Below are 225,436 nucleotides of genomic sequence, written 5' to 3'. Positions count from 1 at the left end.
ACGAACACCAGGTGGGCGTGCAGCAGCGACACGCTGTGGCGGGTGCGGCGATAGGTCGTTGTTGTCAGTGGGCATCTCTACGGTTGCGGTATGCAGATGCGTTATCGGTATCGCATCGAACCGACACCGGCCCAGCAACAGGTGTTGGCGCGGGTGTTCGGGTGCGCTCGGGTGGTGTTCAACGACGCGCTGCGGGTGCGCGACGAGGCGTATCGGGCCGGGGTGAAGCTGTCGGACAGCGAGATCCAGCGGCGCGTGATCACTGCGGCCAAGACCACCACCGAGCGGGCCTGGCTGTCGGAAGTGCCCAGTGTGGCGTTGGTGCAGTCGGTCAACGACTCGCGCCGCGCGTGGCGCAACTTCTTCGACTCGGGCAGCGGGAAACGCAAGGGCCGGCGGGTCGGTCGTCCCAGGTTCAAATCGCGCAAGGATCACCGGCAGTCGTTTCGGCTCACCCGCAACGGCTTCTCGATCCGCGCCAACAGCCGGCTGTTTGTGGCCAAGGTCGGCGAGGTGCGGGTGCGCTGGTCACGGGATCTGCCCAGCACACCATCGTCGGTCACGATCATCGCCGAACCCGATGGCCAGTTTTACGCCAGCTTCGTCGTCGAGGTGCCGGCTTCACCACTGCCGGTAGTCGAGCAAGAGGTCGGGGTGGATATGGGGATCACGAGGTTGGCCACGACCGCCACCACCGATGGCGGGCGGTCGGATATCGACAATCCGAAGCATTTGGGCCGCAAGCTGCGCAAGCTGCGGCGGTTGGAGCGGGAGAAATCTCGCCGGCAGAAAGGATCAGCCAACAGGGACAAGTCGCGGCGCAAGGTGGCCGTCGCGCACAATCAAGTCGCCCGTGCTCGGCGGGACTATCACCACAAGCAGGCTTTGGTGTTGGTTCGCGACAACCAAGTGATCCACGTCGAAGACCTCAACATCGTGGGCATGGTCAAAAACCGCCGGTTGGCGCGCGCGATCAGCGATGCGGGGTGGGGTCAGTTCGTGCGGATCATTGGCGAGAAAGCCGACCTCTACGGGCGCAGCGTGCACCCGGTGTCGCGGTGGCTGGCATCGAGCAAAACCTGCTCTACACCCGGGTGTGGGCACCGCCTCGACGAACTCCCACTACAGATCCGGCAATGGATGTGCCCGGCGTGCGAGGTAGTCCACGACCGCGACCACAACGCCGCCAAGATCATTCTCGCTGCCGGGCGGGCAGAGAGACTAAACGCCTGTGGAGCCTCGGTAAGTCCTCCCAACACACGGGATGCGCGAGGCGATGAAGCAGGAAGCACCCCAACCGCGGCATAGCCGCACGGGAATCCCCGCCATTCATGGCGGGGAGCACGTCAAACCCGCAGGCGTCCATGTGCGCGCGCGGACATGCAATGCTGTCGCCCATGTCGAGAATCGCGATAATCGGCGGCGGAAGCATGGGCGAGGCGCTGCTGTCGGGACTGTTACGGGCTGGCAGGCAGGTCAAGGACATGGTGGTCGCGGAGAAGTTTCCGGACCGGGCCAAGTACTTGTCGGAGAAGTATTCGGTGCAGGTGGCCTCGGTGGTTGCGGCCGCCGAGAACGCCACCTACGTGGTCGTCGCGGTGAAACCGGGTGATGTCGAGAAGGTGATCGACGAGATCGCGGAGGCGGCGGCACGCGCCGAGAGCGACACCGCCGAGCAGGTGTTCGTCTCCATCGCCGCGGGCGTGGCCACGTCGTACTACGAGAACAAGCTGCCGGCCGGATCGCCGGTGATCCGGGTCATGCCCAACGCGCCGATCGTGGTCGGCGGCGGCGTGAGTGCCCTGGCGCCGGGCCGGTTCGCCACCGCGGACCAGCTCAAGGAGGTCTCGTCGATCTTCGATGCGGTCGGCGGTGTGATCACGGTCGCCGAGTCACAGCTGGATGCGGTGACGGCAGTGTCCGGCTCGGGTCCGGCGTACTTCTTCCTGATGGTCGAGGCCCTGGTGGATGCGGCCGTGGAATCGGGTCTGTCGCGTGCGGTGGGGACCGATCTGGCGGTCCAGACGATGGCCGGCTCGGCGGCAATGCTGCTGGAACGTCTCGACGAGGTGAATGCGACCGGAGGCGCTGCGCTGGACACCACACCGGCCCAGTTGCGGGCGATGGTGACCTCGCCGGCCGGGACCACCGCCGCTGGGCTGCGCGAACTCGAGCGCGGGGGACTGCGGGCGGCGGTCTCCAGCGCCGTTCAGGCCGCGAAAACGCGCTCTGAGCAGCTCGGAATTACATCTGAGTAATTAGATTAATTCCAACTGATTAGCCCACACCCGTCGCAGTAACCCCACCCGCCACGCTATTCTCCCTTTGTATGCGCGGGTCGGTGCCAGCGGTGGGGAAGCCGCTGGAACTGCCTGTGCCTGATTGATTGGGTTGCGATGACGTCTATGAACGGGCCATCGGCGCGGGATGCTGGCGACGGTCAGCCTCGGGCTCAATTTCTGACGGTCGCCGAGGTGGCGAGCTTGATGAGGGTCTCGAAGATGACGGTGTACCGGTTGGTGCACAACGGCGAACTGCCTGCGGTTCGAGTGGGCCGATCGTTTCGGGTTCACGCCAAGGCGGTCCACGATCTGCTGGAGTCTTCGTACTTCGACGCCGGCTAGGCGGGCGCCGCAGCGGGCTGAGCCGCCCGAGCAGGCTGGCGTTTTCCGTTTCGGTGGTCGGCCCGGGTAAAGTAACCGGGTCAACCATCAGCTAAGTAGCGGAGACACCGGGGTTTATGGGCTCAGTCATCAAGAAGCGGCGTAAGCGTATGTCGAAGAAGAAGCACCGCAAGCTGCTTCGCCGTACTCGGGTGCAGCGTAGAAAACTCGGCAAGTAGTCGACTGCTGCGGCCGCTAGGCTGGGCCGATGGATTCTGATGGTCGGTCGGGGGGACGCCCGACGGGAGTCCCCGGGTCGTCTGGTGCGGACTCTTCGGATGGAACGCAGTCCGCAAGCGCGGCGCCCGCTCCGAAAGTGGTTCTGGTCACGGGTGCGTGCCGGTTCCTCGGTGGTTATCTGACCGCCAGGCTGGCGCAGAACCCGTCGATCGAGCATGTGATCGCGGTGGATGCGGTGGTGCCGAGCAAGGACCTCATGCGTCGGATGGGGCGGGCCGAATTCGTTCGGGCCGACATCCGCAACCCGTTCATCGCCAAGGTGATCCGAAACGGGAACGTGGACACTGTCGTGCATGCCGCGGCGGCCTCCTACGCGCCGCGGTCCGGCGGCCGGGCCACGTTGAAGGAACTCAACGTGATGGGTGCGATCCAACTGTTCGCCGCCTGCCAGAAGGCGCCGTCGGTGCGCCGGGTGGTGCTCAAGTCAACCTCTGAGGTGTACGGCTCGAGCTCACGTGACCCGGTGATGTTCAGCGAGGAGAGCAGTGCTCGCCGTCCACCGGGCGACGGGTTCGCCCGCGACAGCATCGACATCGAGGGCTATGCCCGCGGGCTGGCCCGGCGCCGTCCGGATATCGACGTGACCATCCTTCGGCTGGCCAACATGATCGGGCCGGCGATGGACACCGCGTTGTCGCGGTATCTGGCGGGGCCGGTGGTTCCGTCGGTGGTCGGTCACGACGCGCGGTTGCAGTTGTTGCACGAACAGGACGCCCTGGGTGCCCTGGAGCGCGCAACCATGGCCGGCCGGTCGGGCACGTTCAACATCGGGGCTTCGGGCATCATCATGATGAGCCAGGCGATCCGGCGGTCGGGACGGGTCCGGCTTCCGGTTCCGAGCGGGGCGTTGTCGGCGATCAATTCGCTCAGTCGCGCAACGCGTTACACCGAACTCGACCGCGACCAGATGAACTATCTGAGCTACGGCCGGGTCATGGACACTACGCGAATGCACAGGGTTCTGGGCTACAGTCCCAAGTGGACGACCGCCGAAGCATTCGACGACTACGTCCGCGGTCGCGGATTGACTCCGATACTCGATCCGCGATGGGTACGCTCAATGGAGAGTCGCGCCGTGGGGGTGGCGCAGCGTTTGGGATATTAAAGACTGGCTCTATCCGGGGTGGGAGAAGGTATCGACGTGGCGGGTGAATCCAAGGCGAAAGTTATTCCGCTACATGGGAACTCGAGCCGTTCCTCAGCTGCGCGCCGGGCTGCGGCCCGGTCTGACAGCGCCCGCAGGCATCCGTCTGTTCTGGCCGATCCGGGTAGCCGGGCCTCGGCGGAGCAGATCGCCGCGGTAGTGCGGGAGATCGATCAGCGGCGCAGCGGCGCTTCGGGTCAATCGGCGGCCGACGAAGGCCCCAGCGAACTCGTCAAGGGCATCGCGGCAGTCTCGGAATTCATTCGCACCCGCATGACCGGTGCCTACTCGGTGGACGAGTTCGGGTTCGACCCGCACATCACCAACGCAATCTTCTTGCCTTTGCTGCGAACGTTTTTCCGGTCCTGGTTCCGGGTTGAGGTGTCTGGCATCGAGAACCTGCCCGCCGAGGGCGCGGCGCTCGTGGTGGCCAACCACGCCGGGGTGCTGCCCTTCGACGGGCTGATGACTCAGGTGGCCGTGCACGATCACCACCCCGGGAATCGGGATCTGCGTCTGCTGGCCGCTGATCTGGTTTTCGACCTGCCGATGGTCGGCCAGGCCGCGCGCAAGGCCGGGCACACCATGGCCTGCACCGCCGACGCGCACCGACTGCTCGCCAACGGTGAGCTCACGGCGGTGTTCCCCGAGGGCTTCAAGGGGCTGGGCAAGAACTTCAAGGACCGCTACAAGCTGCAGCGGTTCGGCCGCGGTGGCTTCGTTTCCGCAGCTCTGCGTGCGCAGGCGCCGATCGTGCCGTGCTCGATCGTCGGGTCCGAGGAGATCTACCCGATGATGGCCGACGTCAAATTGCTGGCCCGGTTGCTCGGTCTGCCGTACTTCCCGGTGACCCCGCTGTTCCCGTTGGCGGGCCCGCTCGGATTGGTGCCGTTGCCGTCGAAGTGGCACATCCAATTCGGCGAGCCGATCGAGACGACCGATTACGACGAGAGCGCCGCCGACGACCCGATGATCACGTTCGAGCTCACCGACCAGGTCCGCGAGACCATTCAGCACACGCTGTATCAGCTCCTGGCGGGGCGCCGAAACATGTTCTTCGGCTGACGTTTTCACCGCGAGCGCAAGGGCTCGCGGAGAGAAAAATCATGCGCCGGACTTTTGCCCAGCAACCATCTTGGCGATCGCGGCATCACGTGCCGCGGCGATCTGTGAACTGATCTCGTCGGCCTCGTCGATGGCGGCCTCGCCCAGCATGGTCACGATGCTCGTGGCAACCGGATTGCCGTCGTCGTCGGAGACCTCGGCGCGCACCTCGGCGATCACGGTGCCGTGCGACTCGATGACCGAATCGAGGTACGAGTCGAACCACAGCTTGTCGCCGACCATGATCGGCCGGTGGAAGATCAGCTTCTGGTCGCGGTGCAGCACCCGCTCCAGGTTGATCGGAATGTCGAACTTGTCGAACAGCTCCAGCTGGACACGTCGACCGGCCACCGCCAGGAACGTCACCGACGCCACCACCGAGTCATGGCCGTACTCCTTGGCGGCCTCGGCGTCATAGAGCGCCGGATGCTCGTCCTTGACCGCGCGGGCGAACTCGCGGACCTTCTCCCGGCCGACCTCGAAGTAGTCGGGGTACCGGTAGTGGGTCCCGATGATGTTTGCGGCGATGCTCATGTTCCCTGCGCTGTTCGGTATGCGTGCGCGCTGCGCACAAACGTGCATGGCTGCGGGGCCCGCTGACGTGGCCCGCCGCGGCAGCTTACCAGCGCACCTCGCCCACTCAGCGAATGTCGTGGCGGCGAGAGGCGGCGGCGGCCAGCGCGCCGCCGAGTGCGCCGAGCGCCAAGGCCGACGGGACACCGATCCGCGCCGCCTTGCGTGCGGTGCGGAAATCGCGGATCTCCCAGCCCCGCTCCCTGGCCACATCGCGCAGTGCGGCGTCGGGGTTGATCGCCACCGCGGTACCGACCAGCGACAGCATCGGCACATCGTTGAAGCTGTCCGAATAGGCGGTGCACCGGCGCAGGTTGAGGCCTTCGCGGATGGCCAGCGACCGTACCGCGTGGGCTTTCCCGGTGCCGTGCAGGATGTCGCCGACCAGTCGGCCGGTGAACACCCCGTCGACCGACTCGGCGACGGTGCCCAGCGCACCCGTCAGGCCCAGCCGCCGGGCGATGGTGGCGGCCAGCTCATATGGGGTCGCCGTGACCAGCCACACCTGCTGGCCGGCGTCCAGGTGCATCTGGGCCAGTGCCCGGGTTCCGGCCCAGATCTTGTCGGCGATGATCTCGTCGTAGATCTCCTCACCCAGTTCGACGAGTTCGGCGGTGGAGCGGCCCTCGATGAAGGCCAGGGCTTTCTGCTTGCCCTCGGCGACGTCGTCGCTGTTCTCCTTGCCGGTGAACTGGAACTTGGCCTGCGCATAGACGATGCCCAGGATGTCGCGGTAGGTGAAGTACTTGCGGGCGGCCAGGCCACGGGCGAAGTGCACCAGTGACGATCCGTGGACCAGGGTGTTGTCGACGTCGAAGAACGCGGCGGCCGTGAGATCCGGTGGCGGTGCGGGCGTCCCGACGGGGTCGATGTCGGACTCGAGCTCGGTGACAGCGAGTTCGGCGCTGGCCTCGGCGGCAAGCTCCTGTTCGAGCGCATCGGCACTACCGGATTCGGGCACGTTGTCACCCTAAGTCACACAGCCCGGATACTGGCGGTGTGGAGCGTGAGCAGGCGGGTGGCGGCAGTCGGGCCGGCGGGGGGGACGGCGGGGGGAACACTGTGACGTTGCTGACCAGGGCGGGTTGCAGCATGTGTGAGCGGGCGGCCCGGCAGTTGGCCGTGTTGCGCGAGGAGCTCGATTTCGAGCTGGTGAACACGGACGTGGACGAGGCCGCCGCGGCCGGTGACGCCTCCCTGCGGGCCCGCTACGGCGACCTGTTGCCGGTGATTTTGCTGAACGGCACCGAACACAGCTACTGGGATGTCGACGAACAGCAGCTTCGGGCGGAGGTGCCTACCAGATGAAACCCACAGGTGAAATTTGGTGGGCGGGCGGGAAACGATTACCTTGGTGACGTGGTGATGAAGCCGTGAGTGTGCTGCTATTCGGGGTTTCGCACCGCAGCGCGCCGGTGTCTGTTCTCGAGCAGTTGAGCACTGACGAGTCCGATCAGGCCAAGATCATCGACGAGGTGCTCAGATCCTCGCTGGTCACCGAGGCCATGGTGCTGTCCACCTGCAACCGCGTCGAGATCTACGCCGTGGTAGAGGCCTTCCACGGCGGTCTGTCGATCATCGGGCAGGTGCTCTCCGAGCATTCGGGCATGTCGCTCAACGACCTCACCAAATATGCCTACGTGCGTTACGCCGAGGCCGCCGTCGAGCACCTGTTCGCGGTGACCAGCGGCCTGGATTCGGCCGTCATCGGTGAGGCCCAGGTTTTGGGACAGGTGCGTCGCGCCTACGCCTCGGCCGAGGAACACCAGACCGTCGGCCGCACCCTGCACGAGCTGGCCCAGCGGGCGCTGAACGTCGGCAAGCGGGTGCATTCGGAGACCGGCATCGACGCCGCGGGCGCGTCCGTCGTCTCGGTGGCCCTCGGAATGGCCGAGACCAAACTCAGCGGCGGGCTCGCCGGGCGTACCGCCGCAGTGATCGGCGCGGGCTCGATGGGCGCGCTGGCCGGCGCGCACCTGGTGCGGGCCGGGATCGACCGGGTTCACGTGGTGAACCGCTCGCTGCCGCGGGCCGAGCGCCTCGCCGAGAATCTCACCGAGCAGGGCGTGCGGGCGCAGGCCTGGTCCCTGGACCATCTGGACGAAGCCCTGGCCGATGCCGATGTCGTGGTCAGCAGCACCGGCGCGGTGCGTCCGGTGGTGTCCCTGGCCGACGTGCACCATGCCCTGGCTCAGCGCAACGCCGTCGACTGCGACCGGCAGCTGGTGATCTGTGACCTCGGGATGCCGCGCGACGTGGATCCGGCGGTGTCCGGACTGCCCGGGGTCTGGGTCGTCGACATGGACCGGATCCAGCGCGAACCGTCGGCCCGGGCGGCGGCCACCGACGCCGATGCGGCCCGCACGATCGTTGCCACCGAGGTTGCCAACTACCTGTCCGGCCAGCGGATGGCCGAGGTCACCCCGACCGTCACCGCGCTGCGGCAGCGCGCCGCCGACGTGGTCGAGGCCGAGCTGTTGCGGCTGGACAACCGGCTGCCGGGGCTGGACGCGACGCACCGCGACGAGGTGGCCAAGACGGTCCGCCGTGTCGTCGACAAGCTTTTGCACGCACCCACGGTGCGGGTGAAACAACTCGCCAGCGCGCCTGGCGGGGACAGCTACGCAGAGGCCCTGCGGGAGCTGTTCGAACTCGATCCGCAGGCCGTCGAAGCTGTGGCGGCCAGCGAATTGCCTTTCATGACAACAGATCTCGATAAGTCTGAGTAGAGCTTGGTAGACACGCGCGATACGGTAATCCGGATCGGCACCCGGGGTAGCCTGCTGGCGACCACGCAGGCCGGCACCATCAGGGACGCTTTGTTGGCGGCTGGACACGCCTGCGAGCTGGTGATCATCTCGACCGAGGGTGACCGCAACCAGGGGCCCATCGCCGAGATCGGAGTGGGCGTCTTCACCGCCGCGCTACGCGAGGCGATCCACGACGGCCGGGTGGATATGGCCGTGCACTCCTACAAAGATTTGCCCACCGCGCGCGACGAACGGTTCGTGATCGCCGCCGTCCCGCGCCGCGAGGATCCCCGTGACGCGCTGGTGGCACGCGACGGATTGGTGCTCGGCGAGTTGCCTTCGGGGTCCGTGATCGGCACTTCGAGCCCGCGACGGGCCGCGCAGCTTAGAGCACTGGGTCTCGGTTTGGAAATCCGCCCCCTACGAGGCAACCTAGATACCAGGTTGAACAGGGTTACGAGCGGTGATCTCGACGCCATCGTGGTCGCCCGCGCGGGTCTGGCCCGTATCGGACGACTCGATGAGGTCACCGAGTCGCTCGAGCCGGTGCAGATGTTGCCAGCTCCGGCTCAGGGTGCGCTCGCGGTGGAATGCCGTGCCGGCGACACCGAGCTGATTTCGGTGCTGGCGGAGTTGGATGACACCGACACGCGCGCCGCGGTCACCGCCGAACGGATCCTGCTCGCCGAACTGGAGGCGGGCTGTTCCGCACCGGTTGGCGCGATCGCAGAAGTGGTCGAGTCGATCGATGAGGACGGCAATGTCTTCGAGGAGCTGTCGTTGCGCGGCTGCGTAGCGACGCTGGACGGATCCGACGTGATCCGTGCGTCCGGTATCGGAACTCCCGATCGGGCCGCCGACTTGGGTGTCTCGGTGGCCGCGGAGCTTTTCGAGCTGGGTGCACGCGAGCTGTTGGTAGAGCGCGGGAGTGAAGAATGACCATGCGAGGTCGCAAGGCGAAGCCCGGCCGCATCACATTTGTGGGCTCGGGCCCGGGAGATCCGGGGCTGCTGACGGCACGGGCGCAAGCCGTGCTGGCGCACGCCGAGTTGGTGTTCACCGATCCCGACGTCCCAGAAGCCGTGTTGGCGCTGATCGGCACCGAGTTGCCGCCCGCGTCCGGCCCGGCCCCGGCTACGCCGGGCAAGGCCGACGCCGCCGCTGACGCATCGGCCGCCGATGCGGCCGGAAGTCCCGACGCGGCCCAGGCCGCCGTCATCTCCGGTGGGCCCGAGGTCCGCCCGGCCCTCGGTGATCCAGCCGAGGTGGCCAAGACGCTGGTCGCCGAGGCCCGTCACGGCTACGACGTGGTGCGCCTGGTCGCCGGTGACCCGTTGTCGGTCGACGCCGTCATCACCGAAATCGGTGCGCTGGCCAAGTCCCACGTGAACTTCGAGATCGTCCCCGGACTGCCCGCCACCAGCGCGGTGCCGACCTACGCGGGCCTGCCGCTGGGTTCGGCGCACACGGTGGCCGATGTCCGCGGGGACGTCGACTGGGCGGCGCTGGCCGCCGCACCCGGGCCGCTGATCTTGCACGCGACGGCGTCGCACCTGCCGGATGCCGCCCGCACGCTGATCGAGCAGGGGCTGGTCGACAGCACCCCGGCGGTGGTGACCGCGAGCGGCACCACCTGCCAGCAGCGATCGGTGGAGACCACGCTCGGTGGGCTGACCGACAAGGCCGTGCTGGAGAAGCCGGCGGGCAGCGAGCTGGCCGGGCCGTTGGTCGGCCAGCTGGTCGTCACCATCGGCAAGACCGTGGCCAACCGGGCCAAGCTGAACTGGTGGGAGAGCCGCGCCCTGTACGGCTGGACCGTGCTGGTGCCGCGCACCAAGGATCAGGCCGGCGAGATGAGCGACAAGCTGGTGGGCCACGGTGCCCTGCCGATCGAGGTACCGACCATCGCCGTCGAGCCGCCGCGCAGCCCCGCGCAGATGGAGCGCGCGGTCAAGGGTCTGGTCGACGGCCGGTTCCAATGGGTGGTGTTCACCTCGACCAATGCCGTGCGTGCGGTGTGGGAGAAGTTCAACGAGTTCGGTCTCGACGCGCGGGCGTTCTCGGGTGTGAAGATCGCGTGCGTCGGACAGGCCACCGCCGACAAGGTGCGCGCGTTCGGTATCAACCCTGAGCTGGTGCCGTCGGGGGAGCAGTCCTCGCTGGGCCTGCTGGAGGAGTTCCCGCCGTTCGACGAGGTGTTCGACCCGGTGAACCGGGTGCTGCTGCCGCGTGCCGACATCGCCACCGAGACGCTGGCCGAGGGCCTGCGTGAGCGCGGCTGGGAGATCGAGGACGTCACCGCCTACCGCACCGTGCGGGCGGCTCCGCCGCCGGCGCAGACGCGCGAGATGATCAAGACCGGCGGGTTCGACGCGGTCTGCTTCACCTCCAGCTCGACGGTGCGCAACCTGGTCGGTATCGCCGGCAAGCCGCACGCCCGAACCATCGTGGCCTGCATCGGCCCCAAGACCGCTGAAACCGCAGCGGAATTCGGCCTGCGGGTGGATGTTCAGCCCGAGTCGGCCGCGGTGGGACCGCTGGTCGACGCGCTGGCCGAGCACGCTGCCCGGCTCCGTGCCGAGGGCGCGTTGCCTCCGCCGCGTAAGAAGAGCCGCCGCAGGTAGACACCGCCGAAACAGCATTCCGGCGGGTCCTTACTCGAACTTTTCCTGCTGGAAAGCCGATTCGAGGATGGGACAGGAGGAGGGATAGCTGTGGCCTTTCCGAGACACCGGCCCCGCCGGTTGCGGTCCACCCCGGCGATGCGCCGCCTGGTGGCCCAAACCTCTTTGGAGCCACGCCATCTGGTTCTGCCGATGTTCGTCGCCGACGGAATCGATGAACCGCGACCGATCTCCTCGATGCCCGGCGTGGTGCAGCACACCAGGGATTCGTTGCGCCGGGCGGCCGCGGACGCGGTGGCCGCCGGGGTCGGCGGGTTGATGCTGTTCGGTGTGCCCTGCGACGAGGACAAGGATCCGACCGGTGCCGTGGGCGTCGATCCGGACGGCATCCTCAATGTGGCACTGCGTGATCTGGCCAAGGACCTCGGTGATTCGACCGTGCTGATGGCCGACACCTGCCTCGATGAGTTCACCGACCACGGGCACTGCGGCGTGTTGGACGACGCCGGCCGGGTCGACAATGACGCGACCAATCTGCGCTATGTGGAACTTGCTGTGGCACAAGCGGAATCGGGTGCCCACGTGGTCGGGCCCAGCGGCATGATGGACGGCCAGGTGGCTGCCATCCGGGACGGGCTGGACGCGGCCGGGCACGCGCACGTCGCCATCCTGGCCTATGCGGCCAAGTTCGCCTCGGCGTTCTACGGCCCGTTCCGCGAGGCGGTGTCGTCCAGCCTGGTGGGGGATCGTCGTACCTACCAACAGGATCCGGGCAACATCCGCGAAGCCGTGCACGAGATCGAGCTCGATATCGACGAGGGCGCCGACATGGTGATGGTCAAGCCCGCGATGAGCTACCTGGACGTGGTGCGCGCCGCGGCCGATATTTCACCGGTACCTGTTGCCGCATACCAGATTTCGGGTGAGTACTCGATGATCTGTGCGGCCGCGGCCAACGGCTGGATCGACCTGCAGGCGGCGGCCTTGGAGTCGTTGACCGGGATCCGGCGGGCCGGCGCCGACATCGTGCTGACCTATTGGGCGGCCGATGTGGCCGGTTGGCTCGCGTGAGGGCGCCGGTGACCGAACCGCAGCAGAGCCCGAACGACCGTCCCGAGGACGTCGACACCGGCTTCTGGTTGTGGACGGCCGCGCTGGTGCTCATGGCGGTGGGGTTCTTGATCGACGCGTTCACCGGATCGGGCACCGGTGTGCAGCGGTCGATGACCGCCGTCTTCTCGGTGATGTTCGTGGTGGCGCTGTCGTCGATCGTGGTGGCGTTCCTGTGGTTGATGCGCCAGGGGTATCGCTGGGCCCGCACGCTGCTGACCAGCGGCGGGATCGTCTCGGCGCTGCATGCGGTCAGCAGCCTGCTGACCGGCGAACGCCAGGATGCGGCCGCGGTGGGCTACGCGGTCACCGCGATCGTCGGAACGGTGTTGATCGCGGGCGGGCTGTACCTGCTGCACCGCAAGGACGCCGACGGTTTCTTCACCCGGTAGTTTCGCTACGCTTTGGCGACAATGCCTTCATCACCAACGTCGCGCCGCACGACCATCGTGTTCGGTTGCTGGCTGGTCGGCGCGGTGTTGTTGATGGCCGGCGGGATGCTGGCGGTCTCGGCGAGCCCGCCCGGCGTCAATGCGATGTTGTACCGGGGGATCGGAGCGCTCGTGGCGCTCGGCGGCCTCGGGATGGCATTTCTGGCGGGTCGCAGCCGCTCCGACGATCCACGTTACCGCCGCGCGGCGGTGGCGTTGTCGCTGGCTATCGTGGTCCTGGTGCTGTTGACCGGCCTCAATGTTCTCGTGCTGGTCGCGCTGCTCCCGCTCATCGTGGGTACCGGCCTGAACGCGCTGCCACTGCGGAAGGGTGACGATGGAGAGTGAATCGGTGAACAAAGTCGGCTCCGAGGTGCTGTTCTACGAGCAGGGGGCCAGCTGGGCGTGGCTGCTGTTGGGCCCGTTCGCCGGGGCCGGCATGGCGATCCTGCAGATGACCGGTGGATACGGTCACGACCTGTGGATCCCGATCGTGTTCCTGCTACTGGTGTCGGTGTTCGTGGCCATCCAGATCAAGGCTGCGCGTATCCACACCTCGGTCGAGTTGACCGCCGAGACCCTGCGGCAGGGTGCCGAGACGCTGCGGGTCGACGAGATCGTGCTGATCTATCCCGAGGCATCGGGCTCAGAGGTGCCCAAATGGCAATCTGCCCGGGCACTCGGTGAGCTGACCGGGGTGCCGAAGGGCCGCACCGGCATCGGGCTCAAACTCACCGGCGCGCGTACCGCCCAGGCCTGGGCCCGCAAGCACCGCAAACTGCGGGAAGTGCTCACGCCGCTGGTCGAGGAGCGCACGCCGTGAGACGGCGTGCTCTGCTGGAGTTGCTGGTGGCCGCCGTTGCGGCAGTGGGTGGTGTGCTGAGCTGGCTCGCGGCGTCCTCAACGATCGAGGTGGCGCCCGTGCTCGACGGTGAGCCGCCCACCACCGCGATCAGCTATTCGGCGCCGTTGCTGGTGCTGGCGTTGGTGCTCGCCGGTTTGGCGGGTGTGCTGATCGTGTTGGGCATCGCCCGGTTGCGTCGCTGAGCGGTGATCGATTGGGAGCCCGTCACCCGCGGTGAATCCGGCACCGGGGTGTTCCGGAACGCGGAGGGGTCCAGGTACGCGAAAGTGGTCGGCGCCGCGGCCGTGGCTGATCTGGCTGCGGAGCGGGACCGGGTGTCGTGGGCGCACGGTCGCGGTCTGCCGGTGCCTGCCGTCATCGACTGGGGTACCACCGAGGACGGTGGTGCCGTCCTGATCACGAGCGCAGTCGGGGGCGTCGGTGCGGATCGGCTCGCGGAACCGGCACTGCGGACGGCCTGGCCAGCGATCGTGGCGGCGGTCCGCGCCCTGCACGCCATCCCGGCCGGCGAGTGTCCTCACCGGCGCGATCTGGACGACATGTTGACCCGGGCCCGCTCGGTGGTTGCCGCGGGCGCGGTCAACCCGGAGTTCCTGCGCGACGAGGACCGGGACGTCCCGGCCGGCGACCTGCTGGCCCGCGTCGAACGCGAGGCTAGCCTGCGTCGCCGGCAGGAGGCTGACGATCGGGTGGTGTGCCATGGAGACCTGTGTCTGCCGAACATCCTGATCGACCCCGACCGGCTCACTGTCGAGGGTTTTGTCGACCTGGGTCGTCTGGGTTCCGCGGATCGTCATGCGGATCTGGCGTTGTTGTTGGCCAACACTGCCGACACCTTCCCCGGTTTCGCCGAGGATGCCGCGGCGGGTCTGGCTACGGGCTATCCGGCCGAACTGGATCCCGGGCGTCTGCGGTTCTATCTCGCGCTCGATCCCCTCACCTGGGGGTGACGGTTCGAGGCTGCGATCAGGAATCGAGCCAGGCGAGCTCATCGGACAAGTGCGCGCGCCAGAAGTTCTCGTCATGGCCGCCGGGGTAGAAGCCGACCGCCGGGGTCCTTGGCAGTTGGTTGACGAACATTCGGGTCGCCGCGTAGAAGCGGTCTGCGGTGCCGCAGTCGACGCGGAGCGGGATCGACCCCAGCGCAGGCAGCAGCCTCATCGCTGAGTTCTGCTGCCAGTCGTCGAGGCTGTCGAAGGCGTCGGGCGGCGCGCCCCAGTACGTCAGGTACAGCGCCGGGCTGACTGCGCAGACCGCAGCGGTACGTGCGGCGCCCAGTCTGGCGCCCAACAGCATGGCGCCGTAGCCGCCCATCGACCAGCCCATGAAGGCCACGCGGGAGGTGTCGATGCCCTTGGTGGCCAGCATCGGGATCAGCTCGTCGAGCACCATCGCCCCGGCATCCTCCCCGGAGGCGCGACGGCGCCAGAACGAGTTGCCGCCGTCGACACTGACCACCGCGAACGGTGGCCGGCCGGCCGCGGTCAGCTGGGCCAGCGCCTCCGGGATGCCCAGGTCCATCGCCCCGGCGGCGTCGTTGTCCATCCCGTGCAGGGCGATCACCGGGCGCAGGGGGCCGTGCTGGCCTGGCGGACGGGCGATGATCCAGTTGGTTTCGACGCCGCCGCGGGCCGCGGAGGTGAACGACCCCGATTCGCGGGTCGGTAGAACAGCACCCCCGGAGGCGGTTTGGTTGGGGCTCGCCGAGGCGCGGGGCATCGGCGCACCGAGCAGGCTGCCCAGTGTCATCAGTCCTGCGGCACCTGCTCCGGTGACGCCCAAACGCAGCGCATCTCGGCGGGTCAGCGGGGGCACCTGCGCATCATTCCAACCATGGGTCTCAGCCCGCGACACGGTCCGGCAACAGCCCGATAACGCCGCCCATCCACCTCGGTGAACCTGATCACACCCATCTTGGTACAAAGTGCGAAATCTGTAACACTGTGTCTATGACCGAACTGGCCGAGCAGCCCCAGCAGACCGACGCCCTGCCTCTCGGGCCGCAATCGCTGGTCTGGAAGTACTTCGGCGACAACCGGATGTTCCTGATCGGCCCGCGGCCCGCCGTCCTGCAGAACATGCTGGCCGAGCTCGGCCAGGGGGTGCTCGATCACTCGACGTTCTTCTCCGACACCGCCGAGCGGCTCAAGCGGACCATCCCGCCGATCTTCCGGACCGTCTACGGCACCGAGGCCGACAACGCCGGCACCCAGGTGCGCGACTTCCACCACCACGTCAAGGGCGACATGCCCGACGGTTCGCGCTACCACGCGCTGGACCCCGAGACCTACTTCTGGGCGCATGCAACGTTCGTCGAGCAGGTGCTCTACTTCGCCGACACCTTCGTCAAACGGCTCAGCGATGCCGAGAAGGAACAGATCTACCTGGAATCCAAGACGTGGTACCGGCGCTACGGGGTCAGCGACCGGCCGATGCCGGCCACCTACGCCGAGTTCGAGCAGTACTGGGACCGGATGATGAACGAGGTGGCGATCCCGCACAAGTCCGCCCGCTACGGCGTCGGCTACGTCACCAAGGGTTTCCCCTGCCCCAAGGCGGTACACCCGGCGGTGTGGCGCGTCGTCGCCGCGGTGTTCAACCCGGTGGCGGCCTTCCTGACCGCAGGCGGTCTGCCGCCGCGCGCCCGCGACCTGCTCGACCTGCCGTGGAGTGACCGTCAGGAGCGCAACTACCAGCGGTTCGCGGCGTTCTGCCGGTCCCGTCCGGTGAATTGGGTGTGGGATCATCTACCGATGAGCGTGCGCTACAGCAAGTTTGCGCAAAAGGGCTATGCCCAAAGCTGATCCGACGCTGCCTGATTCGTCGCCCGCGACGGTGGCGATCCTGGACGCGGCGCTCCTCGAGTTCGAGCGGCACGGCCTGCGCCGGGTCGCGCTCGATGACGTCGCGCGTCGGGCCGGGGTCAGTCGCACCACGATCTACCGCCGGTTCGCCAACCGCGACGAGCTGGTCGCGGCGGTCATCGAGCGGGAGAACGTCGCGCTGTTCTCCGATATCGCCAACGAGCTGAAAAGCGCCGGCCCGCAATCGAATTACTACGTCGAAGCGTTCACGCTGTCGATCCTGGAGTTCCGGCGCCGCCACGTCCTCAACCAGTTGATCGCCGATGAGCCGGCGCTGGTGATGGAGCTGCTGCACACCCACTACGGCGCGGCGATCGAACGGATGGCCGCGGCTCTCAAGGTGATCTTCCCGGCCGGGTTTGCCGAGCGGATTGGAGAGCAGGCCGTCAACGACCTGGCCGACACCATTCTGCGCTACGCCGGAATGGTGCTGTTGCTGCCCAGCGTCGAGCCCCTGGACACTCCCGAGGACCTACGTGCATTCGCCACCCGGCATTTCCTGCCCAGCCTGCCGGCCTCGCTTCGTACCGTGTCGGCCTGATCTTGTCCGGCCCGCCGAAGTGTTTGGCAGCTCACACTTTCGGGCAGCCCGATAGGTATGACCACCGAACAACCGCCACCAGTCAGCGAAGAGAACCGCAAAGAAGCCGAGCGCATCATGCAGTCATATGACGACTCCCGTCCCACCGTCACCTTGCCGGGCAGCAATGGCACGGTATCCGGCACGGCGGTCAACGATTGGGTCGATGACGACGGCAAGCCGATCTACGGCGACACCGACAGCCCGCAGTAACCCCGAACCCACGCCGTCGCAGGCCAGTCCTTGCCTACTGTGGCTGGTGTGACTGCGACCCCGCTCGAACGTATTGCCCCCGCTTTCGTGACGATGGCTCACGAGATCGTCTGGGCCTCGGTGGCCACCGTCGACGCCGACGGCCAACCCCGCAGCCGGATCCTGCACCCCATCTGGGAGTGGGACGGTACCGATCTGTTCGGCTGGGTTGCCACGGTGCCCAGCCCGGTCAAGCGCGCACATCTGGCGGTACATCCGCACGTCTCGGTCAGCTACTGGACCACCAACCACGACACCTGCGCGGCCGACTGCCTGGTGGAGTGGTACACCGACGACGAGACCTGCACGCAGGTGTGGGACCGGTTCGCCAACGGACCTGCGCCGGTGGGCTACGACCCGCGCATCATCCCGCAGTGGAGCGACGGACCGACCTCGGACCAGTTCGCGGCCCTGCGGTTGACCCCGTACCGGCTACGGGTGATGCCGGGCACCGTCATGACCGCGGGATCCGGTGAGGTGTTGAGCTGGCGGGCCGATTGACGGCTACGCCGGCCGGTGCCTGACCTTCGGGGCGCGATGATCGTGGCCGGGGTGTAGTCCTGGGGCCAGCATCGCGACCCGATGCCGGTAGTTGCGGTACTCATCACCCAGGCTGTCCACCAGGTCGCGTTCCTCGAGCTGGATCGCCACCAGGATGTAGGCGGTGCTGACGGCTGCGAACAGCAGATGGCCGGCAGTCATCGTCGGGATGGCCCAGAACGCCACGATGAATCCGGCCATGATGGGATGCCGGATCACCCGGTAGAGCATCACCGTCTGGAAACCCAGTTCGCGGTACGGCTGCCCGCGCCAGTTGAGCCACACCTGCCGCAACCCGAACAGGTCGAAGTGGTTGATCATGAACGTCGAGGCGAATACCGTGGCCCAGCCCAGCCAGAACAACGCCCACAGAATTGCCCGTCCCGCAGTGGATTCCACGTTCCACACGATCGCGGGCATGGTGCGCCACTGCCAGTACAAGAGCAACAGCGCCAGGCTGGACAGCAGCACGTAGGTGCTGCGTTCGATGACTTGCGGGACGATCCGTGTCCACCGTGCTTTGAACCACGGGCGCGCCATCACGCTGTGCTGGATGGCGAACACCGACAGCAGCAGCAGGTTGACGAGCACCGCCTCGGCCACGGGTGCGGTGATGCCGTGGTCGACCGTGCGAGGCACCACGAAGTTGCCGACGAAGGCGATGGCGTAGAGGAAGGCCACGACGAACAATAGATAGCTCGCGGTGCCGTAGCCGATGACGAGTAGGCGCTTCATGGTGACCTCCTGCCACCGATTGGAAAGATACCGCGCCCTGCTGCCGACTGCAGTAGTGACTTATCTACTGTAGACGCTGAATTCCCAGGTGAACAGGGGTTTGCTGGTTTGCTGAATCTGCCGGTCCGCTGACGGTTCAGCGTCATGCGCCTCCCGGGTCGAGGCACGGTCACGGATCCGTAAGGATTCGAGCGTCCGCCGTCAAGAAACCGTTGAGATGGTCGCCGAGTGCCCCGCGGCCCGGGTAGACCGGCAGGTATGCGAGACGAAACGCCGATTCTGCCCGGGTGCCACGATGAGTGAGATGGTCCAGATCATCGTGCTGATGGCGGTGCCCGCCGCGGTATTGCTCGGTCTACGACGCGTGGTGATCCGTCAGAATCGTCGACTGGATGCGGCCGGCGCCAGAGCAACGTCGCCGTGAGGCTCATCGCCCGTCCTTGGGGCCCCTTTGCGCGGCGAGGGCGATGTTGTTGAGCATGCCGGTGAAGATGATGCCGTGGAAGGGCAGGAGTGCGTTCCAATAGATTCTTCCGGCAAGACCTTTCGGGAAGAAGATGGCACGCTGGTGCAGCCGGGTCTGGTCTGTGCCGCGCGATTCGAGCCGCCACTCGAGCCAGGCGTCGCCGGGGGTGCGCATCTCGGCCCGCAGCCTCAGCAGGAGCGGTCGCCGGATTCTCTCGACTCGCCAGAAGTCCAGGGCGTCTCCGGTGTGCAGGACGTGGGGGTGGCGGCGGCCACGCGTCAGGCCAACCCCGCCAGTGAGGCGGTCCAGCCAGCCGCGGATTGTCCAGGCAAGCGGAAACGAGTACCACCCGTTCTCGCCGCCGACACCTTCGACCACCTGCCACACCTGCTCAACCGATACCGCGCAGTCGATGCTGCGGTCGTCGGTGTAGATGGCGTCGCCGGCCCAACTGGGATCAGAGGGCAGCGGATCGGACGGTGCACCAGTGGAAGATGCATTGGCCCAGGTGGTTTCGACTTCACCGTTCTTGATGCGCCGTAGTGCGAGTGCGACGGCCTCCCGATATCGGGTCGTGCCTCCGGGCGGCCTCGCGATGATCGAGTCGATGTCGTGCTCGGCGGCGACAGCGTCGATGCTCAGGGATTCGATCAGGGCGCGACCGATCCGCGGCGGGACGGGGGTCACCAATCCGATCCACAGCCCGGCGAGTTTTGGTGTGAGAACAGGGAGTACGAGAATCCGGCGACGAGCCAAGCCGGCGACGTCGGCGTAGATCTGCATCATCTCGCCGTAGCGCAAGATATCGGGGCCACCGATGTCGTAGGTGCGGCTGTGCGGGATCTCAGCGGTGGCGGCCTCGAGTAGATAGTGGAGCACGTCGCGTACCGCGATCGGCTGGATTCGATTGTTGACCCAGCGCGGTGTGGTCATCACCGGCAGCCGATTGGTCAGGTGCCGGATCATCTCGAACGACGCTGACCCGGAACCGATCACAACCCCGGCTTGCAGGACGAGAGTCGGGACACCGGATTTCACCAGGATCTCTCCGACCTGGCTGCGGGATCGCAAATGCGTCGAGAGCCGGTCCGATTCCGGATGCAGGCCGCCGAGGTAGACGATGCGTCGCACGCCGGCTCGCCGTGCGGCGCCAACAAGGTTTTCTGCGCTGCGGCGCTCGGATTCGATGAAGTCTTTGCGGGCGGTCATCGAGTGCACGAGGTAGTAGACGATGTCGATGTCGCGACAGGCGGCAGTCAGCGTTTCCGGGTCGGTGAGGTCGCCGCGAACGACTTCCACATCTTGTGCCCACGGCACATCGCTGATCTTGTCGGGATTGCGGGCCATCGCCCGTACCCGGTGCCCGGCTTCGACCAGCCGAGGGGCCAGGCGGCCGCCGATGTATCCGGTGGCGCCGGTGACCAGCACCCGCAACGACGTACCGGCAGGTGGGAGCTCGGTCATGGGGTCTCCTCAGTCAGGCGTCCAAGCTGATGGCGCCTCGGCCCCGGTGCGCCCGTGCCAGGCGAGTACCCGTTTGCCGTAACGCTGGAACGCGGCCTGGTGCGATACGCCGAGCACCTCGCCGACGCCACCGTGGGTCAGACCCGCCGCAACAGCACCGCCTGTTCGACCGGCACCCGCTCGAAGACACGACGCACCCGACCCTTCACATGAACGGCCGCCTCGGCTTTGGACACCACCCGCGGGTCGGTGAGCTGGATGGTTCTGCCGCACCTGCGCATCTGGGCCCCGCCGGCTGCGGTGATGTTCTTGAGCCAGTCCCGGTTCGGGCCGTAGGTGAGCAGAATCGCGACGCCCTCGTCGGTGCTGAACACCGACAGCGGCGTGCGGTAGCGGCCGCCGGATTTGCGGCCGACGTGTTCGAGGATGCCGTACAGGGGCGCCCATCCGGCCCAGAGTTTCTGGATGGGGTTGGTGACATACCTGTTGAGCCGAGCCAGCCATTGTGGGAGTTGCATGCCCAATGATGCGACGTTGGGCTGGCGCGGTGGGTGATATGTGCCGAGACTGGGGCCATGGCCTACCTCAAGCCCCCGTGGTTCGTTCAGAAGGTGTTCAACCGGATCGCGATGGCCACGGGCATCGGGCACAGCCAGACGCTGACCGTCACCACGCGGGTCAGCAAACAGCCCCAGCAGATTCCTGTCGTGGTCCCCGAGGTCGACGGGGTCAAGTACCTGGTGTCCACCCGGGGCGAATCGGAATGGGTGCGCAACATCCGGGCCAACCCGAGGGTCACGTTGGGCAAATCGAGCTACCTGGCGGCCGAGGTTCCGGTGGCGCAACGGGCACCGGTCATCGCCGCCTACCGTCCGCTGGCCGGCAAGGTGGTGGAGGGTTACTTCCGTGACCTGCCCGACGATGCCGACCATCCGGTGTTCGCGCTGGCGCCCGCTGAGTGACCGCGCCCACTACACCCTGTAGTTGATTGATTTGCACCGGCTGGGACACTGGTGGCCATGCCTGTGGACAAAACGCAGACTCCGCGATCGGCCGAACTGTTCGCCGACGCCTGCGCAGTCATCCCCGGTGGGGTGAACTCTCCGGTGCGTGCCTTCAACTCTGTCGGCGGCACCCCCAGGTTCATCACCTCGGCCAAGGGTTACTGGCTCACCGACGCTGATGGCAACCGGTATGTCGACCTGGTCTGCTCGTGGGGTCCGATGCTGCTGGGTCACGCGCACCCGGCGGTGGTGGAGGCCGTGCAGAAGGTGGCAGCCGACGGGCTGAGCTTCGGCGCCCCGACCCCCTCGGAGACCGAGTTGGCCGCCGAGATCATCGACCGCGTCGCCCCCGTCGAGCGGCTGCGTCTGGTGAACTCCGGCACCGAGGCCACCATGAGCGCCATCCGGCTGGCCCGCGGTTACACCGGCCGCGCCAAGATCATCAAGTTCTCCGGCTGCTACCACGGGCACAGCGACGCGCTGTTGGCCGACGCCGGCTCGGGGGTGGCCACGCTGGGTCTGCCGTCCTCGCCCGGTGTCACCGGTGCCGCCGCGGCCGACACCATCGTGCTGCCGTACAACAACGTTGCCGCGCTGGAAGAGGTCTTCGGCCGGTTCGGTGACGAGATTGCCTGTGTCATCAGCGAAGCCAGCCCGGGAAACATGGGCACGGTGGCGCCGCTGCCCGGTTTCAACGCGGCGCTGCGCCGGATCACCGCGGCCCACGGCGCGCTGTTGATCCTCGACGAGGTGATGACGGGCTTCCGGGTGAGCCGCGCCGGTTGGTATGGCCTGGATCCCGTCGACGCCGACATCTTCACCTTCGGCAAGGTGATGAGCGGTGGCCTGCCCGCCGCGGCGTTCGGCGGCAGTGCCGAGGTGATGGGGCGGCTGGCCCCGTTGGGGCCCGTCTACCAGGCCGGCACCTTGTCGGGTAACCCGGTGGCGATGGCCGCCGGGCTGGCCACGTTGCGCCACGCCGACGACGCCGCGTACGCCCGGTTGGATGCCAACGCCGACCGCTTGGCGGGCCTGCTCACCGGCGCGCTCACCGACGCCGGGGTGGCCCACCGCGTGCAGCGCGCGGGCAACATGCTCAGCGTGTTCTTCACCGACGAGCAGGTCGACGATTTCGCCGCGGCCAAGGCGACCGAAACCTGGCGATTCCCGCCGTTCTTCCATGCGCTGTTGGAGGCGGGGGTTTATCCGCCGTGCAGCGCCTTCGAAACCTGGTTCGTCTCAGCGGCTTTGGATGACGAGGCGTTCTCCCGTATCGCCGATGCGCTGCCCGGCGCGGCCCGGGCGGCCGCGGAGGCCCGGCCATGACCGAACGCGGGTCGACCGTCCGGACAACGGTCCACGTGATGCGCCACGGCGAGGTCCACAATCCCGAAAAGGTGCTCTACGGCCGGTTGCCCGGTTATCACCTGTCCGAGCGTGGCCAGGCTCAGGCGCGGGCCGCCGCCGATTGGCTGGCCGACCGTGACGTCGTCCACGTGGTGGCCTCACCGTTGGAGCGGGCGCAGGAAACGGCCGCGCCGATCGCCGAAAGCCATGGGCTGCCGATCTTTACCGATGACGGTCTCATCGAGTCGTGGAACATGTTCGAGGGGGAGCGGGTGGCACCCGGCGACGGTGCCCTGCGCGACCCGAGGAACTGGTCGCGGCTGCGCAACCCCGCCAAGCCGTCTTGGGGTGAGCCGTACGACGAGATCGCTCCCCGGATGATGGCGGCCATGCACCGGGCCCGGGAGAAGGCAGCCGGGCACGAGGCGGTGTGCGTCAGCCACCAGCTTCCGGTCGAGACGCTGCGCCGGGCGATGACGGGGCGCAAGCTCGCCCATCTGCCGTTGCCGCACAGCCGGTTGTGCAATCTGTCCTCGATCACGTCGTTCACCTTCGAAGGCGACAACCTGATCCGATGGGGCTACACGGAGCCCTGGGGAATCTGAATGAGGTCGTCCCTCGCCCGGGTGAGCGCGGCGGTGCTGGCAGGGCTGGTACTGCTCACCGCATGCTCAACGGGTGACGACGCGGTCGCCCAGGGGGGCACCTTCGAGTTCGTCGCTCCCGGCGGCAAGACCGACATCTTCTATGATCCACCCGAAAAGCGCAGCACCCCAGGCGAACTGAGCGGACCTGAACTCACCGACCCGAACAAGACGCTCTCGCTGGAGGATTTCGCCGGCAAGGTCGTGGTGATCAATGTGTGGGGCCAGTGGTGCGGGCCGTGCCGGGCCGAGATCGGTCAGCTGCAGCAGGTGTACGACGCGACCCGTGACAAGGGCGTGGCGTTTCTGGGTATCGATGTGCGGGACAACAATCGTGATGCCGCAGTCGATTTCGTCACCGACCGCAAGGTGTCGTTCCCGTCCATCTACGACCCGGCGATGCGGACCATGATCGCGTTCGGCGGCAAGTACCCGACCACGGTGATCCCGTCGACGGTGGTGCTGGACCGGCAGCACCGGGTGGCCGCGGTGTTCCTGCGGGAGCTGCTGGCCGAGGATCTGCAGCCGGTGGTGGAGCGCCTGGCGGCCGAGTCGGGTGTCGTGCCGGGGGCACCCAAACCATGACCGGGTTTTCCGAGATCGCCGCTGCCGGGCCGGTGCTGCTGGCGCTGGGGGTCAGCGTGCTGGCCGGTTTGGTGTCGTTCGCCTCGCCGTGCGTGGTGCCGCTGGTGCCCGGTTACCTGTCCTATCTGGCCGCGGTGGTCGGGGTCGATGAGTCCGACGCCGCCTCGGGGGTGATCGGCGTCAAGACCGCGCGCCTGCGCGTGGCCGGGGCGGCCGCGTTGTTCGTCGCGGGGTTCACCGTGGTGTTCCTGCTCGGCGCGGTGGCAGTGCTGGGGATGACCACCACGCTGATCGTCAATCAGGTTCTGCTGCAACGCATCGGCGGTGTGGTCACGATCGTGATGGGCCTGGTGTTCGTGGGCTTCATCCCGGCGCTGCAACGTCAGGCCCGGTTCGCGCCGCGGCAGTGGTCGACGATGGCGGGGGCGCCGCTGCTGGGCGGGGTGTTCGCGCTGGGCTGGACGCCGTGCCTGGGCCCGACGCTGACCGGGGTGATCGCCGTGGCCTCGGCCACCGACGGTGCCACCGTGGCGCGCGGGGTGGTGCTGGTGCTGGCGTACTGCTTCGGTCTGGGCATCCCGTTCGTGCTGCTGGCCCTGGGGTCGGCGCGGGCGGTGACGGGTCTGGGCTGGTTGCGCAGGCACACCCGGACCATCCAGATCTTCGGCGGGGTGCTGCTGATCCTGGTGGGTGCCGCACTCGTCACCGGGCTGTGGAACGACTTCGTGTCGTGGGTGCGCGACGCGTTCGTCAGTGATGTGAGGCTGCCGATCTGATGGTCACTTCCGACTCGCGAGCAGACCCAAAACTGCCCAAAAAGCGGCGTTTTGGGGCAGTTTTGGGTCTGCTCGCGGTAATGCGCAACACCTGGCGCACCCTGACTTCGATGGGCACCGCGCTGGTGCTGCTGTTCCTGCTCGCGCTCGGTGCGATCCCGGGCGCGTTGTTGCCGCAGCGCAGCCTCAACGAATCCAAGGTCGACGAGTACCTGGCGGCCCATCCCACGCTGGGACCGTGGCTGGACCGGGTGCAGGCGTTCGACGTGTTCTCCAGCTTCTGGTTCACCGCGATCTACGTGCTGCTGTTCATTTCCCTGGTGGGCTGCCTGACACCGCGGATGATCGAGCATTTCCGCAGCCTGCGGGCGGTACCCGTGCCGGCGCCGCGCAACCTGGGCCGGCTGCCGAAACACCATGCCGAGCGGGTGAGTGCCGACGCCGGCGAGATCGCCGAGACCGTGGCCCGTCGGCTCAAGGGCTGGCGCACGGTCACCAGGCAGACCGACGCCGGCACCGAGATCTCGGCGGAGAAGGGCTATCTGCGGGAGTTCGGCAACATCGTTTTCCACTTCTCGCTGCTGGGCCTGCTGGTGGCGGTGGCCGCCGGCAAGTTGTTCGGCTACGAGGGCAACGTCATCGTCATCGCCGACGGCGGCCCCGGGTTCTGTACCGCGTCCCCGGCCGCCTTCGACTCGTTCCGGGCCGGCAACACGGTCGACGGCACCTCGCTGAGTCCGATCTGTCTGCGCGTCAACGACTTCGATGCGCACTATCTGCCCACCGGGCAGGCGTTGTCGTTCGCCGCCGACATCGACTACCAGTCCGGCGAAGATCTGGCCGCCAACACCTGGCGGTCCTACCGCCTGGAGGTCAACCATCCGCTGCGGATCGGCGGGGACCGGGTGTATCTGCAGGGACACGGCTATGCGCCGTCGTTCACCGTGACATTCCCCGATGGCCAGCAGCGCAGTCAGACCATCCAATGGCGCCCCGAGGAGCAGATGACCTTGCTGTCCTCCGGTGTCGTGCGCATTGACCCGCCGGCGGGCACGTATCCCGACGCCGACGAGCGTCGCAAGCACCAGATCGCGATCCAGGGCCTGTTCGCGCCGACGAAGGAGCTCGAGGGCACGCTGTTGTCGTCGAGGTTCCCGGCGCTCGACGACCCGGCTGTGGCGGTCGACATCTACCGCGGTGACACCGGCCTGGACACCGGCCGACCGCAGTCGCTGTTCTCTCTCGATCCCCGGTTGATCGATCGCAAGCAGCTGAACAAGGTGGCCCGGGTGAACCTGGTGGCCGGTGAAGAGACGAGGCTCGACCCCGGTCCTGGGCCTGGCACCAAAGTCCGGTTCGACGGTGCCGTCCCGTTCGTCAACCTGCAGGTCTCGCACGACCCGGCCCAGGTGTGGGTGCTGGTGTTCGCGATGTCGATGATGGCCGGGTTGCTGGTGTCGCTGGTGGTGCGCAGGCGCCGGATCTGGGTTCGGATCCAGCCTGGGGCTGCAGGTACGGTGAACGTCGAGCTGGGCGGGCTGGCCCGTACCGACAACTCCGGTTGGGGCGATGAGTTCGAGAAGCTGACCGCGCGGGTGTTGCAGGGGTACGACAACGCGCCGGCGGTAGAAGAGAAGGCGGAGCAGTGAATACCGAGCACATCGACATCGGACTGGCCAGGTACTCCGACTGGGCGTTCACGTCGTCGGTGGTCGTCCTGGTCGGGGCGCTGATCCTGCTGGCCGTCGAACTGGCGTACAGCCGCGGCCGACGGGTCGATGAGCGCTCGCGCGAAGAGCAAATGGCTGGAGCATCCGTCCTCATCGGCGCCACCGTCGGCGCCGACAGCGCCACCCCCGGCGTCGTCGCCGAGGCGCCCCGACGGTCGTTCGACGAGCGCGTCGGCAAGACCGGCCTGGCGCTGACCTATGTCGGTATCGGCATGTTGTTGCTGTGCATCGTGCTGCGCGGTTTGGCCACCTCGCGGGTGCCGTGGGGCAACATGTACGAGTTCATCAACCTGACCAGCTTCTGCGGCCTGGTCGCGGCGGCGGTGGTGCTGCGCAAGCCGCAGTACCGCGCGCTGTGGGTGTTCGTCCTGGTTCCGGTGTTGATCCTGCTGACCGTGTCCGGACGCTGGCTGTACTCCAACGCCGCCCCGGTGATGCCCGCGCTGCAGTCCTACTGGCTGCCCATCCACGTGTCGGTGGTGAGCCTCGGTTCCGGGGTGTTCCTGGTGGCCGGGGTGGCCAGCATCCTGTTCCTGCTCAAGATGTCGCCGCTGGCCGAGCGTGACAACGGCTTCGGACGCGTCCTTCAGCGCCTGCCCGACGCGCAGACGCTGGACCGGATCGCGTACCGCACCACGATCTTCGCGTTCCCGATCTTCGGTTTCGGCGTGATCTTCGGCGCGATCTGGGCCGAGGAGGCCTGGGGCCGGTATTGGGGCTGGGACCCCAAGGAGACGGTGTCGTTCATCGCGTGGGTGGTGTATGCGGCGTATCTGCATGCTCGCTCGACCGCGGGTTGGCGGGACCGCAAGTCGGCTTGGATCAACGTCGTGGGTTTTGTCGCGATGGTCTTCAACTTGTTCTTCATCAACCTGGTGACGGTTGGCCTGCACTCGTACGCGGGGGTTGGCTAGGTACCGTCAGCTTGGTGAGATAGCCGTGTGTCGCGAGGTGGCGGCGCGGTGGTGGTCCGGCCGGAAGTGTGTGGAAAAGAGGGGATTTCGTGTCCGAGCCAGTATCTGAGCCAATGTCTGAGCCGTCCGGCACGCAGGAGGCTGTCTCGCCGGACAGTGGTGAGCCGTCGACGGACGCTCCCGTCGCCGAGCCGACGGTGACCCATCAGGCTGCCCCGCCCGCGGTCGATCTGCCTCCCGTGCCGTCGGTTTTCGCCCCGGTGCCCGGGTTCCGCAGTCAGCAGCGGTTCAGCAATCCCGCCGAGCCGGGGGTCTCCACACCGCTGCCTGCGGAATGGACCGCTCCGACGCCGCCGCAAGGTGTCCCGGTGATCACCGCCCCGTCGGTGCCGGGGAACTTCCCGGCACCGGTCGCCGCGAACTTTCCCGGGTCGGTCGCGGGATCCTTCGCCCCGCCCGCTCCTGGGGTTCATGCCGAGGCCTACCGCGACCTGTCCACCGACGCGCTGCTCGGCCAACGCAAGAACCCGCCCACCTCGGGCTGGCGCAAAGCGCTGTATGTCGCGTCTTTCAAACAGGTCAACGTGGGTGAGAGCCCCAAGATCACGCATCGCAACAACTTGATCGCCGAGGTCAGCCAGCCCTTGCAGGGCTGTTACCGGATCGCGTTGATGTCGCTCAAGGGCGGCGTGGGCAAGACCACGATCACCGCGACACTGGGTGCCACGTTCGCCTCGATCCGTGGTGACCGGGTGGTTGCGGTGGACGCCAACCCCGATCGGGGCACGCTGAGCCAGAAGGTGCCACTGGAGACGGCTGCGACGGTGCGCCACCTGTTGCGCGACGCCGAAGGCATCGAGCGCTACAGCGACGTGCGGGCGTACACCTCCCAGGGGCCGAGCCGGCTGGAGGTGCTGGCTTCCGAGAGCGACCCGGCGGTGTCGGAGGCGTTCAGCTCGGACGACTATCTGCGCGCACTCGAGGTGCTCGAGCGGTTCTACAGCCTGGTCCTGACCGACTGCGGGACGGGGTTGATGCACTCGGCGATGTCGGCGGTGCTGTCCAAGGCCGATGTGCTGGTCGTGATCAGCTCGGGTTCGGTGGACGGGGCGCGGAGTGCGTCGGCCACGCTGGACTGGCTGGACGCGCACGGGCATCAGGATCTGGTGCGTAATTCCATCGCAGTGATCAACGCGGTACGGCCACGGTCGGGCAAGGTGGATCTGTCCAAAGTGGTGGATCACTTCTCCCGGCGCTGCCGGGCGGTGCGGCTGGTGCCGTTCGATCCGCATCTGGAGGAGGGGGCCGAGATCAGCCTGGATCGCCTCAAGCCGGGCACCCGCGAGGCTCTGATCGAGCTGGCCGCGGTGGTGGCGTCAGACTTCGCCGGAGCGCGCCGGGCTACCGACTCGCGCACCTGAGCCAGGCTAGCCGCGTGGGTTGTCGCCGTGCCCGAGCCGACGCAGGAATTCGGGATCGTCGTCAGGACCGATCACACGGGTCTTGGGTCGACCGCCAGAAACCCGCGCCAGCCGCCAGCCGATATACACCAGGCTTGCTGCGGCAATGAGCAGGAGTAGATACGCCACTCGAAACCTCCTTGACCCGAATATACGCGCCGTCGGTAGGCTCGGAGCGTGTCAGGAAGTGGTTCGACCTCCCGGATGGTCGTCGATGTCGTGGTCTATCTCATCGCCCGGCTCGTGCTGGTCGCTGTGCTGACTGCGGCGATCTACGGCGTGGGGAGTCTGGTCGTGGCGGATTTCCCGGTCGTGGTGGCGTTGTTGTTCGCCATCGTGATCGCGCTGCCGGTGGGTATCTGGTTGTTCCGTCCGCTGCGTGAGCGGGCGACGGCCTCGATTGCCGTGGTCGACGAGCGGCGACGCAAGGACCGCGAGCAACTGCAGGCGCGGTTGCGCGGCGACCAGCCCCCGGCCGACCACTGACGGGAAAATCCTTAGAGCGCAGCGAATTTCACGATTGTGCTACCGGACGAAGGCTGAGCCCTTCTCCTGGTCCAGGTAGGTTTCGGCCTTGTTCCTGAGGAAGAACACGTACACCGCGAGTGACAGTGCGATGCACACCGTGACGTAGACGATGAACCACGGCACGAGGTCGCGGTCTTTGAGGGCCTGGTAGATCACCGGAGCGGTGCCACCGAACATCGAATTTGCCATTGCGTAGCCGACTCCTACGCCGAGGGCGCGCACGTGCGAGGGGAACAACTCGGATTTCACCAGGGCGTTGATCGAGGTGTATCCGGTCAGGATCACGTATGCGACGGCAACCAGCAGGAACGACAAGATCGGTGAATGTGTCTGGGGCAGATAGGTGAACAGGAAAAAGGTGTAGATCACCCCGCCGATGCCGAACCACACCAGCAGCGGTTTACGGCCCACCTTGTCACTGATCATCCCGCCCACGGGCTGGATCGCCATCAAGAAGATCAGCCCGATCAGGTTGACCCAGGTGGCCGTCATCGCCTGATCTTTGTAGGTGGTCTTGACGATGGCCGGGGCGTTGACGCTGTAGGCGTAGAACGCCAGGGTGCCGCCCATCGTGATCAGGAAGCACAGCAGCAGCGGCCGCCAATAGCGGGTGAGCAGTTCGGCCACCGACCCCGAGCTGGTGTCCTTGCCCAGCTTGATCGCTTCGAGTTGTTCGGGGGACAGCGATTCGTCCATGGTGCGGCGCAACCAGAACACCACGATCGCGGCCACACCGCCGATGGCGAAGCCGATGCGCCAACCGAATTCATGTACCTGCTCCGTGCTGAACGTGGTGAGGATGATCAACAGGGTGAACTGCGCGAGTACGTGACCACCGACGAGCGTCACGTACTGGAATGAGGAGAAGAAGCCGCGCCGTTCCCGGGTGGCGGCCTCGGACATGTAGGTGGCCGAGGTGCCGTACTCGCCGCCGGTCGCGAAGCCCTGTACCAGCCGGCACAGGATCAGGATGACCGGCGCTGCGACACCGATGGTTTCGCGCGAGGGCACCACCGCGATCACCAGGGAGCACAGCGCCATCAGCGAGACGCTGACGGTCAGCGCGGCGCGGCGGCCGCGCCGGTCGGCGAAGCGGCCGAAGAACCACGAGCCGATCGGGCGGGTGAGGAAGGTGACCGCGAAGATCGCGTACACGTAGACAGTGGCGTTCTTGTCGGCCTTGTCGAAGAACTGCGCTTCGAAGTAGGTGGCGAACACCGTGTAGACGTAGACGTCGTACCACTCGACGAGATTGCCCGACGACCCCCTGATGGTGTTCCAGATGGCGCGGCGGGTTTGGGCGCGGCCCGACGGCGCGGGCTGATGCGCCTCGGTGGTGGTCGTCATGCGCATCCCCCAGGTGGTCGGCGTTGCAGGCCGACGGCCACGTTAATGCACTACGCGGGTGCACCGCGCGGTTTGTGAAGCCCGACCTCGCCGCTTCCTACGTGCGGGTCGTGGATGTCGACTCACCGCGACCAACACGTGGAAATCGGCGCCGCGGGCGAGAAACCGGCGAGGAGCGGGTCAGCAACTCAGCCCAGGAACAAGGCTGCCGACACCGTAACCGCCCACGCCAGCATGGTCAGGCCGGTGTCGCGCAGCACCGGGATCAACTGGGCGCCGGTGCTGCCGTTGCGCACCGGTCGCAGCGCCCGCACCGCCGGTGCGACTGCGAGCAGGCCGACCGCACACCACGGGGTGGCCGCCATCAGTACCAGGGGCAGCACCAGGGCCACGCCGACCAGCAGTTGATACAGCAGCCGGGTGCGGGCGTCACCGAGGCGCACCGCGAGGGTGATCTTCCCGGATTCGGTGTCGGTGGGGATGTCGCGCAGGTTGTTGGCCACCAGCACGGCCGAGGACAGCGAGCCCATCGCCACCGCGGCGACCAGCCCGACCCAGTCGATGCGCAGGGCCTGGGTGTATTGCGTGCCCAACACCGCGACGAGGCCGAAGAAGATGAAGACGGCGACTTCTCCCAGGCCCAGGTAGCCGTAGGGCTTCTTGCCGCCGGTGTACAGCCAGGCCCCGGCGATGCACACGGCACCGACTGCGATCAGCCACGGCGCGCTCACCGCCGCCAACGCCAGCCCGGCCACCGCGCCCACCACCAGGCTCACCACTGCCGCGGTCAGCACCGCCCGCGGCGAGGCCAGTTTGGAACCCACCAGGCGCAACGGGCCGGATCGCACGTCGTCGGTGCCCCGGATGCCGTCGGAGTAGTCGTTGGCGTAGTTCACCCCGATGATCAATGCGAGCGATACGGCCAGCGCCAGCAACGCTTTCCACCACACGGCCGAGCCCAGCCAGGCCGCGGCGCCGGTACCGGCGAGCACCGGGGCGACGGCATTGGGCAGGGTGCGGGGACGGGCGCCTTCGATCCATTGCGCGAAACTGGCCACGATCGTCATCGTATGAGCTGACCCGGTGCCGCCTCGCGCGGACTCTTACACTGAGCCTCATGAAGGAGCAGCTCAGCAAGACCGAGATCGGCAAGGACGTGCTGCAGGAATCCGTCGAGGCCGTGGCCTCCACGGTCGGGCAGGTCACCTCGATCATCACCACGGCCGTCAAGGAGGTCGCGACCGCGATCGGTGGCCTGGCCACCGATGTCTTCGAGATCGCCGACGGCGCTCGCAAGGCCAACGAGGATTTCGAGGACTTCGACGACGACCTCGACGTAGCCGCCGACAAGGTGCCTGCGGATCCCGTCAAGCCCCACGACGAGGACGAATAGCACTGCATGCTCGGCGTCATCGGCGGTAGTGGTTTCTATTCGTTCTTCGGGCCGGAGGCCCGCACCGTCGCCGTGGACACCCCTTACGGTGCGCCCAGCGCACCGGTCACGGTGGGCACGGTGGGCGGGCATGAGGTGGCCTTCCTGCCCCGCCACGGGGCGGGCCACGAGTACTCGCCGCACACGGTCCCGTACCGGGCCAACCTGTGGGCGCTGCGCACGCTGGGGGTGCGACGGATCTTCGCCCCGTGTGCGGTCGGCAGTCTGACCACCGACCTGGGGCCGGGTTCGATCGTGGTGCCGGATCAGTTGGTGGACCGCACCCGTGGGCGCGCCGACACCTACTTCGATTCAGGTGGCATCCACGTCGGCTTCGCCGATCCGTACTGTCCGGCACTGCGGTCGGTGGCCGCCGGGCTGCCCGGTGTGGTCGACGGGGCCACCATGGTGGTGATCCAGGGTCCGCGGTTTTCCACCCGCGCGGAGAGCCGGTGGTTCGCCGAGCAGGGTTTCACGCTGGTGAACATGACCGGCTATCCCGAGGCCGTGTTGGCACGTGAGCTTGAGATATGTTATGCGGCAATCGCTTTGGTCACCGATCTGGATGCCGGGATCGAGGCCGGTTCGGGGGTGACGACGGTGGACGTCTTCGCCGAGTTCGAGCGGAACCTGGTGCCGTTCAAGAAGCTCGTGCATGAGGCCTTGGAAGCGGTCGATGCCGAGCGCGCCTGCACGCACTGCCTGGCCCACGACGGTGTGAAGTTGCCGTTCGAGCTGCCGTGAGGGTTCTGCTCACCGGTGCGGCCGGTTTCATCGGCACCCGGATAGCCACCGCGCTGCGGCAAGCCGGGCACGAGGTCGTGGGTGTCGACACCATGTTGGCCGCCGCGCACGGCGAAGGTGCTGAACCGCCGGCCGACTGCCGTCGGGTCGACATCCGTGACCGTGACGCCCTGGCACCCCTGCTCAGGGGTGTCGACGTGGTGTGCCATCAGGCTGCGGTGGTCGGGGCCGGTGTCGACGCCGCCGACGCGCCTGCCTACGGCAGCCACAACGATTACGGCACGACGGTGCTGCTGGCCGAGATGTTCGCGGCAGGCTGCTCGCGGCTGGTGTTGGCCTCGTCGATGGTCGTCTACGGGCAGGGCTCCTACCGGTGCCCGCAGCACGGCCCAGTCGATCCGCTGCCGCGCTTGCGTGCCGATCTGGACGTGGGAGTGTTCGATCACCGGTGCCCGCTCGGTGGCGGGCCGCTGCAATGGGCCTTGGTGGACGAGGCCGCGCCGCTGCGCCCGCGCAGCCTGTACGCGGCGAGCAAGACCGCGCAGGAGCACTACGCCCTGGCTTGGAGCGACGCCGCCGCGGCCTCCGTCGTCGCACTGCGTTACCACAACGTGTACGGGCCGCACATGCCCCGCGACACGCCTTATTCCGGGGTGGCCGCGATTTTCCGGTCCCAGTTGGAATCCGGCAGTGTGCCAAAGGTTTACGAGGACGGTGCGCAGATGCGCGATTTCGTCCACGTCGACGATGTGGCCGCGGCCAACGTCGCGGCGGTGGAGGCCGAGGCTGGGGGTTTCGACGCCTTCAACGTGTGCTCGGGCCGGCCCGTCTCGATCCGCGAGGTGGCAGCGTTGCTCTGTGCGGCCCGGGGCGCGGAGGGCCCGGCCGTCACCGGGCAGTACCGCAGCGGCGATGTCCGCCACATCGTGGCATCTCCCGCGCGGGCTGCCGAGGTGCTGGGTTTCGAGGCCGCGATCGCTCCACGCGAGGGGTTGGCCGAGTTCGCGTTCGCGCCGTTGCGGGACTGATTGGCCGGAGTCTGTTGACACCCGTCAAGTTGGCATGTCAATACTGACGGGGTGAAACCCGCCATCTGTGAACAGTTCGGTATCGACTTCCCGCTCTTCGCGTTCAGCCACTGCCGCGACGTGGTCGCCGCCGTCACCAATGCCGGGGGATTCGGCGTGCTCGGTGCCACCGCCTACACCCCTGAACAACTGGACCGGGAGATGTCCTGGATCGACGAGCAGGTCGGCGGAAAACCCTACGGCGCCGACATCATCGTGCCGGCGAAGTTCGAGGGCAAGGGAGAGAACCTGTCCCGCGGTCAACTCACCGACCGAATCCCGGCCGAATACCGTGAGTTCGTTTCGAAGCTGCTCAAAGACCACGACATCGAGCCGGAGCCCGAACAACGCCTGGGTGGGTCCTCGTTGTCGGGAGACACCGGCCGCGAACTGCTCGACGTGGCCCTGAGCCACCCGATCAAGCTGATCGCCAACGCGCTCGGGGTGCCGCCGGACTACATGATCGACGCGGGCCGCGAACGCGGTGTTCCCGTCGCGGCGTTGGTGGGCGCCCGCGAGCATGCCCTCAAACAGGTGCAGGCCGGAGTGGACCTCATCGTCGCGCAGGGCACCGAGGCCGGCGGACACTGCGGCGAGGTGACGACCATGGTGCTCATTCCCGAGGTGCTCGACGCGCTCCATGACGCAGGCAGCCGGGTTCCGGTGCTGGCCGCGGGCGGCATCGTCACCGGGCGGCAGATGGCGGCCTCGGTGGCGTTGGGCGCCGACGGAGCCTGGACCGGCTCGGTGTGGCTGACCACCGAGGAAGCCGAGACCGCACCGCACACCGTGCAGAAGATGCTCGCGGCGACCTCCAGAGACACCGTGCGCTCCACCGGGCGCACCGGGAAACCGGCGCGTCAGTTGGTCTCCGAGTGGACCGACGCGTGGCAGCCCAACGCCGCGGGACACCAGACCCTGCCGCTGCCGCTGCAGAACATGCTCGCCGAACCGGTCATCCGGCGTATCGATGTGCTTGCCGCGCAGGGGCATCCGGGAGCACAGGCGCTGGCCACCTACTTCGTCGGTCAGGGTGTCGGATTGATGAACAAGGTCAAGCCGGCCCGCGAGGTGGTGCGCGAATTCATCGAGGACTACCTGGCTGCCACCGAACGGCTGAGCACCTCGCTGCCTGACTGAATCGTCGCGCCGCACTAGTCCGCGAGCGGCAACCGCACCTCGAATCGGGCCCCGGTCTCCAGGTTGTGCGCGAAAAGCGATCCGCCGTGGGCGGCCACCAGGCCCGCGGCGATCGCCAGACCCAGGCCCGACCCGCTGGGCAGAGATGAATCCGACCGCGGCACACGGCCATTGGATCCGCGGTAGGCCACGTCGAACACCCGGGGAAGGTCGGCCTGGTCGATGCCGACCCCGGTGTCGTCGACCCGCGCCCACGCGCCGGTGCCGTCGGATCCGACGGTGAGAGTGACGACACCGTCGACGGGTGTGTGCGCGATGGCGTTGGCCACCAGGTTCGACAACACCCGGACCAGGGCGCGATCGCTGCCGACGACCGGTACCGGATTCTCGGGCAGGGTGGCGGTCAGCGTCACACCGGAGCGCTCGGCGGTGATCCGGTGCGCCGCGAGCACGTCGTCGACCACCTCGTCCAGCGCCACCTGTTCCTACGCGGACTGCACCGCCCCGGCGTTGATCTTCGACATCTCGAACAGGTCGTCGACCATCTCGGACAGCCGGACCGATTCTTGTTCGATGTGTTTGGCGTGCAACCGGACTTCGTCGTCGGCCACCACGCCGTCGGCGATCGCTTCGGAGACCGCGCGAATTCCGGCCAGCGGGGTGCGCAGGTCGTGGCTGACAAAGGCCACCAACTGTCTGCGTGAACGCTCGGCGGCGCGTTCGGAGTCGCGGATCTCCTGTTCCCACACCATTCGTCGGGCCTGGTAGCGCGCCAGCATCACCGCGGCGGGCAGCGTCACGATCGCCACGATCACCAGCACCACGGCCGTGCGCTCGAACGTCTCGGTGATCATGAAGCCGCTCGCGCCGAGCACTCCGGTGAAGGTGGCCAGTGTCGGGATCAGGATCAGGGCCACCATGCTCACCGCCAGCGACCACGACCGGGCCATCCGGATGACGAGAGCCCCGGCCAGCACCACCGGGATGGAACACGCCAGTGCCCAGCCGATGATCTCCCACAGGTCATGACTCGGCATGAGGCCTTCCGTCCCACAGATAGCCACGGCCCCAGACGGTTTGGACCCGGTGCTGGTCCCCGAGCTTGGCGCGCAGTCGCTTGACGTGCACGGTGACAGTCGACAGGTCACCGAAGTCCCAGCGCCACACCAGCTTCAGCAGGTCCTGGCGGGAGTGGACGGTGTCGGTGTGGGTCAGGAAGAACACCAGCAGGTCGAACTCGCGGTTGGTCAGGCTCACCGGCTGGTCGTGCACCATGACCGAGCGGGACGCGGTAGACACGGTCAGCGCACCGGAGGTGATGGTGGCCGGAGCGGTCGGGTGCGTGCTGTGCGTGCGTCGCAGGATGGAGCGGACCCGCAGGGCGAGTTCGCGGGGGCTGAACGGTTTGGTCAGGTAGTCGTCGGCGCCGGCTTCCAGCCCGGTGATCCGATCGTCTTCCTCGCCGAGGGCGGTCAGCAGGATCACCGGCAGGCGGTAGTCACCGTCGCTGCGCAGATCGCGGCACAGCGACAAGCCGTCGGTGCCGGGCATCATCACGTCGAGCACCGCGGCGTCGATCTGCTCGGTGCGCAGCATTCGCATGGCTTCCGCGCCGTCCCGGGCCACCGACACCTTCATTCCGTCGCGCTCCAGGTAGCGGCGCACCACATCGCGCACGACGATGTCGTCGTCGGCGACCAGCACCCGCGTCACAATGCTCGAGGTTAGCCCCGAACGGTCAGCACCAGCGCCTATGTCATGGTTTCGTCACGATTGCCCCATGGCCACCGGCGCCGCGGCGGCCTACCGTCAAGTGGCATGGCTATCGATACCGCTCAGGTCACGGTGGTGCTGCCGTGCCTGAACGAGGCCGAATCGCTGCCGGCGGTGTTGGCCGCGATCCCGGCCGGGTATCAGATCCTGGTGGTCGACAACAACAGCACCGACGGCACCGCCGAGGTGGCGCGCAGGCACGGAGCCGACGTGGTGACCCAAACCCGGCGGGGTTACGGCGCGGCAGTGCACGCCGGCGTCCTGGCGGCCGGCACACCCGTGGTGGCGGTGCTCGATGCCGACGGATCACTGGATCCCGGTGAGCTGCCCGCACTGGTCGGCGAGTTGGACCGGGGCGCCGACATGGCGACCGGTCGGCGCAGGCCGGCGCGGGGCCTACGGTGGCCATGGCACGCCCGGCTCGGTACCGCGGCGGTCTGCTGGCGACTGCGCCGACGCCACGGTCTGCCGGTGCATGACATCGCGCCGATGCGCGTGGCCCGCCGTGACGCGTTGCTTGCCCTCGAGGTCGCCGACCGGCGGTCAGGGTATCCGCTGGAGCTGCTGCTTCGTGCGGCTCAGTCGAATTGGCGGGTGGTCGAGCGCGACGTGGCGTACGGACCGCGTACCGGTGGCAAGTCCAAGGTGAGCGGGTCGTTGCGCGGCAGTGTCATTGCGGCGCTGGACTTTTGGAAGGCCATCTCATGACGATCCCGGTCTCGGTCCTGGTGGTGGCCAAGGCGCCGGTGCCGGGGCTGGCCAAGACCAGGCTCGCCGCGGCGATCGGAGTCGAGGCGGCAGCGTCGATCGCGGCGGCCGCTCTGCTGGATACTCTCGATGCTGTCGCCGCGGCACCCGTGCAGGCCAGGGTGGTCGCTCTCACCGGTGACCTCGGGTGCGCCCATGCCGGGGGCGAGATACGGGAGGCATTGCGGGTTTTCACCGTCATCGGGCAGCGCGGCCGTGACTTCGCCGAGCGGCTGGCCAACGCGCACGTCGATGCCGCGGCCGAGACCGGTCTACCGGTGCTGCAGATCGGCATGGACACCCCCGAGGTCACCGGCCGACTCATCGAGGATTGTGCGGCCGCGTTGGTCGCTTCCGATGCCGTCCTCGGCATGGCTGCTGACGGTGGCTGGTGGCTTCTGGGCGTGCGGGATCCGGCAACAGCGCGCTGCTTGGTGGACGTGCCGATGTCGCGACCCGATACCGGCGCGATCACTCTGGCGGCGTTGCGCGGCACCGGTGTGGCGGTCCGGCAGGTGTGCGTGATGCCCGACGTCGACACGATCGACGATGTCGAGACCGTGCGGCGGATGTGCGCGCCCGACAGCAGGTTCACCGAGGCGACTTTGGCGGCGGGGGTTTGAGGTGCTCGGACATCTCTACGACCGGGCCCTCGGTGGTGAGCGCTGCTGGCTGCGGCACGACGACGGCCGGGTGCATCCCCTGCCGGTCGGCACCTGGCTCGGGGACAGCGACGCGGACCGCGAATTCGACCGGGCGATCGTGATGCTGTGCAACGGACCGACGATCGATCTGGGCTGTGGCCCTGGACGTTTGGTTGCCGACCTGATGCGGCGCGGAGTGCCCGCCCTCGGCATCGATCAGTCTGCCGCTGCGGTCGCACTGGCACGCCGCACCGGAGCGCCCGTGTTGCGCCGCGATGTCTTCGGGCCGCTGCCGGGCACCGGGCGTTGGCAGACGGTGTTGTTGGCCGACGGCAACGTGGGACTGGGCGGTGATCCGTGGCGGGTGCTGCAGCGCGCGGGGGAACTCCTTCGGCGCGGTGGCCATTGCGTTGCCGAATTCGACGCCACTGCACGGGGCGTCAAGGCCTGCTGGGTACGGCTGGAGTCGTCGGGCTCGGTGGGTCCGTGGTTCCGCTGGGCGATCGTCGGCATCGACCATGTCGCGCGGTTGGCCGGCGATGTCGGTCTGATCGTCACCGACATCCATCTGATCGGAGGCCGTGTGGTGGCCACCCTGGTGACGCGGTGAGTGCGTCGGGGCCGAACGGGCTACGCAGCCCGGGGGTTACGGCGCGCGTGGGCTCGGTGCTCGGTCTCGCGGTCGCGACCTGCTTTGTCAGCGGCTTGTGTAGCCATTTCATCCAGCATCCGCAGCCATGGTTTTTCTGGCCGGCCGATCCGGTGTGGCTGTACCGGTTCACTCAAGGCCTGCATGTCATTTCGGGTATCGCGGCGATCCCGTTGGTGGTGGTCAAGCTCTGGTCGGTCTGGCCGAAACTTTTCGAACGACCGCTACTCGGCGGCCCGGTGCGCGCAATGGAACGGTTGTCGATCCTGGTGTTGGTCGGTGCGGTGCTGTTCGAATTGTCCACCGGGCTGTTGAACATTGCCCAGTGGTACGCGTTCCGGTTCTTCTTCACCACCGCGCATTATGCGGTGGCCTATCTGGCGGCCGGCGCGGTACTGGTGCACCTCGCGGTGAAATTGCCGGTGATCCGTCGGGCGCTCGGTGAGCCGATCGACGAGCCGACCGGCGACGTCGTGGTGGGCCCGAGTCGGCGCACGGTGCTGCGCGGCACCTGGCTTGCGGTCGCGGTGGCAACCGTCGCGACCGCCGGCCAGACGGTTCCGCTGTTGCGAGGGGTTTCGGTACTGGCACCGCGTTCCGGGCGAGGCCCGCAGGGCGTTCCAGTCAATCGGTCGGCCGTCGCGGCTGGGGTGCTGCGCAGTGCTCGCGCACCGGACTACCGGTTGACCGTGACCAACGGCACGGCGGTCCGCCATTACAGCCTGGCTGAACTTCAGGCGTTGCCGCAGACCACATGTCGCCTGCCGATCGCCTGCGTGGAGGGCTGGAGCGTCGATGCGGAATGGACCGGTGTGATGCTCTCGGAGTTGACCTCCGCGGTCGGTGGTGGACCGGACTCCGACGTGCGGATGGTCTCGCTGGAACCGCCGGGACCGTATTCCCGCACGGTGCTGCCCGCCCGGCATGCCCGCGACAGTGAGTCCCTGATCGCGTTGCGGCTCAACGGTGAAACGCTCGACCTCGACCATGGCTATCCATGCCGACTGATCGCGCCGTCGAGACCCGGGGTATTGCAGACGAAGTGGTTGTCGCGAATCGAGGTGGCCGGATGATCTTGCTGCGGTGGGGAATCGGTCTGGCCGGGCTGACCCTGGTGGGCTACGGTGCGCTGTTGCTTGCCGACGATCCTCCGGTGGTCATCGTGCGCATTGCGACCTGGGCGGTGGTCGCGGTCATTGTGCACGACTTCGTCTTCGCCCCGCTCTGCGCTGCTGCGGGTGTCGGCGGCTGCCGGCTGATACCTGCGACGTACCGCGCACCGATCAGTGTGGGAGCCCTGTGCAGCGTGGTGCTGGCATTGCTGGCCGTCCCGGTCTACGACAGACCGGGTATGCGACCCGACAACATGACGGTGCTGGACCGCGACTACCCGCTGGGGCTGGCGATTTCGTTGGGCGCGGTGTGGTTGAGCGTGCTGGTGTACAGCCTGGCGGTGCGGCTACTACCAGTTCGTCAGGATCGCATGGTTGAGCGCCAGCGCGCCGATCACGTTGAGCGCCAACCACCAGCGGTGTGAGCGTGCCGGCAGCAGTGCACCTGCCGCTGTCAGCCATACTGTGAACGGCAGCCAGATGCGTTCTGTTTCAGCCTTGCTGAGCATGCTGAGGTCGGCGAAGACGATGGCCAGCAGCGCCGCTGCCAGTAGCAGGTGGACGCCGGAACGCTGCCTGAAGGCCTGGCGGTCGAAGGCCCGGCCGATGCCCGCTACGCTGCCGATCCCGATGGCACACACCACCGATGCCAGATTTGCCCATGACCAGTATTGGAACGGGCGGTTGTTGGCGATGCCCTGCCAGTAGCGTTCCTGGACCAGGGTGTAGCCGTCGAACCACCAGAACCCGGTGGACCAGAACACCGCGACGACCGCGAGCGCGGCGACCACCGCGCAGGACAGGGCCCGCAGCGCGGTCCGGCGGTCGGCGGCACCGAGCAACACCGCCAGGGCCGGCAACGCCATGAGCGCCAGGCCGTAATTGAGGAAGATGCCCCAGCCCAAGAGCAATCCCGCGGCGGCCGCGACCAACTCAGGCCGGCGCACGCCACCGCGTACGGACAATGCCAGCAGTGCGACACCCCAGGCGGCGACACCGGCGTAGTACCCGTCGGCGGACACCGCGATCCAGATGGCTGTCGGGGCGACCGCGACGAATGGGGCCGCGGACCGGGCAGTGGATTCGTCGGCCAGGGTACGCACCGCCACGATGATTGCGGCGGCCGCGCTCGAACCGACCAGCAGACACAACAGGCCGGCCCAGGCGCCGCCGCCCAGTCCGATTCGGTCCAGCCACACAAACGTCAACAGCGCGCCGGGTGGGTGTCCCGACACGTGGGTGATCCACGAATCGGGTTGGTAGTCGAGGATTCTCGACGAGAAGGTGCGCAGCGCTTCGGGAATGTCGGTGATCGTCGGTACTTGACGTAGGTATTCGTGGCGCGCAGTCAGCCGGCCGGCGAAACCGCGCTGCCAGCCGTCGATCATGGCCAGCGAGAACCCCCACAGACCCGCGGTGGCCCAGGTGAGCAGGGTCAACGCCCGCCACCCGAGTCGCTGCGCCGCCGCCGGGCCCCACCACACCGCGCCGGCGCCGATGAGGATCGCCGGAACGGTGCCCCAGCCGGCATGGGCGTTCCACCAGCCGAATATCGGTGCGGTGTCGGCGAAGCTGTGAATCTGCTCCGATGTGCTGTTGATCAGTGGCGTGACGATGCCGAGGTGCAGGTGCGGCACGACGAAGGCCGTCACCACCAGAACGAGGCCGATGGTGACCGCGACCATCTCCCGGCGCCCGATCTGCATGGGCCCAAGCCTAGGCGGACCGCATGCCGGCATCTCTGACGTTTCGGTGACGGCGGGCGGTGCACCGCCGAACTTGCGCGGTCCGCGCGGCGCCGTTGGGTCCAACGGCTATCCGTGGACAGAGGCTCCGGCTCGGATTAGTGCCAGTTCCAGACGGACATGTCGTTGGGCGGGTAGTTCTGGCAGACGTCGGTGGTGTTGGCCGCGACGCCTTTGTTGTTGAAGAACAGCTTGGCCCAGTTCGGCCAGCGCCAGGACATGTTCTCGAAGAAGGCGTTGGTGGCCATGTTCTCGGAGTACTGGCGGCGGCCGGCGTAGTCCATGGAGAAGAACCAGTGGATCCGGTCCTGGGCGCCCTGCTGATCGGCGACGGGCTTGTTGTTGTAGTCGATCATGTAGCGCTCGTAGTACACGGGCTCGACGTCGCGGGCGGCGGCCATGATCTGCTCGGCGGTGCACGGTGTCTTGAGGATGCGGTTGGGGATCGGGTAGTCGTCGGTGGCATCGGCCCCGGCGATGCCGGCCCCGGCCAGGCTGCCGGCGACCGCGCAGGCCGCGACGCCGGTGCGGATCAGGTTGTTGACACTCTTGCGGTTAAACATCTCGCTCCAACGTTGTTCAGTGCGCGGCTTGTTCGTAGACGAAGCGCTGATCGGGGCAGTAGTAGTTGATGGCGGTACCCAGGAACTGCCACGACTGAGCGTCGGTGCTGTCCTTGTCCAGCTGCTTCTTGACGAAACCGACTGAGTCCTGGGCGTTGTGGTCGACGCCGTTGTGCAACCGCTTGCACATGATCTTGCCGATCCAGGCGTTGTAGTCCTTCTGCCCATAGATACCGAAAGTGTGCAACTCGTTGGCGAAATCCGTGTCCGGATCGGCGTAGGCCGGTGCTGACACGGCGAGACTTGTTGCCGCACCGAACATCAGGGCAATGATCAGGCGTTTCATCAGGCCAGGGTCTCCTCGGGGTCGCGCTGGATGGGTTTCGGCCACGGTTGCGGCAGCGGACGCTGACGAACCCGCTGTGGCCACCAGAACCAGCGGCCGAGCAGCGTGGCGATCGACGGGGTCATCAGCGACCGGACCACAAGAGTGTCGAACAACAAGCCTAGGCCGATGGTCGTGCCGACCTGACCGATGACGATCAAACTGCTGACGGCCATCGATCCCATGGTGAACGCGAAGACCAGGCCGGCGGAGGTCACCACGGCGCCGGTGCCGACCATGGCCCGGATGATTCCGGTCTTCAGTCCGGCATGGATCTCTTCCTTTATTCGTGAGACCAGCAACAGGTTGTAGTCCGCGCCGACGGCGAGCAGGACGATGATCGACATCGGCATCACCATCCAGTGCAGCGGTATGCCCACGATGTGCTGCCACAGCAGCACTGACAGTCCGAAGGCCGAGGCGAGACTGAGCACCACCGTGCCGACGATCACCGCGGAGGCCACCACGGCCCGGGTGAGCACCAACATGATGATGAAGATCAGGATCAGTGCCGCCGCGCCGACGATGATCAGGTCGTAGTCGGCGCCCTTCTGCATGTCGTGGTAGGTCGCCGAGCTGCCGCCGAGGTAGATCTTGGCCCCCTCGAACGGGGTTCCCTTGATGGCGTCGGCCGCGGCAACCTTGAGCGGTTCGATGCGTGCGGTGCCTTCCGGAGTCAGCGGGTCACCCTGGTGAATGATGGTGAACCGCACTGCATGCCCGTCGGGCGACATGAACAGTTTGAGGCCCCGCTGGAAGTCGTCGGTCTCGAAGGCTTCCGGCGGCAGGTAGAACGAATCGTCGTTCTTGGCCGTGTCGAACGCTTCGCCCATGGCGGTGGCGGTCTCCTGCATCGCCATGGTCTGATCCTGCTGGGCCTTCTGCACCTGGTACTGGTTCAGCAGGATCTGCTTCTGGTTCTTCATCGTCTGGATCTGCGCCGGCAACACGGCCACCATTCGTGGCATCAGGTCGGCCATGCGCTGCATCTCGGGAACCAGATCCTGGAAGTCGTCGGACATCGTGTTGATGCCGTCGAGGCTTTCGAAGATCGAGCGCATGGACCAGCAGACCGGGATGTCGAAGCAGTGCGGCTCCCAGTAGAAGTAGTTGCGGATCGGCCGGAAGAAATCGTCGAAATCGGCCAGATGGTCCCGTACTTCGGACATGTCACCCGAGGTCGTCTTCATCTTGTCGGCCATCCGCTGCGACACTGCGGCCAGTTCGGTCTGGATGTTCATCATCTCGGTCATCGAGTCGATGCTGGTCTGCAGGTCGTTGGCTTGGTCGAGGATGTTCTGCAGGTTGGTCTGCGCGTAGTCGTTGTTCATCAACTGGGTCGTGCCGCTTTGGCCCAGCGTGTAGGGAATCGTCGAGTGCTTGATCGGATCGCCGTCGGGACGAGTGATGGTCTGCACCTGGGCGATACCGTGCACGCTCTTGAGGGCCTTGGCGATCTTGTCGATCACCAGGAAGTCGGCCGGGTTCCGCAGATCGCGGTCGGCCTCGATCATCATCAGGTCCGGGTTCATCTTGGCCTGGGAGAAGTGCCGGAATGCGGCGTCGTATCCGACGTTGGTCCCGACGTCCTCAGGCAGGAAGATGCGGTCGTTGTAGGTGGTGTGGTAGCCGGGCAGGGCGAGCAGGCCGACCAACGCGGCGACGATGGCGCACACCAGGATTGCGCCCGGCCACCGGACGGTGGCGGTGCCGACCCGGTGCCATCCGCGGGATTTCGAGTGCCGCTTGGGCTCGAGGATCTTGCCGAATCGGCCGAACACCGAGATGACGGCCGGCCCGAGGGTCAGTGCCATGGCGACCACGACGGTCATTCCGATCGCCAGCGGGATTCCCATGGTCTGGAAGTACGGCAGCCGGGTGAAGTGCAGGCAGAACGTCGCGCCTGCGATGGTCAGACCCGAGGCGAGCACGACATGGGCTGTGCCACCGAACATGTCGTAGTAGGCCGATTCCTTGTCCTCGCCGGCTCTTCGTGCTTCCTGATATCGGCCGATCAGGAAGATCGCGTAGTCGGTGGCCGCGGCGATCGCCAAGGTCACCAGCATGTTGGTCGCGAACGTCGTGAGACCGAAGAAATTGTGGTAGCCCAATAGCGCGACAAGTCCACGGGCGCCGGACAATTCGAGTACCACCATCACCAGCACGATCAGTGTGGTGATGATCGACCGGTAGACGCCGAGCAGCATGACGGCGATCACGCCGAAGGTGACGAGCTCGATCAGCTCCATGCTCTCGTCACCGACGATGTTCTGGTCGGTGCTGGATGCCGCGGATCCGGTCACATAGGCCTTCACCCCGTCGGGGGCGGGGCTTTCGGTGGCGATGCGCCGCACCGCCTCGACCGACTCGTTGGCCAGCGTCTCGCCCTGGTCACCGGCGATGTAGACCTGCACGTAGGCGGCCTTGCCGTCGCGGCTCTGGGCGCCCTTGGCGGTCAGGGTGTCTCCCCAGAAGTCCTGCACGTGCTGCACATGGGTGGTGTCAGCGCGCAGGTCACGCACCATCTGGTCGTAGAACATGTGCGCTTGCAGGCCCAGCGGCTTCTCGCCTTCGAGTACCACCATCACCGAGCTGCTGGTGTCGTACTCCTGGAACTTCTTGCCGACCTCTTTGATGGCGATCATCGAGGGCGCGTCGTTGGGGCTCATCGACACCGCGCGCATCTTCCCGACGACCTCGAGTTGCGGCACGACGGTGTTGAGCAGTGCCACGATCACGATCCACGCCAGGATGATCGGCAGGGCGAAGACCCGGATGAACCGTGGGATCGGTGAGCGTTTGGGGGCGGAGTGGCGCCCCGTCGCGATGGCGTCGGTCGGTGTGTCGTCGGTGGGCGCGCTCATGCTGCCTTCACAAAGCAGAAGGTTTGTGCGTTCAATCCAGTAGCCGTTCTCTCTTCTTTGACCTCGTCATCGACTGTGACTCGGCAACTGATGCTGTCCCCGTCGCCTTGGGCCATGATGTTGGGCTGCACCGACGGCAATGTGGTTTGCAGCGTCAGAGTCCATGGCAGCGGCACGGTTCCGGTGCGCTGGGGTTTGCCTTCGAGGTCCATGTAGTTGATGACGGCAGTGTTGCCCGTGCCGAAGATTTCGTATTTCACGAACTTGGGGTTGAAGTCTTCGGCGTTATCCGAGGTGGTGTCGGTGATGATGACGGGATGGGCGCCGAAGACCTTGCGCACGTTCGTCACGATCAGCACGCCGGCGCCCATGGCGACGACGATCAGCACGGGGAGCCATATTCGGCGGATGACCTTCAGCATTGCGGCTGCGAGTGGAGGGTTTTGGCGTGCTGCCGAGCCTGGACTGCAGTCAATGTGTGGCCTCCCGACTTTCGATGTGCTTGCGACAGCCCAGCTGTTAGGCGGCCTAGCAGTTCGAGCGTAAAGTTAGTGTAAGAAGTGGATACGATCAATCCACTTATGACCCCGATCACTTAGGCTTCAGGGATATGACCGAGGAAACACGCCGCGTGTTGCGCAGGGATGCCGAGCGCAATCGGCAACGAGTGCTCACCGCAGCGCGGGAGCTGTTTGCCGAAAAAGGTCTCGAGGCGACACTCAATGACGTGGCACGTCACGCCAACGTCGGGGTGGGCACGGTTTACCGGCGCTTCGCCACCAAGGAAGAGCTCATCGAGGCCATCTTCGTGGACGGCATGGAACAGCTCACCGCGCTGGCGGAAACGGCACTGCAACATCACGATTCGTGGCAGGGCTTCGCGTGGTACGTCGAGGCCATGTGTGAGATCACGGCGACCGACCGAGGCTTGCGGGAAATCGCGTTCAGCAAGGCGTACGGCGGCGACCGGGTCAAGGCCTGCCAGGAGCGGCTCGTCCCGGTATTGACCAAACTGGTTGAGCGGGCGCAGGGCGACGGCCACCTTCGCCCGGAGGTGTCCTCGACCGACATGCCACTGCTCGGGCTGTTGTCCGGCACGGTGAGTGAATTCGCCGGCAACGTCGATCCCGACCTGTGGCGCCGATATGTGGCCATAGTGTTGGAGGGCATGCGCTACCACGCTGATCAGTCATCCATTCCGGTGGCAGCACTCGACAGTGAAGCGCTCGACATCGCGATGCAGTCCTGGGAGCCGGCCGGGCCGCCTCGCTGACCGACACTCACGTTTCGGAAATGCCTGTGCGGGCACAATATCCATGTGGTGATCAAAGGTGACTCAGAACGCGACTCGGATCAGTTGTTCTGCGGGGCTGACCTGGCCCGGCGCATCGAGAAGGCCGAAGCCGACCTGATTTCGGCGGCGACGCACGCTGCCGGCGACCGCGGGGCTCAAGGGCTGGTGTTGCCGGTGGCCGGCGGCTATGCCTGTTTCGCCGAGCCGGATTCGCCGATGAACAAGGTGGTCGGCCTCGGTTTCGACGGGATGCCCGACGAGGCCGTGCTGGGTGAGATCGAGCGGGTCTTCGCGGCTCGGGGCAGCGCGACCCGGGTGGAACTGTCCAACCTGGCCGACCCTGAGATCACCGCATTGCTGTCGGGTCGCGGCTATCGCCTCGAAGAGTTCGAGAACGTGCTCGGTCGCCCGCTGGTGGGCGACGAGCACCCGCCGGTGACGGACGTGCAGGTGCGCCGGGCCGACGATCTCAGCGCCTGGGTGAATGTCGTGGTCGAGGGCTTCGCCCATCCCGATGGTGAGGGGCCGCTGAGCCACGAGCAGTTCCCGGCCGACATCATCGAGCGGGCGGAGCGGGACATGGAAAAAGCCGGGGCGACAGCGTATATCGCGCTGTGTGACGGCGTGGTCGCCGGTGGCGGGATGATGCGGCTGGCCGGTGGGATCGCTCAGCTGGCCGGCGCTGCGACGGCGCCGGCCTACCGGCGCCGCGGGGTGCAGTCCGCACTGCTGGCGGCCCGGCTGCATGAGGCCGCCGAGGCCGGATGCGAGATCGCCGTGGTGACCACGGCGCCCGGCTCGAAGTCCCAGCACAATGTGCAGCGCCGCGGCTTCCAGCTGCTCTACTCGCGGGCGGTCCTGGTGAAACCGGCCGAATTGGTGCAGTAGTTCAGTAGAGGACTTTGCGCAGGTTGTCCTCGCTGTAATACGCGTCGAGTTCGGCCTGACTCTGATCGGGTTTGAACGCCTTGGCCATCTGGGCCACCGAGGGCACCGCCGTCGGATCCCAGGTCTCGGGCTTCCACGCGTCCGAGCGCAGGAATGCCTTGGGGCAGTGGAAGAACACTTCCTCGATGGCGATTTCCAACGCGAGGATCGGCTGCTTGCCGCCGACGGCCATGGCATCGAAATAGTCTGCGTCCGACAGTATCCGGGCGGTGCCGTTGATCCTCAGGGTGTCACCGCGGCCGGGGATGACGAACACCGTGCCTACGTGGGGGCGTTGCAACACGTTGAGGAAGCCGTCGACACGCCGGTTGCCCGGCCGTTCCGGGATCGCGATCGTGGTGTCGTCGATGATCTGGACGAAGCCCGGCGGGTCACCTTTGGGAGAGACGTCGACGCGGCCATGCGCATCGGTGGTCGCCACGAAGCCCAGCGGTGACTGCTTGAGCCAGGCCTGCTGCGCCTCCGACAGCCGGTCGGTCACCTTCTTGGCGACGGCTGCGGTGGGTTGCCCGACGATGGCGCGCAGCTCATCTGCGGAGGTCACTTCACGACGCATGCCTCCATCATGCCCAAGCCGACAAGTGAAATTCCTGACACGGTTTTCGGCGGGGGTTCTCGCGGGGTTCCCGCGAGAACAACGCAGTGGTCGTAATCCGGGGCGGGCGAGAGCCACGGCGTTGTTTTGGGCGTGCGCCGCTCAGCTGTAGCGGGCGGCCAATGCGCGCCGATCGATCTTGCCGATGCCGCGTCGGGGCAACTCGTCGACGATGTGCACCTCGCGCGGGGCCGCGGTCGCATCGAGGGTGTGCGCCACGTGGGCGCGCAGCTCGGCCACACCAGGCGCCGACGCGCCGGGGGTGAGCACCAGCGCGGCCACCACGCGCTGACCGAGCCGCTCGTCGGGCACCCCGAACACCGCGCAGTCAGCGATCGCCGGATGGTCGGCCAGCACCGATTCGACCAGCTGTGGCAGCACCGTCAAGCCGCCGGTACTCACGGCGTCGTCGACCCGGCCCAACACCCGCAATACTCCCGAATCATCCAGGACGCCAAGGTCATCGGTACGGAACCAGCCGGGTTCGGCGAACGGGTCGGGGTTGGCCGGGTTGCGATACCCCTTGGCCACGGTGGCCCCGCCGAGCAGGATGCGGGAATCGGCACCTGACGTCGCCGCCGGGGCGGCTCCGGCGATACGCACCTTCACACCGTCGAGTGCCACGCCGTCGTACACGCAGCCGCCCGCGGTCTCGCTCATGCCGTACGTGCGCACCACGTTCACCCCCGCGGCCTGCGCGCGTTCGGCCAGCCCGGCCGGCATGGGCCCGCCGCCGATCAGCACGGCGTCGAGGTCGGCCAGTGCCTCCGTGGCGGCCGGGTGGTGCAGGGCCTTGTCCAGCTGCACCGCCACCAGCGAGGCATAGCGGCGGCCGCCGCCCAAAGCGGCCACCGCGGAGGGCAACTCACTCGGGTCGAAGGACGCCCCGATGCTGACGGGTGCGGTGCCGGCCAGTGCACTGCGCACCAGAACCTGCAGACCCGCAATGTGATAGACGGGCAGGGCGAGCAGCCAACGTCCGTCACCGCCCAGCCGGGCGTGGGTGGCGGTCGCACTGGCCCGCAGCGCGTCGGCGGTCAGCAGCGCGCCTTTGGGCCTGCCGGTGGTACCCGAGGTCGAGACCACCACGGCAACGTCGTCGTCGATGTCATCTCCGGCGCGCAAAGTGCTTGTCAGCAAATAACTCTGACGTTCGTCGGCGGCGGGGACGGGCAGTATCGCCGATCCGCTTCCGGTCAGAACCTCGTCGAGGATGGTCAGTAGTTCGTCCGTCGCGGCACCGACGGGAACGGGGCGCAGGACGGCTATGCCAGGCTCCCAGGGTCTTTCGGCTCATCGCCGTTGCGGTGGCCGATGTCGTCGGGGTCGAGAGCGTCCTCGGCGTCGCGCGGATCGTCCAACGGCCAACCTTTGGTGGCCAAGCGTTCCCGCACCCGCTCGACGTCCTCGGCGCGGGGCAGCTCGTCGGTGATCTGGGTGATCAGCACACCGATGTCGATGTGATCGAAATCACCGCGATCGATGAGATCGTGTGCCACGGCTTTGACTTCGTCGTTGGTCAGCCGCCGCGTCAACAGCGCCAACAGCGGCACCCGGTCTGGCCCGGGCACCCCCTCGGGGTACCCGGCATTGAGCCAGGCCGCGATCTTCGCGAGAAAAGCGTTCACTGTGCCTACTCCTGATGCACCCGAGCGAGGTTCCTCCGGACATACGAGTTTGAGCCGGGGGACCGCCTTGATGTTAGTGCTGTCCGCCGACTCGGGCTCGCAGTGAACTTATAGCCAGCTCGGGGATCGGCAAACCGCCCCGGCGAACAATCCGGGGTGGACAGATGAACACTCGGTGAACTCATTCGGAGCGTATTCGAATTGCCAGCTCAGCGTGGTGTTTCCGGCTGGTCAAAATCGCCGGCGGTCCGACAGAATTACGGCCATGAGCGCTGAGCTGATCGTCCTGGTGCTGTTGATAGCAACGGCCCTGGCTTTTGACTTCACCAATGGCTTTCACGACACCGGCAACGCCATGGCCACCTCGATCGCCACTCGCGCTCTCAAGCCGAAGACTGCGGTGCTGCTCGCCGGGGTGCTCAACCTGGTCGGCGCCTTCCTCTCGGTCGAGGTCGCCATCACCGTCACCAGCTCGGTGCTCAAGATCCAGGACTCCAAGTCCGGGTCCCTGATCCCGTCGATCGACGCCTCGACCGGGCTGACGATCATCTTCGCGGGCTTGATCGGCGGCATCCTGTGGAACCTGCTGACCTGGCTGTTCGGTATCCCTTCGAGCTCCTCGCACGCACTGTTCGGCGGTTTGATCGGCGCCGGTCTGGCCGCCATCGGCCTGGCCGGGGTGAACTGGTCCGGCGTCACCCAGAAGGTGCTGATCCCGGCGGTGGCCGCCCCGGTGATCGCCTGCCTGGTGGCCGGGTGCGGCACCTGGCTCGTCTACCGCATCACCCGCAACGTCGCGCAAAAGCGCCGCGAGGCAGGGTTCCGCTGGGGCCAGATCGCCACCGCTTCGCTGGTCGCACTCTCGCACGGAACCAACGACGCGCAGAAGACCATGGGTGTGATCGCGCTCGCGCTCATCACCACCGGTCACCTCAGCGGGGACGTGAAGAGCAACGGCCTGCCGTTCTGGATCATCGCCTCTTGCGCGCTGGCCATCGGCCTGGGCACCTACATCGGCGGCTGGCGGGTTATCCGCACCCTGGGCAAGGGCCTGGTCGAGATCGAATCTCCGCAGGGCCTGGCCGCCGAAGCCTCATCGGCCGCGATCATCCTGAGCTCCAGCGCGGCCGGCATGGCCCTGTCGACCACCCACGTCGCGACCGGCTCGATCCTGGGCAGCGGCGTCGGCAAACCCGGCGCCGAGGTGCGGTGGGCGGTCGCGGGCCGCATGGCGGTGGCCTGGCTGGTGACGCTGCCGGCCGCGGGCTTCGTCGGTGCGCTGGCCTTCTGGCTCTCGCACGGTGTCGAGTCCCTGACCTCCTCGGCGCTCGCCGGCGACGGACTGATCTTCTTCGTGCTGGTCGCGCTCTCCGGATACATGTGGTGGCGCGCCCAGCAGCAGAAGGTCGATCACAGCAACGTCAACGCCGATTGGGACCACTCCACCAACTCGGTGGTGCCCGCGGACCTGCGTGAGACCGCCGAGCCCGCCGCCCCGGGCACCGACAAGAAGCCCGGCGTCGACAAAGCCAGCGTCTGATCACCGGATCGCACAGCGGACACAAGGAATCGAAATGACTTATCTGGAAGCCATTTTCAAGGTGCTGGTGGTCGGGCTCGTCCTCGGCGCCGGTCTGCCTGCGGTGTTCGCCGCGGGACTGGTTGCCTACTCCAACGGTGAGGGCGGTACGAGCGCCGACGGCACCACCCACGCCCCGAATCCCGCTTTGAAGTTCCTCGGCCTGGCATTGTTCGTACTGGTGGGTTTCGTGATTCTGGTTGCCATCGCGTGGATTACGCGCACCACGATCATCCACCACACGGGCATCGACCTGTTCCCGTTCCTGCCCACGAAGTGAGTCGAGCGTGGTGAACGAGACAACGAGCTTCCTGGACAACGTCCTGAACTGGTTGCGGGCCGGCTACCCCGAAGGGGTGCCGCCCACCGACCAGTTCGCCCTGCTGGCGCTGCTGACCCGGTCGCTGTCCGAGGACGAGGTGGTCAAGGCCACGCACGACATCCTGCGGTCCAGCACCGGCGATCGTCCGGTCACCGACGACGAGATCCGCCTGGCGGTACGCAACGTCATCGACAAGGACCCCAATCCCGAAGAGGTCAACCAGGTTGCCGCGCGGCTGGCCTCGGTGGGTTGGCCGTTGTCGTCACCGGCGCGCTGAGCGCCGGCGCTCAGCGGGTGTCCCGGCGCAGCGGGTGGGTGTCTGGGACCTGCACGAAAATCAGGGTGATTCCGTCCGGGTCGGTCACGTGCATCTCGTGCAGACCCCACGGCTCCTCGGCCGCGGCCCGGGCGATCACCACGCCGCGGCCTTCCAGTTCCGCCTGGGTGGCGTAGACGTCGCGCACCTGCAGCCACATCGCCCCGGGGAACTGCCCGGGTTCTGTCGGGCTGTGGTGGCCGGCCAGCTCGATCAATGACTGCCCGGCGTAAAAGACTGTGCCCGCCCCGTATTCGCGAGCGATGGCCAGACCGATCCCGTCGCGGTAGAACGCCACCGACTTCGGGTAGTCGACCGGCCGGAGCAACATCCGACTGGCCAGGATTTCCATATCCCTTGTCTACCACCGCGGCCGGACCGGTCGCCTCGCGACACGTCAGGCCGGCTGGACCCGTTGCCGCTTCATCACCGCGTCGACGAGCCCGGGCGCGACGGTGTTGAGCGCCTTGGCGGTCACCGCCATCCGTGGGGCGATCTGCACCGGGCGGGTGCGCGCCGCGGTCAGCATCCAGTCGGCGGCCTCGGCGGCCGACAGCCCGGGCAGCCCGTCGTAGGCCCGGGTGGGGGCGATCATCGGGGTCTTCACCAGCGGGTAGTACAGCGTGGTGGAATGCACGCCGTCGGTGGCCCACTCGGTTTCGATGACCCGGCTGACCGCGGCCAGTGCCGCCTTGGAGGCGTTGTACACGGCGAACAGCGGGGCCGATTCGTTCATCACACCCCAGGTGGCGACGTTGATGATGTGGCCGTCACCGCGGTCCCGCATCCCCGGGGCCAGGCCGCGAATGAGCCGCAGTGGTGAGTAGTAGTTCAGCGTCATGGTGCGCTCGACGTCATGCCAGCGCTCCAGCGAGTCGGACAGCGGCCGCCGGATCGACCGGCCCGCGTTGTTGATCAGGATGTCGATGCCGCCCAGCTCGCGTTCCACGGTGGCGACCAGTGCGTCCACGGCGTCCAGGTCGGACAGGTCCACCGCGTGGGCGCGCGCGTCACCGCCGTTGGCCGTGATCCGGCTGACCAGGTCGTCGAGCAGATCTCGACGGCGGGCCACCGCGACGACGGTGGCGCCCTTGGCGGCGAACTTCTCGGCGGCTGCCTCACCGATGCCCGAAGAGGCGCCGGTCAGCAGGATGCGCTTGCCGGCGACGTCGATGTCGGCGTGGGCTTGTAGCCGTTCGGTCAGCGGCGGACGCATGCTGGTCAGCAACAGCTGTTCGGACAGCCGGCGCAGCGGGCTCTTGCTCATGCGCCGAGTTTAAGAGGCCTGGATTTGCCCTCCGTATCCCGCATGCCGCACTTGCGCGATGACTTGTCGGCCTGCGCCGAGTCGGTACCGCCATGACCATCATCGGCAAGCTCGACCAGCGATTCAGTGAAGCAACCGAGGCGACGAGCTGGGAGTCGGCCGCGGCAGCCCTCGGTGCCGCCGGGCTGTACTGGCTCACCACCGTGCGGGGTAACGGCCGGCCGCACGTCACACCGTTGGTCGGTGTGTGGACCGGCGATGCGCTGGTGTTCTGCACCGGCCCCGCCGAGCAGAAGGCGCGCAACTTGCAGGCCGGCGCGGCCGTCGCCGTCACGACCGGAACCAACACCTGGGCCGCGGGTCTCGACGTCGTCGTCGAGGGCACCGCCGCGCGCGTGACCGGCCGGCAGCGGTTGACCGCCCTGGCCGACGCGTACCGGGGCAAGTACGGCGACGACTGGGATTTCGATTGCGACGACGACGTTTTCGATTCGCAGGGCCAGCCGGCGTTCGTCTACGAGGTGGTTCCGGCCAAGGTGATCGCGTTCGCGAAGTCACCTCATGGCCAGACCACCTTCCGCTTCTAGAAGTAGCGCGGGAAACCGCTCCAGTCCGGATCGCGCTTCTGCAGGAACGCGTCGCGACCCTCGACGGCCTCGTCGGTCATGTAGGCCAGTCGGGTGGCCTCGCCGGCGAACACCTGCTGGCCCACCAGGCCGTCGTCGATCAGGTTGAACGAGAACTTGAGCATGCGGATCGCCTGGGGCGACTTGCCGTTGATCTCGGTGGCCCACTGCAGTCCGACGGACTCCAGTTCGGCATGGTCGACGACCTCGTTGACCGCGCCCATCTGATACATGGTCTCGGCGTCGTACGCGCGGCCCAGGAAGAAGATCTCGCGGGCGAACTTCTGTCCCGTCTGCCGTGCCAGGTAGGCGCTGCCGAACCCGCCGTCGAAGCTGCCGACATCGGCGTCGGTCTGCTTGAACCGGGCATGCTGGCGGCTGGCCAAGGTGAGGTCACACGTGACGTGCAGGCTGTGCCCACCGCCGGCGGCCCAACCGTTGACCAGACAGATCACCACCTTCGGCATGAACCGGATCAGCCGCTGCACCTCGAGGATGTGCAGCCGCCCGGCCCGTGCCGGGTCGACGGTCTCGGCGGTTTCACCTGCCGCGTACTGGTAGCCCGACCGGCCGCGGATACGTTGGTCCCCACCGGAGCAGAAGGCCCAGCCGCCGTCCTTGGCCGAGGGTCCGTTGCCGGTCAACAGGACCACGCCGACGTCGGGGGACATCCGGGCGTGGTCGAGGACGCGGTACAGCTCGTCGACCGTGTGCGGCCGGAAGGCGTTGCGCACCTCGGGCCGGTCGAACGCGATCCGCACCGTGGGCTGCCGGGAGTCGTCGGCGACATGCCGGTGGTAGGTGATGTCGGTCAGGTCGTCGAAGCCGGGTACCGGCTCCCAGGCTGTCGGGTCGAACGGGTTGTCTGCACTCACGTGCTCGACTGTAGAGCGAACGTATCCAGAGGTTTCACAGGTATCGCCGCGGGGTACCAACCCCGGCGCGATGGTGCGTACCGCGCATCACCAGAGGAGAGAGGGCCACGATGAAGAAGTTGGCGAGTGTGTTGATGTCGGGTTTGGCCGCGGGCGTGGTGCTCGTGGGCTGCACACCCGAGGTGACCGGCGGTGACACGAAGTGCGAGGACTTCATCGGGCAGGACGAGAAGACGCAGAACGACGCGGTGGCCAAGATGCTCAAGGATGAGAAGGGCACCGATGCGGCCCAGCTGGAGATCACCGGAACCCGGTTGGCCGTGCAGACGTTCTGCCAGACGGCGGGCAAGCAGGACTCCAAGATCAAGGAGGCCCCGCACCTGAGCTGAGCCCCGGGTTAGATCGGGTCCAGCCGGAAGACCGGGCACCGCCCCGCGAGTGATTCGAACTCGTCGGGGTTGGGCCCGGTCACCAGGCCGGCGTTGCGCATGAAGCCCACTCCGGTCGGTACCAGAACCGGGAACTGGCGCAGCAGTGGGCGGGCTTGCTCGGCGGGGATCTCGACCATGCGCACCCGCTGGTCTTTGCGGCCCTGATGCACCGTGGCCTCGCCTGCGGCGCGGGCGTTGGCCGCCCAGTCGCCTTTGGGCAGCCCGCCGACGATGTAGCGGTGGCCGTCGATGGTCATCGGGGTGACCGGCGTCGAGCGGGGCTTCCCGGTCTTGCGGCCCGGCAGGGTCAGTACGACGGGGCCCTTGTCGCCGCCGACGCCGAGCTTGTTCAGCCCGATCATCATCTTGTTGACGTACTTCAGCCACCACGGTGGCCGGATGCGGTCGTCAGCCATGCCTACACACTAGGCACGGATGCCGACGTCGTGCAGGGCCGCGATCAAGCCGTCGGGGCGCTCGGCGGTGGGCAGCGGGTCGACCAACGCGAACTGGCACCCCACCGCGCGGGCGCCGCCGTCGGCCTCTTCACTGTCGCCGACCATCAGCGCGTCCGCGGCGGTTACCCCGAGACGGTCCAGCGCCGCGGTGAAAATCGCCGGATCGGGTTTGACGGCGCCGACTTCGAAGGACAGCACGAACTCGTCGACGTGCCCGGAGGCGCCGATCGCGGCGAAGGCCGGTCGTACATCGAAAGCGATGTTGGAGACGACGGCAGTCCGAATTCCTTGTGCTTTGAGGTTTTCGAACACCCGAGCCGTGTCCGGATAGGCGGTCCAGCTGGCCGGGTCGATCACCCGGTTGTACAGCGATTCCGCGTGGTGGTCGGCCAATCCGGATTCGCGCAGCACGTGCAGATAGGCCTCGCGGTGCAGGTGCGGCGCCAGGTCGCGGTTGGCCCACGCCCGGTACTGCTCGTCGGTCATGGCCACCGAGCGTCCGGTCGGCGCGGTCAGGCGGCGCATGAGCTCGGTCTGGACGTGACCGTCGACCTCTTGCTCGTCGACGGCCATCCCGGCGAACCAGCTGTCCTGTTCCTCGAGGCGGAACAGGGTCCCGGAGAAGTCGAACAACACCGCGGCCACCATGTCCGCCATCGTGCCACGCGGGTGGCCGGTATCAGCCGCGTTCACGGATGGCCTTGTCCACCAACACCTGTCGTTCACGTTCGTTGTCGGCCAAGGATGCGGCCCGGTGAAACTGCTCGGCCGCGTCGTGGTGCCGACCCAGCCGGGCCAGCAGTTCGCCGCGGACGCTGGGCAGCAGATAGGAGCCATCAAGGCCCTCGATGCCGTCGACGATCTCCAATGCTTCCCGCGGCCCCGAGTGCATCGCGACGGCCACCGCGCGGTTGAGCTGTACTACCGGCGACGGGGTGATCTGCAGCAGCGCGTCGTACAGGGCGACGATGCGAGTCCAGTCGGTTTCGGCCGCGGTCGGGGCCACCGCATGACATTCGGCGAGCGCGGCCTGCAGGGCATAAGGGCCCCAACCACGTTGCTGTCGTGCCGCACTGCAGCGTTGCAGGGCCGCGACGCCGCGTTGGATCTGCGCGCGGTCCCACCGGGCCCGGTTCTGGTCTTCCAGCAGGATGGGCCGGCCCTCGGCGTCGGTGCGGGCCGCAAAACGTGAAGATTGGAATTCCATCAGTGCCACCAGGCCGTGAACCTCGGGTTCGTCGGGTATCAGCGCGGCCAGGACGCGGCCCAATCTCAGTGCCTCGCTGCACAATTCGTCTCGGATCCAGCGCCGGCCGGCAGAGGCCGAGTAGCCCTCGTTGTAGATCAAGTAGATGACCGAGAGCACCGCCGACAGCCGTCGCGGGCACTCGTCACGCGGTGGCACCTCGAAGGGCGGGTCAGCCTGGGCCAGGGTCTTTTTCGCGCGAGTGATGCGGGCGGCCGCGGTGGCCGTCGAGGTCAGGAAGGCCCTGGCGATCTCGTCGGTGCTCAACCCGCCGACCATGCGCAAGGTCAGCGCGATCTGGGCCTCGCGGGACAGCACCGGGTGAGCGGCGATGAAGATGAGCCGCAGCACATCGTCGTCGATGCGGTCGGGGTCCCAGGCCTCCTCGACGTGTTCGGCCAACTCACGGGCCAGCACCGCGTACTTGGCGTCGAGGTTCTCCGCGCGCCGCCAGTGATCGATGGCCTTGCGTTTGGCCACCGTGGTCAGCCAGGCGCCTGGATTGCGCGGCACGCCGGAGGCCGGCCACTGCGTCAGCGCGTCGAGCAGGGCTTCGGAGGCCAGATCCTCGGCCAGGGCGACGTCGCCGACCGCACGGGTGAGCGTGGCCAGGATCTTGGCCGCCTCCATCCGCCACACCGCGTCGAGTGTCTGCTGCATGTCGGCAGCGGGTGCCGGGTTGTCAGCCACGCCGCCATTCTGCCGAGCCCGCTGTCGCCGCGCCCCGCCGTCGCCGCCGTGCCCCAGTGTCGCCGCCGCGCCCCATTGTCACGCCAGAGTGGCGCTCGCCGCCGACAGCCACTCCCGCGTGACAAAGCCCGATGGCTCGAGGCGTCATCCCGTCCGAGCGTCACGTCAGAGTGGCACTCAAGCGCGAGCGCCACTCTGACGTGACAAAGCGGGGCAAAGGGCGTGACAAAGCGGGGCAAAGGGCGTGACAAAGCGGGGCAAAACGGGCCCGTCAAAGCGCGCCGACAGAGAACGTCAGCCGATCGCGCGGGCAGCGCCCTCCCAGAACTGGGCCCGCACGGCTTTCTTGTCGGGCTTGCCGAGCGCGGTCACCGGCACGGAGTCGACGACGATCACCTGCTTGGGTGATTGCACCGAGCCCTTGCGCTCCTTGACCGATGCCTGGATCTCGGCGGTCACCTTGGCCACCGCCTCGTCGTCGGATGCCGCGTCGGGCCGCAGCACGATCACGGCGGTCACGGCCTCGCCCCACTTCTCGTCGGGAGTGCCGATCACGCACACCTGGGCCACCGAAGGATGTTCGGCCACAACGTCTTCCACCTCGCGCGGGAACACGTTGAACCCGCCGGTGACGATCATGTCCTTGACCCGGTCGACGATGAACCAGTAGCCGTCCTCGTCCTCACGGGCCATGTCTCCGGTGTGCAGCCAGCCGTCTTTGAAGGTATCCGCGGTGGCTTCGGGCAGCTTCCAGTAACCGCCGGCCAGCAATGGCCCGGACACGCAGATCTCGCCGACCTCGCCCTGCGCAACAGGCTGACCGGAAGCGTCCAGCAGCGCGGTGCGCGCGAACAGGGTGGGTCGGCCGCAGGAGGTCAGCCGCTTCTCGTCGTGGTCCTTCTTGCCCAGGTACGAGATCACCATCGGCGCCTCGGACTGGCCGTAGTACTGCGCGAAGATCGGCCCGAAACGCTTGAGTGCCTCGGCCAGCCGCACCGGGTTCATCGCCGAGGCGCCGTAGTACACCGTCTCCAGCGACGACAGGTCGCGGGTGTGGGAGTCCGGGTGGTCCATCAGCGCGTAGATCATCGACGGCACCAGCATGGTCGCGGTGATGCGCCGCTCCTCGATCACCCGCAGCACCTCGGCGGGGTCGAACTTGGGCAGCACGATCATCTCGCCGCCCTTGACGATCGTCGGCACGAAGAACGCGGCCCCGGCATGAGAGAGCGGCGTGCACATCAGGAATCGCGGATTTTCGGGCCATTCCCACTCGGCGAGCTGGATCGTGGTCATGGTGGTGATCGACCGCACCGTGCCCATCACGCCCTTGGGCTTACCGGTGGTGCCGCCGGTGTAGGTCAGCCCGCCGATGTGATCGGGCTCCAGTTCGGCGGCCACCAGCGGCACGGGGGAGTACTTGGCGGCCTCGGCCGTCAGGTCGACGACCGACGCGTCGGCACCGGCCAGGGCCTCGGGCACGGGGCCGATGGTCAGCACCTGGCGCAGGGAGGGCACTTTCTCCAGCAATCCGAGGGCCCGCTCGGCGAACGCGGGGGTGGGGTCGATGATGAGCGTTGTCACCTCGGCGTCGGTCAGCACATAGGCGTGGTCGTCGAGGGAACCGAGAGGGTGTAGTGCGGTGCGACGGTAGCCCTGGGTCTGGCCGGCGCCGATGATCATCAGCACCTCGGGGCGGTTCAGCGACAGCAGGCCGACGCCTTCACCGGCGCCGGCGCCGAGCGCCTCGAAGGCCTGAATGTACTGGCTGATGCGTTCCGCGAGCTCGCCGCCGGTCAGCGTGGTGTCGCCGAGGAACAGCACGGGCTTGTCCTTGTTGCGCTTGAGCGCGCCGACGGTGAGGTGGCCGGAATGGATCGGATGGTGCAGCAAGGCATCACTCATGGAGTCCAGACTAGAACGTGTTCCAGAAACCGTGGAGCCGATCCCCTGATATGGCGTGTAACACATGGTGGCCGCGGACCGAAATACCGATCGAAATACAGGTAGCGCGGTACTCGTGTCGCGGCATTCAGCGCTGCCTAGCGTGACTGATTGTGGGGGGTGGGAGCCAGGCCCCGGCGGGTTAGGGACCGCCGGGGTCTGTGCCCGATCAGCGGTTGGCGGCCTCGCGGGCCTGCCGGGCCAGCTTCTCGGCCACCTCGGCCTTCCACTGGATCTCCTTCTGCACCCACTCGTTGTCCTGCGGGAACTCGTCGGTCTCGCTGACCCGGCGGACCTCCAGCTTCACGCCCTGGCCCAGCGGGCATTTCCGGGCCCACTGCTTGGCCTCCTCCTTGGAGGACACGTCGAGGATCCAGAACCCGTTGAACAGTTCCTTGGCCTCGGTGTAGGGCCCGTCGGTGACCACCGGCGGATCGGCGTTGAAATCGACCACGAAGCCTTCTTCCGGGTCGGTCAGTCCCTCACCGGCCAGCAGCACACCGGCCTTGATGAGCTCCTCGTTGTAGCGGCCCATCGACGCGATGATCTCGTCGAAGTCGATGTTCTGCTCGGCCATGGCGACCTCGGCCTCGGGGGTGGAACGCATGATCAGCATGTAGCGCGACATTGTGTGTCTCCTTCGTGCGTAGGGAAGGGGCTCGCTTATCGTGCCCTCGTTACTACGTCGAACGGCACCCCACGAAAATCGACACGGCTCGAAAACTTTTTGGAATTTTCTCAATCCGCAGGCCAGGCGCCTCTTAGAGGCGGCCGATAGATATGGATTTCATGACCGACGACGCGCTAGCCGGCGCGCAACGCAACGTCCCCATGTGGAAGATCGCCGCGATCGCGGTCGTGGTGGTCGGGCTGCTCGCCGGGATTTTCGCCAGCACACGGTTGGCCAATCAGCCCATGGTCAGCGTGGGGCCGGTCGTCGCCTACGCGACGGTGCACGACCAGGATGCGGTGCTGGTCGCCTACGGGCGCACCGGCGGGACGGTGGGCCCGCCGTTCGGTTCCGGCGACACCTGGCAGGAACGGGTGGCGGCACTTTCGCTGGATACCGGTGAACTGTTGTGGGACGTCCAGCTCCACGACGGGCACGGGTGGGAGCGTGGTGTGCTCGCCGTGGCCGACGGCCTGGCGTACGTCGCCAGCGATCGGGGTCTGTCGATCGTGAAAGCCGACGACGGAAGCATCGTCGAGGGCACCGTCGGCGAGCACTACGTCGAGTCCTTCAACGGGTACAACGTCGACCCGCGTCTGGATGCCGTTGTCGCGCTGACGGATTCCGGGGTGGTCGAGGCGGTGCCGCTGGGGACGACGGAGCCCGCGGCGGTCACCGACGAATTCGCCGAGGCCTGGCGCACCACGCTGCTGGACAAGTCCACCCCCACGGCCGACTCCGATTTCGGGATCATCCACGTCGACCCGGCCGCGACGCCCGACGGCATGGTGCTGCCCGACGGCACCACCATCTCGATTCCCAAGCCGTACCGATCGCCGGATCCGCAGCTGATGCGCGGTGGCAAGGTGCTCGCGCGGCTCGACGGACTCACCAAGAAGGAGCTGGTGTACGAGGTGGTCCGCACCCCGGCCGCGTTGGCCACGCCTGCTCAGCTCGCCGAGGGCACCCACATGTTCAGCCACTACCATTCGTCGGCTGCGCCGCTCGGTGTCGACCACGGGGTGGTGCTGGTCGGCGGGGAGCGGGCCGACGATCCCCGTGTCGACGAGTTGCGGCTGTTCGACATCGATACCGGCGACACTCTCGCGGTGGTCGGCAATCTCGACGGTTATGTCCGCGCCACCGCGACACCGAACGGGTCGATCCTGGTGATCGCCGCAGAGGCGGGCAGTGGCCTGGACGACGACCGGGTGATCATCCTGCGACGTGACGGCCGAACCACTTCCACGCAGATCGGCGACACGGATTTCTGGGGACGCACCCGGGCCAACGTCACCACGCCTTAGCATCGCGAACATGACCAGCCCAGCTGATCTCGCCCTGTACGGAACCATCCTGACCGTCGACGAGACGCAACCCACAGCCGAGGGGCTCGCGGTCTCCGGCGGTCGCATCGTCGCCGTCGGGCCCCGCTCCGAGGTGGCAGCCTGGGTCGGTCCGGAGACCGATGTCCGTGAGGTCGACGGTTGTGTCATGCCGGGTTTCGTTGAGGCGCACGGTCATCCGCTGATGGAGGCGGTGGCCTTGTCCGGCCGGATCGTCGACATCCGTCCGGTCACCCTGGCCGGCGCGGAGGCGGTGCTCGACGCGATCGGTGCCGAGGTGGCCAAACGCGGGGCCGATGGTGCCTTCCTCAACGGCTGGGACCCGTTGCTGCAGCACGGGTTGCCCGAGCCGACGCTGGCCTGGCTGGACAGCGTCGCGCCGCGGATGCCGTTGGTGATCGTGCACAATTCGGGCCACAAGGCGTACTTCAACACCGCGGCCGCCCGGCGCGCCGGGCTGACGAAAGACACCCCGGATCCCAAGGGCGCCAAGTACGGCCGTGATGCCGACGGCAATCTCGACGGTACGGCCGAGGAGACCGGAGCGGTGTTCGGACTGCTGGGGGACGCCATCTCGGTGGGCGACTATCCGGCCATGCTGGCCGCCGAATGCGCGCGCCTGAACCGGGCTGGGCTGACCACGTGCTCGGAGATGGCGTTCGACCCGATGTTTCGGCCGTTGCTGGCGCAGATGCACGACCAGTTGACGGTGCGGTTGCGGACCTACGAGATGTCGACCGCCGCCCTGCACACAGACGCCAGCCCGTTCGAGGGCGACGACACCGTGCGTCAGGTCGGCATCAAGATCTGGGTCGACGGGTCGCCGTGGGTCGGCAACATCGACCTGACGTTCCCGTACCTGGACACCGATGCCACCCGGACCATCGGGGTGGTGCCCGGTTCCTGCGGCCACGCCAACTACACCAAAGAGCAGCTCACCGAGATCGTCGGCACCTTTTTCCCGCAGGGCTGGCAGCTGGCCTGCCATGTGCACGGGGACGCCGGGGTGGACACCATCCTCGACGTCTACGAAGAGGTGCTGCGCGCACATCCCCGCGACGATCATCGGCTGCGGCTGGAACACGTCGGTGCCATCACGCCCGAGCAGCTGCGGCGGGCGCATGCCCTTGGCGTCACCTGCAGTCTGTTCGTCGACCATCTGCACTACTGGGGCGATGTGCTCGTCGACGGGTTGTTCGGCCCCGAGCACGGCGGCCGGTGGATGCCCGCGGGGTCGGCCGTGGCGACCGGCATGCGGATCTCCCTGCACAACGATCCGCCGGTCACCCCGGAGGAGCCGCTGCGCAACATCAGTGTGGCCGTCACCCGCACCGCGCCGAGCGGTCGTGTCCTGGCGCCCGAAGAGCGGCTGACCGTCGAGCAGGGGATCCGGGCGCAGACCATCGATGCGGCGTGGCAGTTGTTCGCCGACAACGTGATCGGCTCACTGCAGGTCGGCAAGTACGCCGACCTCGTGATCGTGTCCGCCGACCCGCGCGAAACCGCCCCGGAAGCCATCGCCGACCTGGAGGTACAGGCCACGTTCCTGGCGGGCCGTCAGGTTTGTCCGAAAGCCGGTTGACGGGTCGCGTGCCGTGGCACGCTCGGGGCATGTCAGATTTGCCGGCACCGAAGTTTCTCGACGAACGCGTCGCTCACTGGGCGTCCACCAGACCTGACGACGAGGCGGTCACCTATCTGAGCCGCACCTGGACCTGGTCGCAGTGGTACGACCGGATCCAGCGGTTGGCCGGCGCACTGAGTGCATGGGGCGTGGCGCGCGGCGACGTCGTCGCGCTCGTCGACAAGAACCACCCGGCCTGCGTCGAGACGACCATCGCCGCCGCGTCGCTGGGGGCGGGCACCGCCATCATCAACTTCCGCCTCGCCGCCGACGAGCTGGACTACGTGCTCAACGACTGCGGCGCCAAGGTGCTCGTGGTCGGCGAGGAGTTGCGGGGCGGCATCGACGCGATCGCCGACCGGCTCACGTCCGTCGAGCACATCGTCACGGTGACACCCGAGGGTGGTGACGGCGACGAGTATGAGGCGCTGCTGGCGAGTGCGTCGCCGGTGGACCGGTCGCCGGATGCGCAGCCCGACGACGTGGCCATCATCATGTACTCCTCGGGCACCACCGGCCGGCCCAAAGGTATTGCGCTGACCCATGCCAACGTCATCGCTCACACCATCAACGCATTCGAGGGCTGGACGCTCAGCGCCGGGGACAAGAGCTTGGTGGCCATGCCGCTGTTCCATGTCGGCGGGTCGTCGTACATGCAGTGGGGGCTGCATCATGGGGCGCCGACGTACATGACGCGTGACGTCGACGGGATGGCGCTGGCCGGTGGCATCTTGGCCGGGGCGAACCGCACGTTCCTCGTGCCTGCCGTGCTGGCCAAGGTGTTCGACACCGGGGAGGACGCTGTGAAGCTGTTCGGCGCGTTGAAGACCTTCGCCTATGGGGCGTCGCCAATGCCGTTGCCGCTGTTGCGTTCTGCTTTGCAGGCCTGGCCGGAAACGGAGTTCATCCAGGTGTACGGACTGACGGAGGTGTCGGGTGCGATCAGCCGACTGGGGCCGGAGGACCATCGTGGGGCCAGTGAAGCGCGGCTGATGAGTGCCGGCACCGTGGTTCCCGGTTCCGAGGTCAAGGTCGTCGACCCGGACACCGGGGCCGAGGTTCCGGTCGGTGAACAGGGTGAATTGTGGTTCCGTTCACCGCAATTGATGAAAGGCTATCTCAACCGTCCGGAGGCCACGGCGGAGTCGATCACGCCCGAGGGCTGGTTCCGCACCGGCGACATCGGCCGCGTCGACGACGGCGGCTACATCTTCGTCGAAGACCGGCTCAAGGACATGATCATCTCCGGCGGCGAGAACATCTACTCGATCGAGGTCGAGCGGGTACTGGCCGAACATCCCGCTGTCACCGAGGTCGCGGTGATCGGCGTGCCGGACGAGAAGTGGGGCGAGTCGGTGAAAGCCGTTGTGACACTGGAGGGCGACGTTTCCGAACGAGAGTTGATCGCGTTCGCGCGGGACCATCTGGCGGCCTACAAGTGCCCCAAATCAGTCGACGTCGTCGACGAGCTGCCCCGAAATCCGACCGGCAAGATCCTCAAGAAGGATCTGCGCAAGCCGTACTGGGAGGGCCGCGACCGCGCCACGGTGTAGGAACAGGCTGCTGCCGGCTCTTCATTTCCCCTTCTCAGGGGAGTATTTTCGGCCCCATACGTGTGCGCGGAGATGTGGGGTGCGGACATGGCACATGCGCATAGATTGCAGAAGATGTCCCGCGGGTTCGGGATCTTGATCGTCCTGGCCCTGGTGGTGACCGGTGGGCTACTCGGGCCGCCGCCACGTGCAAGTGCCTGGTCAAGGGCGGGTTTGCCGGTCGAGATGTTGTCGGTGCCGTCCGCGGCGATGGGGCGCGACGTCAAAGTCCAGTTCCAGGGAGGCGGCTCCCACGCCGTCTATCTGCTGGATGGGCTGCGGGCACGTGACGACTTCAACGGGTGGGACATCGAGACCCCGGCGTTCGAGTGGTTCTACCAATCCGGGTTGTCGGTGGTCATGCCCGTCGGCGGCATGTCGAGCTTCTACACCGACTGGTACCAGCCGGCCGCGGGCAACGGCGGGGTGTGGACGTACAAGTGGGAGACCTTCCTGACCAGCGAATTACCGCAGTGGCTCGCCGCCAACAAGCGGGTGTCCTCGTCCGGCAATGCTGTCGTCGGGCTGTCGATGTCGGGCAGTTCGGCGCTCATTCTCGCCGCGTACTACCCGCAGCAGTTCCGGTACGCGGCATCGTTGTCGGCGTTCCTGAACCCGTCTGCCGGTCCGTGGCCCGGGCTGATCGGGCTGGCCATGGGTGACTCGGGCGGTTTCTCTGCCGAGGCGATGTGGGGGCCGCCCGGCGATCCGGCGTGGGCGCGCAACGACCCGACACTGCAGGTGGGGCGGCTGGCCGCGAACAACACCCGCATCTGGGTGTACTGCGGGTCGGGCACCCCGGGCGAGCTGGGTGGCGGTGACCTGCCGTCCACCTTCCTGGAAAACACGGCGCTGCAGAGCAACTTCAACTTCCGCGACCAGTACGTGGCCGCCGGTGGGCACAACGCGGTGTTCAATTTCCCGCCGACCGGCACCCACACCTGGGGTTACTGGGGTGCACAGCTGAACCAGATGAAGCCCGACATCCAGCGGACATTGGGCGCGGCCTGACCGTTTGGGCATCATTGATGGCGTGACTGACGCGACGGCGGCGCTTGACGATATCCTCGAACGCCTGCACGTCGTGGCCCTGCCGATGCGAGTTCGCTTCCGCGGCATCACCGTTCGTGAAGTAGCGCTGATCGACGGCCCGGCCGGCTGGGGTGAGTTCGGCGCATTTGTCGAATACGAGCCGCCCGAGGCGGCGGCCTGGCTGGCCTCAGCGGTGGAAGCGGCATATCGGCCCGCGCCCGTCGTGTATCGGGACCGTGTCCCGATCAATGCCACCGTGCCCGCCGTGCCGGCGGGCCAGGTGCCGGAGATCCTGGCGCGGTTCCCCGGGGCGCGCACGGCCAAGGTCAAGGTGGCCGAACCCGGACAGACCTTGGCCGATGACGTCGCGCGCGTCAACGCCGTGCGCGCGCAGGTCCCGGTGGTGCGGGTGGATGCCAACGGCGGCTGGACGGTGGAAGAGGCCGCTGCGGCCGCCGCGGCGCTGACCGCCGACGGGCCGCTGGAATATCTGGAGCAGCCGTGCGCGAGAGTTGATGAGCTGGCGGCCCTGCGGCAGCAGGTGGCGGTGCCGATCGCCGCTGACGAGTCGATCCGCAAGGCCTCCGATCCGCTGCGGGTGGTGCGCGCTCGCGCTGCTGACGTCGCAGTGCTCAAGGTCGCGCCGCTGGGCGGGGTGACGCGGATGCTCGACATCGCCGCGCAGATCGACATTCCCGTCGTGGTGTCCAGTGCGCTGGATTCCGCGGTGGGCATCGCGCGCGGACTGCTGGCCGCTGCCGCGTTGCCCGAGCTGGAGCATGCGTGCGGGCTGGGCACCGGCGGTTTCTTCGTGGCCGATGTCGCCGGCGTTCCAGCGCCGGTCGACGGATATCTGCCGGTCGGGACGGTTGTTCCGGATCCTGCCCGGCTCTCGGAGCTGGCCGCGACGCCGCAGCGACGGCAATGGTGGATCGATCGCGTGCGGCAGTGCCACCCGCTGATATTGGAGTAGGGACGCCGCCGCGGTGAGTGTGCCTCGGTCGTTTCGATCGCCGTTGTCACGCTGGCGTGGCAGTCGAGGGCGGGCGCCACTCCAGCGTTGCAGCCGCCAATAGATCGATGTCCTGATTTGTGGGGTACACGGCATAGACGCCATCGCCGAGGTCGCGAACACTGAAGAGGTGATGCGATCGGTGATGATCCTGGGCTATGCCGGGGTGCAGGCCCTGGACCTGGTCGGGCCGTTCGACGTGTTTTCCACCGCCACTCTGGTCCTGGCCGGAAAGGGCAGGCCCGACGACGGCTATGCCGTCACCTTGACCGCCGTGGACGGCCAACCCGTGGCCACCCTCACCGGGTTGGAGTTCGTCGCGGCCCCGTTGCCCGGCTCTCATGAGCCGATCGACACGATCGTCATCCCGGGCGGAATCGGCGCCGACGCTGCCCGCGGCAACCCGGCCGTCGTCGACTGGATCAGCACCGCGGCCAAGCACGCCCGCCGCGTCGTCAGTGTGTGCACAGGAGCGTTCCTGGCTGCGCAGGCCGGCCTGCTCGACGGCTGCCCGGCCACCACCCACTGGTCCGAGGCGCGCCGGATGGCCGAGGAATTCCCTTTAGTGGCAGTCGATCCGGAGCCGATCTTCGTCCGGAGCTCCGAGCAGGTGTGGACGGCGGCCGGCGTCACGGCGGGGATCGACCTGGCGTTGGCGCTGGTCGAGGATGACTACGGCACCGACGTCGCGCAGACGGTCGCCCGGTACCTGGTGCTGTATCTGCGCCGCCCCGGCGGGCAGACACAGTTCGCCGCGCCGGTGTGGATGCCACGGGCCAAACGGGCCCCGATCCGTGCGGTGCAGGAAGCTATCGAGACCGAACCCGGTGGCACACACAGCATTTCCGAGCTGGCCCGGCGCGCGGCGATGAGCCCGCGGCATTTCACCAGGGTGTTCGCCGATGAGGTCGGGGAAGCACCCGGCGCTTACGTCGAGCGTATCCGCACCGATGCCGCGCGCCGCCAGCTCGAGGAGTCCGACGACACCGTCACCGCGATCGCCGCCCGGTGCGGGTTCGGCACCGCGGAGACCATGAGGCGCAATTTCGTTCGACGCCTCGGTATTTCACCCGACCAATATCGAAAGACATCCGCGCACTCGAGGAGTGCGGATTTAACCGCCTGAAAGGACCAACCCATGCAGATCGCCATCGTGTTGTACCCCAGCTTCACCGCGCTCGACTTCATCGGGCCCTATGAGGTGTTGCGCAACCTGCCTGACACCGAAGTGCGTTTCGTCTGGCACGAGCCGGGCCCCGTCACCGCCGATTCCGGCGTGCTGACTGTGGGCGCCACCCACAGTTTCGACGAAACCCCGTCACCCGACGTGGTGCTGGTGCCCGGCGGTCCGGGTACCACCATGGTGGCCAGGGATGAGAAGGTCCTCGACTGGCTGCGCCAGGTGTACCCGGGGACCACCTGGATGGCGTCGGTGTGCTCGGGTTCGCTGGCGCTGGCCGCAGCGGGCCTGCTGGACGGGAAACCGGCCACCTCGCACTGGTCGGTGCTGAGCGCGCTGAAGATGATGGGCGCGAAGCCGGTGGGGGACCAGCGCATCGTGCGCGCCGACCCCGACGGCAAAGTGATCACCGCGGCGGGCGTCTCGGCGGGAATCGACCTGGGCATCTGGCTCGCCGGCCAGATCGCCGGCCAGGCGAAGGCCAAGGCCATCCAGCTGATGATCGAGTACGACCCCCAGCCCCCGTTCGACTCCGGGCACATGTCGAAGGCGAGCGCGACCACGAAGGCGGGCGCCACCGCGCTGCTGAGCAAGGACATGATCAAACCCGAACCGCTCAAGGCCGGGGTGCTGCTGGCGTGGGATCAGGCGATCCGCAAGGTGCGGGGGCGCCGCACCGCGTGAGCGCTAATCCGGCCTGAGCGCGTGATCTGTTGCACTGACCGTCATGAAGTAGCGTCGGCCGGGTGAATCTGGCTTATGACGACCGAGGCAAGGGCCAGCCGGTGCTGTTCATCGCGGGCCGCGGAGGTGCCGGCCGCACCTGGCATCTGCATCAGGTCCCGGCGTTGCAGCGGGCCGGTTACCGCGTCATCACCTTCGACAACCGCGGGGTCGGCGCTACGGAGAACGCCGCGGGGTTCGGGACCGCGCAGATGGTGGCCGACACCGCGGAGCTGATCGAGACGCTGGGGGCGGCACCTGCGCACCTCGTGGGGGTGTCGATGGGCTCCTACATCGCCCAGGAACTGATGCTGGCCCGCCCTGACCTGGTGCGCTCGGCGGTGCTGATGGCCACCCGCGGCCGGCACGACCGGGCCCGTGAGTTCTTCCGCGACGCCGAGCGGGATTTTGCGACCTCGGGTGTTCAGCTGCCACCGAAGTTCGACGCCAAGATGCGGATGTTGGAGAGCTTCTCGCCCAAGACGCTCAACGACGACCGCCTGGTGCGCGACTGGGCCGAGATGTTCACCATGTGGCCCACCAAGCAGACCCCGGGCCTGCTCACGCAGCTCGATGTCGGGCCCGAGGACAACCGGCTTCCGGCCTACCGGTCCATCACCACGCCGGTGCTGGTCATGGGGTTTGCCGACGACGTGGTGTTGCCCGCTCACCTGGGTCGTGAGGTCGCCGACGCGATCCCCACCGCCCGGTACCTGGAGATCCCCGACACAGGCCACCTGGGTTTCATCGAGAAGCCGGACGTCGTCAATGCCGCGCTGCTCGAGTTCCTGGCCGGTCAGACCGGTCTGACCGGCCAGTACTGAAGAATAAGGTGGAGTGGTGAACCCATCGACGGCACAGGCGCGCGTGGTCGTCGACGAACTGATCCGCGGCGGTGTCCGCGATGTCGTGCTGTGCCCGGGCTCGCGCAACGCCCCGCTGGCGTTCGCGCTGTCCGACGCCGACCGCGCCGGCCGGATCCGGCTGCATGTCCGGATCGACGAGCGTACGGCCGGGTATCTGGCCATCGGGCTCGCGACCGGGGGAGGCACGGACGAACGGTCCCCGGTCTGTATCGCGATGACTTCGGGCACGGCGGTCGCCAACCTCGGCCCCGCGGTCGTCGAGGCCAACTACGCCCGGGTGCCGCTGATCGTGCTGAGCGCCAACCGGCCGTACGAGATGCTGGGCACCGGCGCCAACCAGACCTTCGAGCAGCTGGGCTATTTCGGTACTCAGGTGCGCGCCAACATCAGTCTGGGCCTGGCGCCCGAGTTGACCGGGAGCCAACCCGGCGAACTGGACACCCTCAACGCCCAGTGGCGTTCGGCGACCTGCCGGGTGCTGGCGGCGGCCACCGGATCGCGCACGGCCAACGCCGGGCCGGTGCAGTTCGACATCCCGTTGCGCGAACCGCTGGTTCCCGACCGCGCACACGGGGATTCATCGATCCCGCCGGGCCGCCCGGACGGCAAGCCCTGGACCTATACCCCGCCGGTGAGTTTCGACCAGCCGCTGGAGATCGACCTCACCCCCGACACCGTGGTGATTGCCGGGCACGGTGCCGGTGTTCACCCGAATCTGGCCGGGTTGCCGACGGTGGCCGAGCCCACCGCGCCGCGTCCGGAGAACCCGCTGCACCCACTGGCACTGCGCCTGGTGCATCCCAAACAGGTCATCATGCTGGGCCGTCCCACCCTGCACCGGCCGGTTTCGGCGCTGCTGGCCGATCCGGCGGTGCCGGTCTATGCGCTGACCACCGGCCCGCGCTGGCCCGATGTGTCGGGCAACTCGATGGCCACCGGCACCCGTGCGGTGACGGCCGGCGCGCCCGACCCGGCCTGGCTGGCCCGCTGCAGCGAGCTCAACGGCCACGCCGTCGCGGCAGTACGCGATCAACTCGCGTCGCATCCGCTGACCACCGGCCTGCACGTGGCCGCCGTGGTCGCCGACGCGTTGCGGCCCGGGGATCAGCTGGTGCTGGGCGCGTCCAACCCGGTGCGCGACGCCGCGCTGGTGGGTCCGGGCACCGAGGGGGTCAAGGTGCGTTCCAACCGCGGTGTGGCCGGTATCGACGGCACGGTGTCGACGGCGATCGGTGCGGCGCTGGCCCACGAACGGGCGGGTGGCGGCAACGGGCCGCGCAGGACCATCGCGCTGATCGGGGACCTGACCTTCGTGCACGACAGCTCGGGCCTGCTGATCGGGCCCACCGAGCCGACACCGCGCAACCTGACCATCGTGGTGTCCAACGACAACGGCGGCGGCATCTTCGAGCTGCTCGAGCAGGGCGATCCACGGTTCGCCGATGTCTCGTCACGGATCTTCGGCACCCCGCACGATGTGGATGTCGCGGCGTTGTGCCGCGCGTATCACGTCGACAGCCGGCAGATGGAGGTCGGCGATCTCGCCGCGGCGCTGGCCGAACCCTTCGACGGCATGCGGGTGCTGGAGGTGAAGGCCGACCGGTCGTCGCTGCGCGCCCTGCACGCGTCGATCAAGGCGGCCCTGTGAGGCCGGCGCAGATCGCGGCCCGTTTGCGGGCGTGGATGCAGCCGCTGATTCCGCATCTGTACGGCGAACCGGGGGAGACGCGGTCGCAGCGGATCATCCGCCGGGTGCGCATCGGTGTGGTGATCGCCGCATGTCTGGTCACGCTGCAGTCGGTGCTACTGGTGGTCGGCGCCTGGCGCAACGATCAGCAGATCGAGCGCCACATGGGGGTGGCCGCCGCGGAGGTGCTCAGCGCCGGGCCGCGCCGCTCGACGATCGAGTTCGTGACACCCGACCGCGTCACCTACCGCCCGGAGCTGGGCGTGCTGTACCCGTCCGAACTCGACGCCGGGATGCGGATCTATGTCGAGTACGACAAGAACAATCCCGATCTGGTGCGGGTCCGCGACCGCAATGCGTCGCTGGCGATCATCCCGGCCGGTTCGATCGCGGTGGTGGGCTGGCTGGTCGCGGCCGCGGCGCTGACGCTGCTGGCGTTCCTGCAGCGACGGCTGAGCCGGGTCAGCTCTGCGGCGTAGTCAGTAGTTTGTCCAGCCAGTCGGGGTCGCTGGTGTCCACCACTTGCTGGCCCACCAGGTCGTAGACCGCCGGGGTGGACACCTCGTACTGGGTTTCGCTGAGCAGTCCGGCGTTGGCGTCGTTGAGTTGGCCGGCGTCGATCGCCTTTTCTCCGGTGGCGATCTCGTCGACCTGCTCGGAGCCGACCCCGCTGTCGGAGGCCATGGCCGCGATGGCTTCGTCCGTGGGTCCGGGCGAGCCCTCGGGTTGCTGGTGGCCCCAAAGGTCCTGCACGAATGCCTGGAACGCGGTCCCGGTGGTGTTCGGGCCCGCGGCCAGGAACAGCGCGTTGGCGACGCGCGCCGAGTACTCCGTGACGGAGCGGTCCAGGAAGGTCAGTGGGCGGTACGTCACCGCCAGGCGGCCTTGGCCGACGGCCGCAGCGATGGCGTCGCCGGACTCGTGCTGCAGGTGGGCGCATGCCGGGCACTGCGGTTCGGTGAACAACTCGATCTGCGCGGGCGCGTCGGCGTAGCCGATCTTGATGCCCGCGCCGTCCTTGGTGATCTCGCTGCCCGGCTTGTTTCCGCTGGCCTGCGCGGTGCCGTCGACGACGCGGCTGCAGCCCGCGGTGGAGCCGGCAACGGACAAGGCCAGCACGGCCAGCATCGCTGCGGCGACGCGGGACAATCGCATGCGGCAACCCTATCCCTGCGCATCAGGTTTTAGCGTGTCGTATCCCCGGACGCTACCTCGGCGACAGGTGCCGCTGGAACCATCCAAGTGTGCGCGTTGCGATCGTTGCAGAGTCCTTCCTCCCGAATGTCAACGGCGTCACCAACTCGGTGCTTCGGGTGATCGAGCATCTCCGCCGCACGGGCCACGAGGTACTCGTCATCGCCCCGGACACGCCGCGGGGTCAGCCGCCGGCCGAACGCCTGCACGACGGGGTGCGGGTGCACCGCGTGCCGTCGCGGATGTTTCCCAAGGTGACCTCGCTGCCGCTGGGTGTGCCGCGGCCCCGGATGGTGAACGTGCTGCGCGGCTTCGACCCGGACGTCGTGCATCTCGCGTCGCCGGCATTGCTCGGCTGGGGTGGGGTGCACGCGGCCCGTTATCTGGGTGTGCCGACGGTGGCGGTGTTCCAGACCGATGTCGCCGGCTTCGCCGAGAGCTACGGCATCGGCGTCCTCTCGCGGGCCTCGTGGGCGTGGACGCGGCGGTTGCACAGCAAGGCCGACCGCACCCTGGCGCCGTCCACGTCGGCGATGGAAAACCTTGATTCACATCGGATTCCGCGCGTGTTCAAGTGGGGCCGCGGGGTTGACATCACCGGTTTCGCGCCGTCGGCGCGCGATGAGCAGTTGCGCGCGTCGTGGTCTGCCGAGGGCAAGCCGATCGTGGGGTTCGTCGGGAGGCTGGCGCCCGAGAAGCATGTGGAGCGGCTGGCAGCCTTGGCCGGGCGTGAGGACCTGCAGCTGGTGGTGGTGGGCGACGGGGTGGATCGCGCCAAACTCCAAACGGTCCTGCCCACAGCCGTTTTCACCGGTGAACTGCACGGGCCAGAGCTGGCCGCGGCCTACGCCAGCATGGACGTCTTCGTCCATCCCGGTGAGCACGAGACGTTTTGCCAAGCCGTGCAGGAGGCGATGGCCTCAGGGCTGCCGGTGATCGCTCCCGATGCGGGTGGTCCCAGAGATCTCGTGGCGCCGTACCGCACCGGGCTCTTGCTGCCGGTCGACGAGTTCGAGTCCACTCTGCCCGCCTCCGTGGAACATCTGATCGCCGAGCGGTCGCGCTACTCGTTGGCCGCACGCCGAAGCGTGCTGAGTCGCACCTGGCCGGCCATCTGCGATGAGTTGATCGGGCACTATGAGGCCGTGCAGGGCCTGCGGCAGCTGCGCGCGGCTTGATCATCTTTCGGGCGCAACAAGGTTCAGGCGCAACAGGTTCAGGAGCGCAGCCACGCCAGCAGGTCAGCCATGATCGTCTCGGCCTGGGTGGTCGGCATGCCGTGCGGGAAATCTGGGTAGCTCTTGAGGGTCCCGTTGGGCAGCAGCTTCGCCGACAGCGGACCGGAATCGGCGTACGGCACGATCTGGTCGTCTTCGCCGTGCATCACCAACGACGGCAGGGTGATCTTCTTGAGATCCTCGGTGAAATCGGTCTGGGAGAACGCAACGATGCCGTCGTAGTGGGCTTTGGGATCGCCCATCATGCCCTGTCGCCACCAGTTGGCGATGATCGCCTCGCGGGCAGGCTGCGGGGTCTTCTCTTGTTCCCGGTTGAAGCCGTAGAACGGGCCTGACGGCAGGGCGCGGTAGAACACCGAACGGTTGGCCGCCAACTGTGCCTGCAGGTCATCGAATACCGACTTGGGCAGCCCGCCCGGGTTGGCGTCGGTCTGCACCATCAGCGGGGGCACCGAGCTGATCAGCACCGCATGCGCGGCCCGGTCCAGGCCGTGGCGCGCCAGATAGCGCACCAGCTCACCGCCGCCGGTCGAGTGCCCGACGTGGATGGCATCGTGCAGGTCCAGGTGCTGGACGACGGCGGCGAGGTCGTCGGCGTAGTGGTCCATGTCGTGACCGTCGGCCACCTGCGATGAGCGTCCGTGGCCCCGGCGGTCATGGGCGACGACACGGTAACCGTGCTGCAGGAAGAACAGCATGAACGTGTCCCAGTCGTCGGCGGACAACGGCCACCCGTGGCTGAACACGATCGGCTGGCCCGAGCCCCAATCCCGATAGAAAATCTCGACATTGTCAGAAGTCGTGATCGTCGGCATGGGCCCAAGGCTACGCCCGCGGGCCCTTTGCTGGCGGGGATCGATCTAGTTTTTCTCCTGCGCGGCCAGCCACGGAATGAGCCCACCGGCCAGCACATGCCGGATCTGCCTCGGCGAAAGGTGATGGCGCACCGGAAATGACGTGCCCTGCGTGGTGTTGGTCACTGTGATCGGATCGCCCTCGGCCAGTGCCTGCCGCAGCCCGCCCAGCGTCAGCACATCATCTTGTGCCACCGAGTCGTAATCGGCGGGATCGGCGAATTCCAGTGCCAGCACGCCGAAATTGGCCAGGTTCTGCCAATGGATACGCGCGAACGACTTGGCGATCACCGCCTGCAACCCGAGATAGCGCGGCGCGATCGCGGCGTGCTCGCGTGAGGAGCCCTGGCCGTAATTCTCCCCGCCGACGATGATGTGGCCGGTTTGCGCGGACTGCGCTCGTTGCGGATAGGTCTCGTCGATCTGGGTGAAGCTGAAGGTGGCGAGTTTCGGGATGTTCGACCGGAACGGCAACGCCCGGGCACCCGCCGGGGAGATCTCGTCGGTCGAGATGTTGTCGCCGACTTTGAGCAGGACCGGCGCCTCGATCACGTCGGGCAGCGGCGTCAGCTCCGGCAGGCTGGAGATGTTGGGGCCCTTGATGACTTCGACAGCCTGGGCCTGCTCGGGTGCGGCGGGGGCGACCAGCATGGCGGTGTTGACGCTGCAGTGGGCGGGCAGATCAAGCTCGGGATACTCGATCCCGTTGTCGGCGGCCCATTGTCTGGGGTCGGTGATGACACCCGTGATCGCCGACGCCGCAGCGGTTTCCGGGGAGCACAGCCACACCGAATCCTCCTTGGTGCCGGAGCGGCCGGGGAAGTTGCGGGGCATGGTGCGCAGGGAATTGCGGCCGGTGGCCGGGGCCTGGCCCATCCCGATGCAACCCATGCAGCCCGCCTGGTGGATCCGCGCACCGTTGATCACGAGCTCGGTCGTGGCGCCCATTGTGGTCAGGTCGGTGAGGATCTCACGGGAGGTGGGGTTGACATCGAAGCTGACGTCGGGCGAGGTCTGGTGGCCGTGCACCATCGCCGCGGCGATGGCGAAGTCCCGCAATCCGGGGTTGGCGCTGGAGCCGATGACAACCTGGGCCACCGGTTCGCCTGCCACCTCCGACACCGGGACGACGTTGCCCGGCGACGACGGCTTGGCGATCAGCGGTTCGAGTGCCGACAGGTCGATGACCTCGTCGATGTCGTATTGCGCACCGTCGTCGGCCACGAGCTCAACCCAGTCGTCACTGCGGTCCTCGGCGACGAGGAAATCACGCACCGCGTCGTCGCTGGGGAACACGGTCGTGGTGGCGCCGAGCTCGGCTCCCATGTTGGCGATGACGTGGCGGTCCATGGCCGACAGCCCGGCCAGCCCGGGGCCGTGGTATTCGATGATGCGATTGACGCCGCCCTTGACGTCATGGCGCCGCAACATCTCCAGGATCACGTCTTTCGCCGAACACCATTGCGGCAGCCTGCCTTCCAGGCGCACTCCCCACACTTCGGGCGCGCGAAGGTGCAGCGGCTCGCCGGCGATGGCCAGCGCCACCTCGAGCCCGCCGACGCCGATCGCCAACATCCCCAGCGATCCGGCCGCTGGGGTGTGGGAGTCCGAACCCACCATCGTCTTGCCGGGTATGCCGAAGCGTTGCATGTGAGTCGGGTGGGAGACCCCGTTGCCGGGCTTGGAGAACCACAAACCGAAGTGTTGCGCAGCGGTCCGCAGGTACTCGTGGTCCTCGGCGTTCTTCTCGTCGGTCTGCAGCAGATTGTGATCGACGTATTGCACGCTGACCTCGGTGCGGGCCCGGTCGAGCCCGAGCGCCTCTAGTTCCTGCATGACCAGCGTCCCCGTGGCGTCCTGGGTCAGCGTCTGGTCGATGCGGATCGCGATCTCGTCCCCGGGCGTCATCGACCCGGAGACGAGATGGGATCCGATCAGCTTCTGTGTGACGGTCTCCGGCATCTATGCAGGCTTCCCCGGGTATTGCCGGATGAAACGCCGCTACCCTTGCGCGAGCACCGACACCGGCTGCCACTGCTCCCACGTCGCCGGCCGGCTCTCGTAATCGGCCTTGGCCAGCTGCAACGGCAGCTCGCCGAAGAACACCCGCAGCGGCGGGTTCTCAGCGTCGACGATCTGGAGGACCGCCGCGGCCGGATCCTCTCGGTGCACCGGTGATGAACCACACTTTTTCACTCATGATCAGGTTCAAGTCGGTGTGCCGAACCCCAATTCCCGGTCGCAGAAAATTCACCGGGATGGCTACGGGTAGCGTCGGCGGCGTGAGTCGAGCGAGCCTGGAGAAGAACCCCCACGAAGTGGCGTCGATGTTCGATGCCGTGGCACGGCGCTACGACCTGACCAACACGGTGCTCTCACTCGGGCAGGACCGGTTCTGGCGCCGGCAGACCCGCGCGGCGCTCGGCATCGGCCCCGGCGACAAGGTGCTCGACCTGGCGGCAGGCACCGCGGTGTCGACGGTCGAATTGGCGTCCTCGGGTGCCTGGTGCGTGGCCGCGGACTTCTCGGTGGGCATGCTCGCCGCGGGGGCGTCGCGCCCGGTGCCGAAGGTGGGGGCCGACGCCACCCGGCTGCCGTTCGCCGACGGGGTGTTCGACGCGGTCACGATCAGCTTCGGCTTGCGCAACGTCGTCGACCACGTCGCTGGTCTGCGTGAGATGGCCCGGGTGACCAGGCCCGGTGGCCGGCTGGTGGTGTGCGAGTTCTCCACGCCGACCAACGCTGCGTTCGCCACGCTCTACAAGGAGTACCTGATGCAGGCGCTGCCGCGGATGGCCACCGCGGTGTCGAGTAATCCGGACGCCTATGTGTATCTGGCCGAGTCGATCCGGGCCTGGCCGGATCAGGCCGAGCTGGCCCGGCGCATCGGCGAGGCCGGGTGGTCACAGGTCAAGTGGCGCAACCTGACCGGCGGCATCGTGGCGCTGCACGCGGCGACCAAGCCGGCGTCCTGAGCACCGCTGAGCTGTTCAGCGCCGCGCGTTGGCGACCAACTTGTTGACGACGGTGGCTGCCTGGTCGTGGATGTCATAACCGCACACCTTGGCCTCGACGGAAATTCTGGAGACCGTCGCGCTGGCGTGCTGGCAGGACCATCCGTCGGTGCCCTCGCGGGTGGCTGTCTGTTTGATCAGCTCATCGCCGAAGATGAGCTCGCCGATGTTCCAGACCTCGATGCCGTGCTCCTCGTGAATCGGGACCGCAGATCCGGTGCATTCGCCCCATACCTTCGCCGAGATCTTCCGCATGCTTCGGGCCTCGTCCTCAGAGGTGTAGAGCACCGCGGCCTGTTGCACCCAATGTCGGTGGTCGGAGTCTGAGTCTTGGGCTATCTGGTTGCGTACCGCGGTCCAGTACGTGAACCGGTAGTCCATGTCTTCGGCGGGATACAGTGCGGCCAGGCACCTTTCGCTACGAACTTTCGGGAAGTTGTCGTTCATCTCCGCGGAATTTCCGGTCAACACCAGGTTCTTGGCACCGACGATCGCCTTGAGTTCCTCGATCGGCAACATGATCTGCTCGAGCTTGATCTCCTCCGGTGGCGGAGCCTTCGGCTGGGCGGTACCGGACACGGTGCTCGTGCAACCGGTCATGGCGGCCAACGCCACTGCGACAACGCCACACAACATCCGAGGTCTGCGCACCCGCTCATTCTCGCCCCTTCCCTCGCCGAAATGGCATGCCGGCAGGACTTGTGCGAGTAACCACCTGCTGGAATGCCGTTTCGGCGGAAGGTCAGGACAGGGCACGGCTGAGCACGGTGAACCGCCGCAGGGCGCGCCGATCGCCAGGGTTGATCTGGGTTCCGGTCAACTCGGCCGCCCGGGGGTGCTGCATGGCCCGGATCGCCCGGCGCGGCACGGTCCGCGGCCACCAGTCCGTCGGCGCGAACATCTGCCGGCGGAACGGCTCGAAGTGCGCACCCGCGCTCAGCTGAGTGCGGCACGCCGCTTCGAAGTACGCACAGAAATCGGGCCAGCTCGCCGGCATCGGCCGCGTGGAGATGCCGTAGCGGCGGTACCACGCGCAGCACTGCTGATAGAGCTGCTCGTGCTCGCGCTCGTCGAGCCTCCGGATGAAGGTGTTGACCATCATCACAAGGCTTTCCACGTAGGTGGCGTGCTGGAAGTGGAACACCTCGGGATTGAGCGCGTGGTACTTCTGCCCGGCCGGATCACGGCCCTTGACCTCTTCGTGTGCGAACCGGATGTAGGGGCGCATGTCCACCTCGGCGAAGGCGATCCGGATCGCCTGGGTCACTGTGCGTTTGTGGTGCAGCCAGACCCGTCGCCGCAGCAGGGCATGCTGGGAGATCCCGGTGGCGATCGTCGGATGCAGCGACTGCAGGCAGACCGCCCGCGGCAGCACGAACAGAAACCGTCGGTCCGGCAGATGACGCCCCAGCAGGGTGTCCGGGCCGAGATCGGCCGCCGCCGGCGTCAGATCAGCGCCTTCTTGCGACGGATCCGGCGGCGCAGATCCTTCATCAGCACCGTGTAGTTGCCGTTGCGCAGCGACTTCGGCAGGAAGCGGTTGACGAACGCCACGAACAGGAAGAGGTGTTCGAACCGGCGCCGGTCCGTTTCGGTCCACTCCAGTCCCATCGCGTCGCGGAACACCGGCGCCAGGAAGCCGATGGTCAAGAACCGCAGCAGCGGCGCGAGCATCTTGCGCATCGGCCAGTTGATCATCCGCAGGTCCACCAGGACCATGAGGTAATCCCGTACGAACGGGGTCATGTCGACGCGTTCGCACGCGGTGTTCCAATACGCGTCGAAGTCTGCCCGGGTGGCCGGCCACATTTCTTCGAGCACCTGCAGGGTGGTGCCGATCGTCATCGCACTCTGGTAGAAGGTCTCGGCTTGCTCCTCGGTCATGGTGCCGTACAGCAGCTGATGGGTGTCCTCGTAGAAGATGAAAAGGCATGCCGCCACCCACAACTGGAGTTCGCGGTTGAACGCGTTGTACTTGACCGGGCTGTCTTCGGTGGATCTGACCTGGCGGTGCGCGACGTTGACCGCCTCGCGGTAGGCGTTCTTCTCCTCGTCGGTGCCGAGGATCGCCACGGTCAGGTACTGCGCGGTGGTGCGCAACCGCTTCCACGGGTGGTGCACCAAACTGCCTGACTCCAACCGGCTTTCGGCCACGCCGTAGCCGACTTCCGGCCAGCTCATCTGCATGATGACGTTGGCCGCCGCCCCGGCGGCGGACCAGAAGTCCAGTGCGTCGGTGAGGTCGACGTGTTTCTTGCGGATCCACCGGGGCACCCGCTGAGTGACGGTGATGCGCGTTTCGGCAGTGGTCAACCGCGGTTCGGCGGCCAGATCCACGTATGTCGCCGGCATGGGACTCCTCTCGGGGGCGAACTATGGCTAACGGGGGGGGATTACACGGTCTGCACGTCGTCGACGATCCAGCGATCGCCGCTGCGCACCAGCTTGACCACCATGCGGTACTTCTGGTCGCTGCCTTGGGGCGCAGTCACATTGGTGACATGCTGATCGACGAACGCCACGACGGTCGCCGCGTCGCCGTCGAGTGAGTCGACCACCACGTGGTCTGCGGTCGCGGTCGCGACACCTTTGCTGGTCACCACGATGTCGCGCAGCGCCTTGACCATCTCGTCGTATTTGGCCGCGAAGCCGGGCGTGGAATTGGCGACGATGTGTTCGCGGTTGGCGTCCATCTTCTGGTAGTCGAACGCGGCCATCGCCACCAGGTAGTCCCGCGACATCGCCACGGCCTGGCTGCGCAAGGCGTCATCGCGACGGTGTTGGTATTCGCTGATCGACAACAGCACCAGCGCCGTGGTGGCGGCGAGGGCCAGTAGTGCGATCAGGCCGACCACCACCGGGCGCCTGGTCCGGCCTGACCCGGACGCAGTTTCGAGCTCGTCGGTTTCGTCTGTGGTGTCTGCTGTGCCTTCTGAAGGATCCTCCAACGTCAGCACCGATTCGTTGCGGTCGTTGTCGGCGGAGCCGACGGAGTCGTCATCGGAATTGCTCACTGCGGGCCACCTTTCAGGATGCTGCGCCATTTGTAGGCCAGCTGGGCCAGGGTCGGGACCTTGACCGGGTCGTTGACCACCTCGGGGCCGATCGGGTGCCCGGGGGTCTGCGAGTTCTGCAGGCCGAGATCGTTGGGTCGGGGTGCGTTGATCGCGCCCCGCATCAGCATGTCGGGTGCGGGCGGGCAGTACATCACCAGGTTCGGTTCGGTCGGGCTGACGTCACCGATGGCTCGCCGGTCGACGTCGTAGTTGCACACCGGCCCCTGGGTGGCGATCAGCGAGAAGTCGGCGCGGGTCTGGCCGGTGGCGTCCAGCTTGACGATCGAGGTCAGGTCTTGCAGGCCTTTCGGGATCGTCGACAGTCCCGTCTGCAACGAGTCGGTGCGGTCGCCGATGATGGGGGTCACGGTGGCGAGGTTGGCCAGGGTGGCGCCGAAGGTGCCCTGATAGGTGTCGAGCACGCGTTGCAGCGAGGCCAGCGCGGCCGGCGAGTGGTCGGTCAGGTACAGGAATGCCGGTCCGCTGCCGTCGAGCTGATTGGCCAACCGCGCGCTGGCGCCCATACCGCGCACGAACGGGTCGCCCTGCCCGGCCATCGTGGTGACGAGCTCGGCGGTGCCCTCGATCAGCGGCTGCAGCTGACCGGTCTGGTTGCGGATCCGGGTGGACATGTCCGACGCGTTGTCGAGCAGCATGGCCAGATCGGGCCCCAGCCCGTCGAATGCGTTCGACAGCTCGGTGCCGACGTCCCGAACCGCTTGAGTGTCGATGCCTTTCACCAACTGAGCGGTGTCGCCCATGATCCGGTCCATCTGGATCGGTTGCCGGTCGGCCGGGGCGGCGATGGTGTCACCGGAGGCCAGGTAGGGCCCGGTGTCGGACTGCGGCATGATGTCGACGCTCTGGATGCCCGCGGCCGTGCCCATCCCGACGGTCAGGATCGCGTCCCGCGGGATCCGGGTGTCGGGGTCGATCGCCAGCCGCACCATGGCCGTGCCGTCGGGGTCCAGCCACACGTCGTCGACGGTGCCGACCTGCACGCCGCGTACCGTGACGCTGGTTCCCGCGGTAAGTCCGAACGCGTCGGTCATCGTCGCGGTCAGCGTCATCGGCGTCCGGAAGCCTTGCGGCCCGGCCACGTAACGGACTCCGAACGGGATGACGATCGCGGCGATCACCGCGAAGATCGCCAGCTGAACCACTACCAGACGTCTCAATTCAGGCCTCCCGACAAAAACCCTTCGAGGGCGACGTCCCCGGTGATCGGGGTGCCGTTCACGATCAACCCTCCGGTGAGGAGTTTGTCGATGGTGCCCGGAATGTCCAGGGCCCCATCGAACATCAGGTAGTCGCCGTGCACCGAGCTGCCGAACTTCTCCAGGAAGGTGTTCATCGAGGTGAGCATCGCGCCGAGCCGGTCGTTGAAGGTACCCATCATGCCGACGACGGTGCCCGCGTCGGTCACCATGGTGTTGAGGTCGGTCGATTGCAGCACGCTGTTGGCGGTGGCGGCCAGCGCGGTGGTCGAGGAGAACAGGGTTTGCAGCTTGGCGCGCTGCACATCGAGCATCGCCACCACCTTGGGTACCGCGTCGAGGTATCCGGTCACGGCCTTCTGCTCGTTGCCGAACTGCCCGGCGATGTTGGCGGCCAGGCTCATCGCCTGATCGAATTCCCCCTGGTGTTCGGAGGCCTTGGCGGCCAGCAACGACATCGAGTCGATCAGGCCGCGCACCTTGTCGGCCCGGCCGGCGAATGCCTTGTCCAGTTCGGTGACGATGGTGGCCAGCTGGTCGACGCCGCTACGGGACAGCAGGGCGCCGAATGTGGCCAGCGCGCTTTCGATCTGCGGCCCCAGTTCGGTGTGGCTGGGCGGGATCACGTCGCCGTCGCGCAGTGCTCGCTGCGGTGCCGGCTGGGCGCTGCTGAGCCGGACGAACGGATTGCCGAGGGCCGAGGGCAGTTCCACACTGGCCACCGTCGCGGAGTCCAGTCCGTCGGCATCGCTCAGGCTCAGCTGCACCGAGGCGCCCGAGGCGGCCAGGCTCATGCCGCTCACCCGGCCCACCACCTTCTGCCCGTTGCGCACGTCTGCGCCGATGGTGATGCCGTCGGCGGTCGGCAGCACCACGGTCACCGCCATGGTGTCGGACGGGGAAGTGCGGCCCAGGGGCAGGTCTTGAATTCCGATGTCGCTCAACGCCCATACGGCGGCGACCGCCACCACTGCGGCACAACCGGTGGCGACGCCGGTCTGGGTGGGCTTGGGCAGGGCTTTACGCATCACCGTTCACCTCGGGTATTTCGGGTTCGGTGCCGGAGCGTTGCCGGTCACGGCCGATACGATGCCGAGCGGGTCCGAGCGGCTGATCGGATACGAGATCGGATTGGTGATCCCGGCACCCACGCACATCGGCAACATATTGCGGTCGCAGAAGTTCTGGGCGGCGGCGAATTGGGTGAGCACCGTGGACACGTTCAGCCGGATCCGGCCGCGACGGTCGGGGCCGATGGTGTTGGACAGGTTCTGCATCATCAGCGGCACCAGGTCCATGAACTCGGCCAGTTGAGGCTGCTTGGCGGTCAGCACATCTCCGACGGCGTTGAGGTTGGCCGCGATGGTGCCCAGGTCGTCGCCGTGCTGGGCGACGAAGGTGTCGACCTGATCGAGCACCACCTTGAGATCGGCCATGGGCTGGGCGATGTCGACGCCGGTGTCGGCCCAGCTGTCGCCGACCTGGCCGAGTTCGGTGACCATCTGGTTCAGCGACACCTGCCGTTGATCGAATGCGGCCATCAACGTGCTGAGGTTGTCCACCACCGCACCGATGTCCTCGGCTCGGGCACCCAGCACGCCGCTGGCGGCGCTGAGGTTGCGCATCGCGGAGTTGAACAGCTTGCCCTGATCGCGCCATTGGTCGGCACCGCGGACCAGCACCGCGCCGATGTCACCCTGCTGCGGGCCGATCGCCGAGGTCAGTGTGCTCAGGCTGCCCAGCATGCTGTCGAAGGTGATCGGGGAGTGGCTGTGGTCGGCGGGAATGACGTGCCCGTCGGCCAGGGTGGGCCCCGATCCGCTGTAGGCGGGGCCGAGTTCCACACTGCGGTCGCTGATCAGCGCCGGGCTCACCACGTAGGCGTCTGGATCTGCGGGCAACGCGACGTCGTCGGGCAGGGTCATGGTGACCCGCACCGTGGTGCCCTGCGGTGTCACCGCGGTCACCCGACCGACCGGCACGCCGAGGACGGTGACCTTGCTGCCCGGGTATATGCCGTTGATGTAGCCGAAGTCGGCGTGCACGGTTCGGGCCCGGTCGGTGCGGCCGAAGACATACCAGCCGCCGGCGGCGACACACAGGACGACGACGAGCGCCAAGGTAGTCCGCCGCTTCATCGGCACTCCCGCTGGACGTTGAGGAAGCACAACAGGTTGTCGGGCATCACCACGGACGGTGAATTGACGTCTGCCCAATTGCCGTTGCCGGTGGCGTTGGTGACGGCACGGATCGCCGGGGGCATCTGCTGCAAGGTCTGGTCGATCTTGTCCACGTTGGCTTTCAAGGTTCCGGTGACCGCGGTGAGGCCGGCGATCAAACTGCTGAAATCGGCCTGCTTGTCGGTATAGATCGCGGCCAACTGCCGCATGATCGCGGTGAGGTTGGTGACGATGTCGGTCAGCGCCTGGCGGCGGGCGGCCAGCGAGGACACGATGTACTGCGCGTTGGCGGCGGTGTCGGCCAGTGAATCCGTCTGGTGCGACAGCATTTCGGCCATTTGTCGGCTGATCCGCAGGATCTCGTCGATCTTGTCGCCGTTCTCGGCGAAGGCCGAACTGGCGGCGCTGATCCCGGCCAGGGCCTGGCCGAGTTCGGCGCTGTTGCCCGGCATGGTTTCGGCCAGGGTGTTCATCATCGCGGTCAACGGTTGCTGATCGACGTGTTCGGCGGTGTCGGCGGCCTTGCGCCCGACTTCGTCCAGGCTGTAAAGAACGGTGGTGCGCGACAACGGGATAATACGGGGATCGACCCCGTTGGCTGTGCTGTTTGGCGCCCCGGCGGGCATCACGTCGAGAAATCGCTTGCCCAGCACGGTCCTCAGCCGCACCGTCACCGTGGTGCGGTTGCCCAGTGCCTGCGCCTTGTCCAGGCGGAAGCCGACGCGGACCCGGTCCACGGCCAGGGCCACATCCTCGACCCGCCCGGCCGGCACCCCGGCCACGTAGACGGGGTCACCGCCGGTCAGTCCGCTGGCGTTGGCCAGTTCGGCGACATAGGCGTTAGTGCGCACGTGGTACACGGCGCGCGGGATCCCGATCGAGACGACCATGATCGCCACCAGCGTTACGGTGCCGATCATGCCCAGCGCCAACGGGATTGACGGGTTGTGTTTGCGCTGATCCTTGACGAAGAGGAAGATCACCGCGCCGACGAAGAGGTCGATCAGCTTGACGAGGAACATCATCTACAAGCACACCTCGGAATGTCTGTTGCCGAAGATGTTGGCTTCGTGGCTGCGGATCTTGAGGGTGAAGTTGCACAGGTACAGGCTGACGAACCCGCCGTAGCTGGAGGTGCGGTTGATCGCGTCGCCGAACTCCGGCAACCGGGCCAGCAGCGTGGTGAACTGCTCGGTGTTGGGCTGCCAGGTCTGCAGCATGGCATTGAGACTGGTGATGGTGTCTCCGTAGGCGGCGCTGGAGTTGTTGACCGTGTTGGCCAGGGTGGCCAGCACGGCATCGCCCTGGTCGATGAGCGTCTCGAACTGCCGGTCACCGGAGGCCACCGCGGCGCTGAGCCGGTTGAGCCCGTGCAGCATCTGTTCCAGCTGCGGCTGGCGGGCGTTCATGGTGCCCATCAGGGTCGCCATGTTGTCGATCAGCTGGGTGAATATCCCGGCGTTGTTGCTCAAACTCGATGTCATGGCAGCGATCTGGGTGAGCAGCGTCGTCAAGGTCTGCGCCTGGCCGCTGAACGTCTCGACGAACCCTCGGGTCAAGGTGTTGACCTGCTCGGGCGCCAGCGCGTCGAACAGCGGCTTGAACCCGTTGAGCAGCGCGGTCAGGTCCACCGCCGGAGAAGTCTGGGCCAGCGGGATGACCCCGCCGGCGGCCAGCCTGGCCGGTGGTTCGTCGGTGGAGACGTCCATGATGGCCCCGCCCGGGTCGGACAGCGCCACGTAGCGGGCACCGAGCATGTCGCCGTAGCGCACGGCCGCGGTGACGTTGCCGGTCAGGGTGAAATCGGAGTTGACCTCGATGTCGACGTCAGCTCGGCTGGTGCCGTCGGCGTTCGGGGCGAACCGGATCGAATCCACCCGACCGATCCGAATGCCGTTCATCGTCACCGGGTTTCCGACGTTGAGGCCTTCGACGCTGGTGAACTGGGCCTGGTAGGTGACCGTGCTACCGCGCACCGGCACCGACAGGGTGTTCATCACCAACACCGCGCTGAGCATCCCGGCTGTGCCGAAGGCGCCCAGCTTGGCCCATGACTGCCACCGACCGTTGCGGTTCATGAGACCTGCACTTCCGTACCGCGCACCAGCGGGCCCAGCATGAGCACCGTGGCGATGTTCGGTTGGGTCGAGGGGGCGCCGGCCGGGGGAGCCAGTTCGTCCTGCAGCACCGCCAGCGCGTGGGCCTGGCCCTCGGCGTCGACGACGGCGGAGGCCGGCGCGGCCCCTGGAACCGCCTCTGCGGGAAGCGGTTCGGTCGGCATCGGCGCGGACTGCGGCAGTCCGGGACCCGGCGGCAGGAACGAGTGGGTCGGCATGTGCGGCGCGGGCGGGGTGAACGGCGTGACCGGCAGGTCGGCGGCCGGGCGGGCCAGCACGTCCTCGGGCTGATCGGGAACGCCGCCCGTCGGTGCGGATTCGGCGCAGCGCGCACCTTGGGCGGTGCCGTAGACCGGGCAGTCCTGCATCGAGTAGGGCATCGGCCCGGCGAAGGTCGCCACGGCGGTGATGTTGAATTTGCCCGTCGCGAACACTTTGGCGCCGGCTTCGCCGAACGACTGGGCGCCGGCCAGGGTGTCGACGAGCCCCAGCGGCTGGGCGGCGGTGGTCGCCATGATCTTGCCTGCCGCGTCGACCACGGTGATCAACTGTTCGCGGTGATCGGACAGGAAGGAGGTGAGTACCGAGGAGAACCGGGCGAACCCGTCCAGTGCCGCGGTGAACCTCCGCTGGTCGTCGACCATCCGATTCGACACCGATGTCGCCGCGGACAGCGTCGAGATGATGTCGGGTGTGGCGGTGTTCAGGGAGGCCATCACGTCCCGGAATTGCGGTGTGGTGTCGAGGAATCGGACGAGCGAGGGGGTCAGCACCTGAGCGCTGGCGCTCAGGTTGTCGATCGTGGTGCCCAACTCGGTGCCGCGGTTGCGCAGTGACTGGCTGATCGCGGTGAGGGCGGTCTGCATGCGCTCGGGTTTGATCTGCGAGAACAGTTCGACGATCTTGGTGAACACGTCGTAGAGCGCCATCGCGTCGGGGCTGTCATCGATGGCCACGGTGTCGCCGGGCTTGAGCCCCGTTGTCGACCGGTCGCCCTGGGGGTCGACGAGTTGCAGGTAGATGTCGCCGAAGAAGGTGCGGGGCACGATGCGGGCGACGGCCGAGGACGGGATGACGCCGAGGCTGCCGGGTTCGATCGCCAACCGGACCCGTGACGTGTGGGTGCCCGATTCGATGTCGGCGATGCGCCCGACGTTGACGCCGTGATAGCGGACCGGGGACCCGCCGGTGATCAGCCCGGCCGACACCGGAACCCCGACGAACACGTCGGCGCTGCGTTCCAGGTGGCCCGACGCCCGCGCCACCAGGACCGCCGCCACTGCCATGGCCACCAGGGATGCGGCCAGGCCGCGCAGCGCCAGTTTCGCCCGGCTGGGTTCCGAAGGCCTGCGGCGTCTGGACCGCCTGAGCCCGTTCACATTCCCATCCCGGGGATCTCGGGGACCAGGCCCCACAGCGCGAAGGTGAGCAGCACGTCGAGGATGCCGACCGCGAGGATCGCGGTGCGCAGTGCGCGTCCTGCGGCCTGCCCCACCCCGGCCGGCCCGCCCGAGGCGAAGTAGCCGTAGGTGCAGTGAACCAGCGCCACCACGATCGCGAACACGATCGCCTTGATCCCGGAGTAGAGCAGGTCCTGCGGGCCGAGGGCCAGGTGGAAGAAGTAGTCGTAAGTACCTGGGGAGGCGCCGTTGAAGACCACCACCACGGTGCGGGTGGACAGGTAGCTGGCGAGCAGCCCGATCATGTAGATCGGGATGACGCATACCACCGAGGCCAGCACGCGGGTGCCGACCAGGTAGGGCACCGAGCGCAGCGCCATGGCGTCGATCGCGTCGATCTCGTCGGAGATCCGCATGGCCCCGATCTGGGCGGTGAATCCGGTTCCGACCTTGGCGGCCAAGGCGATTGCCACCACGACGGGCGCCAGTTCGCGGGTGTTGGCGATCGCAGCGAGCATGCCCGAGAGCGTGTTCATCCCGACCAGGTCCAGGCCGCGCTGGGTTTCGACGCCCAGCATCATGGCCGCGGCCAGCGACATGGCGAACACGATGCCGATGGTGCCGCCGCCGGACAGCAGTGAGCTGGTGCCGAAGGTGACCTCACCGATCTGGTTGAGGGTGTGCTTGCGGTAGCGCACCAGGGCGTACGGCAGCGAGCCGAGCACCTTGGCGTAGAACGTGACGTGCTGCCCGGCGACCGCGAGCGCATCGAAACCGGCCGCCGCGGGCCGCGAGATCCGGTGCAGGGCAGTGCTGGTGGCGATCGCGGTCATCGGTAACTGCCCACGGCCGGAACCACCACGGTGTACAGCGCCGACATGGTGGTGTTGAGGATGAAGACCAGGGCGAAGGCCAGCACCACGGCCTCGTTCACGGCGTTGGCCACGCCGCCGGCCCCGCCCTTGGCGTGCAGGCCCTTGAAGGTGGCGACCAGGGTGGCGGTCAGCCCGAACACCGCCGACTTGATCAGTGCCATAACGAAATCCGACACCTGACCGTACTGGCTGAAGGTGGCCAGGAACGTTCCGGCGGGCAGGTGCTGGACGCTGATGTGGTACAGGTAGCAGGCCATCACACCGCCGAAGGTGACGATGGAGCACAGGGCCAGCGCCACGATGACGGCGGCGACCAGTCGAGGTGCGACCAGGCGTTCGATCACATCCAGGCCCATGACTTCCATCGCGTCGATCTCCTCGCGGATGGTGCGCGATCCCAGGTCGGTGCAGATCGCCGAGCCCGCGACACCGGCCATCATCAAGGCGCAGACCAGGGCCGCGGCCTGGCCGACGATGATGAATGCCACCACCGCGCCCGAGTAGCCGCCGGCGCCGATGCGGCCGGCCAGCTCACCGACCGACACCGCGATGAACACGCCGATCGGCATCATCAGCAGCAGGGCCGGCCCGGTGCATACCCGGCCGATGAACAGGGTCTGGGTGACAACCTCGTCGAGTACCAGGCGTCGGCGGATCAGCGCGGTGACGACGCTGACGAGCGCCTGCACCGAGAAGCCGAGCACGTAGCCGCCCTGGACCAGGACGTCCCGTACGGGGCCCTTGGACGCTGGTAGCTCGTAGGTCATCGAGTTCCTTCCGCGCGTGTTGTGGCATGCGCGGGGCCGGCCGGTGACACCGGCTGTGCTGAAGCACCGTTTCGACCCCCCGGTCGCCTGTGGAGCATGTCACATTTGATGACGCCGCCGCAACAATTAAGTGAATGACTATTCTCGAGCGGTGTGTTGATGTCAGTGGAGGTCCAGAACGATTCTGTAACCAGGTTTGTGACCCTTCGATCGCATTGTTTTGGAAAGGTGCAACTCGGCGTGTCGGGTGGGGGACGACGCAGAACCGGGATTAACTTAGCGCCCACTAGGTTGCCGAGCTGAGGTGGTATCGGTATGTCGGGTGGAATTGGGGAACGTCACATCTCGCGGCGCTCGTTCTTGGCCGGCACGGCCACGGCGGGCGTTGCCGCAGCGGCGCTGAGCACACCGGGGACCGCGCGATCGGCCCCAGGGGCCGCCGTCGCGATATTCGGTGCCGGGGTGGCCGGACTGACCGCCGCGCACGAATTGGCCGAACGCGGATACCGCGTCACGGTGTTCGAACGGAAAGCGTTGGGCGGCAAGGCGCGGTCGATACCCGCACCGAGCCCGACGGGCAGTCCGCTGCCGGCCGAGCACGGCTTCCGGTTCTTCCCGGGGTTCTATCGCAACGTCACCGACACCATGCGGCGCATCCCTTTTGCCGGCAACACGTTCGGGGTCTGGCAGAACCTGACCCGGGCCACGTCGTACCTGCATTCCGGGCTGGGACGGGCGGATCTGACCATCCCGCTGCCATTTCCGATTCCGACGCTGCCCAATCCGATCACCCCGAAGGCTTTCACCGAGTCGGTGGCCGCGGTGTTCCAGACGTTGTTCCGGCTGCCCCCGCTGGAGGCGGTGTATGCCGCACAGAAGCTCGCGGTCTACGTGACCAGCTGCGACGAACGCAAGCTCGGCCAGTGGGACAACATGACGTGGGAGAAGTACATCGGTGCCGACAAGAAGTCGAAGGAGTACAACCGCTACCTGGCCGACGGCATCATTCGCAACCTGGCCGCCTCGAAATCCAAAGACGCCAGCGCACATTCGATCGGTCTGGTCGGGGAGGCCTCGGTGTGGTCGATCCTGCTGTTGGGCAACGACATCGACAACAAGGGATTCGACCGGGTGCTCAACGGACCCACGAGCCTGCAGTGGCTCGACCCGTGGGTGACCCATCTGCAGTCGATGGGCGTGACGTTCCGGGTCGGGCAGGCGCTGGCCCGGCTGACCCCCAATGGCCGCCACATCGCGTCGGCGACGGTCGTGGACGCCAACGGGGTGGCCCAACCGGTGGTGGCCGACTGGTACATCTCGGCGGTGCCGTGCGAGAAACTCGCGGCGGTGCTCACCCCGGACGTCATCGCCGCCGACCCGAAGCTGGCCTCGGTGGCCGCGCTACGCACCGAGTGGATGAACGGTCTGATGTTCTTTCTGCGGGAACGCGTCGACGTCACCAAGGGCCACGTCAACTATGTCGACTCGGGCTGGGGCATCACCTCCATCAGCGAGGCCCAGTTCTGGAAACGGCCACTGACCTCCTACGGCGACGGAACCGTCAGGGACTGCCTGTCGGCGATCCTCTCGGACTGGAGCACCCCGGGGAATTTCAACGGCCGCAGCGCCCGGGAGTGCACGCCCCCGCAGATCGCGGCCGAGGCCTGGACGCAGATCAAGGCTCATCTCAACGACACCGGCACGGTGCTGACCGACGCCATGCTGCACTCGTGGTTCCTGGATCCGTCGATCATCGACTCGGGCACGCCCAATGTGCGCAACGACGAGCCGCTGTTCATCCAGGACCCGGGCTCATGGGCGCGTCGACCGGAAGCGACGACCGGGATCGACAACCTCTTCCTGGCCGGCGAGTGGATCAAGACCGACCAGAACGTCACGACGATGGAGGGCGCCAACGAGGGCGGACGCTATGCGGCCAACGGGGTGCTGTTGGCCTCGGGCTACAACGGCCCCAAGGTCAAGATCGTCGAGCTGTTCCAGGCCCCGTGGTGGGGCCCGTTCAAGGCCGCCGACAAGGCGCGCTACCGGGCCCGGCTACCCCACGCGCTCGACATCGTCGACGCCCGCTGGCCGACCTGACCTGCTTACTGAAAACAGTTCCCGATAACCGTTGCCGTTTGGTGTGCGAATGTGAGTTCGCTTGTTCATCAGGCAGCCTCGCCTTGCGGTGAGGCGGTCCCCGTCTGATCCACCGACCGGTGGTGCGGGGTTGACGTTTCATCGCCGGCTGCGTTGCCCGCTGGCGCGGGGTCGGTCTCACGCGTGGCTCCACGTCCTGCCGCCGGGCCACTCCCGGCGGGACCCTGTTCACCCACAGCTGGTGTGGGTACGCCGAGTCGGGCGAGATTGATCGCAGCACCCAGATCACGATCGATCCGGATACCACAGCCGTCACACTCGAAGATCCGGTCGGCCAGGGTGAGGTTTGGCTTTCGCCTCCCACAGGCCGTGCATGTCTTCGACGACGGATAGAACCGGTCAGCAGCCACCAGAGTGCTGCCGTACCAACGACTTTTGTAGCTCAGCATGCGCCGGATCTCGGCCAGAGCAGCATCAGCCAAGGCGCGATTCAAACCCCGCTTGCGGGCGCCTCCCTTGGCCCGCAAGCCTGCCGCGTTCAAGGTTTCGACCACCACCACATCGTGGGACTGGGCCAGGGCGGTGGTGGCCTTGTGCAGCACGTCACGGCGCACCGCCGCGACGTGGGCGTGGGTGCGGCCGATCCGATCCTGGGTGCGCCGCCACCGCTTCGACGGGACCTGCTTGGTCTTGGTAGCAGGGTCATACGGGCCGTGCTGGCGGGCCGCTCGGCGCTGCAGCGCCCGCAACCGAGATTGCGCGGCGCTCAGCGACTTCGGCGCAGCGATACGATCGACTTCAACCCCGTCCGGGGTCGCGATGACCAGCAGACTGTCGGCCTTCACCCCGACATCGACACCCACCACCGCATGGGCCGACCGCCGTGCATGCGCCGGCCGCGTCTTGGCCTCCACAATCACCTGCAGAGCGCAGTACCAGCGCCCGGCAGAGTCGCAGCGCACGGTGACCGACAAGATCCGCGCCGACCCCGCCTCAACACGACGGGCCAGCTTGCGGGTCGATTCATGGGTCCGGACCGCACCCAGCCGCGGCAACCTGACGTGGCGGCGGTCGGCCTCGATCCGGATCACCCCGGTGGTGAACCGCACCGAGCGTGGTGCCCGGGAGGTCTTGAACCGGGGGAACCCGACGGCGCGGCCCTTGCGCTCACCGGTACGGGCCTTCGACCACGCATCGAGTCCGCGGGCCAACCCATCCAGGCCGGTGTTGTAGGCCTCCTTCGAGTTCTCGGCCCACCACGGCGCGCATGAGGCCTTGCATTGATTCCAGGCCTTGCGCAGCGCCGGCAACGACCACCCCAACCCCGGCGTCAACTCGGCCTCGTCGATGCCGTAGCTGCGTTCAGCGTCTCGTTGAGCCAGCACGGCCTTCACCAACGCCAACATGTGATTGTGCGCGAAACGTGCTGCACCAGCATGAGACACCAACCCGCGCAATTGTGTGGGGGTTGGATCCAACGCGAACCGATACGCCTGCGCCGTCCACCCCTGGGGGATCTCGAACCTAGCCACCAGCAACCACCTCGGCCTGTTTGGTGGCGGTCACCGCGCCCATCGCCCGGTTGCGCGCACCGCGGCGGCCGTACAGGGGCGCACACATCAAGGTCAGCACCTCGATCATGTCACGCACCAGATCATCGACAGTCTCGCCCTGATCGGTGACGATGATCCTGCGACCCTGGGCGGACAACGCGGCTTCGAGGTGCTCCACCCCCAAGCGCGCCAACCGGTCCCGATGCTCCACGACCACCACCGAAGCAGACGGGTCCGACAAAATCCTGCGCAACCTCGGCCGCTTGCCGTTCAGGCCCGACCCCACCTCACACACCACCTCGCCGACCACATGGCCATTCGCGGTAGCCCAGTCCGCCAACCGTGCAACCTGCCGGTCCAGATCCTGCCGTTGAACATGTGAGGACACCCGCGCATAGACGACTGCGCAACCAGCCTCCCCAGACTCTGGCGCATCGACCCGGATCGTCCCCGACTCCAAGCGGCGAACCGGCACCGGCATCCGGTCCTCACGAAACCACCGGCACGCCGTCTGCGGACGCACACCATTCGCGCGCCCACTCAGACAACTTCACACCCAATGAAACTGACAGTCGATCACATTTACTCACACCACACCGAACAGTTCGCAACCCTACGATGGCCCGGTGACATCGGTACCTGTGCTGGCGGTCGCCGGTCATCTCGGCGCCGGGAAGACCACGCTGCTCAACCACCTGCTGCGCAACGGCCGCGGTGTCCGCATCGGTGCACTGGTGAACGACTTCGGCGCGGTCAACATCGACGCCATGCTGGTGGCCGGTCAGGTCGATGCGATGGCGTCGCTGACCAACGGGTGCATCTGCTGCGCGGTCGACGACGACGAAGTCAGCGAGATGCTGGGCAAGCTCGCAGCCGTCAAACCCCGGCTGGATCTGATCGTGGTGGAGGCCAGCGGAGTGGCCGAACCGGGCGCCCTGGCCCGCACCATCATCACCGCTGACGATCCCCGCTTCCATTACGCCGGCCTGGTCCTGGTCCTCGACGGCCTGCAACCCGACCTCCGCCACGGGTTGCCGGTCGCCGATCTCGTGGTACTCAACAAGGCCTCCGCGTGCCCCGACATCGACGGCGTGCACACACGGATCCGCGAACTCAACCCTCGGGTTCCGGTGCTGCCCACCGATTTTGCCCGCATCGACCCGGGGCTGCTGATCGATCCCCCGGAGCGGGCGCCGCAAGCCCAGCTGTCCTTCGACGAGCTGTTGCGCGACGAGCATGATCACGACCATCCCGAGTATCAGAGCGTCGAGTTCCGCACCGATGACGTGGTGAACCCCCGCCTGTTCCTGGAGTTTCTGCGGGATCGGCCCGAGGGGCTTTACCGCGCCAAGGGTTTCGTCGACTTCGGGTCGCAGCGATTCCTGGTGCAGCTGGTCGGCAGTTCGCTGCGCTTCGAGAAGCGTCGCCAGGCCGGTACCGAGTTGGTGCTGATCGGCACCGGCATGGACACGTCGGCGTTGCTTGCCGAGCTGCAGCGGTGCGCCGGTGCTCCTGCCGACGAGAATGCGATGCTCGGGGTGCTCAAGTACGTGGTGTAGCCCGCGGCGATGGTGTCGGACACCGGTATCCTGGCCGCTCACACGAGTTCAAGGAGCCGCATGTTCAGGGTCAACGAGTACTTCGGTGGCGATGTCGCCTCGATCGGCTTCACCACGCCGGAGGGAGACGCGACCGTGGGCGTCATGGCCGTGGGTGAGTACGAGTTCGGCACCTCCCAGCTCGAGATCATGCGGGTGGTCTCGGGTGCGCTGACCGTCAAGCTGCCCGGCAGCCAGCAGTGGGAAACCTTCGCCGCCGGAACGCAATTCACCGTGCCCGCCGACAGCAAGTTCCAGGTGCGCGTGGAGACCGAGACGGCCTACCTGTGCGAGTACCGCTGAGCTCGCGCTCCGCTGGCGTCCCGGCGCGCCGCTTTCTGCCTCCGGGTTGTTCCCAGGCGTGAGGCGCAGCCACGTCGTAGAAAGCGACGGGCGGCGACGTGTGCCGACCACCCGATCCGGGTAAGTAGTCACCTATGCGACCGATCACCCTGGCCAAGACGGCCTCTGCGGCATTGACCACTGCGTTCGTCGGCGGGCTGGCCAGCCGCCCCGCCCAGTCCACGTGGTACGAGCGGCTGCGAAAGCCGTCCTTTCAGCCTCCGCGACAAGCGTTTCCGATCGTCTGGCCGATCCTGTACGCCGGCATTGCGGTGGTGTCGGCCCGCACCATCGACCGGTTGCGCGCCGACGGCCAGGCCGACCAGGCTCGCGCTTACACGGCGGCGCTGGGCGCGAACCTCGTCGTCAACGCCGCGTGGTCGTGGGTGTTCTTCTCCCGTCGCCGACTCGGCGCCGCAGCGCTCACGGCCGCGGCGCTGACGGCCAGCAGCGCGGATCTGACCCGTCGCGCGGTACAGGCCCAAGGTGCCCCCGGCGCCATCCTGACGCCATATCCGCTGTGGTGTGCCTTTGCGACGGCGCTGTCCACCCGGATCTGGATGCTCAACCGCGAATAGACGGATCAGCTGAACGGTTTGCGCTGATCCAATCGCCGCGATGCCAGCCCCGCGCCGCGCCAGACTCTGGCCACCCAGTCGTTGTCCTCTTCGGTGACCAGATTGCCCATCACTCGCACGGCGATGTTCATCAGGAACGACGAGCGCACCGCGAGCGGGCCGGAGGCCGGCAGGAACCGGGGCAGGGTGAGCAGCAGCGCCAACCGCCGGGCGATGGAGAAGCCCTGGGCGTAATGGTCCTGCAGCAGCGCGGGCCAGGCCTGTGAACAGTCGTCGGACCCCAGCATTTCGGCGGCCAGCCTGCCGGTTTCCAGCCCGTAGTCGATGCCCTCGCCGTTGAGCGGGTTGATGCATGCCGCCGCGTCGCCGACCAGCATCCAGTTGGGTCCGGCCACCCCGGACACCGCGCCGCCCATCGGCAGCAGCGCCGACAGCGCGGCCCTCGGCTCCCCGGAGAATCCCCATTCCTCGCGGCGCAACTGGGTGTAGTAGGACAGCAGTGGCCGCAGGGCCGCGTGGGCGGGCCGTTTCGCCGTCGCCAGGGCGCCCACCCCGATGTTCACCTCACCGTTGCCCAGCGGGAAGATCCAGCCGTAGCCGGGCAGCACCTGGCCTTCGGGGGAGCGCAGCTCCAGATGCGAGGTGATCCACGGCTCGTCGGCGCGCGGGGTGGTGAGGTAGCCCCGGATGGCGGTGCCGTACACGGTCTCCTTGTGCCACGTACGACCGAGCATGCGGCCCAGGGGGGAGCGGGCCCCGTCGGCCACGATCAGGTGCGTGCAGCCGATGGTGGCGCCGTCGTCGAGCTGCACGGACTCGACGTGACCGCGCGAGTCATGGCTCACCCCAACCACTTTGGCGCCGAGTCGCATCTTCGCGCCGTCGTCGGCGGCGACCGAGCGGATGCGGTCGTCGAGTTCGGTGCGCGGTACCGCGCTTCCGGTTGACGGGAACGACGGCCCGGGCCACCGCACCTCGACGTCGGCACCGAATCCCGACATCCGCAGGCCGTGGTGCCGGATCCGGGTGTCGAGCCAGGGCCCCATGCCGAGTCGTTCCAGCTCGGCGACCGCCCGCGGTGTCAGCCCGTCGCCGCAGGACTTGTCCCTCGGGAACTGCGCCGCATCGATGACCAGCACGTCGCGACCGGCTCGGGCCGCCCACGCGGCGGCCGCCGACCCGGCCGGTCCGGCGCCCACCACGACCACGTCTGCCTGTGTATATCCCCGGGTCGCTGCGCTCCTGCCCGCCGGTGCATCCATGTCCCCCAGTATGTTGGACGAATGAGGACACCAGCGACTGTGGTGGCAGGCGTTGATTTCGGGGACGCGGCGTTCGCCGTCGAAGTCCGGGACAGCGTCGCCAGGATCGAACAACTGATGTCTGACGAGCTGGGCAAAGCCGATGAGCTCATGGCCGAGGCCGTCCAGCATCTGTTCCAGGCCGGCGGAAAACGGTTCCGTCCGTTGTTCACCGTGCTCTCGGCGTCGCTGGGCCCCCGGCCCGGCGATCCGGAGGTCACGATCGCCGGCGCGGTCATCGAGCTGGTGCACCTGGCCACGCTGTACCACGACGACGTGATGGATGAGGCCCAGATGCGGCGGGGGGCGGCCAGCGCCAACGCCCGGTGGGGCAACAACATCGCCATCCTGGCCGGCGACTACTTGTTCGCCACGGCGTCGCGGCTGGTTTCGCTGCTCGGACCGGACGCGGTGCGTGTGATTGCCGACACATTCGCGCAGCTGGTGACCGGACAGATGCGCGAGACTCGCGGCGCGGCCGAGCATGTCGACTCCGTCGACCACTACCTCAAGGTGGTCTACGAGAAGACCGCGTGCCTGATCGCCGCCTCCGGACGGTTCGGGGCGACATTCTCCGGTGCCGACGCCGACCAGGTCGACCGGCTGCACCGGCTGGGCGGGATCGTGGGCACCGCGTTCCAGATCTCCGACGACATCATCGACATCGACAGCGATCCCGATGAATCGGGCAAGGTGCCGGGCACTGACCTGCGCGAGGGTGTGCACACCCTGCCGGTGCTGTATGCGCTGCGCGAGTCCGGCCCGGGTTCCGATCGGTTGCGGGAGTTGCTGGCCGGCCCGGTCGAGCGTGACGAGGACGTTGCCGAGGCACTGGCGTTGCTGCGGCAATCGGCCGGCATGGCACGCGCCAAGGAGACGGTCGCCGAGTACGCGGCACAGGCCCGCGCCGAGCTTGCGGGCCTGCCGGCCGGGCCCGGTCGTGACGCGTTGGCCGCCCTCGTGGACTACACGGTGAACCGCCACGGCTGATTTTCGACGGTGAACCGTCACGGCTGTTCTGGAACCACGGACGGTAACTGAGCGTTTAATCAGCGATGGTTGCCGAGTAGTTGCCTAGGAGGAAACTGCGATGACGTGGAACCCGCACGCGAACCGGATCAAGACATTCTTCCTGCTGGTCGGGATGTCGGCGTTGATCGTCTTCGTCGGTTCGCTGTTCGGCCGCAACGTGATGTACCTGGCGGTCCTGTTCGCCGTGGGCATGAACGCCTACGTGTATTTCAACAGCGACAAGATGGCGCTGCGTGCGATGCATGCCCAGCCGATCACCGAGGTGCAGGCGCCGGAGATCTATCGGATCGTGCGGGAGTTGGCCACCACGGCCCATCAGCCGATGCCACGGCTGTACATCTCCGACACCGCGAACCCGAATGCGTTCGCCACCGGCCGCAATCCACGCAATGCCGCGGTGTGCTGTACCACCGGCATTCTGCAGCTCCTCAACGAGCGTGAGTTGCGTGCGGTTCTCGGGCATGAGCTCTCACACGTCTACAACCGCGACATCCTGATCTCGTGTGTGGCCGGCGCGATGGCATCGGTGATCACCGCTCTGGCCAACATGGCCATGTTCGCCGGAATGTTCGGTGGTAACCGTGAAGGATCGAATCCTCTTGCCCTGCTCCTGGTTTCACTGCTCGGACCGATAGCGGCCACCGTGGTGCGGATGGCGGTATCCCGCCAGCGGGAATATCAGGCCGACCAGTCCGGTGCCGAATTGACCGGTGATCCACTGGCATTGGCCTCGGCACTGCGCAAGATCTCCGGTGGTGTGGAGGCGGCCCCGCTGCCTCCACAGCCCCAGTTGGCCGATCAGGCGCATCTGATGATCGCCAGCCCGTTCCGCGCCGGCGAGCGTATCGGCAAGCTGTTCTCGACCCACCCGCCGATGGCCGACCGGATCCGTCGCCTGGAGGACATGGCCGGCCGCGGCCCTGGCCACTACTGACCTTCTCTGGCCTCTCGTCGCACCTGTTCACTTCGCACCGCAAGTTGCGGAGAGGACTGCTCGGATTCTCCGGCTCAATGTGCCGCCAGGATCGTCGAGAACTTTGACGAAGTTGCCAAGGACATACCACCCAGAGACGCCGGAAGGCCCTGTTGGGGAGTGTGGCCCGAGCCGGGCGTGGAGACACCACGAGCGACCGGGAAGTACGCGGATCACAGTGTCGGCGTACAACCACGGTCGCTCGTGGCAGGCGGGGAGAGGGAGCCCTTACGCGGCGTCGGCCAGGGTTTCGACGTGGGTCGGCGTCACCCGCAGCACGCCGGCGCTGGCGATGTCGTAGAACAGGCCGATCACGTTGACCCGCCGCGCCACCGGGTGCGCCTGCAGGGTCTGCACCTGCACGGCGATGTTGACCATCGACAGCTGATCCACCGTGCCGAAGCCGGCCTCGGCCGCCGAGAGCGCCACCGGGTGACGACCCTCATCGAACGCCTCCAGCGACGTATCGCCGTGCGCCAGCCAGGATTCCAGGTGTTTGTCGTCGACGTCGGTCTTGCCCAGCATCGCGGTCATCGCGCCGCAGCTGGAATGTCCGCACACCACGATCGAGGAGACATCGAGCTTGTCGACCGCGAACGCGATGGCCGCTTCGATGGAGGCGTCGGCCTGGCCCGCGGGCACCATGTTGCCGACGTTGCGCACCGTGAACAGGTCGCCGGGCCCGCTGCTGGTGATGACGTTGGGCACCACCCGCGAATCAGCGCAGGTCAAGAACAGTGTCTCGGGCCGCTGAGCATCAACCAGCTCCTGCATGTGCGGGCGCAGCACCGGGGCGGTACGGCGGTGGTAGGCGGCCAGGCCGTGCAGCACCGAAGCCGACTCCTCGCGCTGCCAGGAGCTCCACGGAACCACGCCGGAGCGCTTGTCGAACGGCGTGAAGCCACGCATCGGCGGGCCGGCGACGGCACTGGCCATCTCGACGGCACCCACGTCGTGGATGTCGACCGTGCCACCGGTGGCCACGTGCTGGCGCTGCCACTCTTCGATGGTCTCGTGGGCGGCGTGGTCGATGAAGTCGACCGACAGCTCGACTGTCACCGTGGTGCCGGACGGCACGCGCGCCAGCGCGCTGGTGAGGGTCGGCAGGGACAGGAACGTGCAGGAGCCTTCTATGGCGACGCGCCAGGTGTCCTCGCCGGTGGGTTCGGCGACGATGTTGGTCCGCACCACCCGCCAGACGGTCAGGGCGACCGCCAGGGCCAGGCCGATCAGCACACCTTCAAGCAGGTTGAGGAACACCACGCCGGTCACCGTCACCGCGTACACCGCGAAATCGCCTGTGCGTCGTGCGGTTTCGATGTGGGCGCGCTTGACCAGCTGGCAACCGATGACGATGAGCAGACCGGCCAGGGCGGCAGTCGGGATCATCTGGGCCAGACCGGCGAACGGCACGGCGAACACTAGGATCCACACTCCGTGCATGATGGCCGCCGCTCGGCTGCGGGCCCCGGCAGCCACGTTGGTGGAGCTGCGCACGATCACACCGGTGACGGGGAGACCGCCGATGGCGCCCGAAATCATGTTGGCCGTGCCCTGGCCGATCATCTCGCGGTCGAAGTTGGTGCGCGGGCCGGTGTGCATGCGGTCCACAGACACCGCCGACAGCAGGCTCTCGACGCTGGCGATCAGGGCCACGGTGAGCACGCCGGTGGCAAATGCACCCCAGTTGCCCTCGGGCAGGCTGGGCAGGGCGAGCGCGTCCAGCAGCGAGCCGTTGATCTGGATGCGGCTGACGTCGCCGAACGGTGCCAGCAAGGACAGGGCCGTGACGCCGACGATGGCCACCAGCGGACCGGGCACCTTCTTGACGGCCTTGGGGGCCCAGCGCCACGCCACCAGGATGGCGATCACCAGCGCACCCAGTACGACCCCGTGCCCGTGGGCGTTGATCAGCTGACCGGGCAGTTCGACGACGTTGGCCCAGGCCGAGCTGTTGGAGCTGCCGCCCAGCAGCACGTGGATCTGCTGCAGTGCGATGGTGATGCCGATGCCGGCGAGCATCGCGTGCACGACGACGGGGGAGATGGCCAGCGCGGCGCGCGCCACTCGGCTGAGCCCGAACAACACCTGCAGCACGCCCGCGCACACGGTGATGGCGCAGGTCACCGCCCAGCCGAACTGCGATATCAGGCCGGCGACGATCACGGTCAGCCCGGCCGCGGGCCCGCTCACCTGAAGGGGCGATCCGCCCAGGGCACCTGCGATGATGCCGCCGACGATGGCGGCGATGATGCCGGCCAGTACCGGTGCCCCCGAGGCCACGGCGATGCCCAGTGACAGGGGCAGGGCGACCAGGAACACCACCAGTGACGCCGGTAGGTCGTATCGCAGAACGGATCTCGCCCGTTCTGCGAGTTGGTTGGTTTGCTGCATGGCGCGCCTCCGTCTGGAATCGGTGATGCGCGGGCTCGCCTCGTTGCGGCCCGCGCAAAGTTATTGACGCCGTTGTCGGGGAACAACTGCGAAAGGTGTTGGAGCGCAGTGCGACACAAGTCGACTTATGGCTCACCTGTAGCTGGGTATTACCCAATTGCTGTGGGCGAGAGTATTTATCGCTGTGAGCAGGCGCAAGGAAGATTCGACCACGCATAGGGAACCCAAATGTTTCGGTGAAGTGTCCGTCCCCGCGAATATCCCTGGTGTGCAGGGAGAATCATTCAGGAAATGGCATTGGGCAGCACCAATTGTTCATCTACTCGTTTGAAACTGTATGTATCGCAAGACATTTGAGCTGGATCACCACAGGTCAGAAACGTGACGTGCATCATAGAAAACTCATAGATACGGCATTCCCTTAGAAGTCCATATGAACTCCGTGACAACACTCTGTGTACTCCGCACAATGGAGGCATGACGACGATGCCCGTTTCCCCCCGCGCCCAGCAACCCCGCCAGGCCATCCTCGGACAGTTGCCGAAGATTCACCGCACCGACGGATCAGCAATCCGAGTGTTGCTGGTTGACGACGAGCCGGCGCTGACCAACCTCGTCAAGATGGCTCTGCACTACGAAGGCTGGGAAGTCGACGTGGCGCACAACGGCCACGACGCGGTAGCAAAGTTCGACGAGATCGAGCCCGACGTCGTGGTGCTCGACATCATGCTGCCCGACATCGACGGCCTGCAGATTCTGCAACGGGTGCGGGAAGCCGACGGCTACACGCCCACGCTGTTCCTGACCGCCAGGGATTCTGTGTTGGATCGGGTCTCCGGCCTGACCGCGGGCGCCGACGACTACATGACCAAACCGTTCAGCCTCGAGGAGCTGGTGGCCCGGCTGCGGGGGCTGCTGCGCAGGTCGAGCCACACCACACCGCCGGCCGACGAGACCCTCAAGGTCGGCGACATGGTGCTCGACGGGGCCAGCCGGGAGGTCACCCGGGCCGGTGAACCGATCAACCTCACGGTGACCGAGTTCGAGTTGTTGCGCTACCTGATGCGCAACCCGCGCCGGGCGTTGAGCCGGGCCGAGATTCTCGACCGGGTGTGGAATTACGGGTTCGGTGGAAAGTCGAGCATCGTCGACCTGTACATCTCCTACCTGCGCAAGAAGGTCGACACCGACCGCGAGCCGATGATCCACACCGTGCGCGGCGTCGGATACATGCTGCGGCCGGCGTCGTGACCGGCTGATGCCGCCCAGACGCTGGGGGCCGCGCTCGCTGCGCCGGAAATTGGTGCTGGGTGTCAGTGCGATCGTCACGGTGGTGCTGTTCGCAGTCGGCGCGTTGTCGATATACAGCCTGCACACGTACGTGACGACGATGAGCGATACCGAGGTGTCGCGGTCGTTGGCCGCCTTCAGTCATTCCCACGAGAAATGGCGGGAGAGTCGGGACGAGCACGAGCTCGCGGCAGACGCCGAGGCGCTCACGGCGTTCGTCGGGCAGGCTCCGGGCAACCTGATCGCGGTGCTGCACGACGGTGTGGTGATGCAGTCGGCGGTGTTCTCCGACGGTGAGCCGCACCCGGCGCCGGCGGCGGTGACTCGGGCACTCGACCAGTACAGCTGGACCGACGAGCGTCCCCGCACGGTGAAGCTTCCGGTGCTGGGCTCCTACCGGCTGGCCAGCCAGCCTGCGGAAAACGGTGACGTGCTGGTTTCTGGGGTGTCGCTGGACAGCGCGAACCTGGTGATCGCCCGCAAAACGGTGACCGTCGGGGTGATGATCGTCATCGCCCTGATCGTCACCGCCTTGGGCACCGTCGCGGTGGTCCGCTACGCGCTGCGGCCGTTGAGCCGGGTGGCGGCGACCGCGGCCAAGGTGGCGAAACTGCCGTTGGACGGTGGCGATCATCGGATCACGACGCGGGTGCGGGACACCGATACCGATCCGGACACCGAGGTCGGCCTGGTAGGGGAAACGCTCAACCAGCTGCTGGCCAACGTCGACAGCGCGCTGGCTGCGCTGGCCGAGTCCGACCGGCGCACCCGGCAGTTCCTCACCGATGCCAGCCATGAGCTGCGTACCCCGCTGGCCGCGATCCAGGGATATGCCGAGCTGACCCGGCAGGACAGCGCAACGCTGCCGCCGACCACCGAATACGCGCTGGCCCGCATCGAAGCCGAAGCGCGACGGATGACGGGCCTGGTCAGTGACCTGCTGTTGTTGTCGCGGTTGAGTGAGGGGCAGGACCTGGAGACCGACGACATCGACCTGAGCGATCTGGTGGTCGACGCGGTCAACGACGTGGCGGTGGGTGCGCCCGAGCATCACTGGGTGGCCGAGTTGCCCGACGATCCGCTGTGGGTGCGCGGCGATCTGGCCCGGCTGCACCAAGTGGTCAGCAATCTGTTGACGAATGCCCGCATACATACGCCGCCCGGAGTGACCGTCGCAATTGCGCTCACCAAAGGTGATGAATTCGCGGAATTAACGGTTACCGACGACGGGCCGGGAATTGATGCCGAATTGTTGCCGAATCTTTTCGGTAGATTTGTGCGGGCCGATAAATCGCGGTCGCGAGAATTGGGCAGTACCGGGCTGGGTCTGGCCATCGTGGCGTCGATCGTCGAGGCGCACAACGGGACCGTGGCGGTGGCCTCGAAGCCTGGTGAAACAGTGTTTACTGTGCGTATCCCGCTGGCAGGCGAGGCTGCCCCCGACGTGGTCGGCGGGTACTCGAAACATATGAATCCGGCCTGAGTTTCCAATGTGCGCTATTCATATGCGCCCATTTGTATGCGTTCAACATGAGTCGATGGACCTGGCTGAATTACGTGCATAGGCTGAAATCAATCAGCAAGGAAGGCAGGTAGTTCAATGGGGAACTCCGTCAGGAATGGTGTCATCGCCGCGATCGGAACCGGTTTGGCCGTAGGTGCGCTGGCGGTGGCCGGACCGGCCGCGGCGGCGCCGGGTGGCACCGGGTCGGCGCAGCAGACGATCAAGCAATTGGAGGACGAGGGCTACCGCGTCATCCTGTCCCGGGTCGGCAGCGGGTCGATCAGCGACTGCAACGTCAAGGCCGTCCGTCCTGGCCGCGACATCACCGAACTCAAGGCCGCCCCGCGCGGCAACACCGAGGAGCGGGTCCGCTACACCACGGTTTACGTCGACCTCGCCTGCGGCCAGGGTAAGTAGCCCGCCCCGCAGCGGTGGACCACACCAACGCCCCGGGTTAGTGTGGCGACGTGCTGAGCAGAGTGGTGATTGGCCTGGTGAGCGCCGCGGGGGCGGCGGTGATGAGTGTGCCGCCGGTGGCGGCCGCCGAGCCGGAACCGGCTCCGGCCCTCCCCAATGTCAACGCGTATCCACCGGTCAAGACCTCTGAATACGCGGTGATGGACAACAACTGGTACGCGTTCAGCGTCCCCGAGGGGATCACCTGCGTGCTGCAGCGCAGCGGCGGTTACGGCTGCAGTGGCCCGATCCCGGCCGCGCCCAACGGCGCCAATTTGGTCAGCGGCGGGCCCGGGGTTCCCGGGTTCGCCAGCTCACCGGCCCCGGTGTTCGCCGTCGTCGACAATCCCAAGCCGTTGCCGCCGAATTCGCGGATCAGCTATCAGACGATCAGCTGCGGCACCGACGGGGTGACGACGTCGTGCATCGACGGCCGCAACCAGTCCGGTTTCGTGATCGGCCCGGCGGGCAGCTTCGTCATCGGTGAGCAGGAATCGGACTTCAAGCCCACCTTCCAGATCGGCTGAGGTCGGCCCGACGGGCTCAGAATCCGGAGCCGTGCACCTCGTGGCCCGGCTTTTCCACCAACAAGCCGCGATAGGCGTCTTCGACCGTGCTGCTGTGGTTGATCACCCGGTCGACCTCGCGGGCGATGGGCATGTTCAGCCCATATTTGTCGGCGAACTCCATGATCACGCTCGCAGCCTTGACGCCCTCGGCGACCTGATTCATCGACGCGATGATCTCGTCGATCTTCTTGCCCGCGCCCAATTGCTCGCCGACGTGACGGTTACGACTGCGCTGGCTGGTGCAGGTGACGATGAGGTCTCCCATGCCGGCCAGGCCGGCGAAGGTGTCGCGGTGCCCGCCCATCGCTTCGCCGAGTTTGGCCATCTCTCGCACCGCCCGGGCCATCACCATGGCGCGGGTGTTCTCCCCGATTCCCAGTGAATAGCCCATGCCGACGGCGATGGCGTAGACGTTCTTGAGTGCCCCGGCCATCTCCACGCCGATCACGTCGTCGGTGGTGTAGGTGCGAAACCGCCTGGTGCGGAACAAGGTTGCGATATTGGCCGCGAGGTGTTGGTCGGGCATGGCCAGCACGGCCGCGGCGGCATAGCCTTCGGCGACCTCGCGGGCGATATTGGGTCCGGCCAGGATGCCGGCCGGATGCCCGGGCAGCACCTCGTCGACGATCTCGCTCATCCGCCGGTTGGTGCCCTGTTCCAGGCCCTTGACCAGGGACACCACCGGCACCCATGGTCGCAGCTCGCGGGCCAGCTCGGTGAGCACCCCGCGGAAGCCGTGGGACGGCACGCCCATCACGATCACATCGGCGCAGTTGGCGGCCTCGCTGAAATCGTTTGTGGCCTTGAGGCTTTCGGGGAGTGCCACTTCGTTCCCCAGATAGCGCGAGTTGCGGTGGTTCTCGTTGATGTCCTTGGCGGTCTCCTCCGACCGCACCCATTGCAGGGTGGGGCCGCGCCGAGCGCAGATCGAGGCGACGGTGGTGCCCCAGGATCCTCCGCCGAGGACGACGACGTTGGGTTCTCGTTGCGCGGGTGCCATGGCGATCAGAGTATTGCCGCGAGGCCGTTGCTGAGCCCAAGTTGTCGAACTGGGTCACCTCGGGCCCGTTGCCGGCCGACGCGGCCTGTGGAAGCCGGCGGCGACGCCGGACGCCGCTGCGAGATCGGTCGAAACTCGACTGACATCGGCCGTAGTCAGTAGACTTCGGCGCAACAGCTCACCAGGCACCGCGGTGCGGCCCGTCGGCAAAATCGTGGCAACTTTTCCGACGAGTTCGGCACGATTGGCAAAGTTAACGTGCATCCCGGGTACTGATTCCGTGGTGAGTTCGTGCCGCGGGCGCGAATCCCTGACCGGTCGGGCGTGTCCCTTACGCCGGTGTCAATGGGGCTGCCGGCCCCCTGGAGGCTGAATGTGCTGCATTTACAGGTGATACACGAAGTGAAAACGTCGCCACCGTGCGGCGGCGTGACGGGCGCGGCGTGCCGGCGGACGGCGACTGATTTGCCGGAGATTGATGAGCCAACCTCGCTAAGTGAATGATAATTCGGCAAAACATTGACGGAGCACGAGCGCCGACGTTACGGTGCCAACCACTGCGAGTTATCCGGCCGGCGGTGGCCATATCTCGGCCTGGGGAGGGATTGCACTGTGTTCGTTCTGCTGCTTAATGAGAGAGGATGACGGCACCGCCCGAGCGTGTGGCTGAGGGGACCGAGGCGGAACGGGGAATCGACGCCATCGAGAACTGGGCCACCGGCTATGCCAGGCGTCATCCTCTGGCGTCACTCACCACGGTCGGCGACCAGTTCGTCCTCGGAGTCCGGACCATCCAGATTCTCTTCTTCGACCTGGTGACAGGACGCTTCCAGTGGCAGGAGTTCATCCGCCAGGGCGCCTTCATGGCCGGTACGGCCGTGCTGCCCACCGTGCTGGTGGCCCTGCCGATCGGTGTCACCCTCTCGATCCAGTTCGCCTTGCTGGCCGGGCAGGTCGGCGCGACGTCGCTGGCCGGGGCGGCCAGCGGCCTGGCCGTGATCCGGCAAGCCGCATCGCTGGTGGCAGCCGTTCTCATGGCCGCCGCGGTCGGATCGGCGATCACCGCCGACCTGGGTTCGCGCACCATGCGTGAGGAAACCGATGCCATGGAGGTCATGGGTGTTTCGGTGATCCAACGGTTGGTGGTGCCACGCTTCGTCGCCGCCATCATGATCGGCGTCGCGCTCACCGGTGTGGTGTGCTTCGTGGGATTCCTGGCGAGCTTCCTGTTCAACGTCTACTTCCAGAACGGCGCCCCCGGCAGCTTCGTGGCAACCTTCGCCTCGTTCGCCACCACCGGCGACATGATCGTGGCTCTGGTCAAGGCGGTGATCTTCGGCGCCATCGTGGCCGTGGTGTCGTGCCAGAAGGGATTGTCCACCAAGGGTGGCCCGACGGGCGTCGCGAACTCCGTGAACGCGGCGGTGGTCGAATCGATTCTGTTGCTGATGGTGGTCAACGTGGCGATCAGCCAGCTCTACATCATGTTGTTCCCCCGGGTCGGGCTGTGACGTGACGGCCTCTACGTTCGTCCCACCACTGCTCGCACCGTGGGTGCGGCTGTACAAGCGGGTTTCCCAGCCGGTGATGCGGTTGGGCCACATGATGGTGTTCTTCGTCCGGGCGCTGACGGCCGTGCCCATCGCGCTGCGTCACTACCGCGGAGAATTCGTCCGGCTGCTCTCCGACATCGCCTGGGGCAACGGCTCACTCGTGGTCGGTGGCGGAACCGTCGGGGTGGCCGTGGTGCTGGGTGTCACGGTCGGCGCCCTCGTCGGCATCGAGGGCTACAACTTCCTCGATCTGCTCGGCCTCGGCCCGGCCACCGGCATCATCTCGTCTCTGGTCAACACGCGCGAACTGGCGCCGATCGCCGCCTCGCTGGCCTTCGCGACCCAGGCCGGCTGCCGGTTCACCGCACAGCTGGGCTCGATGCGCATCGCCGAGGAGATCGATGCACTCGATTCCATCGCGATCCGCCCGATTCCGTATCTGGTCACCACCCGGCTGATGGCCGCGGTGGTCGCGGTGATCCCGCTCTACGCCCTCTGCCTGGCGGTGAGCTACCTGACCACCCAGGTGGTCGTGTACATGATCAGCGGCGGCTCCAGCGGGTCCTATCTGCATTACTTCAGCCTCATGCTGTCCGGGCAGGACATCCTCTACTCGGTGCTCAAGGCGGTCATCTTCGTGTGGATCGCCTCGACGGTGCAGTGCTACTACGGGTTCTATGCCTCTGGCGGCCCGGTGGGTGTGGGTGTCGCGGCCGGTCATGCGATGCGGGCCAGCATCACCGTGGTGATCATCGTCAACATGTTGCTCACCATGGCGCTGTGGACGGTCGATTCGGGAGCGAGGTTCGGCGGCTAGATGGGTAACGCGCTGGATACCGACGGGCGGGGTCCCTCCGATCGTCAGCTGCTCGGCTGTGGTGCCGCCGTACTCGTTGTGGCAGCACTGGTCTCGACGTTCCTGTTGGTGAAGGCAACCGGCCGGCTCGACGCCCGGGTACCGGTGGTGGCCGCGCTGGTGAACGTCGGCGATGGCCTGCCACAGCGTTCGGACGTGAAGTACCACGGCGTGCTCGTCGGGATGGTCGACGATGTCGTCCCGGCCGCCAACGGCGATCCCAACTTCGTGCACATCGACCTCAAACCCGAATATGCGGCGTCCATCCCCAAGACCGTGACCGCGCGCGTGGTGCCCAGCAATGTCTTCGCGGTGTCCTCGGTGCAACTGGTCGACCCCGGCGGGACGGCAAGCGCGCCAATCGCCGCCGGGGCGCAGATCCCCGAGGACACCGAACTTCCCACGGTGTTGTTCCAGACCACGATCAGCAAGCTGCGCGACGTGCTGGCCGCCACCGGACGTGGGCGCGAGGACAAGACCGTGGGCATCCTGGCCGCGGTGAACGCCGCGACCGAGAACCGGCGCAACGAATTGCTCACCAGCGGAGCGCAATTGAATCGGCTGATCGATCAGCTCGATGCGGTGGTGGCCACCGAACCCGACTCGACCACCGTCTCGGCGCTGATCGATGCCACTCGGGGGCTGCAGCAGACCGCGCCCGATCTGCTCGACGCCCTGCACAAGGCGGTGCAGCCGATGCAGACCCTGGTCGAGCAACGTTCACAGCTGAACACGATGCTCAACGGCGGGATCAACACCGTGGGCACCACGCACACGGCGCTGGACAACCACACCGACCAACTGGTCAAGACCACCGCGAACCTGACGCCGGTGTTGGGTGTGCTGGCCGACACCTCCAACAACTGGGTGCCGGCCTTCGTCAAGCTGAATCAGCTCTCGGGCAAGTTCATGGACAACGTCTGGATGCCTGAGCACGACTTCGCCAACATGCGGATCAACCTGTCGTTCACCCCGAGTTACAGCTACACCCGCGCCGACTGCCCCCAGTACTCCGGGCTCAAGGGGCCGAGTTGCTTCACCGCCCCGCTGGTCCCCACGCGGCCGGCGCTGCCGGACGTGTTGCTGCCGCAGAATTATCAGCCGCCTGCCGACCTGGTGCCGCCGGCCGGGACAGTCGTGGGTCCGAATGGCAATCTCGTGGCGGTCGGGCCGCCGCTGGTCAACCCGAACCCCAACCTGGCCGACCCGAATCCGCCGCTGCCGTCGTGGATGCCGCCGTCCGGGCCGGTGCCGGGCACGGCGAATCCCGCGCTGATGCCGACGCCGCCCCCACCCGTGCCGCTGTCGCCGGTCGCTCCGGTGGCGCCTCGACCGGCGGGCGCGCCCCCGGCGGCTTCGGTACCCGGATCGGCTCCCCCTCCGGGTGCCGCCCCGGCTCCGGCCGGTCCGCTGCTGCCTGCCGAGGCCGCACCCGCTGCCGCACAACCTGTTCCTGGAGAGGAAGGCCGATGAAGTACCGCGGTGCAATGATCGGCCTCTCACTGTTCATGGTGGTGGCGCTGGGCCTGACCTGGCTGGTCTACGTGACGCTGCGGCGCGACGTGGCAGGCAAGACCGTCCCGTACGCCGCCTTGTTCTCCGACGTGTTCGGCTTGCGTGAGGGTGACGATGTCCGGATGGCCGGGGTGCGGGTCGGCCGGGTCGAGAAGATCGAACTGCAGGGCGCGCTGGCCAAGGTGTCGTTCGTGGTGCAGGACAACCAGCCCATGTACGGCCGGACCGCCGCCTCGGTGACCTACCAGAACATCGTCGGGCAGCGTTATCTCGGCCTGTCGCTGGGCAAGATCGGTGACGCGGGCCCGCTTCCGGCGGGCAGCGTCATCCCGGTCGAACAGACCGATCCGTCGTTCGACGTCGGCACCCTGCTCAACGGCTACGAACCGCTGTTCAGCGTGCTCAACCCGCGCGATGCCGACAACCTCACCAAAGGTGTGATCGCGTCGCTGCAGGGCGACAACGCCTCCATCGTCGCGCTCGTCGACCAGACCGCGCAGCTGACCGATTCCTTCGCCGGCCGGGACCAGGAACTCGGTGAGGTGATCAACAATCTGAACGCGGTGGCCAAGAACCTGGCTCAGCACAATGACAGCCTGGACGAGGTGATTACCCAGACCCGGGGCATGGTTTCCACCTTCGACGCCCGCCGACCCGAGATGGTGGACTCTCTCGGGTCCATCTCGCGGGTGGTGCGCCAACTTTCCACGATCAGCGACGAGGTCTATCCACCGCTGAACCAGTTGGTCACGCGCGAACCCGGTTTCGCCGCGCACATGGTGGGGATCGAACCCCAGTTGGCGTTCACCGGAGCCAACCTGCCGCTGCTGCTCAAGGGATTCGCCCGGCTCACCAACGAGGGGGCCTACGCCAACACCTACGGGTGCGACCTGAACGCGACGGGATTCTTCCCCGGACTCAACGACGTGACACCCATCATCGTGGACGCGGCAACACCCGGGAACAAGGCCACCTACAGCCCGAGATGCAGGAATTTGGCCAATGGCTGAGAAAATGAAGAAGCGGCGTAGACCGCTGGACGGTTACAGCCGGATGTGGCTGGGGGTCATCGCGATTGGTGTGGTGTCCGCGCTGATCGGGGCGATGCTGATCGTCAAGGTGGCGGACATCGGTTACCGCAAGTACACCGCGCATTTTCTGCAGGCCGCCGCGCTCAAGCCGGGCAACCCGATCACCGTGGCCGGGACTCCGGTGGGGGAGGTGCTCAACATGAAGCTGGCCGGCGACCACGTTGAGGCCAAGCTCAAGGTGCGCAAGAACATTCCGCTGGGCAAAGACTCGCGGGCCGTTATCAAGATCACCACCATTCTGGGTTCGCGCTACTTGGCGCTGCAGCCCGCAGGTTCGGAATCGTTGCCCGACAACACCTTCGATCTCGACCACACCGAGGTGCCCTATGACCTGCAGGAGGCATTGGCTGACGTGACCACCACTTTCGAGCAGGTCGACTCTGAAAAGTTCGCCCAATCCCTGGGCGTCTTGGGCAAGCAGATGTCCGGCCTGCCCGAGGTGGTGCCGCGGGCTCTGCAGAACACCCACACTCTGGCCACCATCGTCTCCGACCGGCGCGATCAACTGGGCTCGCTACTGAAGACCACCGATGTGGTTGCCAACACCCTGCGCCGCCAGCAGTCGACCATCGGCAACCTGGTCGACCAGGGCAACGATCTGGTCGGTGAATTCGTCATGCGCAGGGCATCGTTCCAGGCCATGCTGGCGGCGCTGACCAATCTGGTTCAGACGCTCAGCGGCATCGTGATCGACGATCGGCCGGAGTTGGAGCAGACCCTCACCAATCTCCGGGAGCTGTCGGACATGTTGGGCAAGCACGACGATCTGCTGCGCAGCGTGCTGCAGTCCGGCCCGGTGGCCCTGCGGGGGCTCGCCAACGCCACGGGGAACGGCAATGCCGCCGACCTCAACGTGTCCAACGGCCTGCTGATCGATTCCTGGATGTGCGCGATCAGCGGCCGAGCCAAGCAGTTCAACATGATCCAGTACCTGAAGGACTGCAAATGAGGCCCTTGTTCAAGAGTAAGGTCCTGGCCTTGCTGGTGGCCGGCGCGGTGCTGGTGGCCGCGGTGGCCGGTGCCGGTTGGTGGTATTTGAAGGACCGGATCGACACCATCGCGCTGACTGCCCAATTTGACAGTGCAGCAGGGCTTTACGAGGGAAACACGGTCGCCGTTCTGGGAATGCAGGTCGGCCGTGTCACAAAGATCACGCCCAAGGGCAACTACGTCGAGGCCGAGTTCACCGTGGACAAAGACGTGGCGATACCGGCTGATGTGCAGGCGGTGACGATCTCCAATTCGATTCTCACCGACCGGCAGATCGAATTGACACCGCCGTATCGCGGTGGCCCGAGGGTGCAGAATCACGACACGATAGGACTGAACCGCACCAAGACCCCGGTCGAGTTCGCTCGGGTACTCGACGTGCTGGACAAGTTGTCGTCGTCGTTGAAGGGCGACGGCAAGGGCAACGGCCCGATCGCCGATGTCGTCAACGCCAGCGCCGCGATCGCGGACGGCAACGGCCAGCAGATGAAGGACGCCCTCGGTGAGCTGTCGGATGCATTGCGGCTCAGCGCTGATCGCGGTGCCGTGAGCCGGGACCAGCTCACCACGATCGTCCGCAACTTGAGCTCCCTGTTCGACGCCACGGCCCGCAATGATGCGACGCTGCGGGAGTTCGGTTCGACGATCCGTCTACTCAGCCAGATCCTAGTCGATGAGAACTTCGGCAGTGGCACCACCGGCAAGAAGATCAACGAGGTGATCACGCAGGTGGGCGAGGTGTTGCAGACCCATCGCGACGAGGTGAAACAGATTGTCCAGAACGGTAATACCGCGCTGACCACGACAGTGGACCAGCGGCGGGATGTGGCCGAGTTCCTCGACGTGGCCCCGATGACGTTGGACAACCTCTACAACATCGTCGACCAGAAGAATGGGGCGGCACGGGTACACCTTCTGCTGGACAAGGTTCTGGTCGACTCGCAGACGGTCAAGGAGATCTGCAACATGATGGGCCTGAGGCAGTTGGGTTGCAGCACCGGCACAATGCAGGATTTCGGCCCGGACTTCGGGTTGACCTACATGCTCGACGGTATGGCAGCGATGGGGCAGCGATGATCGGATCTGTGCGCAAAGCCCTTGTGCCCGTAGTGATGACGGCATGCCTGACCGCCTCGGGGTGTGCTTCAGAAGGCCTGGCCAGCCTGCCATTGCCTGCCCCCGGCGTCGGCTCGGGCGGGTACCGGGTGACCGCGGTATTCTCCAACGCCCTGAACCTGCCGGCCAATGCCAAGGTGAAGCTGGCCGGTGCCGACGTGGGTGAGGTCGAGTCGATGGTGGCCAGCAACTACGCCGCGGTAACCACACTGCGCATCATGAACGGTGTCCGGCTGCCCCGCGGCACGACCGCCGAACTGCGCTCTGCGACGCCGCTCGGCGACGTGTTCGTCTCGGTTCGGCCGCCGACCCCGGTCGATTCCAACGTGCCGCTGCTCAAGGACGGCGACACCATCGACCTGGATGCGACCAAGGCTGCGGCCACCGTCGAATCGCTGCTCGGTTCAGCGGCAATCCTGGTCAACGGCGGTGCGGTGCGCAACTTCACCAACATCATCAATGGCCTCGGTAAGGCCACCGGGGACCAGGGCCAGGCTTTCGGCACGCTGATCGCCAAGACGAATCACACGTTGGGCACCCTCAACGCGCGTTCCGACCAGCTCTCCACCGCGATGACCGAGACGTCTCGTCTGCTGCAGCAGATCGAGGACAAGAACCAGACCGTCAGTGAGTTGTTGGACGCGGCCGGTCCGGCCACCGACACCCTGGCCGAGCACACCACTCAGATCGCCGACCTGATCTCCCAGATTGGCGACACCTCGACGCAACTTCGCAAGTTTCCCTCCATCGCCGGTACCGACACGAGCGGCCGCAGTCTGATCGCCGACGCCAACACGGTGGCCGGGGCGTGGAACGACGTGGCACTGGCGCCCAACGCGTCCCTGTACGCGCTGAATCGTCTGATGCCACCGTTCGTGAAGGCGACTGCAGGTAGCGCGATGTCGACACGGGCCAGCATTGACCGGCTGATCCTTGGTTCGATTCCCGACATCGGGTTCGCCGGCGACTCAGGGTTGCACGGACCCAAGCGTTACAACTGGCATCAGTTGGTGGGCTCACTTCAGTACTCGTTGTTGCGGTTGCAGGAGCGCGTGGTCGGGCGCGGCCCGTCGGTGCCGCAGGCGCCGGTGATTCCCAGCCCCACCGAACCCGGTGAGATCGTGCCCGCGCCGGTACCCGGCGCGGCACCGCCGGTAGGTGCTCCTCAAGCCCCGCCGGCCGAGGCTCCGGTAGCCCCGCCACCCGCCGAAGAGGTGCCACGGTGATCAACTCGTTGGCAGATCTCGTGGTCCGGCTGGTCCGGTTCGGCTACCGCCGCAAGGCCTGGTTGTCGGCCGGCGCTCTGGTGCTGACCCTGGTGGTGGCCAGTGCCTATCTGATGATCGGGGCGTTGCGAGTCGAGCCGTTCGACTCGAGCTACCGCATCACCATCGAGCTACCGGAATCCGCCGGCCTGCTGCCCAATCAGGACGTCACGTTGCGCGGTGTGCGGATCGGGCGGGTGGAACGGCTGAACATCACGCCCACCGGAGTCCACGCGGTGGTGAACGTGAATTCCGCGGTCGCCATCCCGAAATCCAGCGATGTGCGGGTGTCCGGGTTGTCCCCGGCCGGTGAGCAGTACATCGACTTCGCGGCGAACACGGCCGACGGGCCGTATCTCACCGACGGCAGTGTGATCGGATTGGGCAAGGCCACGGTGCCGGTCAGCCTGGCACAGTTGCTCGCCGACGCCGACGGTGCGTTGGCCCAGGCCGACGTGGGCAAGCTCGAGGTGATCCGCCGAGAACTGAGCATGTCCCAAGCCGGTCCCGGTAAGCTCGCCGATGTCATCGACGGCGGCACTTTCCTGCTGTCGACGCTGGATTCGGTGTTGCCCGAGACTTCCAGCCTGCTGCGCAACGGCCGGGTGGTGTTCGGCCTGGCCGCCGACAAGAACGCAGGTATCGCGGTGGCCTCGGACAATCTCAGCTCGACATTCGACGGGGTGAACAAGATGCGTGAGGGCTTCCGTCGTCTCACCGATCAGACGCCTGGCGCCTTGAATTCCGTCGACAACCTGTTCACCGACAACTCCGACACCATGGTGCAGCTGCTCGGAAGCCTGGCCAGTACATCACAATTGCTGTACCTGCGGGTGCCGGCACTGCGTGCGTTGTTCCCGGATTACCGGACCTCGCTGCTCGATGCTCTGGGCAGTGCCATGCACGACAACGGGTTCTGGGTGACCGCCGATCTCTACCCGCGGTATACCTGCGATTACGGGACACCACGTCGACCGCCGTCGGCGGCCGACTATCCCGAGCCCTACATGTACACCTATTGCCGCGATGACCATCCCGGGGTGCTGGTCCGTGGCGCCAAGAACGCGCCGCGCCCGGCCGGTGACGATACTGCGGGCCCACCGCCGGGGGCTGATCTGGGGCGCACCACCGACCCGACACCGCGGGGTCGCTACACCATTCCGACACCGTACGGTGGACCGACGTTGCCGATCGAACCGCCGCGCTGATCGGCCCAACCTCACCAGAAGGAGATGATGGTGACCGTGACTACCGACAAGAAGACCGACGACGAGCAGAACGAAACCGTCGACGACGCGATCGGTGTCGAGGAGACCGCGGAGGCCGGGTCGGAGACCGAGGACAAGGACGAGTCCGGCGCTGACAAGACGGATGCCGACGAGACGGACGCCGAAGATGAGTCAGCGGCTGATGAAGAGACGGAGGCCGAGAAGCCGGGATGGGGCCGGCGGGTGCTCATCGGTGCCCTCGCGGTGGTGTTCGTCGCTGTCTTGGCGCTTTCGGGTTTCCTCGGATGGCAGGCATGGCAAGCCCACCAGGTGGCTCAGGCCGGCAAGCAGGCCCAGGATGCTGCGGTGAGTTACGCCCAGATCCTGACGAGTATCGATTCCAACAAGGTCGACGAGAACTTCAACCAGGTACTGGCAGGGGCCACTGGTGAGTTCAAGGACATGTACTCGCAGTCGAGCATGCAGCTGCGCCAGTTGCTGATCGACAACAAGGCCTCCGCGCATGGCGTGGTGGTGGAGTCGGCCGTGCAGTCGGCAAGCAAGGACAAGGTCGTGGTGTTGTTGTTTGTCGACCAGTCGGTGTCCAACACCAGCGTTCCCGACCCGCGGATCGACCGTAGCCGCATCAAGATGACGATGGAGAAGGTCGACGGGCAATGGCGCGCAAGCAAAGTGGAACTCGCCTGAGGCGGCCTATGATGCGCATCGGCAAGCTGATCTGCGCGGCGGCCGTGGCGGCCGGCGCGGTTGTTGCCATCACGACCGCCCCGATCGCCTCGGCGTCGGCGGCCTCGTTCTGTGACGAACTGGCCGGGCAGTGGGACGGGCAGGCCTGCCGCACGTCGGTGACCTCGGATCGAAAAGCGGTCCGCGACATCACGATGGCGCTGCCCGGCGATCTGGTGGAGAACCCCGTCATCCGGCAGTACCTGACCAACCTGATGAACAACTGGCGCAACGCCGCGCAGAACATGGCCGCCGACAGCTTCGGCGAAGAGCAGTTCGAGATCTTTCAGCATGGTGGCGCGGTGAGTGCCGTATTCCACGAGATGTACTCGGCCACGTTCGGTACCGACGCCCTTTCCCACCCGAACGCGCCGATCGTGAGTGATGCCTACCGCACCTTCACATTCGCCGGTGGCCGGCAGTTGCAGCTGGCCGACCTGTTCAAAGCGGGCGTCGATCATCGGGCCGAGATCCCGCGCCTGGGCGAGCCGTTCATCGTGGCCGCCCTCGACGCTGCGCCGCCGCCACACCAGCCCGGCACCTATCCGTTCACCCCGGACCGCTGGACACCCGACAAGGTGTACTCGGGCGGGTACAAGGCCTGGGCCCTGACGCACGACGAGTTGATCCTCTACATGCCGGACTACCCCGTCGGTCGCGACTCGCCGATCGATTTCACCCCGGGCCGGATGCAGTGGTCGATGGACGGCGGCACCGTGCAGGCCCACATCCCCCTCTCGGCGCTCGCCCCGGTGCTGAAGCCGGAGTACCTGTGACCTCTGCGCCCAATGTGAAGAAGATCGCGAGATTCCTCGAAAATCTCGCGATCTTCTTCACATTGGGCCGGCAGTGAGTCGCTGACCGTGCGGCAGCTGATCGCCAAACTGGGCGGTAGCCGCGGGCACCGGACCTTCGCCGGCACGGCCGAGCAAGTGGCCGACGACCTGGAAGATTTCGTCGAGCAGGTGGTGCCGATCCTGCAACGGCGCGGGTTGTTCCGCACCGACTACACCGCCACGACGCTGCGCGGGCACTACGGGCTGGCGCATCGGCCGAGCCGCTACACGGTGGCGTCGGCGCGCTCCGCATAACACCGCACAACACCGCGTCGAGTCTGCGGTGAGGGCCTAGATCTAGGAGAAGCTACGGCCCTCACCGCAGACTCAACACACTCAGCGGTAGTTGACGAACTGCAGCGCCACGTCCAGGTCGGAACCCTTGAGCAGCGCGATGACGGCCTGCAGGTCGTCGCGCTTCTTGCTGCTGACCCGGATCTCCTCGCCCTGGATCTGGGCCTTGACGCCCTTGGGGCCCTCGTCACGAATGATCTTGGTGATCTTCTTGGCCTGCTCGCTGCTGATGCCCTGCTTGATGTCGCCGGTCACCTTGTAGGTCTTGCCGCTGGCCTGCGGTTCGCCGGCGTCAAAGGCCTTCATCGAGATGTCGCGACGCACCAACTTCTCCTTGAACACGTCGACCGCGGCCTTGACGCGCTCCTCGGTGCTGGACGTGAGTTCGATCACCTCTTCGCCCTTCCAGGCGATGCTGGTGTCGGTGCCGCGGAAGTCGAACCGGGTGGACAGTTCCTTGGCGGCCTGGTTGAGCGCGTTATCGACCTCCTGACGGTCGACCTTGCTGACCACGTCGAAGCTGGAATCCGCCATTGGACGCCCCTCCTCTTTCCTCGGTAAATCCTGCCGGTTTGTAACTTGGGTACATCCTCGTTGTACCCTGCTAGTCGCACCAAACCGGAAACGGGGCGGCGCACCACCCAGGCAGGTTGCCCGAGCGGCCAATGGGAGCGGACTGTAAATCCGTCGGCTTACGCCTACACAGGTTCGAATCCTGTACCTGCCACCCAAGTCAGGCCCCCTTTCGAGGGGGCCTGTTTGGTTTCGTGGGCTCAGTGCCGACAGGTTGGCGCCTCAGCGGCGGTTGTCGGATCTCGGGCAGCCGCTCGTGGGGTCTGCTGCGGTTCGCCGGCCGGCGGCATCAGCCGACCACCAGCCGAACCGATGGACCTCAAGGTGCTGGTCGCCTTCTGCGTGTTCCTCGATCCACCGCAATGCGGCGCGTTTGCGCCAGAATCCAGCGATCGGCATCACGCCACCGTCAGGCCGGTGCATGAACACGTACCATCCAAGTTTCATCGGACCCCCCGGGTCCCGACTCGTCTTCGCTTCTCGAACTCTATTCTGGCGCGTAGGTACCGTTTCCCGTCAAATCTGGCAAATTGCTGTGCCCCACCGTGGGTCGGTCGACCGGCACGATCGGGCCAAACGCGACCGACAAACCGTTCGACAGCGTCGGGAGAATCGAAGTCATGACCGCGCGCCAGGTCGCCGACCACAGGCTGGTGAACTTCGCCAGCCACATCGACGACAACACCATCGAGCAGGCCAGGCAGACCGCCTCGATGCCGTTCGTACATCCCCACGTCGCACTGATGCCAGATGCGCACAGCGGCAAGGGTTCAGCGGTCGGCACGGTGATCCCCACCATTGACGCCGTGATCCCGGCGGCGGTCGGTGTCGACATCGGTTGCGGGATGATCGCTGCCCGCACGGAGTTCACCGCCGCCGACCTTCAGGGTCGCGACCTGACGGCGCTGCGCAAGGCGATCGAGACGGCGATTCCGCTGTCGCCGGGTAATTACAACGACACGCTGGCCCGATTCCCGTTCACGCACGGCCGCATCGCCGATCTCGAGCACCTGGCCAAGGACGGCGAAATCGACCTGTCGCACTCGCCCAAGTGGCGCGAGCAGCTCGGCTCGCTCGGCGGCGGCAACCACTTCATCGAACTGTGCCTGGACCAGGCCGACCGGGTGTGGCTGTTCTTGCACTCGGGCTCACGGGGTGTGGGAAACAAGATCGCGCAGAAGCACATCCGCATCGCGCAGAAACTGATGAAGCGGTGGTGGATCGAGCTGCCCGACCCCGATCTGGCCTACCTGCCGCAGGGCACGCCGGAATTCGCGAACTATCTGCGGGAACTCAACTGGGCGCAGCGGTTCGCGCTCGAGAACCGCGCCGAGATGATGGACCGCTACATGTGGGTGTTCGCCTCGTGGATGGGCTATGCGCCGCTGGATCGGCCGCAGACTGCCGGTGACTTCGAGGTCGAGCGGGTGAACACCCACCACAACTACACCCGCAAGGAGCACCACGGGGGCCGTGAGGTGTGGTTGACCCGAAAGGCGCCATCGATGCGCACACGGGCGTGCTGGGCCTGATTCCCGGCAGCATGGGGACGCGGTCGTATGTAGTGCGGGGCAAGGGCAACCCGGCCGGTCTGTGCTCAGCCCCGCACGGCGCCGGACGCCGGTTCTCGCGCAACGAAGCACGCCGTCGTTTCACCGCCGAGGACCTCGCGCGGCGGATGCACGGCATCGAGTACCGGCACGGGGAACAGTGGGTCGACGAGATTCCCGACGCGTACAAGGACATCGACGTCGTGATGGCTGACGCGGCCGGCCTGATCGAGGTCGAGCATGAGCTCCGTCAGGTGATGAACGTCAAGGGCACGTAGGTCCTGACCGCCGGTCAGGACCTACGTCCGACAAGCAGATATGCCACGGGCAGCACGCCTGAGGTGCTCAGCAGTCCGAGCGCGCTGCCCCACAACCATTTCGGTCCGTTGATCCGGCTCGGCTCGCGGCCGGCGAGATCACGCAACGCCCAGGCCCGCAGTCCGGCGTCCGCGGCGGCCGCTGCGATGACGGCCGTCTTGGCTTTGGGGGACAGGTCTTTCCAGCGCTTCTTGGCCACTGCGGCGTTCCTTTCGGCAACGGACGGTCGCTTCCAAGGTATCGGCTCTCGGCCGTCCGGAAAGCGAACTACCGATTGCGCGGTGTCGCCGCGCCGGGCACTATCCGAATATGGCGGAAACGGCCGCCCCGGCAGAAGATGCATTGGTCAGTGCGCTCGCGCATTCCCGCAGCGCCGCCGAAGTGCTTGAGGTTCTGGGCAGTTCGGGCGACGGGCTGGATGGTGACAGCGCGCGCGAGCGGCTGGCCGCCCACGGTCCGAACAAGCTCCCCGAAAAGCGTCCGCGGCCTGCGATTCTCCGGTTCTTCGCGCAGTTCAACAATGTGCTGATCTACATCCTGATCGCCGCGGGTGTACTCAAGGCCATCCTCAACGACTGGATCGATTGCGCGGTGATCGTGTCCGTCGCGATCGTCAACGCCGTGGTCGGCCTGATCCAGGAAGGCCGGGCCCAGCGCGCGCTGGACAGCATCCGGGGCATGTTGTCGGTGACCGCGCAGGTCCGTCGTGACGGTCACTGGCAGCAGGTAGACGCACAAACCCTGGTTCCCGGCGACATCGTGCGCATCGCGTCGGGGGACCGTATCCCGGCCGACATGCGCCTGCTGACGGTCGCGAACCTGCGGGTGGAGGAGTCGGCGCTGACCGGTGAGTCGCTGCCCGCCAAGAAGGACGTGCTTCAGGTTGGCCCGGATGCCGGTCTGGGCGATCGGATGTCGATGGTGTATTCGGGCACCATCGTGGCGGCCGGTTCGGGCACCGGCGTGGTGACCGCCACCGGCACCAGCACCGAGATCGGCCGGATCCAGTCGCTGATCGCCGACGTGGAATCCATCGAAACCCCGCTGACTCGCAAGCTGGCGCGTTTCGGTCGCCAGCTGTCGGTGGGCATCCTGGGCGCGGCCGCGGTGATGCTGGTGGTCGGCAAACTGGTGCACCAATTCACGGTAGATGAATTGATCACGGCTGCAATAGGTTTCGCTGTCGCCGCGATACCGGAGGGGTTGCCCGCAGTCGTCACCATCACCTTGGCACTCGGGGTACAGCAGATGGCCCGCAGGCGGGCGATCACCCGCAAGCTTCCCGCCGTCGAGGCACTCGGCGCGGTCAATGTCATCTGCTCGGACAAGACGGGCACACTCACACAGAACGAGATGACGGCCCGAACCGTGGCCACCGCGCGTCACCTGTTCGACGTCACCGGCGCCGGATACCGGCCCGAGGGTGCCCTCGAACTCGACGGGGCCCCGATCACGGTGGCCGACCATCCCGACCTGGCAGCGTTGTTGACGACGATGGCCGTGTGCAACGACGCACGCCTGAACGAGGCTGATGGTCAGTGGCGGGTGGTGGGCGAGCCGACCGAGGGTGCGCTGCGCACACTGACCCTGAAGGCACGGATCGACGATGCGGACTGGCCACGCCTGGGCGTGGTGCCGTTCGAGTCGGCCAACAAGTTCATGGTGACGCTCAACGACACCCCCGGCGGTGAGCGCTACCTCTACGTCAAAGGTGCACCGGACCGGCTGCTGGACCGGTCGGCCACCCAGGCCGGCGGCTCCGCCGCAGAGCCGCTCGACCGCGCCGCGTGGGAGGCACGCATCGACGAACTCAGTGCGCGGGGCCTGCGGGTGCTGGCCGCGGCCAGGCGGCCGGCCGGTTCGGACACCGTCGACATCGGTGACGTCGAGAACGGACTGGAATTTCTCGGCGTCGTCGGCATCGTCGATCCGCCGCGGCCCGAAGCCGTCACCGCCATCGCGACCTGCCACGCAGCCGGGATCCAGGTCACCATGATCACCGGTGACCACGCCGGAACTGCGCAGGCCATCGCGCGCGAGATGGGGATCATCAAAGTCGGCGATCCGCCGCGGGTGCTCAGCGGTGCCGAGTTGGAGGAGATGAGCCAGACCCGGCTGCGGCAGGTGGCCGACGAAGTCCACGTCTACGCCCGCACGAGCCCGGAACACAAGCTGCGCATCGTCAGTGCCCTGCAAGCCCAGGGCAAGGTGGTCGCGATGACCGGTGACGGCGTCAACGACGCACCGGCACTGACCCGCGCCGACATCGGTGTCGCGATGGGGATCAAAGGGACCGAGGCGACCAAGGAAGCGGCCGGAATCATCCTGGCCGACGACAACTTCGCGACCATCGAGCGGGCGGTCGAAGAAGGCCGGCGGATCTACGACAACATCCGGAAATCCGTGCTGTTCATGCTGCCCACCAACGGCGCGCAGTCACTGATCATCCTGGTCGCGATCCTGGCCGGGTTCGCACTCCCACTGCAGCCGGTGCAGATCCTGTGGGTCAACATGGTCACCTCCGTCACCCTGTCGCTGGCGCTGGTGTTCGAGAAGGCCGAGGACGGTCTCATGCAGCGACCGCCGCGCACCCCCAAGCAAGCGTTGGTGAACCGGGCCGACGTCGCGATGATCTCCCTGGTGTCGATCCTGGTGGCCGGCGCCACCCTGGCGGAGTTCTTCGTGGCCCGCGCCGGTGGGTATCCGCTGGCGGTGGCCCAGACCGCCGCGGTGAACATGCTGGCCTTGGGGCAGCTGGCCTATCTGCTGAACTGCCGGTTCGTCACCTCGTCGAGCTTGCGGCCTCAGGTGTTCCGGGGCAATCGGTGGGTGTGGCGGATGGCCGGAGCCATGATCGCTCTGCAGCTGCTGTTCACCTACGCGCCGTTCATGCACACCTGGTTCCACTCGGCGCCCATCACCTTCCGCGGGTGGTCGGTCGCGATCGCGTTGTCGATCGTGATCTTCCTGACCGTCGAGACGGCCAAGTGGGTGGGGCGAAGATTCATGCCGACGCTGGTGACGTAGGTCCGCCGGCGGCGCAGTCGGTTACGGGCTGGCGGGCATCGTCGTCACCGGCGAACCACCGGAGCCGCTGCCGCTCCCGCCGCCGAAGAGCCCACCGGAGCCGCTGCCGCTCCCGCCGCCGAAGAGCCCGCCTCCGGAGGATTCACCGTCACTCGACGACGAACCGCCGCCCGATGGGTACTGCGGTGCCACCGTCGTCACCGGGGCCTGGGTCGTGGGCTGTTCCACCGGTGCCGTGTGGGCCGGCGCTTCGGTTGTCGGTGCGGACGCTTCGGTGGACGTGTGTGTCGGCGGCACCGTTGTCGTGGGTGGGGCCGTTGTCGTGGGTGGGGCAGTGGTGGTCGGCGGCGCGGTCGTTGTCGTCGGCGGCGCTGTGGTCGTCGTCGGCGGCTGCGTCGTCGTGGTGGGCGGCTGTGTCGTGGTTGTGGTCGGTGGCGCCGTCGTGGTTGTCGGAGGTTTCGTCGTCGTGGTCGGCGGGGTCGTCGGCACCCACGGTGACGGCAGTGTCGGCCACACGACCGGCGGTAGCGGTACCGGCACGGGCACCGGAACGGGAACCGGCACCGGGCCGGGCGACACCTCGACCGGCGGGGGAGCGGGCACCGCAGGCGGTGCGGCAGGCGGCGCCGGGTGAGGCGCTTGGACCGGTTGGTTGCCGGTGCCGGAGCGCACCTTCGGCGCGGCCGGAGCCGCGGGCGGCGGGGTTAGCACAGACACCGGCAGCGCCACCGGATCCGGCTCGTGCGGCACCGGCGGCAGGTAATTGCCGGGCACCGTCTGTGCCTGCTGGGTGGGGGCCGGTTGCGCGCGCACATCGGCCGTCGGCCGGACGTTGATCGCGACAGCGGTGGCCAGGGTTGCGAAGCTGACCACCACGAACGCCAGGGCGCTGCCCATCAGCAGCATCCGCGGCGGAGGCGGTGCGATGACGGTCGTGTATTCCGGGTCGTCTTCCTGCTCGGGCACGAACTCGTTGACCGCGTCCATCGGCATCTCGTCGGCCCAGGGTTGGTCCTCGGGCTCCTGCGAGTACGCCAGATCCGGTCCGACGGCGGCGTCCGCACGGGCCGGTGCCATCTGGGTCGGGTCGCCTGCGGCGGGCGCCATTTGCGTTGCATCGGCCGCCGCGGGCGCCATTTGGGTGGCCTCTGAAAGCGGCGCCATCTGCGTCGGCGCCTGTGGTGCATCGACGACAGGCGCCATCTGAGTGGACGCACTCGCCGGTGCGACATCGCCGACCAATTGGGCTGCGCCGCGGGCTATCGCGTAGCCGGCATCCGCGGCCACCTCCACCGGAGCGGTCGAACTGAGTTCTGCGGCAACGGAATCGAGATCGAGGCGTTGCCCGACCAACAGCACGCGGGTCGGCGCTTCGTCGGCGGGCAGCCGCTGCAACACCGCCGCGCACGCGGCGGCCGGGCCGGCGGTGCCGATCGGCATGGTGGCCAGTGTCGTCAATGCCGGGGCAGGTGTCGCTGTCCGGTCCCCGACTGTCGTCAGCGACACGGTGTCGTCATCGGCGAGCAGCAATGCGGCGTCGGCACCCACGCTGCGGGCCAGAGCCGCGGCGGCCTCGGCTTCGGTCACCACCTCGACGTTGGGCACACCGGCGTGCAGCACGGTCTGGCGCAACGTGTCGGCGGCCGATTCGTCGGGCACGCACAGCCGGGTCGCGGCCACCTGGTTGCCGGACTCGGTCACGGCGCGGTAGGTGCCGATGATGGTTTCGGCCAGTTCCGACATCTCGGCCACCAGGTCATCGGGCAGATCGAGCGCGTACTGATCCAGAACCTGGCCGCCACTCGCGGGCGAACCGATCATGGCCAAGCGCGCCACACGCCCGGTGACCGCCACCCCGAGGACTACGTCCACGGTTCCACTCCTTGCTTTATGGGTGTTGTACGAGCCCCGACGGACAAATCCAAGCTACCGCACACCAGCGACGGGCCCTGGGGGGCGAGCGATGCGGCTGCCAGCGCTGCTTGTGCGTCGGAGCAAAAGTGAGCACGCTGGTTGAGTCCCGCTGCGTTGTCACTCATAGAGAGGAATCGGTACGTGAGCGACGAGCGTTACGACGCGTCCGCCACAGTCGAGGTGGCGACGATGGCCGCGCGAGTCGTGGAGCGTCCCCCGCGGGTCGGTTACCTGCCGACCCGGACCAACCGGGTGCGGGACGGGCTCGCCGTGGCGTTGCTGGTGGCGGCGATGTTGCTGCCGTGGAACCTGGAATTCGGCCTCGGAGTCCCCGGCAGTGCCGGGTCGACGTTCGCCGCGCTGGCGGTGGTGACGCTGCTTGCCGTCGGTGCCGCGCTCGCGCCGCACGCCGGTCCGTTCCGGCTGGCGGCCGCGACCGCCGACGTGCGCCGCACCAGCCGCGTGCGGCTTGCGCTCAGCGCTGCCTACCTCGTCGTGGTGATCTGCTTTGTCGGCTACCACGTGGCGCAGACGGTGAGCGGCGGCGGAACCGGTGCCGTCCCGCCGGGGGTGGGGCCGGGCATGCTGCTCGGTGTTGCCGGCGCACTGCTGGCCGGGCAACCGCCCATCACGTCGATCACAGTCGAGGACAACAAGTTTCGCCGCTGGTACACGATTGCCCGGGTGATCGGTTTCATCTCGATCGCGTTGGCGACGCTGTCGGTGGCCTTCAACCTCTACTGGCGGCTGCGGTACCTGTTCGTCACCCAGGTCGAGTTCGGTGGTCACGATATCGCCGTCATCGTCACCACCCTGCTCTACGGTGCGGAGGCGATGATCGCCTTGGTCATCGCCTCACGCTGGCTGACCGAGCGCACCGGAGCGGCGCGGCTGGCCACCACGGCCATCGGTGTTTCGGGCGCGATCGCGGCCGCGCTGGTGTGGCTTGCCGGGATCGGCCGCGACATCGATGCCTTTCACGGCATCGCCCAGAACACTTCGACGGCGGCCGTGGGCTACGAGGGTTACCTCGCCTGGGCAGCCGCCGCTGCCATCGTCGCGCCGACGACGCTGTACGCCGTGTTTCTGATCAAGCCGCCGACCATCGGCGCCTACCGCGGGGCCGCACAGAAGTGCTTGACGCTCATCGCCTTCTGGGCGTTCGCGGCGGCGGCGTTGCGCATCGTGGACTTTCTGATCGCGTGGTCGCTCGACCTGCCGCGGGCGTTGTACGACACCGTGGCGATGACGGTGTTCAACCTGATCACCGCATTGGTGGCGCGGTGGCTGCATCGCCAGCTCGACAAGGGGATCACCTCGACCACCGTCGCCGCGGCGTTCAGCGCGGTGCTGTTCGTCTTCACGGCGGCGAACGTGGCCATCGGTGTGGCCCTGGCGCCGCGCTACGCCGGCCCTGCGCCCGCGGCGATCTACGGCAACAACCTGGCCCAGCAGATCACCAGCACCTTCGATGTCGCCGTGTGCGTGCTGAGCTTGCTCGTGCTGGCGGTGATGGTGTTCACCGGGCCATTCGCCGGCTACCTGCTGCGATGCGAAAGTCGCGCGGCCAAACCGGCGCCCGAACCGCCGACGGAGGTCGTGCCGTCCAGGTTCGCCGTCGACGATCCGGCGCCGCCCACCATCGCTCGGCAACCCCGTGCCGCGTCGGTCCCGAGAATCGTTCGCCTGAAGGAGGATTCGACGACGGTGCTGGCCGCACCGCCGACCACCGATCTTCAGGTGCCGACGCAGGCGCTGCGGATTCAGCGTCGTCCGCAACGCCCGCCCCAGCCTTAACCTGCCTTGGCGCTGCGGCGCTTCGCGGGCCGGTCGTGCTTGCTCTGCGCCGACTTCGCTCCCCGCTTTGCGCGCTGCTTGGCGCTTTGCTTCGCATCCTGCTTGGCTGAACCGACAGCCGAGCGGATCGACGAACGAACGGTCGAGCGAACCGAATCCCGGTGCCCTGCCCTCACCTGTGGTACCGCCTTCAACCGCGGCGCCGAATCGCCGCGGGCAGAGTCCGATTGCTGCGGCGCCCTCGTGCTGTGCCGGGACTTCGGTGAGGTATCGGCAACGGGCGGTTCAGCGGTCTTCGGAGTTGAGGTCCTTCCGCCGATGGCCTGCAGCACTTTGGCGAAGGGCCGGGTGGCGTCCGACAAGGCCGCTGCGACGTTTTCGACCGCGTGGCGCATTCCCTGCTCGAACGGCGAGGTGCCCACCGGATGCACCGGACGTTCGGTGACCGGAGTTTCTGGTTCGGTGTCCGAGACCACGGGCTGGGGCAGGGTCGGAACATATGTTTGGCCGCCGAGGATTGCGATCGACTGCTCGAACGCCCCGGGCAATTCGTTCAGGGCTTCCCGCAGCTTCCCCGACGGGGGCGCCCAGCTGAATTCCCTGGCGTGGCTGGGATCTGCGGTCCGGTCATAACCCATCTCGACGAATACCCGCAGCACCGGGTCGATGGCGTCGACGAAGCGCTCCGCGCCGATCAAGGTGGCCGGGATCCGTAGCGGTGCCAACAGCGGAAGGTATTGCGGCAGCATCACGTAGGTGGTGTTGCCCACCTGGGTGACGACGGCGTTGGGTTCGTCGGGGTACTCCAGCGCATAGCCGGGAATGGCATGCCCGAACGCTTGTCCGGCAAAGGAGTTCACCAGGGAGAGCACGTTGAAATATGTCGGGAAGTCGGCGATGCCGTCGTACTGGTTCTGGTAATAGGTTGTCTTGAAAGGGCTGTCGGATGGCCCCGGGCGGCCGAATGGGAAGACGTCGCCCAGCATCGGGAGAGTGTGCAACGACGCCAGCCGGATCAGAATGCCACCGTCGGGTTGATACGGATTGCCGACGAAGACGAATTCGTAGTTCTCGGCGTTGGCAACGTAATTCGGGTCCCGGGCCATTGCGGCCCGTGCGATCTCGGCGACCTGGTTGCCTTGCGATACGCCGATGATGGTTATTTTTTCGCCGTCCGGCATTGCGGCGATGTCCTGCAGCAGGTAGCCGGCGCCGACGGACTCGGACCGTTTGAGTGTCTGCGGCCAATAGGGAAGGTCGGACAATACCGGCATTTCCGAGATGATCGGATAATTGAGGTTGATCTGTGCCGGGTACGGGAGAGTGTGGAATGATTCGCCCTCCGGGATGATGCTTCCGTAGAACAACATCGGAACGGTCAATCCGAATGCGTCGAATGACGGCCCGACGCCGATCGTCGTGCCGGTCAGTTGAACATCGGCGCTATAGGTGGCCGTCGGCGTGTTGACCGTGACCCCTGCAGATGTCGCGACGACGCCGCCGGTCAGCAACATCGCTGCCCATCTGCGTGAAATGCCGTGCCTTCGCGCACGGCGCGACGACACCCCCCGACCCCGACCCATCATTTCTGAATTCCTTTCTTAAGAGTTCTCTTTGGTTATTGAGGGACCTTTATGCCTCCGCTTACTCGGGGCGCGCTCAATGCTGCGCTATGTCACAGTGAATTCGTGGGGAAATTCGGAAGTGCCGGTTTAGTTGCCGTCATGGCGGGGGCGGCTTCCGTGCTGAGCAACATGGCGATGCCGACCGCCACTGCGGCACCGTGTCCGGATGCCGAGGTGATATTCGCCCGCGGCACGATGGAAGCGCCCGGCGTCGGTGATACCGGCGCGGCGTTCATTGATTCATTGCGCGCCAACGTCGCTCCGAAATCGGTCGAGGTTTATCCCGTCGACTACCCGGCGACTACCGACTTTCCTACTGCGGTACAGGGAATCGCTGATGCACGGGCTCGCATCATGACCACCGCTGCCAATTGTCCCGACACGAAGATGGTGCTCGGCGGTTTCTCTCAGGGTGCGGCGGTGATCGGCTTCGTAACTGCGAGTGTTGTGCCCGATGGAATTTCACCGGACAGCGTGCCCGCGCCGATGCCGCCGGATTTAGCTGACCATGTCTCGGCCGTGGCATTGTTCGGGAAGCCGTCGCAGCGATTCATGAGGGTGCTCAACAATCCGTCGGTGATCGTCGGCCCGAGTTACACGACCAAGGCGATCGACCTCTGTGTCGACAACGACCTGGTGTGCGATCCGCAAGGCAGAAGCTTCGGTATCCACACCCAGTACGCCGAAGCCGGGCTGGTGAACCAGGGCGCGGCCTTTGCGGCGAGCAAGCTTCAGGACGACTGGGCGCGCCAGGCGACACAGCCCGCTCCGCCGGCCACGCTGGCAGGCGCCGGGCCGTCGCAGCCGTCGCGGGTCCAGCCTGCCCAGCCGGCACAGCACATGGGTCCGGTGCCGCCAAACCTTCCCGGGCCGGCTCCCGCTCAAAGCCCGCCGTCGCCGACGACATCCACTGCGGTGCCCATCGCGCCGCTGGCGTGAGTCGGCGCTGTCGGTCAGTGGGCGCTGTCGCCGAACAGGTAGACGCCGGTGTGATGGCCGATGAAGTTGTTGGCGATGAACAGCACGCCGGTGACCACGACCACCAGCACCAGAGTGAACATCACCCAGCTGAGGCCCGTCAGCAGACGGCGATGGCCGGCGTCTGAGGCGCCGTCGGCGGCACCGCCCGCGATGTGCAGGCGCACGCCGATCGCGAACAAGGTCGGTACCGATGCGCCCACCGCCAGGCCGAAGAGCAAGATCTTGCCGACGGCCACGAGATTGATCCAGTTGTTCATGTGACGCCCCGTCCCTACTTGCTTTCGACCGCGGTGAGGCTGCCTTGCCACGCGTCGTTGACGTTGTTGTGGTCGATCGGCGGTTTACGCGACTTGAGCCAGATGGGCACCACGGAGGCGATCAGGGCGACGAACCCGGCCAATGGTCCGGCGAAGCCGCCGATGCCGTGCACGAGAACGTAGGTGAGGGCGCCGACGAGGCCCGCGGCGGGCAGGGTGATCAGCCAGGCGGTGGCCATGTTGCGGGCCACGCCCCAGCGCACCTCGGTGCGACGGCCCACGCCGCTGCCGAGGATGGACCCGGTCGCGACGTGTGTGGTGGACAGTGAGTAGCCGAAGTGGCTGGACAGCAGAATGGTTGCCGCCGAGGAGACTTCGGCGGCCATGCCCTGGGGCGCCTCGGTGTCGACGAGTCCCTTGCCCAGCGTGCGGATGACCCGCCAGCCACCCGAGAGCGTGCCCAGGGCGATGGCAACGGCACAGGCGGCGATCACCCAGAACGGCGGCATGGTCGCCGACGCGTCCACGGCGCCGTAGGAAATCAGGGCCAGAAAGATGATGCCCATTGTTTTCTGCGCGTCATTCGTGCCGTGCGCCAGTGAGATCAGGGATGCCGAGCCGATCTGTCCATAACGGAAGGCGGCGATCGTGCGGTCGTGTGGCAGGCCGCGGATCAACCGGTACACCAGCCAGCTGGCGATGCAGGCCACCACACCGGCGATCAGCGGTGACAACACCGCGGGCACGATGACGGTCGAGACGACTCCGTGCCAGATCACGCCGTGGCCTCCGACAGCGGCGATCATCGCGCCGACGATGCCGCCGATCAGGGCATGTGACGAGCTGGACGGGATACCCATCAGCCAGGTGAGCAGGTTCCACACGATGCTGCCGACGAGCCCGGCGAACACGAGTTCCAGGGTGACCAGATCGGCGTCGACGAGGCCCTTGGCAATCGTCGCGGCCACGGCGGTGGACAGAAATGCGCCGACGAGGTTCAGCAGTGCCGACAGCGCCACCGCGGTGCGTGGTTTGAGTGCTCCGCTGGCGATCGAGGTCGCCATCGCGTTGCCGGTGTCGTGAAAGCCGTTGGTGAAATCGAACATCAAGGCGGTGAAAACGACAATGCACAGCAGGAGGAACTGTAACGACACGGTAAACAATTCTTGAACACAATCGCTACGAAAACCTAATTAACTGGCTGAGGTCTCCATCACGTCTCGGGACTGCCCGCGGGCGTCAGCGCTTCGGCATCCTGACCTCGAGCAGCTTGAGCGCATCCATGATGTGTAGATGGGCCTCGTCCATGGTGGCGCTCATCTTGCCCAACCGGGCCTCGCTGTTTTCCGGGGTCAACACCACGCACTGGTCGGCCATGCTGCGGTAGCCGTCGAGGCCCTGCCCGAGGGAGTCGTTGACCTCGGTGTCGGGCCCGGGAAGGACCTTGTTCCGGACCGAGTCGACGTAGTTGCGCAGGTCATTGCAGGCGCTGTGCAGCGCGCCGAAGTCGGTCTGGTGATTCGAGGTCACCATCGCGTTGGCGATCGGCCCCATCTGCGTGCCGAGCCCGGCGACCGCTTCGGTGATGGCGTGGCGCCATTCGTCGGTTGCCGGGGCCATGGTCGGCCGGCCCGCGACGGCGCACCCGGCGAGCACGGACGTGGTGGCCAGGACGGCCGCGAGGTACCTCATATGCAGCGAGCTTATGGGGTGCGCCCGATGAGTGCGGCGGCTATGGCAGGCGTAAGAGTTTGCGCGGAGATCGCCGCCCCCACGTGTAAGCGCGGTCACACCGGTAACCTGATCAACGACTGACTAGGCAGATCGGGGGATCGGTTATGGATCTCGTGCTCGGCCTCGCGATGACTTCGAGGGCCGTTCGCTGGGTGCTCGTCGAAGGAACGACGGGCGAGGGGCACCCGTTCGATCGCGGCGCAATCTCGTTCGAGGATGCTGCCGAGTACGACCCCGACGGGCTGCTGCGGGGCTTGGTGGACGACACCGAGCTCGACGCCGGACACCGAATCCACGCCGTCGGCGTGACGTGGACCAATGATGCGGCGCCGTTGGCCGGCCGCATCATGCAGTCCCTCGACAACCGCGGCTACGGAAACGTCTTCGCGGTCTCGGAGATCGAGGCGGCCGGCATGCTGGCCAGTGGTATCGCCGAGATCACCGAGCACGACGACATCGCGGTGTGCATCGTCGAACCCGATGCCGCCGTCGTGGCGATCGTGACCCCTGACGACGTCAGCGCCGACCGTATCGAGCGGTCCGAGACCGTCGTCGCCGACATCACCGGATTGCTGTCGCTCACCGGCCGTCCGATCAGCGCGATGTTCATTCTGGGCTCCGACGCCCACGGTCCGATCGTGACCGAGCTGGCCGAGTCCATCCCGGCCTCGGTGATCACCGCGGCCGAATCCGACCTGGCGTTCGCGCGCGGTGCCGGGCTGGCGGCGGCGCTCGCGGTGAATACCGTTGACACACCGGCCAAGCGGGTGCACTGGACCAAGGTCGGCGCGTTGTCTTCGGTGGTCGGCGGCGCGTTGGTGACGCTCGTCGTGGCGACCTCGGCCGCGATCGGCCTGCACCTGCATCCGGGAGCGGTGTCCGAAACGGCACAGGTCGCCTCCATTCAAGAATCGGCGCCCGAAGCCGGCCCGGCGCCGAAGCCGGTGCAGAAACCGGCAGACAGGCCGGCCGGCAAGCCCGCCGTCAAGCCGGCCCCGGCCGCTCCTCCACCGGCCCCGGCGGCGCCGCCACCGGCTCAGGCGGTCGAGGCGGCCGATCCGCCGGCCCAGCAGCCGCCCGCTCAGGTCCCGCCGGCTCCGGCGGCTCCGCCGGCACCGGCACCCGAACCTGCGCCCGCCTACGTTCCGCCCGCACCGGCGCCGGTGTACACGCCGCCGCCGTATGTTCCCCCGCCGGTGACCTACCCTCAGCCGCGGCTGCGGGATCGGATCATCGAGCGCATCCCGATCATCAACCGCTTCCACTGAATTTGGCCGTCAGCCCGGCCCTGGCCAGCCGGGCCTGCTCGGCCCGCACCACCTCATCCTGATGTGGGGGAGCCTGGTCGGGGTGTTGTGCCAGGCGACGGATCGGCTCGTCGACGGTGGCCCTGGCCAACAGCCGGTACACCCGCACGGTGTGCAGTTCGCTGAGCCGTTGGGTGCGCCCGACGATCCGTCGCTCCGCGCGTGGCTGCCACTGGGGTTCGGCGATGATGAAGACCACCGGGGCATTCAGCCGGCGCAGGTCCAGGGCGCCGACACCGATATCGGCCAACAGGGTGGCTGGACCGCGGTCGGTCGCGAACGCGTCGACGACGGCCTGCCGATCGGGTACCGATGCGTCTGCCGGGCCGAAGATATTGCCCGGCAATGCTTTCCGAATGACATCCAGTACCGCTGGAAAGTGTGAGAACACCACCACCCTGGCGCCGTTGATGTGGGCCTCGTTGGTCAGTTCGATGAGCCGGTCCAGCTTGGCAGCCGGTGTCGGTGAGCCGGACGGCCAGGCACCCTGCCGGATCGCGCTGAAGTTTCCGCTCGAGACGGCCTGTCGGTAGCGCTCGCGATCGGCGCGGCTGGGCCGCACCCATTCCTCGGTGGAGATCCGCGCCGGCAGTTCGTCGACCACGTCGCGGTAGTCCCGTCGTAGGTATACCCGGTCCACTGCGCGGCGGAAGGCGATCGATCCGCGTTCGCCCGCATTGGGCGCCACCTTTCCCGCCACATCGGGCTGCAGGAAGTCGGCGAGATGACGAAAACCGCCGATCCGCTGGTGCATTGGCACGCCGGACAGGAACAGCACGCGGTTGTCGGCGCTCAGTACGTTGCGGACCGCGCGGGCCCGGTCGGATTTCGGGTCACGCAGCAGGTGTGCCTCGTCGACGATGACCAGGCCGGGACGTTCGGGCAGCTTGATGCGCTGCAGGGTGTCGTAGGAGACGATGGCCACGCCGCCGGTGGCCTTCCAGTTCTCAAGCCGCGTATCGCGTTCGCTGCCGCGAATTTCGATCGTCCGCAGTGCGGTGTGCTTGGCTGTCTCTGTGGCCCAATGGACTCCGGTGTTGGGCTGGCACACCACCAGGGTGTGGCGTAGCTGTGCGGTTGCGGTCAGGTGTGCCGCGACCGCCAGTGCCTGCAGGGTTTTGCCGAGCCCGAGGTCGTCACACAGCAGCACCCGCTCGCGGGCGAGCGCGTAGCGGGCGCCGAACTCCTGGTACCCGCGCAGTTCGGTACGCAGCAGGGTACGGTTCAATGCGGTCCGCTCGACCAGCGTGACCACCTCGGTGTTCACGAAGCCCTGCGCGGCGTCCACATCGGTTGTACCGGACGCGAATTCGGCGAGCAGCTGGTCGATGGGGCGTGGATCGGCGCGGTAGTGTGCCCACACGTCGCCGTCGTGATGGTGGGCCTCGTCGATGCGGTCCAGCAGCACGCGCACCGACTCCCGCAATTGATCTGAGGGGGTGGGGCTGCGTAGCCGCGGCATCAGCCGGCGCAGCTGTTTGACGGGCACATCGGCGGCGACGAGGGTCAGCAGCGAGGACAGTAGCTTGGTGTCTTCCCCGGGGCGCAGCCTCGGTCGCGTGGTGGTACGGACGTGGTCGGCCATGGCCTGTGCCGCGGCCTGCGCTGTCTGTGCGGCCTCGATGTCGACACCGGGAACCTGGGTCAGCAGCCGGGCCGGCACGGTGTGAATGTCGGCGACGGTGCGGTAATCGGAGTTGGTCAGACCGCCCAGCCGGGCGCCGCGCGGCAGATACGGACGCAGCTGTTGCACCGGCGCCGACTGCAGGGTGTGCGTCACCACCTCGTCGGTGCTCGCGCGAAACCGCTCGGCGACGTCGGCACGGAGTTTGCCGACACCGCTTAGTGCGGAGTCGGCGTGGCGGATCAGCTCGGTGAGATCGTCGCTGTCCATGACAAATCATCATTGCACTGTCCGGCCGCGGCGGGGTGCACGGATTCGTCTGACCGACCGGACTTCGCTGACAGGCGCTTCGCAATGTTCGCGTGTCCGCTCATGTTCGCCTCGGGGAATGCCAGCTGGCGGAGCCAGCTTGAAGGCAGACCATATGGAGCGGACCCATCCGCGGGCGTCATACCGGGACAAGGACATCACCCCGTACTTCTGGGCCAATGGTCGATGTGCCCGCCTGTCAGCGACTTTTCAGCGACAATCGCAACACCAGTAGCTCCTGTCTCCTCAAACCCATTGTCGCTGAGCGCTTTCGCCAATCCAGCGCCGTAGGCCTCATCAGTCCCATCTGTCCAGTGCCCGCCTGTCAGCGACACTGTCGCTGACAGCTGGACACCCCGAATTCTGTTTCCTACGAGGCTGTTACGCACCAAAGTGACTCAAGTGCACATCCGGCCTGTGGCCAACGATGCTCACGATATGTATGTGGCGATTGTCGCTGAAAAGTCGCGCATAGGCGGGCAAGTCGATACCCGCCCGCCGCCCGCGACACGCCGGACAGACACGCCGACGCGCAGCCCGAAGCTCAGATCATCTCGTTCTTGGTCAGCCAGCGCATCACCGGCCAGCCGATGAACACCGGCAGCCAGCAGGTCAGCACCCGGTAGAGCAGTACCGCGGGGACGCCGATCGCGGCCGGCACACCGAACGCGGCCAGACCACCGATCAGGGCGGCTTCGACCGCGCCCACACCGCCGGGGGTGGGCGCGGCGGAGGCCAGCGTGCCGCCGACCATGGTGACGACCGTGACGGTGATGAACGAGGTGGTTCCGCCGAACGCCTCGACGCTGGCCCACAGTGCCAGGGCCGCACCGAGGGTGGTTCCGGCGGCGCCCAATACGATCAGCGCCAGCCGCTGCGGTTCGCGGGCCAGTTTGACCAGGTCGTCGCCGACCTCTTCGAGTTTGGGACGCAACGACGACGACAGCCAGCGCCGTAGTTTGGGTACGGCCAAAAACGCCCCGACGAGCCCGAGGGCGAGCCCGGCGATCAGGTACAGGATGGTGGCGCTGGGCACGAAGTGCGACAGGTCGGCCGACGCTCCGGCCAGGGTGCTGAACAGGATCAGCAGAATCACATGGACGATCACCTGGACCGACTGTTGCAACGCCACTGCCGCGGTGGCGCGCGCGGTGCTCAGCCCACCCTTCTGCAAAAACCGGGTGCTCAAGGCCAGGCCGCCGACGCCTGCGGGCGTGGTGGTGGCGGCAAACGTGTTGGCCACCTGCATGATCGAGAGATTGCGGAAACTCACCAGCCCGTCGGCACACGCCCACAGCGCGGCCGCCGCACCCACGTACGTCAGCGCCGAGACCGTCAACCCGAGCAGTGCCCACGACCAGTCGACGGTGCGCAGCTCGGAGAAGAACGTCGGCACGGTGCTGATGAACGGATAGGCCACGTACACCAGGGCCACCAGCAGCACCAGCTGGATCACCTGGGTGCGGGTGAACCGGGTGATGGTCTCGGCCTGGATCTGGTCGGCGCCGGTCTGGCGTTTCACCTCGTCGCGCGCGGCGGTCATCACGGCTTTGGCGTCGGGCACGGCGTCACGCACCCGGGACGGGACCGCGGACTTGGTCAGCCGGCGTGACGCGGTGAGCACGGTCTCCCGCCCGAATGCCTCGATGGCCGCGGTGACCGCGGACTGCGGGTCGTAGAGCGCCGCGGTGGTGACGAGCAGCTGGGCGATGTCGGACTGCAACTGGGCGTCGGTGGCGCCATATTCGGCGTTGCCGAACCCGGCGAACAGTACGGCGCCGTCGTCGACGGTGATCTCCTTGCTGCGCAGGTCGCCGTGGGAGATCTGGTGGTCGTGCAGGGTGCGCAGCGCGTTCCACACCCGCCCGACGGAGGTTTCGCCGGTGCTCTGGTCCAGCGGGATGCCGCGTTTGCGATTGTGCGCGTACAGGGTCCAGCCGCGGTCCAGCGCCGCCACCGACATGGTCGAGGTACTCGCCAGGCCGAGGTCGCCGATCGCGATGGCCATCAAGGCCCGATGTTCGACGGCGCGGCGCATAGAGGTCTGCAGGGGCGCGGTCTCATTGGAGCGCAGCCGCAGTTTGCGCCACACCTGCCGCACCGCGCCGCCGCTCTGTTGGTTGGGGCCGTAGAGCTCGACGACGGCGCTGGAGTCGGGATCCGGTGACTGTGCGGTCAGCGTCAGCGGGCCGGCGCCTGCCGGGCGCTCCACGGTGAACGCGGTGACGACGAAACCGCGTCGGCCCAGCGAGCGGACGGCGCCGTCGAGCGGGACTTCCAGGGCGGGGGTGCCGACGAGCCACACCACGAGGGCGCCGACGAACCAGCCCGCGGTCAGGCCCAGCAGGGAGCGGGCCGGCACCACGGCGCTGACCACCAGGTGAATGGGCACGAACGCCAGCAGCAGCGTCCACCACCAGCGGCGCAACCGCCGGGACAGCCACGGTCCGGAGACGGTGAGTACTGCGGCGAGCATGCCGATCCAGCGCGGGTCGTCGAGGAACTGCGAGAGCTGAGAACTGAGCCGGTCCGACAGATCGAAATGCCACTTCGGCGCGGCGATGCCGCCGGCGGTGATCGACAGCGACAGCATCGTGATCAACGCGGCTGCCGCGTAGGCGCCCAACAGTTTCCATTGTCGCGCCAGCACCAGGCTGACCAGGATCACGAACGGCAGGGCCAGGATCGCGATGCCGTAGGCCAGGTACACCAGGTTGGACTGGGTCGGGGTCAGTACGCCGACGATCTCGGAGATGGAGCGTTCCAGTGACACCCACTCATAGCGGGTGATCAGCGAGCTGGTGATGACGGTGGCCAGGAAGATCGCGGCCAGCGTCAGGCGCAGGATGTCGTTGGTGCGTCGGGTCGGTGGTTGCAGGAGGCTGCCGGTGACGGTGATCTCCCGTCCGTCAACGCGCATGTTCCTCCTCTCCGGCCCGTTACCAAGACTCGCTACCAAAGCCCGCGACCAAAGTAGAAGAATGGGGCCCCGATATCGGCATTTGGTGGCGATCTGGACCGTTACGAATTCACATCGGTCACATTCGTCACCGCGGGCGACAATTTTTGCCGGCCCGATGTGATCTGGACCAACGGATGCGGCAAACGTGATGTAACTTCGAGCGACATGCCGACGCCGAATTGGCCGCTCCGGAGGAGTTGAACGGTGGATTCGACCCCATTCGGGCACTATCAGCTGCAGAAGCTGATCGGTCGGGGCGGGATGGGTGAGGTTTACCAGGCCTACGATTCCGACACCGACCGCATTGTCGCGCTCAAGGTGCTGCCGGAGCACCTGGCGCAGGACGCCACCTTCCAGGAGCGGTTCCGCCGGGAGTCGCACGCTGCGGCAGGCGTGAGCAACCCGCATGTGGTGCCCATTCACGGCTACGGCGAGATCGACGGTCGCCTCTATCTGGACATGCGGCTGATCGAGGGACGCAATCTCGGCGCCATGCTCACCAAGACCGGCAGGCCGTTGGACCCGGCGTTCGTGGTCGGCATGATCGAGCAGGTGGCCGAGGCGCTCGACGGGGCGCACGCGGCTGGGTTGATCCACCGCGACGTCAAACCGTCGAACATCCTGATCGCCGACAACGACTTCGTGTACCTGATCGATTTCGGCCTGGCCCGCACCGCGGGAGATACGGGTATGACGACCGCGGGCAGCACGCTGGGCACGTTGGCCTACATGGCGCCAGAGCGGTTCGACGCCGGCAAGGTGGATCCGCGGTCCGACATCTACGCCTTGGCGTGCGTGCTCTACGAATGCCTCACCGGGGAACGGCCGTATCCGTCCGACAGCCTCGAGCAGCAGATCGCCGGGCACATGGTGTCTCCGGCGCCGCGGGCCTCCGACAAGGACCCACGGCTGGCGCCCTTCGACGAGGTGATCGCCAAGGGCATGGCCAAGAAGCCGTCCAAGCGGTATCAGAGTGCCGGTGCGCTCGCCGCGGCGGCGCGGGCTGCCTTGGCGGTCCCGGTGCGCAGCAGCGGACGTTCGGGGCGTCATTCGGCGCGACGCGTTCAGACCAGGGCGCGGGTGCCGAAGAAGGTGGCCGCGATCGTGGGCGCAACCGTGCTCGTGGCGGCGCTGGGCGCGGTGGGAGTGTGGCAGCTGCGCGGCGATGGTTCAGACCGTGTCGCCAATGCCGTCGGTTCGGCGGGCTCGGGTCCGGTGCAGGCGCCGACGGGTGCGGTGGAGGAGATCGCGAAGACCGTGCCGTCCGGGATCCGCGACTCCGGGCGACTGGTGATCGGGGTGAATGTGCCCTACGCGCCCAACGAGTTCAGGAATTCCAGTGGCGAGATCGTCGGGTTCGACATTGATCTGATGAAAGCCGTGACCCGCACCATGGGGCTGGTGCCCGACTTCCGCGAGACCGGGTTCGAGGGCATCTTGCCCTCCGTGGCCGACGGCAACTTCAACGTCGGGATGTCCTCGATCACCGACACCGCCGAACGCGAGCAGCTGGCCGACTTCGTCACCTATTTCGAGGCGGGCACGCTGTGGGCGCGACGGGCCGGCACGGTGGCCGATCCCGGCTCACCGTGCGGACTGCGAGTGGGCGTGGCGTACAGCACGATTCAGGACACCGCGGGGATCCCGGCCAAATCGGATGCCTGTGTGGCAGCCGGGTTGCCGCCGGTGGAGAAGGTGGTGCGCACCCATCAGGACGAGGTGACGGCTGCGCTGATCGCCGGCGAGGTCGACGCGATGGCCGCCGATTCACCGGTCACCGGGTTCGCGATCAAGCTCAGTGGCCCGGTATTGGAGCCGGCCGGTGAGGTGTTCGACTCCGCACCGTACGGCTGGCCGGTGGCCAGGGGGTCCGGTTTGGCCGAGTCGTTGCGGCTGGCGCTGGAGCACGTGATGAGCACCGGTGAATACCGCACCATCGCCACCATGTGGGGTGTCGAGAAAGGCATGATCACCCGGCCGGTGATCAACGGCGTCGGCCGGTAAGGGTTTTCGCGTCTCAGAGCGCGTTGCGTCCGGCGATGATCTTTGCCAGCTGGACTGTCTGATTGTCGGTGACGGTGTAACCGCTGATCCGCAGGTCGATCACGTAGGCGTCGACGGTCAGGATCGCGCGGTGGGTCCGGCGGTCGGTGACGTCGAGTGGTTCGTCGTGGGTGATGTCGACCCCGTCGAGCACGGTCGGGGCCGCCATTCGGCGCGCGTCTCGTGTTCTGCCGCCGTCGTAGCTGAAGGTCAGGGTGTCGTTGCCGCAGCGCCGCCAGATGTCGAGGGTGCGCGCCACCATGGCTTCGGCTGCCTGGGGGTTGTCGAACCGCGCGATCGCCTGGTCCACCTCCACGTCGTCGTTGTCGTCGGCGAGCTGGGTTTCACGGAATTCGCGATACCCGCTGTCGCCGTACACCCACTCCATCCCGTTGCCGATGACGACGATGCACTCCGGGCGGGAGAGTGGCTCGAAGTTGGCGTTGGTCATCGGCCTGCGGAGTGCGGTTTTGGGCCGGACCTTGGCGTTCATCACGGTGTTGATCTCGGATTCGCTGGCCATCATGCTGCCCAGGACGTCGACGTGTGGACCGTCGGAGTCAGGGACGGTCGGGGTGCAGGCGGCCAGCAGGACCGCGCTCAGTGCGACACCGCCTGCCGCCTTGAGATCGATGTCCATCACGTCCCCCTTGGATCTGTTTGCTGATCTTAAACGCCGAGGTGGGCTGTGTCCGGCGGCAAGTTGGTGGCCGGCGGGTGACGTGCCCGTGCCGTCGGACGTTCGCGCCCGTTTCTACGCCCGGGTCGCGATGACCGAGGTGGTTTCGAGCGGTCACGACCCGTGAGTAGAAAACGGCGTCGTTCCCCCAATCGGGGGACACCGGATTCGCCCGGTGGATGGGCCGGTCGGTCGATACAGCCGCGGGCGGCAGCGGCGCATTCTTATTTCAACGCCGGAACACACCGGAGAAAACACCAAAAGCCTTATCCGACAAAGGAGTCGACATGAGCACCATCACCCGCCGCATCGCCGCCGGTTTCACCCTCGCCGCCGCCCCCGCGTTGATCGCCCTGGGCGCCGCCACCGCTCACGCGGATGCTTCCACCGCCAACTCCGGGCCGTCGGTCAGCGCGCACCAGGCCTTCCCGCACCAGCACAACTTCCCGCAGCCCGGGTCCGCGACCCATCACCACCACCAGCGCAATCACGCCAAGTAGACCAGGGGGGAGGCGAGGCCCGGACGCAGCCGGCGTCCGGGCCTCTGGCGCGGGTGAGCTTTCTCCCCACCGGGCCGCCAGGGCTCGTAGGCTGGAGTCATGGTGGGGCTACCTCCGGGGCCTCCGTTGCCCCCGTCGGTTCAGGCGGCATTGATGCTGCGTTACTGGCCGCGGTTCGTCTCGGCCTGTCGACGCCGCTACGGCGATGTCTTCACCCTGCGGGTCGCGGCAATGGGCACCATGGTGTATCTGGCGGATCCCGCTGACATCAAGGCGGTGTTCGCCGGTGATCCGACGATCTTCCATGCCGGAGAAGCGAATTCGGTCCTGAGTACCCTTCTCGGCGGCAGCTCGGTGCTGGTGATCGACGAGGACGAACACCATCAGCGCCGGCGCCAGATGCTTCCGCCGTTTCACCGCGACGCGGTGGCCCGCCAGACCGAGATCATGGCCGAGATTGCCGCCGCGAACATCGCGGGTTGGCCGGTCGGCAGGATGTTTCCCGCCGCGCCGAAGATGGCCGAGATCACCCTTGAGGTCATCCTTCGAACCGTGATCGGGGCGTCGGATCCGGCGCGGCTCGCCGCGTTGCGGTCGGTGATGCCGCGGCTGCTCAGCATCGGTGCGTGGGAGACGATGGCGCTGGCCAGGCCGGACCTGGGGCGACGGCGCCCGTGGCGGGGCCTGCGGCGCAACGTCGAGGAGGCCGACCGGCTGCTGTACGCCGAGATCGCGGATCGGCGGGCTGATCCGGACATCGCCAACCGCACCGATGTGCTGGCCATGCTGGTGCGGTCCGCCGACGAGGCCGGGCACACCATGACCGACCGTGAACTGCGCGATCAGCTGATGACCCTGCTGGTCGCCGGCCACGAGACGACCGCGACCGCGCTGTCCTGGGCGCTGGAACGGCTGACCCGTCATCCCGCGGTGCTGGACAAGGCGGTCCGCGCCGCGTGCGACGGCGACGACGACTACCTCGACGCGGTGGCCAAGGAAACCCTGCGGATCCGCCCGGTGGTGTTCGACGTGGGCCGGGTGCTCAAGCAGCCGGTCGAGTTGGCCGGCCACCAACTGCCGGCCGGGGTGATGGTGGCGCCGGGCATCGGCCTGGTGCACGAACGTGACGACGTCTATCCCGACGCCGACCGGTTCGATCCGGACCGCATGCTGGGCGTGACGCTCGGGCCCACCACCTGGTTCCCGTTCGGCGGCGGTAACCGTCGCTGTCTGGGTGCGACGTTCGCGATGGTCGAGTTGCGGGTCGTGCTGCGTGAGATACTGAGTCGGGTAGATCTTTTCGCCACGACGGCGGCCGACGAGCGTCAGCGCGTCAAGCACGTGACGTTGGTTCCGCACCGCGGGGCGCGGATCTGTGTGCGGGCGGTCAGCCGATCCGGTAGTCGGGCAGGTCGAGATCGTCGCGCACACTGCCGGTGAACAGGCCGGCCACCGGGCGGCCCAGGTTCATCGCGCGCAGTGCCACGTTGCGGAACCACAACCCGAACCGCGTTCTGGTGGCGAAAAAGCCGAGCATTCGTTCGGCGCCGGCCTGCTTGCCCTCGATGAACGGCCGTAACAGCGCCTCGTAGCTCGCGAAGGCCCGGCGGTGGTCGCCCTCGGCGCCGGCGAGTTCCCCGGCCAGCGCGTAGGCCTCGGTGATGGCCAGCCCGGTGCCCTCACCGCCGAGCAGTGAGATGCAGCCCGCGGCGTCACCGATCAGCAGCACCCGGTCCTGCGACCAGTGGTCCATGCGGATCTGGCTGACCACGTCGAAGTAGAGATCGTCGACGGCGTCGACCGCCGTCAGGATCTCACGGCATTCCCATCCGGCGTCGTCGAACTGGTTGTGTAACTGCTCTTTTGGCGTCATGTCGTGGTGGCCGTGCTCGTCACGGAATACGAACAGGAACATGGTGCGGTCACCGCGCAAGGTGAACTGCCCGACCTGTCGCCCCGGAATGCTGTAGGTGAGGTAGGCGTCGGAGGTGGTCGCGCCGGTGCGCGGGCGGTAACCGTCGACCACACAGGCGGCGACCTTGCAGCCCAGGTAGTGCTCGAACCGCTCCTCGGGGCCGAATACCAGGCCGCGCACGTTGGAGTGCAGGCCATCGGCGCCGATGACGAGGTCGAAGTCGTCGGCCGGAGTGTTCTCGAACGTCACCCGCACCCCGTCGGGACGCTGGTCGATGCCGGTGATGCTGTCGCTGAACACGGTCGGCACGTCGTCTTCGACGGTCCGGTAGATCGCCGCCGCCAGATCACCGCGCGGCAGGCTGACGAAATCGTTGCCGATCATGCGTCGGAACACGTCGACGCGCAGCTCTGCCTGGGTACTGCCGTCGGGGCCGAGCGTGCGCACCGATTGCACGTCGTAGCCCGCATCGCGGATGGCCGGCTCGATGCCCATCTCGCGGGCCACCCGGTAGCCGATGCCCCAGAAGTCGATCATGTAGCCGCCGGTTCGAAACGCCGGAGCCCGCTCGATCAGTGTGGGAGCGTGGCCGGTGCGATGCAGCCAGTGCGCGAGTGCCGCCCCGGCGACCCCGGCTCCACTGATGGCGATGCGCATGACAATTCGATGCTACGCCGCCGATGGGACCGGCACGCCTGAGGCACTAGGGTTCGGCTATGACGGTCGGATACTCCGCCCCGGGCCGGATCAATCTGATCGGGGAGCACACCGACTACAACTCGGGGTTCGCTCTGCCGATAGCCTTGCCGCAGCGGACTTTTGCCGACTTCGCGCCGGATTCCTCAGGTGTGCTCGCGGTGTCGAGCGCATTCGGTACCGCGCGGATCGGTGTGGATACCGTGCCGGCAGGCGTGACGGGATGGGCTGCGTATGTCGCCGGGGTGGTGTGGGCGCTGGGCGCTGCCGGGATCTCGGTGCCGGGCGGGGCCATGACGATTACCGGTGACGTCGAGATCGGTTCGGGGTTGTCGTCGTCGGCCGCGCTGGAATGCGCGGTGCTCGGCGCCCTGCTCGCCGCGGCCGGGGTCGAGCTCGATCGCGGCGAGCAGGCCCGGATCGCGCAACGGGCCGAGAACGAGTACGTCGGCGCACCAACCGGTTTGCTCGATCAGCTGGCGTCGCTGTTCGGTGCCCCCGGGCAGGCGATGCTGATCGACTTTCGCGACCTCACCGTACGGCCGGTGCGCTTCGATCCCGAGCCGGCCGGGGTGGCCCTGCTGTTGGTCGATTCCCGCGCCCGGCATGCGCACGCCGGCGGCGAGTATGCGGCCCGGCGGGCGTCATGCGAGCGGGCGGCCGCCGACCTCGGGGTGGCCACGTTGCGGGAGGTATCTGATGCGTCAGCGCTCGGGACCGTGCGAGATCCGATCGATGGTCGAAGGGCACGCCATGTGCTCACCGAGAATCAGCGGGTGCTCGATTGTGTTGCTGCCCTGGAGTCTTCGGATTTCACCGCGGTTGGTCAGCTGTGGACCGCATCGCACGCCTCGATGCGAGACGACTTCGAGATCACCACACCGCATCTCGACCTGATCGCCGACAGTGCGGTGCAGGCGGGTGCGTTGGGGGCGAGGATGACCGGTGGCGGGTTCGGTGGTTGCGTCATCGCGCTGGTGCCTTCGCAGCTCGAGCCAGCGGTCCGTCAGACGATCGTCGGTGCCGTAGGTGCTGCCGGATATCCGGAGCCGGTCATCTCCCGAACGCATGCCGCCGGCGGCGCGGGACGGTAAGTGCGCTGGACTGCGCCGTGTTCCGGACCTACCTAGTCTGTCCGCATGCTCACCGAACTCGTCGCGCTTGACGGCGGCACATACCGCATGGGGTCGCAGAACTTCTATCCCGAGGAGTCGCCGGTGCATGAGGTGACCGTCGCACCGTTTGGTATCGAGCGGCATCCCGTCACCAATGCGCAGTTCGCCGAGTTCGTGGCGGCCACGGGTTATGTCACCGTCGCCGAACAACAATTGGATCCGGCGGCCTTCCCGGGGGTGCCCGCCGGCGAACTCGTCCCGGGTGCCCTGGTGTTTCGAGCCACCGACGGACCGGTGGACCTGCGGGACTGGCGGCAATGGTGGGACTGGGTTCCCGGTGCCTGCTGGAAGCATCCGCGAGGGCCTGAATCGTCCGTCGAGGACCGGCTCGATCACCCCGTGGTCCAGATCTCCTATCCCGACGCCATCGCGTATGCGGCGTGGGCCGGACGGCGGCTGCCCACCGAGGCAGAGTGGGAGTACGCCGCTCGGGCAGGTGCGACGACGATCTACGCCTGGGGCGACGACGTCCGGCCCGAGGGGCGCTTGATGGCCAATACGTGGCAGGGGGAGTTCCCGTACCGCAATAGGGGTGCCCTCGGTTGGGTCGGGACTTCACCGGTCGGCGCGTTCCCGCCGAACGCATTTGGCCTGGCCGACATGATCGGCAACGTGTGGGAGTGGACTACCACTCGCTACACACCACGACACCGCACCGACTCCGAGTCGGCTGGATGCTGTCCCGGACTGGCCGGTGACCCGTCGGTGATGCAGACACTCAAGGGCGGGTCACACCTGTGTGCACCCGAGTATTGCCACCGCTACCGGCCCGCCGCCCGGTCGTCGCAATCGCAGGACAGCGCCACTACGCACATCGGATTCCGCTGTGTCGCCAACTAGTCCGTGGTGGCGGAAGTCCCGTCGAAACGCCGCTTCATAGTCCCTGGCCTAGGGCTTTACGAAGTAACAGGTGGCGTAACACTTGCCGTATCGCCACCTGGTGATATCGGTGGCACAGTGAAGTCATGACCCGCCGCCCGCACATCCCGCCGAAGGACTTTCCCGGTCCTTTGATCAGGGACTACGCCGGCACCCGGGCCGATGCCGCCCGGTGGGCCCGGGACGTTCTGCGCGGCCAGATCCTCGACGGCGTGTACGGCGGGTTGGCGGCAGCGCGCCCGATGCTGCCACCGGAAAACGAGCTTGCCGCCGAGTTCGGGGTCAGCCGCAACGCCATCCGCGAAGCCCTGGAGCTGCTCCGCGGCGAGGGGCTGATCACCCGAGTGCAGGGCGCGGGGACCTTCGTCACGGGCGCCAAGTTGAGCCAGCGCATCGACCGCCTCGAGGGCCTGGCCGAGTCGCTGGCCGGCCACCAACTGCCGGTCGAGAACACGGTGCTCTCGGTACGCGAGTCAACCGCCTCGCCGTTCGTGGCCGCCAAACTCCAATTGCCTGAGAACGCGCCGATTCTGTTCATCGAACGGCTGCGGTCAGTCGGCGGGGTGCCGCTGTCGCTCGACACCACCTCGTTGCGGGTCGGCGCTATTCCTGTCGACGCGAACCTCGACCGGCAGGATGTGTTCGCACTGATCGAGCGCGAACTCGGCATGCGGCTGGGCTGGGCCGAGATGACCGTGGAGTCGGTCTCGGCAGATGCCACCACCGCTGAGCTTCTGCAAATCCGTTCCGGCGCACCACTGTTGCTGCTGCACCGGTTGACCCATCTGGAAGACGGCACGCCGTTCGACTTCGAGACCGTGCGCTACCGCGGCGATCGGTGCTCGTTGATGACGATTGCCGCGCGGTCGCCTGACCAACCGTCACAGCCGCCAACGTAGCCGGCGCTTCTCCACTTCACCTTCACCGGATTTCACCCTATCGACAGAGAGGTAGCTCAACCATGTCCAAAAAACCCAACATCGTGTATTTCCACGTCGACAACCTGGGAATGGGTGAGCTCGGCTGCTACGGCGGCGGCATCCTTCGCGGCGCTGACACCGCCCGGATGGACGCGTTCGCGGCCGAGTCGCTGAAGCTGTCGCACTTCGTCGTCGAACCGCAGTGCACACCCACCCGCTCCGCGTTGATGACCGGTCGATACCCGATCCGATCCGGCAACCACACCATCGCCTTGGGAGGGAACGGCGGCGGGATCGTGGCCTGGGAGCGCACCATGGGTGACATCCTGTCCGAAGCCGGCTATGCCACAGCATGTTTCGGCAAGTGGCACATCGGTGCCGAGGACGGCCGGTGGCCGACTGATCACGGGTTCGACGAATGGTACGGCCCGGCCCGCACCTACGACGAGTGCCTGTGGCCCGACGACCCGTGGTACGACGGCGATCGCGACGGCTACTCCTACATGTATGACGGCACCAAGGTCGGGGGTGTCCAGGCCACCGATCAGCAGCTGACCGTCAAGCTCAAGGGTGAGGTGGACGGCGAATACGACCGCCGCGCCAAGGCGTTCATGAAACGCAGCGTCGAGGCGGACAAGCCGTTCTACCTGTACCACAACCACTCACTGATGCATTTCCCGATGGAGGTCCGCGAGGAGTTCAAGGGCAAGAGCACCAATGGGGCGTGGGGTGATTCGCTGCTGATGCTCGACCACGACTTCGGCAGCATTCTCGACTACCTGACCGAATTAGGCATCGAGGACAACACGATCGTCATCATGGCGGGGGACAACGGCGCCGAGGACCACCTGGCCGGACGTGGCACCGCGGGGTTCTTCGACGGGTCGTACTTCAGTTCTGCCGAGGGCGGGATTCGGACGCCATGCCTGATCCGCTACCCAGGAAACGTCCCGGTGCGCGAGAGCAACGAGATGGTGCACGTCACCGACATGTTCCCGACCTTGCTGCGGTGGGCCGGTTGTGAGATCCCCGAGGACCGGATCATCGACGGCATCGACCAGCGGGAATTCTTCGGTGGCGCAGAGGAATCCAGCCGCGATGGCTGCATGGTGTGGCTCAACGAAGAATTGCACGCGGTGAAGTGGTCTCAATTCAAGATCAACTTCAAACGCCAGCAGCACTTCCACGACCCGGAGATCCCGCTGGGCTTCGCGCGCATCACCAACCTGCTGGAGGACCCGAAGGAACGCGAGGCGGTCAACCAGACCTGGGTGCGTTGGTGGGTGATGCAGCATGCCTACCGCTTCATCCAGGAGTTCGAGGCCAGCGTCGAGACCGAGCAGCTGATTCCAGCCGGCGCGCCGATCGAATTCGTACCTGCCCGCGAGCCGGTCAGCGCCGAGTAGCACCAGAAGCCCTGCCCCGCCCGGGGCAGGGCTTCGCTCTGAAAGGGGAGCCCAGTCATGACCACCGCCTATGGCGCACAATCGATCACGATTCTCGAAGGTCTCGACGTGGTCCGGAAACGGCCCGGAATGTACATCGGGTCGACCAGTGAGCGCGGCCTGCACCACATGGTGTGGGAGGTGGTCGACAACGGGGTGGATGAGGCGATGGCCGGTCATGCCACCCGGGTCGATGTCGTGCTTCTTCCTGACGGCGGGGTCGAGGTGAGCGACGACGGCCGCGGCATCCCGGTTGCCATGCACGAGACCGGTATTCCGACCGTCGACGTGGTGATGACCCAGCTGCACGCGGGCGGAAAATTCGACGGCGAGTCCTACCAGGTTTCGGGTGGTCTGCACGGGGTGGGAGTGTCGGTGGTCAACGCCCTGTCCACCCGCCTGGAGGTCAGTATCCACCGGGACGGTCACGAGTGGTTTCAGCACTACGAACGTTCGGTGCCCGGCACTCTGCGTCAGGGTGCGCCGTCGGAATGTGCCGGCACTACGGTCCGGTTCTGGTCGGATCCTGAGGTTTTCGAGACCACCGAGTACAACGCCGAAATCATCGCGAGACGCCTGCAAGAAATGGCTTTCCTCAACAAAGGCTTGGTTCTTACGCTGACCGACCGACGCGCCGGTGAGGCTGACACCCGAAGCTTTCACCATCCGGGCGGACTGATCGACTATGTGGCCCACATCAACCGCGTGAAAGAGCCGATCCATCCCAGCGTCATCGATTTCGACGGTAAGGGTCCCGGCCACGAGGTCGAGATCGCGATGCAGTGGAATGCCGGTTACTCCGAGTCGGTGCACACCTTCGCCAACACGATCAACACGCATGAGGGTGGTACCCATGAAGAGGGTTTCCGTGCGGCGTTGACGAGTGTGGTGAACCGGTACGCCAAGGAAAAGAAGCTGCTCAAGGACAAGGATCCGAACCTCACCGGTGACGACATCCGCGAGGGTTTGGCGGCGGTGATCTCGGTGAAGGTGGCGCAACCTCAGTTCGAGGGGCAGACCAAGACCAAGCTCGGCAATGCCGCGATCCGGTCGTTCGTGCAGAAGGTGTGCAATGAGCAGTTGACTCACTGGTTCGAGGCCAACCCGGCCGAGGCGAAGGTGATCGTCACCAAGGTCGCGTCGTCCGCGCAGGCCCGTGTCGCGGCACGTAAAGCCCGTGAACTGGTGCGACGCAAGAGCGCGACCGAGGTGGGCGGCCTGCCGGGCAAGCTGGCCGATTGCCGCTCGACAGACCCGACGAAGTCCGAACTGTATGTGGTGGAGGGTGACTCGGCCGGTGGCTCGGCCAAGAGCGGCCGCGACTCGATGTTCCAGGCGATCCTGCCCCTTCGCGGCAAGATCATCAACGTCGAAAAGGCCCGTATCGACCGGGTTTTGAAGAACACCGAAGTCCAGGCGATCATCACCGCGCTGGGCACCGGTATCCACGACGAGTTCGACATCTCCAAGCTGCGCTATCACAAGATCGTGTTGATGGCCGACGCCGACGTGGACGGTCAGCACATCTCCACGCTGCTGTTGACGTTGCTGTTCCGATTCATGAAACCGCTTGTCGAGCAAGGCCACATCTTTTTGGCCCAGCCGCCGTTGTACAAGCTCAAGTGGCAGCGTCAGGAGCCGGAGTTCGCCTACTCCGACCGCGAGCGCGACGGTCTGTTGGAGGCCGGCCGGGCGGCCGGCAAACGCATCAACGTCGACGACGGTATCCAGCGTTACAAGGGTCTGGGCGAGATGGATGCCAAGGAACTGTGGGAAACCACCATGGACCCGACAGTGCGGGTGTTGCGCCAGGTGACGCTTGACGATGCGGCCGCCGCCGACGAGTTGTTCTCCATCCTGATGGGTGAAGACGTCGAAGCGCGCCGCAGTTTCATCACCCGCAACGCCAAAGACATCCGCTTCCTCGACGTGTGACTTCCGGGCGGCCTTTCCGCCCGTTCAGCTCCATATATCCCTTCCAAGACACTGTGACGAGTGTGCAGCTTTTCCGACCAGAACTGCGAGATCGCGTAGAGATCCTGCACACTCGTCACAGTGTCCTGATCAACTACCCAACCCGGACACCGGCCTGTGGATGACCAGGCTCCGGCCGCGAGAATTGTCGGCAGGCCAGCCGATGCTGGCGGGCATGGACAGACGTTCTTCCAGGCCGTTCCTCGGGAGCGAGGCGATCCGAGCTGGGCAACTCAGTGAGCGCGAGCTCGCGACGAAGTATCGCGCGGTCTACCGCAATGTGTATCTGGCCAACGAGGTCGCGCTGACACCGGAAATGCGAGCCAGGGCGGCATGGCTGTTCGCCGGTCCCGATGCGGTGCTGAGCGGGATTTCGGCCGCAGCCGTCTATGGCACCAAATGGCTGAACGTCGATGACCCGGCGGAGGTTGTGCGGACCAATCGCCATGCGCCGGAAGGGCTGCGGGTGCACTCGTATGCGCTTGCACCAGAACATGTTCGCGACTTCGACGGGATGCGGGTCACCACAGTGGCCCGGACGGTGTTCGACCTGGGCCGACTGTTGCCGACCCCCAAGGCGATACCGATCTTGGATGCGCTGATGAACAAGACCAAACTGGACCCCGACAAGGTGTGGTCGTTGGTCGACGCGAATCCAGGCATCCGCGGCATCGATCGGCTGCGGATATCACTGGCACAGTCTGACGGCGCTGCCGAGTCGCCGCTCGAGACGCGCACCAGGCTCGTGCTTCGGAACATAGGCATCCCAGGGCTCGAAACGCAGATCCCGTTCTACGACCAGTGGGGTCTGGTCTGCACCCGAGTGCCGATGGGCTGGCGCCGATGGAAGGTGGCGGTCGAATGCGATGAGGAGCACGATTCTGCGCGTCATCGAACGTGGGTGCACGAGCATACGGCCGAACTCGAAGCGCGCGGATGGGGCGTCGTGTGGGTGACCAGGTCGATGGTGTCCGGGTCGAACAACCTGCTACAGCGGGTGAGACAGAAGATATGGGCCGCGCAAGATCGGGCCGTCATGGCGCGGCGGACAATGCCAGGTACGTCACCACCAGAAGTGCTTCGATGATGACGGCGATCCCGATACCCGGCAGATAACGCCGTCCGGCCGCCGCGCAATCGCGCGGGCGGGCCAGCAATTGACGGCGCCGCTGCAGCCCGACCGCGTACACGCCCGCCGCGAGAACGAGCGCCGCGATGACCACCGTGATGCGTACCGGATCGTGGCCAAGGCCAACCGTTCGGCCGTCGCGCAGCAGCACCAACACTCCTGAGGTCGCGACGGCCAGCGCGGTGCGGGTCCATGCCAACGATGTCCGTTCGGCCTGCAGCCCACGATCCTCCGCCAGCGCTTGACGCGTCATGCGACGGTGGCCGCGATCGCGAAACCCACTGTCACCAGTCCCATCGTGGCCAGGCCGGTAGTCAGATAGACGGGGATGGCCGGCCGTGGCAGCGGTTGGTCATGGCGCATCGCGCGATCGACCTGAGCCCAGCGCACCAACCCTGCTGCCGCTGTGGCGACCGCCATGGCGCCGACCAGTACACCCAGTATGTGCCGGAGGCCCGGAACTGTCAGCTCGGGCATGAACTGCACCACGGCGACGGCCGCCGCCAGTAGCCCCAGGGAGGTGCGCTGCCAGGCCAGAAACGTGCGCTCGTTGGCAAGCGTGAACCGGTAGTCAGGTTCAGTCGAAACATCCATGGCTGCAAGCCTTTCCGAATTCAGTGCCGGTCGCCAGGGGCGGTCTTGGTGGCGTAACCTCGGCGTTCCCTGTGTGCAGATGGCGTAACTGCTGCGCAACCTCACATGACAGTGAGGTAACAGAAGCCGTCGACTCTTGTCGGTATGGACGACGTGCAACATCTCCCTCGTAGCCGGTGGCGAGCCCGGTCGGCCGGTCTGTTGGCGGCACTCACGGTCGGAGGCGCGCAGCTGCTGACCGGATGCGGTCTGCTCACCGAGCCGACGGTCGTCGTCAACGTCGGCTACCAATCCAAGACCATCAACACGGTCAACGCCGGCACGCTGTTGCGTGACCGCGGTGACTTCGAGAAGGCCCTCAAGCAAATCGGTGCCCAGACCGGCACCAGGTACCGGGTGGTGTGGCAGGACTTCGCGTCGGGCGCACCCCTTACCGCGCAGATGATCGCGACTCACGTCGACATCGGATCGATGGGTGACTATCCGTTGCTCACCAACGGATCCAAGACGCGCAAGTACGACGACGCGGTCACCGAGATGGTCGCGACCACCGGCTACAACCTGCGTGGATCGTTGAACCAGGTTGTGGTGCCCTCAGATTCGGACGCGCAGAAGCTGGCCGACCTGACCGGCAAGAAGGTGTCGACCAGCCTGGGATCCGCGGGTGACGGAATGTTCTCTTCGGCGGTGCGCAACAGCGGAATCGACAAGGGCGCCGTGCAGATCGTGAACCAGGATCCGTCGGTGGGTGCGTCGGCGATCGAGGGGGGACAGGTCGACGGACTGGCGCAGTTCGTGCCCTGGCCGCAGCTCGTGATCTACCGCAATCAGGGGCGACTGCTCTACGACGGCGGGGACAACAATGTGCCCACCTTCCACGGAGTGGTCGTCCGCAAGCAGTTCGCCGCTGGGCATCCCGAGGTGATGGCGGCGTTCCTGCGGTCGATGAAGTCCACCACCGACGACATCGTCGCTCATCCGCTCAAGGCGGCGCTGCGGGTCTCGGAGATCACCGGTATCGAGCCCGAGGTGATCTACCTCTACAACGGTCCCAACGGGTTGGTCAGCTTCGACATGACCCTCAAGGAGCAGTTCTTCGGCGCGTTCGCGAAAGTCAAGGACTATCTGGTGGGACGAGGTTCGGTGACAAAGGATTTCGACGTCGCCGGATTCATCAACGACGGCTATCTGCGGGAGCTGTTCGGTGACCGGTACGCGCGGCAGCGTGACAGCGTGGCCAACCCGATGCGGCTCACCGGATTCGACGAGGTGTGTGGACTTCCGGTGGACGATCCGGCGCAGGCCTCCGAACTGTGGGCCGCCGGAGCCGAGACGACCGACGTCGCGGCGACACCGAGCTGCCTGCTGCGCCGAGTCGGCACGACCGCCGAGGTACGGGCGGCTTATGTGCCCGACACCCTGACCGGGCTGCGGATCTTCGCCGATCACGCGGTGTGGCTGCAGGACCCGTCGGCACCGCCCAATCAGCGGTACAAGCCGTTTGCCACCTCCGCTGGGGCGGACGCCTACCGCCACGAGCACCCGCAATCCCGGACCGTCGGCTACGCCGCCGCGGTCGGGCAATCCCGCACCGCGGGCTGATCCATCCACCGAGAAAGGAAATCGCATGACTGATCTCATGATCCGGCCGACCATCGCGCCACCAAAGTTGTGGTCGTCGGCCAATCGGAACGGAAAGTCGGTGCGGCACAGTCTGGCTGACGTCGTACCCGAGTCCGTTTCCCGCCGGGCACCGGCATTGGTGCTGCCGCTGATCCCGATCGCGATCTTCCTGGTGGCCTGGCACCTGTTGACCACCAACAATGTGGTCGCCTGGCTACGGTTCAATCGAATGCCTGCGCCGGAAGCGGTGCTGCAGGCGCTGCTGGCCCGGGTCAGCTCGGGCAGCTACTACGACGATCTGCTGGCCAGCCTGCAGCGGATCCTGCTCGGCTTCGGTCTGGCCGCGGTGGTGGGCATCGGGTTGGGTGTGCTGGTCGGGCGGTCGGAGATCGCCCGGATGGCGCTGCGGCCCTTCATCGAATTGATTCGCCCCATCCCGGCGATAGCGCTGGTGCCGCTGACCATCTTGCTGTTCCCGTCCAGCGAGCAGGGCATCGTGTTCATCACGTTCTTCGCGGCATTCTTCCCGGTAGTGGTCAGCACCATCCACGCCATGGACTCCATGCCGAAGGTCTGGGAGGAGGCGGCGCAGACGATGGGTGCCGGGCGGATGTCGTTGCTGTTCCATGTGATCATCCCGGGGGCGCTGCCCGGTATCTTCGCCGGTCTCTCGGTGGCGATGGGCGTGGCATGGATCTGTGTCGTCAGTGCCGAGATGATCTCGGGGCAGTTCGGCATCGGGTACTACACCTGGCAGGCCTACGGTCTGCTCGACTACGCAGGCGTTGTCGTCGGCATGATCTCCATCGGTGCGCTGGGGCTGGGCACCGCCTGGCTGGTCGAGCGGGTCGGACGGCGGGTCAACCGCTGGCTGCCGAGGGCCGCCCGATGAGCGCCGGCGCCGTCGACCTCCAGGACCTGCAACTCGGCTTCAATGGCGTTGTCGCAGCGAATATCACCCTCAAGATCGAACCCGGCGAAGTCGTGGTGTTCCTCGGTCCGTCCGGCTGCGGCAAGTCGACAATTCTGCGGGCCTTGGCCGGTCTGCTGGAACCGATGGGCGGCACCGCGACCGTCGATGGTGCGCCCGTCACCGGCAATGCCGCGCAGTGCGCCATGGTGTTCCAGGAGGACGCACTGTTCCCGTGGCGCTCCGCGCTCAAGAACGTGCAGTTTCCGCTCAAACTCCGAGGCATTCGCGGCAAGGAACTCAAGGCGACGGCCGCCGCCCGGTTGGAACAGGTGGGGCTCGGCGAGTATCTGGATCACCTGCCCAGTCAGCTCTCGGGTGGCATGCGCCAGCGGGTCCAACTGGCCCGTACGTTGGCCTGTGAGCCGCGGGTGATGTTGATGGACGAGCCGTTCGGCGCGCTGGACGCCCAGACCCGGCTGGAGATGCAGCAGCTGCTGACATCGGTGTGGGAGACCCAGAAGATGACGCTGCTGTTCGTCACCCACGATGTCGACGAAGCTCTGCTGCTGGCCGACCGGATCGTCCTGTTGAGCCACCGGCCGGCCACGGTCGCCGATGTCCTCACCATCGAGAAACCACGCACGCCCGAGGCGCAGTTCGAGGAGTCCTATCAGCGGCGGCGCCGCGACATCCTGGATTTCCTCGGTCATCGCCCCGCCGCATAGCCGATCTTACTGTCCGTCAAGGAGTTTCGATGAGTATCACCCTGCCTGGATTTCGCGCGCCCTCGACCGGTGCCGCCGGGCCGTCGCTGCGCTCGCCGGCCGTGCTGCGCACCGAGGTGCTGGCCGGTCTGGTGGTGGCCCTGGCGTTGATTCCCGAGGCGATCGCATTCTCGGTGATCGCCGGCGTCGACCCCCGCGTGGGTCTGTTCTCGACGGTGACGATGGCCATCACCATCGCCTTCACCGGCGGACGGCCCGCGATGATCACGGCCGCCACCGCGGCGGTTGCGTTGGTCGTCGCGCCGGTGTCCCGGGAATTCGGGGTGGGGTACCTCGTCGCCACCATCCTGCTGGCGGGTGTGCTCCAGATGCTGCTGGCGGCATTCGGAGTGGCCAAGCTGATGAGGTTCATCCCGCGCAGTGTGATGGTCGGCTTCGTCAACGCGCTGGCCATCTTGGTGTTGGTGTCGCAATTGCGCCACTTGGTCGACGTGCCGTGGCTGGTGTATGTGCTGACCGCGGCGGGGGTCGCGATCATGGTGGCGCTGCCCAAGCTGACCACGGCGGTACCCGCACCGCTGGTGGTGGTGTTTGTGTTGACCGTCGCCGTCATGATCTTCGGCTGGAACGTGCCCGACGTGGGAGATCAAGGGGCACTGCCTGATTCGCTACCGGTACCCGGGTTTCCGCAGGTTCCGCTGACCCTGCACACCTTGCAGGTGATCGCGCCCTACGCGTTGGGGGCGGCACTGGTCGGGCTGCTGGAATCGCTGATGACGGCCAAGCTCGTCGACGACATCACCGACACTCCGTCCAACAAGACCCGTGAAGCATGTGGGCAGGGGATGGCCAACGTTGTCACCGCGGTCTTCGGCGGCATGGGCGGCTGCGCGGTGATCGGGCAGACCATGATGAATGTCAAGGTGGCTGGGGCCAGGACACGACTTTCCACCTTGCTGACCGGGTTGTTCGTCTTGATCCTCGTGGTGGCTCTGGGAGATCTCGTCGGCCGCATCCCGATGGCCGCGTTGGTGGCGGTGATGATCGTGGTGTCGTTCGCGACCTTCGACTGGCACAGTGTGACGCCGCGGACCTTGAAGATGCTGCCGCGCAGTGAAACCCTGATCATGGTGGTCACCGTCATCGCGACGGTCGTCACCGGGAATCTCGCCATCGGGGTGTCACTCGGTGTGCTTGCGGCGATGGTCGCCTTTGCCCGCCGGGTGGCGCACTTCACCTCGGTGACGGCGCTGACGGGACCGGACGGTGTGCGAACGTATCGGGTCCGCGGAGACCTGTTCTTTGTGTCCAGCAATGATCTGGTGCACCAGTTCGACTACGCCGATGATCCCGCCGAGGTGGTGATCGACATGTCGGGTGTGTCGGTGTGGGACGCCTCGTCTGTTGCGAGTCTCGACGCGATCCGGCTGAAGTATTCCTCGCGAGGGAAAACGGCTTCGTTCACCGGGCTCGACGGGGCGAGCCTGGACCGGCTGAACCGATTGTCGGGGCGGTTGGGGGTGTGAGGGAGTCAGCGCAGCTTGACCATGCGCGTCGTCGAACTCTCGTCCAGCTCGACCACTTTGGAACGCGACCGCAGGAAATCGCTGAACGACTTGAACCCCAACGACTTCTCACTGAAGGACGGGTCCATCCGCTTCATCTGTGCCTTGACCGCGGAGTTGTGCAGCCACTCGACATCGTCTTTTTCCAGGCCGATCTGCAGGGCCCGGGTGAGTAGCGCGGTGGCTTGGGCCTGTGGGTCGGGCTCGGCGGTTTTGCGGGTGCGCTTCTGCGGCTTGGGTTCAGGCTGCGGAGTGAGTGCGGGAATGCCGGGAAGCGCGTCGTAGACGACGAACTCGTCGCACGCGGCGGCCAGCACCCGGCTCGACGATCCGGCCACCCCGATGCCGACCACGTAGCGGCCCAGCCGTTTACAGCGCTGGGCCAGGGGGATGTAGTCGGAGTCGCCGGCGACGATCACCACGTGGGTGAGGTCGGGGAGCCGGAACATGTCCTCGACCGTGTCGACCGCCAGCCGGATGTCGGCGCCGTTCTTGCCGTAGGCGGCCGCGGGGAACAGCTGCACCAGGTCGACGGCGCGCCCGACCAGTTGCTCGCGGTAGCCGGCGTTGACGTCGGCCGACCAGTCCGCGTAGGCGCGGGTGAGCACCAGGGTGCCGAAGGAGGAGGCGAAGTCCAAGATGGCGGCGACGTCGACCGTGGCCTTGGCGAGCTTGTCCGGTTCCAGGCCTTTGGCCTTGTCTTTCTGGAACGAGTTGCGGCCGTTGACCTGGTCGTAGCGGGATATGACGATGTTGTCGAAGTCGAGGTAGACCGCGACGCGGGTGTCGGGTTCGGTCATGTTCTCCAGTCTGACAAATCGGATGTAAGTGGGTATATGCAGTTCTAAAGTGGGAATTACTTTCTCGCAGGTGTTCGGCTCACAAAGGAGAATCAGGAAACTCAGAAGATGCCCGCGAATGCCGCAGGTCCATTCGCCGATGTCGTCGTCACCGCGATCGCATCGACTACCTCTCTTGCGGCCGATGCCGAGGACACGTGGGCGCTGTTGTTGGAGGGCCGAAGCGGCATCCGCACCCTGGACAAGCCGTTCGTCGAGGAGTTCGACTTCCCGGTGCGTATCGCCGGGCAGCTGACCGAGAACTTCGAGGACATCCTGGGCCGGGTTGAACGGCGCAGGCTTTCGTATATGGGCCAGATGTCCACGGTGCTGGGGCGTCGGCTGTGGGAGAGCGCCGGCTCCCCCGAAATCGACACCCGCCGGCTGATGGTGTCGATCGGCCTGGCATTGGGCACCACCGAGGAAATGATCCTGCAGTACGACACCTGGAAGGAGAAGGGCCTGCGGGCCGTGGCGCCGACGTCGATCCAGAAGTACATGCCGAATGCGCCGGCGGTGGCGGTGGCCCTGCAGCGGCAGGCGAAGGCCGGGGTGATGTCGCCGGTGATGGCCGACGCGTCGGGTGCGGCGGCGATCGCGCAGGCGTGGCGACAAATCATCCTGGGTGACGCCGACGTCGCGATCTGCGGTGGCGTCGAGACCTGCATCGAGGCGGTGCCCATCGCGGCATTCGCGCAGTGCGGCTTCATGTCGACGTACAACGACGACCCGGCGGCCGCATGCCGGCCGTTCGACAGCCACCGCGACGGCATGGTGTTCGGTGAGGCCGGCGCGCTGCTGCTGATCGAAACCGAGGAGCACGCCAAGGCGCGTGCTGCGCCGATCCTGGCCCGGCTGATGGGCTGCGGCATCACCAGCGACGGCTATCACCCGATCCGGCCCGATCCGACCGGCGAGCGCGCCGCCGATGCCATCACCCGGGCCGTTGAGCTGGCCGGTCTCAGCCCGGCCGACATCGATCACGTCAATGCCCACGCGACCGGCACCGTCTGTGGGGATGCCGCCGAGGCGCGGGCCATCCACCGGGCGCTGGGGCGCGCGATGCCCGCGGTGTACGCGCCGAAGGCGGCGCTGGGACATTCGCTGGGATCGGCCGGGGCCGTGGAGGCGGTGCTGACCGTACAGGCCTTGCGCGACGGGGCCATCCCGCCCACCTTGAACCTGAAAAACCGTGACCCGCAGATCGACCTCGACGTGGTTGTCGATCAACCCCGCCGCGGCACCTACCAGTACGCGATCAACAACTCGTTCGGATTCGGCGGTAACAACGTCGCATTGGTCTTCGGCGCCGGTTAGGGCCGTTTGGCGAAGGTGAACTGCGCGACTTCGGAGATCCCGCGGCGGAAGAAGTCGGCGCAGCCGGTGATGTAGCGCATGTAACGGTCGTAGACCTCCTCGGAGGTCACGGCGATCGCCTCGTCGCGGTGGGCGACCAGGTTGGCGGCCCAGGTGTCCAGCGTTCGCACGTAGTGGGCGTTCATGAGCTGTAGCTCTTCGGTGGAAAAACCCGCATCGGACGAGAATTCGAGCATGTCCTGATCCGATGGCAGCTGCCCGCCGGGGAAGATCTCGCGGCCGATGAACCGGGTGAACTTCATGTCGGTCAGGGTGATGGCGATACCGTGCTCACGCCAGTAGTTGATCGGATGGGTGAAGATCGTCTCGATGACCATGCGGCCATCGGCCGGCAGCACGCGGTGTGCGGTGTCGAAAAAGGCTGCGTAGCGCGACTTCCCGAAGGCTTCGAACGCCTCGATGCTGGCGATGCGGTCCACCGGCTGGTCGAACTGCTCCCAGCCCTGTAGGCACACCAAGTGTGAGCGGCGGGTATCGGCCTGATCCAAAAGGGTTTGACAGTAGGCATATTGATTGCGGCTCAGGGTCAGGCCGATCACGTTGACGTCGTAGCGCTCCAGGCTGCGTTTCATCAGCGCACCCCAGCCGCAGCCCACGTCCAGCAGCGTCATCCCCGGCGCGAGGTCCAACTTGTCGAGGGCCAGATCGATCTTGGCCAGCTGAGCTTCTTCCAGCGTCATGTCGTCGCGCGCGTAGAACGCGCAACTGTATGTGCGGGAAGGATCTTGGAAGAGCCCGAAGAAGTCATCGGAGAGGTCGTAGTGGGCTTGGATGTCTTCGAAGTGCGGCCGCATCTGGGCCGTCCCCGTTGTCCCGTCGGCCATGCGCAGCAACCTCCCCGGTAGTTACATTTTCTCGCAGGTGAATTGGCACACGTCGGTGTAGCCGACGCGAAAGAGATCCGCGCAGCCGGTCAGGTACTTCAGGTAGCGCTGGTAGACCTCTTCGGAGGTGATCGCGATCGCTTCGTCCTTGTTGGCCTGTAGGTTTGCCGCCCAGGTGTCCAGCGTGCGGGCGTAGTGCGGCCGCAGGCGCTGCTTGCGGGTGACGTGGGAACCGGCTTCGACCGCCCGGTCCTCGACCATTTTGATCAGCGGGATCCGGCCGCCGGGATAGATCTCGGTGACGATGAACCGGAAGAAGCGCATCAGCGACATGGTGGTGGGCAGGCCCAGTTCGGCGACTTCTTCTCTACTGGTCGAGACGATGGTGTGCAGCAGCATCACGCCGTCGTCGGGCATCAGCTCAAAGGCCTACGTCGAGCCCCAACCGCAGCCGATGTCGAGCAATGTCATGCCCGGCTGCAGACCGAGTTTGCCCAGTGCCAGATCGACTTTCGCCATCTGCGCCTGCTCCAGCGTCATGTCCTCGCGCTCGAAGTAGGCGCAGCTGTATGTCTGGGTCGGGTCCTGCCAGAGCCGGAAGAACTCGTTGGACAGGTCGTAATGGGACCGGACTTCATCTGCCGTCGACCCGTGACGCCCGCCGGGGGGCGCGCCGACGAATGTCGTTGTGGCATTTTCTTGGTGCTTGGTTGCTGTCACCATCCGCCCCGTACTGCATCGGACTCGGTAGCTGACCCGGCGCACCGCTTTCTTCATACGCCGTGTTCGGACGCTACTCCTTCGATCTTGTGCCCGGTACCCCCTGGCGAAAACCGAGGTCGCCCGCTCACTGGTCGGTGTCGGATCGTCCGATCAGGTTCTTGGCGCCGGTGGGGCCGAGCAGTTCGCGGAACGCCTGGACGGTGTAGCCGACGATGCTGGCATCGGTCTTGGCGCGGGCAGTCGCCGACCGGGGCAGGCTGAACAGCGGTCCCATCTCGCCGAAGTAGTCGCCGGGCCCGACGACTTTGATGACTTCCTCACCGCCGCTGGCCAATTCGCGCGAGAGTTCGATCTCACCGGTGGTGACGATGTAGATCAGGTCGCCCATCTCGCCCTGGCCGAACAGCACTTCGCCGGCCTCGACAGTCACGGTTTCGGGGCCCTGATGTTCGACGGCGACGTGTGGAACGAGCTCCACCACTTGGTCGGCGAGTGGCAGGATGCGGGTGTCGTGGGTGGCGACCACCACGACGCGTTCGTTGCTTGCAAGTTCACGGATGAGCCGCAGCACTTCCTCCACTTGGATGAAGTCCAGGTGGGCGGTGGGCTCGTCGGCGAGGATCAGCGGCGGGTCGAGCGCGATGGCGCGCGCCACCGCGACGCGCTGTTGTTGCCCGCCGCTGAGGTTGCCGGGCCGGTGGTGCAGTCGGTCCTTGAGCCCGACGCGGGTGAGTAGTTCCATGGCGAGTTCGCGGGCGCCGTAGTGGCTCATGCCGGCGGCGCGCAGCGGCACCATCACGTTTTCCATCGCGGTCAGGCTCGGCACCAGGTTGAACGCCTGGAACACGATCCCGACGGTGTCGCGCCGGTAGTCCGACAGCGCTTTCTTGTTCAGCGTGCTCACGTCGATGTCGCCGAATTCGATGCGTCCCGCGGTCGGTTTGAGGATTCCGCCCAGGCATGAGAGCAGCGTGGTCTTGCCGCATCCGCTGGGGCCCAACAGGATTGCCAGTGATCCGGCCGGGACGTCGAGGTCGAGGCCGTCGATCGGGCGTACCGCGTAGCCGCCGCTGGAGTACTCCACGACGAGGTCTTTGACGAGAAGATCGGCCATGTCAGGGTCCTCTGAACGCCAGGGCTGGGTCGATGGTGACCGCGCGGCGCAGCCCGGCCACGCTGGCCAGCAGGCCGATGACGACGGCGACGATCGGCAGTGCGACGAACGCCACGGTGGGCACGTCGCAGCGCATCGGGAACGGTGGCCCGAGCACCAGCGAGAGGCCCGCGCCCAGCAGTGCGGCCAGCAACGCGACCGTCACCGCCTGCATCGCGAGGCCGCCCATGATGGAGCGGGTGGCCACCCCGACCGCCTTGAACACCGCGAAGTCCCGGGTGCGTTCCAGTGCGGACAGGTAGATCACCGAGCCGACGATCAGCGCCGCGACGGCCCACAGCAGGCCGGCCATCAAGCTCATCGCCTGGTTGGCGCCGCGCAATGGGCGCACCATGTCGTCGATCGCGCCGGCCCGGTCGACGATGCGGAATTCCGGTGGCGGCGCGCCCGGGGTGCCGACGATGCCGACCGACGAGATCAGCTTCTGGCCGGAGAACAGCAGTTGTTGGGCGCCGGGGACGGTCAGGTAGACGTTGTCCTGGGCGGCCAGGGCGGTGAGGTCATCGACCAACCCGACCACGCGCAGATTCGACGCGCCGATGGCGACGTCGGCGCCGATCGGTTGGCCCATGGTCGTCGACACCGCGACCTCGTCGGGTGTGTGCGGTGCCCGGCCCTCCTTCAATGCCGGGGCTCCTGGGCCCTGCTCCGGCACCCCGAACACGTTCACGTTGCGCGGGGTGCCGTTGTTCGGGATCGTCGACGAGCCGTACACCAGCGGCACCGCGGTGGTGACCCCCGGCAGCTTGGCGGCACGTTGAACGTCGGTGAGCGGCAACGGCGCCGAGCCGAGGAAGGGGCCGGCCGCGCCCTCTTTGATCATGAATGCGTCGAGGCCCAGGGCGTCGACGCTGCGTTCGGCTTCGACGCGGAAACCGTTCGCCAGGCCCGTCAACACCAGGGTCATGGCGAAAACCAACGCGGTGCCGACCGCGGCGATCATGAACCGCCGCCGGCGCCACTGCAGATCGCGTAATGCCGCGATCAACACGTCGGTGTCCTCTGCATCGCTTTCGACGTTACCGAGGTGGTTGTGGCGGGTGGTGGTTATTGGGGCATTTGGTGTCCATCACCCCGCGATCGGGCGGCGTACATCCAGCTGAGCAAGGTCGGCTGCGATACGTCCGGCCGACCATCCTGCGCCGTTGGACGCCGTCATTTCCCGGGGCACCGTCGCTGGGAAGAGCCGGTTGCTGAGCTCTTCGGTCGCCTGGCTGCGGGCGGCCAGTACCGGAAGCAGTGCGCCGCGCTCCATCTCGGTGGCCACGGTCGTAGAGGCGGTGGTGAGGCGTTCACCGATGCGGTTGGCGTACGAGAGGAGAAATGACTGGCGAAACGAGCGGGTCCGGGTCTGCCCGCCGCGGGTTCCGCGGCCGGCGGCCAGCATGGCCCGGTTGGCTTGAACCAGCAGTGAAGTAGCCAGCAGTTCAACGAATTCCAGGTCGCAATCGACGCCGATGACCACGACGAAACCCAGCTTCTCGGAGCACACCGTGTGGCTTCGGTTGGCCGTCGCCACGGCCTGCACGAGCGCGGACTTGGCCATGACGTACGGGCTGTCGATCCACATCCGCCGGGCGACGGCCTCTGCGCTGCGCCCGCGCTCGTGCTCTCGGACTGCGTGATGCAGCGAGTATCGACTCATCAGCTCTTGTGCCTTGGCCGAAAGGGCTTCAGCCTCTTCGGGAAACTTGGTGGCCTCTGCCTTGGCCAGCAGTCCGCGAACTCGGCTGAGCGCTTTTGCGTCGGCCGCATTCACCACAGCGGCCGAATGCTGGTGCGCACCGGGCAACGGCAGCAGAGGCTCCAGGATCGGGAGGGTGGCGAGCAGTCGCAGTATCTTCAGCACCAAGGTCAACGCTGCGAGACGGTCGACGGCACGCCTGTCGGCCCAGTCCGACATCAGCGGAGGGACGGGAGCGCCGCCCGTGGACAACGCGGCGAGCTCGGCACGCCACCGCGGGTGCAAGGTGGTGACGGCATAGTGCCGGGATTCGAGAACGATCGCCTCGGCGAGGTAGCCGGCTGCGGACGCGTCCAGGTGGCGACGAGCGAACTCGTGGAGATCATTCGGTGACCATCCGGCCTGCCATGCCTTGCTGATCGCTCCGGTGATGGCGCCGTCGGCGGCCAGGTCGAGATCGTGCGCGGAGCGGCATTCGTCGAATAGTTCGGCAGCGTGGGCATTCTCGTCGTGATCTGTACACATCGCGCGGTGGTACAGCTTTGCGGTGAGCTGGTTGAGTAGGGCTGCACGGTCGTACTCAGGTTCGGTGTTCCAGCGTCCCTGTTGGGATGACGTGCGCCGGCGTTCTTTGTGCTTGGCGGCGCGTTTTTGGCGGTTGCGGCGGCTCATGTCCGGATTGTGGTGGAGGGCACCGACAAGTCCGCGGCAGTTTGTGCGTTGTGACATGTTGCGGGCCGTGGCTTCTGGGGAGGGAAGCTGGCTCGTCGGGTGTGCGACGGTGCAAGTCACACCTGTCACGGATCTCCGGGTGGGTGCCGATGTGCCCGCCTGCTAGCGACTTTTCAGCGACAATCGGCACTCCTACACCCTGAGCTTCGCCAGTCACGCCGTGGCGGATCGCACCTACCACTCAGTGCTCTGGAGTCTCACCAACCTCATCCGTCCAATGTCCAGCTGTCAGCGACTCTGTCGCTGACAGCTGGACAACCCGAATTCCGTTGCACCCGAGGCTCAAGAAGCCTTGTGTGACAAAAGTATTCATCGCATTCGTGACCATAGTTACCCACGGTGCTCATGTGGCGGTTGTCGCTGAAAAGTCGCTGACAGGCGGGCAACTCAGTACCCGTGGCCCGCTCGCGACGCGCCACCGGTCGGTGGGAACGCAGCGATTCGGGCCGCCAGCTTCGCGCGTCCGTCGATAATTCTCACCGTGAGTCCTCGGGCGCGGCACCGATTCTTGGCGAAATCCCTTCCCGCATCGTCAAGATTTTTGACGGTCTCTCCCCGGCGTAAGGACCTCCTGAAGTGCAGAAAGTCGTTGTACAACTTCTTTTGCGAAAGACGTCGAACGACTACAATCTGAAATGTCGTCGAACGACTACAAGGAGTAGGCATGCAGGTCAAGACAATGGGTGACGTTGGCGCTCTCGTCCGTTCGGCTCGCACGGCTCGTGGAATGACTCAGGCTGAGCTGGCCGCGCAACTGCGCATGAGTCGAGACTGGGTCGTCAGATTGGAGAAGGGGCACCCACGACTGGAAGCGCAACGGGTGCTCGATGCACTTCGCGTCGTCGGTGTGAGTCTGGAAGCGTCCGCGCCCGAAGTGTCGTCGAGTGCCCGCAAACGTAACCGGAAGGAAACTCCAGAGAAGTCCAAGCCCGCCGGAACGGCCCCCATAACGCTTGATCCGTTTGACGCGCTGTTCGGCACAAGGAAAAGGTGATGGCGGATAGGACGCTGCGGGTCTACCTGGACGGGGTCCCGGTCGGTACTGTGACGCAGTCCGCTCACGGAGCTCTGCGTTTCACCTACGACGATGAGTATCGCGACCGGGCTGACCCGACACCGTTGTCGCTGTCCTTGCCGATCTTGTCGAATCGTCATCGGGACAAGGCTATTCGGTCCTACCTTGAGGGCTTGCTTCCGGACAGTGAAGGTGCGCGACAGCGGTGGGGACGCGAATACAACGTCTCGCCGAACAATCCCTTCGCTCTGCTCGCTCATGTCGGACGCGACGCGGCCGGTGCGGTTCAGATTCTCCCTCCTGACGTCGATCCTGCGGATGCCCGCGCACGGACCGGTGACATCCAATGGCTCAGTGGGACTGAACTCGCAGATCTCGTCCACGTGCTCGCCACTCATCAATCAGACTGGGACCCAGGCAGGTTCGGTGGCCGGTGGAGCCTGGCCGGTGTACAACCCAAGGTCGCGCTGTTCCGGGACCCGCAATCAGGGCAGTTCGGGATCCCGCGTGATTCGACACCGACGACCGTGATCGTCAAACCTGCAATCTCTGGTTACGCACGGCACCACATCAACGAGACGCTATGCCAGCGCGCCGCCAGCGAAGCCGGGCTGCTCGCCGCCGAAGCCGCAGTGATGGAGATTGGTGACGTTCAGGTGCTGACCTCGACCCGCTACGACCGCCTTTATGACGGAATTGCCTGGCATCGAGTCCACCAAGAAGATATCTGCCAGGCGCTGTCGGTCCATCCCGGTCTGAAATACCAGTCCGACGGCGGCCCCGGTGTTGGCGACATCGCCAACCTGCTCAATCGTCTGCCGATCGAGGACCGCGCCGTGAACGCCGAGCGCTTCTTCAAGGCGCTCTCCTACAACATCCTTATCGGTGGAACCGACGCTCACGCAAAGAATTACTCGCTCGTACTCGTCGGATCACGCGCCCAGGTGTCGCCCCTGTATGACGCCGCCTCGGCAGCACCATACGACCAGCGCGAGCGCCTTCGCTCATCGATGAAGATCGGCGACCACTGGAAGATGCTGGACGTCACCAATTCCGATTGGAACAAGGTCGGCCGTCGACTCGGGATCCCCGCGGATCAGGCCGTGGCTTGGGTGGATGAACTCCGCAGAGACCTTCCCAGTGCATTCGAGCGCGCTGTTGCGGTTTTGCCAGTGAGCCTGCAACCCGAGGCGGAACGCATGGCGGAGCGGATCCTCGAGCATGTCTCGGGGACGTGGAAGCCGAACCTGAACAGCTGAGCATAGCGAGAATGGCGGTCCGTCCGGCGTCCTTGCCGGAGCCACCAGACCGTCAAGGATGTGCTGGAGGCCATGGGTATTCCGCACACCGAGATCGACCTGATCCTGGTGAACGGGGATCCGGTGGGGTTCGAGTACCGGCCCGCGGTCGGCGACCGGATCGCGGTGTACCCGATGTTCGAGGCGCTCGACATCGGGGCGACGGCCCGGCTCCGGCCGGAGCCGCTGCGGCAACCGCGGTTCGTGATCGACGTCAACCTCGGCCGGCTGGCGCGGCTGCTGCGCCTGCTCGGGTTCGACGTGTGGTGGTCCAACGATGCCGACGACCAAGCCCTGGCCGACACCAGCGTCGAGCAGCGGCGGATTCTGCTGACCCGAGACCGGGGCCTGTTGAAGCGTCGCGCGATCACCCACGGCCTGTTCGTCCACTCCCAGCAGCCCGAGGAGCAGACGCTGGAGGTGCTGCGGCGGCTGGATCTGCGGCGCCGGGTGGCGCCGTTCACCCGGTGCGTGCGGTGCAACGGGAGGCTGGCCGCGGTGACGAAGGAGGCGGTGGCGGACCGCCTTGAGCCGTTGACCCGCCGCTATTACGACGAGTTCAGTCGCTGCCCGGACTGCGGGCAGATCTATTGGGCCGGAACGCATTTCGCGAAATTGCGCAGTCTGGTCGACGGGTTGATCGACCAACTCTGACCGGATTGGGCGGGCGCCGAAGGACTTTGGCTCGCCTCCCACTCTCACTATACGGCGGGGGGTGGGGCTTGCGGCAAGGCCCCTGGCGTGCTGCACAATCTGTCGGTCCGTGACGAGATGGGGGATGTTGTGACGAGTACGCCGAAACCGTTCGAGGTGCATGAGTCCGGTGCGCTGCTGCATGGCACCAAGGCTGACCTGGCGGTGGGGGACCGCCTGGTGCCCGGCCGCGAGTCGAATTACCAAGCCGGCCGGATCATGAACCACGTGTACGTCACCCGCACGTTGGATGCCGCGGTGTGGGGCGCCGAGATGGCCGTCGGCGAGGGGCGGGGCCGCATCTACATCGTCGAACCCGAAGGTGCGATCGAGGACGACCCGAACGTGACCGACAAGAAGCTGCCCGGGAACCCGACCCGCTCCTACCGAACCCGCGAGCCGGTGAAGATCGTCGGTGAGATCACCGACTGGGTGGGGCATTCACCCGAGCAGCTGCAAGGCATGCGCGACGGGTTGGCGGACCTTCGGCGGCGCGGGCTGGACGTCATCTACGACTGATCCCACGGGCCCACCGGGTTGCCGCCGGTTCGCTCGATACGGGGTTTTGACCCCAACCGCCGTACCCTTCCCTCGTGAACGCGATCGATCCTGACCAGCTCAGCACGTGCCTGCGGGTGCTGTCCGAGGTGCACACGCTGCCTCCGGAGCATCCCGATGCCGTTGCTGTGCGCCAGGCCACCGCGAAGATGTTCAAGGTGCTGAAGAAGGAACGCCGGGCCGCCAGACGCGATGCGATCGCGGCGGCCGACCGGGCCGTCATCGCCGCCACCGCCACGGGTGCGCCGGGACGGATCGACGACGAGACCCAGGGTTTGCCGCTGGTGTCCACCGCGGTCGGGGCGAGTGCGGGCACGCTGCTGCGCTCGCGGGCCTGCTACATCTGCAAGCAGCACCACACCGTGGTCGACGCCTTCTACCACCAGCTTTGTCCGGATTGCGCCGCGATGAACCGGGCCAAGCGCGATGCTCGCACCGACCTGACCGGGCGCACCGCGCTGCTCACCGGCGGGCGCGCCAAGATCGGCATGTACATCGCGCTGCGGCTGTTGCGCGACGGCGCGCACACCACGATCACCACCCGGTTCCCCAACGACGCGGTGCGCCGTTTCGCCGCGATGGAGGACAGCGCCGACTGGTTACACCGGCTGCGGGTGGTGGGGATCGACTTGCGGGACCCGGCCCAGGTGGTGGCCTTGGCCGACGAGGTGGCCGCGCAGGGGCCGCTGGACATCCTGATCAACAACGCGGCGCAGACGGTGCGTCGCCCGCCGGGCTCGTATGCCGCGCTGGTGGAGGCCGAGCGCACCCCGCCGCCGGCCTTGGTGGACGTGGTCACCTTCGACCATGTCAGTGACGCGCATCCGCATGCCCTGGCCGGGAGCCTCGGCGAGCACCCCACCGCGCACGCGCTGACCGAGCTGGCCCTGACCGCCCGCAGCGCCTCGCCGGAGCGGATCTCCGCCGGGGTGGCCATCGACGCGGGTGGGCTGCTGCCCGACACCGCGTCGGTGAACAGCTGGACCCAACGCGTGCACGAGGTCGATGCGATGGAACTCCTCGAGGTCCAGCTGTGCAACCAGACTGCGCCGTTCATTCTGGTGAGCCGGCTGCGCCCGGCGCTCGCCGCCTCACCCGCCCGACGCAAGTACGTGGTGAACGTGTCGGCGATGGAAGGCCAGTTCAGCCGCGGTTACAAGGGGCCCGGGCACCCGCACACCAACATGGCCAAGGCCGCGCTGAACATGCTGACCCGCACGAGTTCCGGGGAGATGCTGGAGCAGGACGGGATCCTGATGACCGCCGTCGATACCGGGTGGATCACCGACGAGCGTCCGCATCCGACGAAGCTGCGGCTGGCCGAAGAAGGTTTCCACGCACCGCTGGATCTGGTGGATGGTGCTGCGCGCGTGTATGACCCGATCGTCCGCGGGGAATTGGGCGAGGACCTGTACGGGTGTTTCTTGAAGGATTACTCGCCGAGTCCTTGGTAGGCGCGGGTGCGATTGTGAACGCCGCGAACAGCGGGATGCGGGCCGGCTGACCTCACCGGTACCAACTGTCTCACCGGTCACCAATTCGGCCCGAGCTCGGGTGGATCCGGCGCGGCGGTTCCGCAACCGTCGTGCGGGCTGGCTAGCCTGGCGTGACCTCCAGGAAGCGAAATATCAATGTTGGTTCTGCACGGATTCTGGTCCTCCGAGGGGCTCTGCCTGTGGGCTGAGGACTCGGCCCTGCCAGTGAAGAGCGCAAGTCAGGCGATGCGCACCGCTCGCCCACATCCCTTCGCCGCGGCTGCCGACGTGATCGGCGAAATCCACCCGGGCAAGCCCGGAAACAGTGTGCTGCTGTTGCCGTCACTGCGGACCTCGCCGCTGGACTCGCCGGAACTGCTGCGGATCACGCCGCGGCCTGCGTCCCGCAGTGCACCCGCGCTGCTGCCGTGGTCGGTTCCGGTGCTATCGGTTCCCGCAGCCTCGACGTTGGCCGTTCTCGATGAGATGGCGGCAGATGTGCGGTATGGCGCGTCGGTGACCTACCTGGCCGATATCGCGGCATTCGCACGAAAATTGTTGGCGGGCGGCCGACTTCTGCCTGCGCTGGGTATCGACGAGGGGCAGCCCGTCGCGTTCTGGCGGCCCGTGATCCAGGGTGCCGACGTGATGGAACTGAACGCGATCGTCGCGGCCATGCCGCCCGTGTTCCGGGCGGAGTCGGCTGCCGGGGCAGCATCGGAGTTGGTGACGTCGGCGTTGGGAGTATTCGTCGACGAGCTGGCGCGTGCCGCCGCGCCGCCGGTCGAAGAGATGCTGCCACCCCGTCGCGGGCGCCGCCCGAAACGTCTCGCGGTCGAAGAAGCGTGGGTGGCCGCACTGACGGCGCCCGACGGCAGGTTCGACGCGGAGTTCCACGCTCTCGACGCCTTGGCCGACGCGCTGGCGCCGTGGGACGAGATCGGGATCGAGCAGCCGGGTCCGGCTCGGGCGACCTTCCGGCTCACCGAGGTCGAGTCCGGCGACGACGCGGCGGGCTGGCGGCTGGAGTTCCTGCTGCAGTCAGTCGCCGACCCCAGTCTGCTGGTCCCGGCAGAGCAGACCTGGGACGACGACGGCAACCTGAGGCGTTGGCTTGACCGTCCCGAGGAGCTACTGCTCGCCGAGCTCGGTCGTGCGGTCCGGATCTACCCGGAACTGACCTCCGGTCTGCGCACCGCACTTCCCTCCGGTCTCGACTTGGACGCCGAGGGTGCCTACCACTTCCTGTCGGTCGCGGCGCCGCTGCTCGACGATGCGGGCTTCGGGGTGCTGCTCCCGTCGTGGTGGGATCGGCACCGCAAGCTGGGCCTCGCGGTGTCGGCGTCGACACCGGTCGACGGTGTGGTGGCTACGGCCAGTCGGTTCGGCCGCGAGCAGCTCGTCGAGTTCCGGTGGGATCTCGCGGTCGGCGATGACACGCTCACCGAGGACGAGATCAACGCGCTGTCACAGACCAAGGCACCGTTGATCAGGTTGCGTGGCCAATGGGTGGCGGTCGATCAGGAACAGCTGCGACGCGGGCTCGAGTTCCTCAAGAGCCACCGGTCGGGACAGGCGAGTCCCGCCGAGCTGCTGGCGTTGGCGGCCAGCCATCCTGACGACACCGACACCCCGCTGGAGGTGGTGTCGGTACGGGCCGACGGTTGGCTCGGCGATCTGCTCAACGGCGTTGCCGGACAATCACTTCAGCCCCTGCAACCAGCACCGGACTTCGCTGCGACGCTGCGTCCCTACCAACAGCGAGGTCTGTCGTGGCTGGCCTTCCTGTCGTCGCTGGGCCTGGGCAGTTGTCTGGCCGACGACATGGGTCTCGGCAAGACCGTGCAGCTGCTTGCGCTGGAGTCCGCCCAGCGCCACAACGACCCCGTCGCCGCCCCGACCCTGCTGCTGTGCCCGATGTCCTTGGTGGGCAACTGGCAACGGGAAGCCGCAAAATTCGCGCCGGCGCTTCGGGTTTACGCCCACCACGGCCCGGAGAGGCTTCGTGGCGGCGCACTGGAAGAACAGCTGGCCGAGGTCGACCTGGTCGTCACCACGTATGCCACGGCCACCCGCGACATCGACGAACTCGCTGGCCATCGGTGGAACCGGGTGGTGCTCGACGAGGCCCAGGCCGTCAAGAACAGCCTGTCGCGCGGGGCCAAGGCGGTGCGCCGCCTGGACGCCGAGCACCGGATCGCGCTCACCGGTACCCCGGTGGAGAACCGGCTTGCCGAGTTGTGGTCCATCATGGACTTTCTCAACCCGGGCCTGCTCGGCTCGTCCGAGGTGTTCCGGGCCCGGTACGCGGTGCCGGTGGAGAAGTACGGCCAGACCGAGCCGGCCGAACGGCTGCGCCGGATCACCCGTCCCTACATTCTGCGGCGCCTCAAGACCGATCCGGCCATCATCGACGACCTGCCCGAGAAGATCGAAGTCAAGCAGTACTGCCGGCTCACCACCGAGCAGGCATCGCTCTACCAGTCCATCGTCGACGAGATGATGGAGAAGATCGAGCACACCGACGGAATCGAGCGGCGCGGCAACGTACTCGCGGCGATGACCAAACTCAAGCAGGTCTGCAACCACCCCGCGCAGCTGTTGCACGACCGGTCGCCGATCGGCACGCGTTCCGGCAAGGTGATCCGGCTGGAGGAGATCCTGGAGGAGATTCTCGCCGAAGGGGACAGGGTGCTGTGCTTCACCCAGTTCACCGAGTTCGCCGAGATGTTGGCACCGCACCTGGCCGCGCGGTTCGGTCAGGATGTCGCTTACCTGCACGGCGGTGTGCCGAAGAAGCGGCGCGACGAGATGGTCGAGCGTTTCCAGTCCGGTGAAGGACCGTCGATCTTCCTGCTGTCGCTGAAGGCGGGTGGCACCGGGCTGACCCTGACCGCCGCCAATCATGTTGTGCACCTGGATCGATGGTGGAACCCAGCGGTGGAGAACCAGGCCACGGACCGGGCCTTCCGGATCGGTCAGAAGCGCACCGTGCAGGTGCGTAAATTCATCTGCACCGGCACGCTCGAGGAGAAGATCGACGACATGATCGAGCAGAAGAAAGCACTGGCCGATCTGGTGGTCGGGGACGGCGAAGGCTGGCTGACCGAGCTGTCCACCGGCGACCTGCGCAAACTGTTCACCCTGTCGGAGGGAGCCGTCGGTGAATGACTGGTATCCACCGTCGCGGCCCCGTGCCGCTGACGGGTTGAAGGCCCGCAGCGCCCGTGGCGCGATCGCCCAGACGTGGTGGTCGCAACGGTTCATCGGAGTGCTCGAGGCCATGGGTATGGGTAGTCGGATGCAGCGCGGCCGCAACTATGCCCGTCGCGGTCAGGTGATCTCGCTGGACATCGGTCCGGGTCTGGTCACTGCGGAGGTGCAGGGCAGCAGGGTACGTCCCTACCGGGTCCGCATCGGCATCCCGGCGTTCGGTAAGAGCGAATGGTTGCAGATCGAAGCCGCGCTCGCCGAAGATGCTTTGTACACAGCGGCTTTGCTTGCCGGTGAGATGCCGGCCGATATCGAGGACGTGTTCGGCGCGGTGGAGTTGCCGCTGTTTCCCACGACGGCCCGGGACCTGTCGCTGGACTGTTCGTGTCCTGACTTCGCCGTGCCGTGCAAGCATCTCGCGGCGACGTTCTACCTGCTGGCCGAAGCATTCGACGAGGATCCGTTCATCATCCTGGCCTGGCGGGGCCGGGACCGTGAGGACCTGCTGGAGAATCTGGCCGCCGCCCGTTCGGGTGGTCGCCCGGCCGCCGATCAGGCGGCGTCCTCAGGGCCGGACTTGACCGACTGCCTCGATTCATTCTTCGTGCGGCAGAACGTTCTTCCGGTCTTCAGTCCTCCTGTTGCCGCGTCGACGGCACTGCTTGACCAGCTGCCCGAGGTGTCGGTGACCGTGCGCAGGCGCAGGCTCGCTGAGATTCTGCGGCCGGCGTATGTGGGCTTCGGGGAGCAGGACTGAGCTGCGCTCGGGCTCACGACTCGCCGAGGTAGGTGTCGGTGCCGCGCCCGATTGACCATGCGCGCCGAACCCACATCGCCTCGAGGTTGTGTTTGACTCGCTCAGTGCCTGGCGGCAGGGGCGCCGAATGGATTGCATCGTGCACAGTCTCCATGCAGGACTGCACGATTGAGCATGCGCGACGCTCAGACATGCCCCAGGAGGCTCCTTCTCGGGCGAGGTCATCGACGTCGACAACGTCGATCGCGGTCTTGCCGTTGATGACATGCCCGGTGCCCTTGTACTTGGAATCAAGGTATGCGGTCGGTGCCGCGTCGTACAGCGGGGCCAGGGATATTCGGCCAAGTCGATCGATCATCGCGAGTAGTTCTTGGAGTGCGCGTCTCCATTGCCGATCACGACATTGAATGTCCCGGTTCGCAGCAGTGTTGCGCGAAAATCACCGGGGTCTGCGGCACGTGCTGCGGCTGTCCGGGCGATCCGTTTGAGGCGCGACCCATGGCGTTTGGACTCGGCGGTACTTTCGTATTTGGCTTGTGGCGGAAGGCCCATCGCCTGGCAGAAATCCTCTTGATGCCGACGTTCTCCGGCCGCAGTGCGGTCGTAGCGGGTGACCACAATCGCCTCGCGGTCTTCGAATGTGGCGAGGCGTGACTCCGCAGCCGCCAGGTGGGCGGCCCGGGCGACGTGTAATGCCCAATTCTCGGTCTGGACGAGATGGGAAAGCGCTCCGCTCAACGGTTCTGGTTTGATGATGTGCGTCGAGGCGGCACCTTGCTCTGGCCAACCCCAGCTGCCGTCGTCGAGTGCGGTGAGGAGCACCTTGTCCTGAATGCCGGCCAACGATGCTTGCGGCGTGGCGCCGTCGGGTAGGTGATATGTCGGCAGGTCCGCAACGAGCCGTGTTACTTCGTCGTCGGTGAGTCGGCGCACATGACCTGGGCCGGGCGCCACGTCGGTGTCGAGAAACTGTACGGCTCCGGCGCATTCGGCCCCGACTCGGCGCAGCAGCTCCATGCTGTCGGTGACGGGCACCCGAGCTTCAGCGGCGAGCTGTTCGCGCAGATTACCTTCGGGCAAGAGACCCGAGAGAAACGCCGATACCGGCATCGGGGCGCCGGGGCTCCGGCCGTCGGTGGCCGGCCGGCGAGTGATCGGTAGCGCCAGCGACAGCACCCGACTACCTTCACCGAAGGTATCCAGGGCGTCTTCGGTGAAGTCCAGGCGGTACCGGAAACGGGTTGGCTCGCGCAGCTGCGCGATGTGCGTCCCATGCAGCCATACGTTCAATGGCTTACTGGCCATCGAGCACCGCGACCCTGGTGAATTTGGGTGCAATCGCGATGGCATGGCCGCATTCCGACAATGCCCGCAATGCCGTGTCGACGCTGACGGATTCGCCGCGTTCGAGCCGCGAGATGGTCATCCGGGTGACCCCGATGCGGTCGGCGAGTTCGTCCTGGCGCAGGCCCTTTGCGCGGCGGAGGGCGCGGATACGCTCACCGAACTCGGCGGTGTCGTACACCAGCGCTTCGTGATGCATTTATTGAGCATAGCGATCAATACGTGGAATGATTGCTATTTCGATCATTAGGCGCAGTGGTGGAAATGATCGAAATATCAGGCATGGATAGGGTCAGGCGAGCTGTCCAAGCGCTGCAGCGACCGCCGCCCGGACCGTGGTGGCGACGGTGTCGGGGGAGGACGCGTCGAACTTGCCGTCCAGGTGCAGGAACGCCAGGCCGTGCACCAGGGCCCACACCGCGTTCGCCATCGCGTCGGGATCTGACATGGGAATGGCCTGTCGCACAATCGATCTGAGGTACTCGCTGATGGCCTCGACCGCGGCGACGCGTTCCGGGCTGGTGGGGTCGCACGGTTCGGCGAACATGGCCCGGAACAGGCCGGGGCGTTTCAGCGCGAAGTTCACGTAAGCGATGGCGATGTCGGCGAGGTCGGCGGGCGTTTTGGGTGACGGGTTGGCCGCGGCCAACTGGGTGGCCAGATCGCGGTAACCCACCGCGGCGACCGCGGACAGCAGCGCGTCACGGTCGGCGAAATGCCGGTACGGCGCGGCGGTCGAGACGCCCGCGCGGCGAGCCGCTGCCCGCAGCGACAGTTCGTTCGCGCCGCCCTCTTCCAGCAGCTCCAGTGCTGCCTGCACGAGCGCGCTCGGCAGGTCGCCGTGGTGATACGACCTCGTTGACGTGGGCATTCGGGATCTACCTCACAAGTGTTGACACCGCTTACATGCTCCCCGTATGTTAGCAGCAAGCAGAAGTAAGCACTGTCAACATTGATGAGGGAGTTCCCATGTCGAATGCGTCGGAGGCGTTGTTCGCGCCGCTGCAACTGAAGTCCGGTCAGGTCTTGCGCAACCGGATCGCCAAGGCGGCCATGGAAGAGGGCATGGCGGGTCGGGCGCAGCTGCCCGGTGAGCGGCTGATCACGCTGTACCGGCAGTGGGGCGCCGGCGGAACCGGCCTGCTCATCACCGGCAACGTCATGGTCCATGCCGAGGCGATGACCGGACCGGGCGGCGTCGTGCTGGATGCCGACTCGCCGCTGGAGCCCTTCGCGGCGTGGGCGGACGCGGGACGGCGCCACGGGTCTGCGATGTGGATGCAGATCAGCCATCCCGGGCGTCAGGTCCAGGCCGACATGCCGGGCGTGGTGTGGGGACCGTCGGACGTCGCGGTCGAGCTGGGCCGGCACTCCAAGCGATTCGGGCAGCCGGTCGCGATGACGGCCGAGCAGATCGCCGACACCATCACCCGCTTCGCCACCACCGCGCGGCGCGCCGAGCAGGCCGGGTTCGTCGGCGTCGAGGTGCACGCCGCACACGGATACCTGTTGTCGCAGTTCCTGTCTCCGCTCGTCAACACCCGCACCGACGAGTGGGGCGGCTCGCTGGAGAACCGGGCCCGGCTGCTGTGCGAGATCGTCCACGCCATCCGCGCCGAGGTGTCACCGGGGTTTTCCGTTGCGGTGAAACTGAATTCAGCGGACTTCCAGCGCGGCGGCTTCGACGCCGACGATGCCCGCAAGGTGATCGACATGCTCGCGCCGCTGGGCGTCGACCTGGTCGAGTTGTCCGGCGGCAGTTACGAAAGCCCCGCGATGACTGGCCGCCCAGCCGATGAGCGCACCGCGGCCCGCGAAGCGTACTTCCTGGAACTGGCGTCCGAGCTCGCCGTGAGCAGCCCCATTCCGCTCATGCTGACCGGCGGCATCACCCGGCGTCAGACCGCCGAGCGCGTGTTGGCGAGCGGCGTCGCGGTGGTCGGCATGGCCACCGCGCTGGCCGAAACCCCCGACCTGCCCGCGCGGTGGCGTCACGGCGCGGAGGCGACCGGACGGCTGAAGCCGGTGACCTGGCCGGACAAACCGCTGGCCTCCATCGCCAGCATGGCGATGGTCCGCTACCAGATGCGCCGACTCGGTGCCGGGAAGAAGCCCGCGCTCAACGTCGGGCCGGCGTTCGCGTTGGCAGCCGATCAACTCGTGGCACGGCGGGCCCTGCGTCGGTACTCGCGGTGGCTGGCCTCGCGGCCGCGGGTGGGTACTCGGACATCGGTGTAGAGACTGTGGACAGGAGACGATCATGACGAACGTGCTGATGGTGATCTCGGCGGCCGACCGCTGGACCCTCAACGACGGGACGGTGCATCCGTCCGGGTACTGGGCCGAGGAGGTCGCGCGGCCGCACCAGATCTTCACCCAGGCCGGGTGGCAGATCACGGTGGCGACGCCCGGCGGCACGGCGCCGACGCTCGATCAGCTCAGCCTCGGGATCTCCGGCGGCATGCCGTGGAAGCGCAAGGAGGTCAAGACGTATCTGGACGCCATCGCCAACGTGCTGGCTCATCCGGTCTCGCTCGACACCGTGAATGCCGACGACTACGACGTGGTGTTCTACCCGGGCGGGCACGGCCCGATGGAAGACCTTGCCTACGACCCGGTCTCGGGTGCGCTCCTGGCACATCGGTTGGAGTCCGACAAGCCACTGGCCCTGTTGTGCCATGCGCCGGCGGCGATCCTGGCCGCTAGTGGGCCGGACGGGGTGTCACCCTTCGCCGGTCGGCGCATGACCGGGTTGTCCAACCGCGAGGAGTTGTTGAACAGCTTCGGGCGCAAGGCGCCCTGGCTATTGGAGGACAAGCTGAAGGAGGCCGGCGTCGACTACTCGAAAGCGCGGCTGCCGCTGCGTCCGCATGTCGTGGTCGACGGCAACCTCTACACCGGGCAGAACCCGCAGTCCTCGGAGAAGCTCGCGGAGCGACTCGTGGCGGATGTTGGGACGGGAGTCTGATGCCTTCCGTTGAGGTGGACCTTGGTGGGCGCCTGGTCACGGTGCCCAAAGGGGGCCTGTATGACCGATTTCGGATGCGCACCGACCTCGACGAGGTCGCGCGTGATCCCCGGGTGTCGAGCGTCGACTTCTTCCGGACGCTGCCCAAGACCGAGGTGAACTCGGCGATCGGGCCGACGCTGACGCCGAACTTCTACTACCGCATCTCGACCGCGCGGCTGGTGATGCTGGCCCGGTCCCGTGATATCCGCACCCGGCTGCCGAAAGAACTTGCACCCCTGGAGATTGCACCCGGCCTCGGGATCGTCTCAGTGATGTTCTTCCGCTACGACGTGTGCGACATCGACTTCTACACCGAGGCCGCCGTCGGCGTCGCGGTCCGGCCGGCGCGGCACGGCAAGCTGGGGTTCGCCGACTTGGCGAGCAGCCTGGCCAACGATCACCTGCACTCGTATGTGCTGTCTCTTCCGGTGAGCACGCAGATCGCCCAGGTGCGTGGACATGACGGGTACGGGTTCCCGAAGTGGGTAACCGAGCTTGATGTCTCGATCGACACGGATCGGACGGTCGCGCGCGTTGGGAACGATGCCGGTGGGGTGGATCTGGCGCTCTCTGCTGTCACCCCGCGCCAGGCGAAGTATGAGACGGGGGAGCGGGTTTCGACGCTCACGTCGTACACGTCGTTGGGCGGCGCCTGGCATTCCACGCTGAGCCAGACAAATGTGCTGTCGGCCGGGACCGCGCGGTTTCCTCGTGGCGTGGATCTGCAGATCGGGCAGGGGAGGATGGCTGATGTCTTGCGAGCTCTCAATCTGATCAAGACCATCCAGCTCGATGTCGTCACGGAAGGTCAACTCGCGCTGCATATGCCGGTGCCGGTGTCGGTGCGGGGTTGATCCGTCCTGATGGATGCGGCAGGCCGGGGCCGGCCAAGCAGGCAGGCCCCGGTGTCGCCGTCTACGGCGTCAGCGCCACGGTGACGCCGCCGGAGAACATCGAGTCGTGCAGTTCGATGCGTGCCGGTGCTGCGCCGGCCGGCATGTCGTAGACCAGGGATACATCGACGGCATTGCCGGGGTTGATGTCGTCCCAGACTGGGATATCCGAATCGCCCAGAGCGATCTGAGCGGACGAATCGCTTTCGAAACTGCGGCCTTGGGTGTCGATCAACTTCTGGTTGGACGGACTGAAACCTTGTGCCCGGTCACCGATGTTCTGCACGCTGAGCGTCACGATCACGAACTGGCCCTGAGCCTTCTCGCGCAGGTAGGGATTGTCGCCGATTTCTGTCAGCCCGGGCTGCACCGTCTTGACGACGAACTCGAACTTGCCGTCGCGGACCGGGGTGTTGAGCCCGGCGGTCGGCGTGTTCTCTTTGGCCGGGGCCGGCGCGGCGAGCGCGGCGCTGGGCTTCGGGCCCTGCTTGGTGTCGTCCTTGTCGGAGAACGCCGACATGACGGCCACGAATGCGACGACGCCGATGACGATCGCCGGCCACTTGCGCTTCTTCGCGTGCGGTGGTGCGTACTGGGGAAAACTCTGCGCAGCAGGCTGATTCGGGTCGTTGGGCTGCTGATAGGGACTGCTCATGGCGGTGTTCCTTCTGTCTTGCGCCCGGGCACCGATGCCAGGCGAACAGGAGAACGTACAACCGGGCGCCGACAAGTTGGCGCCTGGTTGGGCCCGGCATCGGCCTCAAGCTTCTGAGCATGCGATTCGCCCCTGTGCCGCCGCGTTGTTCGTCGCGGTGATGGACTGGGCGCGGATTGGTTGATCAGCAGCTGTGTCGATCCCACCCGCATCGAGCTCGCGTGCTGGGAAATTGGTGCAAAGCGGCTGGATCCTCGTAGGTGACAATGGATGACGGCACATGCGTTCGGGGAGGTAGATGATGCTGGTTGATCCTGAGGTATTGAGAACCTTGGCGAGTCAGTCAAATGCGGCGAGCTCGACGATTTCTTCTGCAGATGTCGGTCGCAAGACGACGTCGGCGGCAGATGGCCTACCAGGTTCCACCACGCAGTGGGCCGCGCGCACCGTCGGTGAACACTTCTCGCAGATGGCCATCAAGCTCGCCGACAATGTCACCAAGATGGGCCAGGCGGTCCGTGGCGCGGGCGACGCTTTCGAGGTGACGGATGACGCGCTGGCCAGCGACTTCGATGGGTTGTTCTAGCCGATGTTGCCGTCTCGTCCCACTTTGATCGGTTGGAATCCAGACTCCTTGACCTCGTCCGCGGCTGCGATCAAGTCGGCTTCCGGATCGGTGTCGGGTGCAGTGAAGGGAATCGATCAAGCGTGCCAGGAAATGCCGGCGATAGGTTCGTGGTCAGGCCGTTCCCATGATGCGGCCGCTGCGATGTTCACTCGTGCAGAGCGTGATGCCGTCAAGTTTTCTGGGTACGCCGACGCTGTGGCGGCTGCGCTTGGCGGCGGCGCGGAATCGATCGGTGATGCGCGCAGGGCGTTGCTTGCGAAGGCCGACGAGGTCGATGCCGGGCCGCTGAATGTGTCTGACCAATGGGTGGTGCTGGTTGACCCGGCGACCATGTCAGAGGAGGAGATCGCCAAGCTGCAGGCGCTGGCGTTGGAGGAACAAGGGGTGATCAATCGCATGCTGATCACCGTCGGTGACGCTGACGATGCGGCTGCCAACGCGGTGGTGGCGGCAGGCCACGAGTTCGGCTACATCGAGCCGGGACCGGCGACCGATCTCGGCGGATTGCTGCTTCCAACGGCGCAACGGCCGCCTGATCAGGTACCCGACCCGACGACGCCGCTGGGTGTGGTGGGCCAGGAGGCACTCCGGGCCGCCGATGAGCAGCGGAACGTCCGGGAGATCATCGAATCGACCAATGGGAACGGCGAGGAGCTGACGACGGTGATCAAACAGGACGGCAGCAAGGCGGTGACCACTCGGATGAAACCGTTCGACTGGCCAAGTAAGCAAAACTTCTATCAGGTCGAAGAGTTCGACAAAAACGGTGAGCGGATAGCGAGTACCAGTTCTTGGCGCGATGCGGCTACCGGCACTGACTACACGTCGATCACCTACGCAAACCAATCGAACCTCTTGATGTCCAGGGACTCGTCCGGGCACAGGAGTGCTAGCTTCACCCCGCCCGCCGGGCAGCCAAGTACTGTGCCTGTCGACTTGATCGACAAACTGTCAACATCTACCGGGGCTGGCATGTCAGGCATGGAGAAACACATCGCACACGGCGGTTCGTTACCGATGGTCACGGCGGAATCGCTCGAAAACATCGGCAAGACCATGAAGTACGGTGGTCCCGCGCTAGCTGCGGCAACTACAGTGTTCGACTTTGTTATGGCGGATTCAGACAAAGACAAGTGCATCGCGCTGGTCGCGGGTGCCGCAGGCGGTGGCGGGGGTTGGGCTCTTGCGGAAGTTGGCGCGGGGCTTGGCGTGTTCGGTGGGCCACTCGCGCCGGTGACCGTTCCGGCAGGAGCGGTTCTTTTCGGGCTCGCCGGCGGATTGGGTGGCTCAGCGATGGGCAAGTTCGTTGGGGATGCCCTGTGTCCGAACTGAATCTCCCTGAACCGACCCGGTGGCGGGGCGGGCGGTGGTTTCTCCCGCTAGCCGGTGTTGTCGGGTTCGGTATTACGGTGGTTTACGCTGCCCTGGGGTTGACGGCGGCTACCCGCGGGAACTTCTTGACCGCGATGGTGTCAGTCGGGTGGGTGGTTTTCCTGCTGACCTTCCTCGCATCTGTACTGTTGGTCGGGAGCGACCGATCTGAGGCGCGGATTACTAGTGATGCATCGGGTTTCACCCTACTGCCGGACAGACGGTTCACTCTGCTCATGCTGATTGGCGTTGTGGCGTCCATACCGAGCTCCGCGGTTTTCGCTGTGTGCGCGCCCCTAGGCCTTATCGAGTTCGCGGACACACGGATGCTGCAGACCGTCGGGGCGGGTGCAGCAGCTGTCGTAGTTCTTACGGGCGTCAGCGGCTTGGTCGTCGCTTGGCGTCGCGGCGGGGTGGGGCATGTAAAGCTAACACCCGCGATGATCGAGAACGCCGATATTCTCGCGACGAGGATGTTCGAATGGGACGATGTGATGGACGTGACCGACCACGCGGAATCGCGGAAGTCGCGGCGTGCAGTAGTGCTTCGGCTTCGGGACGGCAACGAAGAGATCATCAGCTTCGCGAACATCTATGTGCCCCGCGGCGCGGCCCTGTACTGGTTGGTGCGGCATTACTGGCGGCATCCCGAGGACCGGATGGAGTTGGTGGATTCGAGGGCACTAGAGCGGTTGCGCGGCGGTCAATTTGATTTCAGGTAGCCATTGACAGGGTGACCGGTCTTCGGGGCCTCAACCATTTCGGTGGCGCAGAAATGGGCGAGTTTGCCGGGGAGGCTTTGTGTCCGAACTGAACCTCCCCGAACCAGCGAACTGGGTCAAAGCTGGCAAGCCCATGTTGTGGGCGGGACTGGTCGTCTCCGTGGGGATGGTCTACTTCGTTGTCCGAGGCATCCTTGCCGGCCTGCGCGGCAACTACTTGACGACGATTTTGATTTTCGGATTCGTTACGTTTCCAGTGCTGATGATGGCGGCGCTGCTGTTGGCGGCGGCCGGCAAGACCCGGACGCGGACCTCCAGCGACGCAACCGGGTTCACCGTGTGGCCGGATAAGCGGTTCAGCATGCTGTATCTGACAGGACTCGCGGCGATCGGCCCGTCGGCACTGCTGCTCGCGTTCTTCATACCGCGCGGCGCGATCGACCTTCCCATGTCGCGAGGGCTCCAAATCTTCTCGCCTGCGCTGTTCATCGCAGCTGCCGTGCTCGCGGTCATCGGCATCATCAGCTGGGTGCGGCGCGGAGGCGTCGGATACCTCAAATTCAGCCCGGCAATGATTGAGATCGCCGATGTCATCAAGACCAGGGCGGTGGAGTGGGATGACATTGTCGACGTCAAGGATCATTCGGAGACCAAGGACGGCAAGAATGCCGGTAGGTCGGTGGTGCTGTGCCTACGAGATGGCAGCGAGAAGGTTATCGGCGGCTTGAGCCTTTATGTCCCGACGGGCGTGCCGCTCTACTGGATGGTGCGGCACTACTGGCGACACCCCGAGGACCGCGCCGAGCTGATGGACTCGCGGGCTTCAGAGCGGTTGTGTGACGGACAGTTCGATCTCAGGTAGCGCGACCACCCGGGCATTCAGCTAGCTTGAACTGCCCGCCGAACCCGACGAATGCTAACGAAAGGTTCCGCATTCGAGCCGGTGCGTAGCGCCGGCACCGGCGAGTTTCTGTCGAGTGTCTTCCCACCGCGTTACCCTCCGGGCGTGGACGCCGGACTATACGAATCTCTCCTCACTGATCGGCTCAATGCTGCCTCGGCTGAGCGCGACGACCTGCAACCTTTGCTCAGCGTGGTCGATGACTCCGAGCAGGCATTGACGATTACCCGTCACCTGGCCCCACTCATCGAACGGCAGCTCAAGGTCGCCGGCAATGCCGAAGCGCGTGCCAGGCTCCTGCGGAACCTGCTCGAGGTTCTGGGTGATGTCGATGCTATGCAGGAGAACCTGTTTCAGGATGATCCCACCAAGATCCGTCGCCTCGATGCGGTAAGTCCGAAAAGTCTGGGAGCTCGCCAGCTTCCACGTCCAGCAACACCGCTGTCCGACGCGGCGCTGATGACTAATGCTCGCAATGAGCCGACGCTCGCGGCGGAGTTACGAGCTGAACTCGCCAGCGCCGACCACGTCGATCTGCTGTGTGCGTTCGTCAAGTGGCAGGGTCTGCGGCTGCTCGAACGTGAGCTCACGGAATTGCGTGAACGCGGGGTTCCGCTCCGCGTCATCACCACGACCTACCTCGGTGCTACCGACGCGCGTGCCCTGGACGCCTTGGTTAACGAGTTCGGTGCCGAAGTCCGGATCAACTACGAAACTGACCGTACGCGCTTGCACGCCAAGGCGTGGTTGCTGCGCCGCAACACCGGCTTTCACACCGCCTACGTCGGATCATCCAACTTGTCGCACGCGGCCCTGGTCGACGGGCTGGAATGGAACGTGCGCCTATCGGCCATCTCCACCCCACACTTGCTGGAGAAGTTCCGCGCCACCTTCGACTCCTACTGGGAGAACCGCGAATTCGAACCGTACCGACCCAGCGAGGACGGCGACAAGCTGCGTGGGGCATTGGAGATTGCCTCCGGCAAGAAGCAGCGTGATTCTCTGACGATCACCCTGTCTGGTCTCGAGGTCACGGCCAAGCCATATCAAGCTGAGTTGCTCGAGCAGCTCGACGCCGAACGCGTCCTTCATGATCGGCACCGCAACCTCATCGTCGCGGCCACTGGGACGGGTAAGACCGTGATCGCTGCGCTGGACTATCGCCGATTGGTGCGGGAGGTCCATGGCCGGGAACTGACGCTGCTGTTCGTGGCCCACCGCAAGGAGATCCTGCAACAGGCGCGGCGGATGTACCAGGAAGTGCTCACCGACCCGTTGTTCGGTGAGCTGCTGGTCGACGGCGATCAGCCCAAACGCTGGCGTCACGTATTCGCCAGCATCCAATCCCTCACCCCGGACCGACTTTCCACGATCGAGCCGGACCATTTCGACATCGTGGTGATCGACGAATTCCATCACGCACAAGCAGCCTCATACCGCCGCCTCCTTGACCACATTGCGCCGATGGAACTGCTCGGATTGACCGCGACCCCGGAGCGGGGTGACGGCATCGACGTCCGGTCGTTCTTCGGAGGACGGGTGGCCGCGGAGTTGCGGTTGTGGGATGCCCTCGAACAGAACCTGCTGTGCCCGTTCCACTACTTCGGCATTCACGACGGCACCGACCTCGAGACCCTGCAGTGGAAGCGCGGTGGTTACGATCTGACCGAGTTGAGCGCCGTCTACACGGGCAACGACGCCCGCACCCGCATCGTGCTGGACCAGTTGCAGGACAAGGTCGCTGATGTCGGGTCGATGCGGGCCCTGGGGTTCTGTGTGAGCGTCGACCATGCCCGATACATGGCTGATCAGTTTGCCGCCGCCGGCATTCCCGCACGCGCCGTGGTTGGCCTCGACGACAGTACCGAGCGACGCGCGGCGTTAGCGGCGCTGCGCAATCGGGAGATCAACGTGTTGTTCACGGTTGACCTGTTCAACGAGGGCCTGGACATCCCGCTGGTCGACACCGTGCTGTTTCTGCGTCCCACCGAGAGCGCGACGGTTTTCCTGCAACAACTCGGTCGCGGACTGCGGCTTGCGCCTGGCAAGTCGGTGTTGACGGCCCTCGATTTCGTCGGGCATCAACGCAAGGAGTTCCGCTTCGATCAACGGTTCCGGGCATTGACCGGGCTGGGGCGCAAGCAACTGGAAAAGCAAGTCAAGGAGGGGTTTCCGTTTCTACCGTCCGGGAGCCAGATCGTGCTGGACGAGGTGGCACGCGAGCTGGTGTTGGAGAACGTGCGCCAGCAGACGTCACCGAAGAAGGCAGCGCTCATCTCGGAAATCCGCGCACATTCCGACGATCGGCTGGCCTCGTACCTGGATGAGTCCGGGCGTGGGCTCGAAGACATCCTGCGCACGGATCGGTCGTGGACGACGCTGTGTCGCGATGCCGCGAAGCTGGGGGAGAACCCGGGACCGCGAGAGAACGAGTTGATAAAGCGCGTGAAGGCATTGACACACGTGGATGACCGCCGGCGTTGGAAGGCGTACAGCGCGCTCCTGCAGAATTGCCGCGCAGAGGAAGGGGTGACTGAAGAGCGGCTTGGGGCGATGCTGTTCTACTCCCTGTTCCCCAACGGCGGCGGATTCGGCAGTGTCACACAAGGACTCGACGTGCTACGGGACGAAGCCGTGGCTGACGAGATGCGGCAGGTGATCGACATTGCGTTCGACGGTGCACATCGCAGTACCTATGACTTGTCGGACATGGGGGCCGAATTCGCCGACGTTCCGCTCGCGCTGCACGCCAGTTACTCGCGGGAGGAGATCCTGGCCGGGATGGGCTTTGCGTCGCAGAAACGGACACCCAGCACCATGCGGGAGGGAGTGGCGTGGTGCCCGGCCGTCAACTCGGACGCCTTCCTGATCACGCTGAAGAAGTCCGACACCGACTACTCGCCGACGACCATGTATCGGGACTTCGCGCTGAGCCCGGAGCTGTTCCATTGGGAGTCGCAGTCGACGACCTCGTCGGCCTCGCCGACCGGGCAGCGCTACATTCACCACCGCGAGCGGGGGTCCCACATCCTGCTGTTCGTGCGGGAGACTAAGACCAACGCGTTCGGTGCCGCACCGTACATCTTCCTCGGGCCGGCCGAATACGTCACCCACGAAGGAGACCGGCCGATGGCGATCACATGGCGCTTGCGCCAGGCAATGCCCACTGAGGTGTATCTGGGGGCGCGGGCTGCGGTGGCGTGATATCGCCTGTGCGGCAAGGTTGCTTCAAAAACGCTGCATGACGCCAGTGACTTCCGGGGTTCCAGAAGGCGGACGTGTACCGATACTCTCGACGTCACAATTAGTCGCAATTAGGGGGAGTGCGTGTCCAAGAGTTCGATGGCGGACCTCATTAGACGCGAGGTCGGAGAGATACAAGAGAATTATCCTGGCCTGGCCAACGCTGGAGACGCATTTGCGATCTGGAGCATCGCATTCCTACATCGACTGACGCATGACGAGGCCATCGCGTGTGCTGCAACGCGTGGGGCGGCGGGCACAGGGGATGGTGGCGTAGACGGTGTAGTGATCGACGAAGCTGACGGTGTCGTCTACTTGCTCCAGTGTAAGTTCGCTGAGAGTGATTCGGTGTCCTTCGATGCCACCGCCCTTAGCGAACTTGATACTGGTCTTAGCCGCATGCTGAGCCCTATTTATGCCGCGGAGCTTGGCGGGGAGTTCGAGAAGAAGGCAGAGCAGGTCCGAGCGGCGCTGTCTGGCGATGCGGACCTGGTGCTCCAAGTCGTAGTTATGGGCAGTGCTAGTCCGTCGCTTCAGTCAGCTGTTGGGGCAGTTTCGTCAGACACTTCAGATCTCCGCGTTCAGGGAGAGCTGTGGGATCTGGGTCGCCTCGACAGTGAGGGCACAGAGCGCGACACCGTTCGTGATCTCTCGGGTCTGGACGTCCCTTTCACGACTGTTGGTGCGTTCCTCGATGTGCCGACACCGGCGGTTGAGGGGCTTACTTCCTACGGGGTTGTGGTGGTCGACGGGCATTCGCTCGCAGAAGCCGCCCAGTTGTATCGTGCACGACTAGTAGATATGAACGTCCGATACCAGCTCCGCAAGACAAAGATCAACGATGCGATCGCGGAGACTGCTACTAACCCCGCTATCCAGGCGCAGTTCCTTGTCCTGAATAATGGCTTGACGATCGTGTGCGAGGCGATTTCGTCGCATGACGATAGCCGTGTATCTCTGCGCAACCCACAGATCGTAAATGGCGCACAGACCGCCCTTACCCTTGGTGATAATATCGAGAATATCACTCCCGGCGCCGTAAACGTTCTCACGCGCGTCATGGTGGTGGACAAGTCAATTGCAGAGGGTACCGAGCTCGCTCGGAAGATCTCGGAGGCCACAAATCGACAGAATCCGGTTAGCAGCGCTGATCTGAAGGCACACGACCCGCTGCAGATTCGGATAGACGCTGATCTGCGCAGACTTCCGGATAATTGGTTTTATGAGCGTCGTCGTAACAGTTTTGCATCGCTGTCGGTATCGGAAAAAAAGCGGTACCTTGATGTAATCACCAAAGAAGATCTTGGTCAGCGTTACCGCGCAATGATTGGGTACCCGGCGAAATCGATCACCACCAAAGCCACTATCTTCGACTCGACATCGCTTTACGGCAGGATTTTCGACGAATCTATCCGTGTTGAGATGTATGTGCTGGCGCACCAACTCTTCGCTTTCTACTACTCGCTATTGAACAAGCCAAAAGCCGCATTACGGATGGAGATTTTTGCGGACTTCGGCGAGGAAACGCGCCTGCTATTCATGCGAGCACGAAACCAATTCGCAGCGCATGGAACGGCCCTGGCGTACTTTCTCTTGGAGCGCCGCTACGGCACGCTTGAACCTCGGCGCGCGTATGAAATAGCGCTTGACGCTCGGAACGGCGGCAGCATATATCGCCCGCTGCATCAACTTGTGGTAATGACATTGGTCAAGTGGGCGGTGTCCCGTCAGCAGAGTGCTGTCGAAAACGGCGACCCGTTCGACATTAAAGATGAGTTTGAACGTGCTGATGCTTTCAATGTTATTTGTCAAGACGCGAAGATGGCTGCGCAATTTTACCGCGCGCAGACATTGGACCTTCTGCCGGGTTGAGCATGAAGAAGTTCCTGCTGCGACCGGCAGTTTATATAGCGTTATCGGCCGTAGGGCTGACTTGTGCAGCGCTCTTGGCGGGCATTCCGCTGATTATGAAGGGTTTGCCGGCCTGGATTTACATGCTCGTGCTTGGTCTTTTACTGATATCCCAAACAGGTCAGATGGTGTCCTTTTTTATTGCGCACAGCGAGCTGAGCGCTGAAAGGGTGAGAGTATCCCGCCAGCTTGCACTTGCCGGCCTCGAAGCAATTCGTAACGCTGTGATTCCTGCAATTGAGGCGGATGCGGTGCGTCAAGCTCATGAGTTAGACATAAAATGGGCAGTTCGAGTGCGCAGCGTTGAGGATGAAGTTCTCTTGTCATCCTCGCGAGTCGGTGGGCTGGACACTGAGAGCTTTCGCCGGCTCGATGCCTCGGGTGCGCTGGTGCGGGTAGTTTCTAGTGTGAGGAATTCACGCGGTTCTTGCGACGTTCGTAGAGTTTTCGGCGGCTGCCAGTCTCAAGCCGCAACCGGATTCCGTTACGAAGTTTTCTATGAACTACCCGGATCGATCTCTGAGCGAGAAGGAAGGGTCCTAGGCGGAACATTGCTGGCAGCACTCCGAGACGATGCGATAGTTGGGTTTATTGCTACCAGGCTGCTCCGATAAGCGACATTGGTGCTAACTGTTCTGGCGTAGAATATGCTCGCGAACCACATATCACTCATCGTAATGATGCGAGCCTGCGTGCCATTTCGGCAAGCGGCACGTCGTTGGTTTCGGCTCCCCACGATACTCTGAGCGCGCCGGCAATTCTGTCATCTGACAGCCCTGCGGCAGTGAGAACATGACTCGGTTCGTAACTTTGAGATGTGCAGGCCGAGCCATTCGAGATAGCGACAACATCCTTGAGGGCGACAATTGCAGCTTCAGAGTCGATGCCTGGCACTGAGAAGTTAAGTGCGCTCGCGATGGTTCGTGAAGGATCTCCGTTAAGGGCAATGCCCAGGGGCTCAAGGGCATCGAGCAGTTCACGCTTGGTGTCTTGGCACACGCGTGTTCGTTCAGCGGACTCCTCTGCGGCAAGTTTCGCGGCGAGACCAAGCCCGGCGACGAGTGCGACGGGAAGGGTTCCAGGTCGGAGACCACGTTCTTGTCCGCCTCCATACATAAGGGGTTCAAGCGGCGGACGTTTGAACCCTCGCCTGCGAGCGATGAGCGCCCCGATTCCCTTGGGTGCGCCAATCTTGTGCCCGGACAATGATATTAGGTCGATGCGGGGCTCGCGAAGCAGATCAATCAGTTTGCCAAAGGCTTGTGCCGCGTCGACATGAAAGTACGCCTCGTGATTTGCGAGCACTGAGGCGATCTCGTTGACCGGCTGAATTACCCCAGTTTCGTTATTCACGGCCATGACGCTGACGAGCAGCGTGTCTTCGCGAACCGCCGCCTCAACTCGATCCGCCGAGACCCAGCCGCCCTTGTTTGGGGGAAGAAGCTCAACGTCAAATCCCCGCTTGCGCAGAACTTCTAGTGGTTCCAGTACAGCCTTATGTTCGATTTGAGTTGAGATGATGTGGCGCTTGCTCGTTGCGATCCCATGGCTCTCGAGACCGAGAATTGCGATGTTGTTGCTCTCCGTCGCGCCGCTGGTAAAGACCACTTCATCAGACTTTGCGGAGACAACTGCGGCTACCTCTGCACGGGCTCGGTGGACCCGCTCTTTTGCGACCTGCCCGTAGGTATGGGTACGGCTGCCAGCGTTGCCGAACTCATAGGACAGGTATGCCATCACCTCCTTGGCCACCCTTTCGTCGACGGGGGTGGTGGCATTGAAGTCCAGGTACACCGGGCGTAGCGACGACTGTCCGGCTGGATCAGAGGGCTTGTCGGTGGCGATCGTTACCGTCATGGCAGCAGCGTAGCTCCGGGTACGGACAATTGTTCGGAACCAGATCCGCGTTTTGTTTGGAAGTTCTGATCCATACATGGTAGGACGAACACATGGCTCAGCCTGAGGTAGCCGCTCCGCAACACTCGATCGACGGTGGCGCGCTCGATGAGTTCAAGTACGTATTTCCTGCGATACGCGGTGTCCAGGCTGGACGTGAGTACTACGTCACGATGTGTCCGCTGCGGCTGATCCCACGTCTCTTCCTGTTCAACGAGGAAGAATTGCCCCCAGAGATGCGTGCACAACGTCAACTCAACAAGGCGCGAGTGCCGGAGATAGCGCGGTACATCATTGACAACCCGACCAGCTACATCTTCTCCGCATTGACCGCATCAGTGAACGCGGACGTACGCTTCGAGTCCATCGCCGGAAGCAATGGTCCCGCGGAACGCGTCGGTACTCTCACGATTCCGTGGTCCGCCACCTTTGTGATTAACGATGGCCAACATCGCCGAGCGGCCATACAACAAGCGCTCGCCGAGAACCCCGCGCTTGGTGACGAGACCATCGCGATCGTGATGTATATCGACATCGGGTTGGATCGATGCCAGCAGATGTTCGCTGACCTCAATCGATACGCGATTCGACCGGCCAAGTCGATTGGGGTCCTCTACGATCACCGAGATCCGCTGGCAGCGATCTCTCGGCTTGTCGTCTCGCAGAATCCGCTGCTCAGTGATCTGACCGAGATGGAGACAAGCAACCTTGCGCCACGCTCGCGCAAGCTGTTCACGCTGTCCGCGCTTCATACAGCTACTGCGGCGCTGCTCAATGAGATTGAAGTCGACTCACTGACGGAGCGCGTTGACCTTGCTGCCCAGTATTGGCGCGTGATCGCCGATCAGTTCCCAGCTTGGCAACAGGTCTACCGCGGCGAGATCTCCGCGGGCGAAGTTCGTCAAGACTTTATCCACACACACAGCATTGCGTTGCACGCCCTAGGTCGTGTCGGCAACTCACTCCTCCGTACAAGTACCCAGCCGTCTGTATGGGAGAAGCGCCTGAAGAAGCTGCGCACCATTGATTGGCATCGCAGCAACTCAATCACCTGGGAAGGCCGAGCTACAAACGCCGGCAAGGTAAGCAAGAGCCGTACGAACGTCGAACTAACGACCGCCTACATCAGGACCACGCTGGGAATGCCATTGCCGCCCGATGAGCAACGCGCCGAGGATAGCTTCACCCAAGGGGGAAAGTGATGACCAAGTTGCCAATTCGCCCAAGGTCGGCCTTCGACGACCTTGGCTTCGCGGGAACCGTCGATGCACTGGTGTCTCAAACACAGCAGCTCTACCTCGCCGATGGGGTGCCGTGGGTCGTCGGATACTCGGGCGGTAAGGATTCGACCGCTGTACTGCAGATCGTCTGGCTTGCACTCGCCGGCCTCGACCCCTCGCAGCGGACGAAACCCGTGCATGTCATCAGCACAGACACCCTTGTAGAGAATCCGGTCGTCGCCGCCTGGGTCACTCACTCTCTCGAGGTCATGGGGGAGCAGGCGAAGGCCCAAGGCCTGCCAATTACACCGAACCGTCTGACGCCCGCCGTCACTGATACGTTCTGGGTCAACCTCATTGGCAAGGGCTATCCGGCGCCGCGACCAAAGTTCCGGTGGTGCACAGAGCGTCTGAAGATCAAGCCATCAAACACGTTTATTCGCGAGATGGTTCGGGCGCACGGTGAAGCGATACTTGTTCTCGGTACGCGCAAGGCGGAAAGCTCGGTTCGGTCAGCTCGAATGACCGCGCTCGAATCACGCAGAGTTCGAGAACTGCTGAGCCCGAATGAATCCCTGCCCAACGCGCTCGTCTACTCGCCTGTCGAGAACTGGTCGAACGACGACGTATGGACTTTCCTGATGCAATCGTCGAACCCGTGGGGATACTCAAACAAAGAACTGCTGACGATGTATCAAGGAGCCTCCCCGGATGGCGAGTGCCCGTTAGTCGTCGACGCCAGCACACCGAGTTGCGGCGACAGCCGATTCGGCTGCTGGACTTGCACTCTCGTCGAGCAAGATAAGTCGATGGCGGCGATGATTCAGAACGACGAGGAGAAGGAATGGATGCTGCCGCTTCTCGAGCTTCGCAACGCCCTCGATGTGGCCGATGATCGTCATCTGCGGGATTTTCGCCGGATGAACGGGTCAGTTCAGCTATTTCACGACAAGCCGATTCCTGGTCCATACACGCAGACAGCGCGTGAGGACTGGCTCCGGCGTCTCCTGGAAGCCCAGGCGTGGATCCGTGAGAACGGACCAGATTATGTGCGCAGTTTGGAGTTAGTAACTCCCGCTGAGCTCGAAGAAATCAGGCGCATCTGGGTTGTCGACAAGCACGAGTTTGAAGACCACCTTCCGGGCATTTACGAATCAGCGATGGGTGAGGCGTACCCCGGAAAGCCACTTGACGAACACCTTCCCCTCGGTGCGAACATGATCAGTGCGCTTCAAGAAGTGGCAGGTGGGGATCGCCTTCATTTTGAACTAGTGCGTGAGCTCTTGGACATTGAGCAACGGCACCGCGCACAGGTCCGTCGCGCCGGATTGTTCGAATCACTCGAAAAGGCACTTCGCCGAGGCTTCTACGACGACGAAGCGGACGCGGCCTCACGAGCTCGAGAACGCAAAGCAGCCTTGGAGCGGGTTCCGGAGGAGAGCGACGCGATGCGCCCCGATCCACTCGACGTCGCCGACGGATACGTGCGTATCACATCAGGCTCTGACGCATGATCCTCAACAAGCTCGTTCTCCATAACGTGGGAACATTCGCCGGCAGACACGAAATCGACCTGACGCCAACGTCACCCAAGAAGCCGATAATCCTGATTGGCGGCCTCAACGGTGCAGGTAAGACCACCATCTTGGAGTCGATCCAACTTGCTTTGTATGGCCCGTTAGCGCAGGGCCCGGCACGCCGAAATGGCAGCTATGACAACTACCTTCGAGGTCTCATCCACCGTGGCGTACCGGTCAGCGATGGTGCGGCAATCGAACTGACCTTCACAGCACATCAGGAGGGTGCTGCACACACCTACTGGTTGCGCCGCAGCTGGAAGAGCACCGGCGCTTCGATACGCGAGATATTGAACGTATCGGTGGATGGAAGACACAACCAATCGCTGACCTCGACCTGGAGCGAACATGTCGAGACCTTCTTGCCCCGCGGCATCGCTGGACTGTTCTTCTTCGACGGTGAGCAAATAGAAGCCCTTGCAGATCTAGAACGCTCGCGCCAGGTGCTCCGTTCAGCGCTTGCGGCTCTCCTCGGACTTGATCTCGTTGATCGGCTCAGCACCGATTTGGCGGTGCTCAAACGACGGCATCGCAGTGCCCAGGTTCCTGAGAGCCTCGGGCAGGAGATCGATGATAAGAGGCAGCTAGTCACCGCTCTCCGCCAAGCAGAAGAGTCTGGCCATGAAGCCGAAGCTGCTCGCCGCAGCGAAGTCGAGCGCTACGAAAAACTGTATTTCGAGGCAACCGAGGCGTTCCGTGCTGCTGGTGGTGACCTTCTTGAGCGGCATGAGTCCTCCGAAGCCGCTGTGGCGAAAGCGCGAGCGAGTCTGGCACGCTGTGAAGACGAGATCCGCCATGAAATGGCTGGGAGCGCACCACTTCTTCAGGTCACTGGCCTCCTCAACCGGCTGATTGCCCAGGTAAACATTGAAGAGGGCGCTAAACGTGCCGCACTCTTGTCGGATGCACTTCTTGCTCGTGATGACGCCGTGCTGGGAAAGCTTAGGTCTGCGAAAGTCGAAGCTGTGGCGATCGAAGAAGTTCAGCGCTATCTGGAGGCCGATCGCCAAGAACGTGATTTGTCTTCGACAACTGACGCCATAGTGGAGTTCGGTCCACCGGTTGCTCTTGAATTCCTCTCAATGGAGAATCTCCCCAGCGTAAAGAGACGGCTGCAAGATTTGGTGCATCAGCGCTCGCAAATCGTGGACGAGCTGGATCAGGCGGAGCGGATGCTTGCTGCGATACCCGACCCTGAAGCGTTGGCTCCCCTGCAGGAACAGCGTGAGGATGCTCGAACTGCATTGCTTCGGGCCGAAGCGGCGCTTGCGTTGGCGAGCGAATCGCTTCAGTCAGCACAGAATTCGCGTGTGAAGGCACACTCAGCCTACGAGGCTGCGCTCGACAAAGTGGCTCACGAGAATCTCGCAGCCGATGACGACCGTAGGATGGTTGACCATGCGGATCGCGTCAGTGCAACGCTGAACCAGCTGCGTGTCGCTGCGACACGGCAACACCTCGGTCGAATATCCCAGTTGGTTCTTGAGGCTCTAAATGTCTTGCTACGTAAGCAAAACCTGATCGCCGATGTCCAGATCGATCCGGAGACGCACTCGGTCTCACTAACGGGGTCTGACGGTCGTCCATTGCCGGCGACGGATTTGTCGGCAGGCGAACGTCAGCTGTTGGCTGTGGCGCTACTGTGGGGCTTGGCGAGGGCCGCCGGCCAGCCGCTGCCGGTCGTAATCGATACGCCGCTAGGGCGGTTGGACGGCACCCACCGTGAACACTTGCTTGAGCGCTACTTCCCGCAAGCCAGTCACCAGGTCGTGTTGCTGTCGACTGACACCGAGATCGATGATGAAGCGCTCGATCGGATTACTAAAAGGGTTGGTCGCTCGTATCAGCTCGTGTTCGATTCAGCCACTAATGCGACGTCCGTCGAAAACGGCTATTTCTGGGGGTGAGGCATGCCTGTTGACCATATCCGCGTGTCCCAGACGGCACGTGATCAGCTGATTACATTGAAACGCAGGACGGGTATCGCGCATTGGAATGTGCTGTGTCGGTGGGCGTTATGCCGATCACTGGCGGAAGCTGCGCCGCCGCCCGTCTTGAAACTAGCGTTCGACAGCACAGTCGAGATGGATTGGCGAACCTTCGGGGGCGATCACGGTGATGTATTGTGGGCGCTGCTTCGTTTGCGTTGCCACGAAGACGGACTGGAGCTGGATGACGAAACCCTGGCCCAGCAGTTCCGGTTGCATCTTCACCGGGGGATCAGCTATCTCGTCGGTGATCCACGTGTCTCCGATGTAGCCGGTCTCGCGAGTGTGGGATTGAGCGACCCGCCGGCCGCATGAGCGTCACTGGCGTTGCTCGGCATAAGACCGCGCTGACGCGAACCGCGCTTTCGCGGCCGATAGCCCGGGCAATGACTGATGGGTTGTTGGAGAGTGGCTGTGCCGTATTCGATTACGGTTGTGGCAAGGGCGACGATGTTCGCCATTTGCGGTCGTTGGGGTTCGATGCCGACGGTTGGGATCCCACACACCGGCCGACTGTGCCTCGCAAGGCTGCGCCGATCGTGAACCTCGGCTACGTAATCAACGTTATCGAGAATCCAGCTGAGCGAATCGAAACTCTGCGTTCTGCGTGGGGACTGACAGAGCGGCTGCTCATTGTCTCGGCTCGAATGACATGGGATGCCCGCGACTTGGTTGGTCGTCCAATGGGTGACGGACTACTCACGCGTTCGGGGACATTTCAAAAGTTCTATGACCAGCCCGAACTCGCGACCTGGATCGAAGGTTCGCTTGGCGTACATCCCTACGCCGCGGCTCCCGGAGTTTTCTACCTGTTTCGGAATGAGACGGATGTGCAGTCATTCCTGGCATCGCGGGTCTATGCATACCGTCCGCGGATCCGTGTCTCTCCGGAGACGTTGTTCGAGACTAACCGCGAAGCGCTCGCACCTCTCCTCACCTTCATGAGTCAACATGCGCGCACGCCGAGGCCGGGCGAGCTGCCCGTAGAAATGACGGAGCCAATCCGGGAAGCTCTAGGCGGGCTCGGCCGGGCTCAGCGGCTGATCCGACAGGTTACCGATGACGGCTATTGGGACCAAGTCACGATCCAGCGTCGAGCTGAGTTATTGATCTACGTTGCGTTGTCCAGATTCCGTAGACGCCCGCGCTTTTCGCAGTTGGAACGTTCGTTAGCCACGGATATCCGAACACTGTTCGGCACTTACAAACAGGCCTGCCTTGAAGCAGACCGCATGCTGGTCGCCTGCGGGGACCAGGCGCTGCTTTTGCTGAACGCGCGCAGCTCGAAGGTCGGCAAGCAAACTCCAAGTGCGCTGTATGTCCATCGGTCGGCGATGGGCGAGATCCCGCCGATGCTGCAGGTATTCGAGGGCTGCGCCCGAGTGTTGGCTGGAACAGTCGAGCATGCCAACATGATCAAGCTGTCGGTTACTGAACCTCAGGTCTCTTACTTGACATACCCGACATTTGATAAGGATCCACACCCGACACTGCGCTCAGCGGTGACCGTTAACCTCCGTCGACTGAGCGTCGACTGGCGTGACTACAGTCGCAGCGAGAACCCGCCGCTGCTCCATCGCAAGGAAGAGTTCCTTGGTGTTGATGACCCCAAGCGCGCCCTCTACGAACGCCTGACGCGTGCCGAAATGCGGGCGGGGTTGTACGACCACCCTGAGCGAATTGGGACCCTGAAAGGGTGGCGGGAGATCTTGGCTACATCAGGTGTTGACCTGCGTGGTCACCGATTAGTTCGTGCGTAAACGCGACCATGGTCGGATCAACAATTGCGTATTTCCGGAACGCGTGGACGGCAGCAAAAGCGCTCGATCGTCGTCTCGGGTCCACTGCAGCCCCTAACGGCGCAAGCCGTCGTTTACTGGCTAACACAGCCGCCGAATGAGACGAGTAACGAACGCCGTCCGCGGGTCTCCTACTTTCCACTGAAGTGCAGACGCCGGACCACCGCCGAGTTTTCCCAGAAACGTGATCGGTTCGACCGCTTGGATGGCCACCTACTCGTTTGCGCTCAGTTGAGTGGTGTGCGAGACGCCCTGATTACATCGGGCACAGTCGCGTAGCCGAACGAGTGAGCGCAGTCTGATGCCCGTTCTACCCGCAAGTGGGTAGCCCACGCAGGTTGCGACGGACGCCTTGCACGGGTAGCGCCCGGAAGTTGCCGGCCGTCAACGATGGCCGGCAACGGTCTGGTCGGCTCTCTGACGTCCAGGCAAGTGCACTTGTGACAGGATAACGTCGCGAGAGTGGAAGACTGTGTCGACTACGAACTCACGGATCTGGTTATGCATCGACAAGGACCGACTTCATGACTCATCCCGGCGCAACCCGGTACTCGATGCTCGATGTTAGTGAGGCGCCGGAGGCTCCAGGTATTTACGCTTGGTATGCCGCGTTTCGCGCAACTGAGCAGGATTGGCAATTTCAACCTGGTCCCACCGGAGATGAAGCGCTCGGGCCCTTTGCGGAGCTAATATGCCGGTATGGCGGACAGTTTGAACCGCTCGCCGTTCAACTGTCGGGCCAAGGCGCCTATGGGGCGCGATGGCGGGGTGATCTCGCGGTAGATTTTCCGTTCGCAGAGGGGGGATCATCATCCGGCCATAACGACGGTGGCGAGTCGGCCCAACAAACGCATCCGAGGATTATGAAGGCAGTTGAAACGCCGGGAGCGAGAAAAGTCGTAGCTAAATTGCTAGAGCACGCGACCCCAACGTTCAGCACACCTTTGTATATCGGAGTAGCAGAGGACTTGAGGCGAAGGTTAACAGACCATAAGAAGAGCTATAGTAAGGCGATGAGTTGGCTTCGCGACCATCCTGAGGACATCGCTGCTATAAAATTAGCTGGCAAATCTTTTGGTGAACGCGCCGCAGCTAGAAATATCGCGATGGAAAGACTTGAGGTGTGGGTGATAGATCTCGAGGAAGAATTGAGCGAACTTTCTTCGGAGCAATTGCGTGAAATGGCTGAGTCAGCTGAATGGATATTGCACCGGATCTATTCACCAATATTGGGGAGGCGATAATCAATGGTGTTTGGCGCTGGTAAGAAGCTCGAATTTAGAGATTATGTACAGGGCACATGGGGGGTTTTTAATACCCCCGCCGGGCAGGTTTCTTACGTTCTAACCAAGGCCCGCCTAGGAGAAGATTCGGCAGAGCCCGAGCGGCAGCTAACAAAGAGCTTATCGCCGGTTCGTGAGATAATGGAGCCTGACAGTCTTGATTTCAACCAACTGCTGCAACGGGATCTTGACGATCATCGGGTTGCCATCAAGTTAATTCCGTACCTCCTTGAAAAGAAGCCGACGGGTCCGGCATTCTTTCCTCCCATTGTTGCAATCTTACTACCCTTCAAAAATAAGAAGCCCACGAAGTTTCCTGCCCTCGGCGCCTCGTCTGACACGGTCGATGATGATGGAACGCGGTGGCGCGAGGAGAAGGCGGGGTCGGCATTCAAGGTACAGCAGTTACTGGATGTCGACGGACGTCTTCATCCTGTGAATGTTGGAAAACTCTGGTGGAATAGTACCGAGGCAAAGCTCGTGGTCCTCGACGGACAGCATCGCGCTATGGCGCTGCTGGCTATTGAGCGGACGTTGTCGAATAGTTGGGCCGATTCGACAGGGGCCAAGTATCGCTCCTTTTATGAAAATGAAGTTACCAAGCAACTTAAAAAGGGTGGTCAAGGAGCGCTCGATCTAGCTTCGATCGAAGTGCCTGTGGCTGTGTGCTGGTTGCCTGCTGAAACTGGCGAAAATGCTCGGGCTCACGAGGCTGCACGAAAACTATTTGTTGACGTGAACCGAGAAGCCCGACCGCCGTCTGAGTCGCGCATTATTCTTCTGTCGGATGCAGAACTTACCAACATTCTAACTCGTAGAATGTTGAGTGAACTTCGTTCCGATGACACAGATCGGTTACTGCCACTAATAGCAGTCGAGTATGACAATCCCATTGTAAATACTAGCAGGCCTGCAAGATGGTCTGTGGTCACCAACATTCACCTCTTGAAAGAAGCGGTTGACTGGTGCATATTTGGACCCGCTAAATTGCTTTCGAATGTGGATGTGCGAAAGTCGCGAGGGCGTCCCAATAAAATTGACCGCGATGCTTGTATGCGGGAACAACTTCAGACCGACTCACTGTTTCCGAATCAATTTGAGGATGGTGGTTACACATATCGGCGTGACGAGCTCGGTAATGAAGATTTTCCTCTGGGGCAGGTCGATAAGATCTCGGATCGTTTCGCAGCGACTTGGGGAGAGTCCTTTCTTTTGTTGCTATCGTCTGTCCGCCCGTATTCGGCACATGTCGATGCGCTACAAGAGTTGAAAGACAACTGGCATCGAGACGAGACATCGCTAACTCTTGCGTATGATGCATTGTTCGGTGGTGTAGGCGTGTACTGGACCTTAAAAGATAGCTATGAACATTATCTGTCGAACGGAGCGAAGGGGCAAAAATCCGACGTGGTGGTGGCTTGGGAGGCCATTCTGAAGCGAGAGGGAGTATTTGAGAGCTATCGTGCAAATCAGTATATGGGCGGGGCGTCGGACGGCTTGCTAAAGAAATCGAAAGCTGCGTATGCCGTGCTAAATACCCAAGCTTGTCAGCTGGGCCTATTGCTCAGTTTGGGTACACTTTGGGAGCTCCGTAAAGATGCCAACGCTGCCGTGCTGGACGAGTTGCCCATTCTGGCGGCGGCAATGGTCGATGGCCTGAACAATTATTTTGATCAAGATCATGGAAAAGCTGCTGATCGACGTTTGGCGTTGAATAAGGCAGAGGTAACGCATCCCCTGAATCAGATCCAGAACATGGATGCGCTTCAAGCCGTCTATTTCCGCTATTTCTGGTTAGAGATCTTATCCTCTGACGCGGTTTGGCCTCATATTGCTGCATGGGTTCCGGACAAGGTTGTTTTTGATCAGAAGCGCAACAGGGGTCGGAGCTTCTACTTCAACCTACTATCCGAGCAACACTTAAAAGCGCTAGCGACCAGCAATCCTGGGCAGGCGGCAGCCGGTCTGAAGAATGATGCTGAAGCGGCTGCAAAAAAGTCTCTTCAGAGGGCGCTCGCAAAATGGTGCGCCGTCGATGAGTCTGAATTTTCTCAATGGTTTGATAATCGAACCGATGTCGGCGATTCGACCCAACCAGACGACGATGGTGTAACCAAGGTCAGGCCGGAAGATGATTTGTCGGACGACAATGCCGATGGTGCAGTTACGAGTCTCGAGGAGCTGCTTGGCGACTGATATTCAGCAACCCCCATCTGCGAACCGGAATGCTGCCATACATCCGCCAGCCCACAAATACCGGCTACGTCAACCCCAGGTAACCCCGCTCAGCAGTTCGCCAACCGACAGAGGCTTCGCCCCGCCTTCATCGGCCAGAACTTCTGTCACAAGGTCGATTACAACGAGGTCGACTGGTTGGCGTCGAACGTTGATCTGCTCCTGGATGTACTCAAGACCGCCGTTCGCGAACTCCTCGAAGATCTTGACGCGCTCCTCCAAGCGGGTGCTATCCATGATCTCCGCGTCGTCTGAAACGACATTCGCCGCGATCATGTTGATCAGTGTGTCGCTGAATCCCGGAGTTGCTAGTACCTCGTAACGGATGGGATCCCCGGAGCTGGCCGTGAATGACACACGACGCTGCTGATGAAACCCGACTGCCGCGGCGAAGAGCAGGATGTCGCGATAGGTCGGGAACTTGGCCTCATTCTGCATTTCCTGCATGAGCGCTTCATGTTGCTGCGGCCGCCGCGCGCGGACCTCGCCTTGTGCGGTTGTCACTTGATTACCTTCAGTTCGGAGTGGTCGGATTCGTCAGACCGAATGTATGGATAGGACATGCCTTCAAGTTCGATGTCTTCAGCGACATCGCCGGCGGCTGTGGTGTGCGCCTCGATGACACCGAGATGGCTCACGTAGGGAAGCAACTCGGTAACGACCTTGCCGAGCCCTTGACTCTTGCTGACCAGTACAACTAGCTGTGGTGCCATCTTCGCCAGTGCTCGCGACACCGATTCTTGGTAGTCCTGATCGAGGGAGCCGAATGCAGCGTCCATCACGATCGGATATGTGCCGGCGTCTGTTGCTGCCTCGCCCTCTGCTCGCCCGCCCTTTCGGATTTCGCGAGCAAGCTTGGAGACTGCGGCCACGAAGCTGAGGCTTAGAATCTGATTCTCACCAGTCGATTTGGGCACTGGGAGCTCTACTCCGTTGACATTCTGATGGAGGGTCAGCTCGAAACCTTCGTTCAGAGTGGGCACATAGGGCTTGAAGGTAATTCCCTTGAACACCTCCTTTACTTCGGCATCGAGTCGCTGGCGCATGTCCTCCTCGCGGAAGGCCAAGATCTCCTCGAGTGCCTTCTTTACAGCAAGCACCAACTCGGAACGAGAACGGGCTTTCTGTGCCAGCTCGTCAGTCACCTCCGCCCGCGAACGGTCTCTCGACTTCTGCTCGATCTCCTTAGCGACCGAAACTAGTTCGGACGCGATCGATCCCTTGCGTTGGTTCTTCGCCGCGATGCGGGCATCGAGATCGATTCGTTTCGACTCCAGCCGCTGGACGTCCTCCAGTCGGCTATCTTTGAGCTTGCCGTCAAGTTCCGATTTGCGCGCCTCAAGCCGTGAAACACGTTCTCGCTCAGTGGCGATACGATCCAGCTGCGCACTGAGAGCGTCCCTGAGTGTTCCGCGAGCATCCGCAAGCGGAGCGATCTGTCCGCTGAGTTGCTGCCAAGCGGTCTCTACTGCTTGAAGTCCTGCTCTCTGACGCCATTCCTTCACATGGTCCCACGGAGCGCTGTGTTCGGTCAGGGGTGTGCCGCAGATGCACGCCCTTTCATCGAGCAACTGATCGACGAACTCGCGTTTAAGCGGCGCAGGCAATGCTCCCTTCCGATAGAGGTTGTCGGCCATTGCCTTTGTCTTCTCGCCGAGTTCTTCCGTGAATGCCTGGAAGCCCTTTGTGCCAACTAACAGGGATCGCTCAATGATGGCCGCATCGCGGGCGGCTCGCGCTTCGTTGAGCTCCGCTGAAACGGAGTCGCGTTCAGACTGGATCGGCGCGGCCTCATTATGCTGACGCAGCAATTCCAAGGTGCTGTCGCGCTCCTCCGCCAGGGAGGCGATGTCGCCGTCGATGACCGCTAACTCATCCTTGGCCTTTGTCTGCCTTTCCGTGAGCGAATCGATCGCATCCTGTATGGCACTCGCTGTATCGCCACCATGCTTCTTAAGCTCGTCGGTCAGCTTGCGGTTGACCTTCGGAAGATGGGTGATGGCGCGCTCTACCTGTTCCAGGTCGAGCAGCACTTTGATGTCCTTCTGAACTTCGGCGTAGGCGCCCTTCTTGACCAGATTCTCGATTCGCTCACCGTTGAAGAAGAAGAATCGGCTGACGCCGACGGGCAGGATGGTGAGGATCTTTTCCTGCGGGGCGTCCACCACTTCGGACGAGCCGTCGGCTCTCGTCGTCCACAGCTGCAGGGTGGGCGACAACGGACCCTGGTGGTCCGACTCCTTCCGGAGGTGACCGCTTCGCCGGATCCGGTAGTCTTGACCCTCGTGGTCGAAGTGGATCTCGACCGCTACCTCGATCGAATCCCCGATAGGCAACGCTCGCCAGACACTGTCGGTAATAATCCGGTGCTGCTGTTCGACGTCTTCGGACATGTTCCCGTAGAGCCCCCACGTGAAGGCATTGAGCAGCGTCGTCTTCCCAGCACCGTTTGCGCCAAAGACCAGCGTCACGGGCTTGATGGCATCCGATGTGAGGTCGAGGGTCTGCGTTCCTCTGAACTGTCGGAAGTTCGTTAGCGTGATGGATTGGAGCTTCACGGGATGATCTCCTTCACTGCGGCCAGCAAGTCGTCGGTTGCGTCGTAGGCCGTGATGTGCAGCTTGGCCCGTTCGATTTCCAACACTCGCTTGAGCAGCGCCAGTTGTTCGGGGCTTAGCCCTTCCAGTACTTGTCGCTCGGTGCGCTTGTCCGTCACTCTGTTTCCCTTCATCATTGGGATTTCACGCTTGCGGCGCTGCCTACATGTCCATCAGGTGGTATCGCTCTTTCAGAGGGCGGAGCGCCTCTAGCGTCGTCTCATAATTCTCCGATAACTTCCCGAATTCATTGGCCCGCTCCAGTTCTCGGATTAGTAGCGAGCGCTCGACGGTGAAGTTAATCGGCGCGCCGGCGGCAGGAACCGCCAAGTAGTCGAGGATTTCCGCGCGTTCCTTTCCGGGGGCACGTCGCAGCAGCCGGCCCCGCCGCTGGATGAACTGCCGTGGGTTGCTGCTGCTCGCAAGGAGATAGCCCACTCGGGCGTCCGGAATGTCGACTCCCTCGTCGAGACAGCGCATTGCGATCAGGGAGCGCAGGTCGTTGCCACTACCGAATCGTCGCAGGAGAACTTTTCGCTCTGCCCGCGGTGTCTCCGATACATAGGTGTGTCCGGACAGGTGGAGTTCATTGCCGACGAGGTGCATGACTTCATCGACCTGTTTTGGTCCCGGTGGGTCGCCTGGCTCGGATGGTCGTCGTCCTTCGGCGCAATAAATTAGTTGGAACCATTGATGACGTCGCGCTTGCAGATCTGCGCGTAGAGCAGCGATTTTGCCTTCGGCATGCCCGAGTACTCCAGCTCGCTGGCGGAGCAAGTACCCCAACGGCGAATCAGGATCAGAGTTCTTAAGGTCGTCTCCTGAAGCGATGCGTTGCGCGATTTGCGCTGAGAGATCGACGTAAAGGCTAGTCTCAACGTCATTCAGTTCGACAAGCCTGGGCATATAGACATACCGAGTGAGTGCCCCCATCGCAATCGCTTCGCCGAGTCCTAGTTCGAAGCAGACTTGGCCGAAGTATTCGGTGAGTGAGTCTGTGCCCTCATCGTCGAACCAGCGCTCGGGCGTTGCGGAGAGCCCGAGCCTGTAGGTTGCGTTTTGGGGGAGGGACGAGCGAAAGGCTTTCGAGCCCAGATTATGTGCTTCGTCAGCGATGATGAGCAGTGGTTGTGCGATGCGCGACAAGATCGATTGGAACCGCTGCCCCGAGAACGAAGCATAGGTGGCGATCATCGCCACGACCGGGCGCTGGCCCATCCGTGCTGCTGCGAGCTGATCTTCAATGATCGGGAGCCACTTCTCGCTGGACTCATAAACGGCCACGGGTCGTACACCAAAGTCGTCAACCTCGGAAATCCATTGATCAACCAAGTGCGTCAATGGAGCCAAGATCAGGACGATTAGCGGCTCTTCACGCTCGCGGTGCAGATCACCAAGCTTCGTAGCGGCGACCATCGCGGTCTTCGTCTTCCCGGTGCCGGTGGCCATCTTGAGGATGCCGCGTCCCTGCTGTCCAAGCCAAGCCATGACAGCGTCCCGTTGATACGGCCGGACTTCGAGCGCTTCTGGGATTGCTAGGCGGCTCGCGTTGCCAAGCTCCACCGGCGCGGGTGCGAACGCAATATCGATGCCAGGCAGTGGGCGATGCGGCCGCTCGTTCCCTAACTTGATGAGTCGCTCACGTGCGATGTCGGGGAACCGTTCCACGCTGAGATACGGCGTCTCGTTCGACCAAAGAGATTGGAAGTCGGCTTCGAGGCGCAGGGCTCGTGCACCGTCTCCGGCGACCCACCCGCGGTAGACCTCAACCGACTCAAAGTTGGCTAATAGTCCGCCGTACGTTTCGTTGCTACTTCCAGTGAACCCAATCAAGTCCCCAAGGTCGTCACGAAAAATCCCGATCTTCTCGTGGTAGATGCCGACCCGACCCTCTCGCTCGACAAATGCAAGCTTGATATCAAGTCGACCGTCGGCGATGAGTCGTCCGATTAGCCCCAAACTGTCCAGAACCGTGTCCGGCTGGTCGTCGTTCTCTAGCTCCCGCAGTGTTGTTCGCTCGAGCACTGCGCGTACGCCATAGCCGCGTTCGATGTCCACGATGTCGTCCTCGTTGAGGTGAGGTGATGCGATGAGACGCATCGATCCGCCACGCTCGGCGAATAGGTCGATACCGCGTGAATAGAGAGCCAGGCTCGTTGAGCTGAAGTAACCAACTGCTCGGCTGTAGCTCGATGCCACGGTGAATGCTGGGACAAAGAAGTTTCGGACGACATCTTCCTTGTCGCTGCGATACCGGTCGTTGAGGGTGAGGGATCGCAGACCGCGCGGTGCATCGGTCATAGAAGGTCCAGAATCTGGTCGACGTCAGCGTTGTGAGTTCCTTTGGCTGGAACATGCCCAGTCTCGAGGAATTCGCGTGCTGCAACAAGCAAGTCTGCGACGTCGTCATCACCACGCGCGCGGTATTCACCAATGATGCTGGAGACAGGGGCATCCTCGGGTAATTCGATAGCTGCTGCCAAGGAAGTGCGGGCATTCTCAGGGTCAGTTGTCGTCTCCGCGCCGACGAGCGTAAGGGCGTCAGCGAGCGGGTCGCCGGCCAAGGGAGGTGCTAATTCGAAATTGAAGGTGTGATTGTCACGAATGATAAGGAATGCTTCAGCGCCGGCCGCCACGTCGTCATTCATGAGGAATCGACGGATCGTTCCGAAGGAGGGTTGAATTCCTGTCCACGCAATCGATTGGGGTCCAAGCGGCGATTCGAGCTGCTGAACCTGCCCTTCGTTGAGATTGAGGATGCTGGAAATGGCCATCGGAGCGACGGAACCGCTGCCGCGCAGGTGATCGGTCGTGATGCGTACGCGGTATGCCCAGCCGTCGGGTTGCCTGAATAGCCGTCGTGTTCGGCGTGGCGATTTGCGGGCGGTCCGTTCGCCGCCCAGCTGTACGATTCCACTCTTCGTCATGAATGGTGCGGCAGCTGCATACGCGGTGATGCTGCTCGCGCTGACGCTATATCGGCTAGTGATGTGCTCGACAATGTCGTCCAAACGTGCGCGCCCGCCGGCTTGGGCAACGAGCTCGCGGATCATGGACCGAATACCCGTGTACGCCTCAAGCCCCCATTCTTTGAGAGCCCAACGATCGCGATCGACTCTCTCGAAGCGATCGTCTCCACCCAGCGCGTTCCCTAAGGAACGAGCGCTGCGATCGAAGACAAAGCGGTCGACTATTTCTTCGGGACTGAGCGGTGAGCCTTCAAGAAACAGTACGGCCGCTGCATAATCGCCCACCGACGATGTCCGGGCGAGTGCGTATTCGCCGCTTATGACGTACCCGCAGTGAACCAACCACGATGCCGTGACGTCAGGCCGCCGATCCGGATGGCTCGAACCAACGAGGTCCAGTTCATCGAGCCGGGCGACACCGTACTGGTTGGCACGTTCCGCAAGTTGTGTTCGGGTTATTTCTAATGCCGCACTCATCGTGGGTACAACACACCATCCGTCTTCGATCTCGTAGGCGTCATCCAGACGGTCGAGCACTCGCCAGGCGGGTTGACCGACCCCCTCGACTTCTTTGCCAAGCGCCGGCATCATCTCGAGAAGATCGTCTAGTGGTCGAATGGTTCCGATCAGGCTGCGCGCGCTCTCGGCGGCCATCGCTAGCGGGCCTTCTTCGGAAACCACCGTCAGCATGGTTCCGCGCGCCTTACCTTCGATCTGGCGGATTCGTTCGCGGGTCACTTCGTACTTCTGACCGAGCTGGTCAAGAGTCGGAGGATCGTCGGCGAAAAGGCGAGCGCCGAGCACTTCGATTGCACGGGTGTCGAGAACACTCAGGGCGCCGCCAAACAGCGCGGCGATGTCGCGCTCAGTTTCTCGCTCGTTGAAGATGTCACCCGCGCGTAGTCGTTCGATGCGCTGGCGCGCCTTAATGACCTCATCCGGAGTCCCCGGCGTTGCTGGGCCACTAAGCAACGGTTGATCGAGTGTTCCGACGGTGGTGTTCCAGGTGGCCACAGTGGTGAGGTCTTGCACCAAGGATGAGACCCAACCAGGTAATTGCGAGGAGCCGTAGTCGCCTGCGTCTGATTCCGACCTACTCCTCGGCGCGGCGTTGATTTGAGGTGTTGCGGCGGCGGTCGATACATCCGCTAAAGCCTGCAAGACCGCATCGGCAGTCCCCACTCCCATCTGATTCCAGCTAAGCATGTCTTGCAGAGTCGTCGCCTGGAGGCGGCCTGGTTTAGAACGTCCGTATTTCCCAAATACGTTTCGTGCACGCACGGGTATGTCCAGGCCGATAATGTCGATGTCCGGTGGCAGGCCGGGGAAAATCTCACCGATCGTCCATCGGGTCAAACGCTCCATTGCCAGCGCTGAAATCGTGCTGAGCCGTGACTGCCGCGTGGCGGGGTCAGTGTCCTCGATCTTGTCACTCCACCAACCGACAGCTCCGACGCCGGAAGCACCAGCGAGCCACGGGAAGGCGTCGGACCACGTTCGTGGTCGGACGTCATCTCCCATCATGTCGATACTCATGGCTATCTTTCGTCCCCTCAAAGTCTTGCGCCATCTGTATAGCAGCGCAGCGCGACAACGCGGGTTGCCTTGTGCAAATGAGGTCGCAGGTGACGTCCTGCATAATCCCTGCTTAGTGCTGCCTGCGCGAGGAGACAGGGGCCAGTCTCGCCACCGAACTACTCGACCCTAGCCGGATAGACCCAGCAGCCTCGCTGACTGTTACAGCGGTGGCCAACCGCGACCCCCCTCTTGAGTGGTTCGAGCTGTAGTGAGCCTTACTTTTCGAGACTGCATCTACGGGGCTTGCGGCACGCAAGGCTGACTGTCATCAATTGAGCACGGCCGTCGGTGGCACGTAGTTCAATCGTCGCGTGGAAGAAATTGACCGCGCCGACAGTGAGATGGAGCAGTCTGTCCAGGAGGCCATTCTGGAGCTGCTCGATGCCGACAGTGAGCTGGACGAATCGGCCCGCAACCTGGTGTTGGGCGCGCTCGCCGAAGTTACCGATGAAGTCGACGGCAGCGCGGAGACCGACTGGTCCTCGACCTACCTGACCAACATCACGGTGTCCGGCTTCCGGGGCATCGGTTCCACGGCCAAACTCGACCTGCACCCCGGTCCGGGCCTGACCGTGATCAGTGGCCGCAACGGTTCGGGCAAATCAAGTTTTGCTGAAGCTGTCGAACTGGCCCTGACCGGCTCGAGCTATCGCTGGCGGAGGAAGCAAGCGCTGTGGTCGGAGTCGTGGCGAAATCTGCACAAATCCAATCCCTGCGCGCTGCGGGTCCGGTTCACCCGCGAAGGCAGCGGCCCGGTCACCATCGGCGTCGACTGGGCAGCCGATGCGGAGCTGACGGACTGCACGCTGTGGACCCAACAGGACGGCGAAGACCGCGTCGCCGGTATCGACAACCTCGGCTGGACACATCCGTTGCAGCGCTGCCGTCCGGTGTTGTCCTACGACGAACTTGGCCGCCTCTTCGACGGTGGGCCTTCGGCTCTGTATGACGCGCTCGCCAAACTCCTTGGACTGGAGGTGCTTTCGGTCGTTGAGAAGAGGCTGGCCACCGATCTCAAAGAAGTCAAACTGGTGAAGGACGCCGCCGACGTCCTGCGGAAGGAAGCTATTGCGGCGCTGTTGTCGTCGGAAGATGAGCGAGCGGCAGGCCTGGTGAAGCTGCTGAAGAAGCATGTACGGCCACTCGATGAGATTCTGGCGATAGTCACCGGGGCGAACCAGCCCGAAACAAGCATCGTCGCGGCGCTTCGCCAGCTCAGTGAGATGGTGGTGCCGTCTGTCGATGGCATTGGATCATGTCTGGCTCGGCTGCGAACTTCACTGGACAACCTACGCCGCAGCGAAGTCGCGATCGCGGCACTGGCGTCAGACCGGGTGGAACTTCTCCGCAGCGCACTCGACTACCACACGCGTGCCGGGGACACCGACTGCCCGGTGTGCGGTGAAGGCCGGCTGGACCAGGACTGGGCCGAGCAGGCGCGCACCGCACTCGTCGACGGCGAAGCTTCGGTCGCCGAATATCGCGCAGCTGTCAATGATCTCAAGAGCGTGCAGGCAGATATTCAAAAGCTGACGGCACGACTGGGGCCGGTCCCGGCAGCCCCGGAGGTCGATCTGCAGACGCTTGCGCTGTACAACACCGCAGCTGAACACGCCGGGGAAATCCCCGTGAACGACGTCGCGAGAGTGGCCGAGTTGGAATCGGCGCTGACCGATGCCCTCAGCGCGGCGGAACTGCTGAAAACCGAAGCCGGTCAAGTTCTGGCCGGCCGCGAAGACGCCTGGGCGCCGCTGGCGGCACAGGTGGCTGCGTGGGTGCCGGAGGAGCGCAGGGCTCAGCAGCTCGATGCGCGGTACAAGGCGGCCACGGCCGCCAAGAACTGGGCCAACAAGCAGGGGACAGCATTTCGCAACCTCCGACTCAAACCCATTGCGGCTCAATCGCGGCAGATCTGGAGTGAGCTACGACAAGAGAGCAATGTCGATCTCGGCGAGATCACCCTGAAGGGAACGGCCACCCAGCGGAAGGCAGTGCTGACCGGTTCCGTGGACGGTGAGCCGACCCAGGCCCTTTCGGTCATGAGCCAAGGTGAGCAGAACGCCGTCGCGCTGGCGCTATTCCTGCCGAGGGCCACGTCGGTCAAAAGCCCGTTCCGGTTTGTGATTCTCGATGATCCGATTCAAGCCATGGACCCGGCCAAGATCGACGGATTCGTCCGTGTGCTTACGAGTATCGCCCGCACTCACCAGATCGTGGTCTTTTCCCATGACGATCGGTTGGCGTCTGTCATCCGAGACACCGGTGTCGAGGCGCGACTCGTCGACGTGGTTCGGGAAGCCGGTTCGAAAGTCACGACCCGTCGGAACACGGACCCGGCGCGTCGGCTTGTCGACGATGCTTTCGCGATGGTTCAAGACAACGGCCTACCCGATGACATTAAAGGACGGGTGGCGCCGAACCTGTTTCGGATGGCGTTGGAATCGGCGGCCAAACAGGCACATTACGCACGCCAGTTGTCGGCGGGACAGTCCCGGGTGGCTGCCGAATCGCAATGGCAGTCAGCGAAGAAAACGCGGAACCGCCTGGCGCTCGCTGTCCACGGCGATGAGCAGGCAGATGTGACGCCGTGGCTCAACGCCCGGCGCGGGCGAAAGAACGTGCTGGACATCGGGAATGCCGGTGCCCACGGGAGCATCGAGAATCTGACAAAGGAGGACGTGCGCGAGCTCGAACGTACCGTGAACGATCTCCTGGGCCGGCGATGAGCGCAACCGAACTGCTGCGGCATGCCCAGCGGATCGTCAAACAGTCACGCGCTGACGGTCTTTCGTCGCGCATGGCGGCCTTTCTGGCGCGTCAGGCGTTGGAGGAGATCATCGAACTGCGGTGCGCCGGCGTGGGTGCACCCGCCCCGTGGGCGAATACCAGAAGCCAGCTCGTAGTCCTGCGTTCGTTGGACACCGAGGAGGCGGCCGACGGCGCGGCGATCGCGTGGAATCGCCTCAGTGCCGCGTGCCACGTCCATGCGTTTGAGCTGCAACCCTCAGCCGCTGAGATCGAGTATCTGTGCGGTGTGGTGGAGTCGTTATTGCCAGACAGCGTGCCGCCTTAGGGAATCTCGTAGCACTCGCGAGGCGGAACAGCGTCGGCCCCATACCGACGTGGAGTGGTGTTTGGCGGCTGCAATGTCGCAGGCAACGAGACGCAAATCAGATTTGGGATGAGTGTCACCAAGGAGTGAAATATGCCCTATGACAATTACGGCGGGTTCGTGTCTATGAACGAGGCGTTCGACGCATGGAAACCGATCGCGATCGAAGTCCTGATGGAGACGGCGAAGAAGTACAACGGCTTCGTCACGTATACCGAACTGTCGAACGCTGTCCAAACCCGTTCGGGGATCGGACACAAGGGGTTGTTGACGAACTGGATTGGCGGTCTGTTGCAGCGCGTTGTCTACCACTGTCGCGACAACGACATCCCTCACCTCAGCGCACTATGTGTGACTGCGGATGGCACGGTAGGAAATGGCTACAGCAATGTCCCCCAACTTCTTGGTGACGTGGAATCGATGAATCTTGACCAGCTCGACGACCATGCAGCCAGGACGCGACTTGAGTGCTACCGATACTTCGGCGCGGAGCTGCCCTCGGGAGGTGGCGAACCGATGCTCACGCCTAAGGCGAAAGCCGCGCGCGAATGGAAACACATGCAAACCAAGTTGGCGGAACCACCGAAGCTTTGCCCCATTCACTTCACCACATTGCCTGTGACGGGTGTATGCGATCAGTGTGACTGAAATCCTTCGGTCACGATCATCGCCAGTAGTCCACCGATTCTGGCGGCCAGTATTTGACTGTGGAACCCTGCTGATGGCTATCGCTCACCTCGATCTTGGTGTCACAGCGACAACGTCCGTAGGCACTCATATCGGTCGGGACAGCTGGGGCTTGGGGAAGTCTGGAATGCCGCAACCTTGCCTTCTACCGACACTGGTCATGGTTCCATCTCTGGAAACATGCGGCCTTTTCCAGTGTATGAGCGCTTCGCTGCGCCTTCACCTTTGGCTTGGTCGTAAAGGCGTTGTGCAGCACCGACGCGACGGGCATTGCCATAGAGTCGCGCGGCGACTCGCTCCCAACGCATGTTTTGACCATCGCGCAGAGCGACCGCATCGGCTGGGCTTGGTGCGCGGGTCAGAACCTCATTAGTGAGCGTTGCTTCCTCTTCGAGCACGATCAACCACAAATCGCGCCCGCCACCGAGGCGGTCTGAAGTATCGCTCGTACTTAGACCACTGCGGAGCAACTCGCGGATGCGGTCGCGGAGCCCGGGAGGTGTTGACGCGTTCTCCATTGGCAACTCAGCCGGACCGAAGGGACCGCTTGCGGTCTCTGACGGTGCTGGGGTCGGTTGAGTAGTTGACGGCGTGGGAGCTGAGGGGATGGCTTCGGCCTCTTCGGGGCCTGGCCAAATGTGCGCGATGAGGCTGGCCAGATAAGTGCTGCGCCTGTCGACATCGGCCTCGGTGAAGGACTCTGGATGTTGACCGGTGACAGTCGAATTTAGTTTCAGCAGGCTGTGCTCAACGAGACTGCGGCGCTTGTCTTTTGATTGAAGCGGCGAATGCCAAGGTGCGTTCGACAAACTTGAGTTGAGGGCGCCAGTGGTCAATGTCAGATTGCCCAACTTGTGCAGATGTGCGGTGCGCCACGCGAGCGGATCCTCTTGAGCCTCGTCGAGTGGCCAGTGCGGTTCCCACGTCTGCGGAATCAGGTGCTCCAAGGTCAGATTGCTCGCCATACCGAGGTGTTGCTCGGTTTTGCTATCTATCGCTCGGAGGTGCTCTTCGATGCGATGAAGTACCATTACCAGCCGGTCTTGGCGCCGCTGTCCGTACATGTCGCGGGTGAGTATCGCGCTGTGGAGTTCACTGTCGCTTGGCCATCGATTGGCTGGCGCTGTTTCGGCTGCCAGTCGTGATGCCAGAACATCGTCCGCGTGGGGCAAATCGGCCTTGACGTCGCCAACCAACGCCGCAAAGAGGCGGTTGTAATTCTTCGTGGTCCCGCCGCAAATCATCCGGCGCACAAGAAAACTCTCAAGGATTCGAAACGCTCGCGCGCGACGTTCGGCTGTGACTGCTTCGGAGCGAAGCAGCGTGAGGGCTATCGGCATCAACGTCGTGGTATCCAATAGCTCGAGCAAGTCACGGAACCGCCTGTCGCTAGGGGCAGCGTCAGTGCTCTGGAACCAGCGGAGTGCAGCTGCATCGCGTGTCAGCGTGGGGATGAGCTCGGTCATTGGCGGGCAGGAGGCAGGCTGCAGAATCTTGGCGCGGAAGATGTCAAAGAGTTCGGTTGCCGCGACCGGCTCCGCAAGCTCGGCCACGAGCCAGTACTGAAGGAAGAGGTCGCCGTTCTTCGTGAACAGGCGGCCGGTTCGCCGGCTCTCCCTCCAATATTCGCGGTCCAACTCCGGCTCCCAGTGCTGCGCGTAAAGCTTGTCGGTATCAGCGTTTTCGCGCTCTGCCTTCAGGAATACCGCGTTCTTCAGCAGATCAAGGGCGATCAGGGGCGTACCGCGTCCGTTCAGCGTTTCGAATATGACTTGCGGATTGTCGCCGTCTTCAAGACGAATGGAGACGAGCTTCAGCAGATCTCCGAGCGTGACTCGAAGTGCTTCGAATTGTTTGATCGGCGGCGTCGACGCGGGTGGGGAACTCGGTTCGCCGTCGGCGACCCAGGATGCAATCTGTTGGCAGAAGAAGGCATAGGCGTCCTGGATCTCGCTTCCTGGCCTCTGAGGTTTGGACGGATGCGATCCGTCGGCTTCCATCGTTTGTCGAAAGGCCTCCCGATTTGCGTTGGTCGGCCACACCTTGAAGCGGTCGTCCCCCGTGGCAAGAAGCTCGTTGTTGAGGGTGAGACGCCCTAGTAAGTCGCCTTGCGCGGGGCAACCCATTGCGTGAGCAGTGCGCGCCGCCGCCGCGAGCAGGAGCTGAAGCGTCGTCAGTCGTTGCTGCCCATCGATAACGAGATAACGCTGTGGAGAACCGGGTGGATTCTCCTCCTGCTCGATAACTATTGCGCCGAGAAAGTGGGCAGGTGACTTTGAACTCGCGCCTTCGGCCAAGACGTGCTCGGCGACCGTCGCGATGTCCTGCCACAGCGGACTCCACTGCTTCTGCTCGGTCCAAACGTACGGTCGCTGGTAGAGCGGGATGACGTAGCGAACGTCTAATTGGAAAAGCTGCGTCAGCGTCCGAGTCTCTGCCTGCATGTCGCTGAGCCTACGGTCAAAGCGGGTGGCCGAGTGCGTGAATCGGTGTGCGCAACTTTGCTCCCTCCCGGTTTGTCGAGTGATTTTGGCGGACCGATCGGCGTCCCGGTTATGGGCACCTCGACACCTCAGCTGGGTCGCGCTGAACTCCGCCCAGTCTGCGGTCCTCGACCCAAGCATTACGAGCCGTAGAACCGGTTGATGGCCAAGCGGATGGGTCGGTCCTAGCTCTAATGGATTCAGCAGACGCCGATCTTCGAAACCCTGTCGCACGACGACCGCAGCGCAGTTACTTGTCGGTCGGCTCTGTCATTCTGTTCGGCTCGCGTGTGCGAGCGAACAACGGATGGAGCACACGATGACTACCTACCTCGCGCACACTGCCGCGACTATGCCTCCGAGCGCCCGATCACGCACCGTGACGAGAAAGAATCGTGGCGCCCTTGCCGCCGGCATGCTGTTGGCCATCTGTTGCACCGGCTTGTGGGCGGCCAACGTTGTCGGGGTCGCTGGACCCGACGTGGCCGGCTCTCCGATGCAGTTGGCCAGTGTCGTCACCAGCATCGACGAGCAAAGCGAGCCAGATATCCGGGCTCTGTCCGGGCCCACGATCCCATTGGAACCGGTCTCGTCGGTGAGCCAGCGCAAGCCGGTGCGTAGCGCCAAGCAATACCTCGACTACAGCGCCTTCTCGCGTCAGAGGCTCATCAAGCAATTGGAATACGAGGGTTTCTCGACCGCGGACGCGACTTTCGCCGTCGATAGCATCGCCGTCGACTGGAATGCGCAAGCCGCGAAAGCTGCCAAGGCATACCTGGACTATTCGGGGTTCTCGCGTAGCGGACTGATCAACCAACTCGAGTACGAGGGGTACACCCCGGCGCAGGCGGCCTACGGGGCTACCGCCGCAGGGCTGTAAAGGCATGTCCGCAGTTATTGCGGTATCCGCAGTTTCTGCGGTATGGTTGGTCATGTCCAATCCGTACGAGCAGATCCGTCGCCACCTGGCCGCTGCTGAAACCGCCAACGAGACTGCGGAATCCCTGCAACACCTGCGGCTGGTTCTGACCGAGGTCGGCAAGCTCTTGGACGAGCAGCTGGCCCGTGCCGTCGTCGACGACGAGATGTCGCTCGCGGCGGCGGGGAAGAGCGCCGGCCTCACTGAAAACGCGGTGGGGCCCCGCCTGGCCAACACGCCCAGGCTGGCCCCGTACGCAACCACCGGCGGCCGCGTCACCGCCGAGGACGTCAGACGCGCCCGGAATGACAAGTACGCCCGTACGCCGCTGCCGCCCACTCCACCCACCGAACCGATGCGGTTCAAACCGCGCCGAAACACCAAGCGCTCCTAGCGCTTCCGGAAAGGAACGATCATGGCCAATTCGAATCTCACCCACCTCATCTTCCTGCTCGACCGGTCCGGGTCGATGCAGTCCATCAAGTCCGACGTCATCGGAGGGTTCGACGCCTTCCTCGCCGAACAGCGCACCGCCGACGGGCAGTGCGTGGCGACCCTGGCTCAGTTCGACCACGACTACGAGGTCGTCTACCAAGGAATTCCACTCGATCAGGTGCCGTCGTTGGCGCTGGATCCCCGCGGGCGTACCGCGCTGCTGGACTCGATGGGCAAGCTCATCACCGACACTGGCGCACAGATCGACGCGCTGCCCGAGGACGAGAAGCCGGGCACGGTGGTCGTCGCGATCATGACCGACGGTCACGAGAACGCGAGCAGCGAATGGCGACGGCCGGACATCAAAGCCCTTGTCGAGCAACAAACCAACGAACACGGCTGGGAGTTTCTCTACATGGGTGCCGACCAAGACGCTGTCGAGGTGGGCGGGGGCCTGGGCGTCAAGGCTGACCAGGCTGTCACCTACGCACGAGGGAAATCCCGCGAGGCCTGGGTGGCAGCATCCGACAACGTCCGCAGGTATCGGGGCGCGAAGCTCATCGACGCGGAGGCACCAATGCCCGCGTTCACTGTCGACCAACGCTCCGAGTTGGCCGACGGCTGACCTCAGGGACTGGGCGGCGCCGTGGAGCCGGGCCGCCGCCCAGAAGGAATGAGTTCTTGGATCCTCAAGGGGGACAATGTGGGTGAGTCAAGTTCCTACACACCGCTCGATACCAGTGGCTTCTGCGAAGCGCTACGCGATCGGACATTCGACCCACGTGCACTCATCGCGTGGGCCCGCAGGTACGACGGTTACAAGCGACTGGGCGGAAGTCCCAGTGCGCTGGTCAAGGTACTCGATCCGCTCGTAGAGGAGATCGCAGCGTCCGGAAAGATCCCCGAATGGGCGGGCGTGGACCTTCTGCGTGGCCTCGCATTCTGGCGGGTTCGGGTGGCGGCGAATCGCGAGGCGCCTGAGTATGCACTGGACGATGATTTGTTTCTCGCGACGGTGGATGCGGTGCACAAACACCCTAACGCCCGTCCCGCCGACAGACCGCCTTTGTAGCGACACTGCTGGCGGCATTAACGGGGTATGAGCACAACATAATTCGGGAAAGCGGCGTGGGTGCGTTGTCCCGGCAATCGTCACACGGCAACGAATGGCACACTGACACCTCAGGCGGTCAGGTCGGCGGTTACGTGTCGACCGATTTCGTGCGGTAGTCAGCGCCCAGCTCGGTCAGGAACTTCCTCACCTGGTTTCCGACGCCGTTCAGCTTGCTTTCCGCGGTCAGGTCTACGAGTTGCTTGAGCGGCCCAACCAACTCGTATTCGGTCTTGGCGAGGTCGGCGTAGGAGTCATCAAGGAAGAATGCAGCTGACGTGGTTGCCAGATGACCAACGAGATCGAGGAAGATCTCAAGCTGGCGAGCCGCGCTGGGGAAGTCGTTTTTGTCTTCGCCATCGACGACCATCGGTACGGTGTCCAGATCTTTCTGCCAGAGTTGCCGCTCGAGCGGGTCGTCGTGCAATGTCAGGACGGTTCCGTTCCGGCTTTCTGCGTGATCGCCACGGGCTGCTCGCACCTCGTCTATGAGATCGTGAAAGTCCTCGTCGCTCAACGAATAACCCACGAACACCATCGTGCGCATCATCAACAGGCCCTGCACCAGGCCCATCAACGCGCCATATTGACGTGGCATCCTGAGATAGTCGGATCGCGTCAGGATCATTTTCTCGTGGTCGTCGACACTGCCATGCAGTTTGAGGAGCAGCCGGCCATCCGTCTGCCGAGGGTCTTTGGGCAGGACCGCGATCTCTTTGCCGTGAATCGAGGCAGCGTCTTCGAATAGCCGGTCGAAATTTGTCGTGACCGCTTCCTTGCTCGGCAGCGAGGCAAGTAGTCCATGCACCAGTGAATAGTGCGTCACCTCACCGATGCGGTCGGCGACACGCTTCTTGAAACTGTCGGTGTCGCACTCAAACCGACCTTCAACTAGTGTCGCCTGGTCGCGTAGGTCTTTCTGGGAGAGTCGTTTACGCTCTTTCGTTTTGAACTTGGCTTCGACGGCCATGGTCTCGAGCAGGCCCTTCCAGGTATCTACCCCGGCACCGGCGCTGACTCCGGCGCCGATGAACAGCACCAGTTGCCGCTCGATGGCATCCTTGGCAAGGTCGCCCGCCTTGCGCCGAAGCCCGTCGCGCAACGGCCAGGCTTCGGCCACTTTCCCACTGCTGAGGTATCGGCGCCGCGCCCATTGCACAGCCGCGTAGGGCTTTTCGCCGTAGGCCACCAGGATGATGTCGACGTTGCGCTTGTGCGCTAGTTTGCTCAGAGTCTCGACCAGGCCGAGTGCCAGGTTGCCTTTCGTGCCTCGGCCGCCGCCCTCGCCGGAACCCACCACATTGACCGCCAGGCGCCGCCGCGGCCACTTGTAGATGCGCTCTGGCGTGTCCTCTGGTTTCTTTGCGGCGCGCTTGACGAACTCCTTGACGGTCGGGGCGAACGTGGAGAACTGAGATTTAACGCCAGCCTGGCCGACATTGCCGAGCCACACCTGGGGTTTCTTGGGTCGTGTCCTCAGGGGTAGGACGGCCTGCCCGTCCCAGTCGGTTCCTTTGTACCTGGTCCGGTATTCTTCGATTTCGGTTTGGTGGTCCTTGCTCAGGCGATCCCACTTCGACTCAATGTTGAAGAATGCGTCCGTGGGCAGCAGCACTGCGTCGCACGCGATCTTGTTGAGATCGCCGTTGATGATGAAGAGATGACCACCCATGCGCGACACGGTAGACAACGGAACCTCGGCGCACACCGAAACTGACGGCTTGTCCTTTCGCATGTTCGACTTCTACTCGAACAACGCGAAAGCCCGGAGCGGCCCGTCTCGCCCGCAAGACGCGGTGCATGGTCGAATCCGCCGGCCGTGACTCGTTGCGCGACGCCGTTACCGCGTCACGGGCCTTCCTTCCGCGCATTGGCAAATCTCCAGGATCCGTGGGGTGAGCCCCGGATCGAGGCCGGAGGTCTCGTCGGACGATTCGTCGTCCTCATCGATCTCCCAGTCGATGTCCAGGACGCAGAGCGTCTTGGTATCGCCTTGCACACAACGGATCAGCCGTTCCAGGTCGCACCAGTGCTCGTGCATGCATCGTGCCACCGGGCTCTCACACATTGAGCCGGCGATGGGAACTGGCGCCGTCAACTCGCCATCCCGGTAGCGCGCCAGCAGCACATCGGTGAACGCATACCTTGTATCGTCGTCCGGCACCTCGGTGATGACGCCTATTACACCTACCCCCTCGATCGGAATCTCGGTGCGCTCCAGAACCGGCCCGCAGGGATTCTGATGCGTAGCTATTGTGGCTATATCGCGGTCCAGAAGTGGATAGATCGCCCGTATCACCTGCATAAAGCAATTCTATCGGTGGCCACCGACAACTCTGCTTCTGTTTGCTGGTGGGCGTTGGATGACTGGCAATGAAGTGAGGGGCACCGCGCCGGCGCCGCATTCAGGCCGACGGCACGTAATGCTCTGGGCGGATCCGCTTTTCGCCTGACCAGCGGTAGGCCGTCAAGGCGCCGCCTTTCACGGCGCTAAAGTCCACGCACGCGGTGTAATCGGTCCAGTCGTGCAGGTGCTTGGGCGAACCCTGCCGCCAGTAGTGCCCGTAGAACACCGGCACACCCGCCGGATAGACGTAAGTCCGATCGGCGCCGGACAGCTCCAATTCGGGGAGTGGCGGGTAGGGCTCACCGCTTTCGGTGGTGAAATTGCCACCCATTTCCGCGATGTCCCGCAGCGTGCGGGCCTCACTGTTCCACCACCGCACCCGTGCATTCTCACGCGGGATGTCGTCCTTGTCGTGGTACACGGGTTGGCCGCGGTCGACCAGGCTGATCTCCGGACCCTTGAGCAGGATCTCGATCGCGTCGTACAGCGGATGGTCTTTGTCGGTGGCGGCGACGAGGTGATTGGTATCGCCGAACGGTGTGCTCGAGCCGCACTGCTTTTCGACGACGGCGATCGAATCCTGGTGCCAGCAGGCATGCACGACCCGCAGGCCGCCCGGATCCAGCCACAGCGGAATGGTGGTGAACCACTCCAGGTACCGACGGCGGTCAGCGCCGGCGACCTGATCGAGAAACGCCTTGTGCTGCTTGGTGTTCTTTGCAGAATGCGCACGCAGGTACTTGCCGCTGCCCGCCGGCCATTCGGTGTCGTAGGCCAGCGCGTTGAACTCGTGGTTGCCCATCACGATCTTCGCGCTGCCGGCGGCGACCATGTCCTTGGCGATCTGCAGCACCTCCAGCTGTTCGCCGCCGCGGTCGATCAGATCGCCGACAAAGATGACCTGTCGTTGGGGGTGCCGATATTCGCTTGTTCTGCTGGTTCTCCGATATCCGAGCTCGGCGAGCAACGCCTTCAGCTGTGTGGCGCATCCGTGCACATCGCCGATGATGTCGTAACCCTCGGGGGAATCGCTCATATGGTGGCTCCCTTCGTGTCGTCGGGGCACTCGCGTCAGGGCCGTCCAGTCGGAGCTGGTGACGGCAACTCTTGACGCATCGTCAGGATAACCGGCGCCCCCGACAAGCCGTGTGCCCGTCGGCGTATCCGAACGCTTGTCGGTGGTCGGTGTGATACTGGCCGGCTCCCCGCGAGCGCCAGCGGATTACCGCCGTGGAGTCGTTCTGGCCCAAGCGAATCAACGACAGGAGGAGAGATGAGCGGCAAACGTTCCTCAGACGGGTCCAATGCCGTCGGCGGACTGGTCTTTTTCGTCATCGTGCTCATCGCCCTGGCGCCGAAGCCGGTCTGGATCGCCCTCGGGGTCATCACCGCGGTGGTGATGCTGGGCTGGATTTCCTACAAGATCACCGTTGCCCTGGAGAAGCACAGCTATGAGGCGCACGAACGGGAACGAGCGCAGCAGGCGGCGCGGGCTGCGGCCGCCAAGCGTGAACGCGAAGAGCGGGTGCGCAAGGAAAAGCGACGCCGCATCGACACGCTCGGCAAGGACAATGCCGCACGCCTGGAATCCGCGCTGAGCGCGGTCAGGCAGGTGACGGCGTCCGAAGCCGCCCGCGCCGGATGGCTGGGCGATGTCGACTTCAGTGCTGACATCAAGGGGATCACGGACAATTTCGAAAAGGCGCACGCCCTGGGTGCGGTGACGGGCAAGCTCTCGGCATTGGACAAACCCAGTGCCGAGGACCGCAAGATCCTTGCCGAGGCCAAGTCCACCATCGCGAATCTGGAACGCGCCGCGATCGAGCGGGTGGAACTCGTCGGCAAGTGCGCCAAGGAAGCGCAACTGATCGACAAGTCGCTACGCACCGAACGCGAGGACGCCCGGGTCGCAGACCAGCGCGCCGAACTGCACGCGAAGTTGAGTGCCATGTTGTACGGCATTGAGGCCACCCCAGAAACCATGCAGCAGGACTCGGCGGTCGATGCGGTGATGGCCCGCGTGCAGGCGTACCGGGACATCAAGAACCGATTGACGATTGGAGGCGAAGAGGAATGAGTCGTGAAGCGAGACTGAGCCGCAAGTCAGCGGTCAAACTCGACGACGACCTGCTGGAGCGCATCACGGAGGTGGTCACCGGCAGCGATGTCATCGAGACCTTGAGCAACAAGCGCACCAACTGGGTGACGTCGTTCGACCATATGGGGGTGTGGGTGGAGACCGAGCGGTCCCGCGCACATGCCGCCGGACCTCACCTGGTGCCCGCATGGATGATCGTCGTGGCCTGGGAACAGTTGTGCAAGAACGGAACTCTCAGCCACATCGAATTGCTCAACGACCTGAAGGTGATGCGGTCGGCATTCGTCTGCGCATTGCTCGCGCAGTTCCCAGATGTCGTGGTCGTACAGGATCGCCCGGCCGTCCTGGAAAGGACCATCAACCGGTGAACGAGAATCCGATCACAGGTGCCCGCGGCGGATGGCGCCTGGTCCTACGGCGCCCCCTCAAACCCCGGCCCTCGCAACGGCTCCCCGAAACGCGCCCGCAACTCCAGAAGCGGTTCGATCGTGCGGACCGCGAGATCGATGCGCTCCTCCAACGCCCCGGTCAACAGCACCCACGAGTGCCCGGCCGCGGTCAGCGTGTCGGCGAACCACCCCGTCATCTCGGCGCGGATCGCGAGGTCCCCTTCCCGCATCCCGTCGTCGTGCCACGGCACGCCCTCATGGTCGGTGAGCAGATATACCGCCCGCGGCGGGACCTCGGTCCAGGGCCCGCCGGACGCGTCGCCGAGGTAGCGGCGCTTCCAGATAGCGGTGGCGAATGCATCGGTATCGCAGATCAAGATGGGTGATCCGGCCCGGGCCGCCTTTTCTTCGAGTCGTGTCTGCTCGGGACCTATGACATCGAAATCAGCAACATCCCAATGTAGTTCGTCGATATTCACATCAGGATCGGCGGCGCACTTGAGCTCGGTGTACTCACGCCCGTACTCGGCCACACATTGCGTCGCAGCCCAGGCGCCGCCGCGGCCCGCGTAGTGCCGGGCCAACCGTTCAGCCACCGTCGTCGTCCCGGTCGACTCGGCGCCCACCACAACAACCCGCGTCACCAAACCAGCCTGCGTCGCGGGAGCCAACTCATGCCACCGGCCGGCGAGATCGCCACGCACGGCCGTGCTGCTGCCGGTGCGCCCCGTCCTCACGGCGGTCGCGCCGAACCAGCGGGCGAGCTCGTCGACATAGTCGTCGCCGCTGAACACCGCATCGACGTCCGGTGCAGCGCCGGCAGCCCGAACACCCGCGCGCATCGCCGCAACCTGCGCCGCCCAGACCCGCTGATCGGTCACGTCGACGGGCGCATCACAACGGATTCCAGCGATCCGTACGTTCGCATCGCACTGGTGCTCCTCGCGGAGCCACGCCATCCGATCGGCCAGCGGAATCGTCTCGACCGCCGCGGCCATCACCAGCACGGTGAACCGGTCGCAGCGTGCCGCGGCCGCCCGGATGGCCTCGTGATGCCCGATCCGCGGCGGATAGAACTTGCCGATCATCAGACCGTGCCGGAACTCGGTCATCGCGCCGCGCTGTCTACCCGCAGGGCCGCGTCGGCCGGCGCCAGTTCGCGTGCCCAAGCCCGCAACCCGGCGATGCACAAACCGAGGAACAACACGTACACCGCCGCGGTGAGGATCAGCCCCTGGCTGAGATAGAGCGGGATGAAGATGCAGTCGGCGGCGATCCAGAAGTACCAGGTCTCGATCCGCCGCGTGTTGAGCAGCCACTGCGCGATCAACGACAGGCACGTCGTCACCGCGTCCAGGAACGGGGCCGCATCATGCGCGGCCGTCAGGACGACATACAGAACCCAGGTGCCCAGCACCAAGAACACCGCGCACCAAGCCAACTCGGCCCGACCGCTGCGGCGCACCACGGTGGTGCCGGTGTCGGCCCGCCCACGCAGCCACTGCCACCACCCGGCGAAACCCAGGGCGATATAGAGCACCTGCAGGCCCGAGGCCGCCCACAGGCTCGCCGAGGTGAACAGCACCAGGAAGAACGCGTTGTTGGCGATCCCGACAGGGAAGTTGAGGATGTTGCGCCGGACGGTCAGCGCGACGCACAGGCCGCCGGTGACGAAGCCGAGGAACTCGGCCCAGCTGACCGCATCGGTGCCGATGGTGAAGAGCGCATTGTTGAGCGGCTCCACCATCCGGGCCAGCCAGTCGATCATCTGGCACAGCCTATTGGCTACGTGGTCGCCCACCACGGCGGGAACGCGATATCCAGCCGTGTGCTCGTCTTGTAGCCCGTCCAGGTCGGGATTCCGGCTGGCTGCCCGCGGTAGATTCCCCGTGCCGCGGCCACCACCCGGTTGTGTTCTGTTGGCCAACGGATTTCGTCGGAGATCTGCTCCAGCACGTCGCGGTCGCGGTCGAGGACCCGGTGGACGATGCTGACCGCCGGTAGGGCATTGCTCTTGTCGCCGTTGCACCGACGGCAGGCCAGTATCAGGTTGGCCAGTCCGTCGATGCCGACCAATGACCACGGCAGCACGTGGTCGACCGGGTCGCCCGGTTGCAGGTGGGTATTGCAGTAGAAACAGTGCGGGCCGAAGGCGTCCGTGAACGGTCCACGGACGGCGGCGAGGTCCGTGCGGTCCCGGCCGAACAGATGCCCGGCCACGTCGGGCACCTCGGCGTGCAGAAACTTGTTCATCCCGCGGACGTCGTCGACCCACATGATTTCCAGTGCGGGTTTGAGAAGTCCGGCCAGCCGGGCCAACCCGTGGGCCACGCCGGGCATCAACTCGATCGCATCGCCGTGGGCCCGCAGGGTCTTCCGGGACACGTTCTCGGCGAGGAACGCGTCGTCGTACAGAAACGGGTCACCGGTCGCCGACCCTGGCAGCTTCTGCAGTCGCGGCAGCGGTTGCTTGGCCATGGCGATCACGATCTTGTCGATCGCCGCCTGATAGTCCTTGGCCGCTCGGACTTTGGCCACCTCCAGCGACAGGCCACCATTTCCCGCGCCGGCCGCCGCGCGAAGCTCCAGCGTGGCATCGATGATGCGCGCCTTCGCACCGGTCCGGCGTTGGCGCAGGACGTGGCCGTCGAAGGTTCGCACCTGCCGCCAGTAGATCCCCAGCACGCGGTGCGCGAGGGCGGGGAGCGGTACCCGTAGCCGATCGCCGGGTTCGGGCGGCAGGTTCTCGATGCAGTGCTCGATCAGACCCATCAAGGTGGCCAGCTTGTAGGTGGCGTCCCGTTGTCCGGTCTCGAGGATCGCCACCACTCGCTGGCCGAGCAGTAGCGGATCGTCCACAGTGGCACTTTCTCATACCCCGCCGGGGTGCACGTCGCGGTTGAATCCGGCCCGGCGGTTGCCGCTGCTGCACCGCGTTACGGCAATCCATCACGCCCTGTAGATGTGGGCGCGGTGGTCGATATCGATGATGAGGATGGTGTGGTTCTCGTCGTCGATCCGTAACAGGATGCGGTAGTCGCCGCGACGTGCACTGCGCGTGCCCTCGAGCTGATCGCGGAGAGGCTTGCTCAGTCGGTGCGGATTCTGCGCCAGCGGTCCGGCGACAAACTCGATGACCGCGTGCACGACGCGGCCGGGTAATCGCGCCAGTGCTCGCCGTGCTGGCGATGCGATTTGGACTTCGTACGGTGGCAGAGCTTCATCGCTCATTGCGGCGGAAGGTTGTGATCAGCCCGGAGTTGGTCGAGCGAAATCGTCTCACCGGCTTCGTACTCTGCAACGGCCTTCGCCACTGCGTCGGTCGTACCTGATCGTGAGAGCCAGTAGATCGTCTCGCGCAGCGACTCGAGATCGTCAGCGGACATCAGTACCGCGGCAGGTTTCCCGTGTTTGGTGATGGTGATGATGTCGTGTGTTGTTTCGGCGCTGTCGACCAGGGCTGAGAGCTTGTCCTTGGCCTCGCCGAGCGGCACTGTTGTCATGCCCGCCATTCTAGCCCAAATATTAGCCATAATGAAGCTAGAATAATGGCCAAATACTGTATCGCGATCACGTCTAGTCCAACGCCGCGATCAGCGCCGAATGATCCGTCTCGCCGGCAAGCCGCGGCGCATGGTCGAATTCGCAGGTGCGGACCCGTTGCGCGTACTCAGGCGTGGCGTAGATGTAGTCGAGTCGGAACCCGTTGTCGCCGGGGCGGCTGAACCAGGAGTATTCGCGGACGTCCGGATGCAGAGACCGCCACACATCGACGTATCCGGACGCGATCAGACGCCCTGGCATCTCCGGGCCGATGAACCTCGTGCCCTTGGGATCTTTGTCGAGATCGTTGTTGCCCGTGTTGAAGTCACCGATGAGCAAATCGACCTCGCTGCGTCGGGCCCGGTCGATCAGGGCCTCCCAATAGGGGAGCTTGGCGTGGGCCTGCGGCAGATAGACACCGGCCACGATGGTTCCGTCGAACTCGGCGCACCACAGATGATGGGCGGACAGATCGCGGCTGAAACGCGACGCCCGGTCGATCGGGGTGCGGGATGCGATCAGTACGGTGTTCTGCTTCGGATCGGCCAGCGGGTGTGTGGTCGCGTACCCGGCGCGTTCGAGCTGCGCGGCCAGGCGCGAGCCGGTGTCGTTGGCCCGGAACTCCGTCACCACGAGCAGGTCGGGGTCATAGCCCAGCAGCCGCGCGGCCAGTGCGTCAGCGTTCTTGCTGCCGCTGTGGCGGATGTTCAGCGTGGCGATTCGCAGCGTCATCGGGAGTGTCCTCTCGCTCGACGTGGAATCTCCAGCGAGCCGGACAGTATGAAGGGGAGGGCTGACAAGCTTTCCCGGATGGGCTGTGGTTGGCGAGGCTGAGGTGCTTCAAGCGTCCCTTCTGTGTCGAAAACCGAGACTTGGACATGTCGGAAACGCTGACTCATGTGGTGGCAGCGTGTCCCTGGGCACCGCCGCGTTGAAGGTCGGATCGATGGATCTTCTCGCCGGCCTGGCCGCCGCCGAATTCCACCCACCGCTTCGCGAAGCGGTCTCGCGCCGCAATCTTCGCGTGATGGCGACGTACCCTCAGCCTATGTCGAAATCGAACCGCGAACGCCGCGCAGCCAAGCATCGTCAGGCTCGTAGAAACGTCCGGTCGATGAACCACGAGCCGGCCGAGCCGGACCTGTTCGCGCAGATACGAACGGCCCTGGTCGATCCCGATCCCTTGCACCTGCTCAGTTTCGCCAGTACCTTGCTGACCGCCATCGACCCGCGGGGCAGGGACCACCCGTTCGCCCGATCGGAGCAGGCACCGGATCGACCGACCCGCGAAGAACTCACCGCGATGTTCATCGACGTCCCAACCCCGGAAACCACCGCACTGCTGACCGTGCTCGCCGAGCTGGCCAACGACGACGACCTCCTGCATGCCCGTATCCGGCGTGAACTGGCCACCCGGCCCGACACCGGTCCGCGATGGCTCACCCGGCTGGCGGAGTCTTCGGCCTACCGGGCGGTGCGGATGGCCCATGTCCTCGGCGACGGAGACAACATCATCATCGGGGTGCACCTGGCAGGCGACCACGAGATCACCCTCGTCGTCTACGTTGACCACAATCTCGGCCAACTGGTCAAGGACGCCTTCGTGGTGTCTGAACCGATCGCCGACATCGTCGACCAGTATCAGCACATCGCGGACGAGCCCGACGTGGTCTGGGAGGACCTCAGCCTGGCTGACGCGCGGGCGTGGGTCGAGGAGGCGATCGCGGTGGGCGCCATCACCTTCCCGC

The 225,436-nt window shown here is 65.4% G+C and carries 213 protein-coding genes, 1 tRNA gene and 7 pseudogenes (1 of these 221 only partly in view); 133 read left to right on the top strand and 88 right to left on the bottom strand.

Features of this window, described 5'->3' with window-relative positions; all coding sequences use genetic code 11:
• Positions 1-90 precede the first annotated feature (90 nt).
• The 6 genes from BKG60_RS28935 to BKG60_RS28910 all read left to right on the top strand — a co-directional run bounded on the left by BKG60_RS28935 (position 91) and on the right by BKG60_RS28910 (position 5,112).
• Positions 91-1,308 carry an RNA-guided endonuclease InsQ/TnpB family protein gene (locus BKG60_RS28935; protein WP_070945250.1) on the top strand — a complete coding sequence of 406 codons (1,218 nt, stop codon included), beginning with the start codon at positions 91-93 and terminating at the stop codon, positions 1,306-1,308.
• Positions 1,309-1,397: 89 nt separating this feature from the next.
• The gene (gene proC / locus BKG60_RS28930; RefSeq protein WP_120765067.1) at positions 1,398-2,258 is read left to right on the top strand and encodes a pyrroline-5-carboxylate reductase; all 861 of its coding nucleotides are present in this window, start codon (positions 1,398-1,400) and stop codon (positions 2,256-2,258) included.
• 138 nt (positions 2,259-2,396) lie between these two features.
• Positions 2,397-2,624 carry a cell division/environmental response transcriptional regulator gene (locus BKG60_RS28925; RefSeq protein ID WP_003882954.1) on the top strand — a complete coding sequence of 76 codons (228 nt, stop codon included), beginning with the start codon at positions 2,397-2,399 and terminating at the stop codon, positions 2,622-2,624.
• A gap of 116 nt (positions 2,625-2,740) precedes the next feature.
• Positions 2,741-2,842 carry a 30S ribosomal protein bS22 gene (locus BKG60_RS28920; RefSeq protein ID WP_003402602.1) on the top strand — a complete coding sequence of 34 codons (102 nt, stop codon included), beginning with the start codon at positions 2,741-2,743 and terminating at the stop codon, positions 2,840-2,842.
• 29 nt (positions 2,843-2,871) lie between these two features.
• Entirely contained in the window at positions 2,872-4,008 is a 1,137-nt protein-coding gene (locus tag BKG60_RS28915) for an SDR family oxidoreductase (RefSeq protein ID WP_075910289.1), read from the top strand.
• Positions 4,009-4,038: 30 nt separating this feature from the next.
• A complete protein-coding gene (locus BKG60_RS28910) occupies positions 4,039-5,112 on the top strand; it encodes a lysophospholipid acyltransferase family protein (protein ID WP_371726382.1) in 1,074 nt (357 codons plus the stop codon).
• Between the two features lie 39 nt (positions 5,113-5,151).
• Here BKG60_RS28910 and BKG60_RS28905 read toward each other — a convergent pair whose 3' ends face one another.
• Both BKG60_RS28905 and BKG60_RS28900 read right to left on the bottom strand, forming a co-directional pair.
• A complete protein-coding gene (locus BKG60_RS28905; RefSeq protein WP_019343970.1) occupies positions 5,152-5,685 on the bottom strand; it encodes an FAS1-like dehydratase domain-containing protein in 534 nt (177 codons plus the stop codon).
• Between the two features lie 106 nt (positions 5,686-5,791).
• The gene (locus BKG60_RS28900) at positions 5,792-6,685 is read right to left on the bottom strand and encodes an HAD family hydrolase (RefSeq protein WP_070185193.1); all 894 of its coding nucleotides are present in this window, start codon (positions 6,683-6,685) and stop codon (positions 5,792-5,794) included.
• Positions 6,686-6,723: 38 nt separating this feature from the next.
• Here BKG60_RS28900 and BKG60_RS28895 point away from each other — a divergent pair, with 38 nt between their 5' ends.
• From BKG60_RS28895 to BKG60_RS28850, 10 genes are all read left to right on the top strand, one after another.
• Positions 6,724-7,032 (top strand): glutaredoxin family protein, encoded by a 309-nt coding sequence (locus BKG60_RS28895; protein ID WP_120765056.1) that lies wholly within the window; start codon positions 6,724-6,726, stop codon positions 7,030-7,032.
• A gap of 65 nt (positions 7,033-7,097) precedes the next feature.
• Complete coding sequence (locus tag BKG60_RS28890; RefSeq protein WP_075910287.1) at positions 7,098-8,453, top strand: glutamyl-tRNA reductase; 1,356 nt, start codon at positions 7,098-7,100, stop codon at positions 8,451-8,453.
• 3 nt (positions 8,454-8,456) lie between these two features.
• On the top strand, positions 8,457-9,413 hold the full coding sequence (gene hemC / locus BKG60_RS28885) for a hydroxymethylbilane synthase (protein ID WP_070945899.1): 957 nt from the start codon (positions 8,457-8,459) through the stop codon (positions 9,411-9,413).
• On the top strand, positions 9,410-11,098 hold the full coding sequence (locus BKG60_RS28880; protein WP_070186766.1) for a bifunctional uroporphyrinogen-III C-methyltransferase/uroporphyrinogen-III synthase: 1,689 nt from the start codon (positions 9,410-9,412) through the stop codon (positions 11,096-11,098). The genes hemC and BKG60_RS28880 overlap by 4 nt, the downstream gene beginning before the upstream one ends.
• Positions 11,099-11,236: 138 nt before the next feature.
• Positions 11,237-12,169, top strand: a complete 933-nt coding sequence (gene hemB, locus BKG60_RS28875) for a porphobilinogen synthase (RefSeq protein ID WP_070945901.1) — start codon at positions 11,237-11,239, stop codon at positions 12,167-12,169.
• 8 nt (positions 12,170-12,177) lie between these two features.
• Positions 12,178-12,600, top strand: coding sequence for a hypothetical protein (locus BKG60_RS28870; protein WP_070186768.1), 423 nt, complete (start codon positions 12,178-12,180; stop codon positions 12,598-12,600).
• A gap of 21 nt (positions 12,601-12,621) precedes the next feature.
• Positions 12,622-12,987 carry a hypothetical protein gene (locus BKG60_RS28865; protein WP_070186769.1) on the top strand — a complete coding sequence of 122 codons (366 nt, stop codon included), beginning with the start codon at positions 12,622-12,624 and terminating at the stop codon, positions 12,985-12,987.
• Positions 12,977-13,462 (top strand): DUF3093 domain-containing protein, encoded by a 486-nt coding sequence (locus tag BKG60_RS28860; RefSeq protein ID WP_075910285.1) that lies wholly within the window; start codon positions 12,977-12,979, stop codon positions 13,460-13,462. Before BKG60_RS28865 ends, BKG60_RS28860 begins: the two co-directional genes overlap by 11 nt.
• The gene (locus BKG60_RS28855) at positions 13,459-13,686 is read left to right on the top strand and encodes a hypothetical protein (protein ID WP_075910284.1); all 228 of its coding nucleotides are present in this window, start codon (positions 13,459-13,461) and stop codon (positions 13,684-13,686) included. Before BKG60_RS28860 ends, BKG60_RS28855 begins: the two co-directional genes overlap by 4 nt.
• A gap of 3 nt (positions 13,687-13,689) precedes the next feature.
• Positions 13,690-14,454 carry an APH(3'') family aminoglycoside O-phosphotransferase gene (locus BKG60_RS28850; RefSeq protein WP_075910283.1) on the top strand — a complete coding sequence of 255 codons (765 nt, stop codon included), beginning with the start codon at positions 13,690-13,692 and terminating at the stop codon, positions 14,452-14,454.
• A 16-nt stretch (positions 14,455-14,470) separates the two neighbouring features.
• Here BKG60_RS28850 and BKG60_RS28845 read toward each other — a convergent pair whose 3' ends face one another.
• Positions 14,471-15,319, bottom strand: a complete 849-nt coding sequence (locus tag BKG60_RS28845; protein ID WP_120765055.1) for an alpha/beta hydrolase — start codon at positions 15,317-15,319, stop codon at positions 14,471-14,473.
• A 134-nt stretch (positions 15,320-15,453) separates the two neighbouring features.
• Here BKG60_RS28845 and BKG60_RS28840 point away from each other — a divergent pair, with 134 nt between their 5' ends.
• From BKG60_RS28840 to BKG60_RS28825, 4 genes are all read left to right on the top strand, one after another.
• Positions 15,454-16,308: an oxygenase MpaB family protein gene (locus tag BKG60_RS28840; RefSeq protein ID WP_075910281.1), complete on the top strand. Its 855-nt coding sequence runs from the start codon at positions 15,454-15,456 to the stop codon at positions 16,306-16,308.
• Complete coding sequence (locus tag BKG60_RS28835) at positions 16,295-16,909, top strand: TetR/AcrR family transcriptional regulator (RefSeq protein WP_075910280.1); 615 nt, start codon at positions 16,295-16,297, stop codon at positions 16,907-16,909. Before BKG60_RS28840 ends, BKG60_RS28835 begins: the two co-directional genes overlap by 14 nt.
• Before the next feature lie 57 nt (positions 16,910-16,966).
• Positions 16,967-17,161 (top strand): hypothetical protein, encoded by a 195-nt coding sequence (locus tag BKG60_RS28830; protein WP_075910279.1) that lies wholly within the window; start codon positions 16,967-16,969, stop codon positions 17,159-17,161.
• Between the two features lie 93 nt (positions 17,162-17,254).
• Positions 17,255-17,701 (top strand): pyridoxamine 5'-phosphate oxidase family protein, encoded by a 447-nt coding sequence (locus tag BKG60_RS28825; RefSeq protein ID WP_070186799.1) that lies wholly within the window; start codon positions 17,255-17,257, stop codon positions 17,699-17,701.
• A 3-nt stretch (positions 17,702-17,704) separates the two neighbouring features.
• Here the strand turns inward: BKG60_RS28825 and mddA are convergent, their stop codons facing one another.
• Positions 17,705-18,475 (bottom strand): methanethiol S-methyltransferase, encoded by a 771-nt coding sequence (gene mddA, locus BKG60_RS28820; protein WP_070186776.1) that lies wholly within the window; start codon positions 18,473-18,475, stop codon positions 17,705-17,707.
• 295 nt (positions 18,476-18,770) lie between these two features.
• Here mddA and BKG60_RS32740 point away from each other — a divergent pair, with 295 nt between their 5' ends.
• Positions 18,771-18,899, top strand: a complete 129-nt coding sequence (locus BKG60_RS32740; RefSeq protein ID WP_255740568.1) for a hypothetical protein — start codon at positions 18,771-18,773, stop codon at positions 18,897-18,899.
• A 3-nt stretch (positions 18,900-18,902) separates the two neighbouring features.
• On the opposite strand, the gene BKG60_RS28815 is transcribed toward BKG60_RS32740, so the two are convergent.
• Both BKG60_RS28815 and BKG60_RS28810 read right to left on the bottom strand, forming a co-directional pair.
• On the bottom strand, positions 18,903-20,405 hold the full coding sequence (locus BKG60_RS28815) for an SDR family oxidoreductase (protein WP_075910278.1): 1,503 nt from the start codon (positions 20,403-20,405) through the stop codon (positions 18,903-18,905).
• Between the two features lie 137 nt (positions 20,406-20,542).
• The gene (locus tag BKG60_RS28810; protein ID WP_075910277.1) at positions 20,543-20,923 is read right to left on the bottom strand and encodes a nitroreductase family deazaflavin-dependent oxidoreductase; all 381 of its coding nucleotides are present in this window, start codon (positions 20,921-20,923) and stop codon (positions 20,543-20,545) included.
• Positions 20,924-20,980: 57 nt separating this feature from the next.
• Between BKG60_RS28810 and BKG60_RS28805 the strand changes: the two genes are divergently transcribed.
• The 8 genes from BKG60_RS28805 (at position 20,981) to BKG60_RS28770 (ending at position 28,826) form a co-directional block, all read left to right on the top strand.
• A complete protein-coding gene (locus BKG60_RS28805) occupies positions 20,981-21,367 on the top strand; it encodes a nitroreductase/quinone reductase family protein (RefSeq protein WP_075910276.1) in 387 nt (128 codons plus the stop codon).
• A 57-nt stretch (positions 21,368-21,424) separates the two neighbouring features.
• Positions 21,425-22,735 carry a glutamate-1-semialdehyde 2,1-aminomutase gene (gene hemL, locus BKG60_RS28800; protein WP_075910313.1) on the top strand — a complete coding sequence of 437 codons (1,311 nt, stop codon included), beginning with the start codon at positions 21,425-21,427 and terminating at the stop codon, positions 22,733-22,735.
• Positions 22,732-23,361 (top strand): histidine phosphatase family protein, encoded by a 630-nt coding sequence (locus BKG60_RS28795; protein WP_070186781.1) that lies wholly within the window; start codon positions 22,732-22,734, stop codon positions 23,359-23,361. Before hemL ends, BKG60_RS28795 begins: the two co-directional genes overlap by 4 nt.
• Positions 23,362-23,985 carry a TlpA disulfide reductase family protein gene (locus BKG60_RS28790; protein ID WP_075910275.1) on the top strand — a complete coding sequence of 208 codons (624 nt, stop codon included), beginning with the start codon at positions 23,362-23,364 and terminating at the stop codon, positions 23,983-23,985.
• Positions 23,982-24,761 (top strand): cytochrome c biogenesis CcdA family protein, encoded by a 780-nt coding sequence (locus BKG60_RS28785; protein ID WP_070945915.1) that lies wholly within the window; start codon positions 23,982-23,984, stop codon positions 24,759-24,761. The genes BKG60_RS28790 and BKG60_RS28785 overlap by 4 nt, the downstream gene beginning before the upstream one ends.
• Before the next feature lie 80 nt (positions 24,762-24,841).
• Positions 24,842-26,410 (top strand): cytochrome c biogenesis protein ResB, encoded by a 1,569-nt coding sequence (gene resB, locus BKG60_RS28780; protein WP_207553905.1) that lies wholly within the window; start codon positions 24,842-24,844, stop codon positions 26,408-26,410.
• Positions 26,407-27,405, top strand: a complete 999-nt coding sequence (ccsB, locus tag BKG60_RS28775) for a c-type cytochrome biogenesis protein CcsB (protein ID WP_070186784.1) — start codon at positions 26,407-26,409, stop codon at positions 27,403-27,405. The genes resB and ccsB overlap by 4 nt, the downstream gene beginning before the upstream one ends.
• A gap of 113 nt (positions 27,406-27,518) precedes the next feature.
• A complete protein-coding gene (locus BKG60_RS28770; RefSeq protein ID WP_083650370.1) occupies positions 27,519-28,826 on the top strand; it encodes a MinD/ParA family ATP-binding protein in 1,308 nt (435 codons plus the stop codon).
• A 6-nt stretch (positions 28,827-28,832) separates the two neighbouring features.
• Here BKG60_RS28770 and BKG60_RS32170 read toward each other — a convergent pair whose 3' ends face one another.
• The gene (locus BKG60_RS32170) at positions 28,833-28,994 is read right to left on the bottom strand and encodes a hypothetical protein (protein ID WP_165617812.1); all 162 of its coding nucleotides are present in this window, start codon (positions 28,992-28,994) and stop codon (positions 28,833-28,835) included.
• 75 nt (positions 28,995-29,069) lie between these two features.
• On the opposite strand from BKG60_RS32170, the gene BKG60_RS28765 reads away from it, so the two are divergent.
• Complete coding sequence (locus BKG60_RS28765; RefSeq protein WP_070186785.1) at positions 29,070-29,351, top strand: DUF4229 domain-containing protein; 282 nt, start codon at positions 29,070-29,072, stop codon at positions 29,349-29,351.
• A gap of 39 nt (positions 29,352-29,390) precedes the next feature.
• Here BKG60_RS28765 and BKG60_RS28760 read toward each other — a convergent pair whose 3' ends face one another.
• Positions 29,391-30,740 (bottom strand): MFS transporter, encoded by a 1,350-nt coding sequence (locus tag BKG60_RS28760; protein WP_075910311.1) that lies wholly within the window; start codon positions 30,738-30,740, stop codon positions 29,391-29,393.
• 188 nt (positions 30,741-30,928) lie between these two features.
• Entirely contained in the window at positions 30,929-31,798 is an 870-nt protein-coding gene (locus tag BKG60_RS28755; protein WP_075910310.1) for a 1,4-dihydroxy-2-naphthoate polyprenyltransferase, read from the bottom strand.
• Between the two features lie 59 nt (positions 31,799-31,857).
• Between BKG60_RS28755 and BKG60_RS28750 the strand changes: the two genes are divergently transcribed.
• From BKG60_RS28750 to BKG60_RS28735, 4 genes are read left to right on the top strand one after another with little or no spacing between them, the layout of a single operon-like run.
• On the top strand, positions 31,858-32,133 hold the full coding sequence (locus tag BKG60_RS28750; protein WP_075910273.1) for a hypothetical protein: 276 nt from the start codon (positions 31,858-31,860) through the stop codon (positions 32,131-32,133).
• A gap of 6 nt (positions 32,134-32,139) precedes the next feature.
• On the top strand, positions 32,140-32,916 hold the full coding sequence (locus BKG60_RS28745; RefSeq protein ID WP_075910272.1) for an S-methyl-5'-thioadenosine phosphorylase: 777 nt from the start codon (positions 32,140-32,142) through the stop codon (positions 32,914-32,916).
• The gene (locus BKG60_RS28740) at positions 32,913-33,944 is read left to right on the top strand and encodes an NAD-dependent epimerase/dehydratase family protein (RefSeq protein ID WP_075910271.1); all 1,032 of its coding nucleotides are present in this window, start codon (positions 32,913-32,915) and stop codon (positions 33,942-33,944) included. Before BKG60_RS28745 ends, BKG60_RS28740 begins: the two co-directional genes overlap by 4 nt.
• 51 nt (positions 33,945-33,995) lie before the next feature.
• Complete coding sequence (locus BKG60_RS28735) at positions 33,996-35,123, top strand: NAD(P)H-dependent flavin oxidoreductase (protein WP_070945923.1); 1,128 nt, start codon at positions 33,996-33,998, stop codon at positions 35,121-35,123.
• A gap of 14 nt (positions 35,124-35,137) precedes the next feature.
• Here BKG60_RS28735 and BKG60_RS28730 read toward each other — a convergent pair.
• Together BKG60_RS28730 and BKG60_RS28725 are read right to left on the bottom strand one after the other, a co-directional pair.
• Positions 35,138-36,160: pseudogene (locus tag BKG60_RS28730) on the bottom strand (sensor histidine kinase).
• The gene (locus BKG60_RS28725; RefSeq protein ID WP_075910270.1) at positions 36,147-36,836 is read right to left on the bottom strand and encodes a response regulator transcription factor; all 690 of its coding nucleotides are present in this window, start codon (positions 36,834-36,836) and stop codon (positions 36,147-36,149) included. The pseudogene BKG60_RS28730 and the gene BKG60_RS28725 overlap by 14 nt, the downstream one beginning before the upstream one ends.
• Before the next feature lie 105 nt (positions 36,837-36,941).
• On the opposite strand from BKG60_RS28725, the gene BKG60_RS28720 reads away from it, so the two are divergent.
• The 5 genes from BKG60_RS28720 to BKG60_RS28700 are packed head-to-tail and all read left to right on the top strand — an operon-like array spanning position 36,942 to position 40,473.
• On the top strand, positions 36,942-37,604 hold the full coding sequence (locus tag BKG60_RS28720; RefSeq protein WP_075910269.1) for a glycosyltransferase family 2 protein: 663 nt from the start codon (positions 36,942-36,944) through the stop codon (positions 37,602-37,604).
• Complete coding sequence (locus BKG60_RS28715) at positions 37,601-38,266, top strand: TIGR04282 family arsenosugar biosynthesis glycosyltransferase (RefSeq protein WP_075910268.1); 666 nt, start codon at positions 37,601-37,603, stop codon at positions 38,264-38,266. Before BKG60_RS28720 ends, BKG60_RS28715 begins: the two co-directional genes overlap by 4 nt.
• Before the next feature lies 1 nt (position 38,267).
• A complete protein-coding gene (locus BKG60_RS28710; RefSeq protein ID WP_070186794.1) occupies positions 38,268-38,897 on the top strand; it encodes a methyltransferase domain-containing protein in 630 nt (209 codons plus the stop codon).
• Positions 38,894-40,009 (top strand): molybdopterin-dependent oxidoreductase, encoded by a 1,116-nt coding sequence (locus BKG60_RS28705; protein ID WP_075910267.1) that lies wholly within the window; start codon positions 38,894-38,896, stop codon positions 40,007-40,009. Before BKG60_RS28710 ends, BKG60_RS28705 begins: the two co-directional genes overlap by 4 nt.
• Positions 40,006-40,473, top strand: coding sequence for a hypothetical protein (locus BKG60_RS28700; protein ID WP_075910266.1), 468 nt, complete (start codon positions 40,006-40,008; stop codon positions 40,471-40,473). The genes BKG60_RS28705 and BKG60_RS28700 overlap by 4 nt, the downstream gene beginning before the upstream one ends.
• On the opposite strand, the gene BKG60_RS28695 is transcribed toward BKG60_RS28700, so the two are convergent.
• From BKG60_RS28695 to BKG60_RS28675, 5 genes are all read right to left on the bottom strand, one after another.
• Positions 40,399-41,754: a hypothetical protein gene (locus BKG60_RS28695; RefSeq protein WP_070945929.1), complete on the bottom strand. Its 1,356-nt coding sequence runs from the start codon at positions 41,752-41,754 to the stop codon at positions 40,399-40,401. The genes BKG60_RS28700 and BKG60_RS28695 overlap by 75 nt on opposite strands.
• Before the next feature lie 137 nt (positions 41,755-41,891).
• A complete protein-coding gene (locus BKG60_RS28690; RefSeq protein WP_070185498.1) occupies positions 41,892-42,356 on the bottom strand; it encodes a DUF5078 domain-containing protein in 465 nt (154 codons plus the stop codon).
• Positions 42,357-42,372: 16 nt separating this feature from the next.
• On the bottom strand, positions 42,373-42,702 hold the full coding sequence (locus BKG60_RS28685; protein ID WP_070185499.1) for a DUF732 domain-containing protein: 330 nt from the start codon (positions 42,700-42,702) through the stop codon (positions 42,373-42,375).
• Complete coding sequence (locus tag BKG60_RS28680) at positions 42,702-45,605, bottom strand: MMPL/RND family transporter (protein WP_070945930.1); 2,904 nt, start codon at positions 45,603-45,605, stop codon at positions 42,702-42,704. The genes BKG60_RS28685 and BKG60_RS28680 overlap by 1 nt, the downstream gene beginning before the upstream one ends.
• Entirely contained in the window at positions 45,602-46,027 is a 426-nt protein-coding gene (locus tag BKG60_RS28675) for an MmpS family transport accessory protein (protein WP_070945931.1), read from the bottom strand. The genes BKG60_RS28680 and BKG60_RS28675 overlap by 4 nt, the downstream gene beginning before the upstream one ends.
• A 188-nt stretch (positions 46,028-46,215) precedes the next feature.
• Between BKG60_RS28675 and BKG60_RS28670 the strand changes: the two genes are divergently transcribed.
• Complete coding sequence (locus BKG60_RS28670) at positions 46,216-46,878, top strand: TetR/AcrR family transcriptional regulator (RefSeq protein WP_070185502.1); 663 nt, start codon at positions 46,216-46,218, stop codon at positions 46,876-46,878.
• A 45-nt stretch (positions 46,879-46,923) separates the two neighbouring features.
• On the top strand, positions 46,924-47,787 hold the full coding sequence (locus BKG60_RS28665; RefSeq protein WP_070945932.1) for a GNAT family N-acetyltransferase: 864 nt from the start codon (positions 46,924-46,926) through the stop codon (positions 47,785-47,787).
• A 1-nt stretch (position 47,788) separates the two neighbouring features.
• On the opposite strand, the gene BKG60_RS28660 is transcribed toward BKG60_RS28665, so the two are convergent.
• The 3 genes from BKG60_RS28660 to BKG60_RS28650 form a co-directional block, all read right to left on the bottom strand.
• Positions 47,789-48,403, bottom strand: a complete 615-nt coding sequence (locus BKG60_RS28660) for a pyridoxamine 5'-phosphate oxidase family protein (RefSeq protein WP_070945933.1) — start codon at positions 48,401-48,403, stop codon at positions 47,789-47,791.
• 141 nt (positions 48,404-48,544) lie between these two features.
• The gene (gene menE, locus BKG60_RS28655) at positions 48,545-49,663 is read right to left on the bottom strand and encodes an o-succinylbenzoate--CoA ligase (RefSeq protein WP_207549592.1); all 1,119 of its coding nucleotides are present in this window, start codon (positions 49,661-49,663) and stop codon (positions 48,545-48,547) included.
• Positions 49,664-49,707: 44 nt separating this feature from the next.
• Positions 49,708-50,070, bottom strand: a complete 363-nt coding sequence (locus tag BKG60_RS28650) for a DUF3349 domain-containing protein (protein WP_070185505.1) — start codon at positions 50,068-50,070, stop codon at positions 49,708-49,710.
• Positions 50,071-50,335: 265 nt separating this feature from the next.
• Between BKG60_RS28650 and BKG60_RS28645 the strand changes: the two genes are divergently transcribed.
• The 3 genes from BKG60_RS28645 to BKG60_RS28635 are packed head-to-tail and all read left to right on the top strand — an operon-like array spanning position 50,336 to position 52,248.
• On the top strand, positions 50,336-51,610 hold the full coding sequence (locus tag BKG60_RS28645) for an inorganic phosphate transporter (protein ID WP_070185506.1): 1,275 nt from the start codon (positions 50,336-50,338) through the stop codon (positions 51,608-51,610).
• Positions 51,611-51,644: 34 nt separating this feature from the next.
• A complete protein-coding gene (locus BKG60_RS28640; RefSeq protein ID WP_070185507.1) occupies positions 51,645-51,929 on the top strand; it encodes a hypothetical protein in 285 nt (94 codons plus the stop codon).
• 31 nt (positions 51,930-51,960) lie between these two features.
• The gene (locus BKG60_RS28635) at positions 51,961-52,248 is read left to right on the top strand and encodes a DUF3349 domain-containing protein (RefSeq protein ID WP_255740602.1); all 288 of its coding nucleotides are present in this window, start codon (positions 51,961-51,963) and stop codon (positions 52,246-52,248) included.
• Between the two features lie 10 nt (positions 52,249-52,258).
• On the opposite strand, the gene BKG60_RS28630 is transcribed toward BKG60_RS28635, so the two are convergent.
• Together BKG60_RS28630 and BKG60_RS28625 are read right to left on the bottom strand one after the other, a co-directional pair.
• Entirely contained in the window at positions 52,259-52,639 is a 381-nt protein-coding gene (locus BKG60_RS28630) for a VOC family protein (RefSeq protein WP_070185508.1), read from the bottom strand.
• Between the two features lie 45 nt (positions 52,640-52,684).
• The gene (locus tag BKG60_RS28625) at positions 52,685-53,554 is read right to left on the bottom strand and encodes an SDR family oxidoreductase (RefSeq protein WP_070185509.1); all 870 of its coding nucleotides are present in this window, start codon (positions 53,552-53,554) and stop codon (positions 52,685-52,687) included.
• A 92-nt stretch (positions 53,555-53,646) separates the two neighbouring features.
• Here BKG60_RS28625 and BKG60_RS28620 point away from each other — a divergent pair, with 92 nt between their 5' ends.
• Positions 53,647-54,141: a pyridoxamine 5'-phosphate oxidase family protein gene (locus BKG60_RS28620; protein ID WP_070185510.1), complete on the top strand. Its 495-nt coding sequence runs from the start codon at positions 53,647-53,649 to the stop codon at positions 54,139-54,141.
• On the opposite strand, the gene BKG60_RS28615 is transcribed toward BKG60_RS28620, so the two are convergent.
• On the bottom strand, positions 54,138-55,055 hold the full coding sequence (locus BKG60_RS28615; RefSeq protein WP_070185511.1) for a 1,4-dihydroxy-2-naphthoyl-CoA synthase: 918 nt from the start codon (positions 55,053-55,055) through the stop codon (positions 54,138-54,140). The two genes, BKG60_RS28620 and BKG60_RS28615, sit on opposite strands and share 4 nt — an antisense overlap.
• 110 nt (positions 55,056-55,165) lie before the next feature.
• Here BKG60_RS28615 and BKG60_RS28610 point away from each other — a divergent pair, with 110 nt between their 5' ends.
• Positions 55,166-55,444 carry a hypothetical protein gene (locus BKG60_RS28610; RefSeq protein WP_070185512.1) on the top strand — a complete coding sequence of 93 codons (279 nt, stop codon included), beginning with the start codon at positions 55,166-55,168 and terminating at the stop codon, positions 55,442-55,444.
• A gap of 8 nt (positions 55,445-55,452) precedes the next feature.
• Here the strand turns inward: BKG60_RS28610 and BKG60_RS28605 are convergent, their stop codons facing one another.
• The 5 genes from BKG60_RS28605 to BKG60_RS28585 all read right to left on the bottom strand — a co-directional run bounded on the left by BKG60_RS28605 (position 55,453) and on the right by BKG60_RS28585 (position 60,452).
• Positions 55,453-55,902, bottom strand: coding sequence for a nitroreductase family deazaflavin-dependent oxidoreductase (locus tag BKG60_RS28605; protein WP_070945937.1), 450 nt, complete (start codon positions 55,900-55,902; stop codon positions 55,453-55,455).
• 9 nt (positions 55,903-55,911) lie between these two features.
• A complete protein-coding gene (locus BKG60_RS28600) occupies positions 55,912-56,601 on the bottom strand; it encodes an HAD family hydrolase (RefSeq protein ID WP_070945960.1) in 690 nt (229 codons plus the stop codon).
• 22 nt (positions 56,602-56,623) lie between these two features.
• A complete protein-coding gene (locus BKG60_RS28595) occupies positions 56,624-57,850 on the bottom strand; it encodes an RNA polymerase sigma factor (protein ID WP_075910309.1) in 1,227 nt (408 codons plus the stop codon).
• A 324-nt stretch (positions 57,851-58,174) separates the two neighbouring features.
• Positions 58,175-59,785 (bottom strand): fatty-acid--CoA ligase FadD8, encoded by a 1,611-nt coding sequence (gene fadD8, locus BKG60_RS28590; protein ID WP_075910264.1) that lies wholly within the window; start codon positions 59,783-59,785, stop codon positions 58,175-58,177.
• 208 nt (positions 59,786-59,993) lie between these two features.
• Positions 59,994-60,452, bottom strand: coding sequence for a YciI family protein (locus tag BKG60_RS28585; RefSeq protein WP_070187035.1), 459 nt, complete (start codon positions 60,450-60,452; stop codon positions 59,994-59,996).
• A gap of 161 nt (positions 60,453-60,613) precedes the next feature.
• On the opposite strand from BKG60_RS28585, the gene BKG60_RS28580 reads away from it, so the two are divergent.
• The 10 genes from BKG60_RS28580 (at position 60,614) to BKG60_RS28535 (ending at position 72,035) form a co-directional block, all read left to right on the top strand.
• Complete coding sequence (locus BKG60_RS28580; protein WP_239252242.1) at positions 60,614-61,801, top strand: PA2928 family protein; 1,188 nt, start codon at positions 60,614-60,616, stop codon at positions 61,799-61,801.
• 10 nt (positions 61,802-61,811) lie between these two features.
• Positions 61,812-63,422 carry an amidohydrolase gene (locus BKG60_RS28575; protein ID WP_075910263.1) on the top strand — a complete coding sequence of 537 codons (1,611 nt, stop codon included), beginning with the start codon at positions 61,812-61,814 and terminating at the stop codon, positions 63,420-63,422.
• 29 nt (positions 63,423-63,451) lie between these two features.
• On the top strand, positions 63,452-65,017 hold the full coding sequence (locus BKG60_RS28570; protein ID WP_070945939.1) for a long-chain-fatty-acid--CoA ligase: 1,566 nt from the start codon (positions 63,452-63,454) through the stop codon (positions 65,015-65,017).
• A gap of 114 nt (positions 65,018-65,131) precedes the next feature.
• Entirely contained in the window at positions 65,132-66,067 is a 936-nt protein-coding gene (locus BKG60_RS28565) for an esterase family protein (protein WP_278185133.1), read from the top strand.
• Between the two features lie 22 nt (positions 66,068-66,089).
• Positions 66,090-67,061, top strand: coding sequence for an o-succinylbenzoate synthase (locus tag BKG60_RS28560; RefSeq protein WP_070945940.1), 972 nt, complete (start codon positions 66,090-66,092; stop codon positions 67,059-67,061).
• Positions 67,062-67,233: 172 nt separating this feature from the next.
• Positions 67,234-68,226, top strand: a complete 993-nt coding sequence (locus tag BKG60_RS28555) for a GlxA family transcriptional regulator (RefSeq protein ID WP_239252258.1) — start codon at positions 67,234-67,236, stop codon at positions 68,224-68,226.
• Positions 68,227-68,238: 12 nt separating this feature from the next.
• A complete protein-coding gene (locus tag BKG60_RS28550; RefSeq protein ID WP_070187039.1) occupies positions 68,239-68,964 on the top strand; it encodes a DJ-1/PfpI family protein in 726 nt (241 codons plus the stop codon).
• 62 nt (positions 68,965-69,026) lie between these two features.
• Complete coding sequence (locus BKG60_RS28545) at positions 69,027-69,827, top strand: alpha/beta fold hydrolase (RefSeq protein ID WP_070945941.1); 801 nt, start codon at positions 69,027-69,029, stop codon at positions 69,825-69,827.
• Between the two features lie 16 nt (positions 69,828-69,843).
• The gene (gene menD / locus BKG60_RS28540; protein WP_070945965.1) at positions 69,844-71,517 is read left to right on the top strand and encodes a 2-succinyl-5-enolpyruvyl-6-hydroxy-3-cyclohexene-1-carboxylic-acid synthase; all 1,674 of its coding nucleotides are present in this window, start codon (positions 69,844-69,846) and stop codon (positions 71,515-71,517) included.
• A gap of 35 nt (positions 71,518-71,552) precedes the next feature.
• Positions 71,553-72,035, top strand: coding sequence for a DUF3592 domain-containing protein (locus tag BKG60_RS28535; RefSeq protein WP_070187075.1), 483 nt, complete (start codon positions 71,553-71,555; stop codon positions 72,033-72,035).
• Here the strand turns inward: BKG60_RS28535 and BKG60_RS28530 are convergent.
• A complete protein-coding gene (locus BKG60_RS28530; RefSeq protein WP_234998331.1) occupies positions 72,019-72,711 on the bottom strand; it encodes a DsbA family protein in 693 nt (230 codons plus the stop codon). The two genes, BKG60_RS28535 and BKG60_RS28530, sit on opposite strands and share 17 nt — an antisense overlap.
• Positions 72,712-72,800: 89 nt before the next feature.
• Between BKG60_RS28530 and BKG60_RS28525 the strand changes: the two genes are divergently transcribed.
• A complete protein-coding gene (locus BKG60_RS28525; RefSeq protein ID WP_075910262.1) occupies positions 72,801-73,928 on the top strand; it encodes a glycosyltransferase family 4 protein in 1,128 nt (375 codons plus the stop codon).
• A gap of 38 nt (positions 73,929-73,966) precedes the next feature.
• Here BKG60_RS28525 and BKG60_RS28520 read toward each other — a convergent pair whose 3' ends face one another.
• The 3 genes and pseudogenes from BKG60_RS28520 to BKG60_RS28510 form a co-directional block, all read right to left on the bottom strand.
• A complete protein-coding gene (locus tag BKG60_RS28520; protein ID WP_075910261.1) occupies positions 73,967-74,803 on the bottom strand; it encodes an alpha/beta fold hydrolase in 837 nt (278 codons plus the stop codon).
• Between the two features lie 45 nt (positions 74,804-74,848).
• Positions 74,849-76,804, bottom strand: a complete 1,956-nt coding sequence (locus BKG60_RS28515; protein WP_075910260.1) for an aconitate hydratase — start codon at positions 76,802-76,804, stop codon at positions 74,849-74,851.
• A 39-nt stretch (positions 76,805-76,843) separates the two neighbouring features.
• Positions 76,844-76,996 (bottom strand): annotated as a pseudogene (locus tag BKG60_RS28510) (short-chain dehydrogenase/reductase); the annotation flags it as partial.
• A gap of 128 nt (positions 76,997-77,124) precedes the next feature.
• On the opposite strand from BKG60_RS28510, the gene BKG60_RS28505 reads away from it, so the two are divergent.
• Complete coding sequence (locus BKG60_RS28505; protein ID WP_070187046.1) at positions 77,125-77,817, top strand: demethylmenaquinone methyltransferase; 693 nt, start codon at positions 77,125-77,127, stop codon at positions 77,815-77,817.
• A 15-nt stretch (positions 77,818-77,832) separates the two neighbouring features.
• On the opposite strand, the gene BKG60_RS28500 is transcribed toward BKG60_RS28505, so the two are convergent.
• The 12 genes from BKG60_RS28500 to BKG60_RS28445 all read right to left on the bottom strand — a co-directional run bounded on the left by BKG60_RS28500 (position 77,833) and on the right by BKG60_RS28445 (position 89,468).
• A complete protein-coding gene (locus BKG60_RS28500; RefSeq protein ID WP_131827539.1) occupies positions 77,833-78,507 on the bottom strand; it encodes a sensor domain-containing protein in 675 nt (224 codons plus the stop codon).
• A gap of 91 nt (positions 78,508-78,598) precedes the next feature.
• Positions 78,599-79,255, bottom strand: coding sequence for an oxygenase MpaB family protein (locus BKG60_RS28495; protein ID WP_255740597.1), 657 nt, complete (start codon positions 79,253-79,255; stop codon positions 78,599-78,601).
• 47 nt (positions 79,256-79,302) lie between these two features.
• Positions 79,303-80,208, bottom strand: coding sequence for an oxygenase MpaB family protein (locus tag BKG60_RS28490; protein WP_075910258.1), 906 nt, complete (start codon positions 80,206-80,208; stop codon positions 79,303-79,305).
• 41 nt (positions 80,209-80,249) lie between these two features.
• Positions 80,250-80,870, bottom strand: coding sequence for a mce associated protein mas1a (locus BKG60_RS28485; RefSeq protein ID WP_110765047.1), 621 nt, complete (start codon positions 80,868-80,870; stop codon positions 80,250-80,252).
• The gene (locus BKG60_RS28480; protein ID WP_070187049.1) at positions 80,867-82,090 is read right to left on the bottom strand and encodes an MlaD family protein; all 1,224 of its coding nucleotides are present in this window, start codon (positions 82,088-82,090) and stop codon (positions 80,867-80,869) included. The genes BKG60_RS28485 and BKG60_RS28480 overlap by 4 nt, the downstream gene beginning before the upstream one ends.
• Positions 82,087-83,157, bottom strand: coding sequence for an MlaD family protein (locus BKG60_RS28475; protein ID WP_070187050.1), 1,071 nt, complete (start codon positions 83,155-83,157; stop codon positions 82,087-82,089). The genes BKG60_RS28480 and BKG60_RS28475 overlap by 4 nt, the downstream gene beginning before the upstream one ends.
• A gap of 6 nt (positions 83,158-83,163) precedes the next feature.
• Positions 83,164-84,267, bottom strand: a complete 1,104-nt coding sequence (locus BKG60_RS28470) for an MCE family protein (RefSeq protein WP_075910306.1) — start codon at positions 84,265-84,267, stop codon at positions 83,164-83,166.
• Positions 84,264-85,334 carry an MCE family protein gene (locus BKG60_RS28465; RefSeq protein ID WP_308193027.1) on the bottom strand — a complete coding sequence of 357 codons (1,071 nt, stop codon included), beginning with the start codon at positions 85,332-85,334 and terminating at the stop codon, positions 84,264-84,266. Before BKG60_RS28465 ends, BKG60_RS28470 begins: the two co-directional genes overlap by 4 nt.
• Positions 85,335-86,387 carry an MCE family protein gene (locus BKG60_RS28460; RefSeq protein WP_075910257.1) on the bottom strand — a complete coding sequence of 351 codons (1,053 nt, stop codon included), beginning with the start codon at positions 86,385-86,387 and terminating at the stop codon, positions 85,335-85,337.
• Complete coding sequence (locus BKG60_RS28455; protein WP_131827538.1) at positions 86,384-87,805, bottom strand: MCE family protein; 1,422 nt, start codon at positions 87,803-87,805, stop codon at positions 86,384-86,386. The genes BKG60_RS28460 and BKG60_RS28455 overlap by 4 nt, the downstream gene beginning before the upstream one ends.
• The gene (locus tag BKG60_RS28450) at positions 87,802-88,659 is read right to left on the bottom strand and encodes an MlaE family ABC transporter permease (protein ID WP_070187053.1); all 858 of its coding nucleotides are present in this window, start codon (positions 88,657-88,659) and stop codon (positions 87,802-87,804) included. Before BKG60_RS28450 ends, BKG60_RS28455 begins: the two co-directional genes overlap by 4 nt.
• Positions 88,656-89,468 carry an MlaE family ABC transporter permease gene (locus BKG60_RS28445; protein ID WP_036389232.1) on the bottom strand — a complete coding sequence of 271 codons (813 nt, stop codon included), beginning with the start codon at positions 89,466-89,468 and terminating at the stop codon, positions 88,656-88,658. Before BKG60_RS28445 ends, BKG60_RS28450 begins: the two co-directional genes overlap by 4 nt.
• 315 nt (positions 89,469-89,783) lie before the next feature.
• Between BKG60_RS28445 and BKG60_RS28440 the strand changes: the two genes are divergently transcribed.
• Positions 89,784-91,568, top strand: a complete 1,785-nt coding sequence (locus BKG60_RS28440; protein WP_075910256.1) for a hydroxysqualene dehydroxylase — start codon at positions 89,784-89,786, stop codon at positions 91,566-91,568.
• Between the two features lie 68 nt (positions 91,569-91,636).
• Here the strand turns inward: BKG60_RS28440 and tnpB are convergent, their stop codons facing one another.
• Both tnpB and BKG60_RS28430 read right to left on the bottom strand, forming a co-directional pair.
• The gene (gene tnpB / locus BKG60_RS28435; protein WP_075910255.1) at positions 91,637-93,100 is read right to left on the bottom strand and encodes an IS607 family element RNA-guided endonuclease TnpB; all 1,464 of its coding nucleotides are present in this window, start codon (positions 93,098-93,100) and stop codon (positions 91,637-91,639) included.
• A pseudogene (locus BKG60_RS28430) lies at positions 93,093-93,675 on the bottom strand (IS607 family transposase). The gene tnpB and the pseudogene BKG60_RS28430 overlap by 8 nt, the downstream one beginning before the upstream one ends.
• A gap of 72 nt (positions 93,676-93,747) precedes the next feature.
• Between BKG60_RS28430 and BKG60_RS28425 the strand changes: the two are divergent.
• The 3 genes from BKG60_RS28425 to BKG60_RS28415 all read left to right on the top strand — a co-directional run bounded on the left by BKG60_RS28425 (position 93,748) and on the right by BKG60_RS28415 (position 95,639).
• Positions 93,748-94,680: a CobW family GTP-binding protein gene (locus BKG60_RS28425; protein ID WP_075910253.1), complete on the top strand. Its 933-nt coding sequence runs from the start codon at positions 93,748-93,750 to the stop codon at positions 94,678-94,680.
• Positions 94,681-94,740: 60 nt separating this feature from the next.
• Entirely contained in the window at positions 94,741-95,022 is a 282-nt protein-coding gene (ppnP, locus tag BKG60_RS28420) for a pyrimidine/purine nucleoside phosphorylase (protein WP_075910252.1), read from the top strand.
• A 134-nt stretch (positions 95,023-95,156) separates the two neighbouring features.
• Positions 95,157-95,639 (top strand): TspO/MBR family protein, encoded by a 483-nt coding sequence (locus BKG60_RS28415; protein WP_070946788.1) that lies wholly within the window; start codon positions 95,157-95,159, stop codon positions 95,637-95,639.
• A gap of 5 nt (positions 95,640-95,644) precedes the next feature.
• On the opposite strand, the gene menJ is transcribed toward BKG60_RS28415, so the two are convergent.
• Positions 95,645-96,901 carry a menaquinone reductase gene (gene menJ, locus BKG60_RS28410; RefSeq protein WP_075910251.1) on the bottom strand — a complete coding sequence of 419 codons (1,257 nt, stop codon included), beginning with the start codon at positions 96,899-96,901 and terminating at the stop codon, positions 95,645-95,647.
• Positions 96,902-96,922: 21 nt separating this feature from the next.
• On the opposite strand from menJ, the gene grcC1 reads away from it, so the two are divergent.
• Together grcC1 and htpX are read left to right on the top strand one after the other, a co-directional pair.
• Positions 96,923-97,930 (top strand): nonaprenyl/(2E,6E)-farnesyl/geranylgeranyl diphosphat synthase, encoded by a 1,008-nt coding sequence (gene grcC1, locus BKG60_RS28405; RefSeq protein WP_207553904.1) that lies wholly within the window; start codon positions 96,923-96,925, stop codon positions 97,928-97,930.
• 100 nt (positions 97,931-98,030) lie between these two features.
• Positions 98,031-98,906, top strand: a complete 876-nt coding sequence (gene htpX, locus BKG60_RS28400; protein WP_070187062.1) for a zinc metalloprotease HtpX — start codon at positions 98,031-98,033, stop codon at positions 98,904-98,906.
• Positions 98,907-99,173: 267 nt separating this feature from the next.
• Here the strand turns inward: htpX and BKG60_RS28395 are convergent, their stop codons facing one another.
• A complete protein-coding gene (locus BKG60_RS28395; protein WP_083650365.1) occupies positions 99,174-101,339 on the bottom strand; it encodes a SulP family inorganic anion transporter in 2,166 nt (721 codons plus the stop codon).
• Between the two features lie 477 nt (positions 101,340-101,816).
• Between BKG60_RS28395 and BKG60_RS28390 the strand changes: the two genes are divergently transcribed.
• The 4 genes from BKG60_RS28390 to BKG60_RS28375 all read left to right on the top strand — a co-directional run bounded on the left by BKG60_RS28390 (position 101,817) and on the right by BKG60_RS28375 (position 105,116).
• On the top strand, positions 101,817-102,590 hold the full coding sequence (locus BKG60_RS28390; RefSeq protein WP_075910249.1) for a response regulator transcription factor: 774 nt from the start codon (positions 101,817-101,819) through the stop codon (positions 102,588-102,590).
• A gap of 7 nt (positions 102,591-102,597) precedes the next feature.
• Positions 102,598-104,112, top strand: coding sequence for a sensor histidine kinase (locus BKG60_RS28385; RefSeq protein WP_075910248.1), 1,515 nt, complete (start codon positions 102,598-102,600; stop codon positions 104,110-104,112).
• 117 nt (positions 104,113-104,229) lie between these two features.
• Entirely contained in the window at positions 104,230-104,550 is a 321-nt protein-coding gene (locus BKG60_RS28380) for a hypothetical protein (protein ID WP_075910247.1), read from the top strand.
• Positions 104,551-104,600: 50 nt separating this feature from the next.
• Positions 104,601-105,116, top strand: a complete 516-nt coding sequence (locus tag BKG60_RS28375; protein ID WP_070187067.1) for a hypothetical protein — start codon at positions 104,601-104,603, stop codon at positions 105,114-105,116.
• A 16-nt stretch (positions 105,117-105,132) separates the two neighbouring features.
• Here the strand turns inward: BKG60_RS28375 and BKG60_RS28370 are convergent, their stop codons facing one another.
• Positions 105,133-106,158: an NAD(P)H-dependent glycerol-3-phosphate dehydrogenase gene (locus BKG60_RS28370; protein WP_070187068.1), complete on the bottom strand. Its 1,026-nt coding sequence runs from the start codon at positions 106,156-106,158 to the stop codon at positions 105,133-105,135.
• Positions 106,159-106,799: 641 nt separating this feature from the next.
• On the opposite strand from BKG60_RS28370, the gene BKG60_RS28365 reads away from it, so the two are divergent.
• The 11 genes and pseudogenes from BKG60_RS28365 to BKG60_RS28315 all read left to right on the top strand — a co-directional run.
• Entirely contained in the window at positions 106,800-107,669 is an 870-nt protein-coding gene (locus BKG60_RS28365; protein ID WP_070187069.1) for an MlaE family ABC transporter permease, read from the top strand.
• Position 107,670: 1 nt separating this feature from the next.
• Positions 107,671-108,528, top strand: coding sequence for an ABC transporter permease (locus BKG60_RS28360; protein WP_070946783.1), 858 nt, complete (start codon positions 107,671-107,673; stop codon positions 108,526-108,528).
• A complete protein-coding gene (locus BKG60_RS28355; RefSeq protein WP_070946782.1) occupies positions 108,529-110,040 on the top strand; it encodes an MlaD family protein in 1,512 nt (503 codons plus the stop codon).
• Complete coding sequence (locus BKG60_RS28350) at positions 110,037-111,092, top strand: MCE family protein (protein ID WP_070946781.1); 1,056 nt, start codon at positions 110,037-110,039, stop codon at positions 111,090-111,092. Before BKG60_RS28355 ends, BKG60_RS28350 begins: the two co-directional genes overlap by 4 nt.
• On the top strand, positions 111,085-112,122 hold the full coding sequence (locus BKG60_RS28345; RefSeq protein WP_070946780.1) for an MCE family protein: 1,038 nt from the start codon (positions 111,085-111,087) through the stop codon (positions 112,120-112,122). Before BKG60_RS28350 ends, BKG60_RS28345 begins: the two co-directional genes overlap by 8 nt.
• Positions 112,119-113,240, top strand: coding sequence for an MCE family protein (locus tag BKG60_RS28340; RefSeq protein WP_070946779.1), 1,122 nt, complete (start codon positions 112,119-112,121; stop codon positions 113,238-113,240). Before BKG60_RS28345 ends, BKG60_RS28340 begins: the two co-directional genes overlap by 4 nt.
• Positions 113,237-114,505 (top strand): MCE family protein, encoded by a 1,269-nt coding sequence (locus tag BKG60_RS28335; RefSeq protein WP_070946778.1) that lies wholly within the window; start codon positions 113,237-113,239, stop codon positions 114,503-114,505. The genes BKG60_RS28340 and BKG60_RS28335 overlap by 4 nt, the downstream gene beginning before the upstream one ends.
• Positions 114,502-115,752, top strand: a complete 1,251-nt coding sequence (locus BKG60_RS28330; protein WP_070946777.1) for an MlaD family protein — start codon at positions 114,502-114,504, stop codon at positions 115,750-115,752. Before BKG60_RS28335 ends, BKG60_RS28330 begins: the two co-directional genes overlap by 4 nt.
• A 24-nt stretch (positions 115,753-115,776) precedes the next feature.
• Positions 115,777-116,460, top strand: a complete 684-nt coding sequence (locus BKG60_RS28325; protein ID WP_070946776.1) for a tetratricopeptide repeat protein — start codon at positions 115,777-115,779, stop codon at positions 116,458-116,460.
• An 11-nt stretch (positions 116,461-116,471) separates the two neighbouring features.
• Positions 116,472-117,275, top strand: coding sequence for a DUF3298 domain-containing protein (locus BKG60_RS28320; RefSeq protein ID WP_070946793.1), 804 nt, complete (start codon positions 116,472-116,474; stop codon positions 117,273-117,275).
• 66 nt (positions 117,276-117,341) lie between these two features.
• A pseudogene (locus tag BKG60_RS28315) lies at positions 117,342-117,590 on the top strand (LLM class flavin-dependent oxidoreductase); the annotation flags it as partial.
• An 81-nt stretch (positions 117,591-117,671) separates the two neighbouring features.
• Here the strand turns inward: BKG60_RS28315 and BKG60_RS28310 are convergent.
• On the bottom strand, positions 117,672-118,163 hold the full coding sequence (locus tag BKG60_RS28310; protein ID WP_070186373.1) for a YajQ family cyclic di-GMP-binding protein: 492 nt from the start codon (positions 118,161-118,163) through the stop codon (positions 117,672-117,674).
• A 110-nt stretch (positions 118,164-118,273) separates the two neighbouring features.
• Here BKG60_RS28310 and BKG60_RS28305 point away from each other — a divergent pair.
• A tRNA-Tyr gene (locus BKG60_RS28305) sits at positions 118,274-118,356 on the top strand.
• Positions 118,357-118,822: 466 nt separating this feature from the next.
• A pseudogene (locus BKG60_RS28295) lies at positions 118,823-120,030 on the top strand (RtcB family protein).
• A gap of 14 nt (positions 120,031-120,044) precedes the next feature.
• Here BKG60_RS28295 and BKG60_RS28290 read toward each other — a convergent pair.
• Positions 120,045-120,269 (bottom strand): hypothetical protein, encoded by a 225-nt coding sequence (locus BKG60_RS28290; protein ID WP_070946774.1) that lies wholly within the window; start codon positions 120,267-120,269, stop codon positions 120,045-120,047.
• Positions 120,270-120,379: 110 nt separating this feature from the next.
• On the opposite strand from BKG60_RS28290, the gene BKG60_RS28285 reads away from it, so the two are divergent.
• Positions 120,380-123,097 (top strand): cation-translocating P-type ATPase, encoded by a 2,718-nt coding sequence (locus BKG60_RS28285; protein ID WP_070946773.1) that lies wholly within the window; start codon positions 120,380-120,382, stop codon positions 123,095-123,097.
• A gap of 21 nt (positions 123,098-123,118) precedes the next feature.
• Here BKG60_RS28285 and BKG60_RS28280 read toward each other — a convergent pair whose 3' ends face one another.
• Positions 123,119-124,969, bottom strand: a complete 1,851-nt coding sequence (locus tag BKG60_RS28280) for a DUF7159 family protein (RefSeq protein WP_070946772.1) — start codon at positions 124,967-124,969, stop codon at positions 123,119-123,121.
• Between the two features lie 183 nt (positions 124,970-125,152).
• On the opposite strand from BKG60_RS28280, the gene BKG60_RS28275 reads away from it, so the two are divergent.
• Positions 125,153-126,808: a DUF7937 domain-containing protein gene (locus BKG60_RS28275; protein ID WP_070946771.1), complete on the top strand. Its 1,656-nt coding sequence runs from the start codon at positions 125,153-125,155 to the stop codon at positions 126,806-126,808.
• Here the strand turns inward: BKG60_RS28275 and BKG60_RS28270 are convergent.
• Positions 126,805-128,322 (bottom strand): PE-PPE domain-containing protein, encoded by a 1,518-nt coding sequence (locus BKG60_RS28270; protein WP_070946770.1) that lies wholly within the window; start codon positions 128,320-128,322, stop codon positions 126,805-126,807. The genes BKG60_RS28275 and BKG60_RS28270 overlap by 4 nt on opposite strands.
• Before the next feature lie 210 nt (positions 128,323-128,532).
• Here BKG60_RS28270 and BKG60_RS28265 point away from each other — a divergent pair, with 210 nt between their 5' ends.
• Positions 128,533-129,372, top strand: a complete 840-nt coding sequence (locus BKG60_RS28265; RefSeq protein WP_070186279.1) for a cutinase family protein — start codon at positions 128,533-128,535, stop codon at positions 129,370-129,372.
• A 14-nt stretch (positions 129,373-129,386) separates the two neighbouring features.
• Here BKG60_RS28265 and BKG60_RS28260 read toward each other — a convergent pair whose 3' ends face one another.
• The 3 genes from BKG60_RS28260 to BKG60_RS28250 all read right to left on the bottom strand — a co-directional run bounded on the left by BKG60_RS28260 (position 129,387) and on the right by BKG60_RS28250 (position 131,363).
• A complete protein-coding gene (locus BKG60_RS28260) occupies positions 129,387-129,671 on the bottom strand; it encodes a hypothetical protein (RefSeq protein WP_070946769.1) in 285 nt (94 codons plus the stop codon).
• Between the two features lie 14 nt (positions 129,672-129,685).
• On the bottom strand, positions 129,686-130,825 hold the full coding sequence (locus tag BKG60_RS28255) for an inorganic phosphate transporter (RefSeq protein WP_070946768.1): 1,140 nt from the start codon (positions 130,823-130,825) through the stop codon (positions 129,686-129,688).
• An 85-nt stretch (positions 130,826-130,910) separates the two neighbouring features.
• Complete coding sequence (locus BKG60_RS28250) at positions 130,911-131,363, bottom strand: hypothetical protein (protein WP_070186282.1); 453 nt, start codon at positions 131,361-131,363, stop codon at positions 130,911-130,913.
• A gap of 146 nt (positions 131,364-131,509) precedes the next feature.
• Here BKG60_RS28250 and BKG60_RS28245 point away from each other — a divergent pair, with 146 nt between their 5' ends.
• A complete protein-coding gene (locus BKG60_RS28245; protein WP_070186283.1) occupies positions 131,510-132,673 on the top strand; it encodes a DUF7159 family protein in 1,164 nt (387 codons plus the stop codon).
• Here the strand turns inward: BKG60_RS28245 and BKG60_RS28240 are convergent.
• A complete protein-coding gene (locus BKG60_RS28240; protein WP_070946767.1) occupies positions 132,657-134,606 on the bottom strand; it encodes an SNF2-related protein in 1,950 nt (649 codons plus the stop codon). The two genes, BKG60_RS28245 and BKG60_RS28240, sit on opposite strands and share 17 nt — an antisense overlap.
• A 583-nt stretch (positions 134,607-135,189) precedes the next feature.
• Positions 135,190-137,565, bottom strand: coding sequence for a lysylphosphatidylglycerol synthase transmembrane domain-containing protein (locus tag BKG60_RS28235; RefSeq protein ID WP_070946766.1), 2,376 nt, complete (start codon positions 137,563-137,565; stop codon positions 135,190-135,192).
• A 246-nt stretch (positions 137,566-137,811) separates the two neighbouring features.
• Between BKG60_RS28235 and stpK7 the strand changes: the two genes are divergently transcribed.
• Positions 137,812-139,611, top strand: a complete 1,800-nt coding sequence (gene stpK7, locus BKG60_RS28230) for a serine/threonine protein kinase StpK7 (protein WP_070946765.1) — start codon at positions 137,812-137,814, stop codon at positions 139,609-139,611.
• 13 nt (positions 139,612-139,624) lie between these two features.
• Here the strand turns inward: stpK7 and BKG60_RS28225 are convergent, their stop codons facing one another.
• On the bottom strand, positions 139,625-140,290 hold the full coding sequence (locus BKG60_RS28225) for a sensor domain-containing protein (RefSeq protein ID WP_070946764.1): 666 nt from the start codon (positions 140,288-140,290) through the stop codon (positions 139,625-139,627).
• Between the two features lie 326 nt (positions 140,291-140,616).
• On the opposite strand from BKG60_RS28225, the gene BKG60_RS28220 reads away from it, so the two are divergent.
• Entirely contained in the window at positions 140,617-140,829 is a 213-nt protein-coding gene (locus BKG60_RS28220; protein WP_070946763.1) for a hypothetical protein, read from the top strand.
• A 99-nt stretch (positions 140,830-140,928) separates the two neighbouring features.
• A complete protein-coding gene (locus BKG60_RS28215; protein ID WP_075910246.1) occupies positions 140,929-142,269 on the top strand; it encodes a cytochrome P450 in 1,341 nt (446 codons plus the stop codon).
• Here BKG60_RS28215 and BKG60_RS28210 read toward each other — a convergent pair.
• The gene (locus tag BKG60_RS28210; RefSeq protein ID WP_075910245.1) at positions 142,217-143,401 is read right to left on the bottom strand and encodes an FAD-binding domain; all 1,185 of its coding nucleotides are present in this window, start codon (positions 143,399-143,401) and stop codon (positions 142,217-142,219) included. The two genes, BKG60_RS28215 and BKG60_RS28210, sit on opposite strands and share 53 nt — an antisense overlap.
• A gap of 59 nt (positions 143,402-143,460) precedes the next feature.
• Between BKG60_RS28210 and BKG60_RS28205 the strand changes: the two genes are divergently transcribed.
• The 6 genes from BKG60_RS28205 to BKG60_RS28180 all read left to right on the top strand — a co-directional run bounded on the left by BKG60_RS28205 (position 143,461) and on the right by BKG60_RS28180 (position 150,920).
• Complete coding sequence (locus tag BKG60_RS28205) at positions 143,461-144,534, top strand: galactokinase (protein WP_075910244.1); 1,074 nt, start codon at positions 143,461-143,463, stop codon at positions 144,532-144,534.
• Positions 144,535-144,579: 45 nt separating this feature from the next.
• On the top strand, positions 144,580-145,455 hold the full coding sequence (locus BKG60_RS28200) for a formylglycine-generating enzyme family protein (RefSeq protein WP_075910243.1): 876 nt from the start codon (positions 144,580-144,582) through the stop codon (positions 145,453-145,455).
• 125 nt (positions 145,456-145,580) lie between these two features.
• Positions 145,581-146,393, top strand: coding sequence for a GntR family transcriptional regulator (locus BKG60_RS28195; protein ID WP_083339415.1), 813 nt, complete (start codon positions 145,581-145,583; stop codon positions 146,391-146,393).
• Positions 146,394-146,455: 62 nt separating this feature from the next.
• Positions 146,456-147,820, top strand: a complete 1,365-nt coding sequence (locus BKG60_RS28190) for an arylsulfatase (protein WP_070946869.1) — start codon at positions 146,456-146,458, stop codon at positions 147,818-147,820.
• 57 nt (positions 147,821-147,877) lie between these two features.
• Entirely contained in the window at positions 147,878-149,794 is a 1,917-nt protein-coding gene (gyrB, locus tag BKG60_RS28185) for a DNA topoisomerase (ATP-hydrolyzing) subunit B (RefSeq protein WP_075910242.1), read from the top strand.
• Between the two features lie 214 nt (positions 149,795-150,008).
• Entirely contained in the window at positions 150,009-150,920 is a 912-nt protein-coding gene (locus BKG60_RS28180) for a hypothetical protein (protein ID WP_207553903.1), read from the top strand.
• On the opposite strand, the gene BKG60_RS28175 is transcribed toward BKG60_RS28180, so the two are convergent.
• On the bottom strand, positions 150,868-151,215 hold the full coding sequence (locus BKG60_RS28175) for a DUF202 domain-containing protein (protein WP_075910240.1): 348 nt from the start codon (positions 151,213-151,215) through the stop codon (positions 150,868-150,870). The two genes, BKG60_RS28180 and BKG60_RS28175, sit on opposite strands and share 53 nt — an antisense overlap.
• On the bottom strand, positions 151,212-151,556 hold the full coding sequence (locus BKG60_RS28170; RefSeq protein WP_075910239.1) for a YidH family protein: 345 nt from the start codon (positions 151,554-151,556) through the stop codon (positions 151,212-151,214). Before BKG60_RS28170 ends, BKG60_RS28175 begins: the two co-directional genes overlap by 4 nt.
• Before the next feature lie 144 nt (positions 151,557-151,700).
• Here BKG60_RS28170 and BKG60_RS28165 point away from each other — a divergent pair, with 144 nt between their 5' ends.
• The 4 genes from BKG60_RS28165 to BKG60_RS28150 are packed head-to-tail and all read left to right on the top strand — an operon-like array spanning position 151,701 to position 156,343.
• Positions 151,701-153,158, top strand: a complete 1,458-nt coding sequence (locus tag BKG60_RS28165; protein ID WP_075910238.1) for an ABC transporter substrate-binding protein — start codon at positions 151,701-151,703, stop codon at positions 153,156-153,158.
• 25 nt (positions 153,159-153,183) lie between these two features.
• Positions 153,184-154,071 (top strand): ABC transporter permease, encoded by an 888-nt coding sequence (locus BKG60_RS28160; RefSeq protein ID WP_083284441.1) that lies wholly within the window; start codon positions 153,184-153,186, stop codon positions 154,069-154,071.
• Positions 154,068-154,817 (top strand): ABC transporter ATP-binding protein, encoded by a 750-nt coding sequence (locus BKG60_RS28155; RefSeq protein WP_070946872.1) that lies wholly within the window; start codon positions 154,068-154,070, stop codon positions 154,815-154,817. The genes BKG60_RS28160 and BKG60_RS28155 overlap by 4 nt, the downstream gene beginning before the upstream one ends.
• A gap of 29 nt (positions 154,818-154,846) precedes the next feature.
• Positions 154,847-156,343 (top strand): SulP family inorganic anion transporter, encoded by a 1,497-nt coding sequence (locus BKG60_RS28150; RefSeq protein WP_075910237.1) that lies wholly within the window; start codon positions 154,847-154,849, stop codon positions 156,341-156,343.
• Positions 156,344-156,348: 5 nt separating this feature from the next.
• Here BKG60_RS28150 and BKG60_RS28145 read toward each other — a convergent pair whose 3' ends face one another.
• Positions 156,349-157,182 carry an NYN domain-containing protein gene (locus BKG60_RS28145; protein ID WP_070946873.1) on the bottom strand — a complete coding sequence of 278 codons (834 nt, stop codon included), beginning with the start codon at positions 157,180-157,182 and terminating at the stop codon, positions 156,349-156,351.
• 108 nt (positions 157,183-157,290) lie between these two features.
• Between BKG60_RS28145 and BKG60_RS28140 the strand changes: the two genes are divergently transcribed.
• Complete coding sequence (locus BKG60_RS28140) at positions 157,291-158,538, top strand: KasA/KasB family beta-ketoacyl-ACP synthase (RefSeq protein ID WP_075910236.1); 1,248 nt, start codon at positions 157,291-157,293, stop codon at positions 158,536-158,538.
• Here BKG60_RS28140 and BKG60_RS28135 read toward each other — a convergent pair.
• The 5 genes and pseudogenes from BKG60_RS28135 to BKG60_RS28115 form a co-directional block, all read right to left on the bottom strand.
• Positions 158,535-159,422 (bottom strand): cyclopropane mycolic acid synthase family methyltransferase, encoded by an 888-nt coding sequence (locus tag BKG60_RS28135; protein WP_083650364.1) that lies wholly within the window; start codon positions 159,420-159,422, stop codon positions 158,535-158,537. The genes BKG60_RS28140 and BKG60_RS28135 overlap by 4 nt on opposite strands.
• A gap of 21 nt (positions 159,423-159,443) precedes the next feature.
• Positions 159,444-160,145: pseudogene (locus BKG60_RS32735) on the bottom strand (class I SAM-dependent methyltransferase).
• 124 nt (positions 160,146-160,269) lie between these two features.
• Positions 160,270-161,259 carry an ABC transporter ATP-binding protein gene (locus tag BKG60_RS28125; protein WP_070946875.1) on the bottom strand — a complete coding sequence of 330 codons (990 nt, stop codon included), beginning with the start codon at positions 161,257-161,259 and terminating at the stop codon, positions 160,270-160,272.
• A gap of 1 nt (position 161,260) precedes the next feature.
• Complete coding sequence (locus BKG60_RS28120) at positions 161,261-162,310, bottom strand: ABC transporter permease (RefSeq protein ID WP_070946876.1); 1,050 nt, start codon at positions 162,308-162,310, stop codon at positions 161,261-161,263.
• A gap of 78 nt (positions 162,311-162,388) precedes the next feature.
• Positions 162,389-163,675, bottom strand: a complete 1,287-nt coding sequence (locus tag BKG60_RS28115) for a DUF2786 domain-containing protein (protein ID WP_070946877.1) — start codon at positions 163,673-163,675, stop codon at positions 162,389-162,391.
• 724 nt (positions 163,676-164,399) lie between these two features.
• Between BKG60_RS28115 and BKG60_RS28110 the strand changes: the two genes are divergently transcribed.
• The 7 genes and pseudogenes from BKG60_RS28110 (at position 164,400) to BKG60_RS28080 (ending at position 172,744) form a co-directional block, all read left to right on the top strand.
• Positions 164,400-164,729: a helix-turn-helix domain-containing protein gene (locus BKG60_RS28110; RefSeq protein WP_070188222.1), complete on the top strand. Its 330-nt coding sequence runs from the start codon at positions 164,400-164,402 to the stop codon at positions 164,727-164,729.
• The gene (locus BKG60_RS28105) at positions 164,729-166,009 is read left to right on the top strand and encodes a type II toxin-antitoxin system HipA family toxin (protein ID WP_070946878.1); all 1,281 of its coding nucleotides are present in this window, start codon (positions 164,729-164,731) and stop codon (positions 166,007-166,009) included. The genes BKG60_RS28110 and BKG60_RS28105 overlap by 1 nt, the downstream gene beginning before the upstream one ends.
• Before the next feature lie 18 nt (positions 166,010-166,027).
• Positions 166,028-166,702: pseudogene (locus tag BKG60_RS28100) on the top strand (Mut7-C RNAse domain-containing protein); the annotation flags it as partial.
• Between the two features lie 117 nt (positions 166,703-166,819).
• The gene (gene arr / locus BKG60_RS28095; protein WP_070188237.1) at positions 166,820-167,260 is read left to right on the top strand and encodes an NAD(+)--rifampin ADP-ribosyltransferase; all 441 of its coding nucleotides are present in this window, start codon (positions 166,820-166,822) and stop codon (positions 167,258-167,260) included.
• A 74-nt stretch (positions 167,261-167,334) separates the two neighbouring features.
• Positions 167,335-168,753, top strand: coding sequence for an SDR family NAD(P)-dependent oxidoreductase (locus BKG60_RS28090; protein WP_070946879.1), 1,419 nt, complete (start codon positions 167,335-167,337; stop codon positions 168,751-168,753).
• A gap of 177 nt (positions 168,754-168,930) precedes the next feature.
• Positions 168,931-171,945 carry a DEAD/DEAH box helicase gene (locus BKG60_RS28085; RefSeq protein WP_070946880.1) on the top strand — a complete coding sequence of 1,005 codons (3,015 nt, stop codon included), beginning with the start codon at positions 168,931-168,933 and terminating at the stop codon, positions 171,943-171,945.
• Positions 171,938-172,744 (top strand): SWIM zinc finger family protein, encoded by an 807-nt coding sequence (locus tag BKG60_RS28080; protein ID WP_070946881.1) that lies wholly within the window; start codon positions 171,938-171,940, stop codon positions 172,742-172,744. Before BKG60_RS28085 ends, BKG60_RS28080 begins: the two co-directional genes overlap by 8 nt.
• A gap of 13 nt (positions 172,745-172,757) precedes the next feature.
• Here BKG60_RS28080 and BKG60_RS32630 read toward each other — a convergent pair whose 3' ends face one another.
• The 4 genes from BKG60_RS32630 to BKG60_RS28065 all read right to left on the bottom strand — a co-directional run bounded on the left by BKG60_RS32630 (position 172,758) and on the right by BKG60_RS28065 (position 174,959).
• Entirely contained in the window at positions 172,758-173,102 is a 345-nt protein-coding gene (locus tag BKG60_RS32630) for a HipA domain-containing protein (RefSeq protein ID WP_239252226.1), read from the bottom strand.
• Positions 173,099-174,049 (bottom strand): type II toxin-antitoxin system HipA family toxin, encoded by a 951-nt coding sequence (locus BKG60_RS28075; RefSeq protein ID WP_239252224.1) that lies wholly within the window; start codon positions 174,047-174,049, stop codon positions 173,099-173,101. Before BKG60_RS28075 ends, BKG60_RS32630 begins: the two co-directional genes overlap by 4 nt.
• Positions 174,039-174,287 carry a helix-turn-helix transcriptional regulator gene (locus BKG60_RS28070; protein ID WP_070946882.1) on the bottom strand — a complete coding sequence of 83 codons (249 nt, stop codon included), beginning with the start codon at positions 174,285-174,287 and terminating at the stop codon, positions 174,039-174,041. Before BKG60_RS28070 ends, BKG60_RS28075 begins: the two co-directional genes overlap by 11 nt.
• Positions 174,288-174,380: 93 nt before the next feature.
• Positions 174,381-174,959: a TetR/AcrR family transcriptional regulator gene (locus BKG60_RS28065; protein ID WP_070946883.1), complete on the bottom strand. Its 579-nt coding sequence runs from the start codon at positions 174,957-174,959 to the stop codon at positions 174,381-174,383.
• A 98-nt stretch (positions 174,960-175,057) separates the two neighbouring features.
• Here BKG60_RS28065 and BKG60_RS28060 point away from each other — a divergent pair, with 98 nt between their 5' ends.
• From BKG60_RS28060 to BKG60_RS28050, 3 genes are read left to right on the top strand one after another with little or no spacing between them, the layout of a single operon-like run.
• The gene (locus BKG60_RS28060) at positions 175,058-176,326 is read left to right on the top strand and encodes an NADH:flavin oxidoreductase/NADH oxidase family protein (protein ID WP_070946884.1); all 1,269 of its coding nucleotides are present in this window, start codon (positions 175,058-175,060) and stop codon (positions 176,324-176,326) included.
• A gap of 22 nt (positions 176,327-176,348) precedes the next feature.
• On the top strand, positions 176,349-177,056 hold the full coding sequence (locus BKG60_RS28055) for a type 1 glutamine amidotransferase domain-containing protein (RefSeq protein WP_070946885.1): 708 nt from the start codon (positions 176,349-176,351) through the stop codon (positions 177,054-177,056).
• Positions 177,056-177,952 (top strand): acetoacetate decarboxylase family protein, encoded by an 897-nt coding sequence (locus BKG60_RS28050; protein WP_070946886.1) that lies wholly within the window; start codon positions 177,056-177,058, stop codon positions 177,950-177,952. The genes BKG60_RS28055 and BKG60_RS28050 overlap by 1 nt, the downstream gene beginning before the upstream one ends.
• A gap of 61 nt (positions 177,953-178,013) precedes the next feature.
• Here BKG60_RS28050 and BKG60_RS28045 read toward each other — a convergent pair whose 3' ends face one another.
• Positions 178,014-178,646: a DUF4352 domain-containing protein gene (locus BKG60_RS28045; RefSeq protein ID WP_070946887.1), complete on the bottom strand. Its 633-nt coding sequence runs from the start codon at positions 178,644-178,646 to the stop codon at positions 178,014-178,016.
• A gap of 298 nt (positions 178,647-178,944) precedes the next feature.
• Here BKG60_RS28045 and BKG60_RS28040 point away from each other — a divergent pair, with 298 nt between their 5' ends.
• From BKG60_RS28040 to BKG60_RS31800, 7 genes are all read left to right on the top strand, one after another.
• The gene (locus tag BKG60_RS28040) at positions 178,945-179,232 is read left to right on the top strand and encodes a type VII secretion target (protein WP_341350336.1); all 288 of its coding nucleotides are present in this window, start codon (positions 178,945-178,947) and stop codon (positions 179,230-179,232) included.
• 3 nt (positions 179,233-179,235) lie between these two features.
• A complete protein-coding gene (locus BKG60_RS28035) occupies positions 179,236-180,606 on the top strand; it encodes a WXG100 family type VII secretion target (RefSeq protein WP_070946888.1) in 1,371 nt (456 codons plus the stop codon).
• Positions 180,594-181,367, top strand: a complete 774-nt coding sequence (locus BKG60_RS28030; protein WP_070946889.1) for a hypothetical protein — start codon at positions 180,594-180,596, stop codon at positions 181,365-181,367. Before BKG60_RS28035 ends, BKG60_RS28030 begins: the two co-directional genes overlap by 13 nt.
• A 79-nt stretch (positions 181,368-181,446) precedes the next feature.
• Positions 181,447-182,229, top strand: coding sequence for a hypothetical protein (locus BKG60_RS28025; RefSeq protein WP_070946890.1), 783 nt, complete (start codon positions 181,447-181,449; stop codon positions 182,227-182,229).
• A 144-nt stretch (positions 182,230-182,373) separates the two neighbouring features.
• Positions 182,374-185,472 carry a DEAD/DEAH box helicase gene (locus BKG60_RS28020; RefSeq protein WP_070946896.1) on the top strand — a complete coding sequence of 1,033 codons (3,099 nt, stop codon included), beginning with the start codon at positions 182,374-182,376 and terminating at the stop codon, positions 185,470-185,472.
• A gap of 123 nt (positions 185,473-185,595) precedes the next feature.
• Positions 185,596-187,383 carry an AIPR family protein gene (locus tag BKG60_RS28015; protein ID WP_075910234.1) on the top strand — a complete coding sequence of 596 codons (1,788 nt, stop codon included), beginning with the start codon at positions 185,596-185,598 and terminating at the stop codon, positions 187,381-187,383.
• A gap of 2 nt (positions 187,384-187,385) precedes the next feature.
• Positions 187,386-188,036, top strand: a complete 651-nt coding sequence (locus tag BKG60_RS31800) for a hypothetical protein (RefSeq protein ID WP_131827537.1) — start codon at positions 187,386-187,388, stop codon at positions 188,034-188,036.
• A 55-nt stretch (positions 188,037-188,091) separates the two neighbouring features.
• On the opposite strand, the gene dndA is transcribed toward BKG60_RS31800, so the two are convergent.
• Complete coding sequence (gene dndA / locus BKG60_RS28010) at positions 188,092-189,279, bottom strand: cysteine desulfurase DndA (protein ID WP_070946311.1); 1,188 nt, start codon at positions 189,277-189,279, stop codon at positions 188,092-188,094.
• A 92-nt stretch (positions 189,280-189,371) separates the two neighbouring features.
• Here dndA and dndB point away from each other — a divergent pair, with 92 nt between their 5' ends.
• From dndB to BKG60_RS27980, 7 genes are all read left to right on the top strand, one after another.
• The gene (gene dndB / locus BKG60_RS28005) at positions 189,372-190,520 is read left to right on the top strand and encodes a DNA sulfur modification protein DndB (protein ID WP_070946310.1); all 1,149 of its coding nucleotides are present in this window, start codon (positions 189,372-189,374) and stop codon (positions 190,518-190,520) included.
• Entirely contained in the window at positions 190,517-192,052 is a 1,536-nt protein-coding gene (gene dndC, locus BKG60_RS28000; protein WP_120765050.1) for a DNA phosphorothioation system sulfurtransferase DndC, read from the top strand. Before dndB ends, dndC begins: the two co-directional genes overlap by 4 nt.
• Positions 192,049-194,022, top strand: a complete 1,974-nt coding sequence (gene dndD / locus BKG60_RS27995) for a DNA sulfur modification protein DndD (RefSeq protein ID WP_070946308.1) — start codon at positions 192,049-192,051, stop codon at positions 194,020-194,022. The genes dndC and dndD overlap by 4 nt, the downstream gene beginning before the upstream one ends.
• Before the next feature lie 3 nt (positions 194,023-194,025).
• Complete coding sequence (gene dndE, locus BKG60_RS27990; protein WP_070946307.1) at positions 194,026-194,418, top strand: DNA sulfur modification protein DndE; 393 nt, start codon at positions 194,026-194,028, stop codon at positions 194,416-194,418.
• Positions 194,415-195,863: a DNA phosphorothioation-associated putative methyltransferase gene (locus tag BKG60_RS27985; RefSeq protein WP_070946306.1), complete on the top strand. Its 1,449-nt coding sequence runs from the start codon at positions 194,415-194,417 to the stop codon at positions 195,861-195,863. The genes dndE and BKG60_RS27985 overlap by 4 nt, the downstream gene beginning before the upstream one ends.
• A 563-nt stretch (positions 195,864-196,426) precedes the next feature.
• Positions 196,427-197,146, top strand: a complete 720-nt coding sequence (locus tag BKG60_RS31795; protein WP_131823418.1) for a hypothetical protein — start codon at positions 196,427-196,429, stop codon at positions 197,144-197,146.
• A 3-nt stretch (positions 197,147-197,149) separates the two neighbouring features.
• Positions 197,150-199,381, top strand: a complete 2,232-nt coding sequence (locus BKG60_RS27980; protein ID WP_070946305.1) for a ParB N-terminal domain-containing protein — start codon at positions 197,150-197,152, stop codon at positions 199,379-199,381.
• Between the two features lie 69 nt (positions 199,382-199,450).
• Here the strand turns inward: BKG60_RS27980 and BKG60_RS27975 are convergent, their stop codons facing one another.
• The 5 genes from BKG60_RS27975 to BKG60_RS27960 are packed head-to-tail and all read right to left on the bottom strand — an operon-like array spanning position 199,451 to position 206,522.
• Positions 199,451-199,924 (bottom strand): DNA phosphorothioation-associated protein 4, encoded by a 474-nt coding sequence (locus BKG60_RS27975; protein ID WP_070946304.1) that lies wholly within the window; start codon positions 199,922-199,924, stop codon positions 199,451-199,453.
• Positions 199,921-201,978, bottom strand: coding sequence for an AAA family ATPase (locus tag BKG60_RS27970; protein WP_070946303.1), 2,058 nt, complete (start codon positions 201,976-201,978; stop codon positions 199,921-199,923). The genes BKG60_RS27975 and BKG60_RS27970 overlap by 4 nt, the downstream gene beginning before the upstream one ends.
• Positions 201,975-202,136, bottom strand: a complete 162-nt coding sequence (locus BKG60_RS32165; RefSeq protein ID WP_158070598.1) for a hypothetical protein — start codon at positions 202,134-202,136, stop codon at positions 201,975-201,977. Before BKG60_RS32165 ends, BKG60_RS27970 begins: the two co-directional genes overlap by 4 nt.
• Positions 202,137-202,179: 43 nt before the next feature.
• Positions 202,180-204,318, bottom strand: coding sequence for a DEAD/DEAH box helicase family protein (locus BKG60_RS27965; protein ID WP_070946302.1), 2,139 nt, complete (start codon positions 204,316-204,318; stop codon positions 202,180-202,182).
• On the bottom strand, positions 204,315-206,522 hold the full coding sequence (locus tag BKG60_RS27960; RefSeq protein WP_070946301.1) for a sigma factor-like helix-turn-helix DNA-binding protein: 2,208 nt from the start codon (positions 206,520-206,522) through the stop codon (positions 204,315-204,317). The genes BKG60_RS27965 and BKG60_RS27960 overlap by 4 nt, the downstream gene beginning before the upstream one ends.
• A 353-nt stretch (positions 206,523-206,875) precedes the next feature.
• On the opposite strand from BKG60_RS27960, the gene BKG60_RS27955 reads away from it, so the two are divergent.
• From BKG60_RS27955 to BKG60_RS27945, 3 genes are all read left to right on the top strand, one after another.
• Positions 206,876-209,290 carry an AAA family ATPase gene (locus tag BKG60_RS27955; protein ID WP_239252999.1) on the top strand — a complete coding sequence of 805 codons (2,415 nt, stop codon included), beginning with the start codon at positions 206,876-206,878 and terminating at the stop codon, positions 209,288-209,290.
• Positions 209,287-209,637: a hypothetical protein gene (locus BKG60_RS27950; protein ID WP_070946300.1), complete on the top strand. Its 351-nt coding sequence runs from the start codon at positions 209,287-209,289 to the stop codon at positions 209,635-209,637. Before BKG60_RS27955 ends, BKG60_RS27950 begins: the two co-directional genes overlap by 4 nt.
• A 132-nt stretch (positions 209,638-209,769) precedes the next feature.
• A complete protein-coding gene (locus BKG60_RS27945) occupies positions 209,770-210,324 on the top strand; it encodes a hypothetical protein (RefSeq protein WP_083339372.1) in 555 nt (184 codons plus the stop codon).
• A gap of 197 nt (positions 210,325-210,521) precedes the next feature.
• Here the strand turns inward: BKG60_RS27945 and BKG60_RS27940 are convergent, their stop codons facing one another.
• On the bottom strand, positions 210,522-212,807 hold the full coding sequence (locus BKG60_RS27940; RefSeq protein ID WP_070946299.1) for a DUF262 domain-containing protein: 2,286 nt from the start codon (positions 212,805-212,807) through the stop codon (positions 210,522-210,524).
• A gap of 358 nt (positions 212,808-213,165) precedes the next feature.
• Between BKG60_RS27940 and BKG60_RS27935 the strand changes: the two genes are divergently transcribed.
• Genes BKG60_RS27935 through BKG60_RS27920 form a run of 4 tightly spaced genes read left to right on the top strand, consistent with a single transcriptional unit; the run spans position 213,166 to position 215,272 of the window.
• The gene (locus BKG60_RS27935) at positions 213,166-213,726 is read left to right on the top strand and encodes an Ltp family lipoprotein (RefSeq protein ID WP_075910303.1); all 561 of its coding nucleotides are present in this window, start codon (positions 213,166-213,168) and stop codon (positions 213,724-213,726) included.
• 52 nt (positions 213,727-213,778) lie between these two features.
• Positions 213,779-214,159, top strand: a complete 381-nt coding sequence (locus BKG60_RS27930; RefSeq protein ID WP_070946298.1) for a hypothetical protein — start codon at positions 213,779-213,781, stop codon at positions 214,157-214,159.
• 21 nt (positions 214,160-214,180) lie between these two features.
• Positions 214,181-214,825, top strand: a complete 645-nt coding sequence (locus BKG60_RS27925; RefSeq protein ID WP_070946297.1) for a vWA domain-containing protein — start codon at positions 214,181-214,183, stop codon at positions 214,823-214,825.
• A gap of 48 nt (positions 214,826-214,873) precedes the next feature.
• Positions 214,874-215,272 carry a hypothetical protein gene (locus tag BKG60_RS27920; protein WP_239252995.1) on the top strand — a complete coding sequence of 133 codons (399 nt, stop codon included), beginning with the start codon at positions 214,874-214,876 and terminating at the stop codon, positions 215,270-215,272.
• Positions 215,273-215,402: 130 nt separating this feature from the next.
• Here the strand turns inward: BKG60_RS27920 and BKG60_RS27915 are convergent, their stop codons facing one another.
• The 3 genes from BKG60_RS27915 to BKG60_RS27905 all read right to left on the bottom strand — a co-directional run bounded on the left by BKG60_RS27915 (position 215,403) and on the right by BKG60_RS27905 (position 218,694).
• A complete protein-coding gene (locus tag BKG60_RS27915) occupies positions 215,403-217,046 on the bottom strand; it encodes an SIR2 family NAD-dependent protein deacylase (RefSeq protein ID WP_239252993.1) in 1,644 nt (547 codons plus the stop codon).
• Positions 217,047-217,151: 105 nt separating this feature from the next.
• Positions 217,152-217,616 carry a hypothetical protein gene (locus BKG60_RS27910; protein ID WP_070946295.1) on the bottom strand — a complete coding sequence of 155 codons (465 nt, stop codon included), beginning with the start codon at positions 217,614-217,616 and terminating at the stop codon, positions 217,152-217,154.
• Between the two features lie 100 nt (positions 217,617-217,716).
• Positions 217,717-218,694: a metallophosphoesterase gene (locus BKG60_RS27905; RefSeq protein ID WP_070946294.1), complete on the bottom strand. Its 978-nt coding sequence runs from the start codon at positions 218,692-218,694 to the stop codon at positions 217,717-217,719.
• Between the two features lie 237 nt (positions 218,695-218,931).
• On the opposite strand from BKG60_RS27905, the gene BKG60_RS27900 reads away from it, so the two are divergent.
• Positions 218,932-219,735, top strand: a complete 804-nt coding sequence (locus BKG60_RS27900) for a hypothetical protein (protein ID WP_070946293.1) — start codon at positions 218,932-218,934, stop codon at positions 219,733-219,735.
• Entirely contained in the window at positions 219,732-220,124 is a 393-nt protein-coding gene (locus BKG60_RS27895) for a hypothetical protein (RefSeq protein ID WP_070946292.1), read from the top strand. Before BKG60_RS27900 ends, BKG60_RS27895 begins: the two co-directional genes overlap by 4 nt.
• A 44-nt stretch (positions 220,125-220,168) precedes the next feature.
• Here the strand turns inward: BKG60_RS27895 and BKG60_RS27890 are convergent, their stop codons facing one another.
• From BKG60_RS27890 to BKG60_RS27865, 6 genes are all read right to left on the bottom strand, one after another.
• The gene (locus tag BKG60_RS27890) at positions 220,169-221,257 is read right to left on the bottom strand and encodes an AAA family ATPase (RefSeq protein ID WP_070946291.1); all 1,089 of its coding nucleotides are present in this window, start codon (positions 221,255-221,257) and stop codon (positions 220,169-220,171) included.
• Complete coding sequence (gene pnuC / locus BKG60_RS27885; protein WP_070946290.1) at positions 221,254-221,913, bottom strand: nicotinamide riboside transporter PnuC; 660 nt, start codon at positions 221,911-221,913, stop codon at positions 221,254-221,256. Before pnuC ends, BKG60_RS27890 begins: the two co-directional genes overlap by 4 nt.
• A gap of 17 nt (positions 221,914-221,930) precedes the next feature.
• The gene (locus tag BKG60_RS27880; RefSeq protein ID WP_070946289.1) at positions 221,931-223,004 is read right to left on the bottom strand and encodes an HNH endonuclease; all 1,074 of its coding nucleotides are present in this window, start codon (positions 223,002-223,004) and stop codon (positions 221,931-221,933) included.
• A gap of 90 nt (positions 223,005-223,094) precedes the next feature.
• Entirely contained in the window at positions 223,095-223,376 is a 282-nt protein-coding gene (locus BKG60_RS27875) for a type II toxin-antitoxin system RelE family toxin (RefSeq protein WP_070187395.1), read from the bottom strand.
• Positions 223,373-223,648 carry a type II toxin-antitoxin system Phd/YefM family antitoxin gene (locus tag BKG60_RS27870; protein WP_070187418.1) on the bottom strand — a complete coding sequence of 92 codons (276 nt, stop codon included), beginning with the start codon at positions 223,646-223,648 and terminating at the stop codon, positions 223,373-223,375. The genes BKG60_RS27875 and BKG60_RS27870 overlap by 4 nt, the downstream gene beginning before the upstream one ends.
• 73 nt (positions 223,649-223,721) lie before the next feature.
• On the bottom strand, positions 223,722-224,420 hold the full coding sequence (locus BKG60_RS27865) for an endonuclease/exonuclease/phosphatase family protein (RefSeq protein ID WP_070946288.1): 699 nt from the start codon (positions 224,418-224,420) through the stop codon (positions 223,722-223,724).
• A 382-nt stretch (positions 224,421-224,802) separates the two neighbouring features.
• Here BKG60_RS27865 and BKG60_RS27860 point away from each other — a divergent pair, with 382 nt between their 5' ends.
• On the top strand, positions 224,803-225,436 hold the start of the coding sequence (locus tag BKG60_RS27860) for a DUF6398 domain-containing protein (RefSeq protein ID WP_131827536.1). 1,055 nt of this gene lie beyond the right edge of the window; 634 of the gene's 1,689 nt are visible here — the first part of the coding sequence; it begins with the start codon at positions 224,803-224,805; its stop codon lies beyond the right edge, outside the window.

It is taken from the genome of Mycobacterium syngnathidarum, assembly GCF_001942625.1.
GTDB lineage: Bacteria > Actinomycetota > Actinomycetes > Mycobacteriales > Mycobacteriaceae > Mycobacterium > Mycobacterium syngnathidarum.
The sequence above is the reverse complement of the archived record's forward strand: the minus strand, read 5'-3'. Positions and strand labels throughout refer to the sequence as shown.

Coding starts and splice junctions, on each gene's coding strand:
- BKG60_RS28935 (WP_070945250.1), top strand. CDS start 91: ATGCAGATGCGTTATCGGTATCGCATCGAACCGACACCGGCCCAGCAA.
- proC (WP_120765067.1), top strand. CDS start 1,398: ATGTCGAGAATCGCGATAATCGGCGGCGGAAGCATGGGCGAGGCGCTG.
- BKG60_RS28925 (WP_003882954.1), top strand. CDS start 2,397: ATGACGTCTATGAACGGGCCATCGGCGCGGGATGCTGGCGACGGTCAG.
- BKG60_RS28920 (WP_003402602.1), top strand. CDS start 2,741: ATGGGCTCAGTCATCAAGAAGCGGCGTAAGCGTATGTCGAAGAAGAAG.
- BKG60_RS28915 (WP_075910289.1), top strand. CDS start 2,872: ATGGATTCTGATGGTCGGTCGGGGGGACGCCCGACGGGAGTCCCCGGG.
- BKG60_RS28905 (WP_019343970.1), bottom strand. CDS start 5,685: ATGAGCATCGCCGCAAACATCATCGGGACCCACTACCGGTACCCCGAC.
- BKG60_RS28880 (WP_070186766.1), top strand. CDS start 9,410: ATGACCATGCGAGGTCGCAAGGCGAAGCCCGGCCGCATCACATTTGTG.
- hemB (WP_070945901.1), top strand. CDS start 11,237: ATGCGCCGCCTGGTGGCCCAAACCTCTTTGGAGCCACGCCATCTGGTT.
- BKG60_RS28865 (WP_070186769.1), top strand. CDS start 12,622: ATGCCTTCATCACCAACGTCGCGCCGCACGACCATCGTGTTCGGTTGC.
- BKG60_RS28860 (WP_075910285.1), top strand. CDS start 12,977: ATGGAGAGTGAATCGGTGAACAAAGTCGGCTCCGAGGTGCTGTTCTAC.
- BKG60_RS28840 (WP_075910281.1), top strand. CDS start 15,454: ATGACCGAACTGGCCGAGCAGCCCCAGCAGACCGACGCCCTGCCTCTC.
- BKG60_RS28835 (WP_075910280.1), top strand. CDS start 16,295: ATGCCCAAAGCTGATCCGACGCTGCCTGATTCGTCGCCCGCGACGGTG.
- BKG60_RS28830 (WP_075910279.1), top strand. CDS start 16,967: ATGACCACCGAACAACCGCCACCAGTCAGCGAAGAGAACCGCAAAGAA.
- BKG60_RS28825 (WP_070186799.1), top strand. CDS start 17,255: ATGGCTCACGAGATCGTCTGGGCCTCGGTGGCCACCGTCGACGCCGAC.
- mddA (WP_070186776.1), bottom strand. CDS start 18,475: ATGAAGCGCCTACTCGTCATCGGCTACGGCACCGCGAGCTATCTATTG.
- BKG60_RS32740 (WP_255740568.1), top strand. CDS start 18,771: ATGAGTGAGATGGTCCAGATCATCGTGCTGATGGCGGTGCCCGCCGCG.
- BKG60_RS28815 (WP_075910278.1), bottom strand. CDS start 20,405: ATGACCGAGCTCCCACCTGCCGGTACGTCGTTGCGGGTGCTGGTCACC.
- BKG60_RS28810 (WP_075910277.1), bottom strand. CDS start 20,923: ATGCAACTCCCACAATGGCTGGCTCGGCTCAACAGGTATGTCACCAAC.
- BKG60_RS28805 (WP_075910276.1), top strand. CDS start 20,981: ATGGCCTACCTCAAGCCCCCGTGGTTCGTTCAGAAGGTGTTCAACCGG.
- hemL (WP_075910313.1), top strand. CDS start 21,425: ATGCCTGTGGACAAAACGCAGACTCCGCGATCGGCCGAACTGTTCGCC.
- BKG60_RS28795 (WP_070186781.1), top strand. CDS start 22,732: ATGACCGAACGCGGGTCGACCGTCCGGACAACGGTCCACGTGATGCGC.
- BKG60_RS28790 (WP_075910275.1), top strand. CDS start 23,362: ATGAGGTCGTCCCTCGCCCGGGTGAGCGCGGCGGTGCTGGCAGGGCTG.
- BKG60_RS28785 (WP_070945915.1), top strand. CDS start 23,982: ATGACCGGGTTTTCCGAGATCGCCGCTGCCGGGCCGGTGCTGCTGGCG.
- resB (WP_207553905.1), top strand. CDS start 24,842: ATGCGCAACACCTGGCGCACCCTGACTTCGATGGGCACCGCGCTGGTG.
- BKG60_RS28770 (WP_083650370.1), top strand. CDS start 27,519: ATGTCTGAGCCGTCCGGCACGCAGGAGGCTGTCTCGCCGGACAGTGGT.
- BKG60_RS28765 (WP_070186785.1), top strand. CDS start 29,070: ATGGTCGTCGATGTCGTGGTCTATCTCATCGCCCGGCTCGTGCTGGTC.
- BKG60_RS28760 (WP_075910311.1), bottom strand. CDS start 30,740: ATGACGACCACCACCGAGGCGCATCAGCCCGCGCCGTCGGGCCGCGCC.
- BKG60_RS28750 (WP_075910273.1), top strand. CDS start 31,858: ATGAAGGAGCAGCTCAGCAAGACCGAGATCGGCAAGGACGTGCTGCAG.
- BKG60_RS28745 (WP_075910272.1), top strand. CDS start 32,140: ATGCTCGGCGTCATCGGCGGTAGTGGTTTCTATTCGTTCTTCGGGCCG.
- BKG60_RS28720 (WP_075910269.1), top strand. CDS start 36,942: ATGGCTATCGATACCGCTCAGGTCACGGTGGTGCTGCCGTGCCTGAAC.
- BKG60_RS28715 (WP_075910268.1), top strand. CDS start 37,601: ATGACGATCCCGGTCTCGGTCCTGGTGGTGGCCAAGGCGCCGGTGCCG.
- BKG60_RS28700 (WP_075910266.1), top strand. CDS start 40,006: ATGATCTTGCTGCGGTGGGGAATCGGTCTGGCCGGGCTGACCCTGGTG.
- BKG60_RS28695 (WP_070945929.1), bottom strand. CDS start 41,754: ATGCAGATCGGGCGCCGGGAGATGGTCGCGGTCACCATCGGCCTCGTT.
- BKG60_RS28690 (WP_070185498.1), bottom strand. CDS start 42,356: ATGTTTAACCGCAAGAGTGTCAACAACCTGATCCGCACCGGCGTCGCG.
- BKG60_RS28685 (WP_070185499.1), bottom strand. CDS start 42,702: ATGAAACGCCTGATCATTGCCCTGATGTTCGGTGCGGCAACAAGTCTC.
- BKG60_RS28680 (WP_070945930.1), bottom strand. CDS start 45,605: ATGAGCGCGCCCACCGACGACACACCGACCGACGCCATCGCGACGGGG.
- BKG60_RS28675 (WP_070945931.1), bottom strand. CDS start 46,027: ATGCTGAAGGTCATCCGCCGAATATGGCTCCCCGTGCTGATCGTCGTC.
- BKG60_RS28670 (WP_070185502.1), top strand. CDS start 46,216: ATGACCGAGGAAACACGCCGCGTGTTGCGCAGGGATGCCGAGCGCAAT.
- BKG60_RS28660 (WP_070945933.1), bottom strand. CDS start 48,403: ATGCGTCGTGAAGTGACCTCCGCAGATGAGCTGCGCGCCATCGTCGGG.
- BKG60_RS28645 (WP_070185506.1), top strand. CDS start 50,336: ATGAGCGCTGAGCTGATCGTCCTGGTGCTGTTGATAGCAACGGCCCTG.
- BKG60_RS28640 (WP_070185507.1), top strand. CDS start 51,645: ATGACTTATCTGGAAGCCATTTTCAAGGTGCTGGTGGTCGGGCTCGTC.
- BKG60_RS28630 (WP_070185508.1), bottom strand. CDS start 52,639: ATGGAAATCCTGGCCAGTCGGATGTTGCTCCGGCCGGTCGACTACCCG.
- BKG60_RS28625 (WP_070185509.1), bottom strand. CDS start 53,554: ATGAGCAAGAGCCCGCTGCGCCGGCTGTCCGAACAGCTGTTGCTGACC.
- BKG60_RS28620 (WP_070185510.1), top strand. CDS start 53,647: ATGACCATCATCGGCAAGCTCGACCAGCGATTCAGTGAAGCAACCGAG.
- BKG60_RS28610 (WP_070185512.1), top strand. CDS start 55,166: ATGAAGAAGTTGGCGAGTGTGTTGATGTCGGGTTTGGCCGCGGGCGTG.
- BKG60_RS28605 (WP_070945937.1), bottom strand. CDS start 55,902: ATGGCTGACGACCGCATCCGGCCACCGTGGTGGCTGAAGTACGTCAAC.
- BKG60_RS28600 (WP_070945960.1), bottom strand. CDS start 56,601: ATGGCGGACATGGTGGCCGCGGTGTTGTTCGACTTCTCCGGGACCCTG.
- BKG60_RS28595 (WP_075910309.1), bottom strand. CDS start 57,850: ATGCAGCAGACACTCGACGCGGTGTGGCGGATGGAGGCGGCCAAGATC.
- fadD8 (WP_075910264.1), bottom strand. CDS start 59,785: ATGAGTGATGCCTTGCTGCACCATCCGATCCATTCCGGCCACCTCACC.
- BKG60_RS28585 (WP_070187035.1), bottom strand. CDS start 60,452: ATGTCGCGCTACATGCTGATCATGCGTTCCACCCCCGAGGCCGAGGTC.
- BKG60_RS28580 (WP_239252242.1), top strand. CDS start 60,614: ATGACCGACGACGCGCTAGCCGGCGCGCAACGCAACGTCCCCATGTGG.
- BKG60_RS28575 (WP_075910263.1), top strand. CDS start 61,812: ATGACCAGCCCAGCTGATCTCGCCCTGTACGGAACCATCCTGACCGTC.
- BKG60_RS28570 (WP_070945939.1), top strand. CDS start 63,452: ATGTCAGATTTGCCGGCACCGAAGTTTCTCGACGAACGCGTCGCTCAC.
- BKG60_RS28565 (WP_278185133.1), top strand. CDS start 65,132: ATGTCCCGCGGGTTCGGGATCTTGATCGTCCTGGCCCTGGTGGTGACC.
- BKG60_RS28555 (WP_239252258.1), top strand. CDS start 67,234: ATGCGATCGGTGATGATCCTGGGCTATGCCGGGGTGCAGGCCCTGGAC.
- BKG60_RS28550 (WP_070187039.1), top strand. CDS start 68,239: ATGCAGATCGCCATCGTGTTGTACCCCAGCTTCACCGCGCTCGACTTC.
- BKG60_RS28535 (WP_070187075.1), top strand. CDS start 71,553: ATGCAGCCGCTGATTCCGCATCTGTACGGCGAACCGGGGGAGACGCGG.
- BKG60_RS28530 (WP_234998331.1), bottom strand. CDS start 72,711: ATGCGATTGTCCCGCGTCGCCGCAGCGATGCTGGCCGTGCTGGCCTTG.
- BKG60_RS28520 (WP_075910261.1), bottom strand. CDS start 74,803: ATGCCGACGATCACGACTTCTGACAATGTCGAGATTTTCTATCGGGAT.
- BKG60_RS28515 (WP_075910260.1), bottom strand. CDS start 76,804: ATGCCGGAGACCGTCACACAGAAGCTGATCGGATCCCATCTCGTCTCC.
- BKG60_RS28490 (WP_075910258.1), bottom strand. CDS start 80,208: ATGCCGGCGACATACGTGGATCTGGCCGCCGAACCGCGGTTGACCACT.
- BKG60_RS28475 (WP_070187050.1), bottom strand. CDS start 83,157: ATGCGTAAAGCCCTGCCCAAGCCCACCCAGACCGGCGTCGCCACCGGT.
- BKG60_RS28470 (WP_075910306.1), bottom strand. CDS start 84,267: ATGAAGCGGCGGACTACCTTGGCGCTCGTCGTCGTCCTGTGTGTCGCC.
- BKG60_RS28465 (WP_308193027.1), bottom strand. CDS start 85,334: ATGATGTTCCTCGTCAAGCTGATCGACCTCTTCGTCGGCGCGGTGATC.
- BKG60_RS28460 (WP_075910257.1), bottom strand. CDS start 86,387: ATGAACCGCAACGGTCGGTGGCAGTCATGGGCCAAGCTGGGCGCCTTC.
- BKG60_RS28450 (WP_070187053.1), bottom strand. CDS start 88,659: ATGACCGCGATCGCCACCAGCACTGCCCTGCACCGGATCTCGCGGCCC.
- BKG60_RS28445 (WP_036389232.1), bottom strand. CDS start 89,468: ATGACCTACGAGCTACCAGCGTCCAAGGGCCCCGTACGGGACGTCCTG.
- BKG60_RS28440 (WP_075910256.1), top strand. CDS start 89,784: ATGTCGGGTGGAATTGGGGAACGTCACATCTCGCGGCGCTCGTTCTTG.
- ppnP (WP_075910252.1), top strand. CDS start 94,741: ATGTTCAGGGTCAACGAGTACTTCGGTGGCGATGTCGCCTCGATCGGC.
- BKG60_RS28415 (WP_070946788.1), top strand. CDS start 95,157: ATGCGACCGATCACCCTGGCCAAGACGGCCTCTGCGGCATTGACCACT.
- menJ (WP_075910251.1), bottom strand. CDS start 96,901: ATGGATGCACCGGCGGGCAGGAGCGCAGCGACCCGGGGATATACACAG.
- grcC1 (WP_207553904.1), top strand. CDS start 96,923: ATGAGGACACCAGCGACTGTGGTGGCAGGCGTTGATTTCGGGGACGCG.
- htpX (WP_070187062.1), top strand. CDS start 98,031: ATGACGTGGAACCCGCACGCGAACCGGATCAAGACATTCTTCCTGCTG.
- BKG60_RS28395 (WP_083650365.1), bottom strand. CDS start 101,339: ATGCAGCAAACCAACCAACTCGCAGAACGGGCGAGATCCGTTCTGCGA.
- BKG60_RS28390 (WP_075910249.1), top strand. CDS start 101,817: ATGACGACGATGCCCGTTTCCCCCCGCGCCCAGCAACCCCGCCAGGCC.
- BKG60_RS28385 (WP_075910248.1), top strand. CDS start 102,598: ATGCCGCCCAGACGCTGGGGGCCGCGCTCGCTGCGCCGGAAATTGGTG.
- BKG60_RS28380 (WP_075910247.1), top strand. CDS start 104,230: ATGGGGAACTCCGTCAGGAATGGTGTCATCGCCGCGATCGGAACCGGT.
- BKG60_RS28370 (WP_070187068.1), bottom strand. CDS start 106,158: ATGGCACCCGCGCAACGAGAACCCAACGTCGTCGTCCTCGGCGGAGGA.
- BKG60_RS28365 (WP_070187069.1), top strand. CDS start 106,800: ATGACGGCACCGCCCGAGCGTGTGGCTGAGGGGACCGAGGCGGAACGG.
- BKG60_RS28355 (WP_070946782.1), top strand. CDS start 108,529: ATGGGTAACGCGCTGGATACCGACGGGCGGGGTCCCTCCGATCGTCAG.
- BKG60_RS28350 (WP_070946781.1), top strand. CDS start 110,037: ATGAAGTACCGCGGTGCAATGATCGGCCTCTCACTGTTCATGGTGGTG.
- BKG60_RS28345 (WP_070946780.1), top strand. CDS start 111,085: ATGGCTGAGAAAATGAAGAAGCGGCGTAGACCGCTGGACGGTTACAGC.
- BKG60_RS28340 (WP_070946779.1), top strand. CDS start 112,119: ATGAGGCCCTTGTTCAAGAGTAAGGTCCTGGCCTTGCTGGTGGCCGGC.
- BKG60_RS28335 (WP_070946778.1), top strand. CDS start 113,237: ATGATCGGATCTGTGCGCAAAGCCCTTGTGCCCGTAGTGATGACGGCA.
- BKG60_RS28325 (WP_070946776.1), top strand. CDS start 115,777: ATGATGGTGACCGTGACTACCGACAAGAAGACCGACGACGAGCAGAAC.
- BKG60_RS28320 (WP_070946793.1), top strand. CDS start 116,472: ATGCGCATCGGCAAGCTGATCTGCGCGGCGGCCGTGGCGGCCGGCGCG.
- BKG60_RS28310 (WP_070186373.1), bottom strand. CDS start 118,163: ATGGCGGATTCCAGCTTCGACGTGGTCAGCAAGGTCGACCGTCAGGAG.
- BKG60_RS28285 (WP_070946773.1), top strand. CDS start 120,380: ATGGCGGAAACGGCCGCCCCGGCAGAAGATGCATTGGTCAGTGCGCTC.
- BKG60_RS28270 (WP_070946770.1), bottom strand. CDS start 128,322: ATGTTGCTGACCGGCGGCGTCGTCGCGACATCTGCAGGGGTCACGGTC.
- BKG60_RS28265 (WP_070186279.1), top strand. CDS start 128,533: ATGGCGGGGGCGGCTTCCGTGCTGAGCAACATGGCGATGCCGACCGCC.
- BKG60_RS28260 (WP_070946769.1), bottom strand. CDS start 129,671: ATGAACAACTGGATCAATCTCGTGGCCGTCGGCAAGATCTTGCTCTTC.
- BKG60_RS28250 (WP_070186282.1), bottom strand. CDS start 131,363: ATGAGGTACCTCGCGGCCGTCCTGGCCACCACGTCCGTGCTCGCCGGG.
- BKG60_RS28245 (WP_070186283.1), top strand. CDS start 131,510: ATGGATCTCGTGCTCGGCCTCGCGATGACTTCGAGGGCCGTTCGCTGG.
- BKG60_RS28240 (WP_070946767.1), bottom strand. CDS start 134,606: ATGGACAGCGACGATCTCACCGAGCTGATCCGCCACGCCGACTCCGCA.
- BKG60_RS28235 (WP_070946766.1), bottom strand. CDS start 137,565: ATGCGCGTTGACGGACGGGAGATCACCGTCACCGGCAGCCTCCTGCAA.
- BKG60_RS28225 (WP_070946764.1), bottom strand. CDS start 140,290: ATGGACATCGATCTCAAGGCGGCAGGCGGTGTCGCACTGAGCGCGGTC.
- BKG60_RS28220 (WP_070946763.1), top strand. CDS start 140,617: ATGAGCACCATCACCCGCCGCATCGCCGCCGGTTTCACCCTCGCCGCC.
- BKG60_RS28215 (WP_075910246.1), top strand. CDS start 140,929: ATGGTGGGGCTACCTCCGGGGCCTCCGTTGCCCCCGTCGGTTCAGGCG.
- BKG60_RS28210 (WP_075910245.1), bottom strand. CDS start 143,401: ATGCGCATCGCCATCAGTGGAGCCGGGGTCGCCGGGGCGGCACTCGCG.
- BKG60_RS28205 (WP_075910244.1), top strand. CDS start 143,461: ATGACGGTCGGATACTCCGCCCCGGGCCGGATCAATCTGATCGGGGAG.
- BKG60_RS28200 (WP_075910243.1), top strand. CDS start 144,580: ATGCTCACCGAACTCGTCGCGCTTGACGGCGGCACATACCGCATGGGG.
- BKG60_RS28195 (WP_083339415.1), top strand. CDS start 145,581: ATGACCCGCCGCCCGCACATCCCGCCGAAGGACTTTCCCGGTCCTTTG.
- BKG60_RS28190 (WP_070946869.1), top strand. CDS start 146,456: ATGTCCAAAAAACCCAACATCGTGTATTTCCACGTCGACAACCTGGGA.
- gyrB (WP_075910242.1), top strand. CDS start 147,878: ATGACCACCGCCTATGGCGCACAATCGATCACGATTCTCGAAGGTCTC.
- BKG60_RS28180 (WP_207553903.1), top strand. CDS start 150,009: ATGGACAGACGTTCTTCCAGGCCGTTCCTCGGGAGCGAGGCGATCCGA.
- BKG60_RS28175 (WP_075910240.1), bottom strand. CDS start 151,215: ATGACGCGTCAAGCGCTGGCGGAGGATCGTGGGCTGCAGGCCGAACGG.
- BKG60_RS28170 (WP_075910239.1), bottom strand. CDS start 151,556: ATGGATGTTTCGACTGAACCTGACTACCGGTTCACGCTTGCCAACGAG.
- BKG60_RS28165 (WP_075910238.1), top strand. CDS start 151,701: ATGGACGACGTGCAACATCTCCCTCGTAGCCGGTGGCGAGCCCGGTCG.
- BKG60_RS28160 (WP_083284441.1), top strand. CDS start 153,184: ATGACTGATCTCATGATCCGGCCGACCATCGCGCCACCAAAGTTGTGG.
- BKG60_RS28155 (WP_070946872.1), top strand. CDS start 154,068: ATGAGCGCCGGCGCCGTCGACCTCCAGGACCTGCAACTCGGCTTCAAT.
- BKG60_RS28150 (WP_075910237.1), top strand. CDS start 154,847: ATGAGTATCACCCTGCCTGGATTTCGCGCGCCCTCGACCGGTGCCGCC.
- BKG60_RS28145 (WP_070946873.1), bottom strand. CDS start 157,182: ATGACCGAACCCGACACCCGCGTCGCGGTCTACCTCGACTTCGACAAC.
- BKG60_RS28140 (WP_075910236.1), top strand. CDS start 157,291: ATGCCCGCGAATGCCGCAGGTCCATTCGCCGATGTCGTCGTCACCGCG.
- BKG60_RS28135 (WP_083650364.1), bottom strand. CDS start 159,422: ATGGCCGACGGGACAACGGGGACGGCCCAGATGCGGCCGCACTTCGAA.
- BKG60_RS28125 (WP_070946875.1), bottom strand. CDS start 161,259: ATGGCCGATCTTCTCGTCAAAGACCTCGTCGTGGAGTACTCCAGCGGC.
- BKG60_RS28115 (WP_070946877.1), bottom strand. CDS start 163,675: ATGAGCCGCCGCAACCGCCAAAAACGCGCCGCCAAGCACAAAGAACGC.
- BKG60_RS28110 (WP_070188222.1), top strand. CDS start 164,400: ATGCAGGTCAAGACAATGGGTGACGTTGGCGCTCTCGTCCGTTCGGCT.
- BKG60_RS28105 (WP_070946878.1), top strand. CDS start 164,729: ATGGCGGATAGGACGCTGCGGGTCTACCTGGACGGGGTCCCGGTCGGT.
- arr (WP_070188237.1), top strand. CDS start 166,820: ATGGGGGATGTTGTGACGAGTACGCCGAAACCGTTCGAGGTGCATGAG.
- BKG60_RS28085 (WP_070946880.1), top strand. CDS start 168,931: ATGTTGGTTCTGCACGGATTCTGGTCCTCCGAGGGGCTCTGCCTGTGG.
- BKG60_RS32630 (WP_239252226.1), bottom strand. CDS start 173,102: ATGATCGATCGACTTGGCCGAATATCCCTGGCCCCGCTGTACGACGCG.
- BKG60_RS28075 (WP_239252224.1), bottom strand. CDS start 174,049: ATGGCCAGTAAGCCATTGAACGTATGGCTGCATGGGACGCACATCGCG.
- BKG60_RS28070 (WP_070946882.1), bottom strand. CDS start 174,287: ATGCATCACGAAGCGCTGGTGTACGACACCGCCGAGTTCGGTGAGCGT.
- BKG60_RS28065 (WP_070946883.1), bottom strand. CDS start 174,959: ATGCCCACGTCAACGAGGTCGTATCACCACGGCGACCTGCCGAGCGCG.
- BKG60_RS28060 (WP_070946884.1), top strand. CDS start 175,058: ATGTCGAATGCGTCGGAGGCGTTGTTCGCGCCGCTGCAACTGAAGTCC.
- BKG60_RS28055 (WP_070946885.1), top strand. CDS start 176,349: ATGACGAACGTGCTGATGGTGATCTCGGCGGCCGACCGCTGGACCCTC.
- BKG60_RS28050 (WP_070946886.1), top strand. CDS start 177,056: ATGCCTTCCGTTGAGGTGGACCTTGGTGGGCGCCTGGTCACGGTGCCC.
- BKG60_RS28045 (WP_070946887.1), bottom strand. CDS start 178,646: ATGAGCAGTCCCTATCAGCAGCCCAACGACCCGAATCAGCCTGCTGCG.
- BKG60_RS28040 (WP_341350336.1), top strand. CDS start 178,945: ATGATGCTGGTTGATCCTGAGGTATTGAGAACCTTGGCGAGTCAGTCA.
- BKG60_RS28035 (WP_070946888.1), top strand. CDS start 179,236: ATGTTGCCGTCTCGTCCCACTTTGATCGGTTGGAATCCAGACTCCTTG.
- BKG60_RS31800 (WP_131827537.1), top strand. CDS start 187,386: ATGAAGAAGTTCCTGCTGCGACCGGCAGTTTATATAGCGTTATCGGCC.
- dndA (WP_070946311.1), bottom strand. CDS start 189,279: ATGACGGTAACGATCGCCACCGACAAGCCCTCTGATCCAGCCGGACAG.
- dndB (WP_070946310.1), top strand. CDS start 189,372: ATGGCTCAGCCTGAGGTAGCCGCTCCGCAACACTCGATCGACGGTGGC.
- dndD (WP_070946308.1), top strand. CDS start 192,049: ATGATCCTCAACAAGCTCGTTCTCCATAACGTGGGAACATTCGCCGGC.
- dndE (WP_070946307.1), top strand. CDS start 194,026: ATGCCTGTTGACCATATCCGCGTGTCCCAGACGGCACGTGATCAGCTG.
- BKG60_RS27985 (WP_070946306.1), top strand. CDS start 194,415: ATGAGCGTCACTGGCGTTGCTCGGCATAAGACCGCGCTGACGCGAACC.
- BKG60_RS31795 (WP_131823418.1), top strand. CDS start 196,427: ATGACTCATCCCGGCGCAACCCGGTACTCGATGCTCGATGTTAGTGAG.
- BKG60_RS27980 (WP_070946305.1), top strand. CDS start 197,150: ATGGTGTTTGGCGCTGGTAAGAAGCTCGAATTTAGAGATTATGTACAG.
- BKG60_RS27965 (WP_070946302.1), bottom strand. CDS start 204,318: ATGACCGATGCACCGCGCGGTCTGCGATCCCTCACCCTCAACGACCGG.
- BKG60_RS27960 (WP_070946301.1), bottom strand. CDS start 206,522: ATGAGTATCGACATGATGGGAGATGACGTCCGACCACGAACGTGGTCC.
- BKG60_RS27950 (WP_070946300.1), top strand. CDS start 209,287: ATGAGCGCAACCGAACTGCTGCGGCATGCCCAGCGGATCGTCAAACAG.
- BKG60_RS27945 (WP_083339372.1), top strand. CDS start 209,770: ATGCCCTATGACAATTACGGCGGGTTCGTGTCTATGAACGAGGCGTTC.
- BKG60_RS27940 (WP_070946299.1), bottom strand. CDS start 212,807: ATGCAGGCAGAGACTCGGACGCTGACGCAGCTTTTCCAATTAGACGTT.
- BKG60_RS27935 (WP_075910303.1), top strand. CDS start 213,166: ATGACTACCTACCTCGCGCACACTGCCGCGACTATGCCTCCGAGCGCC.
- BKG60_RS27930 (WP_070946298.1), top strand. CDS start 213,779: ATGTCCAATCCGTACGAGCAGATCCGTCGCCACCTGGCCGCTGCTGAA.
- BKG60_RS27925 (WP_070946297.1), top strand. CDS start 214,181: ATGGCCAATTCGAATCTCACCCACCTCATCTTCCTGCTCGACCGGTCC.
- BKG60_RS27920 (WP_239252995.1), top strand. CDS start 214,874: ATGAGTTCTTGGATCCTCAAGGGGGACAATGTGGGTGAGTCAAGTTCC.
- BKG60_RS27915 (WP_239252993.1), bottom strand. CDS start 217,046: ATGCGAAAGGACAAGCCGTCAGTTTCGGTGTGCGCCGAGGTTCCGTTG.
- BKG60_RS27910 (WP_070946295.1), bottom strand. CDS start 217,616: ATGCAGGTGATACGGGCGATCTATCCACTTCTGGACCGCGATATAGCC.
- BKG60_RS27905 (WP_070946294.1), bottom strand. CDS start 218,694: ATGAGCGATTCCCCCGAGGGTTACGACATCATCGGCGATGTGCACGGA.
- BKG60_RS27900 (WP_070946293.1), top strand. CDS start 218,932: ATGAGCGGCAAACGTTCCTCAGACGGGTCCAATGCCGTCGGCGGACTG.
- BKG60_RS27895 (WP_070946292.1), top strand. CDS start 219,732: ATGAGTCGTGAAGCGAGACTGAGCCGCAAGTCAGCGGTCAAACTCGAC.
- BKG60_RS27890 (WP_070946291.1), bottom strand. CDS start 221,257: ATGACCGAGTTCCGGCACGGTCTGATGATCGGCAAGTTCTATCCGCCG.
- pnuC (WP_070946290.1), bottom strand. CDS start 221,913: ATGATCGACTGGCTGGCCCGGATGGTGGAGCCGCTCAACAATGCGCTC.
- BKG60_RS27875 (WP_070187395.1), bottom strand. CDS start 223,376: ATGAGCGATGAAGCTCTGCCACCGTACGAAGTCCAAATCGCATCGCCA.
- BKG60_RS27870 (WP_070187418.1), bottom strand. CDS start 223,648: ATGACAACAGTGCCGCTCGGCGAGGCCAAGGACAAGCTCTCAGCCCTG.
- BKG60_RS27865 (WP_070946288.1), bottom strand. CDS start 224,420: ATGACGCTGCGAATCGCCACGCTGAACATCCGCCACAGCGGCAGCAAG.